Below are 227,491 nucleotides of genomic sequence, written 5' to 3' on the forward strand. Positions count from 1 at the left end.
CGCAGTTCCCCGCGCCCCTGAAATGCAGACCCTTCGGGTCGCATTTCCCCGATGAGGCGCAGCCTCATCAGGGGCGCGGGGAACTGCGCGACCAGCCCCCACCGGGCCGCACCCGGCGACGAGACGGTCAGACCCGGGTCGTGGTCCGGGCCTCCAGGAACGCCGCCACCCCAGAGTCCCGCTGATGCGGCAGCAGCACGCGCGCCGTCGTCGCCAGCATCGCCTCGATCCGCGAGGACCGGACGTCACGGAGCAGGGCCAGCGCCCGCGCCCCCGCGGCCGCCGCCTCGTCCGGCCGCCCCGAGCGCGCGAGGTCGTCCGCCATCTCCGCCGTGTACAGCGCGATGTTCCGCGTGAAGTGAGGATCCTGCAGCGCGACCGAACGCCGCGCGTGCCGAGCCGCCCGCACCCAGTCGCCCAGCGCCGACCAGCACTGCGACTCGAGCCCCTCCAGCTCCGCCTCGCCGTAGAACGACATCCACTCCGGATCGGCCTCCGTCGTGCCCCGCGCGAACAACGCCTGCGCCCGCGCCAGTGACCGTTCGCAGGCCCGCCGGTCACCGAGCCCCGCCCAGCCCCCGGCCTCCCGCAGCGCGAGCAGCGAGAGCAGTCGCGGCGAGCCCAGATGCGCCGCGATCCGGGCCGCCGCCTGCGCCGCCCGCACGGCCTCGCGCGGGCGCCCCGCGTCCCGTGCCAGGAACGCGGTGTTGCAGAACGCGTGCGCCTCCAGCGCCTCGTCCCCCGCCATCCGCGCGGTGGCCAGCGCCTCCGCGTAGTGCGAGCGGGCGTCGTCGAAGCGGCCCGAGTCGTGGGCCAACCAGCCGACGGAGATCGCCAGTTCACCGGCGCCCGTCTGGAGCCGCCGGATGTCCTCCGGCGGCGCGGCGCCCGCGTCCAGGAGCTCGAACGCGGTGCGCAGGGGCGCCGCCGCCCGCTCGTACAGCCCGTCGGCGCCGTGCCGGTCGTCCAGCAGCCGGATCCGGCGGATCGCTTCTTCCACGGCGCCGACACCCGCCTTGGCGGGGTGCCGCTCCAGTGGGGTGTCTGGCGCCGTGTCCTGCGCCGCGGCGCCGAGCGGGACGCCGAAGGGTGTCAGGGCGGCCACCGCGACGGTGGCCGTCGAGCCGGTCATGCCGGTCATGAATGCGCGACGCCGCACGTCGCTCTCCTCGTGGTGCGTGTACGCGTGGTGCGTGTACTCGTGTGGTGGGTCTGTTTCTTCGCGTGGTGGGTGGACGTGTTCTTCGTGGGGTGCGGGGATCCGGGGTTCGGCCGCGGGCGGGCGCACCGCCCGGCCGCGGACCGCCGAACGCGGGGCGAACCCCAGGTCCACCAGCGAACGGCCCGGGAACATGTGCAGGAACACCCGCTCGTACGCGTAGTTGGGGCAGCGGATCTCGCCGGCCTCCACGCGTCCGATGTAGCGCGCGTCGCAGCTGACCCGCTCGCCGATCTCGCGCGCCGCGCGGCGCACCGCGGCCGCGAACTCGCCCGGAGAGCGCTGACCGCGCAGTTCCCGGAAGGCGAGGTTCGGCCGCGGGGTCTGCGGCGCCGGGGCGTTCGAGAGATACGGCGACGAGCTCATGAGAGGGTCCTCCCGTGCGAACCGTGCCGGGCGCCGCGGGAGTTGCCTCCCTCGTCCCGGCGAGGCTCGAAGGTACCGTCCGTCACGACGGCGACACGCAGTGTTTGGCTACAAACCGGATATCTCACCCGAGATCTGCCATGAACTGCCATCCTTTGCGGCGGCATGGCGCCGTAGCCGTTGACGCCGCCGGGCGTTGAACCATGCGGCGAAATCCCCACGAACCAGGAGGGGCCGAGGTGTTGGACGCGGCACAGCCCACGACGTCGACGGCACGGCACAGGCCGGTCGAGGAGCGCAGCGAGCGACCGCCCGGGGGCTGCGACCTGGTCACGGTCCCGGCCCGGCAAGGTCTGGAGGCCGTCGACATCCTGCGCCGCGGTTGCGCGGAGACCGTCGGCCCCGTGCTGCACGACGGGGGCTGCGACACGCTCGGCTTCCTCGTCCCGCTCGGTACCGCGGACGGCTGGGACGTGCCCGGCAGCGCCTGTACGCAGACGGCGGGGCGCGGCATGGTCCTCGTACCGCCCGCCGATGCCGACGGGGGCGGCGACGGTACGGACTGGCTTCTCCCGCCGGAGAACGAGGCCTCCGAGCTGACGACCGACCCGGCGGTGCTGCGGGCGGCCCTCGACGAGGCGGCTCGGCTCATCGAGGCGGCCGACAACTGCCGCTGAGCCCCTGCCGGGGGGAACGGGGGAACGGGGGAACGGGGGCTTGGCTGCTGCGTCGCCGCCGTAGGGGTCGAGCGGCGTCGCCGGGTGCTGCGCCGTCGTGGCTGGTCGCGCCCCGCGACGGAGTCGCTGATCGCCTATAGCCCCGCGCCCCCGCCAAGCTGCATCCGCCCGGCGAGCCGGGCTGTCGTGACCGGCGGATAATGGGCGAATGGCGAGGGCGCGCGGGAAGCAGCAGGGGAGCAGGAGTGGTGGCGGTGGGGGAGGGCGTGGGGCCCGGGAGTCCGTGGTCGAGAGTGTCGACGGGGGGCTCGCCGAGCTGATACCCGACCGGGACCGGCCGGCCGGCTGGACGCTGCTCCTGGACGGCGCCCCGCAGTCGCACGTGGACCTGGACGACCCCGCTCACCTCTCCTTCGAGTACCAGCGCCGCATCGGCCACGTCATCGACCTGGCCGCCGACCCGGGCCGCCCGGTCCAGGCCGTGCACCTGGGCGGCGGCGCCTTCACGCTGGCCCGCTACGTCGCCGCGACCCGGCCCCGCTCCACCCAGCAGGTCGTCGAGCGCGACGGCCCCCTCGTCCAACTGGTGCGTACGGCCCTCCCGTTGGACCCCGGCGCCCGGATCCGGGTCCGTACCGCCGACGCCCGCGAGGCTCTCGCGAAGCTGCCCGACGACTGGGCCGACGTACTGGTCGCCGACGTGTTCAGCGGGGCCCGCACCCCCGCCCACCTCACGAGTACGGAGTTCCTGACCGAGGTGCGGCGTGTGCTGCGGCCCTCCGGGACCTACGTCGCCAACCTCGCCGACGGCCCGCCGCTGGCCCATCTGCGCGGGCAGATCGCCACCGCCGCGGCCGTCTTCCCCGAGCTGGCCCTGGTCGCCGACCCGACGGTGCTGCGGGGCAAGCGGTTCGGGAACGCGGTCCTCGTCGCGTCCGCGCTGCCGCTGCCGGTCGCCGAGCTGACCCGGCGGGCGGCGGGCGACCCGCATCCGGGGCGGGTCGAGCACGGGCGGGGGCTGCTCGATTTCGCGGGCGGCGCGCCCGCGGTGACGGACGCCTCGGCGAAGGCGTCCCCGGCGCCACCGGCTTCCGTGTTCCGGTAGGGCGGCTCAGTAGGTCGCGATCTCGACCGACGGCGCGTGGTCGTGCCACGTACAGAACACCGACACCCGGTCCGCGCCGGACGTGAACTCGACCCGGATCCACGTGGTCTGCTTCCACACCTGCACCGACCACCCCGCCCCCGGCGTCGCCGACACCAGCGTCGCCGACCGCTCGCCGAGGTCGAACACGGCCCGGCCGCCGGTCGTCTCGTAACTCTTCACGTTGCCGGAGTTCCCCGAGGGGACCGACCGGCTGGGCTTCGGCGACGCCGTGGACGGCTTCGGCGTCGGGCGGCCGGACCTCTCCGAAGCGGAGGACGAAGAGGCGGAACGGGACGGCGACGGGCCCGGGCGATGCGTCGAGGAGGACACCGGAGGGGCCGACTCCGAGGCGACGGCGCCGACGACCGGGAGCGCGCGCGGCGGGTCGTACACCGTGCCCGCCATCACCGTGTGCACACCCCACCAGGACAGCGTCACCGCGGCGCCCGTCGCGAGCAGCCAGGCCGCCGAGTGCACCAGCCCGCGTCGCACGGCGCGCTGCTCCCCGGGCGGGTCCTGGGCGTGCGCCGGGGCGGGCGGCGGAGGCGGGTTCGTCGGCATCGCGGGCCATACTGCACCACACCCGCCACCCCTGTCCCGCGCCCCCGGAGCCCGTACCCGGGGACGACCGGCATCGCCCGTACGGAGTACGGATGGCGTACGGTGCCGCCCATGGCAAGTGTGCTCGTGGTCGAGGACGACCAGTTCGTGCGCTCGGCCCTCATCCGGCATCTGACCGACGCCGCCCACACGGTGCGCAGTGTCGGCACGGCCCTGGAGGCGCTGCGCGAGGTCGCCCATCACCGCTTCGACGTCGTGATCCTCGACCTCGGCCTGCCCGATCTGGACGGCGCCGAGGCGCTCAAGATGCTGCGCGGCATCACCGACGTACCGGTCATCATCGCCACCGCCCGCGACGACGAGTCCGAGATCGTCCGGCTGCTCAACGACGGCGCGGACGACTACCTGACCAAGCCGTTCTCGCCCGAGCACCTGTCCGCGCGCATGGCCGCCGTGCTGCGCCGCGCCCGGGGCAGCGCCCACGCCGAGCCGCCCTCACGGGTCATCCGGGTCGGCGGCCTGTCCGTCGACCCGCTGCGCCGCCAGGCCGAGCTGGACGGCACCCGCCTCGACCTCACCCGCCGCGAGTTCGATCTCCTCGCCTTCCTCGCGGGCCGGCCCGGCGTCGTCGTCGCCCGCAAGGAACTGCTCGCCGAGGTGTGGCAGCAGTCCTACGGGGACGACCAGACCATCGACGTCCATCTGTCGTGGCTGCGCCGCAAGCTGGGCGAGACGGCGGCCCGGCCGCGCTATCTGCACACGCTGCGCGGCGTCGGCGTGAAGCTCGAACCCCCGGCGGCGGAGCCCGCCCCGTGAGGTGGGCGCTGGTCCGGGTGTGCCTGGCCGTGACGACGATGGTCGTCGTCGCGTTCGCCGTGCCGCTCGGGCTCGTCATCAAGGAGATGGCGCGCGACCGTGCGTTCTCGAACGCGGAGCGCACCGCCGCCACCATGGGCACCACCCTCTCCATCACCTCCGACCGCGACCAGCTGGTCCGAGCCCTCGCCACCGCGCAGACCGGCGGCGGTGACCGCATGTCCGTGTACGTCCCGGCCGGTGGCGGCAACCCGGAGATCCGGCTCGGCCGGCTGCGCGTGGACCCGGACCGGCTCGCCGACATCCGGCAGGCCCGGACGATCGGCGTGCCCGGCGGCTCGGTCTGGGTCCAGCCGATCGCCGTGAGCACCGGCAAGATCGCCGTCGTCGAGGTCTACGTGCCCCAGGGCGAGGTCACCAACGGCGTGACGACCGCCTGGGTCGTCCTCGCGGGCGTCGGCATCGCCCTGATCGTCGGGTCCGTGGCCGTCGCCGACCGGCTCGGGGTGCGCATGGTGCGGCCCGCGCAGCGGCTCGTCGGCGCCGCGCACGACCTCGGCGAGGGGCGGCTCGGGGCGCGGGTGCCGGAGGACGGGCCGACCGAACTGCGGCTCGCCGCCGTCGCGTTCAACTCCATGGCCGACCAGGTCGTCCAGCTCCTCGCCAACGAGCGCGAGCTGGCCGCCGACCTGTCCCACCGGTTGCGCACCCCGCTCACCGTGCTCCGGCTCAACGCCGCCTCGCTCGGCGACGGGCCCGCCGCCGAACAGACCCGGGTCGCCGTCGCGCAGCTGGAGCGCGAGGTCGACACCATCATCCGCACGGCCCGCGACGCCAAGCCGCAGACCGCCGCGGCCGGGCCCGGCGCCGGCTGCGACGCCGCCGAGGTGATCCGGGAGCGCATGGACTTCTGGTCGGCGCTGGCCGAGGACGAGGGCCGCAAGGTGCGCGTCGCGGGCGTCGAGCGGCCCGTACGGATCCCCGTCGCGCGCGGCGAGCTGGCCGCGGCGATGGACGCGCTGCTCGGCAACGTCTTCCGGCACACCCCGGAGGGCACCGCGTTCGCCGTCGACGTGCACAGCGGCGAGGACGCCGTGATCGTGCTCGTGTCGGACGCGGGGCCCGGCATCCCCGACCCGGAGGCCGCCATGGCGCGCGGCGCGGGCTCGGGCAGCGACGGGTCGACCGGACTGGGTTTGGACATCGTGCGCCGGCTCGCCGAGTCGACCGGCGGCGACGTGCGCATCGGCGCGTCCGTGCTCGGCGGCACCGAGGTGCGGATCTGGGTGCAGACCGGTCAGCGGCGCGGCGTCCCGCGTCCCCGGCGCGGACATCGGGGCCGGGAACGTAAAGGATTGGTCTCTACCTTTAACCGGTCCCGATCCCTCCCTTAAGCCAAGTTTAAGATCCTCAACGCCGTTCCCTGTTGCCCGAATTGAGCGATTCCGGATCGCTAGCGTGCTGCCGCGTCACCACAACCCCCCTCCCCTTTCGCACAGGTAAGGCAGGCACGCCATGAGCAGCACGCACCGGCGCAGGATCAGCGGCAGGAACAAGGCGATAGGCGGCGTCGTCGCCGCGGCCGTCGTGGGCGGCGGCGCGTTCCTCTTCGCCTCCAGCGCGTCGGCGGCCTCCGTGGGCGCCGCCTTCACCAAGACCAGTAGCTGGGAGGGTGGTTACACCGGGCAGTACGTCATCACCAACAGCACGGACCAGGCGCAGTCCGACTGGACGCTGGAGTTCGACCTGCCCTCCGGCACCAAGCTCGGCTCGCTGTGGAACGCCGAGTCCACGGTCTCCGGACAGCACGTCACCGTGAAGCCCGCCGCCTGGGACAAGGGCGGACTCGCGGCCGGCAAGTCCGTCACCGTCGGCTTCGTCGTCTCCGGCTCCGGCGCCCCCGCCTCCTGTCTGATCAACGACGCCACGTGCTCCGTGGACGGCGGCGCGACCCCCGAGCCCTCCGGCCGCCCCACCGGCTCCGCCACCCCGAGCAGTCCGGCCCCGAGCGCCTCCACGTCCTCGCCCGCCTCGCCCTCCGCGTCCACGTCCACGCCGCCGAGCCCGTCCCCGTCCACCTCCGCGCCCGACTCCGGTTCCGGCTCGGCCGGGAGCGCCGGCTTCGCCCCGTACGTGGACACCTCGCTGTACCCCAAGTTCGACCTGGTGGCCTCGTCCAAGGCGACCGGCGTCAAGGAGTACAACCTCGCCTTCATCACCTCCGGCGGCTCCTGCACCCCCAAGTGGGGCGGCGTCACCGACCTCGGCAGCGACGAGGTCGCCGCCCAGATCGGCTCCCTGCGCGCGGCGGGCGGCGACGTCCGTGTCTCCTTCGGCGGCGCCTCCGGCACCGAACTGGCCCTCGCCTGCTCCTCGTCCGGCGACCTGGTCGCCGCGTACCAGAAGGTCATCGACCAGTTCAAGCTCACCAAGGTCGACTTCGACGTCGAGGGCGGCGCGCTGCCCGACACCGCCGCCAACACCAAGCGGGCCCAGGCCATCGCGACGCTCCAGAAGAACAACCCGGAGCTGAACGTCTCCTTCACGCTCCCCGTCATGCCCGAGGGCCTCACCTCGGACGGCGTGAACTTCCTGAAGAACGCCAAGTCCAACGGCGTGCGCACCGACCTCGTCAACATCATGGCGATGGACTACGGGGCCTCGTACAGCGGTGACATGGGCACCTACGCCGAGCAGGCGGCCACCGCCACGCAGGCGCAGATCAAGACGGCGCTCGGGCTGTCCGACGCGGCCGCCTGGAAGGCCGTCGCCGTCACCCCGATGATCGGCGTCAACGACGTGAACACCGAGATCTTCAAGGTCGAGGACGCCGGCCAGCTCGTCTCCTTCGCCAAGTCCAAGGGGCTGGGCGGCCTGTCGATGTGGTCGGCGACCCGCGACAAGCAGTGCGCGGGCGGCGCCAAGAACTCCGCGGACCCGACGTGCAGCTCGATCGAGCAGGGCGCGAACGCCTTCCAGAAGGCGTTCGCCGCCTTCAACTGACGACCGGGCCGCCTCGACTGCCCTGTCTGTCCCACTGAGCCATCGCCCTACGGGGGAACGAGCCCCGGCCGGAGAAACCCCCACGCCCCGGCCGGGGCTCACCCCTGTCCTGCTCCTGTGTCCGCCTCCCGGGGATCAGGCGTCGAGCGCGGGCAGGACGCCGCCGCGGGCGACCCGGGCGTACCAGTCCGCACTCGACTTGGGGATGCGGGCCTGGGTCGCGTAGTCGACGTAGACCGCGCCGAAGCGCTTGCTGTACCCGTACGCCCACTCGAAGTTGTCGAGCAGCGACCAGAGGAAGTAGCCGCGGACGTCGGCGCCCCGGCGGACGGCCTCGTGGACGGCGGAGAGGTGGGCGTGGAGGTAGCGGATGCGGGCCGGGTCGTGGACGCGGCCGTCGGCGTCGACGGTGTCCTCGTAGGCCGCTCCGTTTTCTGTCACGTAGAGCGGAACCCCGGGGGCCTGAGCGGTGTAATCAAGGAGAAGGTCCGTGAGGCCGGTCGGATCCACCGACCAGTTCATCGCGGTCAGTTCACCGGGCGCCCGATGGAAGACGACGTCGTCGGCGCCCGGCCAGGAGGAGTGGTCACTGGCGCCATGACCGTCGAGCCTGGCGCCGTCGCCGTCCCGGTCACCGCGGGGGCCGGAGACGACGGCCGGTGTGTAGTAGTTGATGCCGATGAAGTCGAGGGGGTGATGGATGGAGGCGAGATCCGCGTCCTGCACGAAGGACCAGTCCGTCACGCGCGCGGTGTCGGAGATCAGGTCCTGCGGGTAGGCGCCCTCGATGAGCGGCCCGGTGAAGACGCGATTCGCGAGCGCGTCGATCCGGCGCCGGGCGTCGAGGTCGGCGGGGGAGTCGGTGAGGGGCCGGACCACGCTCGGGTTGAGGCTGATCCCGATGCCCGCGCGGGCCGGTAGGACCGAGCGCAGCGCCGAGGTGGCGAGGCCGTGCCCGAGGTTGAGGTGGTGGGCGGCGCGCAGTGCGGCGGCGGGATCGGTACGGCCCGGGGCGTGCACACCCGAGCCGTAGCCCAGGAACGCGCTGCACCAGGGCTCGTTGAGCGTCACCCAGCGCTCGACGCGGTCCCCTAGCGCCTCCCCGACCAGCCCGGCGTACTCCGCGAACCGGTACGCGGTGTCACGTTCGGGCCAGCCGCCGGCGTTCTCCAGCTCCTGGGGCAGGTCCCAGTGGTACAGGGTCGCCATGGGCGTGATCCCGTGCGCGAGGAGCTCGTCGACGAGGGCCCGGTAGAAGTCGAGCCCGCGCTGCACGGCGGGCCCGCGCCCGGTGGGCTGCACGCGCGGCCACGCCACCGAGAAGCGGTACGCGGTCAGGCCGAGGTCGGCCATGAGCCGTACGTCGTCCCGCCACCGGTGGTAGTGGTCCACGGCGACGTCCCCCGTGTCCCCGCCCAGCACCTTCCCCGGCGTGTGGCTGAACGTGTCCCAGATCGAGGCCGTCCGCCCGTCCTCCCGGACGGCCCCCTCGATCTGGTACGCGGCGGTGGCGGTCCCCCAGAGAAACGATTCGGGGAAAGGGGTGTGGGGGGCGGGAGTCGTGCTGGGCCGAGTGTTGTGATCAGTGGTCGTCATAGGGGAGCGCTCCCATAGGGGTTGAGGGTGTTCTGGGGGTTGGGGGCGGGTGTCGTCGTAGTAAGGGGGTGGTGGGTCGCCGGGTGCGGATGCGTCGTGGCTGGTCGCGCAGTTCCCCGCGCCCGATGAGATCGCGCACGCAGTGCGCATCTCAGGGGCGCGGGGAACTGCGCGAAGCCCCACCGGCCCGCAGCCGGGCAGCCGGCCGCAACCACCCACGGCGGAACCGGATCCCGCACCGAGCGGAGCTCAAGGTCAGCCCTTGATCGCGCCCTGCATGATCCCGCCCACGATCTGCTTGCCGAACAACAGGAACGCCAGCAGCAGCGGCAGCGTCCCGAGCAGCGCCCCGGCCATGATCACCGAGTCGTCCGGGATGTAGCCCGTACCCAGCTGGTTCAGCGCGACCTGCACCGTCGGGTTCTCGGAGTTGAGCGCGATGATCGGCCAGAGGAAGTCGTTCCAGGCCATGACGAACGTGAGCAGCCCGAGCACGGCCATGGCCGGCCGCGCCGCGGGAAACACGACATGCCAGACGACCCGGAGACTGCTCGCGCCGTCGACCCGGGCGGCCTCGATGAGTTCGGTGGGGAGCGCCTGCACGAGGTACTGCCGCATGAAGAACGTGCCGAAAGCGCTGACGAGGGTGGGGAGGATGACGGTCTGGAGGTGGTTGGCCCAGCCGAGGTCCGTCATCCACAGATACAGGGGCACGACGGCGAGCTGCGGCGGCACCATCATCGTGCCGATGGTGAGCAGCAGCAGCGTGGTCGAGAACCGGAAGCGGAGCTTGGCGAACGCGAAACCGGCGAGCGTGGAGAAGAGCACCGTGCCGACGGTGATCATCGACGAGACGAAGATCGAGTTGAGCATCGCGGTGCCCAGGCCGGCCTGGTCCCAGGCGGTTTCCAGGTTCTTGAAGAGGTTCCCGCCGAACCAGAAGGGCGGCGGGGTCTGCGCGAGCCGGGTGTTGGTGCGGGACGCGGCGATCGCCGTCCACAGCAACGGCGCGAGGGAGACCAGGGCGAAGAGCACGAGGACGGTGTAGGTGAGCGGGCCGGCGTGGAGCTGCTTGCCCGCGCCCATGACCCGTCGGCGCGGGGCCCGCGCGGCCGGGCCCGGAGTGCCGGAATGCTCCTTCTCGGCCCCGGCCCGAGGGGGCGTCACGTCACTGATGGTCATCGGGAGGACCTCTTGAGGCGTCGGGAGATCAGCAGGTTGAGGGCGGCGACGACCAGGAGGATCAGGAACATCGACCAGGCGATGGCGGAGGCCTTGCCCAGGTTCCCGACCATCCAGCCCTGGTCGTACATGTAGAGGCCGAGCGTCTGGTACTGGTGCTCGGAGCCGCCCTTGGTGCCGCTGACCCCGCCGAAGAGCAGGGGTTCGGCGAAGAGCTGGGTGGCGCCGATCGTGGAGACGACGACCGTGAAGAGGATGGTCGGGCGCAGCATCGGGATGGTGACGTGGCGGAACTGCTGCCACCGCCCGGCGCCGTCGAGCGCCGCCGACTCGTACAGGTCCTTGGGGATGGCCTGCATCGCGGCGAGGTAGATCAGCGCGTTGTAGCCGGTCCACCGCCAGACCACGATGGAGGAGACGGCCGCCTGTGAACCCCAGCCGGACTCGCGCCAGTTGACCGGGGCGAGGCCGACGAGGTCCAGGGCCCAGTTGATCATTCCGCTCTCCGGTGCGAAGAGCAGGACGAAGACGAGCGTCGCCGCCGCGGCCGAGGTCGCGTAGGGGGTGAGCATGACGACGCGCCAGACGGTGGAGCCGCGCAGCCGGTAGTTGAGCATGTGCGCGAGCCAGAGCGCGGCGGCCAGCTGCGGCACGGTCGACAGGAGGCCGATGGTGAAGGTGTTCTTCAGGGCGTTCCAGAAGAACTCCGAGGAGAACAGGTTCCGGTAGTTGTCCAGGCCGGCCCAGGTCTGCTGGTCCAGGGCGGACAGCTGCACATGGTGCAGCGAGTACCAGGCGGTGTAGAGGAGCGGCACCAGCGAGAAGGCGCCGAAGACGATGAAGAAGGGGGCGATGAACGCGTACGGCGACGCCTTCATGTCCCAGCGGTACAGCCGGCGGCGCCACGCGGAGGTGCCGCCGTTCTTCGGGGATGCCGTACCGCGACCGTGAGCGTCCCGCGCCGCGCCCGGCTGGTCACCGGGCGCGGCGTCGGCGCTCGACGCGGACCGCGCGAGAGCCTGGTCGGAGCCGTTCACTGGCCGAGCACGTCCTTGACCTCCTTGGTGGCGGCCTCCCAGCCCTGCGCGGGCGACTTGCCCTTCTGCTCCACCTGGAGGATGCCGGTGTCGGTGATCGCGGTGTTGATCGGCTGGTCCTTCACGCCGAAGATCTGGACCGGGATGGTCTTCGCCGAGTCGGAGAAGGTCTGGGTCAGCGGGGCGTCGGAGAAGAACTTCGTGGTCGCGGCCTGCGGTTCGAGGGAGCTGTAGGCGCTCGGCGTGGACGGGAAGCTGGCCTGCTTGCCGAAGACCTTGGCCTGCTGCTCGGGCGCGGTCAGCCACTTGGCCAGGGCGATGGCCTCCTTCTGGTGCTTGCTCGCCTTCGGCACGCCGATGAAGGAGCCGCCCCAGTTGGCCGCGGTCGGCGCGGGCGCCACGTCCCACTTGCCCTCGGCGCTCTTGCCGGACTTCTCCTGGATGTAGCCGAGCATCCAGGCGGGGCAGGCGACGGTGGCGAACTTGGCGTTGGCGAAGCCCTGGTCCCACGGCTTGTCGAACTGCTTCAGCTTGGCCGACATGTCGCTCGTGGCGACCTCCATGGCCGCGTTCCAGGACGACTTCACGCCACTGGACCTGTCCCAGATGACCTTGCCGTCCTTGTCGTAGTAGCGCTCCTTCTCGCCGCCCAGCGCCGCGTTGTACACGGAGGACGCCGAGTCGACGAACTTCGTGCCGTCGGGGGCCTTCTTCATGTACTGCTTGCCGACGTCGACGTACTTGTTCCAGTCGCCCTTCCACATCGCGCCGAGCTTCGTGCGGTCGGTCTCCAGACCGGCCTTCTCGAAGAGGTCCTTGCGGTAGCAGATCGCCATCGGGCCGATGTCGGTGCCGAGCCCGATGAGCTTGCCGTCCTTGGTGGTGGCCTGCGCGTTCTTCCAGTCCAGCCACTGCGAGGCGTCGACTTCCTTGCCGAGGTCGACGAACCGGTCGCCCTGGGTCTGGACGGCCTCGGTGATGTTGCCGATCTCGATCGCCTGGATGTCGTCGGTGCCGGATCCGGCCTGGAGCCGGGTCAGGGTCTTGGGCCAGTAGACGTCGGTGCGGGTGGTGACGTTCTCCTTGATGGTGATGTCCGGGTGCAGCTTCATGTACTCGTCGTAGAGACCGGCCTGCTTGTAGCCGAAGACGCCGAAGGTGCCGATGGTGACGGTCGTCCCGCCCTTGCCGCCGGCGCCTCCGCCCGAACCCCCGCCGGAGCCGCCGTCGTCCGCGTCGGTCGCGCATCCGGCCAGCAGCCCTGTGGCCAGGGCGGCGACGACCGCGAGGGTCGTCGCGCGTCGGGACGTACGGGCAGTCGTGCGCATTGCGTCCTCCAAGATGCTCAGGTTCACGTGCTCAAAAGCTCTGACGTGCCGATCCCGGCCGGTTGCCCCTCAGCATGCGGTGCCGGTGCTCTCGCGACGTGGCACCCGGGCGGAGAAATGTGCGGCTCTTGTACGCGACCGGTGGTGTGGGAGCGCTCCCACAAGTGATGTGTTGAAGGTTCGCGCTCCGGCCACGGAGTGTCAAGAGACTGTGCAGCACGACGTTCGCCCGGTTATCGGGCTGTTAGATTCCGCGTGAGACATGGGGAGGTGGGAGTCATGGTGGCTCGCGGCACTCACGGCAGGCGTCCGACCCTCGAGGAGGTCGCGGTCCGGGCCGGCGTCGGCCGGGGCACGGTCTCCCGCGTCATCAACGGCTCGCCGCGGGTCAGCGACCGTACCCGCGCCGCGGTCGAGGAGGCCGTCGCCGAACTCGGCTACGTGCCGAACACGGCGGCCCGCGCCCTCGCCGCCAACCGCACCGACTCCATCGCCGTCGTCGTCCCCGAGGCCGAGTCCCGCTTCTTCTCCGAGCCGTACTTCTCCGGCATGGTCGGCGGCGTCGGCGTGGCCCTCGCCGAGACGAACCTCCAACTCCTGCTGACCTTCGCCCGCGGCGAGCGCGAGCAGGACCGGCTCGCCGCCTATCTGGCCGCCCACCGGGTCGACGGGGTGCTCCTCGTCTCGGTCCACTCGGACGACCCGCTCGCCGACCGGCTCCTCCAGATGGACATCCCGACCGTGATCAGCGGCCCCCGCTCGGCAGACGAGCCGCTGCCCTCCGTCGACACCGACAACTACGCGGGCGCCCGCTCCGCCGTCGACCACCTCGCCGGGCGTGGCCGCCGCGCCATCGCGATCATCACCGGACCGCTCGACGTCTACGGCGCCCAGCGGCGTCTGGCCGGCTACGCGGACCAGCTCGGCGACTCCGGCCTCGCGTACACGGAGGAGCTGGTCGCGTACGGGGACTTCACCGAGGAGGGGGGCCGCCGCTGCATGACGGAGCTGCTGGAACGCCGCCCCGACCTCGACGCGGTCTTCGCCTGCTCCGACCTCATGGCCTCAGGCGCCCGCCAGGTGCTGCGCGAGGCCGGCCGCCGGATCCCCGACGACGTGGCCCTGGTCGGCTTCGACGACTCGGTGATCGCCCGCCACATGGAACCGGGCCTCACCAGCGTGCGCCAGCCCACCCGCGACATGGGCCGCGCGATGACCGAGCTGCTCCTCGACGAGATCGCGCTGGCCGCCGAGGGCCTGCGCTCCTCGACCCGGCGGCGGGCCGAGCGGCACCTGGTGCTCCCGACGGAACTGGTCGTCCGGGCGTCGTCCTGAGACGAGGCCCCGGGAACGCCGAAGGCCCCGGTTCTCTCGAACCGGGGCCTTCGACCCTTCAGGGTGAGTGACGGGACTTGAACCCGCGGCCACCTGGACCACAACCAGGTGCTCTACCAACTGAGCTACACCCACCATGTCCGGTCTTCTGTCGTTCTTCCGACCGGCCGAGAAAAAGTGTACAGGGTCCGAAGGGGTGCTCGCGCCCACCTTTTCCGGCGGGCCTCCGGACCCCGTACACAGGGGTTAACGAGGGACTATTCGGCGGGCAGGACGTGCTTGGCCGCGATGGCCTTCGCGGTGTCCGAGTCCGGGCCGGGCTGCGGGACGAAGATCGCCTCGCGGTAGTAGCGCAGCTCCGCGATGGATTCGCGGATGTCGGCGAGCGCCCGGTGGTTGCCGTTCTTCTCCGGACTGTTGAAGTACGCCCTCGGGTACCAGCGGCGGGCCAGCTCCTTGACCGAGGACACATCGACGATCCGGTAGTGGAGGTAGTCCTCCAGCGTCGGCATGTCACGCAGCAGGAAGCCGCGGTCGGTACCGACCGAGTTCCCGCAGAGCGGGGCCTTGCCCGCATCCTTGACGTGCTCACGTACATACGCCAGGACCTGCTCCTCGGCGTCCGCGAGCGTCGTGCCGCCCGCCAGCTCGTCGAGGAGACCCGAGGCGGTGTGCATGTTCCGCACCACCTCGGGCATCTGCTCCAGGGCCTCGTCCGGCGGGCGGATCACGATGTCCACACCGTCGCCCAGTACGTTCAGCTCCGAGTCGGTGACCAGTGCGGCCACCTCGATGAGCGCGTCGTTCGCCAGCGAGAGTCCGGTCATCTCGCAGTCGATCCACACCATGCGATCGTTCATGCGGACAACCCTACGGCCCGGATCTCCTCACCGGCAGACGACGGCTCCTCCTCGTGCTTCCTTCCTACGGCGCGGACCTCGGCCCGGGCAGGCTCGCGCGCGAACCCGCGAAGGCCTCCGGACCCGGCGGCAGCGAGGCCGCGGCCGCGCCGAGCGCCGAGGACGCCGGGGCGCCCCGCCGGGACTGGCTGGGCACCGGCCCCGGGCCCGCACCCTCCGCACCCGGCATCGCGGACGCCTCCACCACCGGCTCGGCCTTGGCCCCGGCCACCGCCGGAGCGCTGTCGCCCGGCTGCGGCCTGCGCGCCCGGTAGGCCGCCCGGTACGCGGCGGGCGACGAGCCCAGCTGGCGCCGGAAATGCCCGCGCAGCGCGACCGGCGACCGGAAGCCGCAGCGCCCGGCGACCTCGTCGACCGAGTAGTCGGAGGTCTCCAGGAGCCGCTGCGCCTGCAGCACCCGCTGGGTGATCAGCCACTGCAGGGGAGCGCTCCCGGTCAGCGAGCGGAAACGCCGGTCGAAGGTACGGCGGCTCATATAGGCGCGGGCGGCCAGCGTCTCCACGTCGAACTGCTCGTGGAGGTGCTCCAGGGCCCAGGCGACGACCTCGGCCAGCGGGTCCGCGCCGATCTCCTCGGGTAAAGACCTGTCCAGATAGCGCTCCTGACCGCCACTGCGGCGCGGCGGGACCACCAGGCGGCGGGCGAGCGCTCCGGCCGCCTCGTTGCCGTGGTCCGTGCGCACGATGTGCAGGCACAGGTCGATTCCGGCCGCGGTGCCGGCGCTGGTGAGCACGTCGCCGTCGTCGACGAAGAGCTCGCGCGGGTCCACATGGACCGACGGATAGCGCTTGGCGAGCGTCGGCGCGTACATCCAGTGCGTGGTGGCCGGACGGCTGTCGAGCAGGCCCGCGGCGGCCAGCACGAACGCGCCGGTGCACAGGCCGACGATGCGGGCGCCCTCCTCGTGGGCGCGGCGCAGCGCGTCCAGCGCTTCCTCCGGCGGCGGCGAGGTGATGGAGCGCCAGGCCGGCACGACGACCGTGCCCGCCCGCGCGATCGCCTCGAGGCCGTGCGGCGCGGTGAGTTCGAGTCCGCCCGTGGTCCGCAGGGGCCCCTCTTCGCCGGCGCACACGAGCAACCGGTACCGCGGAACTCCGGCGTCCTGGCGGTCGATCCCGAACACGGAGAGCGGAATGGAACTTTCGAAGATGGGTCCGCCGCTGAACAGCAGCACCGCGACGATCTCGCGTCGCCGCCGCCCCGACAGCTTGCGGGCCGTCGCCTCGGGCGCGGTGGTGGAGTCGTGGCTCATCCTGCTAAGCCCCCCTCGGTGATCGCGGCTCCCTCAATACTCTGACGGGCTGTTCGCTCCTGCACGTTTCCCCTCGGTCCTGCACGAAGTCCCCCGCCGCCTACTGATCAGACAGTCATGATCGAATCTACTGTGTCCGGTGGTGCCGTCGTGACCAGTTAAAGACCTGGCAGATTGTCGACATGGCAACTTGGCGTGAAGCATTCGATCACGAAGCGTCGCACTCGGGGGCGCCGCTGGGAAGTGCGCCTCCGTCCAGTGGCCGGTCCCTGTAGGGCGCGTAGGGGGTCCACGGTCCTTTCAGCCCTGGTGGAACGGGGGTTGGAAGCGGCCTTCGGCAAGGGGTGAGGGCCCGGCCGAAGTTGGCTGAAAATCTACGGGGTCGCGTGCTGAATCCAGTCAGTCCCCCGGCGTGCACCGGCCCGCTCGCGGAGCGCCCCCGCGCGCCCCCGCGCCGGGCCGGCGGTAGGGGTGCCGGAGCGAACAGTGTTGTTCACTGTGCAACTGTGCGGCACCGCTTTCCGCCACCCGTCGCTCGGTGCGTCCGAGGAGCACCCGGCAGGCCGCCGTCACGGCGGCCAGACCCAGCGCGGCGCCGACGGCGCCCGCGTGCCGGCCGCCGTATCCGATGAGCGCGAGCGGTACCAGGACGCAGCTGAACGCCCCCCAGCGGGCGCGTGTGGTCGGTCCGGGCACGGAGTCCTCCCTGTCCTGATCTGTCCGAGTCTTGTCCGGGTCTTCGGTGGGTCTTGTGCGGGGTGTGCGGTCCGCGAGTTCCAACGCGCGGCCCAGGTCCCGGTCACTTGATCCGGCCGTCACGGGGGCCACAAGGGTGCGCAAACCGCCTGTACGGGGCAGCAACCATTGCCATACGGGCGAGGGCTCGTGCATGCTCCCTGGAACACGCCGCGGAGCGTGGAGAAGGGCTGGCCTGGGCGCGGGCCGGAGTCTGGGCAGAGGAGGAGTGTCGCCGTACCCTTGGGGGTATGGGGTTGGGAAGATGATTCCCGGACACAGCTCCGCCGATCGTTGTCGTCCCCTCTACAGAGGCCCACGAGGTACACGCCGAGACACTCATGGCCGGTCACGAATTTTCCGAACCCGAAGGCCGCAAGCGCCAGGTCGCCGATCCCACCACGACCCCGCGTGCGGCGGAAGAGACACGTCATCCCTGTGATCCCGCGTTCAAGCACGGGGTCGTCGTCGGGTTCGACGGCTCGACGTCCAGCGAGCGGGCCCTCGCGTACGCGATCGGCATGGCCCACCGTTCCGGCTCCGGCCTGATCATCGTGCACGTGGCGAACCGGCTGCCGACGACCGTGTGGGCAGGGTGCGAACCGCCGGTGTTCGTCGACGTCCCCGATCACCGCACCGAGGTCCTCGGGCTCGAGCTCGCATGCGCGGACTATCTCTCCGAAGTGCCCTGGATCCTCGTCGAGCGCGGTGGCGACATCTGCCACGAGCTGGAGGAGGTCGGGCACGAGTACTCCGCCGACGCGATCGTCGTGGGCTCCACCCACGGGCTCGTCGGGCGGATCTTCGGCTCGGTCGCGGGACGGCTCGCGCGGCGCGCGCAGCGACCCGTCGTCGTCATCCCCTGAACGGGCCGCGCCCTCGGGGCTTCTGATCTTTCGTCAATTCCCGCCGTCGGCTTCCACTCGCCAACTTCCCTCGTCACGTGGCGAGATGCGGCGAACCTACTGACGCGTAGAGGTGCTTTGTGCCCTTGTGAAGGGTACATACCGGTCGCTGGACTTCTGTGTCTGTTCGAAGGGAGCCCGCTGTGGACAATGACGTCTCCGCGGGAAGCACGGCGGCCACCCCGTCCGTGTCGACGCTCGGTCAACTCGCCCTGGGTCTCACCCTGTTGGCTTTCGGAATCGGTCACACCCGGGTGATCGACGGTGTCACGGCGGCCGACGCCGTGTCGATCGCGACGTACGTGGGCGGCATCGCCCTGTTCGTCGCCGGCCTGTTCGCGCTGCGGCGCGACGACGGCCTCACGGGCACGGCGTTCGCCGGGCTCGGTGCGTTCTGGTTCACCTGGGGGGTCGGCGCCGGTGACGCCGTCTCCGCCGACGCCGCGGGGCTCTTCCTGCTCCTGTTCGCCCTTCTCGCGCTCACGCTGACGCTCGCCGCCGGTGGGGCCGGGACGTTCGTGCGGGGCACGTACGCGGCGATGTTCGTGGCGCTCGTGGTGCTGGCCGTCGCGCAGTTCGGTGACTCCGCGGGGCTCGCGAAGGTGGGCGGCTGGGTCGCGGTCCTCGCCGGGGCGCTCGCCTGGTACGGGGCGACGGCGCCGGTCGCGGGGCTGCGGATGGCGTGGCCCGGGCGTGGACGTGCTGCCGGCCGGGGGGTGACGGCCGCCGGCTGACAGCGGGGCGGGGGCGGGGGCGCTGGGCACGCCTCGGCTCCGCCGGTCGAACGGGTCCCTCCGGGTTGGGCTGGGAGGGGCCCGTTCGTGGTGGCTGCTCTTGCGTGTCCGGCTGCGGGCCGGTGGGGCTTCTCGCGCAGTGGGATTACTCCACCGTGACGGACTTCGCCAGGTTGCGGGGCTTGTCGATGTCGCGGCCCATGGCGAGCGCCGTGTGGTAGGCGAGGAGCTGGAGGGGGATGCCCATGAGGATCGGGTCCAGCTCGTCCTCGTTCTTCGGCACGACGATGGTGTGGTCGGCCTTGGCCTGCGGCTGGTGCGCGACCGCGAGGATGCGGCCGCTGCGGGCCTTGATCTCCTCCAGGGCGGCGCGGTTCTTCTCCAGCAGGTCGTCGTCGGGGACGATCGCGACGGTCGGCAGGGCCGGCTCGATGAGGGCGAGCGGGCCGTGCTTCAGCTCGGAGGCCGGGTACGCCTCGGCGTGGATGTAGGAGATCTCCTTCAGCTTGAGGGAGGCCTCCAGGGCGACGGGGTAGCCCCGGACGCGGCCGATGAACATCATCGACTGGGCGCCCGCGTACTGCTCGGCGATCTTCTTGATCTCGTCCTCGGACTCGAGGATCTCGCTGATCTGCGCGGGCAGCTTGCGCAGGCCCTCGATGATCCGCTTGCCGTCGGTCACCGACAGGTCGCGGATGCGGCCCAGGTGCAGGGCGAGCAGGGCGAAGGCCGTGACGGTGTTGGTGAAGCACTTGGTGGAGACGACGCAGACCTCGGGGCCGGCGTGCACGTACATGCCGCCGTCGGCCTCGCGGGCGATCGCGGAGCCCACGACGTTGACCACGCCGAGGACGCGGGCGCCCTTGCGCTTGAGCTCCTGGACGGCGGCCAGCACGTCGTACGTCTCACCGGACTGGGAGACGGCGATGTAGAGGGTGTCGGGGTCCACGACCGGGTTGCGGTAGCGGAACTCCGAGGCCGGCTCGGCGTCGGCGGGGATGCGGGCCATGGACTCGATGAGCCCGGCGCCGATGAGGCCGGCGTGGTACGAGGTGCCACAGCCGAGGATCTTGATGCGGCGGATGGTGCGGGCCTCGCGGGCGTCGAGGTTCAGGCCGCCCAGGTGGACCGTGGAGAAGCGGTCGTCGATCCGGCCGCGCAGCACGCGGTCGACCGCATCGGGCTGCTCGGAGATCTCCTTGTGCATGTACGTGTCGTGGCCGCCCATGTCGTAGGAGGCGGCCTCCCACTCCACGGTCTCCGGGGTGGCCGTCGTGGTCGTGCCGGAGGTCGTGTACGTGCGGAAGTCGTCGGCCTTCAGGGTGGCCATCTCGCCGTCGTTCAGGGTGACGACCTGGCGGGTGTGGGCGATGAGGGCGGCGACGTCGGAGGCGACCAGCATCTCCTTCTCGCCGATGCCGAGGATGACCGGGGAGCCGTTGCGGGCCACCACGATGCGGTCGTTGAAGTCGGCGTGCATGACGGCGATGCCGTAGGTGCCCTCGATGACCTTGAGCGCCTCGCGGACCTTCTCCTCCAGGGTGGCGGCCTGGGAGCGGGCGACGAGGTGGGTGATGACCTCGGTGTCGGTCTCGGAGACGAAGACGACGCCTTCGGCCTCCAGCTTGGCGCGGAGCTCCTGGGCGTTGTCGACGATGCCGTTGTGGACGACGGCGACCTTGTTCTCGGGGTCCAGGTGCGGGTGCGAGTTGATGTCGCTCGGGGCGCCGTGGGTGGCCCAGCGGGTGTGGGCGATGCCGGTGGTGCCGGTGAAGCGCTTGGGGACCTTGGCCTCCAGGTCGCGGACGCGGCCCTTCGCCTTGACCATCTTCAGGCCGGTCGCCTTCGGGCTGGTGATGACCAGGCCCGCGGAGTCGTAGCCGCGGTACTCCAGACGCTGCAGCCCCTCGAGGAGGAGCGGGGCGACGTCACGCTTGCCGATGTAGCCGACAATTCCGCACATAAGTTCTGAGAATCCCCTCTGGTCGGCCGGTTCAGCCGTAGACGATGCGGCGCAGCTGCCGGAGCGAGAGCTCCGGCGGTGCGACCGCCCGGTACGGCAGATCCGCCAGGATCTGTTCGAAGATCGCCGCGTTCACCTGGCCCTGGGCCTGGAGTTCGCGGTGGCGGCGGCGGACGTAGTCCTCCGCCGACTCGTCGAAGTAGGCGAGCACGTCCTGGATCACCCGCAGCGCCTCGCCCCGGCTGAGGGGCGTGCTGCGTGTCAGATGATCGACAAGTTCCTCGTGCACCCGACAGATCCTGGGGGACGGTGGAGGCTTTCGCAAGAAATCTGCCCGCTTTCGGGCAAGGGTCACACCGGATGTGGCCCGGAATCGTCCCTTCCGGGGCGCTTGGGGTGGAAGTGGTCAAGCTTTGAAGGTCGGCATGCCGCCTGTTCGGCCCGTGTTCATCCGGCGTATCCGGCCGGGACGGTCGCCCCCAGCAACTTTCTCGGCATGGACATTCCCCGTATGGGCGTACCCGCCGAGCTCGCCGACCGGTCCCTCGCCGAGCAGCACGAGTACCTGCGCTCCCGCTTCTCGCGCCGCACGATGATCCGCGGCGGCGCCGTCACCCTCGGCGCGGTCGCCGGCGGCGTCTTCGTCCCGGGTCCCGCCCAGGCCGCGGCCCCGGCCGCCTCCCGTGCCGACCGGCCCGCCGCCGAGCACGTGGACGGCGCCCTCGTCGCCCCCTTCGGCCGGCACCTCTCCTACGGCGACGACCCGCGCACCGAGATGACCGTCTCCTGGCAGGTCCCGACCGCCGTCCGCGACCCGTACATCCGCATCGGCGCGCACGCGGGCGAGCTGTCCCGGAAGATCCCGGCCGAGGTGCGCGCGCTGTACACCCCGGCGGGTGTCGGCACGAGCGCCGACCACACCCAGTACTACGTCCACGCCAAGCTGACCCACCTCAAGCCCGGCCGCACCTACTACTACGGGGTCGGCCACCAGGGCTTCGACCCGGCCTCGCCGCGGTTCGCCGGCACGATCGGGACCTTCACCACCGCGCCCGCCCGCGCGGAGGCTTTCACCTTCACCGCGTTCGGCGACCAGGGCGTCAGCTACCACGCCCTCGCCAACGACAACCTGATCCTCGCCCAGGGGCCCTCCTTCCACCTCCACGCCGGGGACATCGCGTACGCGGACCCGTCCGGGCAGGGGAAGACCACGGACACCTTCGACGCGCGCACCTGGGACCAGTTCCTCGCCCAGACCGAGACCGTCGCCAAGTCCGTGCCGTGGATGGTCTCCTACGGCAACCACGACATGGAGGCCTGGTACGCGCCGCACGGCTACGGCAGCCAGCAGGCCCGGTTCGCGCCGCCCGGCAACGGGCCCGACCCCGAGAACCTGCCGGGCGTCTACTCCTTCGTGCACGGCAACACGGCCGTCATCTCCCTCGACGCCAACGACGTCTCCTGGGAGATCCCGGCCAACCTCGGGCTGTCCGGGGGCACGCAGACCAACTGGTTCGAGGGGCAGCTGAAGAAGTTCCGGGCCGCCGGGTCGGGCATCGACTTCATCGTCGTGTTCTTCCACCACTGCGCCTACTGCACCGCGAGCGCGCACGCCTCGGAGGGCGGGGTGCGCAAGGAGTGGGTGCCGCTGTTCGACAAGTACACCGTCGATCTGGTGATCAACGGGCACAACCACGTGTACGAGCGGTCCGACGTGCTCAAGGGGGACAAGGTCACCAAGGAGCTGCCGATCGGGGGGACCGTGTACCCGGAGACGGAGGGGGTCGTCTACGTGACCGCGGGGGCGGCGGGGAAGAGTCTGTACGCGTTCCCCGTGGCCGACACGTATGCGGGGCACGAGGTGGACGTCGACCCGTTCGCCTCGTACGTCGGGGAGGCCGACGGGGGGAAGCGGGCGGTGACCGTGGACTGGTCCCGGGTGCGGTACACCAACTACTCGTTCCTGCGGGTCGACGTGCGGCCCGCGGGGGTCGGTCGGACGGCCACGCTCACGGTTCGCGGTATCGCGGAGTCGGGGGCCGAGGTCGACCGGTTCGTGGTGGCCCGACGCGTTCGCTGAGGCCGGGATGCGGCGCCCCGCCGTAGGGGCTCGGGCTTCGTCGCCGGGTGCGGCCCGGTGGGGCTTCTCGCGCAGTTCCCCGCGCCCCTGAAGGCGCACTTCGTGCGCCTCAGGGGTCGCCCGCTTGCCGTCCGGGGAGCGGCCGGAACGCGTCCATCCGGATGACGGCGAGTGGTCTACACCTTGACCGGTTCAGTGGTGAGCGGGAGGGTACGCAGGGTGACCTGCCGGTCGCTCCACCGCACGACGAACACCGCCATCGCATCCGTCGAAAGGGATCGTCTCGTGAGGAAGCGCCACAGATCGACTCGCGCCCTGCTGGGCTCGCTGCTGCTGGTCGCCGCCGGGGCCGGCGCGCTCGGCGCTGGGCCCGCCGCCGCGGCACCGAACGCTGCCGCGCCCACACCGCTCGGCCGCATCGTGCCCGCCCCCGCCTCGGTGACGCCGGGCAACACCCCGTACGAGATCACCGCGAAGACGCGGATCCGGGTGGACGAGCGCTCGGCCGACGCCCGCCGGATCGGCGGGTATCTCGCCGGGCTGCTGCGGCCCGCCACCGGGTACGCGCTGCCCGTCACGGACACCGCCGCCGGTGACGGCATCCGGCTCGAAGTGAGCGAGCAGGACACCGAACTGGGGGCCGAAGGCTACCGGTTGACGAGCAACGGCCGGTCCGTCACGGTCGTCGCCCACGAGGCCGCCGGGCTCTTCCACGGCGTGCAGACGCTCCGCCAGCAACTGCCCGCGCGGGTCGAGGCCGACAGCCCGCAGCCCGGCCCCTGGCTCGTCGCCGGCGGCGCCGTCCAGGACATCCCGCGCTACGCGTGGCGGGGCGCGATGCTCGACGTGTCCCGGCACTTCTTCACCGTCGAGCAGGTCAAGCGGTACATCGACCAGCTCGCCCTCTACAAGGTCAACAAGCTGCATCTGCACCTGAGTGACGATCAGGGCTGGCGCATCGCCGTCGACTCCTGGCCGAAGCTCGCCGAGTACGGCGGCTCCACCCAGGTGGGCGGCGGCCCCGGCGGCTTCTACACCAAGGCGCAGTACAAGGACATCGTCCGGTACGCCTCCGACCGCTTCCTGGAGGTCGTGCCCGAGATCGACATGCCGGGCCACACGAACGCGGCCCTCGCCTCCTACGCCGACCTCAACTGCGACGGCGTGGCGCCCCCGCTGTACACCGGCACGAACGTCGGCTTCAGCTCGCTGTGCGTCAACAAGGAGAGCACCTACGACTTCGTCGACGACGTGGTCCGGGAGCTCGCCGCGATCACACCCGGCAAGTACCTCCACATCGGCGGTGACGAGGCGCACTCCACCAGTCACGCGGACTACGTGAAGTTCATGGAGCGGGTCCAGCCGATTGTCGCCAAGTACGGGAAGACCGTGGTCGGTTGGCACCAGCTGACCGGGGCCACCCCAGCCGCGGGCGCGCTCGCCCAGTACTGGGGCCTGGACGGCACGAGCGACGCCGAGAAGGCGCAGGTCGCGAACGCGGCGAAGAACGGCACGGGGATCATCCTGTCGCCGGCCGACCGCACCTACCTCGACATGCAGTACACCAAGGACACCCCGCTCGGCCTGCACTGGGCCGGCTACGTCGAGGCGCAGCGCTCCTACGACTGGGACCCCGCCCACTACCTCCCCGGCGCTCCGAGTTCCGCGATCCGCGGCGTCGAGGCGCCGATGTGGTCGGAGACCCTGTCCACGTCCGCGCACCTCGACTACATGGCGTTCCCGCGGCTGCCCGGCGTCGCCGAACTCGGCTGGTCGCCGGCCGCCACGCACGACTGGAACACGTACAAGGTGCGGCTCGCCGAGCAGGCCCCCCGCTGGGAGGCCCTCGGCATCGGGTACTACAAGTCGCCCCAAGTGCCGTGGCCCGCGAACTAGTTGACCGCAGGTGAAGAAAGGGGCTCGGGAGGACCGTCTCCCGAGCCCCTCGTCCGTAAGGCCGACCGGCGAAGGGTCAGGCGATCGGGTTCGCCAGATCGCCGACCAGCTGGAGCGCGCCCGACGGGTCCGCCAGATCCACCATCTGCTCGTTGTTCCGCAGCTGGAGCCGGTTCAGGCAGGACAGCGCGAACGTCGGCGCGAACATGTCGAACCGGGCGAACTTCTCCGCCAGTTGGGGCGTCGACGCCTGGTACGCGTGTACACAGTCGGCGACCGCCGCCCAGAACGTGTCCTCGTCCAGGACGCCGTCCTCGACCAGGTTCGCCGCGAGGAAGCGGAAGAAGCAGTCGAAGACGTCCGTGAAGATCGACAGCAGTTTCATGTCGTCCGGGACCTCGGCCCGGACCCGCTCCACCGCCGGCGGCAGCACCGCGTCCGGGTCCATCACCGCGATCTCCTCGGCGATGTCCTTGAAGATCGCCCGCACGACCACGCCCCGCTCGTCCAGGACCAGGATCGTGTTCTCGCCGTGCGGCATGAACACCAGGTCGTAGGCGTAGAAGCTGTGCAGCAGCGGGGTCAGGTACGCCTTCAGGTACGGCTTCAGCCACTCCCGCGGCGTCAGCCCCGAGCCCTCGATCAGGGCGCCCGCGAACGAGCGGCCCGCGCGGTCAGTGTGGAGCAGCGACGCCATCGTGGCGAGCCGCTCACCCTCGCCGAGCCCGTCCACCGGGGACTCGCGCCACAGTGCGGCCAGCATCTTGCGGTACGGCGAGTAGCGGTCGGTGGCGCTCTCGTACTCCAGGTGCCGGTAACCGACGGCCGCCCGCTCGCGGATGATCGTCAGGCCCGTGTCCTTGAGCACCTCGTCGTTGTCGATCAGCTGCGCCAGCCAGTCGTTGATCGCCGGGGTCGCCTCCATGTACGCCGCCGACAGGCCGCGCATGAACCCCATGTTGATCACCGAGAGCGCCGTCTTCACGTAGTGCTTCTCGGGGGACGTCGTGTTGAAGAACGTACGGATCGACTGCTGCGCGAGGTACTCGTCGTCGCCCTCGCCCAGGCACACCAGGCGCTGCTGGGCGACCTCGGCGGCGAAGGTGACGGACAGCTTGTTCCACCACTGCCACGGGTGCACCGGAATCAGCAGGTAGTCGGCGGGGTCGAGGCCCTTCCCGCGCAGTGTCGCGTCGAAGCGGGCCAGCGTCTGTTCACCCAGCTCGGCGCGGAGGAACTCCTCGTGGTCGATGCCCGCGCCCGCCGTGAACGCGGCCCGCTCGCGGGTCGCGGCCAGCCACACGAGCCGTACGGGGCTCGCCGCCTCCGGCGCGTACGAGAGGTATTCGTGGATGCCGAAGCCGAGCCGTCCGTTGTTCGCGACGAAGCACGGGTGGCCCTCGGTCATGCCCGTCTCGATGTCCTGGAACGAGCCGGACGCGGCCAGCTCGCGCGCGGACACGTCCGGCCGCGTCAGTTTGAAGCAGGTGCCGGACAGGGTGGAGGAGATCTCCTCCAGGTAGACCGGCAGGATCGCGTCGGACAGGCCGAGCGCGTCCTTGAACTCGGTGAAGAACTGGAGGGCGTCCAGGGGGAGTTCGGTGCCGTGGCGGTGGCGGGTGATGCTGTCGGCGGCCACCTGCCAGTGCTCCAGGCGCAGCCGGCGCGCGGCGAACCGGTACTCGGTGGCGCCGTCGTCGGAGCGCACGCGAAAGCGGCCGGCGTCCAGCGGCTCCGGGGTCAGCAGGCGCTCGTGGCTGAACTCGGCGAGGGCTTTGCGGACCAGGAGGCGGTTGGCCTCGGCCCAGCGCTCGGGGGACAGGTGGGCGACCGTGTCGGCGATCGTCATGCGCGGGTGCTCCTTCCCGTGGCCCGCTCGAACTGCTCGCGCGTGCAGAAGCTGAGCAGTGCCTGCTTCTCCGGCTTGTCGATCTCGCGCTCCGGCACGAAACCGACGGCCTCGTTCAGGGCGTGCACCGCCGTGTTGCGCACGTCCGGCTCGACGACGACGCGCCGGGCGGCCGGGTCCTCGAACAGGAAGGCCATGACCGCGGTGATCACGGCGCGGGTGAAGCCCGGTATCCGTATCTCGGAGGGCGCGGTCAGGAAGTGCATGCCCACGTCGCCCGGCAGTGGCTCGTACAGGCCGACGAGCTCGACGTGCGCCGGGTCGTAGCGCTCCATGAGGAACGCCGGCTCCCCGTCGTGCAGGCCGAGGAACGCGTCGTGGTGCTCGGCCGCCGCGATGGCCATGTACTCGCGCTCGACGTCCTGCAGTTTCGCGTCCTGCATCATCCAGAACGCGGCCTTCGGGTCGGTGACCCAGCGGTGCAGCAGCTCGCTGTCGGTGCGCGGGTCGAGCGGGCGCAGGGTCAGCGGGCCGATGCCGGTGGTGGTGCTCATACGGCGAACTCCTGGAAGGCGATGGTCTTCTCGACGGGGTAGTACTCGGTGCCGAGCAGCTCGCCGATGATGTAGCTGTTGCGGTAGGCGCCCATGCCCAGGTCGGGGCTGGTGATCGAGTGGGTGTGCACGCCCGCGTTCTGCAGGAAGATGCCGCGCCCGGTGGTGTCGATCGCGTAGTTGCGGGCGACGTCGAAGCGACCGTGCCCGTCGCGCCGGATGCGGTGCTCGACGGGGGCGAGGAAGGCGGGCGTCTCGTACTTGTAGCCGGTGGCGAGGATCAGGCCCTCGGTGCGCAGCTCGAAGTCCTTGTCCTGCTCCTGCTGGTGCAGGTCGAGGGTGTACGTGCCGTTCTCGTACCGGGCGCCGGTGAGCGCGGAGTTGGTGAGGAGCCGCGTCGGCACGGGCCCGTCGAGGCCCTTCTGGTAGAGCAGGTCGAAGATGGCGTCGATCAGCTCGCCGTCGATGCCCTTGAACAGGCCCTTCTGCCGTTCCTCCAGCGCGTACCGCTTCTGCTCGGGCAGCGCGTGGAAGTAGTCGATGTAGTCCGGGGACGTCATCTCCAGCGTGAGCTTGGTGTACTCCAGCGGGAAGAAGCGCGGCGATCTGGTGACCCAGTTCAGCCGGTAGCCGTGGACGTCGATCTCGCTGAGCAGGTCGTAGTAGATCTCGGCGGCCGACTGCCCGCTGCCGACCAGCGTGATCGAGTCCTTCTTCTGGAGCTCGCTCTTGTGCTGCATGTAGCGGGAGTTGTGGATGACTCCGTCGCCGCCGAGGTCGCGGACGGCCTCGGGGAGGTGCGGCGGGGTGCCGGTGCCGAGGACCAGACGCGGGGCGCGGTACGTCTCGCCGCCCTCGGTGCGGGCCGTGTAGAGGCCGTCGCCCTCGTCGTACGTGACCTCGGTGACGGTCGTCGAGAAGCGGACGGAGCGCAGTTTCGCGGCGGCCCAGCGGCAGTAGTCGTTGTACTCGACGCGCAGCGGGTAGAAGTTCTCGCGGATGTAGAAGGAGTACAACCGCCCCGATTCCTTCAGGTAGTTGAGGAAGGAGTAGGGGGAGGTCGGGTCGGCGAGGGTGACCAGGTCCGACATGAACGGGGTCTGGAGGTGGGCGCCGTCGAGGAACATGCCCGAGTGCCACTCGAAGTCCGGCTTGGACTCCAGGAAGACCCCGTTCAGCTCGGCTATCGGCTCGGTCAGGCAGGCGAGGCCGAGGTTGAAGGGGCCGAGCCCGATCCCGATGAAGTCGTGACGGTCATGGGGTTCAGGAAGCGCGGTCAAGGGTGTCTCCCAGGTACTGCTCGGCGTGGCCGGCGATGAGGTCGAGGACGGCCTTCAGGTCGTCGAGGGTCGTCTCGGGGTTGAGCAGGGTGAACTTCAGGTACTGGCGGTCGCCCACCTTGGTGCCCGCGACGACGGCGTCGCCGGAGGCGAACAGGGCTTTGCGGGCGTAGAGGTTGGCGCGGTCGATCTCGGCCGGGTCGGTGACGGCGGCCGGGACGTAGCGGTAGACGAGCGTGGACAGTTGCGGTGCGACGACCACGTCGAAGCGCGGGTCGGCGGCGAGCAGCTCCCAGCCGCGGTGGGCCAGGTCGCAGACCTCGTCGAAGAGGTCGCCGATGCCGTCGGCGCCCATCACGCGCAGCGTCATCCACAGCTTGAGGGCGTCGAAGCGGCGGGTGGTCTGCAGGGACTTGTCGACCTGGTTGGGGATGCGCTCGGCGACGGTGCGGCGCGGGTTGAGGTACTCCGCGTGGTAGGTCGCGTGCCGCAGGGTCGCCCGGTCGCGCACCAGGATCGCGCTCGAACTCACCGGCTGGAAGAAGGACTTGTGGTAGTCGACGGTGACGGAGTCGGCGCGCTCGATGCCGTCGAGCCGGTCGCGGTGCTTCGGCGACACGAGCAGTCCGCAGCCGTAGGCGGCGTCGACGTGCATCCAGGTGCCGTACCGGTCGCACAGCTCGGCGATCTCGGGCAGCGGGTCGATGGAGCCGAAGTCGGTGGTGCCGGCGGTCGCGACGACGGCCATGGGGACGAGCCCGTCGCGGCGGCAGCGCTCCAGTTCGGCGGCGAGCGCCAGGGTCTGCATCCGCTTGGTGCGGTCGACGGGGATCGGCACGACGGCCTGCGGGGAGAGGCCGAGCAGCGACGCGGACTTCTGGACGCTGAAGTGGGCGGCCTCGGAGGCGAAGACGCGCAGCCGGTCCAGGGAGTCGGTCTTGGCCTCCTGGCGGGCCATGAGCAGTGCCTGGAGGTTGGACTGCGAGCCGCCGGAGGTGAACACGCCGTCGGCGGTGGGGCCGAGGCCGATCCGGGCGGCGGTCCAGTCGACGAGTTTGCGCTCGATCAGGGTGCCGCCGGCCGACTGGTCCCAGGTGTCGAGGGAGGAGTTGACGGCCGACAGGATCGCCTCGCCGAGCACGGCCGGGATGACGACCGGGCAGTTGAGGTGGGCGAGGTAGCGGGGGTGGTGGAAGTAGACGGCGTCGCGCAGGTAGACGTCCTGGAGCTCGTCGAGCACCGCGATGGTGTCGTGCAGCGGGGCGTCGAGGTCGACGGCGTCGATGGCCGGGGCGAGGGCGTCGGGCGTGACGCCGGTGAACGGTCGTGTGGTGGTGGCGAGTTGGGCCGCCACCCGCTCGACTCCCTCGGTCACGGAGCTGCGGTACAGCTCCGCGGTCGTGTCATTGAGCAGGTGCGAGCGCATGGACGGTTCCTCCGGGTGGGGATGAGGGTGTTCCCGGGTGGGGCAGGAGTGTCGCGAGGCGGGGAAAGAAAAAGACGAGGTCGCGAACTCGTTCTTAGGTTAGCCTAACCTAAGTTGAGCTCGCGACCCCGCCTTCCTCTTTTGGCGCGATCGGCCCTACGTGTCGGCCGGTTGCTCGCGCAGGGCGTCCTCGCTCAGCCCGCGCTTCCAGTAGCCGACGAACGTCACCGCCCGCTTGTCGTACCCGCGCTCGCGCACGAGATGGCGGCGCAGCTCGCGCAGGGTCCCGGACTCGCCGGCCAGCCAGGCGTACGGGCGGGCGGCGGTGGGGAGTTCGGCCGCGCGGACGGCGTCGAGGGCCGTGGGGGCGTCCTCGTCGCGTACGAGCCAGGTCACGTGCGCGTCGGCGGCCGTCGTGACAGGCTGGATGTCGCCGCGGTGCGGGACCTCCAGCCACACGTGGGCGGTGACCGAGGCGGGCAGCCAGGCGAGGACGCCGAGCGCGGCCGGGACCGCGGTCTCGTCGCCCCACATGACGATGTGGTCGAAGTCCTCGTGCGGGCGGCAGCGCACGGCGGTGTTGTCGGTGACCGCGGGGCCGAGCACGACGACCTTGTCGCCGGGGCGCGCGGCCTCGGCCCAGGCGCAGGCGGGGCCGATCGTGGCGGGATCGCCGCCGTGCAGCACGAAGTCGATGTCGACTTCCTGCTCCGGCTCGCGGCGCTGACCGCTCAGCGTGTACGAGCGCATGACGGCCCGTACGTCGTCGGGCAGCGCGCGGAACGCGGCGTGCCAGGCGCGGCCGTCGTCGCCGGGCTCGGGGACCGGCAGCACCGGGGCGTCCTGGCCCGGGTGCGGCAGGAAGAGGGAGAGGGACTGGTCCCGGCCGCCGCCGTGGAAGGCGTCGAGCTCGGGGCCCGTGAAGGTGACCCGGAGCAGCGACGGGCCGAGCCGCCGGGTCCGTGTCACCTCCAGATCGAAGAATCGGAACGGGGTCACGGTGGGCGTCTCGGCCGTCGTGGTCATGGGATCAGGACACCTTCTTCGCCGTCTCGATGGCCTTCGCGAGGTTCTCCAGGAGCGGGGCGCACTTGTCGTAGGACAGGATCGGCTCGGGGGAGCGGGGGATGACCTGGCCGGCCTTGACCGCGGGCAGCTTCTTCCAGGTCGCCTCTTCGATGGCGTCGGGCTGGATGGCCTGCGCGCGGTCGTCCATCATGATGATGTCGGCCTTGTGCTTGTCGACGTTCTCCCAGCTCAGGTTCTCGAACCAGCCGCCGGACGCCTTCTTCGCGGCGGCTGTGGGCTCCACGAAGTTCACGCCGAGGGACTTGAAGTACTCCAGGTCGATGGAGAGGTCGGTGCCGGACACGTAGAAGATGTCGGGGCTCGCCGAACCGGCCAGGACCTTGATGTCGGGGTGCGCCTTGGCAGCCTTGCGCAGGCGGGCGGCGGCGTCCTCGAAACGCTTCTTCGCCGCGACGACCTTCTCGGCCTTCAGGTCGGCGCCGAGCGACTCGGCCAGCGCGTACATGCGCTGCAACGGCTGGTCCAGCTTGCGGTCGAACACGGAGATGCCGACGCTCGGGGCGAGCTTGGCGATCTTCTTCGCGGCTTCCTCGGGGACGTACCAGAGGGTGCCGGCGGCGTCGAACATCGTGGTGATCAGCACGTCGGGCGCGAGGCTCGCGTACTTCTCGATGTTGAACTTGCCCCACTCGTTGCCGATGACGGTCACCTTGGAGACGTCCATGTCGCCGGCCTGCACGTCGGGCTTGCCGCCCTTGACCGTGGTCGGGCCGAAGACGCCCTTGACCTGGATGCCGTAGTCGTAGAGGGCGGCGCCGACGCCGGTGAACGCGACGATGTTCGCCGGGATCTTGTCGAGCTTCACGGTCGTGCCGCGGTCGTCCTTGAACGACCAGGGCCCGGAGCCCTTCTTCCCGGCGCCCGAACCGCTGTCCGCGGAGCCTTTCTCGTCCCCGCACGCGGCGAGCACGGCACCGAGGCCGAGGGCGCCGCCGACGGCGAGGATGCCGCGGCGGGTGGGGCGGGAAAGACGGACATCGGTCATGATGGGCTGCTTTCGGACATGCCGGATCTACGGCCGGGCGAGGTCGTGGAACTAAGGGAAGGTTAACCTAAGTTCTCGGCGTGTCCAGGGGGCGGGGGAGGGCGGTCCCCGCGGACCGCGGCCGTCACCAGACGTAGTGGTCGTCCGCGTAGGGGATCGGATGTCCCGAGTAGGCGACGAAAGCCGCGTGCTTGTCGTAGCCGAGGAAGTACTCGCCGCTCCAGTGCTGATAGAAGAAGCGGCCCGTCTCGTCGACGAGGAACATCGCGCCGTCGTCCCCGTCGTACGCCACCGGGAACACCTTCTTGCCCAGGGCGTCGGCGAGCTCCTGAATGTCCTCCGACGCCCCTTGGTAAGTGAGGAGCGGCGAGAAGTAGACGATGTGCCGGGGGTCGGTCCCCAGCCGGCACTCCAGTCCGATGTGCTCGCGGACGAACCGCAAGGCGGGCTCGTTGACCTCCAGGGTGCCACCGCCGTCGAGCCGGAACTCCTCGATCACCTCCGCCACCGCGGCGGCGGCGAGGTCGTCACACCGGCGACCCGGGTGCCACCCCGCCGGTGTCAGCCAGGCGTCGACGTCCGCGGGTGAGGTGAGCAGCGCCACGGGGCGGGATCCTTCTACGAGGTCTGGTGCAGGGCGGACAGCACGTCCGTGGCCCTGGTGCGCATGCGGCCGGTCTGTGCGCCCGCACCGATCCGCAGGCCGTTCTCCAGCACGGCGGCCTGCATCGCGTCGTGCCCGAAGCGGGTGGTGAACCGGACCAGGGCGGCGGGTGTCGCCGTACTTTCCGCGGGCGGTTCCACCGTCAGCCTCACCTCGCAGCCGACGCCGTCCGCGTGGTCCGCGAGCACGCTCCGCACCTCGTCCGCCATGGGTGTCAGCGCCTCGCCGAGGAGCCCGCGAGGTATGCGGATCGCCTGCTGGGCGACCTCGACTCCGGCGCCGCGCAGGCTGGTCAGCGTCAGGCCGAGGTGCCGCGCACTGTAGATGTCGTGCCGGTGCAGCACGAAGACGGCCGTGAGCGCTGTCTGTACGGCTCCGACGACGGGGTCACCGGGCGCCGCGGGCTTCACGTCCCAGGTGTGGGTGGCGTCGCGGAGCCGGCGCGGAGCCCGACCGCGGATCAGGTTCTCGACGCCTTCGTGTGCGGTGTCTCCCACGTGCCAGACGCCGCCGAGACCGAAGGAGAGGAGTTGCCCCTCTTCGGCGACGACGAGCACCGAGTCGTGCTCCGTCACCCCGACCGGGAACAGGCCGAGGCGAAGCCCCGCGGCCAGGCGGCTCAACTGGACGAGCCGGAACCTGGCCTGCTCCGGGTCGAGGGAGAACCCGACGGAGGCGACCTCCGCGCCAGGTTCGGCCGGCCTGTGCTCAAGGCCGTAGAACTCGGTCAGGAAAGACTTCGCCGCGGGGAAGAGCGCGGGGACGGCCCCGTGGCTCTGTGCCGTGGCGGTGAGTCGCAGGACCGCACGCATCGCCTCCGGTGTCACGTCCCGGCCCGCGGTCCAGCCGATCCGCTCCGCGGGCCGCCGGTGCTGCGTCACTCGGCCACCAGCAGTTCGATGCCGAGGCGCTCCATCAGCGCGGTGCACGCCTGGCAGGGCTCGGCGGGCCGGCCGTGCTCGGGGTCACCGTCCGGGCGGATCTTGCGTGCGGCGAGGGCCGACCCCGCGAAATGCGGCGTGGCCTCGTCGAGGGTCGTCGGCTCCTCGGCCCCGCGCTCCTGGTCCAGGCCCCACAACTGGTCGGAGATCAGCGCCGATTCGGCGCAGTAGCCCATGAACGGCTCGCGCTGCGCCGGGGGGAGCTGCTGGAAGAAGGCGACGACCGCGGGGTGCAGATCCGGCGTCGTGTCCGGGTCGAGGTCGGTCTGACTGAAGATCTTTCCGTGGACCAGGAGAGACGCGGCGGTCGGGGGGACATGGTCAGACATAGTAATCATCCGCGTGCTTGAGTGAGGAGCCCTGTGAATAGTTCATCAATGCCGAGTACTTGTCATTTCCGAGGAAGTATTCACCGCTCCAGTGCAGATAGAAGAATCGACCTGTTTCGTCCATGAGGATCGTTCCGCCGTCATACGTGTCGTGCCCGACCGGAAACAATTTCTTGCCCAGTGCGTCGGCCAGTTCCTGGATATCCTCGGCGGCACCCTCGTACATGAGGCGCGGGTTGAACTCTGCCCGGTCCTTGCCGGTTGCGCCGCGAGGTGCCACAAGTCCGATGTGTTCACGCAGAAACGCGAGGGCGGACTCGAACGTCTCAAGGCTTCCACCGTCCTCGCGGAAATCCTTCAGGACGTCCGTCACTTCCCTGGCGGCGAGGTCGTCGCAGTGGCGTCCCGGATACCAGCCGGCCTCCGACAGCCAAGCGTCCACGGCCTCGGGCGACTTCAGTACGGGCATAATGCTCATCCTCTTCCGGTCAAACGGGCGTGACCCCGACGAGTGGCAGCATGATAGCGCAGGAGTCGCAGGGCTCTTTATATTCTCCGTGGCCCAGATATCCTGGCTTCTTGGGGTTCATATCGCCGATCTGTCGCGTATGCACTTGGGCCCCGTCCATTGCCCTTCTGACGTCCTCGGCGGTTTCAATGGCACGCCCGTCCCGTGCGGATATGGCATGCAGCCGGTCTGATATCAGGGCTACTTCGGTGCACTGCCCATGGCCGATCCCAGGATCCTCGCCTTCTGCCGTGAGCTGCCGCTTCACATCGTCCAGGACATTCTGCAGAGCCGGGTGCACGTTCAAGGACTGCTGCGGATCGGGATTCTGCGGATTCGGCTTCAGCTTCTGGGCGCTGGAGTGCCCGGTCAGGATGCCGTCGTGCAGCAGGGCACCGGCACACCCCTGTTTGATGCGTCCGCGGGCATGCACGGGCTGTCCGTCGGGTCCGTTCGGAGCCTTGTTGGCCTCGTCCGCCAGATCCTTGGCCTCCTGGACGAGCGCGCGCCGCTGGTCCTCCGGGCTGAGGTGATCCACGTGCATCGCGTCACGCCGGTAGTGACGCATCTGGCCCGCACTCCTGCCGTGCCAGCCCGGCTGCGGGTCCATCCGGCGCGGGCCGTTCCCGCCGCCGCCCGAACCCCCGTTACCGCCACCGCCGTTGCCGCCTCCGCCACCGCCGCCCGAGCCGCCGTTCCCGTCGGCCTTCTTCACGTCGATGCCGTCGGCCTGCTTGCCGATCCGGTGGTCGTTCTTCTTCTGCTCCCGGGAGGCGGCCTTCACGCGCTGCGGGATCTCGTCGGTGACGTGCTTGGCGGTGCGGGTGACCGACTTGGTGGCGGCGGTGAGCGCCTTCTCCAGGGCGTGGTCGAAGTCCTTGGTGAACCCGTCCCGGCCCTTCGTCCGTCCGAACGCGCCCTTGGCCTTGCCCAGATGGATGTGGCCCTTGCCGCCGAGGTCCCCGCCGTGCAGGGAGACCTTGCCGGCGCCGTCCTCGAACTCGAGGTGATCGATATGGGTCCGCTTGCCCGCACCGCCCCCACCGCCTCGGCCCCCACCGCCGGCGGAGGCGAGGTTCATGCCGCCGTGCCCGCCGCCGCCCGGGTCGAACGCGCCCTCGGCGAGGTCGAGCGCCGCGTCGACGGCCATCTCCTCCAGCTTCGCCGTGACCGGCTCCGCCAGCTTGGCGGCGATCTCCGCGAGGATCTCCTCGATCGCCTCCTTGATCAGCCGCTTCGCGATCTGCCGCATCAGGACGATCTCCCCTGCGGCGGCAGCGGCCGACAGCCCCAAGGTGACACCGGAGGCGGCGAGTTCGGCGATGATCGTCCCGGCCAGGACACCCAGTTCGACCCCGGCCTTCGTCTTCATCACGACGATGATCTCGGCGATCCGGTCGCACACGAACGCGAACGTCCTGGCCACGTCTGGGATCTTCTCCAGGTGACTGGCCTTCACGTACGACCAGTGCTTCTCCATGGAGTCGACCGCCCAGCCCTCCGAGGAGCTGAGAATGCGCGTGAACGCCTTGTGCGCGTCGCCGCCATGACCCTCGAACTTCTCCGCGAACTCGCGGAGCGAGTCGGCCATGTCCGTGTAGTCGTCTTCATCCACGTTCGGCCAGTCCACGCCGATCAGGTCGAGCGCCTGATCGACGATGTCCATGACGGGCGGACACGGCGAGAAGCTGCCTCGCCCCACATGCCGAGGCCCCCTCGGCGCCGAAGACGGGGCGAGGGGGCCTGTGGGGTATGGGGTCAGGAAGGCAGGCCGAGCTCGCGGGCGATCAGCATGCGCTGGACCTCGCTCGTGCCCTCGCCGATCTCCAGGATCTTGGAGTCGCGCCACATCCGGGCCACCGGGTACTCGTTCATGAACCCGTACCCGCCGTGGATCTGGGTCGCCTCGCGCGCGTTGTCCACTGCGACCGTCGACGAGTAGAGCTTCGCCATCGCCGCTTCCTTCTTGAACGGCTCACCGGCGACCAGCCGCGACGCCGCGTCCCGCCAGCCGAGCCGCGCGGTGTACGCCTTCATCTCCATGTCCGCGATCTTGAACTGGATCGCCTGGTACCCGCCGATGGCCCGCCCGAACGCCTTGCGCTCCTTGGCGTACTTCACCGACTCGTCGACGCAGCCCTGCGCGAGGCCCGTCGCGAGCGCCGCGATCGCGATGCGCCCTTCGTCGAGGATCCGCAGGAACTGCGCGAAGCCGCGGCCCTCCGTGCCCAGCAGGTTCGCCGCCGGGACCCGGACGTCGTCGAAGTGGAGCTCACGGGTGTCCGACGCGTTCCACCCCACCTTCGAGTAAGGCGCCGCGACGGTGAAGCCCGGTGTGCCCGACGGGACGATGATCGAGGAGATCTGCGGCTTGCCGTCCGCCGTGCGCCCGGTCACCGCGGTGACCGTCACCAGGCCCGTGATGTCCGTACCGGAGTTGGTGATGAAGCACTTCGTGCCGTTGATGACCCAGTCGCCCGTGGTCTCGTCGCGGACGGCCGTCGTGCGCGTGCCGCCCGCGTCGGATCCGGCCTCCGGCTCGGTCAGCCCGAACGCGCCGAGGATCTCGCCGGAGCACAGCCGCGGCAGCCACTCCCGCTTCTGCTCCTCCGTGCCGAACAGATGCAGCGGCATCGCGCCGAGCGAGACGCCCGCCTCCAGGGTGATCGCCACGGACGAGTCGACCCGGGCCAGCTCCTCCAGGGCGATGCCGAGCGCCAGATAGTCGCCGCCCATGCCGCCGTACTCCTCGGGGAACGGCAGCCCGAACAGGCCCATGCGTCCCATCTCACGCACGATCTCGTACGGGAACTCGTGCCGCTCGTAGAAGTCGCCGATCTTCGGCGCGACCACGTCGTGGGCGAACTCCTCGACGGTACGGCGGAGTTCCTCGTGCTCGGGGGAGAGGTGGTGGTCCATCTGGCTCACTGCTCCTGCGGGGACTGGGCCTCGGGTACGAGGGCGCGAACGGTGCGGGACGGGCTGGGTCGGCCCAGGTGGCCGGCCATCCACGCGCTCGTGGCGCTGAGACGGCCGAGGTCGACCCCGGTCTCGATGCCGAGGCCGTTCAGCATCCAGACGAGGTCTTCGGTGGCGAGATTGCCGGTGGCGCTCTTCGCGTACGGGCAGCCGCCGAGGCCGCCCGCGGACGCGTCGACGGTGGTGACGCCGTGCTGGAGCGCGGCCAGCGTGTTGGAGAGGGCCTGGCCGTACGTGTCGTGGAAGTGCACCCCGATCACGTTCGTCCGCACGCCCTCCTCGTTGAGTGCGGAGAGCAGCGCCTGGACGTGGCCCGGCGTGGCCACGCCGATCGTGTCGCCCAGGCTCAGCTCGTCGCAGCCCAGGTCCATCAGCGACTTGGCGACCCGCACGACCTGGTGGACGGGGACGGCGCCCTCCCAGGGGTCGCCGAAGCACATGGACAGATAGCCGCGGACGTGGGCGCCCGCCTCCTTCGCGCGGGTCACGACCGGCTCGAACATGGCCAGGGACTCGGCCACCGTCCGGTTCAGATTGGCCTTCGCGAAGGACTCCGTCGCGCTGGCGAACACGGCGATCCGGTCCGCGCCGAGCGACAGGGCGCGGTCCAGGCCCCGCTCGTTCGGCACGAGTACGGGGAGGTGGACGCCGTCGATGTCCTGGACCCGGGGGAACAGGGTCTCGGCGTCCGCCAGTTGGGGGACCCATTTGGGGTGGACGAAGCTCGTCGCCTCGATCGTGGTCAGTCCGGCGTCCGCCAGGCGGTGGACGAACTCGGCCTTGACCTCCGTGGGGACGGTCGTCTTCTCGTTCTGGAGGCCGTCCCGCGCGCCCACCTCGTGGATGCGGACCCTTGCGGGGAGGTCCGGCGCCGGGATCGTCATCGGCAGTGCGGTCATCGTGCCGCCTCCTCTGGCTTCGACTCGCCGAGTTCCTGGACGACGGCCAGGATCTGGTCCATCGCCACCGTCGTGCCGGGGCGGACGTCCAGCTCCGTGACCACGCCCGCGTGCGGGGCCGCGATGACGTGCTCCATCTTCATGGCCTCGACCACCAACAGGCTCTGACCGGCCGCGACCTCGTCGCCGACCGCCACCTTGACGACCGTCACCGTGCCCGGCATGGGCGCCGTCAGGGAGCCCGCGCCACCGGCCCCGGCGCCGGTCAGGCTCGCCGCGACGGGGTCGTGGTCCTGGACGTGCCAGGCGTCGCCGTCCAGGGCCAGCCAGTCGGCGGCCACCGCCGTGGGGCGGACCGGGGCCGTCGGCTCCCCGTCGACGAGGATCTCCGTGCCGGTGGCCGTGGTGCGGACGCGGACCTCGACCGGGTCGTGCCCGGCGGCCCGCAGGTGGTGCACCGTCCACGCCGGGGCGCCGCCCAGCCGCCAGCCGTCGGGCCGCCCGAACGGGTCGGTCCAGCCGTCGCCGCCGGCCGGAGCCAGCCGCTCTTGGCGCAGGGCGCCCGCCGCCGCGTAGACACCCGCGGGCACGTCCGCCGAGACCAGGCCGTCGACCTCGCGCTCCACGAGGCCCGTGTCCAACTCGCCCGCGACGACCGCCGGATGGGCGAGCAGCCGGCGCAGGAAGCCCGCGTTCGTCGGCACGCCCAGCGTCACCGTGCGGGCCAGCGCTGCCCGCAGCCGGCGCAGTGCCGTGTCCCGGTCGGGGCCGTACGCGATGACCTTCGCCAGCATCGGGTCGTAGAGGGAGCTGACCTCCGTGCCCTCGCTGAGCCCGGAGTCCGTGCGCACCCCGTCGCCCTCGGGCTCGCTCAGCGCGAGGACCGTGCCGCCGGACGGGAGGAAGCCGCGCGCGGGGTCTTCGGCGCAGAGGCGCGCCTCGACCGCGTGCCCGGTCAGGGTGATGTCGTCCTGCGTGAAGCCGAGCGGCTCGCCCGCGGCGACGCGCAGCTGCCACTCCACCAGGTCCAGGCCCGTGACCAGCTCGGTCACCGGGTGCTCCACCTGGAGGCGGGTGTTCATCTCCATGAAGCAGTACGCGGACGGGTCGTCGCCGGGGACGATGAACTCGACGGTGCCCGCGCCCCGGTAGCCGCACGAGCGGGCCGCCTCGACGGCCGCCGCGCCCATCGCCGCGCGGGTCTTCTCGTCGAGCAGGACGCTGGGCGCCTCCTCGATGACCTTCTGGTGGCGGCGCTGGAGCGAGCACTCGCGCTCGCCCAGGTGCACCACGTTCCCGTGCGCGTCCGCGAGGATCTGGATCTCGATGTGCCGGGGGCGGTCGATCCACCGCTCGACGAGCAGCGTGTCGTCGCCGAACGAGGCCCGTGCCTCGCGCCGGGCCGCCGCGATCTCCTCCTCCAGGACCGTCAGGTCGCGCACCAGGCGCATGCCCTTGCCGCCACCGCCCGCCGACGGCTTGAGCAGCACGGGGGCGCCCAGCTCGCGGGCCGCGTCCGCGAGTTCGGGATCGCGGCCGCCCGGGACCACCGGGACGCCCGCGGCCTGCACCGTCTCCTTCGCGCGGATCTTGTCGCCCATCAGCGCGATCGCGTCGGCGGACGGGCCGATGAAGGCGAGGCCCGCCTCCTCGCAGGCCCGCGCGAACGCCGCGTTCTCCGCCAGGAAGCCGTAGCCCGGGTGCACCGCCTGGGCGCCCGTGGCGCGCGCCGCCTCGACGATGCGCTCGGCCGACAGATAGCTCTCTGCGGCCGGCGGCGGGCCGATCCGGACGGCCTCGTCGGCCTCGCGCACGTGCCGCGCGTCGGCGTCCGCGTCGCTGTACACGGCCACCGAGCGGACGCCGAGCGCCCGCAGCGTACGGATGACACGGACGGCGATCTCGCCGCGGTTGGCCACCAGCACGGTCTCGAACATCATCGTTCGCCTCTCCACACCACTGTTCGTCGTCGTGGTCGACGGGGTCGACGGGATCGTCGTGGTCGTCGTCATCGCCGTCACATCCGGAAGACGCCGAAGCCGGGGGACTTCTCCGGCAGCGGTGCGTTGGCGCACGCGGTCAGGGCCAGGCCGAGGACCTGGCGGGTCTCCATCGGGTCGATCACGCCGTCGTCCCAGAGCCGGGCCGTCGCGTAGTACGCGCTGCCCTGGGTCTCGTACTGGGCGCGGATCGGGGCCTTGAACGCGTCCTCGTCCTCGGCGGGCCACTCCTCGCCGCGCGCCTCCAACTGGTCCCGCTTGACGGTCGCGAGGACGGACGCGGCCTGCTCGCCGCCCATGACGGAGATCTTGGCGCCGGGCCACATCCACAGGAAGCGGGGGGAGTACGCCCGGCCGCACATCGAGTAGTTGCCCGCGCCGTACGAGCCGCCGATCACGACGGTCAGCTTCGGCACGCGCGTGCAGGCCACCGCGGTGACCATCTTGGCGCCGTGCTTGGCGATGCCGCCCGCCTCGTAGTCCCGGCCGACCATGAAGCCCGAGATGTTCTGCAGGAAGACCAGCGGGATGCCGCGCTGGTCGCACAGCTCGATGAAGTGGGCGCCCTTCTGGGCGGACTCGGAGAACAGGATGCCGTTGTTCGCCACGATGCCGACCGGGTGGCCGTGGATCCGGGCGAAACCGGTGACCAGCGTCTGCCCGTACTCGGACTTGAACTCGTGGAACCGCGAGCCGTCCACCACGCGCGCGATGACCTCGCGGACGTCGTACGGGGTGCGCGAGTCGACCGGCACCGCCCCGTACAGGCCCGCCGGGTCGACCTTGGGCTCGATCGCGGCCTCGGCCGACCAGGGCAGCGAGCCGCGCTCGGGGAGTGTGGAGACGATGGTGCGCACGATGCGCAGCGCGTGCGCGTCGTCCTCCGCGAGGTGGTCGGTGACGCCGGAGACGCGGGAGTGGACCTCGCCGCCGCCCAGCTCCTCCGCGGTGACGACCTCACCCGTGGCGGCCTTCACCAGGGGCGGGCCGCCGAGGAAGATCGTGCCCTGGTTCCGCACGATCACCGCCTCGTCGCTCATCGCCGGGACGTACGCGCCGCCGGCCGTGCACGAGCCGAGCACCGCCGCGATCTGCGGGATGCCCGCGCCGGACATCCGCGCCTGGTTGTAGAAGATCCGGCCGAAGTGCTCGCGGTCCGGGAAGACCTCGTCCTGCATCGGCAGGAAGGCGCCGCCGGAGTCCACCAGATAGACGCACGGCAGCCTGTTCTCCAGCGCGACCTCCTGGGCGCGCAGGTGCTTCTTCACCGTCATCGGGTAGTACGTGCCGCCCTTGACGGTCGCGTCATTGGCGACGATCACGCACTCGCGACCGCTGACCCGGCCGATACCGGCGATCACTCCGGCCGCCGGCGCCTGGTCCCCGTACATCCCGTCGGCCGCCAGCGGGGCCAGCTCCAGGAACGGGGAGCCCGGGTCGAGCAGTGTGTCCACCCGGTCGCGCGGCAGCAGCTTGCCGCGCGCGGTGTGCCGCGCCCGGGCCTTCTCGCCGCCGCCGAGCCGGGCCGCGGCGAGCTTGGCGCGCAGCTCCTCGCCGAGCGCCCGGTGCGCCGCCTCGTTGGCCCGCCATGCCTCCGACGCGGGGTCCGCCGCGCTCGTCAGCTCCGGTGCCTCGTGCATCCTGCGGTCCCCTCACCAAGTCCTGAGCAAGCTCTGGGCCAGTCCTGCGAAAGTTAATGAGCGTTAACCTGTTTCCTCCAGGTTAACGCTCGCTAACCTCCCTGTCTAGAATTACTTCCATGGCCACCAGAACCGACGCCCCCACGCGGCGCGAGCAGATCCTCAAGGAGGCCGCGCGGCTCTTCGCCGAGCGGGGCTTCCACGGCGTGGGGGTCGATGAGATAGGCGCCGCCGTCGGCATCAGCGGACCGGGCCTGTACCGGCATTTCGCGGGCAAGGACGCGATGCTCGCCGAGCTGCTCGTCGGCATCAGCGGGCAGCTGCTCACCGGCGGCAAGCACCGGGTCGCCGAGGCGGGTCAGGGGCCCGAGGTGCTGCTCGACTCGCTGATCGAGGGGCACATCGATTTCGCGCTCGACGACCGCGACCTGATCACGCTGCACGACCGTGAGCTCGACCGGCTGCGCGACACCGACCGCAAGCTGGTGCGCCAGCTCCAGCGCCAGTACGTGGAGCTGTGGGTGGAGGCGGTGCGCAAGGTCTACCCGGAGCTCGCCGAGCCCCACGCGCGCGTGGCGGTGCACGCGGTCTTCGGGCTGCTGAACTCGACGCCGCACCTGAGCGGCCCCGGTTCGCTGCCGGGCCGCGACGCCACCGCCGCGATGCTGCACAAGCTGGCGCGCGGAGCGTTCGCCGCTGCCGCACAGTGAGGTGAGGTGCGCCGCAGAGTGACGCGCATCTCTGGACGCTCCGGTGACTGGCCGGTAACGTTCTCTGAGCAAGCGCTTAGTCGTCGTATGAGGGCCGTCTGAGGCCGTAGAGGGAGTTCCCGTGCGCCGTACCGTTTTCAATGAGGACCACGAGGCGTTCCGGGAGACCCTGCGCGCCTTCATCGAGGCCGAGGTCGTCCCCCACTACGACGAGTGGTTCCAGGACGGCATCGTCCCGCGCGAGCTCTACGGCAAGATGGCCGAGCTCGGCCTCTTCGGGATCAACGTGCCGGAGGAGTACGACGGCGCGGGCATGGACACCCACAAGTTCGAGGCCATCCAGTACGAGGAGACCGCCCGCGCGGGCGTGTCCTTCGGCGGCTCCGGCGTGCACGTGCTGCTCGCCCTGCCGTACATCAAGATGCTCGCCACCGACGAGCAGAAGAAGCGCTACCTGCCGAACTTCGTCTCCGGCGAGGAGATGTGGGCCCTCGCGATGACCGAGCCGGGCACCGGCTCCGACGTCGCGGGCATGAAGACCACCGCCAAGCTCTCCGAGGACGGCACGCACTACGTCCTCAACGGCGCCAAGACCTTCATCACCGGCGGCGTCCACGCCGACCGCGTCATCGTCTGCGCCCGCACCGCCGCGCCGACCGCCGAGGACCGCCGCTTCGGCATCTCCCTCTTCGCCGTCGACACCAAGTCCGAGGGCTACTCGATCGGCCGCAAGCTCGACAAGCTCGGCCTGCGCACCTCCGACACCGCCGAGCTGGCCTTCGTCGACGTGAAGGTCCCCGCCGAGGACCTCCTGGGCGAGGAGAACAAGGGCTTCGGCTACCTCGGCACGAACCTGGCCTCCGAGCGCTGGGGCATCGCCTACGGCGCGTACGCGCAGGCCCAGGCCGCCGTGAACTTCGCCAAGCAGTACGTGCAGGAGCGCACCGTCTTCGGCAAGCCGGTCGCGACCTTCCAGAACACGAAGTTCGAGCTGGCCGCCTGCCAGGCCGAGGTGGACGCCGCGCAGGCCGTCGCCGACCGCGCCCTGGAGGCCCTCGACGCCGGTGAGCTGACCGCGGCCGAGGCCGCGTCCGCGAAGCTGTTCTGCACCGAGGTCGCCCACCGCGTCATCGACCGCTGCCTCCAGCTGCACGGCGGCTACGGGTTCATGAACGAGTACCCGATCGCCCGCCTGTACGCGGACAACCGCGTGAACCGCATCTACGGCGGCACCAGCGAGGTCATGAAGATGATCATCGCGAAGAACATGGGTCTGTAACCGGTCGCACACAGCTGCCCGATACAACTGATCGCATGCATCAGGCACTCAAGGACCTCCTCGATCTGCTCGACCTCGAGCAGATCGAGGAGGACATGTTCCGCGGCCAGTCCCGGTCCGCCGTCGTCCCCCGCGTCTTCGGCGGACAGGTGGCGGCCCAGGCGCTGGTCGCCGCCGGGCGCACCGTCCCGGCCGACCGGCACGCCCACTCCCTGCACGCGTACTTCCTTGTCGCGGGGGACCCGGGCGCCCCGATCGTCTACACCGTCGACCGGATCCGCGACGGCCGCTCCTTCACCACGCGCCGCGTCGTCGCCGTCCAGCACGGCCGGCCGATCTTCCACCTCTCCGCGTCCTTCCAGACGTACGAGGAGGGGCTCGACCACCAGGCGCCGATGCCGCCCGCGCCGGACCCCGAGTCGCTGCCCACGGCCGCCGAGCTGCTGCCGCGCTACGCGGACTCCGTGCTCTCGCCCGACGTGGTCGCCCGGATGCTGGAGGCCCGCGAGGCCGTCGACCTGCGCTACGTCGACGCGCCGCCGTTCGCCTTCGTCGGCAAGCCGCAGCCGCCGCGCTCCCAGGTCTGGTTCAAGGCCGGCGGCAAACTCGCCGACGACCCGCTGCTCCACGTCTGCCTCGCCACGTACGTGTCCGACATGACGCTGCTCGACTCGGTGCTCCTCGCGCACGGGCGCGGCGGCTGGGCCGTCGGTGACGTCGTGGGCGCCTCGCTCGACCACGCGATGTGGTTCCACCGGCCCTTCCGCGCCGACGAGTGGCTCCTCTACGACCAGGAGTCGCCCTCCGCGTCCGGCGGGCGCGGCCTCGGCCAGGCCCGGATCTACACCCAGGACGGGCACCTCGCGATCACCGTGATCCAGGAAGGTGTCGTTCGCGTCCCGCGCTGAACGGACATACGGTCCTGTACATGAGCGACGTACGGGCGGAGCAAGCGAGCACCACCGAGGAGCCGGCCGGCGGCGAGAGCGTCTTCACCGTGATCGTCGCCGCGGCCGCCAACCTGGGCATCGCCCTCGCCAAGGCCGTGGCCGGGGTCATCAGCGGATCCAGCGCGATGCTCTCCGAGGCCGCGCACTCCTTCGCCGACACCGTCACCGAGCTGCTCCTGCTCACCTCGCTCAAGCGCAGCGAGAAGCCCGCCGACGAGGAGCACCCGCTCGGCTACGGCGGGGAGCGCTACGTGTGGGCGATGCTCGCCGCCGTCGCCACGTTCGTCGGCGGCGCCGTCTTCTCCCTCTACGACGGCATCCACACCCTGGTCGCGGGCGAGGACCTCGGCGACCCGCTCGTCTCCTACGTCGTTCTCGCCGTCGCCTTCGTCCTGGAGGGCTTCTCGCTGCGGACCGCGCTGCGGCAGGCGCGCGGCGAGGCGGCCCGGGCCGCGGTGCCGTTCCGCCGGTATCTGCGGCGCACGCCCGACACGGCGGTGAAGGCCGTCGTCCTGGAGGACAGCGCCGCCCTCGCCGGTCTGCTGTTCGCGGCGGGCGGTCTGCTGGGCGGGCAGCTCACCGGATCGGGCGTGTGGGACGGCATCGCGTCCCTGTGCATCGGCGGGCTGCTGCTGTGGGTGGCCTGGGTGCTCGGCCGGTCCAACGCGGAGCTGCTCGTCGGGCGTCCGCTGCCCCAGCAGGTCCGCGCGGAGATCCGTGAACTGCTGCTCGGCGTCGAGCACGTCGAGGCCGTCCTCGAACTGACCACGCTGGTCCAGGGGCCCCGCGAGGCCCTCGTCGCGGCGAAGGTCGACTTCCGTGACGCGTCCACCGCCGCCCAGATCGAGTGGGCCTGCGAGGACGCGGCCCGGCGGCTGCGCGAGCGGTTCCCGTCCGTGCGGCGCGTGTACCTCGATCCGACCCCGGGGTTCGCCCAGCGCCGCTCCGAGGGGCTCAACCCCTGGTGATCCCGGCTGAGATCGACCGGGTGGACCTGTGTCGCGGGTCACAATAATGCTTTATTATTCCCGCCATGGTCATGGGTGGGGGCCCGGGTGCGGGCACGGACGAACGACGTGAGCGGATTCTGCGGGCAGCCGCCGAGGTCCTCGCCGAGCGCGGCTTCGACGCCGGGCGGCTACGGGACGTGGCCGGCGTCGCCGGGCTGTCCATCGGCTCGCTCCAGCACTATTTCGAGACCCGGGACGCCCTCTTCCGTGAGGCGTTCGCCTGGTCCATCGACGAGCTCGTCGACCGCTGGCGGGCCGCGTCCGTCGACGCCCCCACCGCCTGGCGCCGCTTCGAACTGCTCGTCCAGGCCCTCACCACCGACCCCGGGCTCACCCGGCGCTGCGCCACCTGGACCGAGTTCTGCGCCAGTGCCGCGCGCCGCGAGGAGCTGCGCGAGGGCGTGCGCCGGGTGCACGACGAATGGCGGGGGCTGATCTCCGGGATCGTCCGGGACGGCGTCCGCGACGGCGAGTTCCGCCCGCCCGTGCCCGAGGACACCGCCATCGGCTCGCTCGTGGTCCTCGTCGACGGGCTCGACATGGCCGTCGCGGCGGGCTCCGGCCTCACCGCCGAGCGGTACGCCGAGCTGCTCGTCGGCACCGCGCGAGCCGTCCTCGGCGTCTCCGGCTGACCACTGACCTGCACCTGTATCGACCTGCACCGGCCTGTAACGACCCGTCCGATCCTGTCCTGCATCGATCCGTTCCCGGGGAGGGGCCGTCATGGCAGAGTTCCCGCACCTGTTCAGTCCACTGCGGATCGGTCCGGTGACCGTACGCAACCGCATCCTGTCCTCGGGGCACGACACCGTGCTCGTCGAGGACGGGGCCGTCACCGACGCGCTCGTCGCCTACCACGAGGCGCGGGCCGCGGGCGGCGCCGGACTCATCGTCCTCCAGGTCTCCGGAGTGCACCCCTCCGCCCGCTACACCACGCACGTCCTCATGGCCACCGACGACGACTGCGTCCCCGGCTACGCCCGGCTCGCCGAGACCGTGCACCGGCACGGCACCCGGATCTTCGGCCAGCTCTTCCACCCCGGGCGCGAGATCCTGGAGTCCGCCGACGGCAGCGCGCCCGTCGCGTGGGCGCCCTCGGCGACACCCAGCGAGCGCTTCCACGTCATGCCGCGCGCCATGACCGAGGCCGAGATCGAGGAGGTCCTCGACGGGTACGGGCAGGCGGCCCGGCGGCTGTGCGCGGCCGGGCTCGACGGGGCCGAGGTCGTCGCCAGCCACGGCTACCTCCCGGCCCAGTTCCTCAACCCGAAGGTGAACGTCCGCACCGACGGCTGGGGCGGCGACGGCGCGGGCCGGCTGCGGTTCCTGCGCGAGGCGCTGCGCCGGGCGCGGGCGGCGGCGGGCCCGGACTTCGTCGTCGGCCTGCGCATATCGGGGGACGAGCTGAGCCACGACGGGCTCGACACCGCACTCGTCCTGGAGACCGTCGCCGCGCTCGACGCCGAGGGGCTCGTCGACTACGTGTCCGTGTGCGCGGGCAGCTCGGCCAGCCTCTCGGGCGCCCAGCACATCGCGCCGCCCATGTTCCACGAGGCCGGGTACGTGGCGCCGCTCGCCGCGAAGGTGAAGGCCGTCGTCGGCGTGCCGGTGATGGTCGCCGGGCGGGTCAACCAGCCGCAGGAGGCCGAGCAGATCGTCGCCGCCGGTCAGGCCGACGCCTGCGCCATGACCCGCGCCCTCATCTGCGACCCCGAACTCCCCGCCAAGGCCGAACAGGGCCGCGCCGAGGAGATCCGCGCCTGTATCGGCTGCAACCAGGCCTGCATCGGGCACTTCCAGCTCGGCTACCCGATCTCCTGCATCCAGCACCCCGAGACCGGGCGCGAACTCCGCTTCGGCACCCTGCCGTTGCTCACCCGGCGCAAGCGGGTCCTCGTGGTCGGCGGCGGACCCGGCGGACTCAAGGCCGCCGCCGTCGCCGCCGCGCGCGGACACGACGTGGAACTGTACGAGGCCGCGCGACGGGTCGGCGGCCAGGTGCTGCTCGCCCAACTGCTCCCCGAACGCGCCGAGTTCGGCGGCGCCATCACCAACCTGGAGGGGGAGGCGCGGCGGGCCGGCGTACGGATCACGGTCGACGCGCCGGTCGACGCCGCCGTCCTCGACGCGCTCGCGCCCGACGCCGTCGTCCTCGCCACCGGGGCCCGGCCGCGCCGACCACACCTCGAACTGCTCGACGAACCAACGGTGTTGGACGCCTGGCAAGTGATTCAAGGGGCCGCCGTGCCGCGCGGGCGGATCGTCGTCGCGGACTGGCGCGGCGACTGGATCGGGCTCGGCGTGGCCCTCCAACTGGCGGTCCAGGGGCGGAAGGTGACCTTGTGCGTCACCGGCTTCGCCGCCGGGGAGCACCTCCAGCAGTACGTACGCTCCGCCCTGCTCGCCCGCGCCGCGCGGGCCCGCGTCGACATCGTGCCCAACGTGCGCCTCTACGGGGCCGACCGCGACACCGTCTACCTCCAGCACACGCTCACGGAGGAACCCGTGCTGCTCGAAGGCGTCGCCGGGGTCGTGCTCGCCCAAGGACACGAGCCGGTCGACGAGTTCGCCCCCGAAGGGGACCACGTCGTCGCCGTCGGGGACCGGGTCGCGCCGCGCACGGTCGAGGAGGCGGTCCTCGACGGGCTCACCGTGGGCGCGGCGCTGTGACCATGGCCCGGGCCTGGGTCAGTCGTCCAGCAGGCCCGCCGCGTTCAGCAGGTACGCCGTCATCGGGTCGTAGTGGCGCGGGCTCGTGACGTGGTCGTCCAGCGGGACCGTCACCTGCATCGTGCCCTCGGCCTCGCCGACGAACAGCGCCGGGTCGTTGGAGTCCGCGTAGCCGACCGAGTCCAGGCCGCGCTGGGCCGCGCAGCCCGCCCAGCCGTGGTCGGCGACGACGAGGTCGGGCAGCGGGCGACCCTCGCGCTCCAGGCCGTCCAGGATGCGGGTCATCGGGTCGGGGGAGTGGGTGTGCCACAGCGTCGCGCCGCGCTCCAGCACCGCGACGTCCGCGAACTGGAAGACCATGCCCTCCTCCGTGGCCAGGCCCTCGGGGATCACCATGATCTCGCAGCCCGCCGCGCGCAGGGCCGCGGCCGTCGCGCGGTGCACGTCGAGCAGCCCGCCCGGGTGGCCCGTCGCGAACAGCACCCGCTGGCGGTCCTCCGCCGCCTTGTGCAGACGGGCCGCCATCCGCTCCAGCGCGTCGACCGTCAGCTCCGGGTCGATCGTGTCCTGGCCGTAGCGGTGCTCCGGGTCGTCCACGACGCCGCAGCGCTCCGCCATCACCGCGAGGACGTCCTGCTCGTCGGTCCACCGGTCGCCGAGCTCCAGCCCCAGCCAGAAGTGGCGGTCACCGTTCGCCAGCTTGCGGTAGTGGGAGAGGTTGTTCTCCCGGGGCGTGGCCACGTCACCGGCGATGCGGGTCCGGACGAGGTGGGCGGTCAGGGCGGCACGGCTGGGTGTATCGCTGGGGATCCCGGGTATCGGCATGGGTCCATTGTGCCGGTGGTCGCTGTGCGGCGTTGATCGATTTCGCAGGGTGGGCTCTGGGCGGGCGGGATGCCGGGTACGGGAGGGGCACCCAGGTCGCGTCGCGGGCTGCGGCCGGTGGGGCTTCTCGCGCAGTTCCCCGCGCCCCTGAAATGCAGACCCTTCGGGTCGCATTTCCCCGATCAAGGCGCGGGGCGCCTGTTGTCGGGGGAAGGCGCGGCGAAGCCGCAGCCTTTCAGGGGCGCGGGGAACTGCGCGACCAGCCCCCACCGGCCCGCGTCCGGCGAGGACCACCGAAGCGCCCCCTACAGATGCCGCAGCGCGAACCACAGTTCCATGCGGACGTCCGGGTCGTTCAGGTCCGCGTTCAGGAGGTCCGCGCAGCGGGTGATGCGCTGGCGGACCGTGTTGCGGTGGACGTCGAGGGTCAGGGCCGTGGTCTCCCAGCTGCCGTGCACGGAGAGCCATGTGCGCAGGGTCTCCAGGAGTGCGGGGTGGGGGAGGAGCGGGGCCAGGGCGGGGGGCGCGGCTCCGTCGGGGCGGTGGTGGACCAGGGGGGAGCGGGTCGCCCGGGCGCGGGCCAGCGCGCTCGCCGCCTGTGCGTCGGCGAGGGGGAGGTCGCCGGGTGACACGGGCGCGCTGACGCCGAGCGCGCAGCCTTCGTACGGGGAGACGTCCTGATCGGCCGGGACGAGGGCGCGGGTCAGGGTGCCGTCCGTGGCGACGAGCGGCGTACCGAGATCGGGGGCGGGGGACGACGCCCCGTTCGCCCAGGCGTGGACGACCTTCCAGCGCCCGGGGCCGAGCAGCCCCGCCGCGGTGCCGTCCCGCTCCGCCCCGAGCAGCAGCCCCACGAGCGCGGCCGTGCGCTGGGTGTCGTCGGCGGAGCGGTGCGCCCCGGCGAGGAGGGAGAGGAGGACGACGGCCGCTCCGGCGATCGTGTGGTCGCCGGACGCGCGCGAGGGCGCCGCGAGCCCGAGCGCCCCGCCCCCGCTCAGCGCGTACGCCGAGAGGTGCAGCTCCCCGACGGTGTCCGCGGCGGACGCGGGCGCGGGCAGCAGCCGGCTGGTGCGCGGGCGCACCACATCGGTGAGGGCGGACAGCGCGGCGGCGGCGCGCCCGGGCGGTCGCGGCCCGGCGCTCTCCAGCTCCGTCCCGTCCGCGGTGACGGCCACCGCGTAGCCCCCGGTCCGCTGCGCCAGCCGGCCGAGCACCGCCCGCACCGGATCGGGCCGCGCCGCCGCGGAGGCCAGCGCCTGCTGCGCCTCGGTGACCCGGCGCAGCTCGGCGTGCCGGGCCTGCGCCATCAGCTCCCACACGGCCCGGGCGATCCCGCTGAAGGTGATGGCCGGCGGTACCTCCACGAGCGGAAGGCCATGCGCGTCGCACGCCGCGACCAGGCCCGGCGGCACCGTGTCGTGGACCGGCGCGACACCGAAGCCCAGGGCGACGGCCCCGCCGGCGACGACCCGCGCCGCGTACGTGTCGAAGCTCGTACCCGCGTCGAAGGTGCCCTCGCCGGCCTGCACGCCGGCTGTGAGAAGCAGCTCACCGCCGAGCAGGTACGGGCGGGGGTCGGGCAGCTCCGAGGTGTGCGCGCCGTGCACCAGGACATCGGCCGCGTCGGGCCCCGCGATCTGGCGAAGCCCCAGGTCGGCGCGGGCGAGCAGCGCGGCGAGCGGAACGCCCGAGGTGGGGGGAGCGGGCACCGGCACGGTGGATGAATCCTCTACTCGCATCGGATGAAGTAGATGAAACTTACACTTCAGTGTTGCTTTTCGGCCACTTACATTCATGAGGCAATGAACCGGTGGGTGCGGGTACGGGCGGATGTCCCCGCTGCCGAGGTGGCCCTCTCTCAGGGCCCGTGAGCCGGACCAACCCAGCACGACACGCCACCGAGGTGTGCAAAGGAGGTCGTCCATGGCCGTCGACTACGTAGTGATCGTCGCCTATCTGGCCGGCATGCTGGCCATGGGCTGGTGGGGCATGCGCCGCGCCAAGTCCAAGAGCGACTTCCTGGTCGCGGGCCGCAGGCTCGGCCCCGCCATGTACTCCGGCACGATGGCCGCGATCGTCCTCGGCGGCGCCTCCACCATCGGCGGCGTCGGCCTCGGCTACCAGTACGGCCTGTCCGGCGCCTGGATGGTCTTCACCATCGGCCTCGGCATCCTCGCCCTGTCGCTGTTCTTCTCCGCGCGCATCGCCCGGCTGAAGGTCTACACCGTCTCCGAGATGCTCGACCTGCGCTACGGCGGCCGGGCCGGGCTGATCTCCGGCATCGTCATGTGGGCGTACACGCTGATGCTCGCGGTCACCTCGACCATCGCGTACGCCACGATCTTCGACGTCCTCTTCGACGTCCCGCGCACCCTCGCGATCGTCATCGGCGGCACCATCGTCGTCGCGTACTCGACGCTCGGCGGCATGTGGTCCATCACGATCACCGACATGGTGCAGTTCGTCGTGAAGACCATCGGCGTGCTGATCATCCTGCTGCCCGTGGCCGTCGTGAAGGCGGGCGGCTTCAGCGAGATGAAGGAAGCGCTGCCCACCTCGTACTTCGACCCGCTGGGCATCGGCGGCGAGACGATCTTCACGTACGTGCTGATCTACACGTTCGGCATGCTCATCGGCCAGGACATCTGGCAGCGCGTCTTCACCGCCCGCAACGACAAGGTCGCCCGCTGGGGCGGCACCGTCTCCGGCGTCTACTGCCTCGCCTACGCGATCGGCGGCGCCGTCATCGGCACCGCGGCCAAGGTCATGTACCCGACCGGGCTCGGCACCGCCGACGAGGCCTTCGCCCGCATCGTCAAGGACGAACTGCCCGTCGGCGTCCGCGGCCTGGTCCTGGCCGCCGCGCTCGCCGCCGTCATGTCGACCTCGTCCGGCGCCCTCATCGCCTGCGCCACCGTCGCCAACAACGACATCTGGAAGCGGCTGCGCGGGCTGCCCGCCGACAGCGGCGACGGCCACGACGAGGTCAAGGGCAACCGCCTGTTCATCCTCGTCATGGGCGCCGCCACGATCGTCACCGCGATCGCCCTGAACAACGTCGTCGAGGCCCTCACCGTCGCCTACAACCTGCTCGTCGGCGGCCTCCTCGTGCCCATCCTCGGCGGCCTGCTGTGGAAGCGCGGCACCGCCGAGGGCGCCCTCGCCTCCATCGCCGTCGGCGGTCTCGCCGTCGTCGGCCTGATGTGGCACTACGGCATCCTCGCCAACGAGGCCGTCTACTACGGCCTGGCCGCGTCCCTCGTCACCTACGTGGTCGTCTCCCTGGCCACGAAGGCGACCGACGCCACCGTCCTCGCCAACTGGCGCGACCGGCTCGCCGGCCGCGGCGGCGAGACCCCGGAGGCGGCCCCCGTGGCCGTGTCCCAGTAACCCCTCCGCAATCCGCTGACCCGCGTTCGAAAGAAGGCATGCGCGCAATGAACAGCTTCGAGACGCCCCGCGTTCCCAACGGCCCCACCGGCGCCGTCGGCCCGGTCGACTCCTCCCGGATCCCGCGGTACGCGGGCCCGGCCACGTTCGCCCGCCTGCCCCGCCTCGACGAGGTCGGCTCCGCCGACGTCGCCGTCGTCGGTGTCCCCTTCGACACCGGCGTCTCCTACCGGCCCGGCGCCCGCTTCGGCGGCAACGCCATCCGCGAGGCCTCCCGCCTCCTGCGCCCCTACAACCCGGCGCAGGACGCGTCCCCCTTCGCGCTCGCCCAGGTCGCCGACGCCGGTGACATCGCGGCCAACCCGTTCAACATCAACGAGGCCGTCGAGACCATCGAGGCCGCCGCCGACGACCTGCTCGGCTCCGGCGCCCGCATGATGACCCTCGGCGGCGACCACACCATCGCGCTGCCGCTGCTGCGCTCGGTCGCCAAGAAGCACGGCCCGGTCGCGCTGCTCCACTTCGACGCGCACCTCGACACCTGGGACACGTACTTCGGCGCCGAGTACACGCACGGCACGCCGTTCCGCCGCGCCGTCGAGGAGGGCATCCTCGACACCTCCGCGCTCTCCCACGTCGGCACCCGCGGCCCGCTCTACGGCAAGCAGGACCTCACCGACGACGAGAAGCTCGGCTTCGGCATCGTCACCTCGGCGGACGTCTACCGCCGCGGCGCCGACGAGGTCGCCGACCAGCTGCGCCAGCGCATCGGCGACCGCCCGCTGTACATCTCCATCGACATCGACTGCCTCGACCCGGCCCACGCCCCCGGCACCGGCACCCCCGAGGCGGGCGGCATGACCTCCCGCGAGCTCCTGGAGATCCTCCGCGGCCTCTCCTCCTGCAACCTGGTCTCCGCCGACGTCGTCGAGGTCGCCCCGGCCTACGACCACGCCGAGATCACGGCCGTCGCCGCGTCGCACACCGCGTACGAACTGACGACGATCATGTCCCGCCAGATCGCGTCCGCTCGCGGCGAGTGACAATTGACCGGACGGGCCCCTTCGCCGTAGGGGCTCGGCTCCGGTCACGCGTGCGGGCCGGTGGGGGCTGATCGCGCAGTTCCCCGCGCCCCTAGAGGCGAACGGCTTCGCCGTTCAGCCTCTATCGGGGAAATGCGGCGCGCAGCGCCTGCATTTCAGGGGTGCGGGGAACGACCAGCCCCCACCGGCCCGCAGCCGCGACTCGACCCACCCCCCTACGGCGAGCCGGCGCAGACCCGAAACCCGCGGAGGCGGAATGACGCACGACCACGACCTGGACCTGACGCCGACCGCCGCGCAGACCGAGGCCGCGCTCAACCCACCCGCGGGACGCAACGGCGGCGACCTCGTCGTCGAGACGCTGCACGGCCTCGGCGCGTCCACCGTGTTCGGCCTGCCGGGCCAGCACGCCCTCGGCATGTTCGACGCGCTGCGCCGCTCCGACCTGCGCTACGTCGGACTCCGCATCGAGAACAACGCGGGCTTCGCGGCCGACGCGTACGGCCGGATCACCGGCGAGGTGGCCCCGCTGCTGCTCTCGACCGGCCCCGGCGCGCTCATGTCGCTCGCCGCGCTCCAGGAGGCGGCCGCCGCCTCCGCGCCTGTGCTCGCCATCGGCAGCCAGGTGCCCGTTGCCGGGCTCGGTGGCGGCCGGCACGGCTATCTGCACGAGCTGCGCGACCAGCAGGCCTCCTTCCGGGACGTGGTCAAGTCCGTCCACACCGTCCGCACCGCCTCCCAGATCCCGTCGGCGATCGCCGCGGCCTGGGAGTCGGCGCTGACCGCGCCGCACGGCCCGGTCTGGGTCGAGATCCCGCAGGACGTGCTCCTCGCCCCGACGACCCTGCCCGTCGTCACCGCGATGGACGCCACGCCCCGCGACCTCGTGCCCCGCCCCGAGCTGACCGCCGTCGCCGCCGACCTCCTCGCGAAGGCCGAGCGCCCGGCGATCATCGCGGGCGGCGGGGTCGTCCGCTCCGACGCGGCGGGCAAGCTGCGCGCGCTCGCCGAGCGGATCGACGCCCCCGTCGTCACCACGTTCGGCGGCAAGGGCGCCTTCCCCTGGGAGCACCCGCTCTCGCTCCAGTCCTGGCTGGAGGACCGCCACACCACCGACTTCCTGGAGGACGCCGACGTCCTGCTCGTCGTCGGCTCCGGACTCGGCGAACTCTCCTCGAACTACCACACGTTCGCGCCGCGCGGCCGGGTCATCCAGATCGAGGCGGACGCGGGCAAGCTGGAGTCCAACCACCCCGCGCTCGGCATCCACGCCGACGCCCGCCTCGCCCTCCAGGCTCTGGTGGAGACGGTCGAGGAGCGCACCGACGCCGACGCGTCGGCCCGGGTGGCGGCCGTCCTGAAGGCCGTGCGCGAGCGGATCGACGCGCAGGAACTGACCCTGGAGCAGCAGGTGTTGAGGTCGGTCCGGGAGGCTCTCCCGGCCGGCTCGCCCTCCTTCTGGGACATGACGATCCTGGCCTACTGGGCCTGGTCCGCCTGGCCCGGCGCCATGCACTCCGCCCAGGGCGCCGGCGGCCTCGGCTACGGCTTCCCGGCGGCGCTCGGCGCGGCCGTCGCCGACCCCACCCGGCCCGTCCTCGCCGTCTCCGGCGACGGCGGCGCCCTGTACTCGATCGCCGAGCTCGCCACCGCCCGCCAGCACGACCTCGACGTCACCTGGCTGATCGTCGACGACGGCGGCTACGGCATCCTGCGCGAGTACATGACCGACGCCTTCGGCCAGGCCACCGCCACCGAGCTGAGCCGCCCCGACTACGTGGCCCTCGCCGAGTCCTTCGGCGTCCCGGCCGTCCGTACGAGCCCCGAGGCGCTCCGCGACGACCTGGCGAAGGCCCTGTCCGCACCGGGCCCGCACGTCGTGGTGCTCCCGGCCCTGCTCCGCATGTTCGCCCCGACGCACCTGGGATGATGGAGGACTCTGTGATGACGACGACCGTGGCCTGCGCCCAGCTCGCCCTCCACGTGGGGGACGTGGCGGCGAACCTCGCCGCCGCCGAGGAGGCGATCGAGGCCGCCGCGAACGCGGGCGCCCGCGTCGTCGTCCTCCCCGAACTCACCAACAGCGGCTACGTCTTCGAGTCCCCGGCGGAGGCCCGCGCCCTCGCCGAGCCCGTCGACGGCCCGACCGTCGCCGCCTGGTCCGCCGCCGCCCGCCGGCACGGCGTGACCCTGGTCGCGGGCCTCGCGGAGCTCGACGAGGACGACCAGGTGCGCAACTCCGCGGTGGTCATCGACCCGGCCGGCACCGTCCGCGCCGTCTACCGCAAGGCCCATCTCTTCGGCACGGAGAAGGAGTTCTTCGTCCCCGGCGACGAGCGCCCGCCCGTCGTCGACATCGAGGGCGTCGGCCGCGTCGGCGTGATGGTCTGCTACGACCTCGAGTTCCCCGAGTGGGTCCGCCTCGCCGCCCTGGCCGGCACGGACCTCCTGTGCGCCCCGGTCAACTGGCCGCTGTTCCCCCGCCCCGAGGGCGAGCGCCCCGCCGAGGCCGTCCGCGTCCAGGCCGACGCCGCCGTCAACCGCATGTACGTGGCCGCCTGCGACCGGGCCGGCGACGAGCGCGGCGTCCGCTGGACCGGCGGCTCGATCATCACCGACCCCGACGGCTTCCCCCTGGCCGGCCGCACCCCGACCGACGGCCCCACCCTCCTCCTCGCCTCCTGCGACCTCCCCGAGGCCCGCGACAAGCGCCTCGGCGACCACAACGACGTGTTCGGCGACCGGCGGCCGGAGCTGTACGGCTGATGCGGCGCGGCCGTCTGAAGGTCGTCACACACTGTGATGTCCGATGGCGGCGCGGGCTCGGTCGATGGCCGTCCGGTCGGGTGCGATCCAGCTTCCGAACGCGCCGTCGGCGATGTCGTCCGCCAGTTCCTCGGCCTCGGCCGAGCGCATGCCTGTCGATTCCAGGAACCAGCGGAGAGCGGCGCCAAGAGTGCCGCACCACAGCTCCCCGGCGTCCGTCCGTTGAACGACCAGCCTCACGAGGGGTGCGATCGCGCTCTCGCGTAGCCGCGAAATCGTCTCGGCATCGGCCCCTGGCTCGGGGATGAACGGAGCGAAGGTCGCCGCCAGTTCCTCCAGCCAGGATCGCCACCGCAGGAGTGCCTCCGTGTAGCGGACTGCCTGCTGGTCGAGGTCGCCGGATCCGAGACCGCTGGGTGGGAGCTGTCGGATGACAGCTCCTGAATCCGGATACTCCTGCGTCGCGGTGAACCAGCCGAACGCCCACGAGCCGTAGTGCTCGGCGAGTCCACGGGCGACCGAGTTGTCGGACCAGAGGCCGCGGGGGCGGCCCGACTCCGGATCGGGGGCACTGATCACGGCACGGACCGTCTCCAGTGCCTGATCCGGGTCGAAGGGGTGACAGCGGGGATCGATGTCCTGCCAGGTCATCGTCGCCGGATACCAGTAGCTATTGATCTTGACTCCAGGCTTGCAGGCTCATGAGCGGCGCGCCCAGGACTGCGCGGGCATCGACGTCGGATCCGGCCCGCGCTACTCCGTGCGCGGGAGTCCCAGGGCGTACAGGTCGAGGGAGCCGACGCCCGGCTTCTCGTTCCAAATCTGGTAGGTCAGGGCGGAGGGGGACGGGAGACGGAGGGCGTCGCGCAGGCCGGTGACGGACATGCCGGCCAGGGCCTGGTACTCGGCCGTGGTCGCCAGGAAGAGTTCGAACTTCCAGTTGCGGCTGTTGTCGTCGGCGTCCGGATCCAGCCATCCGGCGGCCCTGATCAGCCGGGCTCCCTCCTCGCCCGCGCGTACGGCGGGATCGAGATAGGAGTCGCCGACCAGCTCGGCGTAGGTGCGCTCCTCCTCCCGTACGAACTGCACGAAGCGGTTGTGGCCGCTGTCCGCGGTCTCCTGGATCACCACGACGCTTCCGTCGGGCAGGTCGAGCAGCTCCTCGGCCAGGCCGGTGGTGAAGGCGGCCCAGGCGTGCTCGGCGTCGTGCGGGTGCCTGTCGTCCATCGCTGCGCGTCCCCGTCCGTTCGTCGTGCGTGCGGTGTGCGGTCGCACCCGTCGTTCGCGTCCATCGTCTCCGATGCCACGATCGGGTGCGGCCCGCACACCGTCCGTCCGGCGCGAGCCCGACGGCCTCGCGGGGGGCCTAGTAGATCGACTCGACCCACTCCGGGTGGTCGATGAACGGGTTCCGGTTGTGCTGGTAGGTCGTGTAGATGACCTCGTTGCGGTTCTTCTCGAAGGCGTCCGGCGGGTCCTCCGCGCTCCACTTCTTCAGGACGGCGAGCTTGCCGATGTAGGGCGCGCTGCCGTTGTCCACGGACTCGTTGGGCTCCAGGTCGGCGAAGGCGTCGTCGCCCTCGTAGCGCACGGCCATGTAGAGGATCATGCGGGCGACGTCGCCCTTGACGGCGTCGCGCGGTTCGAAGGAGTCCGCGTCGGTGAGGCTGCCGCCGCCGTTCGGCACGGCGCTGCCGCCCTCGTCGAAGTCCTTGTTCCCGCGGATGGAGTTGACCGTCACGTCCTCGGGCCGCAGGTGGTGCAGATCGGTGCCGGGGCCGGTGGTGGTGCCGAAGTCGCCGTGGGACTTGGCCCAGACGTGCTCCCGGTTCCAGTTGCCGGTGTTGCCGCCGCTGAGGGACTTGGCGCGGGAGGTGCCGCTGTAGATCAGGATCACGTTGTTGCTGTTGTTCGGATCCTGGTCGGTGGTCTTCAGGGCGTTCCAGACGCCGTCGTACGAGAGCTTGGTCTGCTTGCTGATGATCGTGTGCAGCGCGGACTTGAGCTGGGGGCCGGTCTTGCCGAGCGCGTCCTGGTAGTAGGTGTCGTCGTACGCGGTGGAGGCGTTCGCCGTGGCCGCGGTGGTCGTCGGCAGGGTCACTGCGGCGAGCACGGCGGCTGCCGCGAGGGCCAGTGTGCGTATGCGCGTTCCGGGCATGTGGGGTGTCCGTCCGATCTACGCGGGTTGACTGCGGTCATCCGGAGCGTGACATGAACACGTAGAGAATGGGTGAACGAGACGGGGTGATCGTGTGCAGTCAAAACCACATGGCCGTGCCGATCACGGCGCCCGTCCTGACGCCGTCGTGGCGCTGTAGTGCCGCTGCAGTGGCGCCGGTCGTGGCGCCGAATGTTGCCGCGGGATGAAATCGACCGCCCCCCTTGTTGGCCCTTCGGCAGATCAGGACGTGGAACGAGGCAGTGGGAGGCGGCGCGCAGTGGCGCAGGAACGGGGCTGGGCGGGGAGACTCGCGGGGTACGCGTGGCGGTATCCCAAGGACGTCGTGCTCGCACTCGGCGCGTCGCTCGGCGGCATGGCCGTCATGGCCCTGGTCCCGCTGATCACCAAGGTCATCATCGACGACGTGGTCGGCGACCACACCCGCTCCATGGGCGTGTGGGCCGGCCTCCTGATCGGCTCGGCCGTCGTCGTCTACGTCCTCACCTACATCCGCCGCTACTACGGCGGCCGGCTCGCCCTCGACGTCCAGCACGACCTGCGCACCGAGATGTACGGGACGATCACCCGGCTCGACGGCCGGCGCCAGGACGAGCTGTCCACCGGTCAGGTCGTCGGCCGCGCCACCAGCGACCTCCAGCTCATCCAGGGCCTGCTGTTCATGCTCCCGATGACGATCGGGAACGTCCTGCTGTTCCTGATCTCCCTCGTGATCATGGCGTGGCTCTCGCTGCCGCTGACCCTCGTCGCCCTGGCCGTCGCCCCCGCCCTCTGGTTCATCGCCAAGCGCAGCCGCTCCAGGCTCCACCCCGCCACCTGGTACGCGCAGGCGCAGGCCGCCGCCGTCGCCGGGGTCGTCGACGGGGCCGTCAGCGGCGTCCGCGTCGTGAAGGGCTTCGGGCAGGAGGAGCAGGAGACCGGGAAGCTGCGCGAGGTCGGCCGCAAGCTGTTCGCCGGACGACTGCGCACGATCCGGATGAACGCGAAGTTCACCCCCGCCCTCCAGGCCGTGCCCGCGCTCGGCCAGGTCGCGATGCTGGCCCTCGGCGGCTGGCTCGCCGTACGCGGCCAGGTCACCCTCGGCACCTTCGTCGCCTTCTCCAGCTACCTCGCCCAGCTCGTCGGCCCGGTCCGCATGCTCGCCGTCGTCCTCACCGTCGGCCAGCAGGCCCGCGCCGGCGTGGAGCGCGTCCTGGAGCTCATCGACACCGAGCCGTCGATCGAGGACGGCCACAAGGAGCTGCCCGCCGACGCGCCCGCGACCGTCGAGTTCGACGACGTGTCCTTCGGGTACGCCGACGCCGAGCGCAAGGTCCTCGACGGGCTCTCCTTCGAGATCCGGGCCGGCGAGACGCTCGCCGTCGTCGGCTCCTCCGGCTCCGGCAAGTCCACCGTCTCCCTGCTGCTGCCCCGCTTCTACGACGTCTCCGGCGGCGCCGTCCTCGTCGGCGGCCACGACGTGCGCGAGCTGACCCAGTCCTCGCTGCGCGCCGCGATCGGCCTCGTCCCCGAGGACTCCTTCCTCTTCTCCGACAGCGTCCGCGCCAACATCGCGTACGGCGCCCCGGACGCCACCGACGAGCAGATCGAGGCGGCGGCGCGCACCGCGCAGGCCGACCGGTTCATCGCCGAGCTGCCCGAGGGCTACGACACCAAGGTCGGCGAGCACGGCCTGACCCTCTCCGGCGGCCAGCGCCAGCGCGTCGCGCTCGCCCGCGCCATCCTCACCGACCCCCGCCTGCTGGTCCTCGACGACGCCACGTCCGCCGTGGACGCCCGCGTCGAGCACGAGATCCACGAGGCGCTCGGCCAGGTCATGGCCGGCCGCACCACCCTCCTCATCGCGCACCGCCGCTCCACCCTCGGCCTCGCCGACCGCATCGCCGTCCTCGACGGCGGCAGGCTCGCCGCGATCGGCACCCACGAGGAGCTGGAGGCCGGCTCCGCGCTCTACCGCCGCCTGCTCACCGACCCGGACGAGCTGGGCGGCGTCTCGCCCGGCCACCTCGCCGAGCGCGCCGAGGAGGAGCCGGAGGACACCTCCGTACGCGCGGAGCTCGACGCCGAGTACGACGCCGAGCGCGGCGTCACCCCCAGGCTGTGGACGGGGGACCGCGAGCCCAAGGACCTGGCGCTCGCCGGGATGCCCGCCACGCCCGAACTGCTCGCGCAGGTCGACGCGCTGCCCCCGGCCGCCGACACCCCGGACGTCGACGAGGCCCGCGCCGTCACCCCCGAGGACAGCTACGGCCTGCGCCGCCTGCTGCGCGGCTTCGGCGCCCCGCTCCTGATCAGCCTCGCCCTCGTCGCGGTCGACGCCGGGGTCGGCCTCGCGCTGCCCGTCCTGATCCGGCACGGCATCGACGAGGGCGTCACGCAGCTCGCGCTCGGCGCGGTGTGGGCGGCGGCCGGGCTCGGCCTGGTCGCCGTGCTCGTCCAGTGGGCCGCGCAGATCGGCGAGACCCGCATGACGGGCCGCACCGGCGAGCGCGTCCTCTACTCGCTGCGCCTGAAGATCTTCGCCCAGCTCCAGCGGCTCGGGCTCGACTACTACGAGCGCGAGCTGACCGGCCGGATCATGACCCGGATGACGACGGACGTCGACGCTCTGTCGACGTTCCTCCAGACCGGCCTGGTCACCGCCTTCGTCTCCGTCGTCACGTTCTTCGGCATCATGGCCGCGCTCCTCGTCATCGACGTCCAGCTGGCCCTCGTCGTGTTCGCGACGCTGCCGCCGCTGATCGTCGGCACGTTCTTCTTCCGCCGCGCGAGCGTCAAGGCGTACGAGCTGGCCCGCGAGCGGGTCTCGGCGGTCAACGCGGACCTCCAGGAGTCGGTGTCCGGACTGCGCATCGTGCAGGCCTTCCGCCGCGAGCAGGACGGCTTCGAGCGCTACGCGGCGGGCAGCGCCAGCTACCGCGAGGCCCGCATCCGCGGCCAGTTCCTGATCTCGGTCTACTTCCCGTTCGTGCAGCTGCTCTCCTCGGTGGCGGCCGCGGCCGTCCTCGTGGTGGGCGCGCACCGGGTCGACGCCACGACCCTCACCACCGGCGCGCTCGTCGCGTACCTGCTCTACATCGACCTGTTCTTCGCCCCGGTCCAGCAGCTCTCCCAGGTCTTCGACGGCTACCAGCAGGCGACCGTCTCGCTGGGCCGCATCCAGGAGCTGCTGCGCGAGCCGACCTCCACGAAGGCGGCCCACGAGCCGCTCGACGTGCTGTCGCTGCGCGGCGAGATCGCCTTCGAGGACGTCGACTTCGCGTACGGCACGGACGAGGCGGCGCTCACCGGCGTCGACCTGCGCGTCCCCGCCGGGCAGACCGTCGCGTTCGTCGGCGAGACCGGCGCGGGCAAGTCCACGCTGGTCAAGCTCGTCGCCCGGTTCTACGACCCGACCTCGGGCCGCGTCACCGTCGACGGCACCGACCTGCGCGACCTGGACCTGACCGCGTACCGGCACCGGCTCGGCGTCGTCCCGCAGGAGGCGTACCTGTTCCAGGGCACGATCCGCGACGCCATCGCGTACGGGCGGCCCGGCGCGAGCGACGCCGACGTCGAGGCGGCGGCCCGCGCGGTCGGCGCGCACGAGATGATCGCGACGCTCGAAGGCGGCTATCTGCACGAGGTCGCCGAGCGCGGCCGCAATCTGTCGGCCGGTCAGCGCCAGCTGATCGCGCTGGCCCGCGCCGAGCTCGTCGACCCCGACATCCTGCTGCTCGACGAGGCGACCGCCGCCCTCGACCTCGCCACCGAGGCACAGGTCAACCAGGCGACCGACCGCCTCGCCGGCAAGCGCACCACGCTCGTCGTCGCGCACCGCCTGACGACGGCGGCCCGCGCGGACCGCGTCGTGGTGATGGACGACGGCCGCGTCGCCGAGGACGGCACCCACGACGAGCTGCTGCGCCTGGGCGGCAAGTACGCCCGCCTGTGGAGCACGTTCATCGGCGAGGACGTCGACGAGGCGGTCGCCGGCGCGTCCTGAAGGAGCCCGTCCTCGCGAGGCGCGTCCTGAAGGAGCCCGTCCTCGCGAGGCGCGTCCTGAAGGAGCGTGTCCTGAAGGCGCGATTCCGCAACCGTCGCCCCTGTGTCCCGCGTCCGTACATCAGTACCCTGGTGCGAACGCGACGGGAGGGGCCGCGGTGGCGAGAGGTGAGGGAGACGGCATACGCGGGGCGCGCCGCGCGGGTACGTACGCGCTGACCGTGCTCGCGGGCGCCGGAATGCTGCTGCTCGGCGGGCCGTTCGCGGGCAGCGCCCAGGCCGCCGCGCTGTGCCCCGGACACCAGGTGCGCAGTCTGTCGTTCAGTACCGGCAAGACCGTCGTCTACCGCAACCGCGACTACGTCTGCGCCGTCACCCTCGCCAAGTCCGCGGGGCCCCGGCGCAGCATGTCGGTCGGCGTCCAGGCGCGCGGCAGCCGGGCCGTCGTCGACCGCGGCGACTTCACTCACCACGCCGGTCCGGTCACCGTCCACGCCGGTCACCGCTGTGTCCGCGTGACGGGACACGTAGGCGGCACATCCACCCGAACCGGCTGGATCCTGTGCTGAGGTCGCACCTCATCCGGTCATGACATGATCCTGAGCGAACACCAAATACCTCTGGTGGTGCAGGAATTGCTCCGATAGTTTCCGGGGCGCATCTGTGAATCTCCAGGGGAGGGTGCATGCGCACAGCGCTCAGATGGCTGCTGTCGCTCGTGGTGCTCATCGGCACCGCGAGCGCGGCCGGGATATCGACGGCGACCGCCGCCGAGGAATCCTCGGCAGCAGCCGCCGCCACCGACATCAAGGACAGGCTTCTCGCCGTACCCGGCATGAGCCTGATCGAGGAGAAGCCGTACGCGGGCTACCGCTACTTCGTCCTCAACTACACGCAGCCGGTCGACCACCGGAACCCGAAGGCCGGCACCTTCCAGCAGCGCATCACCGTGCTGCACAAGGACGTCAGCCGCCCGACGGTCATGTTCACCAGCGGCTACAACGTGTCGACGAACCCGTCGCGCAGCGAGCCCACCCGGATCGTCGACGGCAACCAGGTCTCCGTGGAGTACCGCTTCTTCACGCCGTCCCGGCCGCAGCCCGCCGACTGGTCGAAGCTGAACATCTGGCAGGCCGCCAGCGACCAGCACCGCATCTTCAAGGCGCTCAAGCCGATCTACGGCCAGAACTGGCTGACGACCGGCGGCTCCAAGGGCGGCATGACCGCCACCTACTACGAGCGCTTCTACCCGCGCGACATGGACGGCGTCGTCGCCTACGTCGCCCCGAACGACGTCGTGAACAAGGAGGACTCGGCCTACGACACCTTCCTCGCGAACGTCGGCCCGAAGGACTGCCGCGTCGCCCTGCAGAAGGTGCAGCGCGAGACGCTGGTGCGCCGTGACGCGCTCGAGAAGAAGTACAAGGACTTCCTCGCCGCGAACAACTACACGGTGAACACGGTCGGTTCGCTCGACAAGGCGTACGAGGCGACCGTCCTCGACCTGTTCTGGGGCTTCTGGCAGTACCAGCCCGAGTCCGCCTGCGCCGACGTCCCGGACGCCGCGACCGTCTCCGACGACGACCTGTTCACGTACGTCGACGAGGTCGGCGGCTGGGCCTCCTACGCCGACCAGGGCCTGACCCAGTACACGCCGTACTACTACCAGGCGGGCACCCAGCTCGGCTCGCCCGACATCAAGCAGCCGTGGCTCGCCGACCTGTCCCGCTACGGCTACCAGCCGCCGCGGAACTTCGTGCCGCGCGACATCCCCATGACGTTCGAGCCGTCCGCGATGCGTGACGTCGACAGCTGGGTGCGCCACAACGCCACCCGCATGCTGTACGTGTACGGCGACAACGACCCGTGGGGCGCCGAGCCGTTCCGCCTCGGCAAGGGCGCGCGCGACTCCTTCGTGATGCACGCGCCGCACGCCAACCACGGCGCGAACGTGGCGGCCCTCAAGCCGGCCGACAAGGAGCTCGCCACGGCGCGCATCCTCGACTGGGCGGGCCTGTCCGGAACGACCGCGCTGGCCGCGCATGACAAGAGGCTGGACCGGCCTGGGGTTCAGCGCGGTCTGTCCCTGCGGCCGTAGGTCACCGGGCGGCTGCGGGCCCGGTGGGGGCGGGCCGCGCAGTTCCCCGCGCCCCTGAAATGCAGACCCTTCGGGTCGCATTTCCCCGATGAGGCGCAGCCTCAGTAGGGGCGCGGGGAACTGCGCGAACGGCCCCCACCGGCCCGCAGCCGGGATCGAGCCGGCTGCGGGCAGACGGGAATCCGTCAGTACGACAGCCCGTACCCGATCGGGAAGAGTTCCTTCGACGGGTCGTCGGCTCGCTGCACCGGCACGGGCAGCTTGCCCTGCGGCTCGGCGGCGCCCGTGAGAACACGTACCGCCGCCCGCAGCTCCACGTCGATCCAGGAGTACGCGGCCACATGCGCGGCCGAGACGTCCAGTTGAGCGACGTCGTACGGGTTGCGCATCGACAGGGTGACCACCGGGACACCGGTCGCCGCGACCGCCCGCACCAGCTTCTGCTGCGCGCTGCCCGCCGTCACGTTGTACGTGCCGATCAGCACCGCGTCCTGCCCCGCCGCGGCGGCGACGGCCTGGTCGATCGCGGCCTGGCTGGGGGCCGTTCCGGTGGCCAGGACCGTGGCGGTGAAGCCGAGTTCGGTGAGCGCGGCCCCGAGCACGGTGGTGGGCGGTCCGTCGCTGAGTGAGGGCGAGGCCGGGTTCGCGCCGAGCACCAGGACCTTCTTGTGGGTGCGCCGGTTCAGCGGCAGCAGCCGGTCCTTGTTCACCAGGAGCGTCGTCGTGCGCTCGGCGATCCGGTCGGCGGCGGCGAGATGCTGGTGCGTGCCGACCGTCTTGTCGACCTGGTCGTGCGCCACGTACGGCTCGTCGAACAGGCCCAGCTTGGCCTTGAGCCGCAGGATGCGCAGGATCGACTCGTCGAGCCGCTCCTCGGTCAGCTCCCCGCCCTTCACGGCGTTCAGCACCGCGTTCCACGCGACGGACAGGGACGGCGGGTTGAGCAGCTGGTCCACGCCTGCCTTCAGGGCGAGCACCGGCACCCGCTCGTCGCCGTACTTGGTGCGCACGCCCTGCATGCCGAGCGAGTCGGTGACCACGACCCCGTCGTAGCCGAGCTGCTCGCGCAGGATGCCGGTGAGGATCGGGTGCGAAAGGGTCGCCGGGTCCTCGGCCGGGTCGAGCGCCGGGACGACGATGTGCGCCGTCATGATCGAGTCGATGCCGGCGGCGATCGCCGCCACGAACGACGGCTTGTCCAGCTGCTCCCACTGCTCGCGCGTGTGGTGGATGTACGGCAGCTTGGCGTGCGAGTCGTCGACCGTGTCACCGTGCCCGGGGAAGTGCTTGGCCGTCGACGCGATGTGCGCGGACTGGTAGCCCTTGACCTGGGCGGCGACCATCCCGGCGACGGCCTTCGGGTCGGCGCCGAAGGAGCGGACGCCGATCACCGGGTTCGCCGGGTTGATGTTGACGTCCGCGTCCGGCGCGTAGTCCTGCCGGATGCCGACCGCGCGCAGTTCGGCGCCCGCGATCTGGCCCGCCTTGTGGGCGTCGGCCCGCGAGCCGCCCGCGCCGAGCGCCATCGCGCCCGGGAACAGGGTGGCGGGCTTGCCGACCCGGGCCACTATCCCGTGCTCCTGGTCCGTCGAGATCAGCAACGGGACGCGGGAGTTCTGGGCGAGGCCCGCGGCCTGGATCCCGTTGCTCAGGTCGGCGATCTGGTGCGGGTCGCGGACGTTGTGCGCCCACGCGAAGTAGATGATGCCGCCCAGCTTGTACCGGTCGATCATCTCGGCGGCCGTGCGGACGCCGATCTCCTTGAGGTTGGCGTCGATGTCGGCCTGGTCGGGGTCGGTGGCCGAATGACCGTAGACCCGCATCACGAACAGCTGGCCGACCTTCTCCTCCAGGGACATCCCGGAGATGACCTGCCGGAGGGCCCGGTCGGAACGGGCTCGGTCGTCATCGGGTGAGGTGGACGCCTGGGCGGGTGCGGCGCTCAGGCCTGCGGCGGCGACACCGGCGGTGGCGGTCGCGGCGGCGATCAGCGTACGTCTGGACAGCTGGGGCACGTGCGCTCCTTCCGGAGGGAGGGGCGGTGTGAAGAAAACTTCCGCGCGACACGGATATCGAGAAAGTTTCTGCCAGTCAAGGCACTTGGCGGTTCCCTCCGGGGTGTGGCGGGTGTTCGACCGCGTCTGCCGTCCCCCGGCTTCGTCGCGGTCTGCCGGCCGGTGGGGCTTCTCGCGCAGTTCCCCGCGCCCCTGATGAGGCTGCGCCTCATCGGGGAAATGCGACCCGAAGGGTCTGCATTTCAGGGGCGCGGGGAACTGCGCGACCAGCCCCCACCGGGCTGCACCCGGCGACGCAACCAAACCCCGCCCTACGCCGACTCGTTCAGCAACCGGCCCACATAATCGCGCCCCGCCCCCAACAACCCCGGAAGCGCCGGGATCCCGTCGTACCAGCGGGCCTCGTACTCCCAGCACAACCACCCGTCCCAGCCCGCCCGACTGAGCACCTCCACACACTCCCCGAGCGGCAACCCCCCACGCCCGAGCGGCAGCGGCACCGTGTCGCCGTCGCCCGCGATGTCCTTGACCTGCACATACCCCAGGTAGGGCGAGATCGCCGCGTACGTCTCGCCGGGCTGCTCCCCACCCAGCCACGTGTGCATCACGTCCCAGAGCACCCCGACGCTCCGGTGCCCCACGGCCCCCACCACCCGGCACGCGTCCGCCCCGGTCCGATGCGAGTCGTGCGTCTCGAGGAGCACGCGCACCCCCCGGTCCGCCGCATGCGCGGCCACTGCCCCGAGCCGCCGCGCCGCGGCCGCGTCGGCCACCTCGGCGTCCTGCTCCTCCCCGGCCCCGGGAAAGACCCGCACGTACGAGGCCCCGATGTCCCCGGCGAGATCGACCAGCTCCCGCATCTCCTCGAGCACCGGCCCGTCCTCCCCGGGCGCCGCCACGCGCGCGTATCCGGCGACCCCGAGCACCTCCACGCCCGCGTCGCCGAACGCCGCGGCCACATCGGCCCGTTCCCCGGGCGTGAGCCCCAGATGCACCGGCTCCTCGGGATGGGCGCGCAGCTCCACCCCGTGATAGCCGTGCTCCGTGGCGAGCGCGAGGACGTTCGGGAGCGGGAGACCAGGGACACCGAGGGTGGAGAACGCCAGCTTCATGGCCCGGACCTTACCCAGCGCCGCCGTCGCGCAAGGGCAACCGCCAGTCCTGCCCGGTCAGATCGGCCCCGAACGACCGGTGCGGCTTCTCGCCGGCCAGCACGAACCCGTGCCGCCGGTAGAGCGACCGGGCCGCCTCCAGCACGTCGTTCGTCCACAGCACGAGCTCCCGGTACCCGACCCCGCGCGCGAAGTCGACGACGGCCCGCACCAGCCGGTCCCCGATCCCGAGCCCCCTGGCCTCCGGCTCGACGAGCAGCAGCCGCAGCCGGGCCGTGCCGGGCGCCGCGTCCCGTACGCACATCACGCACCCCACGGGCCGCCCGTCCAGCTCGGCGATCCACACCCGCTCCAGATGCGGGTCGTGGTCCTGGGCGAAGTCGGCGACGATCCGGGCGACCAGCCCCTCGTAGTCCGCGTTCCAGCCGAACTCGGCCGCGTACACCGCCCCGTTGCGCGCCACGATCCAGCCGAGGTCGCCGGGTCCGGGCTCGCGCAGCAGCACGTTGTCCGGGTGCGGGGCGGCGCGCCCGTCGCCGAGGACCTCCCGCACGGTGCGCAGCGCCTCGGAGAGCCGCTCCCGGTCACCGGCCGGCACGGAGGCGAGCAGCGAACCGACCGCCTCCCGGGACCGCTCGTCCAGCAGGTCCGCGGCGCCGCGCCCGCGCGCGGTGAGGGTGACCCGCCGCCGCCGGGCGTCGTCCCCCGACGAGGCCCGCTCGACGAGCCCCGCCCGCTCGAACTTCCCGAGGATCCGGCTGAGATACCCCGAGTCGAGCGACAGCCGCGCGCGCAGATCGGCGGCGTCGACATGCTCCGTGTGCGCCAGCTCGTACAGCACCCGGGACTCGGTGAGCGTGTACGGGGCGTACAGGTGCCGGCCGTAGTCCAGCGCCCCGATGACATTGGTGTAGAAGCGGTTGAAGGACCGGATGTCCTGCACGGTCATGACGCCACCTTGCGACGTGAATCATTGACTGAGTCAGAGATCGAGGGTTCTGCCAGCGTACGCCGAGGGGTGCGGGGCGTCCATGTGTCCGGCACGGTAGACCCCTAGACATCCGATCTCTCCTGCGGGCAGGATGCGCACTCCGCCACACTTCAGGGAAGCGCCACCCCCACGCCCCGCGAATGAGCCGATCAATCGGCCGGGAGGTCTCGCCGTGCCCCAGGAACTCGACCCGCACCGACGCAGCGTCCTCAAGCTCGGCGGGGCCCTCGCCCTCGCACCGCTGATCACCCAGCTCGCCGGGGCGACCCCGGCGGGACCGGCCGCCGCCGCGCCCGCGGGCGCCCCCGCGCCCCTCCGGTGGCCGGCCCTGTCGCGCAAGGCGCTGACGTACACGGTCCCCGCGACGGACTGGCAGTCGCAGGCCCTGCCGATCGGGAACGGCCGGCTCGGCGCGATGCTCTTCGCCGACCCCGACGAGGAGCGGATCCAGTTCAACGAGCAGAGCCTGTGGGGCGGTGTCAACGACTACGACAACGCCCTCGCCGGAGAACCGGACGACGCCTTCGACACGAGCATGACCGGCTTCGGCTCGTACCGGAACTTCGGTGACCTCACCGTCGCCTTCGGCCCCGCGAAGCCGAAGGTCACCGCCCCGGGCGGGCCGTACCGGACCTCCGCGACGGAGGGCGTCGACAAGACGTACGACGGCAGGACGGGCACCAAGTGGTGCATCGAGGGACCGGGTGCGAAGGTGCGGTGGCAGGCGGAGCTCCCCGAGCCCGTCGAGGTCACCTCCTACCGGCTGACGAGCGCGAACGACGTGCCGGAGCGCGACCCGCGGGAATGGACGCTCTCCGGCTCCCGCGACGGCGACACCTGGACCGTGCTCGACAGCCGTACGCTGCCGGCCCCCTTCGAGAACCGGGCGCAGACCAAGGAGTTCACCTGCGCCAGACCCACCGCCGCCCACCGCTTCTACCGCTTCGACTTCGTTCCCGCGGCGGGGGTCAGCCACTTCCAGGTCGGTGAGATCGGCCTGACCGGCGTCGACCTCGGCGCGAACGACAGCCGCGTGTACCTGTCGTCGCCGAGCGGACACTCCGAGGGCTCCGGGGCGGCGGGCGCGGCCACGGGCATCTCCGCCTCGGTGGACCGCGACCCGGCCACGGTCTGGCGGGCCGAGCCCGGCGCGGCGCGGGTCGTCTGGCAGGCCGACCTGCCCACCGCCGCCGCCGTCACCTCGTACACCCTGACCGCGGCCCCCGACCGCCCCCAGGACGACCCGCGACGCTGGGAGCTCCAGGCGTCGAAGGACGGTCAGGCCTGGGTCACTCTCGATACGCAGAGCCCCGGCGCCCCCTTCGCCGGGCGCGGCGAGAGCCGGACCTTCCGCCTCGCCGACGGCACGGCCTACCGCGCCTACCGGATCGCCTTCACCCCCGGCGCGGACGCCACCGGCTTCCAGATCGCGGAGATCGCCCTGGCGGGCCCGGGATTCGACACCCGCGCACGGCGCACCGTCGTCGACTACGAGCGGGCCCTCGACTTCTCCCGGGGCGTCCACGTCAGCCGCTTCGGAGCCCCGGGACGGCGCGTATTTCGGGAGGCCTTCGCGAGCCGCTCCGCGGACGTCATGGTCTTCCGGTACACGACGGACGACGACCGGGGACTCACCGGAACGATCTCCCTGACCTCGGCGCAGCAGGACGCACCGGCGACCGCCGACGGCGACGCCCGCCGGATCGCCTTCCACGGCGCCCTGGGCAACGGCCTCCGGCACGCCTGCACCGTCCGGGTCGTCGACACCGACGGCACGTTCGGCGCCGACGGGGCCGTACTGCGGTTCAAGGACTGCACACGGCTGACCCTGCTGCTCGACGCCCGCACCGACTACCGGCTCGACGCCGCCGCCGGATGGCGCGGAGCCGACCCCGGGCCCGCCGTCACGGCGGCGCTCGACCAGGCGGCCACCCGCACCTACGACGCACTGCGCGACGAACACACGGCCGCCACCCGGGCGTTGACTTCCCGGGTCTCCGTCGACTGGGGCACCACGGACGACGCCGTCCTCGCCCTGCCGACCGACGCCCGGCTCGCGCGCTACGCGGCCGGCGGCGAGGACCCCACCCTCGAACAGACGATGTTCGACCTCAGCCGGTACCTCCTGATCAGCTCCTCGCGCCCCGGCGGCCTGCCCGCCAACCTCCAGGGCCTGTGGAACGACAGCAACTCCCCGGCCTGGGCCTCCGACTACCACACCAACATCAACATCCAGATGAACTACTGGGGAGCCGAGACGACGAACCTGCCCGAGTGCCACGAGGCCCTCGTCGGCTTCGTCCGACAGGTCGCCGTGCCCAGCCGCGTCGCGACCCGCAACGCCTTCGGCAAGGACACGCGGGGCTGGACCGCCCGCACCAGCCAGAGCGTCTTCGGCGGCAACGCGTGGGAGTGGAACACCGTCGCGAGCGCCTGGTACGCCCAACACCTCTACGAACACTGGGCGTTCACCCAGGACCTGACCTACCTCCGCAGGACCGCCTACCCGATGATCAAGGAGATCTGCGCGTTCTGGGAGGACCGGCTCAAGGAGCGCGAGGACGGCCTCCTCGTCTCGCCGGACGGTTGGTCCCCCGAGCACGGGCCGCGCGAGGACGGCGTCATGTACGACCAGCAGATCATCTGGGACCTGTTCCAGAACTACCTGGACTGCGAGGCGGCGCTCGACGCGGACCCCGGCCACCGGGCGAAGATCGCCGACCTCCAGGCACGCCTCGCGCCGAACAAGATCGGCCGATGGGGCCAGTTGCAGGAGTGGCAGGAGGACATCGACAGTCCCACCGACATCCATCGCCACACCTCACACCTCTTCGCCGTCTACCCGGGCCGCCAGATCACCCCGAAGAACGCCGACCTCGCGGCCGCCGCCCTCGTGTCGCTCAAAGCGCGATGCGGAGAGAAGGAAGGTGTCCCCTTCACCGCCGCGACCGTGTCGGGCGACAGCCGCCGCTCGTGGACCTGGCCCTGGCGGGCCGCCCTCTTCGCCCGCCTCGGCGACGGCCTGCGCGCCCGGATCATGCTGCGGGGCCTGCTCACGTACAACACGCTGCCGAACCTGTTCTGCAACCACCCGCCCTTCCAGATGGACGGCAACTTCGGCATCGCGGGCGCCGTCGCGGAGATGCTCCTCCAGAGCCACGACGGCACCCTCCACCTGCTGCCCGCCCTGCCGGACGCGTGGAAGGCCGAGGGGTCCTTCACCGGCCTCCGGGCCCGGGGCGGCTACGAGGTCGGCTGCGCATGGCGCGACGGGAAGGTCACGTCCTACGAGATCGTGGCTGACCGTGCCCGCGACCAAGGCCCCGTCACGGTCCGGGTGAACGGCACCGAGAAGAAGGTGAAACCCGTCAAGCCCTGACAGACCGGTCTCCGCCCGCCCCCGGCCCGCACCGCTCCCCGCGAACGAGCCCCAGCAGCACCGCGTGCGTCTCCGCGTCGGCCGCCACGATCAGCCCGTCCGGGCCGCTCAGGACCGGCTCCCCGCGTAGGCCCGTCACGACGCAGCCGGCCGCGCGGCACAGGGCGATGCCGGCGGCGAAGTGGACGCTGTCGCGGAGGTCGCCGTCCGTGACGTACGCGGCCCGGCGGCCGGCCGCGACCCAGGCGACCGCGAGGGTCGTGGAGACGACGCGGGGGCGGAAGTGCTCGGCGAAACCGGGGGCGGCGAGGAGGCGGGCCGCGCTGAAGTCCGGGGCGTTCGGGAACGGCGGATCGAGGTTGACGTCCACGAGGCGGGAGGCGGCCGAGGGGGAGAGGGGGTGGTCGGTGCCCTCTGCGTCCCGGAGCCAGGAACCCCCGGTCCCGGTCCCGGTCCCGGTCCCGTTCCCGTTCCCGTTCCCGTGGCCGTCCGTCCAGAAGACCTCCTCGTTGAAGGGATCGGCGGTCGCGGCGGCGCGGGTCGAACCGTCCACCTGGAGCGCGACGTTGACGCCGACCAGCGGGGTGCGGACGGCGTAGTTGAGCGTCCCGCACAAGGGGTCCACCAGCCAGCGTCGCGCGGCTCCCTCGGCCCCGCCGCGCCCGCTCTCCTCGCCCGTCACGGCGTCCCCGGGCCGGGCCCGCCGCAGCACGTCGAGGACGGCCTCCTCGGCCGCCAGATCCGCGGCGGTGGCGAAGTCGCCGCCGCCCTTGTCGACGCGGGCGAGCGAGGTCCCGTACATCGCGCGCACGACGGCGGCGCCGGACAGGGCGGCCTGGACGGCCAGTTGGGCGTCGTCGGAGGGGCTGGGCGCGGGCGTGTTCATGATCGGCATGACGGGAGAATAGGGGCGACGCCCGAGGAGCGGGCTCCGTAAGATCACGAACATGCCGTTGCGACCGATGCAGGTGAACGTCAAGGCCGTCGACCACGTCGCGGTCGGCCGGTTCTGGGGGCAGGCGCTCGGCTGGGACGCCGTCAGCGCCGGGCCCGGCGGGACGACCGTACAGCCGCCCGGCTTCGACTGGCGCGACCCGGGCACCGCGGTGGCCCTCGACGTCATCGCCGTACCCGACGCGAAGACGGCCGCGAAGAACCGCGTGCACCTCGACCTCGCCACCACCTCGCCCGCCCACCAGGCGGACCTGATCGCCCGCCTGAAGACCCTCGGCGCGACCCCCGCCGACATCGGCCAGGGCGACGACCTGCCCTGGACGGTCCTCGCCGATCCGGAGGGCAACGAGTTCTGCGTGCTGGAGCCGCGCGAGACCTACCGGGACACCGGGCCCCTCGCGGCCGTCGTCGTCGACTGCGCCGACCCCCGCGCGATGGCCCGCTTCTGGGGCGAGGCGATCGACTGGACGGTCGTGGAGACGAACGGCGAGGTGGCCCGCCTCCGCTCGGCGCAGGGCATCGGCCCGTACGTGGAATTCCTGCGTGCACCGACTCCGCCGACCGCCGCCCCCACCCGCCGGATCCACCTCGACCTGCTGCCGTACCCCGGCGACGACAAGACGGCCGAGGCGGACCGACTCCGCGCCCTCGGCGCCACCGACCTCGACCTCGGCCAGGGCCCCGACGTGTCGTGGACGGTGCTCGCCGACCCCGAGGACCACGAGTTCTGCGTCCTCTCCCTGACCTGAGCCCGCCACCGGAACGACCCAAGGAACCGCGATGAGCAGCGTCCGCCGCATCACCCTCACCGACCGCGACATCACCCTGAACTGCGCCGAGTCCGGACCCGCGGACGGCATCCCGGTCGTCCTGGTCCACGGCCACCCGTTCGACCACACGCTCTGGGCCCCGCAGGCCCACGCCCTCGCCGCCGCCGGACACCGCGTCATCACCCCCGACCTGCGCGGCTACGGGGACAGCGACGTGACCCCGGGCCAGGTCTTCCTCTCCGACTTCGCCGACGACATCGCGGCGCTCCTCGACCACCTGGGCATCGAACGCACCGTGATCGGCGGCGTCTCCATGGGCGGCCAGATCTGTATGGACTTCCACCGCCGTCACCCGGACCGGGTCCGCGCCCTCGTCCTCTCCGACACGTCCTACGGCGCCGAGACCCCCGACGGCAAGGCCTTCCGCAACGCCCTCGCCGACCGCCTCCTCGCCGAGGGCATGGCCGGTTACGCGGACGAGGTCATCGACAAGATGCTCGCCGCGTACAACGTCACCGCGCTCCCCGACGTGGCCGCGCAGGTCCTCGGCATGATGCGCGCCACGGACCCGCGCGGCGCGGCGGCCGCCCTGCGCGGCCGGGCCGAACGCCCCGACTACGGCGACACGCTGGCGTCGGTCACGGTCCCGACCCTGATCGTGGTCGGCGCGGACGACGTCTACACGCCGGTCTCCGACGCGCGGTCCATCGCGGCCCTGGTCCCGCACGCGCAGCTCACGGTCATCGAGGGCGCCGGCCACCTGCCGAGCGCCGAACAGCCCGAGGTCTTCAATGAGGCGCTGCTCGGCTTCCTCAAGGGAATCGGCTGAATCGGCCGACCCTCAGCGGTCTTTCGGTCCGTACAGGGCCGTGCCGCTCCCGGTCCGCAGAGCCCAGTAGCGGTCGCCGTAGGACCAGTGCCACCACTCCGTGGGGTAGTTGACCAGGCCGGCCTCGGTGAGCGCGGCGCCGAGGGTGCGGCGGTGGGCGCGGGCCTCGGGGCCGATGCCGGGGGCCTCGGTGTAGCAGGCGCCCGCGCTCTCCTCGGGGCTCGCGTTCATGCGCGTCCCCAGGTCGAGTTCGCGTCCGTCGGCGTCGGCCAGCGTGAGGTCGACGGCGGCGCCCGCGCTGTGCGGGGCGATCTCGGGCGGCGAGACGTAGCGGCTGGCGGCGGTGCGGATGCGGTCCTCGGGCCAGTCGGGGTGCTCGGCGCGCAGTTCGTCGGCGTACTCCTCGAAGTAGCTCCGCTGGAGCGCGGGGGGCCGGTAGCCCTCGACGAAGAGCAGGCGCAGGCCCGGCGGCAGCGCGGCCTGCGCCGTGAGCAGCCGCTCCAGTACGCCCTGCCGCAGATGCGCGAAGGCGTCCGCCGGGTCCTGCTTGCGGGGGTCGACCAGCAGGGAGCCGTCGCGGCGTACGTCCACGAGGGGCTCGCCACAATCCTGTACGGGTATCGCGGCGACCCTCGGGTCGGACATCAGGGTGATCTCGTCCATCCGGTGATCATCACCCGGTCTCGCCTCACGGAAAAGCGGGTGCGCGCGGACGATCGGCTTGGGAGGCTGCGCGGATGACCCCTGAGATGATCTCGAACCTGGCGCACACCCGGCACCCGATCAAGTCCCCGCTCGGCGACGCGTCCGTACGGCATCTGCTCGACCGGGTGCTGCCGGGGGAGGGTGGCCGCGTGCTCGATCTGGGGTGCGGGACGGCGGAGTGGCTGCTGCGGGCGCTGGAGACGCGGCCGGGGCTGCGGGCCGTGGGGGTGGACCTGTCCGAGAAGTCGCTGGAGATCGCGCGGGCGGCGGCCGAGGAGCGCGGCGTCGCGGACCGGCTGGAACTGCACTGCCAGAAGGCCGAGGAGTACACGTCGCCGGAGCCCTTCGACGCGGTGCTGAGCGTTGGCTCGGCGCACGCGTTCGGCGGGCTGCTGCCCACGCTCGCAGGGGCCCGCGCCCGCCTCGCCCCGACGGGAAGCGTGCTGATCGGCGACGGCTACTGGCTGAGCGAACCGACCCCGGAGGCGGTCGAGGTGCTCGGCGAGTTCACGGACCTGGCGTCGACCGTGGACCGGGTCGTGGGCGACGGCTGGGTGCCGGTGGAGGGGCACGCGAGCACCCGCCAGGAGCTGGACGCCTACGAGTGGTCGCTGTGGGGGATGCTCGCCGAGTGGGCCCTCGACCACCCCGGCCACGAGGACAGCGCCGAGGTCCTGGCCTGGTCCCACGCCCGCCGCGACGAGTGGCTGCACGCCTACCGGGACAGCTTCGGCTTCCTGACCCTCGTCCTGCGCCCCGCGCCCTCCCGGTAGAACGGCCCCATGAACACCTTGCGCTTCCGCCTCGCCGACGACACCGACCTCGCCACCGTCGTGGGACTGCGTGACGACGCCGCCCGCTGGATGCTGAGCCGGGGCGTCACCGGCCAGTGGCGCCCGGGCGAGCTCGGCGTCGACCACTTCCGCCGCACCCAGGACCGCGGAGGCGAGGTGTGGCTCGCGGAGAGCGGTGAACGGGCGGTCGGGGCCTGGGAGTTGTGGTGGGAGGACGAGGCCGCGTGGGGCCCGCAGCCCGCGACGGCCGGATATGTGCACCGCCTGATGGTGGCGCACGGCAGCGTCCCGCCCGGCACGGGCCGGGAACTCCTGCGCGCGGCGGAGCGCCGCGTCGCCGAGCGGGGGCTGCCCTTGGTGCGGCTCGACTGCGTGTCCACCAATCCGGCCCTGAAGACGTACTACGTCAAGGCCGGATACCGGGTCGTCGGCCACAAGGAGGGCAAGCCCCAGCCGGGCGCGAAGCCGAAGTCGTTCACCCTGCTGGAGAAGCAGGTGCTGGAGACTCAGGTGCTGGAGGCTCCTGTGGGGGAGACTCAGGTGCTGTGAGGTGCGGGGTCAGTCCGCCGCCCCGGAGGACCGCTCGAAGCGGCTCGGGAACGGGAAGTAGGCCTCCAGGAACGTGTGGATCTTCTCGTTGATCTCGTCCTGCTGCTCCACCGGCGTGTTCACGTCGTTGAGGCAGAAGAAGTCGAAGCGGCGGTTGGCGAGCAGCTCGGCGAGGCGCTCGTCCGCGTCCGCCCGGGCCACGTCCACGTAACGCGTCTTGTACGTGGCCGGGACCGCGCGCCCGGTGAGGAACGCGTGATGGTGGTGGAAGGACGCCCCCATCGCGATGTCGGTCGGCGCCCGGAACCGGGACCGGCTCGTGCGGTCCACGTCCTCGGCGAATCGCTCCTCGATGTCCCGCATCACCGCGCGGATCTGCGGGTGCGGGGCGTGCGCGAACTTGTTCACGGTCATCCGCCCGTGCTCCGCGTGCAGCAGCCGCCGCACGTTCTTGCCCGCCGAGTTGGGCGCCGGCTCGTCCGGGTGCGGGGCGCCCAGGCCGAGCTGGGAGGGGGAGAAGGGCAGCTTGGCGATGCCGTTGCCGTGGAAGAAGTGCCCGGCGATCACGGGGCGGCCGAGGAACACGTCGTCGTTGAAGTAGAGGTACTGCTCGGACAGGCCCTCGATGTGGTGCAACTGGGTGCCGATGGCGTGGGAGTTGAAGACAGGCAGCGCGTCGGCCGGCCGGAAGACGTCCCGGTGGTCGACGACCTGGACGCCGGGCACCGAGGTGTCGAGCCAGGGCGGGGTCTGGCCGTCGGTGACGATGTAGACGTTCCGCAGGAACGGCGCGTACATCTCCAGTGAGCGCAGCGAGTACTTGAGTTCGTCGTGGCTCGTGTAGCGGGAGGCGCCCGCCTCGCGGGACCGTGCGTCGGGCGCGCGGCCGGTGCGGTGCAGCTCGCGCTTCGCGGCCAGTTCGGGATCGTCGCCGTCCACCCAGGTGTAGACGACGTCGAGCGGGAACGTGACGGTGTCGATGCCGGGCACGGTGAACTCGGCGAACGTGGGGTGCTCGACGCCGAGGACGCTGCGGGTGGCGGGCTCCTGCGACGCGGCGGGGACGACGTCGGACACCGCGTTGGGGCGCGGGGCGACGAGGGCGCCGTCGAGCAGGGCCGGGGGAGCCTGGAAGCGCAGGCCGCGGAGTATCTCCTCGGCGCGCTCGTCCCCCTCGTCCCGCTGCTCGCGGAGCTGCCCGCCGTCCCGCCAGAACTCCACGTCGCAGCCGCCCACGAGGCTGCCGAGCACCTGACCGGCCGGGCCGAGCAGGATCTCGCCGAAGCGGATGACCGGGCGCCGCTTGAGCTGGGTGGGCAGGGCGCCCTCGGCGTAGAGGGCGGCGGTCGCGGGCCAGTTGTCCGAGGTGGGCTCGGCGGCGTACAGGGCGGTGCCCGCGTACAGCTCGCGCAGGGCGCTCAGCAGGGCCTTGCGGTCGGTGAGCCGGATGCCGACGACGTACCGCTGCACGGAGCGGCCCGGAACCATGAAGTAGTCGACGCCCGCGTGCCGCAGGGCGTCGGTGACCAGCCGCAGATTGCGCTCCGCCGCCCGGCCCTCGTCGAGCCCGCCCACCCGGCGTCCGACCCAGGTCCGCCCGTCGGCCGTGACCTCGGACAGGGCGTCGTCGCCCGCGAGGAGCGCGGCCCGGCGCTGCGCGGCCGGGTCGGCCGGTGGCGCCGCCGCGTCCGCGGGGACGGGCTGGCGGGGTACGGCCGGCAGCGGCACTTCGCGGCGGAAGCGGGACAAACGGGGGCGGGGCGGGGCCATGGTGCGGGTCCGATCTGTCAAGCGGGGCAGGGCGCGGCGTCACGGCTGAGATGTGGGGCAGCGCGGTGCCATGAGAGACCTCGCCAGGCTATGTCGGCCGGACGACTGTTCGGTCTGGCCGGCGGCGGGAGCGGCAAGCGTGAGGGAGCCGTGACGGATTCTCGTTCAAAGTGCGACCTTTCGCCGTACAACCATCTACGGCCCGGGGTGGTCCGGGGAGCCTCGGCGTGCTCCGCGCCGGGCGGCTCCCGGAGAAAGGGGCGTTGTCAGTGGTCGCCCCTAGAGTGAATACATCACTCGGGGGACGGGGAATTCCCGTCGGAGGGGGAGCGTAGGCATGTCTGTGCGCAAGATCCAGCACAAGGTGAATCACGTCGCACTCGTCGTGGACAGTTCCGGTTCCATGTACCAGCACCAGCACCAGCTCGTGCGCGTCGTCGACGAATTCGTGGCCGGACTGAAGGCGGAATCGGACAGCCTCGGTCACGAGACGCGGATCAGCCTCTATTCCTTCGACCACCGGGTGGAGAACCTGGTGTGGGACATGGACGTGAAGCACCTTCCGTCCATGCGCGGGCTCTACAAGGTGAACAACGGGGCGACGGCGCTCATCGAGGCCTCCCTCAAGTCCCTGGACGACCTGGACCACATCTGGGAGGAGTACGGGGAGCACAGCTTCCTCCAGATCGTCGTGACGGACGGCGAGGAGAACGCGTCGGGCGGGGACCGCCGGCACGACGGCGACATGTCGATCCTCGGCCCGTGGCTCGACCGGATCACCGCCAAGATGGGCGGCCTGCCGGACCACTGGACGTCCGCGATCCTCGTGCCGAACTCCCTGGCCAAACGCACCGCGCAGAACTACGGCTTCCCCGCGGGGAACATCGCGATCTGGGACGCCGACTCGAAGCAGGGCGTCGAGGAGGCCATCGGCACGGTGCGCGCCGCCGCCACCAGCTTCCTGCGCGGGCGCGAGCAGGGCGTGCGCGGCACGAAGAACCTGTTCGCGGTCGGCCAGGACATATCCGTCGACGAGGTGCGGGCGAACCTGGAGCCGATACCGGCCGACAAATACCGCCTCCTGAAGGTCGACAAGGAGGTCGAGATCCGCCCCTTCGTGAATTCGCACCCGGGGGTCACCTATGAACGCGGCGCTTGCTATTACCAGCTCGGCGCGCGCGTCCAGGTGCAGCCCGACAAGGAAGTCGTCGTCGTGGAGAAGGACACCGACCGCGCTTATACGGGAGATGCGGCCCGCAATCTGCTTTTCGGTACGGGAATCAAGGGCACGGTGTCGGTGAAGGCGGGGAACAATCCGAAGCTGGAGGTATATGTGCAGAGCCGCTCGGTCAATCGGAAGCTGAAGGCGAACACGCGGCTGCTCATCATGCTCTGAGTTCTTTTCGTTCCCGGGCGCCCTGCCCTTTTCAGGCCCGCGGCGGTGCCGTCGAGGCGCGGACGATCAGTTCGCCGCCGACCACGTCGACACCGCCCTCGGGGGCCTCCTCGCGGCCCATCGCGATGCGGCCCGCGCGGGCCGCCGTGTCGCTGAGGGGGAGGCGGACGGTCGTGAGGGCGGGGACGGCGTCCGCGCTGAAGGGGAGGTCGTCGAAGCCGGCCACCGACACGTCCTCGGGGACGCGCAGGCCGGCCTCGCGCAGGGCCGCGCAGGCGCCGAGCGCCACCGTGTCGTTCGCCGCGACGATCGCGGTCAGGTCCGGGGCGCCGCGCAGGAGTTCCGCGGTCGCCGCGCGGCCGGTCGCACGGTCGTACGTGCCGTGCACCACCAGGTCGTCGGACGCGGTGACGCCCGCGTCGGCGAGCGCCTCGCGGTGGCCCTCCAAGCGGTGCCGGGTCGTCGTGCGCTCCTCGGGGCCGGCGACGTAGCCGATGCGGCGGTGTCCGAGGGCGAGGAGGTGGCGGGTCAGCTCGCGTCCGCCGCCCCGGTTGTCGAAGGTCACGGAGACCGCGTCGGTGCCGGGCACCGGCGGGCGGCCGCACAGGACGACGCGGGTGCCCGCCTCCGACAGGCGCCGCAGCTTGCCCGCGACGGCCGCGACATGCGCCTCGTCCTCGATCGCGCCGCCGGTCAGGACGACGGCGGCGGCACGCTGGCGCTGCAGCAGGGTGAGGTAGGTGAGCTCGCGCTCGGGGGAGCCGCCCGTGTTGCAGACGACGGCGAGGCGCTCGCCGCCCGCCCGGCCGCCCGGGCCCACGATCTCCGACTGCACCGCGGAGGCCATGATCCCGAAGAACGGGTCGGCGATGTCGTTGACCATGACCCCGACCAGGTCGGAGGTGGCGGCGGCGAGCGCGCTCGCGGGGCCGTTGAGGACGTAGTCCAGTTCGTCGACGGCCTTCAGGACGCGCTCACGGGTGGCGGCGGCCACCGGATAGTTGCCGTTCAGGACGCGCGAGACGGTGGCGGGGGACACCTGTGCGCGGGCGGCCACATCCGCCAGGGTCACGGTCATCGTCGAGTCAGCCTCCGTCGGCCTCGGTCCTCTGGCCTGTCCAGGGCCGGTCCGGGTCTGCGGGCGAGAGCCCCGCCCGGATCGGTCGTGCGCCCGCTCTTGTCCGAGCGGCTGTGCAGAGGCTAGCTTCTCCTCATGTAGAAAGCGCTTGCTAAATGCGGTCGCCGCGGCGCCGCAGGTCCGACGGAGGGACTCACGTGACACGCAAGACGGTGCGCATCGCCATGAACGGGGTGACGGGGCGCATGGGCTACCGCCAGCACCTCGTCCGTTCGATCCTCGCGCTGCGCGAGCAGGGCGGGCTCGACCTCGGCGACGGCACGGTGCTGTGGCCCGAGCCCGTGCTCCTCGGTCGCCGGGAGTACGCCCTCAAGGCGCTCGCCGAGCGGCACGGCCTCGACGAGGCGAACATCTCCACCGACGTCGACGCCGTCCTCGCCGACGACAGCGTCGACATCTTCTTCGACGCCGCGATGACCTCCGGCCGCGAGGACGTCCTCAAGAAGGCGATCGCCGCCGGCAAGCACGTCTACACCGAGAAGCCGACCGCGACCGGCCTCGACGGCGCGCTCGAACTGGCCCGGCTCGCCCGGGCGGCGGGCGTGAAGTCCGGCGTCGTCCAGGACAAGATCTTCCTGCCGGGCCTGCTCAAGCTGAAGCGCCTCATCGACGGCGGCTTCTTCGGCGAGATCCTGTCCGTGCGCGGCGAGTTCGGCTACTGGGTCTTCGAGGGCGACTGGCAGGAGGCCCAGCGCCCCAGCTGGAACTACCGCTCCGAGGACGGCGGCGGCATCGTCGTCGACATGTTCCCGCACTGGGAGTACGTGCTCCACGAGCTGTTCGGCCGCGTCACCTCCGTGCAGGCGCTCACCGCCACGCACATCCCACAGCGCTGGGACGAGCACGGCAAGCCCTACGCCGCCACCGCCGACGACGCCGCCTACGGCATCTTCGAGCTCGACGGCGGCGCGATCGCGCAGATCAACTCCTCCTGGGCGGTGCGCGTCAACCGCGACGAACTCGTCGAGTTCCAGGTCGACGGGACGGAAGGTTCGGCCGTCGCGGGCCTGCGCAACTGCCGGGCCCAGCACCGCAGTTCCACCCCCAAGCCGGTGTGGAACCCCGACATCCCGGCCACGTACTCGTTCCGCGACCAGTGGCAGGAGGTCCCGGACAACCAGGAGTTCGACAACGGCTTCAAGGCGCAGTGGGAGCTCTTCCTGAGGCACGTCTACACCGACGCGCCCTACCGCTGGGACCTGCTGGCCGGCGCCCGCGGCGTGCAGCTCGCCGAGCTGGGCCTGAAGGCCTCCGCCGAAGGCCGCCGCGTCGACGTACCGGAGATCACGCTGTGACCGTCCATCTGCCCGACAGCGCGGGGGAGTTGCGCGCCTACGAGCCGCGCAGCACGCCGCTCGCCCTCGACACCGGCGCCCCGCTCGCCTCCCGGGTCGTCTTCTCGGCGGCGCACGTCGTCGCCGACCCGTTCGCCGACACCAGCCCCGACGGGCCCGCCGCCGTCGACTGGGACGCCACCCTCGCCTTCCGCCGCCACCTGTGGTCCCACGGGCTCGGCGTCGCCGAGGCCATGGACACCGCGCAGCGCGGCATGGGCCTGGACTGGGCGGGCGCCGCCGAACTGATCAAGCGGTCCGCCGCCGAGGCGCAGGCCGTCGGCGGGCGCATCGCCTGCGGCGTCGGCACCGACCAGCTCACCGCCGTACCGAAGGACCTGGCCGAGGTCAGGGCCGCGTACGAGGAGCAGCTCGCGCTCGTGGAGGGGACGGGCGCGCAGGCGATCCTCATGGCGTCCAGGGCGCTCGCCGCCGTCGCCCGCGGCCCCGAGGACTACCTCGACGTCTACGGACACCTGCTGCGCCAGGCCGCCGAACCGGTCGTCCTGCACTGGCTCGGCCCCATGTTCGACCCCGCGCTCGACGGGTACTGGGGCTCCGCCGACCTCGACGCCGCCACCGAGACGTTCCTCGAGGTCATCGCCGCGCACCCGGACAAGGTCGACGGCATCAAGGTCTCGCTGCTCGACGCGCGGCGCGAGATCGCACTGCGCCGCAGACTCCCCCAGGGCGTGCGCTGCTACACCGGCGACGACTTCAACTACCCCGAGCTGATCGCCGGCGACGCGCGCGGCTTCAGCCACGCGCTGCTCGGCATCTTCGACCCGCTCGGGCCGCTCGCCGCGCACGCCGTACGGGTGCTGGACCGCGGGGACACGGACGGGTTCCGCGCGCTGCTCGACCCGACGGTCGAACTGTCGCGGCACCTCTTCCAGGCGCCGACCCGCTTCTACAAGACCGGTGTCGTGTTCCTCGCCTGGCTCGCCGGACACCAGGACCACTTCGCGATGGTCGGCGGGCTCCAGTCCGCCCGCTCGCTCCCGCACTTCGCGAAGGCCTACGAACTCGCCGACGGGCTCGGCCTGTTCCCCGACCCGGGGCTCGCCGAGGCCCGGATGAAGCAGCTGCTCGCCCTGTACGGAGTGACCCGATGACCGCGCCCGGGGCCCCTGTCGCCCACCCCCTCTTCTCCCTCAACCAGATGACCGTCAAGCAGCTGGGTCTGCCCGAACTCGTCGACGCCTGCGTCGAGTCGGGGGTGCGGTACGTCGGGACGTGGCGCGAGCCCGTGCAGGCGTACGGGGTCGAGAAGGCGGCCCGGCTGCTGCGCGACGCCGGTCTGAGCGTCTCCACGCACTGCCGGGGCGGATTCCTCACCGCGCTCGACGCGGCGGAGCGGCGTGCCGCCGTCGACGACAACAAGCGGGCCGTCGACGAGGCCGCCGTCCTCGGCACGGACGTCCTGGTGCTCGTCTCGGGCGGGCTGCCCGCCGGGTCCTACGACCTGGTGGGGGCGCGGGAGCGGATCGCCGACGGGATCGCCGAGCTGGCGCCGTACGCCGGTGAGCGCGGGGTCCGGCTCGCCATCGAACCGCTCCACCCGATGTTCGCCTCCGACCGGTGCGCCGTCTCCACGCTCGGGCAGGCGCTCGACCTCGCGGAGCGGTTTCCCGCGGAGCAGGTGGGGGTGTGCGTCGACACGTACCACGTGTGGTGGGACGACGCGGCCCCGGCGCAGATCGCCCGGGCGGGCGCGGCGGGGCGCATCGCGAGCTTCCAGCTCGCGGACTGGGTGACACCGCTGCCGGCCGGCGTCCTGAACGGGCGCGGGCAGCTCGGCGACGGGGCCGTGGACCTGGCGCTGTGGTGGCGGCACGTCGAGGAGGCCGGGTACGCGGGGCCGGTGGAGGTGGAGCTGTTCAACGACGGGTTGTGGGAGCGGGAGGGCCGGGACGTCCTGCGGGAGACGGTGTCCCGCTTCGGGGCGGTGGCGCAGGGGCGCTAGGGCGTGCCCGCCTCAGCGCTTGCGCGCCGCGCGCTTCGTCAGGACCGTGAGGATCACCGGGATCAGGAGCTCGACGCCCCGGGTCACGTTCGCCACGGGCAGGCCCGTCCGCTTGGCGATCGCGCTCGCCACCGGCCGGCTCAGCTTCGTGAGGAGTCCGGCCAGCAGGCCGCCCGAGGCGAGCCCGCCGAGCCCGCCGAGCGTGAAGGCACCCTGCAGCGGCGGCTGCTCGGCCTCCGCGAGCGCCTCCTGCACCTCGGCCGCGCCGTCCGGACCCTCCCCGGCCCGCTCCCGCAGGCCACCGGAGAGCGCCGACACCGTGTCGTCCACGACCTCGTGCGCGCCCGACGCGTCCGTGCCGAGCAGGCCCGCGAGCTCCTGCAGCCGGTCGTCGCCGAGCTCGTCGAGGACGTCCTTGGCCAGCGGCTTCTCACCCGATTCTTCGGTCATGCCGCAAACGCTACGGTCGCCCCGGCATGTCGGCACCCGGAGCGAGCGCCGTCCGGGTTTCAAAGAAATCCGTACGTGGAGCACAACCTTCCGCCCGGAAGGCGGGTCTAGCGTGCGTCGGAACTTTTGGAGGGGGACCCGGGGGGGACTTCCAGGAAAGTTCCGGCGCAGGGGAGGGGAGAGCCCGAGGGGCCCGGTCCGCGGACCGGGCCCCTCAGCGCTCAGCGGGTTTCGTACCCGGGTTCAGAAGAAGACGCCGCAGCGCAGCAGCACGTTCGCGTAAGGCCGCGCCTCCCCGGTGCGCACGATCAGCCGCACGCCCGCCGAAAGCCCCTTCAGCTCCTCGTGGGAGACGTAGGACAGCGGGCGGACGCGCTCGCGGAGCAGCTCGGCCGCCGCCGGGTTCGCGGAGCGCACCTCGTGCGCCGCCGTGCCCGACTCCACGATCAGCTCCTCCAGCAGCCCGTCGAGCACCTCGGCGAACGACGGCACCCCGGCGCGGAACGCGAGGTCGACGATCCGGGGCCCGTCCGGCAGCGGCATCCCGACGTCGCACACCAGGACCCCGTCCCCGTGCCCCAGTTCGGCCAGGGCGCCGGCGAGCTGCCGGTTGAGTATTCCGGCCCTCTTCACAGGGAGGCCACCTCGTCCGCCGTCGGGTACGAGGCCTGCGCGCCCTCCTTCGTGACGGCCGCCGCGCCGACCCGCGCCGCGTAGGCCGCCGCGTCCGCGAGCGAGGCACCGGTGCCGAGCCGCCACGCGAGCGCCGCCGTGAACGCGTCACCGGCGCCCGTCGTGTCGACCGCCTCGACCTTCACCGACGCCACCCGCGCCGAGCCCGACGCGTCCGCGACCAGCGCGCCCTCGGAGCCCAGCGTCACGACGACCGAGCGCGGGCCGAGCGCGAGCAGCGCCGTCGCCCACTCCTCGGGCGTCGCCCCCGGCTCCGTACCGAGAATGACCGCCGCCTCGTGCTCGTTGACGATCAGCGGGTCGCACACCGAGAGGACCTCGTCCGGCAGCGGCGCCGGCGGCGACGGGTTCAGGACGAGACGGGCCCCGTCGGCCAGCGACCGCGCGACCTCGGCGACCGTGTCGAGCGGGATCTCCAGGAGGGTCGACACGACGGGCGCGGCGGCGAACAGGTCGCGGGCCGCCCGTACGTCCTGCGGTGTGAGCCGCCCGTTCGCGCCCGGCGACACCACGATCGAGTTGTCGCCGGACGGGTCGACGGTGATCAGCGCGACGCCGGTGGGCGCCCCGCCGACCAGCACGCCGGACGTGTCCACGCCCGCCGACTCCATCGACTCCCGCAGCAGCCGCCCGTGCCCGTCGTCCCCGACGCGCGCGAGCAGCGCCGTGCGCGCGCCCAGCCGCGCCGCGGCGACCGCCTGGTTGGCGCCCTTGCCGCCTGGGTGGACGACCAGGTCGGAACCGAGGACGGTCTCCCCGGCGCCGGGCCGCCGCTCGACGCCGACCACGAGGTCCGCGTTGGCCGAGCCGACCACGAGCAGGTCGTACGAGTTCATGCTGAGCCTCTCCCTGAGGTCACTCGAAGATCGGTGGCGCGGAGGTCACTTGAAGGAGGCGACGTTCTTCGACGTCACGACCTTCACCGGGACCTTCACCGCGGACGGGATCCTGTCGTCCTGCGCCGCCTTGATCGCGTTCTGGACCGCCATCTTGCCGAGTTCGCGCGGCTGCTGGGCGACCGACGCGTACAGCGTGCCCGCCTCGACGGCCTTGAAGCCGTCCGGGGTGCCGTCGAAGCCGACGACGTCGACGGACTTTCCGGCCTTGGAACCGAGCGCCTTGACCGCGCCGAGCGCCATCTCGTCGTTCTCGGCGAAGACGCCGTCGATGTCGGGGTGCGACTGGAGCAGGTTCGTCATGACGTCCAGGCCCTTGGTGCGGTCGAAGTCCGCGGGCTGCTTCGCGACGACCTCGATGCCGGGGAACTCCTTGATGCCCGCGGCGAATCCGGCGCCGCGCTCGCGGCTCGCGGAGGTGCCGGCCTGGCCCTGGAGGATGACGATCTTGCCCTTGCCGCCGAGCTTGCCGGCGAGCGTCCTCGCGGCCTGCTTGCCGCCCGCGACGTTGTCGGAGGCGACGAGCGTGGCGGTCTTCGCCTTGTTCACACCGCGGTCGGCGGCGACGACGGGGATGTCCGCCTGGTCGGCTCCGCGCACGGCCGGGCCGACGGCGTCGGAGTCGACCGGGTTCACGATGACCGCGCTCATGCCGCCGCTCGCGAAGTTCTCCAGCTGGTTGGCCTGCTGCGAGGCGTCGTTCTGCGCGTCGGTGACGGTCAGCTTCACGCCCTGCTTCTCCGCCTCGGCCTGCGCGCCCGCCCGCATCTCCGTGAAGAACGGGTTGTTGAGCGTGGAGACGGCCATGCCGATCCGCAGGTCCTTCTTGCCGCCGGACGACGTGCCGTTGTTCCACAGCGCGAGCCCGCCGACGATCGCCGCCGCGACCACGGCCGCGATGACGTACTGCATCTTCTGGCGCGGTCCGCCCGCGCCGGTGCCGGCCGCGGCCGGCGTGGCACCGGCCTTGCGGCGCACGGTGTCGAGCAGGACGGCGAGCGCGATGACGACGCCGATGACGACCTGCTGCCAGAAGGCGGACACCGACAGGAGGTTGAGGCCGTTGCGCAGCACCGCGAGGATCAGCGCGCCGATGAACGTGCCCGACGCCTTGCCCACACCGCCGGCGAGCGAGGCGCCGCCGATGACGACGGCGGCGATCGCGTCCAGCTCGTAGCCCTGCGCGGCCTGCGGCTGCGCGGAGGACAGCCGGGAGGCGAGGACGATGCCGGCGACGGCCGCGAACAGTCCGGACAGGCCGTAGATGACGAGCTTCTGCCGCTTCACGCGCAGCCCGGACAGGCGGGCCGCCTCCTCGTTGCCGCCGATCGCGTACATCGAGCGGCCGATGAAGGTGCGGCCGAGCACGACCGCGGTGACGACGCCGACGACGACCATCACGATGACCGGTACGGGCAGCCAGCCGCCCAGCGTGTCACCGAGCCGCGAGACCGAGTCCGGGAACGGGATCGGGGAGCCCTGCGAGATCACCAGGGACAGACCGCGGCCCACCGACAGCATGGCGAGCGTCGCGATGAACGGCGGCAGCTTCCCGTACGCGATCAGCGCGCCGTTGACGAAGCCGCAGGCCAGACCGGTGACGACGGCGAGGAGCACCGCTATCGGCACCGGGACGCCCTCGTTCGTCGCCGCCCAGGCGAGGACGGTCGCGGACAGCGCGGCGACCGAACCGACCGACAGGTCGATGCCCGCCGACACGATGACGAAGGTGACGCCGAAGGCGAGGATCGCGGTCACGGCGGCCTGGACGCCGACGTTCAGCAGGTTCGTGGTGGTCAGGAAGTCGCCGGAGAGCAGCGACATCACGACGACCAGGACGACGAGCGCGGTCAGCGCGCCGTTGTCGAGGAGCAGCCGCAGCAGGCCCCCGCCGCTCGTCGCCGAGCCCTGGTTCTTCTTGAGCGTTTCAGTGGTCACGGATGCCCTCCTCCTCGAGGGTGGTGTCATCGAAGCTGTGCGGGGTGCTGACGGCGAGCGCCATCACGGAGTCCTGGGTGGCGTCCTCGGCGGCGAGTTCACCGGCGATGCGGCCCTGCGCCATCACGAGCACGCGGTCGCTCATGCCGAGCACCTCGGGCAGATCGCTGGAGATCATGAGCACGGCGTGCCCGGCGGCGGTCAGCTCGTTGATCAGCTGGTAGATCTCGACCTTGGCGCCCACGTCGATGCCGCGGGTCGGCTCGTCGAGGATCAGCACCCGGATGTCGGCGAGCAGCCACTTGCCGATGACGACCTTCTGCTGGTTGCCGCCCGACAGGGTGCGCACGTGCTGGCCGAGCCCGGCCATCCGCACGCCCAGCTGCCCGGCGATCCGCTCGGCGGCGGAGTGCTGCCCCTTGCGGTCGACGAAGCCGGCGCGGGACGCCGTCCGCATCGTGACGAGCCCCAGGTTCTCCTCGACCGACTGGTCGAGGACGAGACCCTGGCCCTTGCGGTCCTCCGGGACGAGGCCGACGCCCGCGGCCATCGCCGCGTTCACGTCGTGGCGCGGCAGCCGGGAACCGGCCACCTCCACCGACCCGCCGTCGTACGGGTCCGCGCCGAACACGGCCCGGACCACCTCGGTGCGCCCGGCGCCGACGAGCCCGGCGATGCCGACGACCTCACCGGCCCGCACCTCGAAGCTCACGTCGTGGAAGACGCCGTCCCGGGTCAGCCCCTCGACCTTCAGCAGCGCGCCGCCGGTGTCGGGCCGTTCGCGCGGGTACTGCTGCTCGATCGACCGGCCCACCATGAGCCGGACCAGCTCGTCCTCGGGCGTCGACGCCGGGACCTGCCCGACGCTGCGGCCGTCGCGGATGACGGTGACACGGTCGCCGAGCGCGGCGATCTCCTCCAGGTGGTGCGTGATGAAGACGATCCCGACGCCGTCCTCGCGCAGCTGCCGCACGATCGCGAACAGCTTCTCGACCTCCTCGGAGGTCAGCACGGCCGTCGGCTCGTCCATGATCAGGACGCGGGCGTCCAGGCTGAGGGCCTTCGCGATCTCCACCATCTGGAGGCGGGCGATGCCCAGTTCGCGGACGCGCGCGCGGGGCGACACGTGCACGCCCACGCGCGCGAGGAGCGCCTCGGCGTCGCGCTCCATCTTCTTCCGGTCGATGAGACCGAAGCGGCGCGGCTGGCGTCCCAGGAAGATGTTCTCGGCGACGGTCAGGTCGGGGACGAGGTTGAACTCCTGGTAGATCGTGGCGATGCCCAGCTTCTCGGCGTCCTGCGCCCCGTGGACGCGGACCTCCTCGCCGCCCACCGTGATCCGGCCGGCGTCCGGCGTGTAGGCGCCGGAGAGCATCTTGATCAGCGTGCTCTTGCCGGCTCCGTTCTCGCCGAGCAGGACGTGCACCTCGCCGCGGCGCAGATCGAAGTCGACGCTGTCGAGCGCGACGACGCCGGGGAACGTCTTGCGGATTCCCTCGATACGCAGCAACTCGTCCGGACCGCTCTCCGGACTGTTCTCCGGGTTCACCGGGGGCTCGTTCACCTGGGGCTCCTCTCCATCGAGGTCAGCGGGTGGGGGGACGTGGGTGGTTCGCCGCAGGACTCCCGTACGACGAGGTGGGCGGGCAGGGTCACCGACTCCGGGGAGCGGCCCTCGATGCGGTCGATCAGGGCGCGGACGGCGGCCCGGCCCAGCTCCTTGGTCGGCTGGGCGATCGCCGTGATCGGCGGTGCGGTGTGCACGAACCAGGGGATGTCGTCGAACGCGGCGAGCGCGATGTCGTCCGGGACGCGCAGCCCGCGCGCGCGGATCGCGTCGAGCGCGCCGAGCGCCATCAGGTTGTCGGCGGCGAACACGACCTCCGGCGGCTCGGCCAGGTCGAGGAACCCCTCGGTGACCCGGCGCCCGCTGTCGGCCTGGAAGTCGCCCTGGCCCGTGTAGGCGTCGGGCAGTTCGATGTCGTACGGGGCGAGGGCCTCACGGAAGGCGGCGATGCGCTCGCTGCCGGTGGTCGTGGCGGCGGGGCCCGCGATGATCGCGAGGCGGCGGTGGCCGAGTCCGTGCAGATGCGCCACCAGGTCGCGGATGGCGGCGCGGCCGTCGGAGCGCACCACCGGCACGTCCACGCCCGGGATCCAGCGGTCGACGAAGACCATCGGGGTCCCGGAGCGGGCCGCGGCCAGCATCAGCGGGGAGCCGCCGTCGGTGGGGGAGACGAGGAGGCCGTCGACGCGGCGGTCGAGCAGGTTCTGGACGTGGTGGTCCTGGAGATCGGGGCGCTCGTCGGCGTTCCCGATGATCACGCTGTAGCCGAGGGCGCGGGCCTCCTCCTCCACGGAGCGGGCCAGCTCGGTGAAGTACGGGTTCAGCACGTCGCTGATGACCAGGCCGAGGGTGCGGGTCTGGTCGGTGCGCAGGGAGCGGGCCACGGCGTTGGGCCGGTAGCCGAGCGACTCCACGGCGGCCAGCACGCGCGTCCTGGCATCCGGGCTGACCGACGGGTGGCTGTTCAGGACGCGGGAGACCGTGGCGACGGAGACTCCGGCCGCGGCCGCGACGTCCTTGATGCTCGCCATCGCGGGCCACCTCCTTGTGGCTGCGGGGCTCATGTGCGGTGTGGTGGGCGCACATGTGCATGGAATCGATTACATGAGGGATTGGAATCGATTACACGGTCGCTGGCAAGGGGGGTTCCGGTGGTCGTGACCGGATCGTGATGTGGGGGTGCCGGGGTGGGGTGGGCCGCGGTGGGGCGCGGCGGGGCGGCTCGGGTCGGGTGCGCGGGGGTGTTGTCGGTGCGGCGTGCGATCGTGGAGGGCGGATCTGATGGATGACGCAGAAGGAGCGAGCCGACCGTGAACCACGCGCAGCTCACCGCACTCGGCCGCGCCCTGCGGGTCCTGGGCGAGCACGGCGAGACCCTCACCGCGGAGGCCTCGGACGCCAAGCTCCATGAGGTGCGCGGCGATGTGAAGCGCGCCCTGGAGCTGCTCGACGACACGGTCTCCGGCTCCGCGCCCACGACCCGCTGCGCCCAGCACCCGTACGGCGCGGTCGACGAGTCGGCGCCCGACCTGTGCCTGCTCTGCGAGACGCGCCGCCGCCAGGCGCGCCGCGCGGAGTACGGCGGGGGGCCGGCCCCGGCCCGCGCCGACCAGCAGCCGGTCGTGTCGCGGTACGGCACGCGGGAGGAGCGTCCGCAGCCCCAGCAGCGCTGGATCCCCGAGATGTGGACCGGCCAGGTCTGGCAGCTGTGCGGCACCCCGCGCCACGACCGCCGTGAGGCGGACCTCTATCTGGCGGCCCAGCGCCGCCGCCCGGACGCGGCGATGGCGTACCGGCTGGTCCACGAGTTCACGGACTACGAGGTCGTACGGGTATGGGGCACGCCGCTTCGGGTGGACCCGGAGCCCATGGGGGGTATTTAGGGCGGGGCACCGCTTGTGAGCGGGGCCGGCTCGCGGTGGGCGCGGCCGACGATCGGCTGACGTTCCGTCGTGGCCGGCCGCGCAGTTCCCGGGGCCCCTGGCGAGGCCATTGCCCGCCCCCTTCTCCCACCCACCCGCCCCCTCCGGGGGCGTCGGTCCGGCGCCCGGCCTCGGGCGGCGCCTCCGTGCGGGGTGCACATCCCGGTTGCCCAGCGCTGGGTGCCCGATCTCATGGGCCTCGGCTACAGCGCCGCCGTAGGGGTTGGACGCCGTCGCCGGGTGCGCCACCGTCGTGGTTGCTCGCGCAGTTCCCCGCGCCCCTGAGGGCACACTTCGTGCGCCCCAGGGGTCTGTTGGTCGTGCCCCTGCGACGGGGTCGCTGATCGGACATAGCCCCGCGCCCCCGGAAGGCACACTTCGTGCGCCTCAGGGGCCCGATTGACCTGCCCCGGGACGGAGTTGCTGATCGGGTGCAGCCCCGGGCGCATGGAAGGCGCACTTCGTGCGGCCCAGGGGACCCCGGTCGGGCCCGCGACGGGGGCGCTGGTCGGGGCGACGGTCGCGTCCCGCGGCGGAGTTGCTGAGCGGAGACAGGCCCGCGCCCCCCGGAGGGGCTCAGTGTTGGAGGAGGCCGCCGATCGGGATCGGTGCTACGTGGCCGGTTGCCGGGAGGGATCGGGCCAGGGCCAGGCCGATGTCGACCAGAGAGGAGCGGCGCAGGCGGGCGACGTCCGGGATCGGGGTCCAGGCCGACTCGGCGATGGCGCCGTTCGGCTCCGGGCGGAGGTGGCCACCGGTGATGCGTACCCCGTAGAAGACGCCGACGTTCTGGTGTTCCGGTCCGCCGGGGACGGCGCGTTCCGCCGCCGGGATGACCCGTGAGTCCACGCCCAGCAGGCGTTCGACCACCGCGGCGCAGCCGGTCTCTTCGGCGACCTCCCGGATCACCGCGTCGAAGGGATCCTCCCCGTGCTCGACCTTGCCGCCCGGAAGGGTCCACGTGCTCTCGCCCCGGTGCGGCACGTGACGGGCGAGCAGCACGCGCCCGTTCTCGATGCACACGGCGTACGCCGCCAGTCGGAAACTCATCGCTCGTACCTCCGGCTCCCACCGGATCCTAGGGGGACGCGACGGCGAACAGGAGGGCTACCGGGGCCAGGAAGGCGAGGGTGCCCGTTGTCAGGCCGATGACGCACCTCGCGTTCGCGGTCTCCTTGGCGCAGCCCACCACCCCGTACGCCACCGCGATGCCACCGCCGATCGGGCCCAGCAGGGCAGGGAGGGCGATCGGGGGCAGGTAGAGGGCGCCGACGACGCCGAGCACTTCCAGCCCCAGGCTGATCACGCCGGTCCAGAAGCACAGCGCGGTGTACGGGCCGGTCGAGCGGCGGGCGGTGTCGGCGCTCATGGGTCCCCTGGTGGTCGCGCGGTGGTTCGGGTCAGTTCTGGCGGGCCTGCCCCAGCGTATGGGCGACCAGGGCGTTCGCGTGGCCGTGGCCCAGGCCGTGGGTGGACTTCAGCCAGTTCACCAGCTCCATGTGGCGGGTGAGTGGCGAGGCCTGGATGAGGTTCTGCCAGTGGGAGATCGGCTGCCCGTACTTCTTCTCGATCGACGGGAAGTAACTGGCGGGGCCCTTGGCGGTGGTGGTCATGGTGATCCTCGGTGTGGTGCGACACGGTCAGCTGTACGACCTGGGCCGGCCGGGAAAGTCATCGGCGGCGCCCGCGGAAGATCTCCAGGGCCGTGCCGAGGGCGAGGGACTGGAGGAGGGCGCTCGCGGCGACGCCGGCTCCCAGGAGCCAGTAAGGCGCGTCGATGCCCCACACCGCGCCGACGACGCCGGCCGCGCCGAGAGACGTCGGGGCCGTGAAGAGGAAGGGCCACACTCCGACGATCCCCGGGTCGGAGACCGTCGCGGCGATCACCTCGAAGGCGACGGCCGATCCGACGAGGCCGAGATAGGCCGCCGAGAGCGGGTTGGCGAACGTTCTGCGGACGAGCGGGTGGACGGACATGGACGGGATTCCCCCCAGGGCACGCGGTGTTGGAACCGGACGCGTCCATGCTCGGACCGGCGCCGCGCGGGAGCATGAGTAGGCGTACTCAACCCCCGTACCGGGCGACGTACCGGACGACCTACTTGAGTCGGCGCCACGCGTGGTCCAGGGCCTCGCGCAACTGGTCGGCCTCGGTCGCGGTCAGACCCGCCGTCATGCGGTCCTCCACGCCGCCCACCGCCTCCGCGTACGCGGACAGGAGCTCCCGGCCCGCCGGGGTGAGGGTGATGAGCAGCTCGCGACGGTTGGCCGGATTGGGGTGCCGGGCCACATAGCCGCGGCCTTCCAGGGTGCGGACCATGTCGGCCATGGACTGGGCGGTGACGAAGGAGTCCCGGGCCAGCTGCGCCGCGGTCAGTCCGTCGTGGACCTCCAGGACGGTGAGCGCCGTGTACTGCAGCGCCGTGACTCCGGCCGGCTTCAGAACCTCCTCCAGGCGGGCGCGCACCACGAGTTCGGCCCGTTTGACGAGGTAGAGCAGGGACGGGGACGGCTTCTCGGGCATGGAACCTCCGGGTCGCTGCTGCCTGCTGTCTGGCGCCGGGCCGCCACACCGGGCGGTCCGATGGGCCGACCCTACCCCATTGACAGGAATCTTGATGATCGTGAGACTGGCCCGCATCGCCAGGAATCCTGTCGATGGAGATCGGAGCCGGCCCGGCATGGAGAAGAGGGATCACGCATGGAACTGAGCGGCAAGGTCGCCGTCGTCACGGGCAGCGGACGCGGGCTGGGGCTCGCCTACGCCCGTGCGCTCGGCGCCGCAGGGGCGTCCGTCGTGGTGAACGACGTCGACGAGCAGGTCGTCGCCGACGCGGTGCGGACCGTCGAGGCCGCCGGGGGCAAGGCCGTCGGCGTGACCGCGGCCGTCGGGACCACGGAGGCCGCCGAGGCGCTGATCGGCGCCGCCGTCGAGCACTTCGGCCGGCTCGACGTGCTGGTCACCAACGCGGGCATCCTGCGCGACAAGGTGCTCTGGAAGATGAGCGACGACGACTTCGACGACGTGGTCCGCGTCCATCTGCGCGGCACGTTCACCTGCGCCCGCGCCGCCGCCGTACGGATGCGCGAGCAGGGCGAGGGAGGCCGGATCGTCCTGGTCGGCTCGCCGGCCGGGCAGCGCGGCAACTTCGGCCAGACCAACTACGCGGCGGCCAAGGCCGGCATCGTCGCCATGGCCCGCACCTGGGCCATGGAACTGGCCCGCGCGGACATCACGGTGAACGCCGTGATCCCCGTGGCCGCCACCGAGATGACCCGGACGATCCCCGCGTTCGCCCCGGCCATCGAGGAGTCCGAGCGCACCGGCGAGCCGCTGCCCCGCTGGATGCGCAGGGACGAGGGTCTCGGCACCGTCGACGACGTCACCGGCCTCGTCACCTACCTCGCCTCCGACGCCTCCGCCGGTGTCACCGGCCAGGCCATCGGCCTCGGCGGCGACCGCCTCGCGCTGTGGACCCACCCGCGGGAGAAGGCGCACGCCTTCCAGGACGGCGGCTGGAGCGCCGACGACATCGCCGCCTCCTGGGCCGCCGGTGTCGGCGCCGAGCCCGAGACCTTCGGCATCCCCGCCCCGCGCCCGCCGGCCGGTGCCTGACATGGCGCCCGCACCCCGCCTCGACCCGGCCCGGCTGACCGCCATCGACGTGCACACCCACGCCGAGGTGTCCCGGACCGGTCACCCCTCGCTCAGCCCCGAGCTGATGGCCGCCTCGGAGAAGTACTTCGCCGCGCACGGCCACCGGATGCCGACCATCGCGGAGACCGCCGAGCACTACCGGCAGCGGAACATGGCGGCCGTCGTCTTCACCGTCGACGCCGAGCACGCCCTGGGCCACCCGCCCATCCCGAACGAGGAGATCGCCGAGGACTGCGCCGAACACGCCGACGTCCTCATCCCGTTCGCCTCCCTCGACCCCTGGCGGGGCCGGGCGGCGGTGCGGCAGGCGCGGCGGCTGGTCGAGGAGTACGGGGTGCGGGGGTTCAAGTTCCACCCCAGCCTCCAGGGCTTCTCGCCCGACGACCGGCTGGCGTACCCGCTGTACGAGGCCATCGAGGAACTCGGCGTCCCCGCCCTCTTCCACACCGGCCAGACCGGCATCGGGGCGGGCGTCCCGGGCGGCGGCGGCATCCGGCTCAAGCACGCGAACCCGATGCTCGTCGACGACGTGGCCGCCGACTTCCCGGGGCTGCGGATCATCCTGGCGCACCCCTCGTTCCCCTGGCAGGACGAGGCGCTGGCGGTGGCCACGCACAAGCCGAACGTGTACATCGACCTGTCCGGCTGGTCCCCGAAGTACTTCCCGCCGCAGCTCGTCCGGTACGCCAACACCCTGCTCAAGAAGAAGGTGCTGTTCGGGTCCGACCACCCGGTCATCACCGCCGACCGGTGGCTCGCCGACTTCGCCGAGCTCGACATCAAGCCCGAGGTCAGGCCGATGATTCTCAAGGAGAACGCCCTGCGCGTCCTCGGCCTCGACCAGGCCTGACCCCATCCACCAGCAGTCCGAAAGGCAGGGCCCCCGTCATGCGTGACCACGGCATCGGTTCCTGGACCGCCCGCCGCGCCCGCAAGACACCGGAGCGCACCGCGGTCGTCTTCCGCGACCGCGCGACCAGCTACGCCGAGCTCCACGACCGCGTCACCCGCCTCGCGCTGCACCTGCGCGGCCTGGGCATCCGCCCCGGCGACCGGGTCGCCTATCTGGGCCCGAACCACCCGGCCTTCCTGGAGACCCTGTTCGCCACCGCCCGGCTCGGCGCGCTGTTCGTCCCGCTCAACACGCGCCTCGCCGCACCCGAGCTGGACCACTGCCTCGGTGACTGCGGGGCCGAGATCCTCGTCCACACCGGCGACTTCGCGGAGTTCGCCGAAGGATGCGGCGTGCCGCGGACCGTCGCCGTCGGCCCGGAACTGGAGCGGGAGCTCGCGGGGATCGCCCTCGAACCGCTCGACATGCCGGTGAGCCACGACGACCCCGCGCTCATCATGTACACCTCCGGCACGACCGGCCGGGCCAAGGGCGCCGTACTGACCCACGGCAACCTGACCTGGAACTGTGTCAACGCCCTGGTCGACGGCGACTTCGCCGGGGCCGACGTCGCGCTGCTCTCCGCCCCGCTGTTCCACACCGGCGCCCTCAACATGTCGTGCCTGCCGACCCTCCTCAAGGGCGGCACCCTCGTCCTGGAGGAGACCTTCGCCCCGGACCGCACCCTCGACCTGGTCGAGCGGCACCGGGTCACCGTGATGTTCGGCGTCCCCGCGATGTTCCAACAGGTCGCCGCCGCACCGCGGTTCACCGACGCCGACCTGTCCTCGCTGCGCATGCTGCTGTGCGGCGGCGCCCCGGTGCCGGTGGCCCTGATCCGCGTCTACCAGGAACGGGGCATCGAGTTCCTCCAGGGCTACGGCATGACCGAGGCCTCGCCGGGGGTCTGCATGCTCGACGCCGAGCACGCCGTGGAGAAGGCGGGCAGCGCGGGCGTGGCGCACTTCTTCAGCGACGTCCGCCTCGTCGACCCGTCCGGCGCCGACGCCGCGTACGGCGAACTGCTCGTCGAGGGACCGAACGTGATGAAGGGGTACTGGAACCGGCCCGAGGCCACCGCGGCCGTACTGGGGGCGGGCTGGTTCCACAGCGGCGACATCGCCCGCGCCGACGAGGACGGCTACGTCACGCTCGTCGACCGCGCCAAGGACATGATCATCTCCGGTGGGGAGAACGTCTACCCGGCCGAGATCGAGAACGTCCTGCACGACCATCCCGCCGTCGCCGACTGCGCCGTCATCGGCGTACCGGACACCCGGTGGGGCGAAGTGCCCCGCGCCGTCGTCGTCCGCGCGCCCGGCGCCGACGCGAGCGCCGCCGACATCCTGGCGTCCCTGGACGGCCGGCTCGCCCGCTACAAGATCCCGAAGTCGCTCGTCTTCGCCGACGCCCTGCCGCGCAGCGGCGCCGGAAAGCTGCTCAAGCCCCGCATCCGCGAACTCTTCGGCACGACGCCCGTCGCCGAGGACAACTGACAGGAGCACCACCATGACCGCCCTGCGCACCGCCACCGGCCTCGACGAGATCAAGGCGCTGGCCGGCGCCGACCTGGGCCGCACCGACTGGCTGGAGATCGCCCAGGACCGGGTGAACACCTTCGCCGACGCCACCGGCGACCACCAGTGGATCCACACCGACCCGGAGCGCGCCGCGAACGGCCCCTTCGGCGGCCCGATCGCCCACGGCTACCTCACCCTCTCCCTGATCATCCCGCTGTTCAACCAGCTGCTCGCCATCGAGGGCACCTCGATGAGCATCAACTACGGCCTGGACAAGGTCCGTTTCCCCAGCCCGGTGAAGGTCGGCGCCAAGATCCGGCTGCACGGCGCGGTCGAGTCCGTCGAGGAGGTCCGGGGCAACGGCGTGGAGATGCGCCTCGCCTTCACGATCGAGATCGAGGGCTCCGACAAGCCCGCCTGCGCGGCCCAGGCCGTCTACCGCCACTACGCCTAGGCGGGACCCCGCACGGTTGTCAGCGCCGCCCGCTACCGTCGACGCATGTCCAACCAAGCGTCGGCGGCGCGCACCCTGGCGGTGCTGGAAGGCGTGCTCGAACGGATCACGTTCGCCAGCGAGGAGACCGGGTACACCGTCGCGCGCGTGGACACCGGTCGCGGCGGCGGCGATCTGCTGACGGTCGTCGGCGCGCTGCTCGGCGCGCAGGCCGGCGAGTCGCTGCGGATGGAGGGCCGTTGGGGCTCGCACCCCCAGTACGGCAAGCAGTTCCATGTCGAGAACTACACGACGATCCTGCCCGCCACCATCCAGGGCATCCGCCGCTATCTCGGCTCGGGCCTGGTCAAGGGCATCGGGCCGGTCTTCGCCGACCGGATCACCCAGCACTTCGGGCTCGACACCCTCGACATCATCGAGCAGGACCCCAAGCGGCTGATCGAGGTGCCGGGCCTCGGCCCCAAGCGCACCAAGAAGATCGCCGACGCCTGGGAGGAGCAGAAGGCCATCAAGGAAGTGATGGTCTTCCTCCAGTCGGTCGAGGTGTCCACGTCGATCGCCGTGCGGATCTACAAGAAGTACGGCGACGCCTCGATCGGCGTCGTGAAGAACCAGCCGTACCGGCTCGCCTCCGACGTCTGGGGCATCGGCTTCCTCACCGCGGACCGCATCGCCCAGTCCGTCGGCATCCCGCACGACAGCCCCGAGCGCGTGAAGGCGGGACTCCAGTACGCGCTGTCGCAGTCCACCGACCAGGGGCACTGCTTCCTGCCCGAGGAGCGGCTGATCGCCGACGCGGTGAAGCTGCTCCAGGTCGACACCGGCCTCGTCATCGAGTGCCTCGCCGCGCTCGCCGAGCCCGACGAGGAGAGCGGCGAGGAGCCCGGCGTCGTCCGCGAGCGGGTGCCGGGGGAGGACGGGCAGCCGGTCACGGCCGTCTACCTCGTCCCGTTCCACCGCGCCGAGCTGTCGCTGTCCGCCCAGGTCCAGCGCCTGCTGCGGACCGGCGAGGACCGGATGCCCGCGTTCCGGGACGTGGTCTGGGACAAGGCGCTGGCCTGGCTCGCGCAGCGGACCGGGGCCACGCTCGCGCCCGAGCAGGAGGAGGCGGTCCGGCTCGCCCTGACCCAGAAGGTCGCCGTGCTGACCGGCGGCCCCGGCTGCGGCAAGTCGTTCACCGTACGGTCCGTCGTCGAGCTGGCCCGCGCCAAGAAGGCCAAGGTGCTGCTCGCCGCCCCGACCGGACGCGCCGCGAAGCGCCTCGCCGAGCTGACCGGCGCCGAGGCCTCCACCGTCCACCGGCTCCTGGAGCTGAAGCCCGGCGGCGACGCCGCGTACGACAAGGACCGGCCGCTCGACGCGGACCTGGTCGTCGTCGACGAGGCCTCCATGCTCGACCTGCTGCTGGCGAACAAGCTGGTGAAGGCCGTCCCGCCCGGCGCCCATCTGCTGTTCGTGGGGGACGTGGACCAGCTGCCGAGCGTCGGCGCGGGCGAGGTGCTGCGCGATCTGCTCGCCGACGGCGGCCCGGTGCCCGCCGTCCGGCTGACCCAGGTGTTCCGCCAGGCCCAGGAGTCCGGCGTGGTCATGAACGCCCACCGGATCAACGCGGGCACGCCCCCGCTCACCCAGGGCCTGAAGGACTTCTTCCTCTTCGTCGAGGAGGACACCGAGGAGGCCGGGCGGCTGACGGTGGACGTCGCGGCGCGCCGGATCCCGGCGAAGTTCGGCCTCGACCCGCGCCGCGACGTGCAGGTCCTCGCCCCCATGCACCGGGGCCCGGCCGGCGCGGGCACGCTGAACGGACTGCTCCAGCAGGCGATCACCCCGGGCCGCCCCGAGCTCCCCGAGAAGCGCTTCGGTGGCCGCGTCTTCCGCGTGGGCGACAAGGTCACCCAGATCAGGAACAACTACGAGAAGGGGGCGAACGGCGTGTTCAACGGCACGGTCGGCGTCGTCACCTCCCTCGACGCGGACGAGCAGCGCCTCACCGTCCTGACCGACGAGGACGAGGAGGTGCCCTACGACTTCGACGAACTCGACGAACTCGCGCACGCCTACGCCGTGACGATCCACCGTTCGCAGGGAAGTGAGTATCCGTGTGTGGTGATTCCGGTCACGACCGGGGCATGGATGATGCTCCAGCGGAATCTTCTCTACACGGCGGTGACCCGCGCGAAGAGACTGGTCGTGCTCGTCGGCTCGCGCAAGGCCCTCGGGCAGGCGGTACGCACGGTTTCTGCCGGAAAGCGGTACACAGCACTGGATTTCCGGCTCTCGGGCGGGAACCTTCAAAGAGTTTGATCGATCAAATTCGTCGGGAAGGTCACAGCCCCCTTCCGGAACCAGGGCGAAGGGGGCAGGATGAGAAGGTTGGTGGCACCCAGTGCCGCCATTAGGCCCAATGGTCGACCCCGAGTGCACTCCGGTGGGCCAAGTGGGGGATGGTAGAGGCAGTCAGGGCACCTCGAAGAAGAGGCACTACGTCGGTGAGGGATGACGTGAGCGACAACTCTGTAGTACTGCGGTACGGCGATGGCGAGTACACCTACCCGGTGATCGACAGCACCGTCGGCGACAAGGGCTTCGACATCGGGAAGCTCCGGGCCCAGACAGGACTGGTGACCCTCGACAGCGGATACGGCAACACGGCCGCCTATAAATCCGCGATCACCTACCTGGACGGCGAGCAGGGCATCCTGCGCTACCGCGGCTACCCGATCGAGCAGCTGGCCGAGCGTTCCACCTTCCTCGAGGTGGCGTACCTGCTGATCAACGGCGAGCTTCCGACCGTGGACGAGCTCGCGACCTTCAAGAGCGAGATCACGCAGCACACCCTGCTGCACGAGGACGTCAAGAACTTCTACAAGGGCTTCCCGCGCGACGCCCACCCGATGGCCATGCTGTCGTCCGTGGTGTCCGCGCTGTCCACGTTCTACCAGGACAGCCACAACCCCTTCGACGAGAAGCAGCGCCACCTCTCGACGGTCCGCCTGCTCGCCAAGCTTCCGACGATCGCGGCCTACGCGTACAAGAAGTCGGTCGGCCACCCGTTCGTCTACCCGCGCAACGACCTGGGCTACGTCGAGAACTTCCTGCGCATGACGTTCTCCGTGCCCGCGCAGGAGTACGACCTCGACCCGGTCGTCGTCTCGGCGCTGGACAAGCTGCTGATCCTGCACGCGGACCACGAGCAGAACTGTTCGACGTCCACCGTGCGTCTGGTCGGCTCCTCGCAGGCCAACATGTTCGCGTCGATCTCCGCGGGCATCTCCGCCCTGTGGGGTCCGCTGCACGGTGGCGCCAACCAGTCGGTCCTGGAGATGCTCGAGGGCATCCAGGCCAACGGCGGCGACGTCGACTCCTTCATCCGCAAGGTGAAGAACAAGGAGGAGGGCGTCCGCCTGATGGGCTTCGGCCACCGGGTGTACAAGTCCTTCGACCCGCGCGCCAAGATCATCAAGGCCGCGGCGCACGATGTCCTCTCGGCCCTCGGCAAGGACGACGCGCTGCTGGACATCGCGCTCAAGCTGGAGGAGCACGCGCTCTCCGACGAGTACTTCGTCTCGCGCAACCTCTACCCGAACGTGGACTTCTACACGGGTCTGATCTACCGGGCCATGGGCTTCCCGACCGAGATGTTCACGGTCCTGTTCGCCCTCGGCCGGCTGCCGGGCTGGATCGCCCAGTGGCACGAGATGATCAAGGAGCCGGGGTCGCGCATCGGCCGTCCGCGCCAGATCTACACCGGTGTGGTCGAGCGGGACTTCGTTCCCGTCGAGCAGCGCTGAGTCGCTCCGCTTCGAGGGCCGGTCGTCTCGCCGTAGGGCGTGGCGGCCGGCCTTCGGCGTTCCGCCCTGTTCGCGTCGCGGGCAGCAGAAAGCGCCCCGCTGTCGGTCCCCCCACGGGCCGGCAGTCGGGGCGCTTTCCATGTCCCGGTGCGGATTCCCCCCACGGGATCCGGCCGGGCGTCCAGGTGTCCGCGTCGGCTGCCGGGAACACGCACGCACGGGTGGGCCGCTCAAGCTCCCCGGTGCGCGTGCCCCGGCCAACGCAGTCGGGTCCGTCCCCCAAGACAAACCCGCTCGATACGGAAACGCCCCCCAAGACGTTTCTGCATCGCCTCCTTAGACTCACGAGACCTGCAAAGGGTTACGTTGGGATCGATGTGATCTACGTCTCTTGCATTTGTCCCGTGCGTTCACAAGAGACCCGATATGCGAACCCGGGCCCCAGTGTGAGGGTGCTGCAATTGTGCCGTGTGGATTGTGTGCAGGTCCAGACTGTGTGGGACAGAACTGACGGATCGGGCCCCGGTCAGCCGAATCGGCGCAGTCGCAGGCTGTTGCTCACCACGAAAACCGACGAGCAGGCCATCGCCGCCCCCGCGATCATCGGGTCCAGCAGCCCCGCGGCGGCCAGCGGCAGCGCGGCCACGTTGTAGCCGAAGGCCCAGCACAGATTGCCCTTGATCGTGGCGAGGGTGCGCCGGGAGAGCCGGATGGCGTCGGCCGCCACCCGCAGATCGCCGCGGACCAGCGTCAGATCGCCGGCCTCGATCGCCGCGTCCGTCCCCGTGCCCATCGCGAGCCCCAGATCCGCCGTGGCCAGCGCCGCCGCGTCGTTGACCCCGTCGCCGACCATCGCGACCGTACGGCCCTCGGCCCGCAGCCGCTCGATCACCGCGACCTTGTCCTGCGGCAGCACCTCCGCGATCACGTCGTCCGGCGCGATGCCCACGGCGCGGGCCACGGACGCGGCGGCGGCCCGGCCGTCACCGGTCAGCAGCATCGGGGTCAGCCCGAGCGCACGCAGCCGCTCGACGGCCTCCGCGCTGGTGTCCTTGACCGTGTCGGTGACGCCGAGCACGCCGCGCGCCACGCCGTCCCAGGCCACGACGACCGCCGTGCCGCCCGTCGCCCGCGCGGCACCCAGTGCCTCCATGAGCGCGGCCGGCGCGGCGATCCCGGCGTCGGCGAGCAGCGCCTCGCGGCCGACGAGCACGGCGTGCCCCTCGACGGTGCCGCGCACGCCGAGCCCCGGCACGTTCGCGAAGCCCGTGACCCGCGGCAGTTCGCCCGCGCGGTCCGCGGCTCCGGCGGCGACCGCGCGCCCGACGGGATGCTCGGAGGCGTGCTCCACGGCCCCGGCGAGCCGCAGCAGCTCCTTCTCGTCGATCCCCTCGGCGGTGTGCACGGCGTCCAGCGTCATCCGGCCGGTGGTGACCGTTCCGGTCTTGTCCAGGACGACCGTGTCGACGGTGCGCGTCGACTCCAGCGCCTCGGGGCCCTTGATCAGGATGCCGAGCTGGGCGCCGCGGCCGGTGCCGACCATGAGCGCGGTCGGGGTGGCGAGGCCCAGGGCGCAGGGGCAGGCGATGATCAGCACGGCCACGGCCGCGGTGAACGCGCCGGTGACGTCGTCCGTCACGAGGAGCCGTACGAGCAGGGTGCCGAGCGCGATGACCAGCACGGCGGGGACGAACACCGCCGAGATCCGGTCCGCGAGCCGCTGCACCTTCGCCTTGCCGGTCTGGGCGTCCTCGACGAGCTTCGCCATGCGGGCCAGCTGCGTGTCGGCGCCGACCCGGGTGGCCTCGACGACGATGCGACCGCCCGCGTTGACGGTCGCGCCGGTGACGGCGTCGCCGACGCTCACGTCGACCGGCACGGACTCGCCCGTGAGCAGGGAGGCGTCGACGGCCGCGTGGCCCTCGACGACCGTTCCGTCCGTCGCGATCTTCTCGCCGGGCCGTACGACGAACCGGTCGCCGGGACGCAGGTGCTGCGCAGGGACACGGGTCTCGGTGCCGTCCGGGGCGATGAGGGCGACGTCCTTCGCGCCCAGTTCGAGGAGGCTGCGCAGGGCGGCGCCCGCGCTCCGCTTGGCGCGGGCCTCCAGGTACCGGCCGAGCAGGATGAACGTGACGACGCCCGCGGCGACTTCCAGGTACGTGTGGGAGGTGCCGGAGGCCAGGGCCCACAGGGACCAGCCGTACGCGGCGAGGACGCCGAGCGACACCAGGGTGTCCATCGTGGCCGCGCCGTGGCGGGCGTTCGTCCAGGCGGCCCGGTAGAAGTCGGCGCCGCAGCCCAGGACGACCGGGGTCGCCAGGGCCAGGGCGAGCCAGTCCCATCCGGGGAACCGGAGGGCGGGAATCATGGAGAGCGCGATCACCGGGACGCTCAGTGCGGCGGCCGTGACCAGGCGCCGCCGGAGGCCGCTGTCGCGGGTACCGCTCGCCTCGGGCTGCGGGGCTTCGGAGTCGACCGCCGTGCTCTCGGGAGTGACCTCGTCCGGGGTCGCCGTGTAGCCCAGTTTGGTGATCGTGGCGATCAGCTGGTCGGGGGTGATCTCGGGGGCGCAGGAGATCTTCGCGCGTTCGGTCGCGAGGTTGACCGTCGCGGTGACGCCCTCGATGCGGTTGAGCTTGCGCTCGATGCGTGAGGAGCAGGAGGCGCAGGTCATGCCGCCGATGGAGAGGCCGATCTCCGTGAGTGGCGGCGGTGTGTCGAGAGGTGCGTCGAGAGGTGCGTCGAGAGGTGGTACGTCCGTCATGGTGCTGTCGAGCGTACGGCGCGGGGGCCGGGGATGTCCCCGGCCCCCGAAGTGGTGAGGGGTCAGACCAGCTCGTAGCCCGCCTCGTCGACGGCGGCGCGGACGGCCGCCTCGTCGAGCGGGGCCGCGGAGACCACGGTGACCTGGCCGGTGGCGGCGACCGCGGTGACGGAGGCGACGCCGGCGATCTCGGAGATCTCGCTGGAGACCGCGCCCTCGCAGTGGCCGCAGGTCATGCCCTTGACCTGGTAGACGGTGGTCACGGCGCCCTCGGCGGCGGGGGCCGCGGCGTCCGTGTGGCAGGCTCCGCCGCAGCAGGACCCGGACGTCTCGGAGCCGATCTGGGGGAGCTCGGTCTGGGCGCTCATGTCGTTCTCCTCGGAATGCCTCGATGGGTGTGCGTCGGAAGGGGGCCGGGATGTCCCCGGCACCTCCTGACGTCTCCGACTGTATACCCCTAGGGGGTATTTCTCCAAGAGGGATCGCGGCGCGCGAGCGAACGCGCCCAGCCGATGCCGAGAAGGGAGACCGCGGCCAGGCCGCCGATCGAGAAGAGCGTGAAGAGGTGCTCCTGCGTGGCGGTGGGGTCGGGCATGTACCCCTGGGCGAAGAGCGCGCGGTCCAGGCCGGTCCCCGTGATGCGGGCGACGAGCCACAGGGCGATCCCGTGCATCGAGTCCCACAGCGCGTGCAGCAGGGAGACGCCGAGGTACGTCGCGACGACGGGCGCGGCGAAGCGGTAGCGGCCGGTCGGGCGACGGAAGGCCAGCAGCACGGCGCCGGCGATCGCCGTCCACAGCCCGTGCCCGAACGGGGCCAGCAGCCCGCGCAGCACCTCCGTCTCCAGGAGGGAGCGCAGGTCGATGCCCTTCATGGTGACCGCCGCGTTGAACGCGTACCCCGCGCTCTCGAACGCCGCGAAGCCGAAGCCGACCGTCGCGCCCAGGACGAGACCCGCGCGCAGCCCCCGGATGTGCGGGTGCCGGTGCAGCACGTACATGAGGGCGAGCAGCTTGACCGCCTCCTCGATCAGGCCGACGCCCACGAAGATCCAGAGGGAGGGGTGCAGCAGGTAGTACTCCATGACCGACGCGCCCAGGACGCCGAGGATCCCGCCCACCAGGAAACAGCCCAGGATCAGGTGCATGCCGAGATCGCGGCCGTGCCGCTCGTAGGCCCACAGGACGAAGACCGCCGGGACGAGAAAGCTGCCGAGCAGGATGAGGGTGGGGAGCAGCGTGGTGTTCTTGGTGGCGTACGTGACCAGTGCGGTCAGCACCCACAGGGTCAGGCCGCCCCACAGACAGCGCTTCCACAGGCCGGCCCGGACCTGGGGGCCCGGCGGGGGCGGCTGCCGAGGGATGCGGGCCTGGGGGGATCCCGGGGGCTGGGGGTGAGTCACGACGGGCTCCCTCGCACCGGATGGGGTGATTTGCCCGAATCCTATGCAGGGGTCCGCCGGGCCGCAGAACGGCGGCCCGGCGAAGCGGCGTTCAGTCCAGGGAGCGGCCCCGGTTCCTGGGGCGGGAGGCCACCCAGGCCCGCACGGTGTCGGCGTACCAGTAGGGCTTGCCGCCCTCGACATGGTCGGGCGGCGGCAGCAGTCCGTGTTTGCGGTACGAGCGGACGGTGTCGGGCTGCACCCGGATGTGCGCGGCGATGTCCTTGTACGACCAGAGCCGGTGGTCGGTCATGGTGGCTCCTCCCTGACGGGCGACGCGGCGGCGCGGGGGTGTCCGCCGACGATCACCCACCCTGTTCCCGTTGAACGAGGCGACCTGTGAGGAAGGGAGGGCCTGTGTGACGCCTGTGACGCAGAACCCGCGTAGGGCTGACATACGTGACACGAAGGGGGCGTTTGTGACGCGAATGATGCAAAGAGGACGCTCCGCGACCGCATGAATCGCCGCCCCCAGGGACATGAGCCTGTATCGGGCCCGCGCATGATCATGCGGAGCCCGGCGCCACCGCCCGTCCCTGCGCCTGCCCCGCGATGCACGCCGCCCGGCACCTTCACCTTGCCCCGAACCCTCTCCCACCCACCCGCCCCCTCCGGGGGCGTCGCCCCGGCGCTGGGCCCGCCCCAGGCGGCACCACGCCCCTGGGGCGCACGGAGTGTGCCTTCAGGGGCGCGGGGAACTGCGCGAGAAGCCCCACCGGGCCGTAGGCGCGGGACGGCGCGAGGGCCTACGGCGCGGGCGTTCGCCGGGCGGCGATGAATCCCGCCGGGCCCGCTACGGCAGGCCCGGCCTCAACAGAAGGCTGGTGGCTTCGCCCGTCAACCGATCAACCGCCGGAGGCCTCCCGTGGGCCCGTACGAACTCCCGCGGCGTGCACCCCGTCATCGCCTTGAACTCCCCGCTCAGATGCGCCTGGTCGTAGAAGCCGCAGACCGCCGCCGTCTCGACCTGGCTGCTCCCCGTACACAGCAACCGCCGCGCCCGCTGCAACCGCAGCACCCGCGCGGCCGCCTTCGGGCTGAGCCCGATCTGCTCGCGGAACCGGTTCTCCAGCTGCCGCACACCCCATCCCACCTCCTCCGCGAGCTCGGTCACCGGGACCGTCCCGCCGCTGTGGCACAGCGCGTACCAGGCGCGGACCGTACCGTCCGAGCAGTGCGGGCCGGATTCCAGCCAGCGGCCCAGCGTCGCGTCGAGCAGCCGGAACCTGGCCGCCCAGCTGGGAGCACCGGCCAGTTCATGGGCCAGCCGGGCCACGGCGGCGGAAGGGAGCGCTCCCAATGTGTCCGGATCCAGCTGTCGCCCCGCCACCTCGTGCAGCGACATGTCGAGGATCCGGAACGCCGCCCACGGAGTGAGCAGCACCTCCACCCCCGCGAGCCGCCCGTCGTGCTCGCCGAGCACCGGCGCCGTCGTGAGCCCCGAGAGCACGGACCGCAGCTCCACCGCGCGGGCCTGCGCCGGCGGGACGACCGCGCCGCCGTCCGTCGACCGCACGTCCACCCAGCCGCCGCCCGCCTCCGTGATCCGCACCGCCCCCTCGAAGCCGACCATCAGCGTCACCGCGCCGATCGGCGCCTCCAGGCGGGCCCGCGGACCGGGGAAGGCGAGCCGGAACCCGCGGTAGCCGATGACCCCCGGGCGCAGCCGCGGATGCGGCGGCGCGGAGGCCGTCTCGCAGGCCCCGTCGGGGGAGCGGGCGGGGCGCCCCGCCCGGCGCGGCTGACTCGTCTGGCGCGGCACGCTCGACCGTCTCATGCGCCGATAGTGCTACACGCCGCACGACCGGAGATAGCCCCGCGTACGGCGTGCGATCGGAAGCGGGCGCTCCGGGTCGCACGGGTACATGTCCTGCTCGACGATCGCGAAGAGGTCCACGCCGAGCGCCTCGGCCGCCGCGAGCACGGGCGCCAACTCCGGCACCCCGCGCGGCGGTTCGCACATCACCCCCTGCGCGACGGCGGGGCCGAACGGCGTCCCCCGCGTTCGCACCGAGGCGAGCACCTCCGGGTCGACCTGCTTGAGGTGCAGGTACCCGATGCGCTCCCCGTACGTCTTGATGAGCTCGACGCTGTCGCCGCCGCAGTACGCGTAGTGCCCCGTGTCCAGGCACAGCGACACGAGGTCGGGGTCGGTCGCGTCGAGGAAACGGGTGACGTTCTCCTCGGTGTCGATGTGGGTGTCCGCGTGCGGGTGGACGACGATCCGCAGCCCGAACCGGTCGCGGACCTCGCGGGCCAGCCGCTCCGTCTGCGCGGCGAGGTGCCCCCACTGCTCGGCAGTGAGCGTCGCGTCCTCCAGGACCTCGCCCGTCTTGTCGTCCCGCCAGAAGGACGGGATGACGACGAGATGGCGCGCACCCGTGTCCCGGGCCAGCGCGGCGACCGACGCCACGTGCTCCCAGGTGCGGTCCCAGACGGCCGGGCCGTGGTGCAGTCCGGTGAAGACGGTCCCGGCCGACACGCGCAGCCCCCGCCGCCCGGTCTCCTCGGCCAGCACGCGCGGATCCGTCGGCAGATATCCGTACGGGCCCAGCTCGATCCACGCGTAACCGGCCTCGGCGACCTCGTCGAGGAAGCGCCGCCAGGGGGTCTGCCGGGGGTCGTCGGGGAACCAGACGCCCCAGGAGTCGGGGGCCGAGCCGACGCGGATGCGAGGGGGTTCGGAGGGGGCGGCGGGTCGGGACGGGCTGGACGGTCGAGGTGCCGGCGTCGTCATGGAATCAGCCTTGGCGTGCCCCGCGAGGGGTGTCAAGGCGGGACGCGGATCTCGTCCGAATGTCCGGACAAAATGTTGACAGAGGGGCGGGGCGGGACTAGATCTGGGCGCAGGACGAAGGCGTCGGAGGGACTCCCCGCATGGCCCGCAGCGAGTTCGACCTGATCACGATGGGGCGTATCGGCGTCGACCTGTATCCCCTGCAGACGGGGGTCGGACTCGCCGACGTGACCTCGTTCGGGAAGTTCCTCGGCGGGTCCTCGTCCAACGTCGCGGTCGCGGCGGCGCGGCTGGGGCGGCGCGTCGCGACGATCACCCGTACGGGACGGGATCCGTTCGGCGACTGGCTGCGGGGGCAGTTGGCGGAGTTCGGGGTCGACGCGCGGTGGGTGAACGCCGTGGACGGACTGCCGACGCCCGTCACCTTCTGCGAGATCTTCCCGCCCGACGACTTCCCCCTCTACTTCTACCGGCGGCCCAAGGCGCCCGATCTGGAGATCGCGGCGGACGAGCTGGACCTCGGCGCGATCGCCGACGCGCGGATCTTCTGGATGACTGGGACGGGGCTGAGCGCGGAGCCCAGCCGGAGCGCGACGCTCGCGGCGCTCGCGGCACGTGCCGGGTCCGCCGGGCCGACCGTCTTCGACCTGGACTGGCGGCCGATGTTCTGGGGCGGCGGCCCGCAGGAGGCGCGGCCGTTCTACCGGGAGGCGCTGCGGTACGCGACCGTTGCGGTCGGGAATCTGGACGAGGTCGAAGTCGCCACGGGTTCGCGGGAACCTTTGGACGCCGCCCGGGAGTTGGTCTCTGCGTACGGGGTCCGGCTCGCCGTCGTGAAGCAGGGGCCGGCCGGGGTGCTGGCCCTGTCCTCGGACGGGGAGTGTGTGGTGGTGCCACCGTTGCCGGTGGATGTGGTGAACGGGTTGGGGGCGGGCGACGCGTTCGGTGGCGGCCTGTGTCACGGGTTGCTCGGGGAGTGGGGGGTTCGGGAGGTCGTGGAGTTTGCGAATGCGGCGGGGGCGATTGTCGCGGGGCGGCTCGAGTGTTCGTCGGCCATGCCGTTTCCTCCGGAGGTTGAGCGGGTTCTTGAGGTGGGGCGGGTTGTGGGTGCGGGTGGGGCGCCCACGGGGGTGGGGGGATCTAGGTCGGCGGGCGAGCGCGACGCCGTCGTGGCTGGTCGCGCAGTTCCCCGCGGCTCTGAAGGCGCGCTTCGTGCGCCCCAGGGTGCAGGCCCTCGCGGCGCTGAAGGCGCGCTGAGTGTTCCCCAGGGCGGGGTCGGGATGATGGCTGGACTGGCTCGGGTGCGGGCTTGGGAGCCGGAGGTTGTGGGGCGGGTGGCTGCTGGGCGGGGGCGGCCTGACGGGCTGTTGGGGGAGGCCGGGCGGTTGATGGTCGTGGCCGCCGACCATCCGGCCCGGGGGGCGCTCGGTGTCGGAGAGCACGGGATGGCGATGGCGGATCGGGGGGAGTTGCTGGAGCGGTTGTGCCGGGCGCTGAGCAGGCCGGGTGTCGACGGGGTGCTGGGGTCGGCCGACGTGCTCGACGACCTGCTGCTGCTCGGGGCGCTGGAGGGCAAGGTCGTCATCGGGTCGCTGAACCGGGGAGGGCTCGCCGGGGCCTCGTTCGAGCTCGACGACCGGTTCACCGGGCACCGGCCGCAGGACCTGGCCCGGCTGCGGTTCGACGCGGGGAAGCTGCTGCTGCGGATCGACTACGACGACCCGGGATCCGGTTCCGTACGGACCCTGGAGGCGGCGGCGCGGGCCGTGGACGCGATGGCGGAGCTGCGACTGCCCGTGTTCGTCGAGCCGTTCGTGGTGCGGCGGGACCCCGGCTCGGCGATGCCCCGGGCGGATCTGAGCGCCGACGCCGTCATCCGGTCCGTCGCCGTCGCCTCAGGGCTCGGCGGCACCTCCGCGTACACCTGGCTGAAGCTGCCCGTCACCGACGACCCGGACGGCATGGCCCGCGTCATGGAGGCCTCCTCGCTGCCCACCGTCCTGCTCGGCGGCGACATCAAGGACGGCGACCAGGACGCCACGTTCGAGAAGTGGCGGTCCGCGCTCCGACTGCCCACCGTCCAGGGCCTGGTGGTGGGCCGTTCGCTCCTGTACCCGGCGGACGGCGATGTCGAGCAGGCCGTCGACACGGCCGTCGGGCTGCTGTAGCGGCGGGGGAGAGGGAGAGGAGAGTGGGGGCATGACCTACCTTCCCCGCGGTAGCGCGGGCGACGGGACGTACGCGCTCGTCGTCGACCCCGACCAGGCGGGCTGGTCCCGCGCCGCGCTCAAGGTGCTCGAACTGGGACCCGGGCAGCGGCACGTGTTCGACACCGGCGCGAGTGAATGGATCGTTCTGCCGCTGTCCGGTGGTTGCTCCGTCGAGGTGACAGGGCGGATCATCGAACTGCTGGGCAGAGAAAGCGTGTTCAGCGGCGCGAGCGACTTCGCGTATCTTCCGCGCGAGACCCGCGCGGAGCTCTCCTCCGGCGCGGGAGGCCGGTTCGCCCTGGCAGGAGCGAAATGCGGGCGACGACTCCCCGTCCGTCACGGTCCCGCGCCGGAGGTCCCCGTCGAGGCCCGCGGCAGCGGCACGACGGCCCGTCAGGTGCGGAACTTCGCGGCGGCCGACACCTTCGACTGCGACCAGCTCATCGCCGTCGAGGTGATCACCCCGGGCGGCCACTGGTCCTCGTACCCGCCGCACAAGCACGACGAGCACCGGCCCGGCGTCGAGACCGAGCTGGAGGAGATCTACTACTTCGAGATCGAGGGGGACGGCGGCTACGGGTACCAGCGGGTGTCGCCCTCGCGGCCCGGCGGCACCGAGCTGCTCGCCGAGGTCCGCAGCGGCGACGCGGTCCTGGTGCCGGACGGCTGGCACGGGCCGTCCATCGCGCAGCCGGGGCACGACATGTACTACCTGAACGTGATGGCGGGACCGGGCCCGGAGCGGGAGTGGCGGATCCGCTTCCACCCGGACCACGCGACGGAGGGATACCGATGACGGGGACGGGGACGGGGACGGGGTCCGGGACGGCGACCGGGACGACGCGGCTGACCACGGCGCAGGCCCTGGTCCGCTTCCTCGCCCGCCAGCACACCGAGCGGGACGGCGTCCGGCAGCGGCTGATCCCCGCGACCTGGGGCATCTTCGGGCACGGGAACGTGGCGGGGATCGGCCAGGCACTCGTGCAGTACGCGGACACCATGCCCTTCCACCAGGGGCGCAACGAGCAGGCGATGGTGCACGCGGCCGTCGGCTTCGCGCGCCAGAGCGGCCGGCTCGCCACGCACGCCGTCACCACGTCGATCGGCCCCGGCGCCACCAACCTCGTCACCGGTGCCGCCCTCGCCACCATCAACCACCTGCCCGTCCTGCTGCTCCCCGGCGACGTGTTCGCGGCCCGGCCCGCCGACCCCGTGCTCCAGCAGTTGCAGGTCCCGTACGCGGGAGACGTGTCGGTCAACGACTGCCTGCGGCCCGTGTCCCGGTACTTCGACCGGATCGGCCGGCCCGAGCAGCTGATCCCCGCCGCCCTGGAGGCGATGCGGGTGCTCACGGACCCCGTCGACACGGGCGCGGTGACGCTCGCGCTGCCGCAGGACGTGCAGGCGGAGGCGTACGACTGGCCGGAGGAGTTCTTCGCCGAGCGCGTGTGGACCGTGCGCAGGTCCCGCCCGGACGAGGTCGAACTCACGGCCGCCGCCCAGGCGTTGCGCCAGGCCCGGCGCCCGCTGCTGATCGCGGGCGGCGGCGTGCGGCACAGCGCCGCCGAGGACGCGCTGCGGGAGTTCGCCGAGGCCACCGGCGTCCCCGTCGCGTCGACGCAGGCCGGCAAGGGCGCCCTGCCGTACGACCACCCCGCCGACGTGGGCGGGATCGGCCACACCGGCACCGCGCCGGCGAACGAGCTGGCGCGCGCCGCCGACCTCGTCATCGGCGTCGGCACCCGCCACACGGACTTCACCACCGCCTCCGGCACCCTCTTCGCCGCGCCGGACCTCCGCTTCCTGAACGTGAACATCGCGGCGTTCGACGCCCACAAGCAGGCCGCTCTGCCGCTCGTCGCCGACGCCCGCGCCGGGCTGACCGCGCTGCGCGAGGCGGTGCGTGGGGTGCGCGCCGACGCCGCGTACGTCACCGCGTACACCGAGGCCAAGGAGCGCTGGGAGCGCCGCGTCGACGCCTGTTTCGCCGCCGAGGACGACCTCGTGCGCCCGACCCAGGCCCAGGTGCTCGGCGCCCTCGACGCGCTGGTGACCGGTGAGGACATCCTGATCAACGCGGCGGGTTCGCTCCCCGGCGACCTGCACAAACTGTGGCGGACCCGGTCCCGCGACCAGTACCACGTCGAGTACGGCTACTCCTGCATGGGCTACGAGATCCCGGCCTCGCTCGGTGTCGCGCTCGCCGCGCCCGGCCGGCCCGTGTGGGCGCTGGTCGGCGACGGCACGTACCTGATGATGCCGACCGAGATCGTCACGGCCGTGCAGGAGAACATCCCGGTCAAGCTCGTCGTCCTGCAGAACCACGGGTACGCGTCCATCGGCGGGCTCTCCGCGTCCGTCGGCGCCGAGGGCTTCGCGACCGCGTACCGCTACAAGGACCGTGTCGGCACCTACACGGGCGCCCCGCTCCCCGTCGACCTCGCGGCCAACGCGGCGAGCCTCGGCATGGAGGTCCACCGCGCCAAGACCGTCCGCGACCTGCGCGAGGCGCTCGCCGCGGCCCGCGCCGCCGAGCGCCCCACATGTGTCTACGTCGAGACCGAAACGGCAGACACAGTGTCGGGCCCGCCCCCGGCGCAGGCGTGGTGGGATGTGCCCGTGGCCGAGACAGCCGACCGTCCGTCGGCGGTCAGAGCCCGCGAGGAGTACGACCGGCACGTCACCGCTCGACGCCGCCACCTCTGAGACGTAACAGGAGTTGCACCGTATGTCTGACACGAATCTCTCCGAGACGAAGTCGGTCCACCACTGGATCGGCGGCAAGACCGTCGAGGGCACGTCGGGCAATCACGGCCCGGTGACCGACCCCGCGACCGGCGTCGTCACCACGCGGGTCGACTTCGCCTCCGTCGAGGAGGTGGACGCCGCCGTCGCCGCCGCCAAGGAGGCGTACGCGACGTGGGGCCAGTCCTCCCTCGCCAAGCGCACCGAGATCCTCTTCCGCTTCCGCGCGCTGCTCGACGCCAACCGTGACGCGGTCGCCGAGCTGATCACCGCCGAGCACGGCAAGGTGCACTCCGACGCGCTCGGCGAGGTCGCCCGCGGCCTGGAGATCGTCGACCTGGCCTGCGGGATCAACGTCCAGCTCAAGGGCGAGCTGTCCACCTCCGTCGCGACCCGCGTCGACGTGGCCTCGATCCGCCAGCCGCTCGGTGTCGTCGCCGGCATCACGCCGTTCAACTTCCCAGCCATGGTGCCGATGTGGATGTTCCCGATGGCCATCGCGTGCGGCAACACGTTCGTGCTCAAGCCGTCCGAGAAGGACCCGTCGGCCTCCCTCAAGATCGCCGAGCTGCTGGCCGAGGCCGGTCTGCCCGACGGCGTCTTCAACGTCGTGCACGGGGACAAGGTCGCCGTCGACCGTCTCCTGGAGCACCCGGACGTCGCCGCCGTCTCCTTCGTCGGCTCGACCCCGATCGCCCGCTACATCCACACCACCGCCGCCGCCAACGGCAAGCGCGTGCAGGCCCTCGGCGGCGCCAAGAACCACATGCTGGTGCTGCCCGACGCCGACCTGGACGCCGCCGCCGACGCCGCGGTCTCCGCCGCGTACGGCTCGGCCGGCGAGCGCTGCATGGCGATCTCCGCCGTCGTGGCCGTCGGCTCCATCGCCGACGAGCTCGTCGCGAAGATCAAGGACCGCGCCGAGAAGATCAAGATCGGCCCGGGCAACGACCCGACGTCCGAGATGGGCCCGCTCATCACGGCCGCCCACCGCGACAAGGTCGCCTCCTACGTCGAGGGCGCCGCCGCCGACGGCTGCGAGGTCGTCCTCGACGGCACCGGCTACACGGTCGAGGGCCACGAGAACGGCCACTGGATCGGCCTGTCCCTCCTGGACCGCGTCCCGACCTCCGCCAAGGCCTACCAGGACGAGATCTTCGGCCCGGTCCTGTGCGTGCTGCGCGTGGACACGTACGAGGAGGGCGTGGCGCTCATGAACGCCTCGCCGTTCGGCAACGGCACCGCGATCTTCACCCGGGACGGCGGCGCCGCCCGCCGCTTCCAGCTGGAGATCGAGGCCGGCATGGTCGGCGTCAACGTACCGATCCCGGTCCCCGTCGGCTACCACTCCTTCGGTGGCTGGAAGGACAGCCTCTTCGGCGACCACCACATCTACGGCAACGACGGCACGCACTTCTACACCCGCGGCAAGGTCGTCACCACCCGCTGGCCCGACCCGGCCGACGCCCCCGCGGGCGTCGACCTGGGCTTCCCGCGCAACCACTGAGCGGGGTCAGGACACGGGCGCGGCCGGCTCAGCCCTGCGGGGCGGTGCCGCCCGCGCCCTGCTGCTTCACCTGCTCCGTCAGGTCCGCCGTGTCGGAGACCGGCGGCGCCGTGACCGGCTTGGTGGAGCCGAACTTCAGGAAGTCCATCGAGATGCTCACCCGGCCCATCGACTGGTTCATCCGCACCGGCAGATCGTCGCCGTCGACCCAGACGTCGTAGGTGACCTTGTCGATGCCGCCGGTGAAGGACTGCACGAGGCCCTGCTTGTCCGAGGAGGACAGGCCGGAGCCGGAGCTCTTCAGGCTCTCCTGGTTGATCGAGCCGCGGTAGTGCGTGGCCTTCTTGCCGCGGATCGTCTCCTCGCCGAGGTCCTTCACGTTCTTCGACAGGCCGATGTAGCGCAGGCCGACCGTCGGATCCGCGTTCTTGTCGACAGCGGCGGCGCCGGATTCGCCGAGCACGGCCGAGACGTCGACCCGCATCCAGTGCTTGCCCGTGAGCGGGCCGCTCGGCTGCGGGTCCACGTTGTAGAAATAGGCGCCGTCGACCATCTTGGCGCGCAGCGTCGGGTCGTCCTGCACCGACTGCATCTGCGCGGCCTTCGTGTCCATCATGACGTCGTACGCGGCGCCGTCGCCCCACGAGTACGTGCCGTCCATCGAGATCGGGCCCGCCCCCGTGCCCAGGTCCGTGGTGGACTCGATCTCGGCCGAGCCGAGGTCCTTCGTCCGGTCCGAGGCGCGGGTCAGCGCCGCCATGATCGTGTCGGCGTTGCCGACCGCGTCGGCCGTCTTCTTCGCGGTCTCGGCGCTGCAGGCCGTGGTCGTGGCCAGCGCCGCGACGGCGATCCCCGCCCAGGCCACGCTCCGTATGTGCTTCATGTCCCGCCCCTGTCCCCTGTACGTGTGCATCCGCTGTGCGTCAGCTGTGCATCGTACGAAGATGCGAAAAGGGGCCGGTCCGGTTCCCGGGGTTCCGCACGACGTGGGATGTGGTAGCGGAGCGCGAGACGTCCGGACTCCGGACTTTTTCCGAAGAACTTCGGCGCCTGGGCAACGGTTCCCGCACGGAGGCGACAAACCGGTCGACGTAGGTGTACCCGGCGGTACGCCTTGGAAGTCAAGGTCGAAGTTCGAAGGGGCTGCGTAGAAGGCGCTGAACTTTACAGAAACCTTAGGAAGCGAGGGCGGCCGGGCGTGGCGCGAAGTGCGGAATCCGCAGGGAAACGGCCGTTGACGTTCCGGATATCGGCGAGGTTCTATGACCGCGCCGGGAGCGACACGAACCTTTCTTCACTGCACCACCGCGCACCTCACTGCCCTCGGAGGCGATAGCGCTCCCCGCCGAACCACCTGCCGCACGAGTCGATCGGAACCTCCATGACCGACACGCTTCGCCCTGCCGCCGCACCCGCGGTGGAGCCCCTGCCGAACTCGGCACCGCCCCAGAAGCTCAAGCGTTCCATCGGCGTCGTCGGCGGCACCTTGCTCACGCTCTCGTGCGTGACGCCCGCCTCCACGCTCTTCGTCGTCGTCCCCGACCTCTTCGGCTCGCTCGGCACGGCCACCGCGCTCACCATCGCCATCGGCTCGCTGCTCTGTATCGGCGTCGCGTTCTGCTACTCGGAGCTGGGCACCCTGATCCCCAGCGCGGGCGGCGAGTACGCCATGGTCTCCACGCTCTCCGGCCGCCTCGCCGGCTGGCTGGTCTTCGTCCTGTCGCTCCTGGTCGTGATGATCGTGCCGCCCGTGATCGCCATGGGCACCGCCGACTACCTCGCCCCGCTGGTCCACCTGAACCCGTCGATCGCGGGCGCCGGCGTCATGCTCCTCGCGACCCTCGCCGGCCTGCTCGACCTGCGGGCCAACGCCTGGATCACCGGCGTCTTCCTCGTCCTGGAAGTCATCGCCGCGGCCGTCGTCGCCGTCCTCGGCTTCGCCCACTCCGAGCGCGGCGCGGACTCCCTCGTCTCCATGCAGGTCGCCGGCGCCCACGGCCACCACGACACGGTCACCGCGATGCTCGTCGTCTCCGGCCTCGCCATCGCCCTCTTCATCACCCAGGGCTTCTCCACCGCGGTCTACCTCTCCGAGGAACTGGAGAACCCCCGCAAGTCCGTGGCCCGCACGGTTCTCGCGACCCTCGCCATCTCCACGGTCATCATCATCGTCCCCGTCATCGCGATCACGATGGGCGCCAAGGACCTCTCCGTGCTCACCTCCGGTGACATCAGCAGCATGGTCGAGGCCTGGTCGAACTCGGCCGTCGGCACCTTCGTCTCCCTGTGCGTCGCCCTCGCCATCATCAACGCGGGCATCGTCATGGTGATCCAGAACTCCCGCGTCCTGTTCGCCTCCGCCCGCGACAAGGCCTGGCCCTCGCCGGTCAACCGCGCCCTCGCCAAGCTGGGCCGCTTCGGCTCCCCCTGGGTCGCCACCCTCGTCGTCGGCGTCCCCGGCGCGGCCCTGTGCTTCGTCAACCTCGACACCCTCTACGGCGTCACCGGCGTCTCCGTGACCGGCATGTACCTGCTCGTCGCCGTCGCCGCCCTGATGTCCCGCCGCGGCAACCACCGCCACCAGGCGGCCTGGCGCATGCCGCTGTGGCCCGCCGTCCCCGCGATCCTGATCGCGGTCATGGCCTACATCCTCAGCCAGCAGGAGGTCTCCTACCTCCTGTGGACCGGCGGCATCACCGCGGTCGCCACGCTCTACTGGGCCATCTACCTGCGCCCCCGCAAGGAGACCCGCTGGCTGGTGACCCTCCCGGAGGACGCCCAGGCGTAACCCCACCTCCGCTTCGGCGCCGGGCCCCGTCTCGTACGGGGCCCGGCGCCGACGTGTGTCCCGGGCGCACGCCAGGCGATCGCCCGAACGAGCGAGCGAGACGGGCACGGATCGCTAGGCTCGCCGCATGGAGATCATCGAGGGGGCGGGCGCCTGGACGCGGCCCGAGGGCGAAGACACCGACTGGTCCGAGCAGTTGCGCAGGCCGGACCTGTCCGTCGGGACGTACTGCATCCCGGCCGGCGGCCGGGACACCCAGAGCCCGCACACGGAGGACGAGATCTACGTGGTCACGGCGGGCCGCGCGACGATCACGACACCGGAGCGCAGCGCCGAGGTCGGCCCCGGGGCCGTGATCTTCGTACCGGCGGGCGAGGAGCACCGCTTCACCGACATCACCGAGGACCTGGCCCTGCTGGTGGTGTTCGGACCGGCGTACGGGTCGCGTGCGTGAAGGAGGCCGTGGTCCTCACTGCCGCGGCGCTGGTCGGCCTGTGGTTCCTGTGGAACGTGGTGCACACCTGGCGCCTCGTCGCGGGCCTGCGCGACGGCACCTGGCGCGCCCCGCGCTGGTGGGCCCGGCTCTGCTCCGTGGCGCTCGGCGCCGGGTTCGGGGCGTGGCTGCGGGGGCTGTTCACCGGGGGACTCGACCATGGCGAGACGTGCGTCCTCAGGCACGGCGTCCGCTACGACAGCGCGTACGTGGACGCTCACCTCGACGAGGCCCGGCGCCTGTTCCCGCTGCACAACCCGTGCAACGCGGCGTACGACATGGTGCCTGCCTGGGTGAATCCCACGGTCGTCGGCTGCGCCGCCGTGGCGCTGGCCGCGGCGGGGGCCGCCCTCCTGCTCCGGTACCGGGCCCCGGCCGGCCCTCAGCGCGCCCCGGTCCTCGAAGGTGGAGCCTGATCCGGCGCGGTGAAATCCCAGGCGATCACCGTGCACGGCCCCTCGTCCACCCCGCCCGCGCTCCGGTACGCCGCGAGCGCGGGCGCGTTGTCCGGATCGACGCCCACCCACATCCCGTAGCAGCCGCGCTCGCGGGCCAGGCCGGCCAGCGTGCGGATCAGGGCGCGGGCCGTGCCCCGGCGCCGGTGGCCCTCCGCGACGGCCAGCTCGTAGAGGAACATCTCGCGGCCCTTGTCCGGGTGGAGCGTCTCGACGCCGCTGACGAAGCCGACGGGGCCGGTGTCCTCGTGGGCGAGGAAGAGGTGGTGGCCCGGCGTCGCGAGGAAGTCGGCGGCCCACTCCGGGCGGGCCGGCGCGTCGAACAGGGACGACGCGGCGAGGATCTCGGGCACGGTGGTCGCTCGGTCGATCCGCATGGAGGAGTTCTAGCAGGCGCCGCCTGACCCGCGATCAGGTTTTCCGGCCCGTCTACTGCGGTCGGCGTAGTCGCGGCGCGGAGCGTACTCCCCGGGGAGGGCAGCGGGTTCAGCCCCCCGGTGGGACGTGCCGGGAGGGGGCGGCCTTTAGCGTGGACGCATGGATCTACGACTGGGTGGGGCGTGGCGGCGCGGACGGCGATGGGCCGCCGGGGCGGCCGTCGCCGTGCTGCTCGCGGGAGCGGGGACCTGGTCCGCGGTGGCCTCCGGCGGCGAGCCCACCGTGCACCGGCAGGACCGCATGATGGCGATGGGCGGCGGAGTACGGGTCGACACCTCGTACTTCACCGCCGGTGACAGCGGCGAGAAGCGGCCCGCCGTGCTGCTCGCGCACGGCTTCGGCGGCAGCAAGGCCGACGTGCGCGGCGAGGCCGAGCGGCTCGCGCGCGACGGGTACGCGGTGCTGACCTGGTCGGCGCGCGGCTTCGGCCGCTCCGGCGGCAAGATCGGGCTCAACAGCGCGGACGCCGAGGTCGCCGACGTGTCCCGGCTCGTCGACTGGCTGGCCGGCCGCTCCGAGGTCCGGCTCGACAAGGCCGGCGACCCGCGCGTCGGCGTGACCGGAGCCTCGTACGGCGGCGCCGTGTCCCTGCTCGCCGCCGCCCACGACGACCGGGTCGACGCCATCGCCCCGCAGATCACGTACTGGAACCTCGCCGACGCCCTGTTCCCCGACGGCGTGTTCAAGAAGCTGTGGACCGGGATCTTCTTCACTTCGGGGTCCGCCGACCTCGGCGCGCGCACGAGCGCGGCCGGGACCGGGTGCGGGCGGTTCGAGAAGGACCTGTGCGCCATGTACCGGCGGGTGGCCGTGTCCGGGGAGCCGGACGCCGCCGCGCGCAAGCTCCTCGAAGAGCGCAGCCCGTCGGCCGTCGGGCAGCGCATCAAGGTGCCCACGCTCATCGCCCAGGGGCAGACCGACTCCCTGTTCCCGCTCGGCCAGGCCGACGCCATGGCGCGGCAGATCCAGGCCAACGGCGCACCCGTCGACGTCGACTGGCTCGCCGGCGGGCACGACGGCGGCGACATGGAGGTCGACCGCGTCACCGGGCGCGTCACCGCGTGGTTCGACCGCTACCTGAAGGGCGACAAGAGCGCCGGCACCGGCCCCGCCTTCCGCGTCACCCGCACCGGCGGCGTCGACTCCACCGACGGCGCCGCCACCCTGCGCGGCGCGAGCGGCGCCACGTACCCGGGGCTGCGCGGCGAGCGCCGCGTGCCCGTCCCGCTGAAGTCCGGCACCGAGACCTTCGAGAACCCGCCGGGCGGCGGCCCGCCGTCGATCTCCGCCGTGCCCGGACTCGGCAGCGTCTCCTCGCTGTCCTCCTCGCTCGGGCTGAGCGTCGCCCTCGACTTCCCCGGCCAGTTCGCCCGCTTCGACACGGCGCCCCTGGACCGCTCCGTGCACGTCACCGGCTCGCCGACCGTCACCGCGCACGTGACCTCGTCCACCGGCACGGCCGTCCTGTTCGCCAAGGTCTACGACGCCGGTCCCGGCGGCGCGCGCGAGGTGCTGCCCTCCCAGCTCGTCACCCCCGTGAAGGTGACCGGCGCGGGCGGCGCCGGCAAGGACCTCACGATCACGCTCCCCGCGATCGACCACGAGGTGCAGGAGGGACATCGGCTGCGGCTCGTCCTGTCCTCGACGGACCTCGGGTACGCGTCACCGGCGGCGCCCGCCACGTACAAGGTGAGCCTGTCCGGTGGCGCCCTGAGCCTGCCGACCGCGCCCGGCGTCGAGACCGCCGCCGCGCCGCTGCCCTCCTGGGTGTGGTGGCTGCCGGCCGGCGCCGTGCTCGTCGCCGCCGCCCTCGTGCTGACCGCCCGCCGCCGCGCGAGCGCCCCCGCACCGGACCCGGAGCTCGCCGACGTCCCGCTCGTCATCACGGACCTGAGCAAGAAGTACGCGAAGTCCACCGACCGGTACGCCGTGCGCGACGTGTCCTTCCGCGTCGAACAGGGCCAGGTCCTCGGCCTGCTCGGGCCCAACGGCGCGGGCAAGACCACCACCCTGCGCATGCTCATGGGGCTCATCCGCCCCGACGCGGGCGAGATCCGCGTCTTCGGGCACGCGATCCGGCCCGGCGCCCCCGTCCTGTCCCGGGTCGGCGCCTTCGTCGAGGGCGCCGGATTCCTGCCGCACCTGTCCGGCCGGGAGAACCTGGAGCTGTACTGGCGGGCCACCGGCCGCCCCGCCGAGGACGCGCACCTCGACGAGGCCCTGGAGATCGCCGGCCTCGGCGACGCGCTGGCCCGCGCCGTGCGCACCTACTCGCAGGGCATGCGCCAGCGCCTCGCCCTCGCCCAGGCCATGCTCGGCCTGCCCGACCTGCTGATCCTCGACGAGCCGACCAACGGGCTCGACCCGCCGCAGATCCGCGAGATGCGCGAGGTGATGATCCGCTACGCGCGCGGCGGCCGCACCGTCATCGTCTCCAGCCATCTGCTCGCCGAGGTCGAGCAGTCCTGCACGCACCTCGTCGTCATGGACCGCGGGCGGCTCGTCCAGGCCGGACCCGTCGCGGAGATCGTCGGATCCGGCGACACCCTCCTCGTCGGCCTGGGCGGCGAGATCGCCGACCCGGTGGTGGAGAAGATCGCCGCGCTGGACGGCGTCGACTCGGCGGTCCGCGCCGACGACGGCTTCGGCCTGCTCGTCCGGCTGACCGGCACGGGCAGCGCCACCGGACTCGTCGCGGACCTCGTCCGGCTCGACGTGCCCGTGGCGTCCGTCGGCCCGCACCGCCGCCTGGAGGACGCGTTCCTCACGCTGATCGGAGGGACCCCCGCATGACCGCCACCGTCCCCGCCCCCGCGACCCCGACGGCCGCCGGCTACCGCCCCGGCCGCACCCTGCCCCTGCGGGTCGAGCTCGTCCGGCAGGTCAAGCGGCGCCGCACCCTCGTCATGGGCGCGGTGCTCGCCCTGCTGCCGTTCGTGCTCGTCGCCGCGTTCGCCATCGGCGGCGAACCCGGCGGGCGCAACGGGCGGGTGACGCTGATGGACACGGCCACCGCGTCCGGCGCGAACTTCGCCGCGACCTGCCTGTTCGTGTCCGCCGGCTTCCTGCTCGTCATCCCCGTCGCCCTGTTCTGCGGCGACACCGTCGCCTCCGAGGCCAACTGGTCGAGCCTGCGCTACCTCCTCGCCGCGCCCGTGCCGCGCGCCCGGCTGCTGTGGTCCAAGCTCGTCGTCGCGCTCGGCCTGAGCCTGGCCGCGATGGTGCTGCTCCCCGTCGTCGCCCTCGGCGTCGGCACCGCCGCCTACGGATGGGGGCCGCTGGAGATCCCGACCGGCGGCGCGCTCGACGCGGGCACCGCGGCACAGCGCCTCCTCGTCGTCATCGCCTACCTCTTCGTGTCCCAACTGGTCACCGCGGGGCTCGCGTTCTGGCTGTCCACGAAGACGGACAACCCGCTGGGCGCGGTCGGCGGCGCGGTCTTCCTCACCATCGTCGGCAATGTGCTGGACGCCGTCACCGCCCTCGGCGACTGGCGCGACTTCCTGCCCGCGCACTGGCAGTTCGCCTGGGCGGACGTCATCCAGCCGCAGCCCGAGTGGAGCGGAATGATCCAGGGCACGGCCGTGTCGGTGGCGTACGCGGTGGTCCTGTTCGCCCTGGCCTTCCGGGGGTTCGCCCGCAAGGACGTGGTGTCCTGACACGACGGTCCGGTCTCCGGAGGATCACCCACCGGTCACGACAGGCGCCCGCCGTGACCCCTTCGAGGCCAAGGCGCAACCGCCCGGGACGAACATTCCGGCCGCCTCCCACGTCACAGTCACAAGGACGCCGGTGACACCGGCGTGCGAAGCGACGGGAGGGGCGGCATGGAAGACCGTACGGACAGGACCCGCGGCCGGGGGAGGCGCCGCGGCGGCGCGCTGGCCGTGGCCGCGCTCGCCGGCGGGCTGCTGCTCACCGGATGCAGCGCCTCCGGCCACAGCATGGCCTCCGACGAGAGCAAGCGGATGCCGGCCGCCGGGTCGGGCCCCGGTGGCGCGGCAGCCTCGGCCGCCCCCGACGACGAGCACCGCGACATGAGCGACAACCGCTCGACCTTCGCCCTCGACGTCGACACCGCCTCCTACGGCTACGCCCGGCGCACCCTCGCCGACGGCCGGCTGCCCGAGCCGGACACCGTGCGCCCCGAGGAGTTCGTCAACAGCTTCCGGCAGGGCTACCGGCGCCCCGAGGGCAACGGCTTCTCGGTGACCGTGGACGGTGCCCGGTCCGGCGCCGACGGCTGGCGGCTCATGCGGGTCGGCCTCGCCACGGCCCAGGCCTCCGCCTCCTCCGAACGCCCGCCCGCCGCCCTCACGTTCGTCATCGACATCTCCGGCTCCATGGCCGAGCCCGGGCGCCTCGACCTCGTCAAGGAGTCCCTCGGCACCCTCACCGACCAGCTCGGCGCCGACGACTCCATCGCCGTCGTCACCTTCAGCGACGAGGCCGAGACCGTGCTGCCGATGACCCGGCTCGGCGCCCGCGACGGCGCCGCCCGCGACCGCGTCCACCGCGCCGTCGACCGGCTCGAACCCACCGACTCCACCAACCTCGACGCGGGCATCCGCACCGGCTACGACACCGCCGTCGAAGGCGTGCGGGACGGCGCCACCAACCGCGTCGTGCTGCTGTCCGACGCCCTCGCCAACACCGGCGAGACCTCCGCCGACGCCATCCTCGAACGGATCGGGGACGCCCGCCGCGAGCACGGCATCACCCTGTTCGGCGTCGGCGTCGGCAGCGACTACGGAGACGCCCTGATGGAACGCCTCGCCGACAAGGGCGACGGCCACACCACCTACGTCTCCACCCCCGCCGACGCCCGCAAGGTCTTCGTCGACCAGCTGCCCGCCACCGTGCAGCTGCGCGCCCGCGACGCCAAGGCCCAGGTCGTCTTCGACCGCGAGAACGTCACCGACTTCCGGCTCCTCGGCTACGACGACCGGCGCGTCGCCGACGACGACTTCCGCGACGACACCGTCGACGGCGGCGAGGTCGGCCCCGGCCACACCGTGACCGCCCTCTACGCCGTCAAGCTCCGCGAGGGCGCCGAGGGCCGTGTCGCCCGGGCCACCGTCCGCTGGCTCGACCCCGAGACCCGGGCCCCGCGCGAGCGCGGCGGCACCGTCTCGGCCGCCGCCCTCGACCGCCCCCTGTGGTCGAAGGCGACCCCGCCCCGGCTGCGCCTGTCCGCAGCCGCCGCCTACTTCGCCCACCGCCTCGGCGGCGCGGGCGCGACCCCGTTCCCCGGCGAGCCGTCCCTCGACCGGCTCGCCGCCCACGTACGGGAGTTGGGCGCGTCCACCGAGGACCCGGACGTGCAGGGCCTGGGGGAGGCGATCGAGGAGGCGGACGGACTGCGGCGGGCGTAGCCGGCCTTCCGGCTGCGGCCCGTCAGAAATGCCGGGCGAGCGCTCCGCCCACTGGTTGATCAACTGATTCAAGCGGCTGATGGAATTACGAGAAGGCTGCTCTATGCTGCCGGGCATGGCCTCCAGCGCAGCGAACCGGCAGGGTGACGCCACCCGGCAGCAGTTGATCAAGGCGGCGGAGCGCCTGTTCGCCACCCAGGGCGTGGACGCCGTCTCGGTCCGCGCGGTCAACGCCGCGGCGGGCCAGGGACCGGCCTCCGTGCACTACCACTTCGGTTCCAAGGAGAACCTGGTGGCGGCCGTCCTCCTCGGCGTCGGCGCCGCCGTCCGCGACGAGATCGCGGCGAACTGCGACGCCCTGGCCCAGCGGCACGAGGCGCCCACGCCCGCCGAGGTCGTCCGCGCCCTCACCGACCCGTACCTCGCCCTGCTCCTGCGCCACCGGGTGCGCGGCATGCGCTGGGTGCAGATCGTGGTGCAGATCTCGCGCGACGGCCGCCCGGCCGTCGAGTCCACCGGCCAGGACGCCGTCGCGGCTAGCCTGCGCGAGCAGGTGGGGCGCGCCTTCCCCGACTGCGACGCCGAACGGATCGATCTGCGCTGGCCGTTGGTGGTGATGGGCTTCCTCCAGATGCTGAGCCACGCCGACGGACTCGGCGGCCGGGGCGCCCGCCTGGGCCGCGACGAACTCGTCGCGTTCTACGAGGACCTGGTCACCTTCGTCATCGGCGGCGCGGAGCGCATGCTCGGCTGAGCCCCGCCCTCAGCCCTGCCGGTGACCCGTGCCGTGGGGGAGTACGAGGATCTTCACGTGCTCGGCGGGGGAGCGCAGAGCGGCGAAGGCCTCGGGGACCTCGTCGAGAGGGATGCGGGACGTGATGATCGCCTCGGCGTCGATCTCGCCGTCGGCCAGCCGCCGCAGCACCGTCTCGTACGCGTTCTCGGTGGGCCCGTGGCCGAAGTTCACGGCGATGCGCCGCAGTTGACCGACCACGGGGATGATCGTCTCGTCGGCGAACGGCGCCGCGAGGACCTGGATCCGCGAGTCGTAGGGAAGCCGGTGCAGCAGCCCGCCCAGCATCCCGGCCCGCCCGCTGCACTCGTACGCGATGAGGATCCCGTCGCCCGTCTCCCGTGTCCCGCCTTGTTGGACGAGGGAGTTGTAGAGCTCGATCGGGTCCTGCTCGGCGGGGTCGACGACGTGGTCCGCGCCCATCCTCGCGGCGAGTTCGCGGCGCTTGGGCGAGGGCTCGGAGGCGATGACGGTGCGGACGCCGCGGGCCTTTGCCGCGACGATCGCGCCGAGGCCGATCGTGCCGCACCCGATCACCAGCGCCGAGTCCGCGGCGGTGAGCCCGGAGCGCTGGACGTGCATCTCGCCGACGTGCAGCGGTTCGGCGAGCGCCGCGTGTTCCAGCGAGAGCCCGTCGGGCACGTGCCGGGCCCAGAACGCGTCCACGGTGATGAAATCGCCGAACGCCCCGTGGTACGTGTTCGAGTAGCCGATGATCGTCGGGACGCCGGTGGCCGGATCGGTGACGATGCCGAGGCCCGCCACGCGGTCGCCGACGGAGAAGTCGCTCACCTCGGCGCCCGCCTCCGTGACGACGCCGGAGAACTCGTGGCCGAGCACGATCGGGCGCTCCGGATCGAACCGGGCGAGTGGATAGTCGGCCCCCTCGACCACCTCGCAGAACCGGTCCGCGTCCTTCGACACCGTCAGATCGCTGCCGCAGATGCCGCACGCGGCGACCTCGACGCGGAGCTGACGCGGTCCGAGGGGCGGGAGCTCGGGCACGTCGGCCAGACGGAACTCGCCCTTGAGGAACTGCACCGCGCGCACGGCTCAGGCCTCCTTCGCGCCGACCGGCGCTTCGGTGGGGGCTTCGGCGGGTGTCTGCGCGGGCGCTTCTCCGGGCTCGCCGTAGTACTCGGTGTGCGCCTTGGTGATCGCCCCGGCCAGCTGCCCGATGAGCTGCTCGCGGTGGTCCTCGGCGAACTGGAGGCTGGCCTGGCGGTTCCGGTTCCGGTTGCGGAAGTGCGGGACGACCTCGGAGGCGAAGAGTTCGTAACTGCGCTTGGTGTCCTCCCAGTTGGCCATGTCCACGTGCAGCACCAGCATCGTGCCGAAGCCGCCCGTCTTCTCGATCAGCGCCTCGATCCTGGCGACGGCCTGGTCCGGGGTGCCGATGACGGCCTGCCCGAACTCGCCGAGGGAGTTGTGGCGCCAGAAGTCGATGACGCCCTGCGGGGTGGCCGCCCAGTCCGGGTAGCGGCCGGTCTGCCGGTTCGCGTACGCGGCCATGGCCTGGATGCGGCGGCTGACCGCGCGCTCGGCGTCGGCCTGCGTCTCGGCGAGGAACATCGGGTTCACCAGGCGCCAGCGGGCGCGGTCGGCGACATGCCCGTGCTCGGCGGAGACCTTCTCGTAGATCTCCCAGTTCCGGTCCAGCGCTTCGAAACCGGCGGGCGAACTCGCGGCGAGCGACAGCAGCGACAGGCCGTGCTTCCCGGCGAGCACCGAGCCGTTCGGGGAGACGGTGGAGGCGGCGACGACCTCGATGCCGGCCGGATCGTACGTCGGCAGTTGGGCGCGGGCCTCGCGGAGCGTGAACCAATCCGTCTCCCGCGACACCACCTCGCCGCGCAGCAGCGGCAGCACGACCTCCAGCGCCTCACCCTGCATGCGCCGCTGCTCGGCCGGGTCGATGCCCATCATGCGCGCGTCCAGCGGGATCTTCCCGGGGCCGGTCCCCAGGATCACCCGGCCCCGGGTCTGCAGATCGAGCTGCGTGATGCGGTCGACGGTGATCAGCGGATGGTGGTACGGCAGCGAGACCACACCCGTGCCGAACCGGATCCGGGACGTCCGCTCGGCCGCCGCCGCGATGAACTGGTCCGGCGCGGGCACGATCTCGGCCCCCGTCGAATGGTGCTCACCCATCCACGCCTCCTCGAACCCGAGGTGGTCCAGATGGGTCATGAGATCGATGTCCCGCCGCAACTGGAGCGCGGGATCCGCGTCCAGCGGGTGGAACGGGGCGAGGAAGGCCCCGAACTTCAGTGATTCGGCCGTCCACATCGTTGAACTTCCCCTCACTTGACGCTGCGTTGCACCTGGTTGCACCTGGCGGAGCGGTCACGGGAGCACCCGGGCATCCCTGGCGAAGCGGGCCCGACGCCTGGTTGTGTATCACGCATTTCAATCACGTGATAGAACTTTTACCGCTGACCGGGACCGCCCCCCGGGCATGCCTCAGGCCCGCGCTGCGTGGGGAACCAGCGCGGGCCTGAACCGACTTCTCCCGGATGTGGTGGGTCGATCGGACGTGTGGTGGGCCGATCGGACGTGTGGTGCGTCTACCGGATGTGCCGCCCCGAGATCGCCCGGGCGATGACCAGGCGCTGGATCTCGCTCGTGCCCTCGAAAATGGTGTAGATCTTCGCGTCCCGGTACATGCGCTCCACGGGGTGCTCGCGGCTGTAGCCGGCGCCGCCGAGGACCTGGACGGCCTTCTCCGTCGCCGACACCGCGAGCTCGCCCGCGCGGAGCTTCGACATCGAGCCCTGGCCCGCGTCGAAGGTCTTGTCGTTGCGGGCCATCCACGCGGCCTGCCAGATGAGGAGGCGGCAGGCCTCGATCTCCGTACGGATGTCCGCGAGAGCGAAGGCGATGGCCTGGTTGTCGATGATCGGGCGGCCGAACGCCTCGCGCTCGCCCGCGTAGTCGAGCGCGTACTCGTACGCGGCGCGGGCGATGCCGAGGGCCTGTGCGCCGACGGTGGGGCGGCTGACCTCGAACGTGGACATCGCGGCCTGGCCGCGACCGCCCCGGGTCCCCTCACGGGCCCGCGCGAGACGGGCGTCGAGCTTCTCCTTGCCGCCGAGCAGGCAGTGGCCCGGGACCCGTACGTCGTCGAGGAAGACATCGGCGGTGTGCGAGGCGCGCAGGCCCAGCTTCCTGATCTTGCGGGCTCCTTCCAGGCCCGGGGTGCCCGGCGGCACGATGAACGCGGCCTGGCCGCGCGAGCCCAGCTCCGGGTCCACGGAGGCGACGACCACGTGCACGTTCGCTATGCCGCCGTTGGTGATCCAGGCCTTCTGGCCGGACAGCACCCATTCGTCCTTGGCCCCGTCGTAGCGAGCCCGCGTCCGCATCGCCGCCACGTCCGATCCGGCCTGCGGCTCGGACACGCAGAACGCGGCGAGCTTCGGGTCCGTCGCGTCGCCGAAGCACTGCGGCACCCACTCGGCCAGCTGGTCGGGGGTGCCGGAGGAGAAGATCCCGGCCACCGCGAGCGAGGTGCCGAACAGCGACATGCCGATGCCCGCGTCGCCCCAGAACAGCTCCTCGTTGGCGATCTGCAGGGAGATCCCCGTCGGGTCGCCGAACAGCTCGGCCAGCGACTCGAACCCGTACAGGCCGATCTTCGCGGCCTCCCGGATCACCGGCCAGGGAGTCTCCTCGCGCTCGTCCCACTCCGCCGCCGCGGGGCGTACGACCTCCGCCGCGAAGCCGTGCACCCAGTCCCGCAGCTCCCGCTGCTCCTCGTCCAGTTCGAGAGAGAACACCATGCCGACCGCGCCCCCTAGGCCTTCGGGATGTCGAAGTAGCGGGTCAGGCCGGAGGCGAGCGCGACATCGCCCGCGATCTTGACCTTGCGCATCATGAACATGGTGACGGGCGAGGAGTTGCCCGAGACCAGCTTGAGGAAGTCGGCGTCGCCCATGATGAGCGTGACACGCGGCTCCGCGTCCGAGCGGCCCTCGGTGACCGTGCAGCTGCCCTTCGAGATGTGCGTCTCGTAGACGGCTTCCGGATTGTCGCCCTGCCCCGTGACCTTCCAGCGGATCAGCGCCTCGAGCTGCCCGGCGGCCTCCGGCTTGAACTGCCGCTCCATGCGCCCGAAGACCTCTTTCAGGACGCGTCCGCGCAGCTCGGCGTCCTGCGCGATCGTGTTGATCTCCTTCGCGGACAGACCCTTGACGATCCGTGCGAACTCCTCGGGCGTGACGCTCGCGAAGTCGAGGCCCGCGATCTCGTCGGCACCGCTCATGGAAGTCTCCCTCGTTAAGGTTCTTACTAACCAGTAAGATTACTGCTTGGTAAGGTTACGGCGACGTAGATAGGCTGACAAGGGTGACGGGGACACGGGGAGCGACTCAAGGGCGCACGGCAGGCCGGCGCAAGCGCGTGCCGCGCGAAGTGCGCGAGCAGCAGATCATCGACGTGGCCGTGGGCGTCTTCGCCAAGCGCGGCTATCACGCGGCCAGTGTCGACGAGATCGCTGAACTCGCCGGGATCTCCAAGCCGATGGTCTATCTCTACCTCGATTCCAAAGAGGGCCTGTTCCTCGCCTGCCTGCGGCGCGAGGCCGCGCGTCTGGTCGCCGCCTTCCAGGACGCGGCACGCGGCGCCGGCGCCGCCCCCGAACTGCGGCTCTACGCCGGCCTCTCCGCGTTCTTCGCCTTCGTCGCCGAGCACCGTGACAGCTGGGTCGTGCTCCACCGCCAGGCCTCCGAGCTCAGCGAGGCGATCGCCGCGGCCGTCGCCGAGGCGCGCCGCGCGGTCATGGCCGAGGTGTCCGGACTGATCAGCGACGGCATCAGCGACAGCGGGCGCGGCGAGCGACTGCGCGACCAGGACGCCGACTTCGTCGCCCACGCCCTGGTCGGCGCCGCCGACGCGCTCACCGACTGGACCGAGCGGAACCCGGGCCAGTCGCCCGACGGCGTCGCCCTGCGGCTCATGAACATGGTGTGGGTGGGCATGCGCGACGTGCTCGACGGCGAAGCCTGGCTGCCCCGCGACTGACCTCGCCTCCCGCCCTCCCGCCGACGGGCGCACCCCGCCCGGCTCCTCCCGTCGGGACCGCCCGGCTTCTCTCGTACGGACCGCCCGGATCCTCCCGTACGGATTCCTGCGTGACCCGTTGAATTTTCCCTACGCGTGGGTAAGTTGACCTCCCAGTAAGTACGAGCAAGCACCGGAGTCCAGCAGCCGCGCGACCGGGAGCCGTCATGGGCGTACGCAAGGATCTGAAGCGGGCCAGGAAGCGAAGCGACCTCGCCGAACGGGCCACACCCGAACTCGTCAGGGACGCAGACGGAACCGTCCGCGAGGCGCATGTCGCCCCGCTCGCCGCACCGCCCACCGACGGCTCCACCCCCGCCGACATCCCGTACACGAACGCCGCCGAGGTTCCGGACGCCGTCGTGCTGCGCCGGAAGGAGGCGGGGGAGTGGAAGCCGGTCACCGCGGCCGCCTTCGCCCGCGAGATCACCGCCGCCGCCAAGGGGCTGATCGCCGCCGGACTCGAACCCGGCGGTCGCGTCGCCCTCATGTCCCGCACCCGCTACGAGTGGTCGGTCCTCGACTTCGCGATCTGGGCCGCCGGTGGCCAGACCGTCCCCGTCTATGCCACCTCCTCACCCGAGCAGATCGAATGGATCCTGCGGGACTCCGGCGCCCGCCACCTCATCGTCGAGACCCCGGAGAACGCCGCAGCCGCCGAGACCGCCCTCGCCGCACTCCCCGAGGACGACCGCCCCGGCGTCCGGCAGCTGGACGCCGGCGCCGTGCTCGAACTCGCCACGCTGGGCCGCGACATACCCGACGAGGAAGTCACCAAGCGGCGCGCCGCCCTCACCCCCGACACCATCGCCACCGTCTGCTACACCTCCGGCACCACCGGACGCCCCAAAGGCTGCGTCCTCACCCACGGCAACCTGTACGCCGAGGCCGCCAACACCGTCGAGCTCCTCCACCCCATCTTCAAGGCCATCACCGGCCAGACCGCCTCCACCCTCCTCTTCCTCCCCCTCGCCCACATCCTCGGCCGCACCATCCAGATCGCCTGCCAGCTCGCCCGCATCGAACTCGGCCACTGCCCGAGCATCAAGCCCGACGAACTGCGCCCCGAACTCCGCTCCTTCCGCCCCACCTTCGTCGTCGGCGTCCCCTACCTCTTCGAGAAGATCCACGAGACCGGACGCGCCACCGCCGAGAAGATCGGACGCGGCGCCTCCTTCGAACGAGCCGACCGCATCGCCGTCCGGTTCGCCGAAGCCCACCTCACCCGCTTCCTGGACGGCGGCCAGGGCCCGGCCCCGGCCCTCCGGCTCGCCGCAGGCCTCTACGACCTCCTCGTCTACCGCCGCGTCCGCAAGGAACTCGGCGGTCGCCTGCGCTACGCCATCAGCGGCGGCTCCCCCCTCGACCGCAACCTCAACCTCTTCTTCTACACAGCCGGCATCGTCGTCTACGAGGGCTACGGCCTCACCGAGACCTCCGCCGCCGCGACCATCACCCCACCGCTGCGCCCACGCCCCGGCACCGTCGGCCTCCCCGTACCCGGCACCACGATCCGGATCGCCGACGACGGCGAAGTGCTCGTCAAGGGCGGCATCGTCTTCGGCGCCTACTGGCAGAACCAGGCCGCGACCGACGAAGTCCTCGACCCCGACGGCTGGTTCGCCACCGGTGACCTCGGCGAACTCGACGCCGACGGCTACCTCCGCATCACCGGCCGCAAGAAGGACATCCTCGTCACCAGCGGCGGCAAGAACGTCTCCCCGGCCGTCCTGGAGGACCGCCTGCGCAGCCGCTCACCCGTCGGCCAGTGCATCGTCGTCGGCGACAACCGCTCCTACATCGCCGCCGTCATCACCCTCGAACCCGAGTCCGTCGCCCACTGGCTCAGCGTGCGCAAACTCCCCGCCGACACCCCCATGTCCGAGGTGATCGCCGACCCGCGCATCGTCGCCGCCGTCCAGAAGGCCGTCGACTACGCCAACGAGGCCGTCTCCCGCGCCGAGTCCATCCGCAAGTTCACCCTGGTCGACGGCGAGTTCACCGAGGACAACGGACTGCTCACCCCCTCCCTGAAGATCAAACGCACAGCGGTCATGACGGCGTACGCCCGCGAGATCGAGGAGCTGTACGGTGCCTGATTCTGTGCCTGTGCCTGTGCCTGTGCCTGCGTCAGAGTCTGAGTCTGTGCCTGCGTCGCAGCCCGAGGCCGCGTCTCGGCGCGAGCCCGGCACGGACTATGACGTCGTCGTCGTGGGCTCCGGATTCGGCGGCTCCGTCTCCGCCCTGCGACTCACCGAGAAGGGCTACCGCGTCGCCGTCCTCGAAGCCGGCCGCCGCCACACCCGCGACACCCTGCCCCGCACCTCCCTCGCCCTCCGCGACTACCTCTGGGCACCCCGCCTCGGCATGTACGGCATCCAGCGCGTCCACCTGATGAAGAACGTCATGGTGCTCGCCGGCGCCGGAGTGGGCGGCGGCTCCCTCAACTACGCCAACACTCTCTACGTCCCCCCGACCCCCTTCTTCCGCGACCGCCAGTGGGCCGACATCACCGACTGGCAGCGCGAGCTCGCTCCCTATTACGACCAGGCCCGCCGCATGCTCGGCGTGCGCACCAACCCCACCACCACCGAGGCCGACGAACTGCTGCGGGACGCGGCCGGACGGATGGGCGCGGGGGACACCTTCCGGCTCACGCCCGTGGGCGTGTTCTTCGGCGACGGTGAGGACGCCGACGGTTCGACAACGGCCGGGCCGGGCACGGAAGTTCCCGATCCCTACTTCGGAGGTGCCGGACCCGCCCGCACCGCCTGCACCGAATGCGGCTCCTGCATGACCGGCTGCCGCGTCGGAGCCAAGAACACCCTCACCGAGAACTACCTCCACCTCGCCGAACGAGCCGGCGCCGAGGTCCGCCCCATGACCACGGTCACCGCCGTCCGTGAACTCGCCGACGGCACACACGAGATCACCACCGTGCCCACGAACAGACAGCGCCGCGGCCCCCGCACCGTGCTGCGCGCCCGCCGCGTCGTCCTCGCCGCCGGCACCCACGGCACCCAGACCCTGCTGCACCGCATGAAAGCCGACGGGACCCTGCCCCGCCTCTCGGACCGGCTCGGCGTGCTCACCCGCACCAACTCCGAGGCCCTCGTCGGCGCCCTGACCTGGCCGCGGCGGCTCGGGCGCAAGGACATCGACTTCACCCGCGGCGTCGCCATCACCTCGTCCGTCCACCCGAACCCCACCACCCACATCGAGAACGTCCGCTACGGCAAGGGCTCCAACCTCATGGCCCTCCTCTGCGTCCCGCAGTACCGCCAGAACCTGCCCAAGCCGCTCGCCGCCGCCCTCGCCTTCCTCTCCCACCCGGTCCTCGTCGCCCGCACCGTCGTCCTGCGCCGCTGGTCCGAGCGGACCATCATCGGCCTTGTCATGCAGACCCACGACAACTCCCTCACCACGAGCCTCACCCGGCGCGGCCTGCTCACCGCCGAGCAGGGCCACGGCACGCCCAACCCCGTGCACATCCCGGAGGGCTGGGAGGCGGCGGGCCTCATCGCCGAATCCATCAACGGATTCGCCGGCACGAACCTCGGTGAGCTGCTCGGCAAGCCGCTCACCGCCCACTTCCTCGGCGGCTGCCCGATCGGGGCGACGCCGGAGCGCGGGGTCGTCGACCCCTATCACCGGCTGCACGGGCATCCGGGGATCTCGGTGGTGGACGGTTCGGCGGTCTCCGCGAACCTCGGCGTGAACCCGTCCCTGACGATCACGGCGCAGGCCGAGCGGGCCATGTCGTACTGGCCGAACAAAGGGGAGAAGGACCCGCGGCCCGCGCCGGGGGCCGGGTACGCGGACCTGAGCCCGGTCATGCCGAAGGCCCCGGCCGTTCCGGCGGGGGCGTTCGGCGCGCTGAGGTGGTGAGCGGGCGGCGCTGAGATGGTCTTCGGCCGGTGGTGCGCGGGCGGGCGGTCAGCGCACGGTCAGCGGATGGTCAGCGTTCGGTCAGCGCTTGGTGGTGCTGTTGAACCTCGAGCGGGACCAGACGTAGCCGATGGAGGCGATGATCGTGCACCAGGCCAGCGAGATCCACCCGCTGTTGCCGATCTCCGTACCCGACAGCAGCCCGCGCAGTGTCTCCGTCATGGGGGTGAACGGCTGGTTCTCGGCGAACCAGCGCAGTCCCGGTGACATGGAGTCGGCGGGCACGAAGGCGGAGCCGAGGAAGGGGAGGAACTGGACGAGCAGCGGCTTGTTGCTCGCGGACTCGACCGTCTTGGAGATCAGACCCAGCGCCGCCGACAGCCAGGTCACCGCGAACGCGATCGCGGCCAGGAGCCCGGCCGCGGCCAGCCACTCCAGCACGGTGGCGTCCGACCGGAAGCCGACGGCGAACGCGACACCGACGACCGGCACGAGACACGCCATCGTCTGCACGACGCTGCCGATCACATGCCCGGTCATGAACGAGGAGCGGGTGATGGGCATGGTGCGGAAGCGGTTGATGATGCCCTCGGTCATGTCCTGGCAGACCGCGATCGAGGTCGACATCGACCCGGACGCCACGCCCATGATGATGATGCCGGGCGTCAGATAGTTCACGTAGGTGTCGCGACCGCCGCCCATGCCGGCGCCGATCGAGTCACCGAAGGCGTACGCGAACAGCAGCAGCATGAGGATCGGCGTCAGGGCGCTGCCGAAGCCGACCGCCGGGTAGCGGACGGCGTGCTTGAGGTTGCGCCGCAGCATGATCCGGGAGTCGTGCACGGCGTAGGCGAGCGAACTCATCGCAGGGTCTCCTTGATGTGCAGCTGGGCGGCGGCGGGGTCGGTGGTGCCCGTGCCCTCGCCGGTCAGGGCAAGGAACACGTCGTCCAGGTCGGGGGTGTGCACGGAGAAGTCGGCGGTACGGATGCCGGCGGCGTCGAGCCGGTCGAAGAGGGTGCGCAGCGCGTCGAGGTCACCGCCGCCCGCGAGCCGCAGCGCCAGGTTCTCGTCGTCCCGGGCCGCGCTCGGGAAGGCCGCTCCTGCCTGTTCGTAGGCGGCGAGGTCGTCGAAGCGCAGGCGTACGTGACTGCCGGGGATCTGCGCCTTGAGCTCGTCGGCGGTGCCCTCGGCGACGATCCGGCCCCCGTCGAGCACAGCGATCCGGTCGGCCAACTGGTCGGCCTCCTCAAGGTATTGGGTGGTGAGGAAGACGGTGGTGCCGTTCGCGACGAGCCCGCGCACGGTGTCCCACATGGTGCGGCGGCTGCGTGGGTCGAGCCCGGTCGTCGGCTCGTCCAGGAAGATCACCTGGGGGTCGCCGACCAGGGTCATCGCGAGGTCGAGCCGCCGGCGCATGCCGCCGGAGAAGGTCGCGGCGCGGTTCTTGGCGACGTCCGCGATGTCGAACCGTTCGAGGAGCGCCTGGGTGCGGGCCCGGCCCTCGCGTCGGCCGAGGCGCAGCAGGTCGGCCATGAGCAGCAGGTTCTCCTCGGCGCTGAGGAGGTTGTCGAGCGCGGCGAACTGGCCGGTGACGCCGATCGCGGCGCGTACGGCGTCGGGTTCGGCGGTGATGTCGTGGCCGGCGACCTGGGCGTGGCCGCCGTCCGCGCCGACCAGCGTGGAGAGGATCTCCACGGTGGTGGTCTTGCCGGCGCCGTTCGGCCCGAGCAGGGCGAAGACGCTGCCGGCGGGGATGCGCAGATCGATGCCGTCGAGGACGGTCTTGTCCCCGTAGGACTTGCGGAGGCCGACGGCGGAGATCGCGGGGGCGGTCGAGGCCGAGGTGGCTGTTTTGGGCGTGGGCATGACAGATGAAGGCATGGAGCCCTCCTGGTGGGGGCCGGGGTGAAGGTGAAGGTGGTGGCGATGGTGAACGTGTCGGGGCGCCGGGCGGGCCCGGTGAGGGCCGGGGTGAGAGCGCTGATGTGGGGGAGCCGCTCGCGGGCGCGGGGCTCAGGGGCGGGCGCGGCGGACCTCGATGTTGCCCGCGCGCGTACGGGCGTGGATCTTGACGGTGCGTTCCGTCTCCACGGGCGGGGCGGCGTCGGCGAGGGTGTTGTGCACCTGTCCGTGCGCCGAGTTGACGTCGAGCCAGGCGGCGGTGCCCTCGCGGACCCCTACCTCGATGCTGCCGTACCCGGTGTCCAACTGGACGACCCCGGAGGTGACTTCGCCGAGTCGCAGAGTGCCGTACGCCGTGGTGGCGGTGACCGAGTCCTCGGCCCGGGTGATGTCGACCTCTCCGTGCGCGCCGCTCGCCCGGAGCTCGCCCGTCACGGTGCCGACGGTGATGTTGCCGTGGGAGTTCTTGAGGACGGCGGCGCCGTCGATGACGCCGACGCGCACATTGCCGGAACTCGTGGAGAGGTCGGCGGTACCTTCCACGCGGGTGACGTGGATCGCGCCGTGTGCGGCGCTGACCTGGAGCGGCCCGGTCTCGTCGAGGCGGATGTTGCCGCCGGAGGTCTTCACGTGGACCTCGCCGAGTCGCCCGTCGCCGAGCACCTGGGTCCAGGACCCGGTCACGTCGACGCGGGATCCCGCGGGCAGCTCGACCGTCACGTCGACGGCGCCGGCGGGACCGATGAAGCGCCGATCCCTCGTCCGCACGGTCAGGATGCCACCCGTGTACGCGACCTCGGTCTGCTCGGCGGCCTTGATGTCCTTGTCCCGCTTCGGGCTGCCGGGGCGGACCTCGACGACCGTGTCGGGCCGGTCGCTCGCGGCGAACCGGATGGAGCCGGCGCCCACGTGAGCGGTGACGGAGATCGGTTCCGGAGTGTCGAAAGAAGGCATGGCTGTTCCGTCCTTCTGGGTCGGGTGGCGTCCCTGCTGGTGGGACGCGGTGGAAGTGAGGTGAGGTGGAGTCGGGCGACGCGGAGTCGGGTGAGGTGTTCCGGGCCGGGCGCGGTCAGCGCACCCAGCCGGTGAAGCTCTGTCCTACGGAGCGGCTCTTCTCCTGGGGGCGCGGGGTGGTGCCGCCGGTGTCGAGGGCGCCGGACACCGCGCGGACGAGCCAGGCGTTGACCGACAGTCCCTCGCGGGTCGCGGCCTCTTCGGCGCGGGCCTTGAGGTGTGCCGGCAGTCGCAGGTTGACCCGTGCCGTCCCGCCCTCGTCGGTCTCGGCGACGGGTGCCGGCGTGGGCGGGGCGGGGGCGGCCACCGGGGGCTCGGCGCGCGGGGCGTCGCTCGGGGGCGGAGTCACCACGAAGTCGGGGTCGAGCCCGCGCAGCCGTACGTCGACCGAGCCCGGGGCGAGCTCGACGGTGATCTCGTCCATCGCGGCGGACAGGGCGTTGAGCAGGGTCAGGCGGGTCGCCGACTCCAGCGGGGCGGTGAGGCGTTCGGCCAGGGCGCGGGCTTCGTCGCCGCCGGCTTCGGCGGCCACCGCGAGCTCCCGTTGGAGCGACTCGACGTACGGCTTCAGGTCCATGACGTCATAGTGGCACCACTGTGGTGCCATGCGCAAGCCGTGTGGAGAAAATTGGCGCCACGGTGGCTCCGGGTGGCGCCATCTGGCGCCGCGTGGCATCTGGAGGTGAGGGAGGGGTTCGGGTGGGGGTGGATGGCCGGCCTGGGTGGAGGGTTGCTGTGGGTCGGGACTCGGCTCGGTTCCGGTGTGGTGCCCAGGCGGTGGGCGGGAGTTGGCGGAGTGAGGGAGGCGTGATGGGGCGGGACGGTTGCGGTCGCGGGTGGCGTCGGAGCGTGACGGGAGGCGTGGGGAGGAGGAGCGGCGGGAGAGGGTGGGCGGCATCCGCAGGTGCCCGAGGCGTCACGGGTGGCACCCTCTGGTGCCACGTGGTGCCAGATGGTGCCACCGGGTGCCATACGGCGGCGGACGGTACCTGGTGGTGCCGGAGTCGTACGGGGGCCGGCCCGGGCTGCGCCCGCTGTCACCCGGAGGAAGTCGTCGTCGCACCGGCGAGCGCCACCCGCTCGCACCGCAGGGACCCCGGACACTCCGTCGGGTCGCAGCGGCGCGTCCCGACGCGGGCCACACACCGACCGGGGCGAGACCCGCGCGACTCGGCAGGTGGGGGCGAGCCCCACGCGGGCCCCGCTCTCCGCACTAGGGTCACCTCCATGCCTTTCGACGGGACGGGTGGGGCGGCGTCAGGGCCTGGGTCCGGGCCGGGGGCCGAAGCGGTCGCGGAGTTGGTGCGGGGTGCGCAGAGCGGCGACGTCCTGGCCATGGACGAGCTGCTCGGCGTTCTCGCTCCGTACGTGGGCCGGATCTGCGGGCCGATCGCGTTGCAGGACGGGCCGGACGCGGCGCAGGAGGCGCTGATCGCGGTGTTCCGGGGGATAGGGCGACTCAAGGAGCCCGCCGCACTGTTCGGTTGGGTGCGGGCGATCGCGGTGCGAGAGGCGATCAGGTGGGCCGAGCGGCGCCGTCGCCGTCAGACCGTGCCCGTGGAGCGGGCGGAGTGGGACGAGCTGCCCACGACGACCGGGGAGGATCCCGAACTCGCCTCAGACATCGCCGACGTGCTGCGGCGCCTGGCCCCCGAGCACCGCGCGGTCCTGGTGCTGCGGCACGTGGAAGGACTCGGCGAGCAGGAGGTCGCGGAGCTGCTCGACCTCCCTGTCGGTACGGTCAGGTCGCGGCTCTTCCGCGCCCGGAGGTCATTCCGCTCGGGGTGGGGCTGACCTGGAGGCGACCCGTGCGGCCAGCTGGTCCAGCATCCGTTCGGCGCGGCGCGCGGACCACGGGGCCCGTACCCGGTCCGCGAGCTGCCCGCCGGGGATCCGCAGGCTGCTGTAGAAGGCGAAGAGGCAGCCGTCGTCACCGTCCGCCCTGGCCGCCATGCCACTGCCCAGCACCGCGCTCTGCATCAGGCACCAGCCGGGCCGCAGCACGATGTCGAACCGCTCCCGGTGTCCCAGTGCGCTGAGCGCCCGCCCTTCGAAACGGTCCCCGGCACCGGCACCTCCGCCCTCGCCCGCAGGTGTCACGGCGAAGGAGCGCAACCCGGAGACGAGCAGGGGCAGTTCGTTCTCGAGGTCGGAGGCGACGGCCCACACGCGTGCGACAGGGAACGCGAAGCGGCGCTCCGCGTAGACGGGCCGGCCGGACGCGCCCGCGATGACCTTCAGCCGGCGCACCGGATCCAGCTCGGCCGTGGGCCAGCCGCCACTGTTCATCCCCGATGCTCCTTTCGCGCAGAAATCCTTGGCCCGCAGAAATTCTCGGAATCCGAGGGAGTGCTTCGGTGTCCGCCCGCCCCTTCCTCCATGAGACCAGACAAGCGAACCCCGGGGAGAGCCCATGGAGACCTTCGAGAGCCGACCGCAGTCAACCGGGTCCGAAGAGCCGCAGGACGTGCGGCACCGGTACGTGACCGTACGAGACGGTCTGCGCCTGCACATCACCGAGTCCGGACAGGGCGAGCCCGTGCTCCTCCTGCACGGGTTCCCGCAGCACGGGACCGCCTGGCGCCGCCTGACCCCGCTCCTCGGCGATCAGTACCGCCTGATCTGCGTGGACCAGCGAGGCTTCGGCCGCTCCGACGCGCCGCCCACCGGCTACGACACGGACACCCGCGTCGCCGACGTCATCGCCCTGCTCGACGCGCTCGATCTCGACCGGGTCCACCTCATCGGGCACGACTGGGGTGCCTGGACGGGCTTCCACCTGTGCCTGCGCGCACCTCGGCGGGTGACGCGCTTCCTGGCGTTGAACATGATGCATCCCTGGCCCCGCCACCGCAGACTGCTGCCGCAGGCCTGGCGCTTCTGGTACACGGCCCTGCTCGAACAGCCGCTCCTGGGCCGCTGGTTGCTGCGCAAGCGCCCCGCCTTCACCCGCCACCTCCTGCGCCGAGGAGTGGTGGATCAGGCGGCCTGGGCGTCCGCCGAGCTCGACGAGTACACCCGCTCCAGCGCCGAGCCCGACCGGGCTCGCGCCGGCGAGGCCCTCCACCGGGCCTTCGCCCTGCGCGACATCGCCCGCCTCGCCCTGGGCCGGTACAAGAAGCTGCACCTCGCCACGCCCACCGTGATCCTCGGCGGCGAACGGGACTTCATGCTGCCCCCGTCCGTCCTCACACCCCCGGGCGCGGCCCGCGCGAGTGACCTCCGCATAGAGGTGCTGCCGGACGTCGGCCACTACGCGCACCAGGAGCGCCCCGACGCGGTGGCCGAGGCGGCCCGGACCCTCTTCGGGAGATGACCGCCGGGACTCAGCCGCGCTGCCGTGCCAGCAGCCGCGCGCCGAACCCGTAGTAGAGACCGAGCAGCACGCCCCCGACGGCGGCGACGATCCCCGTGGCCCGCCCGCTGCCCACCGCATCCGTGAGCATGAGGGCGGCGGCGTACACGGTCGGCAGCCACCAGTTGAATCTGGCGCGCGCGGTCGGCTTGGGCTTCTCCATCTGATCCCCCGTCATAGCGATGTCGTAGTCGGGGTGATCCTTCCAGCCACGCAGGAAACCGGAGAGGAATTTGGAAAATGTGTACGAGGGCGAGGGGTGCCGGCGCGCATGCACGGTGCCCACCCCGACCCCCACCTCAACACTCGAAGACGGACCAGCAGATGTCGTTCCGCAGCCGCTGGTCGTCGAGCACGAGGGCACGGATCGCGTCCGGCAGGCGGTCCCGCTGCCACCGGCACTCGCGGCGCCCCGCGACCTCCGCCTCGCCCTTCGGCGCTGCGGCCCGGGCGGCCTTGATCGCGTACGCGGCCGCGCCGAGTTCGTGGGCGGCGACATGGGCGACGACGGCGGCCTGTCCGGCGGCGTACGCGGCGTTCCGGGCGGCACCCTTCAGATCCCGCGCCGCCCCCATCGCATGGCCGCCCGCCGCCCGGGTCTCCATCATCGTGAACTCCCCGCGCACCCAGGCCCGCGCGTACGCGATCGCCTCCCGGGGCCGGGGATCGTCGGGCCGCTCCGCCTCGAACAAGGGCAGGACGTGCTCTGCGCAGTCGGCGGCCCACAGAGCCAGCAGATGGTGATCGTCGTCGGTGAGCGTCCCGCCGCGGCGGATCGTGATGAAACGGGGGTCTCTCACCTTGGGCAGGATCATGCCCGCACGGTAGCGGCCGACGACCGCCGAGGCGGGTCAGGCAGCCAACTTCTCCTTCACCGCGGCCAGTTCCTCGTCCGGCCTGACCATCCGGGAGATGACGTCCAGGTCGTCGGGGCTGTAGCGGGCGCGCACGTCGTCCCAGTGCTCGGCGGCGGCCTCCAGTGGCTCGACGGCCTCGGTGAGCCGCCCCAGCCGGTGCAGCACCAGCCCGTAGTACCCGGCTGCCTCCCAGCGGTACACGGCGTCGCCGCCCTGCTCCCAGGGCACACGCAGGAAGGGCTCGGCCTCGGCGTGTGCGCCGCGCTGGGCCTTCAGCTTGCCCGCGAGCATGCTGTTGAGCCCGGACCCGTCCTCGGCGGCGCGCAGGTACCAGCGCTCGGCCTCCCGATAGTCCCGGTGGTGTTCGGAGAGCCAGCCCATGTGGTGGCACGCGTCGTGATGTCCCGCCTCGGCGGCCGTCCGGTACCACTGATCGCGCAGTACGCGCTCGCGCCGCTTGTCGTACGCCTCGGCGAGGTCATGCGCCGCCTGCGGGTCCCCGGCCAGCGCGGCGGGCTCGATCAGCCGGAGCAGCTGGGCCGCGTCCGCGCCGCCCCAGTCGCGGACGATCCGGGCGTAGGCGAACCCGGCCTGGACGTCGCCGGCCTCGGCCCGCTCACGCAGCCCGGGCAGCCGGTCCAGGTCCTTGCCAGGTGCGGCGGTCTCGCCCGCGCGGATCGCGGCGATCCGGGCGAGCTGCTCGACGACGTCCTCGTCGTCCTCGCCGACCGTCCGGAACCAGCGTTCGGCCTCCTCGTAGCGCCGCTGCCGCTTGCACAGGAGGGCGAGATTCCACTGCGCCGCCTGATGACCGTACCCGGTCGCGACCCGGTACCAGCGTTCGGCCTCGACGAGATCGCCGCGCTGCTCGTGCAGGACCCCGAGTGCGTACGAGGCCCCCTGGTATCCCGCTTCGTGCGCGCCGTGCAGCAGATCCAGCGCCTCCGGCCAGACCGCGTCGCCGCCCGTCTCCGTCAGGAACACGGCGTGGTCCACCCGGGCGGACGCGGAGAGCGCGGACGCCCGCCGGTACAGGGCGGCGGCCTCGGTGGTCAGGCCCGGATAGGTGCGGAAGTGCCTCTCCAGGTCGAAGAGCGGGCGCAGCGCCTCGACCGCGGCGCCCTCGTCCCCCTCGGCCTCGGCGGCGTCGAGGTCCGCCGCGACACGGTCGAAGTCCGCGCGGATCGAGTCGAACAGCTGCGACCAGCGGAAGACCGCGATGTCGCCGAGCTCGATGTCGCTCATCAGGAACTTCGACGCCTCGCCGAGCTTCCCCTCGGCCGCGAGCAGCTTGCCGAGTTCGATCTTGCAGTCGAGATGCCGCCCGTCCTCCCACCCGCGCCGGAACCACTCGACGGCCTCGGGATCCCCGTTCTCCCGCAGCAGCACCCCGAGCCCGTACGCGCTCGGCGCGTGCCGCTCGGCGACGGCCCGGTACAGCGCGTCCGCCCCCGCCCGGTCACCCCGGACCTTCCGGTACCGGGCCAGCGTGTAGTGCGAGAAGGCGTCCCCGGCCGCCACGGCCCGCTCCCAGTACGGGATGCCCTCGTCCACGTACGAATTGAGCACGAAGAAGTCGGTCCCCCGCCGAGCCCCCTGAGCGTCCCCGGAAACCGCAGCGGCGACCAGAGCCTCACCGCGCGCCTGTATGTCCTGCGTGGTCGTCATGATCACATCGTGTCAGGAGGCGCCAAGTTACTGCGAACGGGCGGAAGTTCGCGCCTCACTCGTAGACGGTCGCGGCCTCAAGCGCCCGCGCGAGGAACTGCCAGTCACCGTCCGCCGGCATCGCGCGCCCGGCGCTCCGGCACCAGCCACCGGCGTCGTCGATCCAGGCCGACAGCGCCTCCAGAAAACTCGGGAGATCCGCGTTCTCCCACGTGCTCCCGGCCTCGGCGTGACGGCGAAGCTCGTGGCTTCGGCAAACAGAAAGGCCCCACCGAAGTAGGGCCTCAGAGAGGCGCCCCCGGCAGGACTCGAACCTGCGGCCAAGCGCTTAGAAGGCGCCTGCTCTATCCACTGAGCTACGGGGGCCGGTGTGTGGCCGGTGGCTCGGACGGACGGATGTGGGGGAGATCCGTGACCTTGCCGGGGACAAGGATAGAGCTCCCGGGTCCCTGTCCCTGCTGCTTCGCCTCCGTTTCGTCGCTGTGGCTCGATGTGGAGGTTCGGTGAAGCGGACCTGATAATCGCAGATGGGTACGAATCCCGCAGCGCTTTTGGCGCCTCGCGTCACGGGTGTTGTGCACTCGTTATGCCTGCGCTCCCACTTGTCCCTCGGTGCCCGCTGTGCGCTTCCTGTGTCGTATCGCACGACTTATCGGCGCGCAGACGGGGTCATATGCTTCAGAATGCCACCAAAATTGGGCATTCTTCGCATGTGGTGACCTTGGACGTACGGCCTCAGCTGCTCGACGCTCTCACCGTGCTGCGCGACCGTGTCGCCGCCGCGCGTTTCCCGCTCCCCCTGCCGGGGGCGCCACGCGCGCGTGCCAACCGCGGTGAGTTGCTCGCCCAGCTCGACGACTATCTCGTGCCCCGCCTGCGGGCGCCCGAAGCCCCGCTGCTCGCCGTGATCGGCGGATCCACGGGTTCGGGCAAGTCGACCCTCGTGAACTCGCTCGTGGGGCGGGTGGTGAGCGAGGCGGGCGTGTTGCGCCCGACGACCCGCACCCCCGTGCTGGTCTGCCATCCGGATGACCACCACTGGTTCTCCGGGATGCGGGTCCTGCCCGACCTCACGCGCGTGTGGATGCCCCGCCAGACCGAGGGGGAGGGCGACGGCGCGGAGCGGGAGCCGGACGAGGACGCGCTCGTGCCGCTCATCGAGGACGGCGAGCGCGCCCTGCGCGTGGAGACCGCCGGCACCGTGCCGCGCGGCCTCGCCCTTCTCGACGCCCCCGACGTCGACTCCCTGATCGCCGAGAACCGGGTGCTCGCAGCCCGCCTGATCAGCGCCGCCGACGTGTGGGTCATGGTGACCACCGCCGCCCGCTACGCCGACGCCGTGCCCTGGCGCATGCTCCGTACCGCGAAGGAGTACAACGCCAGCCTCGTCACCGTCCTCGACCGGGTGCCGCACCAGGTGCTCGCCGAGGTGTCGCAGCAGTACGGCGCCCTGCTCACCAAGGCGGGGCTCGGCGAGGTCCCGATGTACACCGTGCCCGAGCTGCCCGAGTCCACCCGCGACGGCGGACTGCTGCCGGCCACCGCCGTCGCCCCGCTGCGCGCCTGGCTCGCCCACCGTGCCCAGGACCCGGCCGCCCGCGGCCTCGCCCTGGCCCGCACCGCCCGCGGCGTCCTGGAGTCCCTGCGCGTACGGATGCCCGAACTGGCCTCCGCCGTCGCCCTCCAGTACTCCGCGACCGTACGGCTCACGACCGCCGCCGAGGAGGTGTACGACGACGAGCACGCGCGCGTGAAGGAGCGGTTGCAGAGCGGCGCCGTGCTCGCCGGGGACGCGCTCAAGCGGTGGCGCAGCTATCCGCTGGACTGCTCGGCGGGGGAGTTGCTCGACGCCCTGGTGGAGAGCCTGGGGTCGCTCCTGCTGTGCGCCGTGACCGCCGCGGACGCGCGCGTGGAGGCGGCCTGGCGCCGCGAACCGGGCGGCGACGCACCCGAACTGGCCGGGCGCGACCGGGGACTGGAGAGCGCCGAGCACCGCATCGGGCTGGCCGTACGGCGCTGGCGGCGCGTCCTGGAGGAGTACGCGGAGGAGCAGGTGCGCGGCGTCGGCGAGCTGACCGGCGTCACCCCGCCCGACCCGGAGGCCGTCGCCGCGCTCGTCGCCACCGCCCTGCTCGGAGGCCGCCGTGCCAAGGCCGCGGGCGAGCACCTCGCCGAACGGATCGGCGCCCAGGGAGCCCTGCGCCTGCGCGACCGCGGCGGCCGGCTGCTCACCGAGTACGTCGACAGCGTGCTCGGCACGGAACGCGAGCGCCGGCTCGCCCCCATGGACGCACTCGGGGTCGGCCCCGAGCCCCAGGCCGAACTCATCGCGGCCCTGTCGCTGCTGCAGAAGGAGAGGTGAGGGCGGTGACCACCGTCACGGATTCGACCGAGAAGACCGAACAGAAGACCGAACAGAAGACCGGACACGCCGGGAACGCCGAGCACACCGAGCACACCGCCCGGGCCGAGCAGGCCGAGAGGTCGGCGCGGACCGGCCGCACAGGGAAGAAGGCAGCCCGGGGCGAGCGGGACGAGCGGGGTGACCGGGACGAGAAGGGCGGGCCCTGGGGGGACGGGCTCATCGCCCGGCGCGCCGAAGGCCGCTCGGCCGACGCCCTGACCACGGCCCCGGCGCACGCCCCGGACACCGCGGACCCGCTCAGCGGCCGGCTGGAGGCCCTGCGCGAACTCGTCGGCCTGTCCCGGGCCCGGCTCGACGCCGGAACGCTCGCCGAGGCGGGCCGGGTCCTCGACGAGGCCGCGGCCCGCCGCCGCCTGTCGTCCCGGCATACCGTCGTCGCCGTCGCCGGAGCGACCGGCAGCGGCAAGTCGACCCTGTTCAACGCTCTCGCCGGCGTCCCCCTCTCGGAGACCGGCCTGCGCCGGCCCACCACCTCCGCGCCGATCGCGTGCAGCTGGACCGACGGGGCCGCGGCCCTCCTCGACCGTCTCGGCATCCCGGGCCGCTCCCGCCGCCGCCCGATCCAGCAGGGCGCCCCGGGCTCCCTCGACGGACTCGTCCTCGTCGACCTGCCCGACCACGACTCGGCCGCCCCCGAGCACCGGCACACCGTCGACCGGGTCCTCGACCTCGTCGACGCCGTGATCTGGGTCGTCGACCCGGAGAAGTACGCCGACGCGATGCTCCACGAGCGCTATCTGCGGCCCATGGCGGGGCACGCCGAGGTGATGTTCGTGGTCCTCAACCAGGTCGACCGGCTGCCCGACGAGGCCGCCGAACAGGTCCTGGACGACCTGCGCCGCCTCCTCGACGAGGACGGCATCGCGCTCGGCGAGCACGGCGAACCGGGCGCCACCGTGCTCCCGCTGTCCGCGCTCACCGGTGAGGGCGTGGGCGAACTGCGCGACGCACTCGACCAGTTCACCGCGACCCGGCGGGCCGCCGAACGCCGTATCGCCGCGGACATCGACGCGACCGCCGACCGCCTGCGACCGCTGTACGCGGCGGGCCGGCAGGTCGGACTGAGCGAGCTGGCCCGCGAGGAGTTCACCGACCGGCTCGCCGAGGCCGTCGGCGCGTCGGCCGCGGGCCAGGCCGCCGAGCGCGCCTGGGCCCGCGGCGCCAACCGCGCCTGCGGCACCCCGTGGCTGCGGCTGTGGCGCTGGTACGACGCCCGGCGCTCCCTCGCCTCCGCGATCCCGGCGCCCTCGGCCCCGGCCGACGACGAGATCACGGCGCGCCAGCGCGTCGAGCACGCCGTACGGGAGGTCGGCGACGCGGCTGCCACGGGCCTGCCCGCCAGTTGGGCGCAGTCCGTACGGGACGCCGCCGCGCGGGGCGCCGAGGACCTCCCGGAGGCGCTCGACGAACTGGCGGCCTCGGCCGCCGCGCCCCAGGGCGGTTCGCGCAGGCAGCGCGCCGCGTACACGCCGGGGGCCCGGCCGCCGCGCCCCAAGTGGTGGCCGTTCGCCGTGCTCGTCCAGATCGCGATGACGCTGCTCCAACTGCTGGGCGGGCTCTGGCTGGTGGCGCAGATCGTCGGGGTCGTCTCGCCGAACCTGGGGGTGCCGGTGCTGATGATGCTGACCGGCATCATCGGCGGACCGTGCGTGGAATGGGCCTGCCGGGCCGCCGCGAAGGGACCGGCGCGGCGGTACGGGCAGGAGGCGGAGCGGCGCCTGCGGGACGCGGCGTCGGCGTGCGGCCGGGCCCGGGTCCTGGACCCTGTCGCGGCGGAACTGCTGCGCTACCGGGAGGTCAGGGAGCAGTACGTACGGGTGACGGGGTTTTCCACAACCGGCCGGTAGGGCACAGGCCGGCACGGGGGAGCGGCGGCGGGAGCAGTCTGGGGATCGCGGTCCGGGAAGGGCTCGGGCCGCGATCGCGCGTCCGGACAGGGGCCGGCGCGGGAGGGGAGCGGACATGAACGAGACGCTGCTGACGGTCGTGGGGAACGTGGCGACGACGCCGGTGTTCCGGGAGCTGCCGACGGGGCCGGTGGCCCGGTTCCGACTCGCGGTGACGGCGCGCCGTTTCGACGCGGGGCAAGGGGCGTGGGTGGACAGCCACACGAACTTCTTCACGGTGTGGGCCTGGGGGAACCTGGGGGCGAACGTGCAGGGGTCGGTGTCGGTCGGTGAACCGGTCATCGTGCAGGGCCGGTTGAAGGTGCGCGACGAGGAGCGGGGCGGCCAGCACTGGACGTCGGCCGACATCCAGGCGACGGCCGTCGGGCACGACCTGTCGCGGGGCACCGCCGCCTTCCGCCGGGCGGCGGCCCGCAAGGCGGTCGCCGAGAGCCAACCGGCCCGGGACGAACCGTCGTTCGAGATCGAGCCGGAGCCTCAGCCGGAGCCGGTCGGCTGAGGCGGTCGGTTGCGGGGTGAGGGGCCCTGACGCAGGCGGCTGACCTGGAGTTTCCGGATGCGCGCGCTCCGGATGCCCGAAGTGCGGCCTATCACGCCTTGCGTGCCGGTGATTTGTCGACAAGTCCAGCTCAGGGCGCGTGTCGGCGATAACGATTGCGAGTCGGATCGGTTGCCGGGTGGCCGCTGCGGGGATCGTGAACAGCCGCTTACCTAGGATGCCGGGCGTGGCTCGAGCGAATCGAGGCGGCTCAGCGGGTTCACGGAGCCTCAGATGTCGCTCGGGTCACTGTGGTTGGCGACGAAGTGACCTCGATCTGCCGGCGGGACACCACCCCCCATGTGTCGACGCGTTCCGCCTGAAGGGGATTACGTGTTTTCTGTGTTCTCGCGGGCCGTGCGGGCCTCGTGGCGCGGGCGGGCCTGTGCCCGGGCCGCCGCGACGGTCGCCGTGTCCGGCCTCCTGGCCGCCGGGGCGATAGCCGGCGCCGCAGCGGCTCAGGCCGACGACGGCACCCAGCAGGAGGGTGGCGCCGGCGCCACCCTCGGCGGCCTCGAGACCTACGGGACGGCCGTGCTGCACGACAGCGGCCGTGACGAGAAGCTCCCCGCGGGCCTGTTCCGGATGACCGTCGACGGCGGCGGCACGCTGCAGACGTACTGCGTCGACCTCCACAACCCGACGCAGACCGACGCCAAGTACCAGGAGACCCCCTGGAGCGGCACGTCCCTGAGCCAGAACAAGGACGCGGGCCGCATCCGCTGGATCCTGCAGAACTCCTACCCGCAGGTGAACGACCTGGCCGCGCTCGCCCGCAAGGCCGGCGCCGGCAGCCTCACCGAGCAGGACGCGGCGACCGGCACCCAGGTCGCGATCTGGCGGTACTCGGACGGGGCGGACGTCGACGCGGAGAGTCCCGCCGCCGAGAAGCTCGCCGACTATCTGCAGCGCAGCGCCCGTGACCTCACCGAGCCGACCGCTTCGCTGAGCCTCGCGCCGTCCGCCGTGTCCGGGCACCCGGGCGAGCGGCTCGGCCCGGTCACCGTGCGGACGAACGCGGACGCGCTCACCGTCACCCCGCCCGCCGAGGCGGCCTCCGGTGGCGTGAAGCTCGTCGACGACAAGGGCGAGCCCGTCGTCTCGGCCTCCGACGGCAGCAAGATCTACTTCGACGTGCCCGAGGACGCCGCCGCCGGTTCGGCCGCGCTCACCGTGCAGGGCTCGACGACCGTGCCCGTCGGCCGCGCCTTCACCTCCGACAGCCGCAGCCAGACCCAGATCCTCGCCGGCTCCAGCGAGTCCGCCGTCTCCGCGACCGCGACCGCGACCTGGGCCGCCAAGGGGCCCGTGCCCGCGCTGTCCGCCCGCGAGAACTGCGCGAAGGGCGGCGTCGACATCACCGCGGTGAACAAGGGCGACGCGCCCTTCACCTTCACCCTGATGGACACCGAGTACTCCATCCCCGCCGAGTCCACGCAGACGGTGACGATCCCGTTGCAGGAGGACCAGGCCTACGACTTCACGATCCGGGGCCCGCACGGCTTCACCAAGCGCCTGCGCGGCGTCCTGGACTGCCGCACCGCGTCGGCGGCCCTCGCCGTCACCTCCGACGACGGCGGCCTGCGCCCCCAGGCCACGACCCGCCCGAGCCCCGCGTCCGTCGGCGGCACCGGCACCCCCGGCCAGGACCTCGCCGAGACCGGCAGCTCGAACGCGACCCCGATCATCGCGGGAGCGGCCATCGCCTTCGTGGTCATCGGCGGCGGCGCCCTGTTCCTCTCCCGCCGCAAGAAGACTCCGACCCCGGAGCAGCAGAACGACTGACGCGGCCGCGGCTGCCGAAAGAGCGCAGGGCGAGAACGCAGGGCAGGGCCTCTCCGAGGCGCTGCCCTGCTAGAATTCCGATCATCACGTAAGCCTTCTCGGCGCGGACTCCGATCCGCCGAGGAGGCTTTTTTCATGCCCGGGGCCACCGGGGGACCGGTGGATCAAAGGGGCCCGCCGAGAGGCGTCCTCGCCCGGTCGGGCGACCTGAACGGCGCCGCGCGTCGATCCGGACGCTCCACCCCGTCACCCCCGTCACCCCCGTCACCCCCGGCACCCCGTCGCTTCCTCGTTTCCGAGCAGCAAGAGGAGATCCTTGCCATGAGCCCACAGACGAATACCGGACCTGCCACGGATACGTGGCAACTCGGTGACCTGAGTGTCCACCGCGTCGGGTTCGGCGCGATGCGGCTGACGGGTACCGCGCCCTTCGACCGGGGTGTGCCGCGTGACCGCGACCGGTCGATCGACCTGCTCCGGCAGGCGGTCGAACTCGGCGTGAACCACATCGACACCGCCTCCTTCTACTTCTCGGCGACGCGCTCCGCCAACGAACTGATCAACCGGGCGCTGGCGCCGTACCCGCAGGACCTGGTCATCACCTCCAAGGTCTGGCCGGGCCGCGACCCCTCGGGCGCGTGGTGGTGGGCCGAACCGGAACAGCTGCGCGGCCAGGTCGAGGAGAACCTGCGCCAACTCGGCCGCGACCACTTGGACGTCGTGAACCTGCGCGTGCCCCCGAGCCGGCGGAGCGGCTCGATCGGTGAGCACTTCGGCGCGCTGGCCGCACTGCGCGAGGCCGGCCTCGTCCGCCACCTCGGCGTCTCCCATGTCACGTCCGAGCAGTTGGCCGAGGCCCGGGCCATCGCCCCGGTCGTCTGCGTGCAGAACCCGTACGGAATCGGTGCGGCGAGCGAGGACCGGGCACTCCTGCGGCTCTGCGGCGAGCTCGGCATCGCCTTCGTCCCGTTCTTCGCGATCGCCGGTTCGGGACGCGAGGCGGGTCCGGGGCCCGCCGACCACGACGCCGTGTGCGCCGTCGCCCGCGCGCACGGCGTTTCCACCGCACAGGTCCGGCTGGCCTGGACCCTGCAGCAGGGTCCGCACGTGCTGGCGATCCCGGGAACCGGTGACCCGGACCACCTCGCACAGAACATGGCGGCCGGCGCGCTACGCCTCTCGGAGGACGAGATGGCGCGCCTCGACGCCCTACGACTGACCGACCCCCTCTAGGCCACGGCCCGCAGCCAGTCGCCGAGCACGGCGAAGTCGGCGTCGGTCAGCCCCCGCGCCGGGTCCACGCGGTGCAGCAGGTGCGGCCCGGGGTGCGCGGCGCCGACCCAGTCGCTGTCCAGGGCGCTGATCTCGTCGTCGACCCAGACGAACGGCTCCGGTCCCGCCCACTCGACGATCAGCGGCACCTTCCAGTGCAGACCCCGCGGGCTCGGATCGGCATCGGCGTCACCGAGCGGTCCGTGGCGTGGGTCACGGCCGGACGACAGGGCACACGCGAGATCGCCGACAGTGACGCCACGCTGCCTGAGAGTGCGGGGGAGGAGCCCAGCTCAGGGCCCCGCTCCGATACGGGTTTCCCCCGGGGGGTGGCCGTCAGGCAAGATGGGGTGTATCTGCCCTCACGCGGTGGAGCCGCTTGATGCGGACCCGTACTTCGACTGCCGGACGGTTTCTCTTGGCTGAGTTCATCTACACCATGCGCAAGACGCGCAAGGCGCACGGCGACAAGGTGATCCTCGATGACGTCACCCTGAACTTCCTTCCCGGAGCGAAGATCGGTGTCGTCGGCCCGAACGGTGCCGGTAAGTCGACGGTCCTGAAGATCATGGCGGGCCTCGAGCAGCCGTCGAACGGTGACGCGTTCATCTCGCCCGGCTACAGCGTCGGCATCCTCATGCAGGAGCCGAAGCTCGACGAGTCGAAGACCGTCCTGGAGAACGTGCAGGACGGCGCCGCCGAGATCATGGGCAAGCTCAAGCGCTTCAACGAGGTCGCCGAGCTCATGGCGACCGACTACAGCGACGAGCTCATGGAGGAGATGGGCAAGCTCCAGGAGGACCTCGACCACGCCAACGCGTGGGACCTCGACGGTCAGCTGGAGCAGGCCATGGACGCCCTGGGCTGCCCGCCCGGCGACTGGCCCGTCACCAACCTCTCCGGTGGCGAGAAGCGCCGCGTCGCGCTCTGCAAGCTGCTCATCGAGGCGCCCGACCTGCTGCTCCTCGACGAGCCCACCAACCACCTCGACGCCGAGTCCGTGAACTGGCTGGAGCAGCACCTGGCCCAGTACAAGGGCGCCGTCGTGGCCGTCACCCACGACCGGTACTTCCTCGACAACGTCGCGGAGTGGATCCTCGAGCTCGACCGCGGTCGCGCCATCCCGTACCAGGGCAACTACTCCACGTACCTGGAGAAGAAGTCCGAGCGCCTCAAGGTCGAGGGCAAGAAGGACGAGAAGCGGCAGAAGCGGCTCAAGGAAGAGCTGGAGTGGGTGCGGTCCAACGCCAAGGGGCGGCAGACCAAGTCCAAGTCGCGTCTCGCGCGCTACGAGGAGATGGCCGCCGAGGCCGAGAAGATGCGGAAGCTGGACTTCGAGGAGATCCAGATCCCGCCGGGCCCGCGGCTCGGCAACATCGTCGTCGAGGTCCAGAACCTCGGCAAGGCGTTCGGCGACAAGGTCCTCATCGACGACCTCAGCTTCACGCTGCCGCGCAACGGCATCGTGGGTGTCATCGGTCCGAACGGTGCCGGTAAGACGACCCTGTTCAAGATGATCCAGGGTCTGGAGACCCCGGACTCCGGTTCGATCAAGGTCGGCGAGACCGTCAAGATCTCGTACGTCGACCAGAACCGCTCCAACATCGACCCGAAGAAGACTCTTTGGGCCGTGGTGAGCGATGAGCTCGACTACATCAACGTCGGGCAGGTCGAGATGCCGTCGCGCGCGTACGTCAGCGCCTTCGGCTTCAAGGGCCCCGACCAGCAGAAGCCCGCGGGCGTGCTCTCCGGTGGTGAGCGCAACCGCCTGAACCTCGCGCTGACCCTCAAGCAGGGCGGCAACCTGCTGCTCCTCGACGAGCCGACCAACGACCTCGACGTCGAGACCCTCAGCTCCCTGGAGAACGCGCTGCTCGAGTTCCCCGGTGCCGCTGTGGTCGTCTCCCACGACCGGTGGTTCCTGGACCGAGTGGCCACGCACATCCTCGCCTACGAGGGTGAGTCCAAGTGGTTCTGGTTCGAGGGCAACTTCGAGTCGTACGAGAAGAACAAGATCGAGCGGCTCGGTCCGGACGCGGCCCGTCCGCACCGCGCCACCTACAAGAAGCTGACCCGCGGCTGATGGCTCGCCACGTATACGCCTGCCCCCTGCGCTGGGCGGACATGGATGCGTACGGACACGTCAACAACGTCGTGTTCCTCCGGTACCTGGAGGAGGCGCGCATCGATTTCCTGTTCCGCCCGGACAAGGACTTCCAGCAGGGGTCTGTCGTGGCACGCCATGAGATCGACTACAAGCGGCAGCTCGTGCACCGGCACACCCCGGTCAGCATCGAGCTGTGGGTCACCGAGATAAAGGCCGCGTCGTTCACGCTCGCCTACGAGGTCAAGGACCCGGACCAGGTGTACGTCCGGGCCGCGACGGTCATCGTGCCGTTCGACTTCGAGGCGCAGCGGCCGCGCCGGATCACCGCCGAGGAGCGCGAGTTCCTGGAGGAGTACCGGGACGACGACGTGGACCGTGCGGAGGCGCTCGCCGCATGAGCGGGACCGCAGCGCCGGTGCTGCACTTCGCCGATGCCGGGGAGGCGGCGGACCTCGCCGCCTTCCTCGGTCGGCTGCTGCACTACGACAAGGCCGCCGCGGTACGGCTCCAGGCGCAGGCCGGTGGGCAGGCGCTCGCGGTGTTCGGCCGGCCGCCCTCCTTCGAGGTGCTGGCCGTCCGGGCGGTGCGGCTGCTCAAGCCGTACGAGAACGGGGTCGAGGACGCGCTCGACGTCACCGTGTCCGCGGGGGAGCTTCTGGAGGCCGTGGACGAGGCGGCCGGGACGGTATCCGTTCCGGGCGCGGTGACCGGGCCGCCGTGGGCCGGGGTGCTTCCCCCTCGCGGGGGGTGGCGGGTCGTCGAGGAGTTTCCCGGTGGGGAGGCGCTGCGGGGGCTCGTCCGGGCTGCGGTCGTCGAGTTCCGGGAGCGGGTCGAGGGGCTGGATCCCGAGGCGCGGACCCGTAGTGAGCTCGATCGGGTCGGGCGCGAGATCTGGTCGCGGGAGATCGGGGGCAGCGGGGTTCCCGTGCGGGTCGCTCACGCCGCGGTTTCGCTGGGTTTTCTGCGCGGGGAGTCGGTCGATCTTCTCGTCGCCGGGGCGTGGGTTCGGCTGCGGACGGCTTATGGGGCGGTTGTCTATCGGCGGCCGTCGGCCGGCCTCGGCGGGTTGTCGGTCAGCCCCGTCTGAGGCTCGCGCTGCGCGCGCCGTAGCTTCGACCGTTTCGTCGGCGGGTGCCGGCCGGTGGGGCTTCTCGCGTAGTTCCCCGCGCCCCTGAAGGCACACTTCGTGCGCCCCAGGGGCAGATTGCTCGCGCCCCGCGACGGAGTCGCTGATCGGGTACGGCCCCGCGCCCCTGAAGGGCTGCGGCTTCGCCGCGCCTTCATCGGGGAAATACTGCCCGCAGGGCGTGCATTTCAGGGGCGCGGGGAACTGCGCGACCAGCCCCCACCGGACCCGCGGGCGACCGCTATCTCTCCTGGTCGTCCGGCCAGATCTGGATGTGGTCGGACTCCAGTTCCAGCATGACGCGGTCGCGCATTTCCAGGGATTCCGTGTAGTCCGACGGGAGTTGGAGGCGGCCCGCGCGGTCGAGCATGGCGTACTCGCGGGAGATCAGGGATTCCTGGCCCGTCGTCGCGTCGACCTGGGTGTGGCGGAGCACTTCCGTCGAGGTGCGGCCGTCGCGGATGGCCACGGTGCGGCGCACCTCCGTCGCCACCGTCTGGTCGTGCGTGACGATGACGACCGTCGTGCCCAGTTCCTCGTTCGCCGTGCGGAACGCGGCGAAGATCTGCTCACCCGTGTGCGAGTCCAGCTCACCGGTCGGCTCGTCGGCGAGGAGCACCTTCGGCTCGTTGGCGAGGGCCACCGCGATCGCCACGCGCTGCTGCTGTCCGCCGGACATCTGCTGCGGGCGGCGGTCGCGGCAGTCGGCGACGCCCAGCAGGTCGAGGAGTTCGGCCGCGCGGGCCGCCTTCCTCGAGCGGCTGGTCCGGCCGCGCAACTGCATGGGCAGGGCCACGTTCTGACTGGCCGTGAGGTACGGGAGCAGGTTGCGGGCGGTCTGCTGCCAGACGAAGCCGACGGCCTCGCGGCGGTAGCGCAGACGGTCCTTGGCGGTCATGGCGAGCAGGTCGTACCCGGCGACCTTGGCGGCGCCCGCCGTGGGCTCGTCGAGGCCCGCCAGGATGTTCATCAGGGTCGACTTGCCGCTGCCCGAGGCGCCGACCAGGGCCATCAACTCGCCCTCGCGGACCAGGAGATCGAGGCCCTGGAGGGCCTGCACCTCGACGCCGTCCGTCGTGAAGATGCGGACCAGACGGTCGCAGCTGATCAGGGCGTCGTGGCCGAAGGCCGGCCGGTCCCGGTGGGCGGTGGCCCGCTGTTCGAGGTCGGCGAGGGTGGGGCCGGCGCCGGTCGTGGTGCTCTCTGTCGTCATGGCTGTACGGCCTCCCCGTTCGTCGACGTCAGCTCGTTCGAGTCGTCGTGTGTCATGCGGACTCACCCGCCCGCAGCTCCTTCACCGAGCCGCGCCGCCCCGCCCACCAGGCCTGCAGTGCCGCCACCCCGACCGCGATGCCGAGCACGCACACGGCCGGTACGGCGAGCGAGAGCGGGTCGGTGGTGAGTCGGGAGGCCGCGGCGCTCCGGGCGTCGGCCAGGGCCAGCGTCGACAGGTCGAGGCCGGGGGCCAGCAGACGGATCGCGGCCCAGCCGGTGAGCGTGCCGCCCGCCGCCGCGAGCAGCGCCTGCGGCAGCGCCTCCAGGATCAGCAGGCGGCGGCCCTGGCGGCGGGTGAGGCCGAGGGTACGCAGGCGGGCCAGGAGCGCGAGCCGTTCCGGGGTGGCCCGGGCCAGCGACAGCATCAGCGCCAGCACCGCGAACCCGGCGCCCGCCGCGACCGCCGACACGTACACGTCGGTCGCCCCGGACTGCAGCGGCGAGTCTACGTACCGGGCGCGCTCGGCGGCGAGGGTGTCGACGACGCCGCTGCCCGCCGCCTTGCGCAGCGCGGCGCCGTCGATGGCGTCGCCGGTGAGGAGCAGGGTGCTCGGGTCGGTGGTGGTGCCGCTCGCCCGGCCGAACCCGGCGGCGTCCATGACGAGGAAGTCGCGGGCGTCGTCCGCCAGGGCAGGTGTCGTGGAACGGACGACGGTGATCCGGACGGGCAGTTCCTGGCCGTTGACCTGGAGGGTCAGGCGGCCGTCCGGGAAGCGGTGGGCCAGGGAGGACGAGGCGAGCGCCGGCACCGGGCCCTTGCCGCCCGCCGCCGGGGCCAGCGCGTCCGCCGGGAACGCGCCGAGGCCCGTGTGCCGGGACAGCCGGGCGTACGCGGCGCGGTCCACCGCCGCCACGCTCACCGTGCGGCCCGCGCCGGTGCGCAGGTCGGTGCGCAGCGCCACCGGGGCGACGTCCCGCACGCCGGGCACCGCCTTCACCCGGGCCGCGGTGCCCTCGGGCAGCGGCTGGGACCGGGCGACCCGGGCGTCCGCGCCGGTCGCCAGGAGGGCGGCCCGGTCGCGGGCCGCGTCGATCCCGGCGAGCACGCTGCCGCCGAACGCCGCCGTGGTCAGCGCCGTCAGCAGGGCCAGCAGCGGCAGCACCGCCGTGCCCGCGCCCGCCTGCGCCCGGCCCGCGCGGGCCAGCGACAGATAGCCGACCGCGCCGCGCAGCCGGGACATCGGGCCGGTGAGCCGGCGCAGCGGCAGCGGGTAGAGCCGGACCAGGAGGAACGCGGCGACGACCCCGACCAGGACCGGGGCGAGCGCCACCAGGCTGTCGCCGTCGCCCGTGCCGCGCCGGCGCAGGGCCACGATCGCGCCGATCGCCAGGACGAGGACGGTCAGTTCGGCGACCGTGCGGCGGGCCGAGGGGCGGGCGGTGGCCACGTCGTCGCGCTCGGCCTGCATCCGCACGGTGCGGTGCGCGAACAGGGCCCGCACGGGCAGCGCCGCGCACGCGAGCATCGCGACGGCCGCCGCTCCCAGGACCGCGGGCAACAGCGTGCCGTGATCCAGGGCGCGGACGGCGAGGAAGCAGCCGAGGGCCGCGGCGGGCACCGCCACCACGGCGGTCTCCGCACCGAGCCGCCCGGCGATCCCCTTCAGGGAGGCGCCGCGGGAGCGCAGCAGCGCGAACTCGCCCCGGCGCCGGTCCGCTCCCAGGCCGCCCGCCATCAGCAGCACGATGCAGGCGACCGTCGCCGTCCCGTACGCGGCGACCGACACGACCGGCGAGATACCGGCGCGCAGCCGCTCGTAGGAGGTGAGGGCGTCGCCGAGGCCGGACGCGATGAACGTGTAGGGCGCGTTCGTCGCCTCGCGCGCCTTCAACAGGCCCTGCCCCGCGGTCATGTTCGCGAGCATGTCGCGCAGCCGGGGCAGGTCGGAGGCGGTCAGGTCCGAGCCGTCGGGCAGGTACTGGAGGTACTGCTCGGGCTTGGCGTCCATCCGCAGCAGGACGGGCGCCGCGTCCGGCGCCAGGATCAGTCCGGCCAGCCAGTAGCGGGGCGACTCGGGGTCGCGGGGGTCCTCGTGCCTGAGCTCGGGCGTGCGCAGCAGGGTGTCGATGCCCCAGTAGCCGCCCGCCGGGTCGTCGGGCGTGACGACGCCCGTGATCCGTACGGTGATCCGCTTCTCGCCGCCCGCCGGGAGGTGCAGCACCGAGCCCGGCTTGAGCCGCATCCGCTGGGCGACCGGCCGGGTCACCGCGGCCTCCACCTCGGTGGCCGCCGCGGTCGTGCGCGGCAGCCGGCCCGTCACCTCGGTGGTGTGGTCGGCGAGGGCGCTCTGCGCGTAGAGCTGGAAGCGGGCGGGCCGCCGGTCGGGCCGGGGCAGCCACTGCTCGTCGGCGGCCGGCGCGTTCGTCGACCGCACCCCGTACGAGGAGGTGTGCGCGTCGATCTTGAAGGGTGCGGGGAGCAGTCCGTGGACCGTGTCGAACGCGTCGCGGACGACGTCCCCGCGCAGCAGCTGCGCCCGCTCGGAGTCGGGCCGTCCGATGCCGGGTTCGGCGGTCGTGACGGCCAGCACGGCGCGGTGCGGCGGGAGTTCGGCGACGGTGCGGCGCAGCCCGTCGTCCTCGTAGCCCGCGACGGCGCGCGGGAACGAGGCGGCGAGGAACGCGGCGAGCAGCACGAGCACGCCGAGCGCGGCGGCCGTGCCGGGCGCGGTGCGCAGCCGGGTGCGCACCCAAGGAGCGGTGGGGCCCGCCATGTCACTCGCCTCCCTGCGTGCGCAGCACGGACGCGAGCTGCGGCGGCCGGCGCAGTGCGAGCGCCGCGATGATCAGTACGGGGGTCAGGGCGACGCCGCCGAGCAGCAACGCGACCTGTGACGGCGGCAGTTGGATGAGCACCTCGGGCACGGGCCGGGCCGCGTCACCGGTCAGCACGATCAGCGGCACCACGGCCCGGGTCAGGAACGCGCCGAGCGCGGCGCCCACCAGCAGGCCGATCGCGACGAGCACGCCCTGCTCGGCGGCGACGAGCCGGGTGAGCCGGCGGCGGGACGCGCCGAGGGCGGTGAGGACGGCGAACTCGTCGCCGCGTTCGCGCAGCGAGCCCACCGTGTTGACGGCGAAGCCGACCGCCGCGAGCGCCGCGGCGACCAGGGCCGCCGCCGACAGCGCGGACTGCGGGCCCGCGCCCAGCGGGTCGTCGCGCAGCGCGTCGACCAGCTCGGCGCGCGAGGTCACCTGCGAGGCGTCGACGCCCGGCAGGTCCCGCGCGGCCGCGGCGGCGCGCGCGTCACCGCCCGGCTTCGTGGCCAGCCACCACTCGTCGGGGTCGAGCGCCGGGTAACCGACCTCGGTGAGCGCGCGGTTCGCCGCGTGCAGGTCGAGGAGGACGGCCCCGCCGTCGCGCTCGGGGTCGGCGGCGCCGGTCGTCGGCAGGGCACGGACCGATCCGGCGATCCGGATCCGTACGGTGCCGGTGGGCACCGGCAGGTCCATGGTGTCGCCCTTCTTCAGGTCGGCCGAGGCCAGGAACCGGTCGGTGGCCACCGCCGGGACGGTGAGCGCCACCTGCTGGCGCACCGTGAGCCGCACCGTCGTGCTCGGCGCGGTCACGAAGAACCCGACGTCACCGGCGGGGACGAACCCGGTGTTGTACGTGAACGTGAGCCCGGATCCGGCCCGCCCGACGCGCGGCGCCGTCGCCGGGGCGTCGCCCGCCGCAGCGGAACCGTCCCCGCTCGTCGCGCCCTCGGGGTCCGGGAGCTGCGTGCGCCACTTCGTGACCGAAAGGTCGAGCCGCGGGTCGGCGCCCGCCGCCGTGCGGGCCCGCACGGACCGCAGGACGACCTTCTGCGAGGCGTCCGAGCCGATGTGCCGCTCCGTCACGAACTCCAGGCCGGTGAGCCGCAGCGGATGCGCGGCCCGCCCCAGGTCCGCGTCGAGCCGGTGCTCGCGGCCGTCGACGGGCAGCGCGCCGAGGGAGAGCCGGTACGGCAGGCCGAACCGGTCGACGACCGTGGCCGCCACCGACGTCGTCTCGTTCGGCGGCGCGCCCTCCTGGCCCCGGACGTTCACCGCGCGGAGCGCGAACGACAGGCCGCGCACGTCCTTCGGCACCGGCACACCCGGGTCGCCGGCCCGCGCCGGGCGGACCGTGCCGAGCACCTTCTGGGGCGTCGAGCCGGAGAGGTCGTCGCGCATCAGCATCCCGTCGTGGACGCGGGCCGTGTCCAGGGCCAGCGCGGTACTGGTCCGGCCGCTCTGCAGCGGCACCTCGATCCGCCGCGCGGGCGCCGCGTCCTTGACGCCGGGCACCGCCGGATACGCCGCCGCCTGCGCCATGCCGGGCTCCGTGCCCTGCACCCGTACCGACGCGCCCGCCCGGAAGTCCGCCTGGTCCCGCTGCGAACGGTCCCACGAGGCGCCCTGGCCGACGGCCAGCATGCCCATCGCCGAAGCGAGGACGAGGAGCAGCACCGGGCCCGCGCCGCGCATCGGGCGGCGGCTGAACTGCCAGCCCGCGAGCGCCATCGACAGCCCCCGGCCGCGAGCCGCGCCGCGCTCCGCGAGCCGCGCGACCGGCGGCAGGAGCCGCAGCGTGAGCACCGTGCCGGCGAGCAGCGCCAGCGCGGGCGCCACCACGAGCAGCGGGTCGATGCCGAGACTGCCCTTGCTGTCGCTGCTCAGCGCGCCCGTGCCGGAGGTCTGCTGGTCCAACTGCCAGTAGGCGACGGCCGCGACGACGAGCAGGCCCACGTCGGCGCCGGCCCGCAGCGGCGCGGGCAGCGCCCTGGCCCGGCCGCCGCCGGGGCCCTGCGCGGTCAGCGCGGGCAGCGTCACGGCGAGCGCGCAGCCCACCGCGACGCCGATGCCGACCAGCCACACCGAGGCGGCGCCCACCCCCACGTCGAGCTTCAGGCCGATCCGGGACAGGGCGCCCTGCGCGGCGACGAGCCGGGTCAGCGGGCCCGCGAGCAGCGGCGCGCACACCGCGGCGGGCAGCGCGAGCAGCAGCGCCTCCCGGGCCGCGAGCGAGGCGATCCGCCCCCGGGAACCGCCGCGCGCCCGCAACGTCCAGGTCTCCCCGGCCCGTTCGGCGCTCAGCAGCCGCGCCACGAGCAGCAGCGCGTACCCGGCGAGCAGCACCAGTTGCAGCGCCACGATCAGTAGCGTGGACCGCGACACGAGCAGCGCCCGCTCGGCCCGGGTCAGCACGTCGGGCAGCGAACCGGTGACGGTCACCGAGCCGGCGAGCGCGGGGTCGTGTTCCAGCTGCCGGGTGCCCGCCCGCGCCGCGTCGCGCAGCGCGTCGATCCGTCCGGTGGTCACCGCCGAGAAGTCCGCGGCGGCCAGCCACGCCGACTCGCCTGCGCCGACCCGGCCCCCGGACAGCAGCTCCGGGTCCGCCATCAGCGGCCCGTACGTCGTGAAGCTCACCTTCTGCACGCCGTGCCCGCCGAGCTCGTCGAGCGCCCAGTACGGGGACTGCGGGCGGGCCGGGCGGTAGACGCCGGTCAGTTCGACGGTGAGCTTCTTGCCGCCGAGCCGGTCGGTGAGGACGAGACGGTCACCGGGCGCGAGCTTGAGCTGCTGCGCGGCGGCCTGCGGCAGCGCCGCCTCGACCACCTTCCCGGCGCGGGCCCGGGGGAGCCGGCCGTCGGTCAGCTTCACCTCGGAACGGTCGAGGACGGCGAACCGGGTCAGATCCGGCCGGTCCCGGTCCGGTCCCGGCAGCGCGTACGCACCCGAGGAGATGAGCGACTGCCGGCGCACCGGCAGTCCGTCGAAGGCGCGGTCGGTGCCCTTGCGGACGGCGCTCGCGGCGGCGTCGCGGCCCGACGCGGGCACGTCCGCCTTCACCACGAGCGCGGTCGTCGTCGCGTCCCGGGTACGCAGCATGTGCCGCAGCGAGGCGTCGCCGATCGCCCCGGAGAACGCGCTGAGCATCGCGAGGACGGAGGTCGTGAGCAGGACGGCGAGGACGGCCGCGGTCAGCAGCAGGCGGTGCGCCCGCACCCGTAGGAGGACAAAATCCCACATGCCGGCCGCCCCCGTATCCCCTGTGCTCTACGCCGTACATCCCCGAAAGTCTGTCCGGATGTTGTCAGAGGCGGTACGCATTGCGGAAGAGGTCTGGACCGGATCGTGACCGGAATGTGGAGCCCGTGTGCCGGAGATCGGGCGGAGGCGGTGCCTCCGCCCCGGGCGCGCGGGGTGTGCCGGGGCTCAGCCGGCGGTGTTCACCATCGAGGCCGCCGCGTACGTCAGGTAGTTCCACAACGTGCGCTCGTGCTCCTCGGACAGGCCGAGCTCGTCCACCGCGTCCCGCATGTGCCGCAGCCACGCGTCGTGCGCCGCCCGGTCCACCTGGAAGGGCGCGTGCCGCATCCGCAGCCGCGGATGACCCCGGTGCTCGCTGTACGTGCGCGGGCCACCCCAGTACTGCATCAGGAACAGCACGAGCCGCTCCTCGGCCGGGCCCAGGTCCTCCTCCGGGTACATCGGACGCAGCAGCGGGTCCGCGGCCACGCCCTCGTAGAACCGGTGCACCAGGCGGCGGAACGTCTCCTCGCCACCCACCTGCTCGTAGAACGTCAGCTCCTGAAGCGTGTCGCGCGGGATCTCAGTCACCCGTCCATCGTCTCAGACACCCCGGCCGAGGACCTGAGCCTTAGGACTCGCCCGGGGCTCGCCGAACCGTGGCCACCGGGGCAGGGTGGACATATGTGTGCAGAGCGCGCCGATGCCGAGGGCGGCGGCGACAGCGACGGTGACCTCGCGGTCCGTGCGGAGCGGGCACGGGCCGCACTCGTGCGCGAGATCGAGCTGAGCGGGGCCTTCGCCGCCGATCCCCGCTGGCGGGAGGCGTTCGCCGCCGTGCCGCGCCACCTCTTCGTGCCCTACTACATCGTCGGCGTCCCCGGCGGCTACGAGCGGCTGTGGGGGCAGGATCCCGACCCGCGGCGGCGCCTGCGCTGGCTGGAGGGAGCCTACGCGGACCAGCCGCTGGCCACCCGGATGCGGGACGGGGAGCTGATCTCCTCCAGCAGCCAGCCCTCGCTCATGGCGACGATGCTCGTCGAGCTCGGAGTGGAGGACGGGGACCGGGTCCTGGAGATCGGCGCCGGCACCGGGTACAACGCGGCGCTGCTCGCGCACCGGCTCGGGCCCGACGCCGTCACGACCGTCGACCTCGACCCCGAGATCACCGAGTCGGCGCGGGCCCATCTCGCCGCCGCGGGGTACCGGGCGGTCGTCGTCACCGGGGACGGGGCGCGCGGCTGCCCCGAGCGGGCGCCGTTCGACCGGATCATCGTGACGTGCGCGCTGCGCGGGGTGCCGTCCGTGTGGCTGGAGCAGTGCCGGCCGGGGGCGCGGATCCTGGCGCCGCTCTCCACCGGGATCGTCGTGCTCACGGTGCGGGACGCGGGGTTCGCGCAGGGGAGGTTCCTGCGGACCTCGGCGTACTTCGTGTCCTTGCGGGGGACCGGCGGCGGGGCCGGGGACGGGGAGGCCGGATCCGGGTGGGCCGGGAGGCTGCCGCGGAGTCTCGCACGGGACGAGGGGTTCCGGTTCGTGCTCACGCTGGTCGGTGAGTACGGGGGTGTGGACGCGCGGGAGGTGCTCCGGGTGTGGGAGCGGGAGGGGCGGCCCGGGCGTGAGCGGTTCGGGGTGACGCTTGATCGGGGGCGGGCCTGGGCGTGGCTGGACGATCCGGCGGGGCCGCACGTGTGGCTTTTGCGGGGGTCCGCCTAGGGGGGTGCCGCTCGGTCGCCGTGGGCGGGTGCGGCTTTCGTCGTGGCTGGTCGCGCCCCGCGGCGGAGCCGCTGATGGACACAGCCCCGCGCCCCTGAAATGCAGACCCTTCGGGTCGAATTCCCCGATCAAGGTGCTGGGCACCTTTCATCGGGGAAGGCGCGGCGAAGCCGCATGCCTTCAGGGGCGCGGGGAACTGCGCGACCAGCCCCCACCGGCCGTCAGACGGACGACCGGCCCAGAAGACCTCAGCCGCGATGGATCGTGATCGTTGTCCACGCGCCGACGTGGACGCGGTCGCCGTCCTGGAGGGGGATCGGGACGAAGGGCTGGATGGGCTCGTCGCCGCCGTTGACCGTCGTGCCGTTCGTCGAGTTCTGGTCGACGACCGCCCACGAACCGTCCGGCTGCTGCACCAGCACCGCGTGCTGGTGCGAGACCCCGGGATCCTCCGGCGGCACCGACAGGTCGATGTCCGGGGTGTCTCCGGTCGAGTGCCGGCGGCGGCCGATCGAGATCTGGTTGCCCACCAGCTCACGGCGCTGCTCCGGCGAGTACGCGGGCAGGTTCAGACCCGAGGCCTCGGGCCCGCTGCGCTGCATCATCGCCATGAAGTACTCGCGGTCCGGACCGATCGTCGCCGACCAGGTCACAGGGCCGGGCGGAGCGGGCTGCGGTGCCGGCGGCATCGGCTGCTGCTGGAAGCCGTGCGGCGGCGGCGCGGGCGGACCCGGCTGCTGCGAGGACGGGGGCGAGATCACCCAGTCGTCCCCGCCGCCGCCGAAGGACGGAGCGGGCGGCGCGGGGGGACCGGGCGGGCCGGGCTGCACAGGCGCCGGAGGAGGCGGCGGCTGCTGCTGGAAGGCCTGCGGGACACCGCCGCCCGTCCCGTGCGGACCCTGCGGCGGAGCCATCGGCCCCGAGGGCTCGCCGCCGAACGGGTTCGGCGGGATCGGCTCGGCCGGCCGGTTCATCTGCGAGGGCCGCGAACCCTGGTACTCGTACGGGTCGGGCCCCTGCGGCGGCTGCTGGAAACGCAGCGCCGGATTGGCGCCCTGCGCCCCCTGCGGACCACCGGAGGTGTGCGGCAGCGGCGGGTTCGGCGCGGCCGGGGTGTACGACGTCGCCGTGTTCGTGAGGAAGTTCCAGCGGCACTCCTCGCAGAACGGCGCACCGCCCTCACGCGGCGTACGGCACTGCGGGCACAGTTCGGGCGCGCCCGGTCCGCCGCCCTGCGGCGCCTGCGGCACCGACGGTCCGGGATATCCGTAACCGGCGGCCGGGGGCGGCGGCGGGGGCGGGGGCACGGCACCGGCCATGCGGTGACCGCAGACCTCGCACCAGTCGTCGGAACCCGACTGGTGTCCGTTCGGGCAGGTCGGCATGTCGGCGCTTCCCCCTCTCCTTCACGTGCCTGGCTGTCAGGCGTGCTGCTCGGTCGTACTGCTTCAGGCTTGCTTCTTCACGCGAACCGTCTTGGTGGACCGGGTCTCGAGAGTCATCTCGTCGGCCTCCGCGACCTTCGCCTTCAATCGAACAGTACCTTCCGCGGCATCCACCACGTCCACCACCTTCGAAAGCAGCTTCGCGGTGTCCGCGTTTCCGGAGAGCGCCGCCAGCTGCACCGCGCGGCCCAGCTTCGCGGTCGCCCCGTCCACGTCACCGGCCTTGCGGGCGTCCAGTCCCTGCTGGATGACCTGCGCCAGTTCGGCCTGGCCCGTGTAGTGCGCGACCTGCGGGTTGATGGAGGTGGAGGCCGCCATGTCGTCCGTCCACACCGCCCGCACCAGACCCTGCGACAGCGCCTGCGCGGTGCCGTCGGGCTGCGGGATCACCAGCGAGACCCGGGCCGCGAGCATCTCCTGGCCCAGCTCCGCGTTCGGCACCTGCACGCACACGTGGTAGTCGCGGGACTCGTCGCCCCACGAGCCCGTCGGATAGTCCCCGGCGCGCGGGCCCACCTCCGTGCGACGGTCGGTCAACTCCTCGACCGCGGGCGCCACCTGCTTGACGAACTTGATCTCGGAGCCGAGCGGGGTCCACAGGCGCAGCGCCACGTCCGCGACCTCCTTGCCCATCGCCGTCTCCATCATCTGCGTGAAGTCCCCGGCCAGATGCGCCGGATCCGCGACGATGTCCGCCGTGCCGAGCAGCGCGGAGGCGATCCCTGTGACCTCTTTCACCTCCCAGTCGGTGCCGACCCCGCGCGCATCGCACGTGAAGCGGCCCGAGCAGTGGTCGAGCGCGGCCTTCAGGTCCTCCGGCGACTCGTGCTCGTTGCGCCCGTCCGTCAGCAGGATGCCGTGTCGCACCGCCGTCGGGGACACCTCGGGCGAGGACAGGAGCCGGTCGGCGAGGCGCAGCCAGGTGCCGATCGCGGTGCCGCCGCCCGCCGACAGCTTGCGCAGCGCCTGCTTGGCGGCCTCGCGGGTCGCCGGATCGGCCACGGCGAGGCGCCCGCCGCCCGGATACACCTCCCGCGCCACGTGCGTGCCGTCGATCACCGCGAAACGCACCCCGTCGCGCAGCGTGTCGATCGCCGCCGCCGACGCCTCCCGGGCACCGCGCATCTTCGTCGGCGGATAGTCCATCGAGCCCGAGCAGTCCACCATCAGCGCGACCGCCGCGTCCGGGCCCCCGCCCGCGCTGTACAGGTTCGGCGCCCCCACCGCGCCGCTCGCCGCTCCGACCGTGCCGCCGCCGGTGGACGTGACCGTGACGATCGCGTTGACCTCACGGCCCCCCTCCGGCAGGTACTCGTTCTGGTAGACCTCCACCGAGAACTGCGGGGCGTTCGATTTCGAGAAGTTGGCCATGTGACAAGTCCCCCTGCTGTATCAGGCCTTCTGTGGCAGACCGGATCAGGCCGATCCTGCCCCCGTCGGCGGGACGGGGAACGGCAGCACCGCCACTGTTACGTTGTCGTGGCCGCCGCCGTCCAGGGCGTGACCGACCAGAACCTGCGCCGCGTGCAGCGGTCGCGCCGCCGCGTCGGCCGGGACAACCCGCGCCATGTCCTGCGCCGACTCCGCGTAGTTCCACAGTCCGTCCGTGCACACCACGACCACTCCGGGCCGGTCCGGCTTGAACGAGGCGGTGTGCGGCTCCAGTTCGTACGCGTCCGCCCCGAGCCAGCCCGTGATCGCGTGGGCCCGCTCGTCGGCGTACGCCTCCGCCTCGTTCATCAGCCCGGCCGCCACCATCTGCGCCGCCCACGAGTCGTCCTCGGTGAGGCGGGCCGCGGGCGCCGTCCGGTCGTCCGGCACCCAGTAGGCGCGCGAGTCGCCGACCCAGCCGACGACGAGCAGCTCCTTGGTGACGACCGAACCGACGAAGGTGCAGGCCGGTGCGTTCTGGTGCGGCTGGTGCTCGCGGGCCGTCTCCGGCTCCGCCGCCAGCGCGTTCACCGCGTCGGCCGCCGCCACGATCGCCTCGTGCAGCGCCTGCTGCGGGTGCGTGCCGCGCGGCAGCGACTCGTGCAGCGCCTCGTTGGCCGCCCGGGACGCGGCCAGGGACGCGTCGTCCGGCCGGGTCGCCGAGGACACCCCGTCGCAGACCACGGCGACCACCGCGGGGGAGCCGTCGGGCAGTGCCGCCGAGGACACCGCGAACGCGTCCTCGTTGCGGTGGTGGCGCAGACCCCGGTCGCTGACCGCGGCGACCGCGCCCAACTCCTGCTCCATGTGGTCGCGTTCGCGCGGCTGGGCGTGCCCGCAGTTCTCGCAGTAGCCGTCCGGGTCGACCTGTCCGGACCGGCACGCCACGCACAGCTTGGTGCCGGCCGGTGGCGTCGCCGCCTCCAGCTCCTGTGTCGTCGCCGTCCGCGGGTCGGGCGCCGCCAGCCGGAAGTCCTCACCGGCGTCGTCCGCCGCGGCGTCGGGCCCGTCGAAGCGGACCGCCGTGGGCAGTTCACCGCCCGCCGAGTCCGTGCCCTCCAGATCGGTCGGCAGATGCACCGGCGCGGGCGTGTCCGAGCTGTCCACCTCCTGCGCGGCCGGCCACTCCACGGAGGCGTGCTCCGGTTCGCCGTCCGGCGTGCTCTGTGGCCCGAGGTCGGGCGCGGCCATCGTCAGCGTCGGCCGGTCGTCCGGCCCCGCCGACAGGTCGTACCCGCACGCGCCGCAGAAGCGGTCGCTCTCCTCGAGCGGTTCCGCGCAGCTGGGACACACTGACATGGCGGCCGCCTTCTGCGTCTGCGACATCAACTCACACCCACGTCCGGGGGCGGTAACGGTTGGCCCGCTCCACCAGTTCGATCCTCTCCTCGCCCCGCCGGGCGAGCCTGGCCAGTGTCCGGTACGAACGCTCCAGGCCCAGGCGCAGGCCGCGCTCGTCCAGGTCGCTGCCGAGCACCGCCGCGCGGGCGGGGGCCTGCGGCGGAGCGGAACCCTGCCTACCGGAGAGTACCCAGTCCAGCGCCGTACCGAGGACCTCGGTGGACAACTCCTCGCGGCGCACGGCGTCCAGACCGAACGCGTCGAGCGCCTCCACCTGCCCCGCCGCCGCCGTCAGATCCCCGAGCAGCGGGTCCCCCTGCGGGGTGCCTCCCGCCGTCCGGCCGCGCAGCCGGGCCCGTACGGCGGCGACCCGCGCCGCCGTGTAGTGGATCGACGCCTCCGGCACCGACTCCAGGGTGCGCACCGCGCCGCCCCGGTCCCCGGCCGCCCACTGCACCCGGGCGAGCCCGAACGCGGCGCTCACATAACTCGGGTCCGTCGCCCACACGAGGCGGTAGTACTCCGCCGCGTTGTCCAACTGGCCGAGCACCTCCGCACACACGCCGAGCGCCAGCTTCGGCGCCGGCTCGCCCGGGAACGCGTCGTAGATCGCGTCGAACGACAGCGCCGCGTTCGCGTGGTCGCCCGTCGCGAGCGCCGCCGCGCCCCGGTACCAGACCACCCGCCAGTCGTCCGGATGGTCCGCCTCCAGGGCCGTCAGGCCCCGGTGCGCCGAGTCCGTCTCGCCCATCTCCAGACGGGCCCGCAGCTCGCGCAGCCGCAGCTCCACGGAGCCCGTCGGCGCCGCGTGCAGTGCCGCGATCAGCTCGGCCGGCGCCGACGCCATCAGGCCCGCGAGGAACCCGGCGTTCGGATCGCCCGGGTCGACCCGCGGCACCGGCAGGGCCAGCGCCGTGGCCGCCGCCGCGAGCGGGCGCACCAGCTCGGCGGGGGAGGGCGGCAGCGCGGGCCGGGCCGGGGCCGCGGGCGGCGCCGCGGACCGGGACCCGCGCCGTCCGCGCTGCGGCACGGCCCGTACCCCGAGCTGCGACACGTCACCGTCCAGAGCGCGGAACAGTTCGGTGTCCGTCACCTTCACCTCGGGACCGAACAGCGTCGAGAGAGCCGGTCGCGGCCGGTTCGTCTGCAGCGCCACGACCTCGCGCAGCACACCCGTCAGTTGCTCCGCCATCTCCTGCGCGGAAGCGAACCGGCGCGCCGGGTCCGGGTCCGTGGCCCGCACGAGGAGCCGGTAGAAGGACTCGTAGCGGCGGAACACCTCGATGGTGTCCGGGTCCGGCAGGGAGTCCACGAACACGTTCGTGTAGCCCTGGAAGTCGAAGGTCAGCACCGCGAGGGTGCGCGCCACCGTGTAGAGGTCGGAGGCGACCGACGGGCCGAACTCGGCGACCTCCGGCGCCTGGTAGCCGACCGTCCCGTAGATCGCCGACTCGTCGTCGTCCATCCGCCGGACCGCGCCCATGTCGATGACCTTGAGCTGGTCCTCGGTCTGGATCGCGTTGTCGACCTTGAAGTCGCAGTACAGGAGATTGCGGCTGTGCAGATGACCGAGCGCCTCCAGCGCCTCGATCCCGTACGCGCAGGCCTGCTCCACCGGCAGCGGATCCCGCTTGCCGTCCGGGGTGCGCCGCTCGTTGGCGATCTCCTTGAGGGACTTGCCGCCCACGTACTCCATGACGATGTAGCCGTCCATGGAACCGGTGCGCTGGTCGAGGTGCTCGACGAAGTTGTAGATCCGCACGATGTTGCTGTGCTCGATCTCCGCCAGGAAGCGGCGCTCCGAGATCGCCGCCGCCATCGCGTCCTGGTCGCCCGTGTCGAGCAGACCCTTCAGGACGACCCAGCGGTCCGACACCGCACGGTCGATCGCCAGGTACACCCAGCCGAGCCCACCGTGCGCCAGACAGCCCACGACCTCGTACTGGCCGTGCACGATGTCGCCCGTCGCCAGCTTCGGCACGAACGAGTACGGGTGCCCGCACTTGGTGCAGAACCCTTCCGTCCGGCCTGGCCGGTCACCGCGCGCCCGGCCCACCGGCGCCCCGCAGTCCGAACGCGAGCAGAATCGCTTCCGCTCGGGCACCTCGGGATGCTTCTGCACCATCGCGCGCGGGTCGGGCCGCGGCACGTCCGGCACCCGCACCAGACCGGCGCCAAGGCGCGCCCGGCCCGAACTGCTCGCCGAGGCGCCCGAACTGCGCACCGACACCGACCGCGACGTCGAAGCACCCGACAGCGAACGCGACAGCCGGCCCGACACCGAGCGGCGCGACTGCGAGGACCGTGACGAGGTCCGCGACGACGCTCGCGCGCTCGACGAGCTCTGCGAACCCCGCGAACCGCCGCCCGCGATCCCCGTCGGCGGCGACGACACCATCCCCGTCGGCGACACCACCGGCGCCAGCCCGCACGTGTCGCAGTACAGCTCGCCGCCGCCCACGTCCTCGTACCGGCCGCCGCAGCCGGGCCGCTGACAGGTGCCCGGAGTCCGGGGCGCGGGCGACGCCGAGGCGTGCGTCGCCGCACTGCGCGACGACCCCTCCGACAGGGCGCCCGCAGGCGTCGACGCCGGCTTGAGGCCGCACGTGTCGCAGTACAGCTCCCCGCCCATGTCCTCGTAACTGCCCGTGCAACCGGGCCGCGTGCACTTCACGGCTACGGCTCCCCCCTCCGGTCCGTGGGCGTGGCCCCCGCGGGCCCGCCCGGTGACGACAGCGTCTCGGCCGCCGCCCGCTGATAGCGGAGCACCGCCGCCTCGGCCGCCCGCAGATCGCAGGGCGCGCTCCACAGCATGCGGCGCGCCGCGTCGTACCGCTCCACCAGGAACGGATCCTCCGCGAAACCGAGTCGCGCCACCTTCGCCTTGTACGCGTCCAGCCGGCCGCGCAGCTCGGCGCGCACCGCCAGCGGCGCCGTCACGGCCGTCAACGACTCGCGGGCGCGCAGCAGTTCGTCCTCCGCCTTCGACTCCAGGGACTCCAGGAGCGGCGACAGCCGGTGCCACTGGCCGTGCCGCCGGTAGTCGGCCGCCGCGGCGAGCTGCTCCTGGAGCGCCGTCGGCGGACCCGACACCGCGGGCACCTCCGACGCGGCGATCTTCGCGAGGACCTCGCCGCGCGCCGACCGCGCCTCCGCGAGCGTCCGGTCCGCCCGCGACAGCACGTCCCGCAGCTTGCCGAGCCGCGCCTCCGCGTCCTGGCGCACGGTCAGCACGGCCTCGATCTCGCGCCGCACCTCGTCGAGCGCCCGCGCCTGCCGGTCGTACGCGGCCGTGTCGGGACGGCCGCCGCCCGGCGCCGAACTCCCCGGCGCCTTCTGCCAGTACGTGAGTGGGTCCGACACGACCTCCGCGCGCAGCCGGGTCAGCGCGCCGGTGATCCGCTCCAGGTCGTCGCCCGCCGGATGCTCACCCGGGCGCACCCCCACCGAGTGCGCCAGCTGCCGGGTGCGCCCCAGCTCGGCCGCGAGCATGTCTATCCGGGCGGGCAGCGCCGACCAGACCGCGTCCGCGGCCACCACCATGTCGAGCGAGGACGCGTACAGCTCGTTCATCCGCTCCACGAGCGCGGCCAGCGTGAACCGCTCCGACAGCTTCGCCGGACCCGTGATCGACGACGGCGCGGAGCCGCCCGCGCCGGACGCCACGGTGACGCACTCCCCGCGCAGCAGCTCGGTCAGCTCCACCAGGTCGTCCCGGCTGGACCAGCGGCGCCGCGAACGGATCTCCCGCGCCGTGCGCAGTGTGCCCGCGTACGCGTCGAAGTACGTCCACAGCAGCGTGATCGCCTGCTCGGCCGACGCCCAGCGGTCCCGGGTCGTCCCGGTCAGCTCGGCGCCCTCCAGCAGGCGGCGTCCGGCGTGGTCCTGGAGCGCGAGCAGCGACGTCTCGACCGCCTCGTGCTCGGCGCCGAGCCGGGCCAGGGCACGGTCCACCTCGTCCCGGTCCATCACCGGACCAGGGGGTCCCGCGTCGCCCATCGATCACCTCTCGCTGTGTGTCGTGCTCGTCGTTGCGGTGTGCGGGTCACTTGTACTTCGGTGCGGGCGGCCCGTCGGACGCGCCGAGCGCCGGCTTGAGCCAGAAGTCGTACGACTTCTGCCAGCCGCCGTCCTCGCGGTAGTCCTCCAGGACCTTGTTGACCCGGCGCACCAGACCGTCCGCGTCCTTCTTCATCGCGACGCCGTAGTACTCCTCGGTGAACGGGTCTCCCTTCAGCTCCACCGTCGGGTCCTGTGCGGCCTGGCTCGCCGCGAGCGCGCCGTCCGTCACCACCGCGTCGACCTCGCCGAGCTGCAGCCGCACCAGGCAGTCCAGCTGGTTCGGCACCGTCGTCGAGATGTCGGCGCTGGCGGGCAGTTTGCCGGACTTCTTCGCGGTGTCCAGCGTCTCGAAGGCCGTCGAACCGGTCGCCGTGCAGATCCGCTTGTCCGCGAGGGACGGGCCGAAGCCCTTGATGTCCTTGTCCGTCTTCGGCGCGAGGACCTGCTGACCCGTCTGGAAGTACGCGGTGGAGAACGCCACCTCGTCCAGGCGCGTGCAGCTGATCGTCATCGTGCGCACGACCATGTCGACGTCGCCCCGCTGGATCGCGGGGATCCGCTCGTTCGTCGGGATGGCCTTGAGGCGCACCGCGTTCGGGTCGCCGAGGATCTTGTCCGCGATCTCGTGCGCGAGATCGATGTCGAAGCCCTCCAGCTCGCTCTTCTTGTCCTGGTTGTTGGGGTCGCGGTAGCCCCAGCGGTAGCTGTTCTGGTCGACACCGACCGACAGATAGCCGCGGTCCTTGATCTCCCGCACGGCGTCCCCGGACTCGTCGCCGCTGGGACGCAGGCTGCGCTCCGGCTCCTTGCCGTCCACGCCCGCCTCGCAGTCCGTCGCCCGCGCCTGCGTGCCGTCGGCGACACCCGCCGAGCCCACGCCGGCGCCGTCGTCCTTCGCCGCCGTGCGCTGCGTCAGGGGGAGCAGCAGCGCGAACACCGCCGTCAGGGCGCACACCACCGCCATCGCCGCCACGCCGCCCCAGCCGCGCAGACTCACCTTGCGTGCCCGTCGCTCGTCCATCACCGCACCCCCTCTCACCGGTACTCCGAAAGCCGGCGCCCGATGCCGAGCACGGCGGCCGCCGCCGCGAGCACCGCGAGGACCGCCGAGCCGACCACGAGACCCGTCATCGCGCCGCGCCCGTCCTTCGCGTACGTGTCGAACTGCCGCTGCTCGTGCGCCAGCGCCTTGTCGAGGCTCTGGTCGACCTGGTCGAAGCACTCACCCGTCGGCTTCTCCTGCTTCGAACCGATGATCTTGTCGAGCGCGCCCTGGTAGTTGCCGGAGTCGTCCTGCGCCCGGGCGTCCTCGTGCCGCTTCAGCCATTCCTTCATCCCGCTGTTCGCGGTGCCGACCGGGGTGCGGCCCGAGGTGTCGTCGGCGAGCGACGCGGCCTCCTTCAGCCGGCCGCCGAGCAGGTCCATCTGCTTCTGGAAGTCGACGTCGTACTTGTCCTTGGTCTCGCCCTGGACGGACACCGTCTCGGCGCCCCGGCTGACCAGCGTCAGGTTCTCGTTGCCCCGCGCCTTCAGGGAGGCGATGCTCGCGTCGTGCAGCACGTTCAGCGAGCGCACCCCGTGGTCGTACGAGGAGTCGAGGCCGCTGCGCGCCACCGTGTGCCCCACCACCAGCCACAGCAGCACGACCGTCGTCGCGGCGGTCGCGCCGAGCAGGCCCTGGTTGAACACCCGGTTCGTGCGGCGGTAGTTGCGGCGCTGGGCCCAGCCGAGGGCGCCGAGCGCGAGGACGCCGATCGCGATCGCGATCCACGGGTACGGGGTCGCCGCGTCGTAGTCGTCCCGCAGCCGCTGGTTCTCCTTCGTGTACAGGTCCTCGGCGGCCGGGAGCATCTCGGTCTGCATCTTCTGGTTCGCGTACCGCAGATACGCGCCGCCGAGCGGGAAGCCCTGCCGGTTGTTGGCCCGGGCGCGCTCGATGAGGCCCTTGTACTGGGGCAGCAGCGTGTTCAGCCGCGCGATCGTGCGGGCCGAGGGAGTGTCGGGGTCGGTGCTGGCCGCGGCCCGCACGAGCTTGTCGGCGGCCCGGCGGATGTCCTTCTCGTACCGGTCGCGCACGGCCGCCGGTTCCTGGCCCCCCGCCAGGAACCCGCTGGACGCGGCGGTGTTGGCGTCCGCGAGGGAGCGGTAGATGTCGGCGGCGTCGGCGCTCAGCGGCTGGCTGGAGTGCAGCACGTCGTCCGCGGCGCTCGAACGGTCCGTCATCTGCCAGGCCGTCGTCGCGCCGAACGCGACGACGAGCAGGGCGAGCACGGCGCCGATGATGCGCAGCCGGCCCGGCTCCGTGATCGCGGCCGCCCTCAGGCGGTCGACGCCCTCGGCCCAGGCCGTGCGTCTCGGCGGGGCCGGGGGCGTGGTGGGTGCCGGGGCGTTCGTCGGCGGGGCCGGGGACGGGCCCCGGGTCTGTGGCGGCACGCTCGGCATCGTCGGCGGAGCCGCGCTCCCGTTCGGCGGGTGTGTCACTCGCCCCTCCCCCATGGTCGTCCGGTCGCCGCGATTATCGCTGCCGCGGTGGGCATCCGCACAGGGCTTCCCTGGATCTTGTATGAACCCCCCGCTGTGGAACACGTGATCGGGGGGCCGGTGGTTCCACACAGTGCCGCTGAGTGGGGGGCTGATCGCGCAGTTCCCCGCGCCCCTGAAATGCAGACGCTTCGCGTCGCATTTCCCCGACGCGTGAACGCCCCTGAGATGGTGCACGAAGTGCGCATCTCAGGGGCGCGGGGAACTGCGCGACCAGCCCCCACCGGGCCGCGGTCGCTCAACGGGCGTAGTGAGCCCGGACCTTCGTGTACGCGTCCGGGGCGGAGCCCACCGCGTCCAGGCCCAGGAGAACCGCCCCCAGAACGGGCGGCTCCGTCACGACGCGGGGGCGGGCCTGCGGGGCCCGCGAGGACAACAGCTCCCCGACCCGGCGATCCAGCAGCGCGTGCCGCGCCGCGAGGACCGACCCCCCGAGCAGCACCGGAACCTCCGCCTCCAGCAGGTCGAGCCGCCGCAGCGCCACCACCGACATCGCGACGATCTCCTCGGCCATCCGCTCCACGAGCCCCCGGGCGACCGCATCGCCCTCCGCGGCGACCGCGAAGAGCACGGGCGTGCACTCGTGGCGCCGCGCCACCGGGATCCGCCCCAGATGCATCGCCTCGATCAGCGCGTACATGGACCCGAGACCGAAGTGCGCGGGCAGCGCCCGCATCAGGGCCGTCGGCTCGCCGCGCCCGTCCTCGGCCCGCGCCGCGAACCAGAGGGCCTCCTCGGCGAGGCCGCCCCCGCCGCCCCAGTCCCCGGAGATCTTGCCGATGGCGGGGAAGCGGGCGGTGCGCCCGTCGGGCAGCATGCCGACACAGTTGACGCCGGCCCCGCAGACGACCGCGACGCCGCGCGGCTCCGCGTCCTCCAGAAGCCCGGCCCGCAGCACCGCGAACGTGTCGTTGCGCACCTCCACCCGGTCCGCCGCCGACCAGCCGCGCCGCCGTACCTCGGCCGCCAACTCCCGTTCCTCGACGGGCAGGTCCGCGTTGGCCAGGCAGGCCGAGACCTGCTCGACCGCGTCGACGCCGGCCTCCGCGAAGGCCCGTCCGACGATCTCCGCCAGCACGTCGACGGCCTCCCGCACGCCGACCCGGGGCGGCTGGAACCCGCCGCCCCGGGCCTCGGCGACGACGGTGCCGTCGGCCGCGACCACCGCGACGTCGGTCTTGCTGTTGCCCGCGTCGATGGCAAGGACGCTCATGCCCACGCGAGGTGCTCCCGGTTGTGCGCGATCAACTGGTCGGTGAGCCGGTCGGCGTACTCGATCTGGCCGATCAGCGGATGGGCGAGCAGCGCCCTGAAGACCCGGTCCCGGCCGCCGCGCAGGGCCGCCTCCAGGGCCAGGTCCTCGTACGCGGTGACGTTGGCGATCAGCCCCGCGTACAGCGGGTCGAGCGCCCGGACGGGCAGCGGGCGGGCGCCCTTGGAGTCGACGGCGGCCTGCACCTCGATCACCGCGTCGTCGGGCAGGAACGGCAGCGTGCCGTTGTTGTACGTGTTCACCACTTGATGCGGGGAGCCGCCCCCGCCCAGCAGCGACGCGGCCAGGTCGACCGCGGCCTCGCTGTAGAACGCGCCGCCGCGCTGGGCGAGCAGCGCCGGCTTCTCGTCCAGCGCCGGATCCCCGTACATCTGGAGGAGTTCGCGCTCCATCTCGGCGACCTGCGCCGCCCGGGACGGCTTGGTGCGCAGCTCGGCGACCACCGCGTCGTGCTGGTAGTAGTAGCGCAGGTAGTACGAGGGGACGACGCCGAGGCGGTCGACGAGCGTGCGCGGCATGTGCAGGTCCTCGGCGATCGCGTCGCCGTGCTCGGCGATCAGCCGCGGCAGCACGTTCTCGCCGTCCGGGCCGCCGAGCCGCACGCCGAGCTCCCACGTGAGGTGGTTGAGGCCGACGTGGTCCAGGTGGACCTCGCCCGGCGTCACGTCGAGGAGCTTCGCGAACTTGCGCTGGAAGCCGATGGCCACGTTGCACAGGCCGACGGCCTTGTGTCCCGCCTGGAGCAGGGCGCGGGTGACGATGCCGACCGGGTTGGTGAAGTCGATGATCCAGGCGTTCGGGTTGGCGCGCCGGACGCGCTCGGCGATGTCCAGGACGACCGGCACCGTGCGCAGCGCCTTGGCGAGGCCGCCCGCGCCGGTCGTCTCCTGGCCGACGCAGCCGCAGTCCAGCGGCCAGGTCTCGTCCTGGTTGCGCGCGGCCTGACCGCCGACGCGCAGCTGGAGCAGCACCGCGTCCGCGCCGGCGACACCCGCGTCCACGTCGGACGTGGTGCGGATGACGCCGGGGTGGCCCTGCTTGGCGAAGATGCGCCGGGCGAGGCCGCCGACCAGTTCCAGGCGGTCGGCCGCCGGGTCGACGAGGACGAGCTCCTCGATCGGCAGGGTGTCCCTCAGCCGCGCGAATCCGTCGATGAGTTCGGGGGTGTAGGTCGACCCTCCGCCGACCACAGCGAGCTTCATATCGGTTCTCAGCCCTTTACTCCGGTGAGGGTGACGCCTTCGACGAAGGCCTTCTGTGCGAGGAAGAAGACGAGGATCACGGGAGCCATGACCAGGACGGTCGCGGCCATCGTCAGATTCCAGTCGGTGTGGTGCGCGCCCTTGAAGGACTCCAGGCCGTAACTCAGGGTCCAGGCGCCCGGGTTCTCGGACGCGTAGATCTGCGGTCCGAAGTAGTCGTTCCAGGCGTAGAAGAACTGGAACAGCGCCACGGCGGCGATGCCGGGCCTGGCCATCGGCAGCACCACCCGCACCAGGGTCTTCAGCTCGCCGCAGCCGTCGACCTTCGCCGCGTCGAGGTACTCGTTCGGGATCGTCATCAGGAACTGCCGCAGCAGGAAGATGGAGAACGCGTCACCGAAGGCCATCGGGATGATCATCGGCCACAGCGTGCCGGACAGGCCCAGCTGCTTGGCCCAGAACAGATACATCGGGATGACGACGACCTGGGGCGGCAGCATCATCATCGAGATGACCAGCATCAGCGACAGATTCCGGCCCCGGAAGCGGAACTTGGCGAGCGCGTACGCCACCGGGATCGAGGACGCGACCGTGAGAACGGTGCCCAGACCCGCGTAGACCAGGGTGTTGCGCCACCAGGTCAGGAAGCCCGGGGTGTCGAAGACCTTCCGGTAGTTGCCCCACTCCCAGGTGTGCGGGATCAGATCGCGGCTGAGCGCCTGGCTGTCGCTCATCAGCGACGTCAGCAGCACGAACACGAAGGGCAGCACGAAGAAGAGCGCGGCGGCGACGCCGAGCGCGTGCACGGCGATCCAGTGGAGCAGGGCGCGGCGCCGTGCGCTGCGCCCGGCGGGCGTGACCGGGGTCTGCAACCGCACGGGCTTGTCGAGGACTTGAGTCATGATCGGTCAGTCACCTGCCTGCAGGAGGCCGCTCTTGCGGCGCATCAGCAGCGCCGTGAACACCATGGAGAGGGCGAAGAGAACCAGCGCGACCACGCAGGCCGAGCCGTAGTCGAACCGCTGGAACCCGAGGTTGTAGACGAGTTGCGGCAGCGTCAGTGTCGACTTGTCCGGGTAGCCGGGCTCGAACTGGGTGCCCGCGCCCTGGATGACGCCGGAGGCGACCTTCCCGGCGACCAGCGGCTGTGTGTAGTACTGCATCGTCTGGATCACTCCGGTGACGACGGCGAACAGCACGATCGGCGAGATGTTCGGCAGGGTCACGAACCGGAACCGCTGCCAGGGCGACGCCCCGTCCAGCTCCGCCGCCTCGTACTGCTCCTTCGGGACGTCGAGCAGCGCGGCCATGAAGATGACCATCAGGTCGCCGACGCCCCACAGCGCGAGCATGGTCAGCGCCGGCTTGGACCAGGCCGGGTCGCTGAACCAGCCGGGCGCCGGGACGCCGATCGAGTCGAGCATCGAATTGACCGGCCCGGTCCCGGGGTTGAGCAGGAACGCGAACGCCATCGTCGCCGCGACCGGCGGGGCGAGGTAGGGCAGGTAGAAGAGCGTGCGGAAGACCCCGACGCCCGTCTTGATCTTCGTGATCAGCAGGCCGATGCCGAGCCCGAACAGCACCCGCAGGCTCACCATGACGACGACGAGCCACAGCGTGTTGCGCAGGGCGGGCCAGAACAGCGGGTAGTGCTGGAAGACGTAACTCCAGTTCTTCAGGCCGCTGAACGTCGGCGGCCTGAAGCCGTCGTAGTGCATGAAGGAGAAGTAGACGGTCGAGATCAGCGGGTACGCGAAGAAGACCGCGAAGCCGATCAGCCACGGGGACATGAAGGCGGCCGTGGTCAGCGCCGAGCGGCGCCGTTTCGCACGCAGCACGTGGGTGGAGGAGCTCATCTGTCCTACTTGGCCTGTGCGATGTCGGTGTCGATCTGGGCGGCCGTCTTCTTCAGGCCCGCCTTGAGGTCGGTGACCTTGCCGGACTCGTAGTCGTAGCCGAACTGCTGGATGGTCGCGAGGTAGGTGCCGCCGTTGACGGAGGCGGGCGTCGTCGTGGACCCGGGGTGCGCGGCGATGTCGAGGAACGTCTTGAAGCGCGGGTCGTACTTCAGCTTCGGCGACTTGAGCGCGGCCAGCGTGGACGGCACGTTGTGGATGTCGTTGGCGAAGGAGACCACCGCGTCCGTGTCCGTGGTCATGTACTTCAGCAGCTCCCAGGCGGCGTTCTGCTTCTTGCTGGTGGCCGCGACGCCCGCGATGGTGCCGGTGATGTAGCCCTTGCCGTACGAGTCCGCCTGGTCGTCGGGGACCGGCAGCGGCGCGACGCCTATCTCGAACTTCGGATCGGTGGCCTCGGCCATGCCCAGCCGCCACTCGCCGTCGAGCTGCATGGCGACCTGACCGGTGTGGAACGGGTGCTTGGGGCCCCACTCGTCACCCAGCTTGGAGCGGTACGTCTCCAGCTTCTTGAAGCCGCCGAGCGTGTCGACGAGCTTCTTCTGCAGCGTGAAGCCCTGCTCGAACGCGGGGTCCTCGGCCAGGTTCGACTTGCCGTTCTTGTCGAAGTACGTCGGTGAGAACTGGCCGAGGTAGTGCTCGGTCGTCGACTCCCAGCCGTGGTAGTTCGGCATGAAGCCGAGCTGCTTGTAGCTGTCGCCGTCGTCGATCGTCAGCTTCTTGGCGTCCTCGGTGAACTCGGTCCAGGTCTTCGGCGGGTTCTCGATGCCGGCCTTCTTGAAGGCGTCCTTGTTGTAGTAGAGGCCGTAAGCGTCGCCGAGGAGCGGCACGGCGCAGTGGTTCCCGTCGAACTGGGTGTACTCGTTCATCGCCTTCGGGAACGTCTTCGCCGGGTCGATGTCCGACTTCTCGAAGAACGGGTTCAGGTCGACGAGCGCGCCGGACGAGCAGAACTTGCCGACGTTGTTCGTCGTGAACGACGAGATGACGTCGGGGGCCTTGTCGCCGCCGGCGCGCAGCGCCTGGTTCATCTTGTCGTCGGTCATCCCGCCGACGACGTTGACGTGGATGTTCGGGTGCGCCTTCTCGAACCCGGAGACCAGCGACTTCACGGCCTTCAGCTCGGACGGCTCGGACCACGCGTGCCAGAAGTTGATCGTCGTCTCCTTGGACACGTCGTCGTCCGCGCCGGACGAGGAGGCGCCCGTACAGGCGGTGGCGAACAGGGCGAGGGACGCGGTCGCGGCGAGCGCGGCGACTGTGGGGCGGCGAGCGGGCATGACGGAGTCTCCCTGGGGGGGGCGGCAGGACGGGGTCGGGGTGGGACGGGACCGAAGGCGAAAGGGGGGCTCAGGTGGTGCGCGTGGTGTCGAAGACGGTGTCGCGGGCCTGGGTGAGGGCGGAGCGCAGCGCGCCGGTGAGGATGGGGTCGCCGTCCAGTTCGCTGACGCGGAGCAGGGGGCGGGGGAGGGCGAGTCCGGTGAGCTCCTCCTCGACCAGGGCGCGCAGGGCGTCGCCGCCCGCGCGGGCCACCTGGCCGGACAGCACGACGAGTTCGGGGTCGACGACGGCGACGATCGCGGCGAGGCCGGTGGCGAGGCGCCGGGCGACCTCGTCGAGCACGCCGTCGACGGCGAACGCGGCGCTCAGGTCCTCGACCCCGCCCGCCAGGCGCCGCACGGCGGGGGAGGCGACCAGGCTCTGGAAGCCGCCGCCCGCGTCCTCGCGCGCGTAGGCGCCGGTGCCGCCGCGGGCGAGCGGGGCGCCGGGCAGCGGCATGTAGCCGATCTCGCCGGCGCCGCCGGTGGCCCCGCGCAGGAGGGTGCCGCCGAGCACGATGGCGGCGCCGACGCCCTCGTCGACGTAGGCGAGCACGAAGTCGTCGTGGTCCTGGGCGGCGCCCTCGTACTGCTCGGCGACGGCGGCGAGGTTCACGTCGTTCTCGATGGAGACGGGCGTGCCGAGGACCTCGGCGAGTTCGGCGTGCAGGGTGCGGGAGTGCCAGCCGGGCAGGTGCGGGGCGTAGCGGAGTTCGCCGGTGCGGGGGTCGATGGCGCCCGGGGTGCCGATGACGGTGGCGGTGAGGCCGTCGTGCCCCAGCCCGGCCTGTTCGAGCGCGCCGTCGACGGCGTCGGCGACGAGGCGGGCGGTGCGGTGCGGGACGTCGTCGGCGAGGGCGTGCGCCTCGACCCGGCAGCGGCCGCGCTCGGTGCCGGTGATGTCGGCGACGACGGCGGTGAGGCCGGCCGGGTCGGCGGACAGCGCGGCGACGTGCGTGACGCCGGGATCGATCTCGTACAGCGTCGCGTTCGGCCCGGGCCGGCCGGTCTGGCTGCCGGTGGTCCGGACGAGCCGGGCCGCTTCGAGCCGCCCGAGGATCTGCGAGGTCGTCGGCTTGGACAGACCGGTCAGCTCGCCGATGCGGGTGCGGGTGAGGGGGCCGTGGGCGATGAGCAGGTCGAGCGCGGCGCGGTCGTTCATGACGCGCAGTACGCTCGGCGTCCCGGGGGTCCCGGCCATGTCCTGCCTCCTCGGCGCACTGTTAGGAAAGTTTCCTATTGGATGCGGGCAAGGTATGGCGCGGGTGAAGGGGGCGTCAATAGGGGGCGAGCCCGGGGCAACCAAGTCGTTACCCGGGAAGGGGCGGCGAAACGCGTTGCCCGGGGTTCGGCGCCCGTGCGAGCATCCAGGTCTGATGGACACAACTGAGCGGACAGAAGCCCGAATTGAAGCCCGGACCGAGGCCCGCATCGAGGCTCGCATCGAGGACGGGGCCAACCTCCTGGTCGCTCCCGCGGACCTGCACGGCCACGACGCGTTCAGGGACTTCTTCGGTGCCGTGATCACACCGGAGGAGCTCGCGTCGGACGCGCCCGACGTCGCCGGGAGGACCGTGTACCTGAGCGGCGACCTCGCCGCGATCAGCGCCTCCCGCCTGCGCGCGGCCGACCGGGTGTTCGTCGTCGGCGAGCTGTCGCGGGGCGCGGCCGGGGACGCGGACCCCTCCTGGACCGTCGTCGACGGGGGCCGGGTCCCCGTACGCGTGCACGGCGTCGGCGTCTACTACCGCCGCTACTTCGCGCTCGACGCCGACCACTTCGCCCGGATCCGCGCGGAGCACACGTTCCAGTCCCTCACCGAGTCGAACAAGGCGGGCAGCGCCCACCGCAGCGGGATCTACCTGACGCCCGTCACCCGCGACGGCGACGCCCTGCGCTTCCGCCTGCTCCGGTGCTCCACGAACCTGTCGGGGCCGACCGAGGGCTTCGGCCCGGCCGACACCGAGATCGTCGAGGCGCTCAACCGCGAGGCCGCGGACGTCTTCCGGGACCACGCGCCGCTGAACCACGTCCTCGCGCAGACCTACCACAACACCGCGGCGACGCCCGAGCGCAAGCAGTCCAAGGCCAGGATCTCGTCCCACGCCGACAAGACCAAGGACATGCCGGTCAACGGCGTCATGGCCTTCTGCACCTTCTACGAGGGGCTCGACAGGCTGGGGCCCATGGCCGAGGACCCCTTCGACCACGGGGTGAAGCGCGCCAGCGGACTGACCCGCCTCCACTTCCGCCTCAAGGACCCGGCCGCCGAGCGTGACGAGGCCGCGCTCCCGGACCGGTTCACGCTGACCCTCTATCCCGGCTCCGTCTTCTTCATGCCGCTGTCCACCAACCGCCTGTACACGCACGAGATCCGGCCGTCGACGCTGGACGCCGACCGGCTCCCGACCCGGCTCGGATACGTCGTGCGCTGTTCGGCCACGGAGGCCGTGCACCGGGACGGCCGGACGTACCTCCGGAACGCGGCCGGTGACCTGGTGGAGCTGGAGCAGCCCACCGAGGCGGGCATGGAGGAGCTGCGCCGGCGGTACGCGGCGGAGAACAGGACCACGGCGTTCGTCGAGTACGGCGACGCGTTCCTCTTCAGCATGAACGCGGGGGACTACCTTGCCCCGCGGGTCTGACCTCACGGACGCCGTCCGCTCGTACGCCCTGCCGGCCGAGGAGAACCCCTTCGCGGAGCTGTTCTCCTCGGTCGGCTGGGAAGCCGTGGGCAAGGGCCGGCTCGGCGCCGTCCTGACGCGGCCCGACGAGACGGACGGGATCCCGCTCGTGCGCACCACCACGCGCTACGACCGCCCGGCGCAGCGTTTCCGGGCGGTCCACGAACGGCTCGCGCGGCGCATCCGGGAGACCGCCGGGCTCCCGACCCCCCTCGACAACGCCCTCATCGAGAGCTACACGAACGCCTACTCCACGATGGGCGCGCACTCCGACCAGGCCCTCGACCTGGCCGAGGGGTCCTTCATCGCAGTCTTCTCCTGCTACGAGCATCCGGAGGCGGGCCCGCCGAGAAAGCTGATCGTCGAGCCGAAGGAACCGGCGGAGTCCGAGGCGGCGTACGAGATCCCCCTCGCCCACAACACCGTCCTCGTGTTCTCCGTCGAGACGAACCGCCGCCTGCGGCACCGCATCGTCCTCGACGCGCCCGACCGGTCCGTGGAGAACCGCTGGCTGGGCGTGACCTACCGGACCTCGAAGACCCGCGTCCGCTTCCGCGACGGCCACCCGCACCTCCCGCGGGGCGAGCGCCTCACCCGGGCCGACGAAGAGCAGCGCCGGGAGTTCTACGCGCTGCGCCGCCGCGAGAACAGGGAGACGGACTTCGTGTACCCGGAGCTGACGTACACGATCAGCGAGAGCGACCTGCTGCCGCCTGTCTGACCCCGGGGGCCGTCCCGCCGGACCGGTCAGCCCGTGAATCCGCCCGCGGCGAGGAGCTTGTCGATGCGGGCGCGGTGGTCGGCCTCCCACTCGTCCAGCGACTGGTCCGCCTCCTTCGCCAGCTTCGCGCGGGCGGCGGCCAGGATCTCGGCCGCGCGTTCGCCCGGTACGGCGACGACGCCGTCCTCGTCCGCGACCACGGTGTCGCCCGCCGCGATCGTCACGCCCCCGCAGCGCACCGGCTCGTTCAGCGGGGTCACGGCCTGCTTCGTGCCCGGGATCGGCACGACACCGCGCGCGTACACCGGGAAGCCCGCCTCGCGGATCTCGGCGATGTCACGGATCACGCCGTCCAGGACGAACCCGGCGACGCCGCGGCGCCGGGCGACCGCGCACACGTTGCCGCCCGCCAGCGCGTACTCCAGGTCGCCGGACTCGACGACGATCACCGAGCCGGGGGCCGCGCGGTGGATCGAGGCGTGCAGCATCAGGTTGTCGCCGGGCGGGCAGCGCACGGTGAACGCGGGGCCGGCCAGGCGCGGGCCCGGACCCCACAGCGCCCTGATGCCGAGGTCCAGCACCCGGACACGGCCGAGCAGGTCGGCCAGCGTGGTCGTGGGGGTCTCGGCGAAGGCGAGGGTCATCGCGGCGCTCCAAGCGAGGGACGGGACGGCAAGGGGGCAGGACGGGAGGGACCGTACCGGGGCGGCGAAGGGCCGCGCACCCGCGGGTGCGCGGCCCTTCGAGGCCTCCGGTGTCCAAGGCCCCCGAGAACGCAGAAGCCCGGATCGATGGTCAGGCGGAGATGCCTTCGATCCGGGCCAGGGCCTCGTCCGCGCCGAACGGCTGCAGGTACGGCAGCCAGCGCGGGTCCCTATGCCCGGTCCCGATGATGCGCCAGGCCAGACCGGTGGGCGGGGCCGGCTTGTGGCGCAGGCGCCAGCCGATCTCCACCAGGTGCCGGTCCGCTTTCGTGTGATTGCAGCGTCGGCACGACGCCACCACGTTGTCCCAGGCGTGCTGTCCCCCGCGGCTGCGCGGGATCACGTGGTCGACGCTGGTTGCGACGCCACCGCAGTACATGCAGCGGCCGCCGTCACGGGCGAACAGCGCCCGCCTCGTCAGAGGAACGGGCCCCCGGTAAGGGACCCGGACGAACCGCTTGAGCCGGACCACGCTGGGTGCGGGGACGGTACGTGTCGCGCTGTGCATGAAGGCGCCGGACTCCTCGAGGCACGTGGCCTTGTTCTCGAGGACGAGTACGAGCGCGCGGCGGAGCGGTACGACGCCGAGAGGCTCGTACGACGCGTTGAGGACCAGGACATGCGGCACGGAATGCCTCCTTGTACGCCGGCGGCGCGTGGCTCGCGCCGGGACGATCTCGTAGTCAGTCTCCCCTCATGCCTGGTCATGGCGCCACCATGTCCGCGTAACGGGCTGGGAGTGTTTTCGACCACATGTCGACCGCATCTCGTTCATCCCCAGGTGAGCACGGTCTCTCCCTCGAACATGACAACGATCCACACACGATGCCCCGTTAGTGTGGTGGGTCTGCCCGCTCCTGTTCCCCGAGCCGCGTCCCCCGAGGCGGGCAGATGGCACGCCTGGAGGTACCCGCCGTGATCTTGTCCGTTCTGTCGGCCGCGGACGCCGACACCCAGCCCACGCTCAAGGACGCCCAGGAGCAGGCGGGACAGGCCGCCAGCTGGGTCGAGCAGAACTGGTCCACGTGGCTGGGCATCGGACTGCGCATCCTGCTGATCGTCGTGATCGCCGCCGTCCTGCGCGTCGCGATACGGCGGGCCATCACCAAGCTGATCGACCGGATGAACCGCACGGCGCAGGCCGTGGACGGCACCGCGCTCGGCGGCCTGCTGGTCAACGTGGAGCGCCGGCGGCAGCGCTCGCAGGCCATCGGCAGCGTGCTGCGCTCCGTCGCCTCGTTCGTCATCCTCGGCACCGCGGCCCTGATGATCCTCGGCACCTTCCAGATCAATCTGGCCCCGCTGCTGGCCTCGGCCGGTGTCGCCGGTGTCGCGATCGGTTTCGGCGCGCGCAACCTGGTCACCGACTTCCTCTCCGGCGTCTTCATGATCCTGGAGGACCAGTACGGCGTCGGTGACACGGTCGACGCGGGCGTCGCCTCCGGCGAGGTCATCGAGGTCGGCCTGCGCGTCACGAAGCTGCGCGGCGCCGACGGCGAGATCTGGTACGTGCGCAACGGCGAGGTCAAGCGGATCGGCAACCTCTCCCAGGGCTGGGCGACGGCCGGTGTCGACGTCACCGTCCGCTCCGACGAGGACCTCGACAAGGTGCGCGCCGTGCTGACCGAGGTCGGCGAGGACATGAGCAAGGCCGAGCCGTGGAACGAGATGCTGTGGGGCCCGGTCGAGGTCCTCGGGCTGGACAGCGTGCTGCTCGACTCGATGGTCGTCCGGGTCAGCGCCAAGACGATGCCGGGCAAGGCCCTGTCCGTCGAGCGTGAGCTGCGCTGGCGCGTGAAGCGGGCCTTCGACGCGGCCGGCATCCGCATCGTCGGCCGCGTCCCCGAGCAGGCGGAGGCGCCGGAGGGCGACCCGTCGGCCGGCATGTCGGCCCCGTCCGCGTACGCGTCGACCACCTCGCCGCAGTCCCTGGCCACCGCGCCGATACAGCCGAACCTGGCGAAGTAGACCCACCCCCGTACGACGTGAAGGGGCGCCCGGAGATCTCTCTCCGGGCGCCCCTCGCGCGTGTCCGGCTCAGGCGACCCGCAGCTGCTCCGGGCTCAGCGAGCGGGTCAGCAGCGGCAGCGCCGTCGCCGCCGCGACCAGGCAGACCGCGAACACGGCCACCGGCACCAGGAGGGGGAGCCCCCAGGGCACGGGCATGTGCAGCAGGAACGCGTACGCCCCGTGGATCGCCGTGCCGCCGACCGTGGCCAGGACGAGGCCCGGCGCCAGCGGCAGCGCCGTCTCCAGGAGCAGCGCCCGGGTCAGCACCCGGCGCGGCACCCCGGCCGCGGCCTGCGCGGCGAGCGCCCGGCGCCGCGTGGACAGGGACTCGGCGGTGCCCACGGCGAGCCCGGCCAGGCTGATCAGCAGGGCGACGCCGACGGCCGCGGCGGTCAGCCACAGGCCGAACGTGTAGTAGCCGATGTCCGTGCCGAGGGTGCCCGCGGCCTGCGAGCGGTGCAGCCCCTCGACGAAGATCTCCGCGACCCCGGCGAAGCCCACCCCGACCACCGTGACCAGCACCAGCGTGGCGTGGCTGCGCGAGGCCGCCCAGGGGTCCTCCTGGAGCCGGTGCGCGGCCAGCAGTACATCGGGCCGCTCCGTACGGGCCCCGAGCCGCCGCCCGACGATCCGCGCCGAGGCCCCGGCGGTCCAGATCGCGGCGGCGCCGGTGAGCACCACGGTCCCGATCACGAACAGCGGCAGCGAGGTCGTCGAGCCCTGCCGGCCGCCGAGCAGGACGAGCGCCGCCGCGGCCAGCACCACCAGCGCCGGCAGCGCGAAGCCGAGCACCGGGCCGGGGCCGCGCCCGGGCCGCTGCCGCCGCACCGTGCCGAGCGGCGAGGCCACGACCTTGCGCAGGGCGAACGCGCTCACCAGCACTCCGAGCACGGGCATGACGACGACCATGGCGGCGGCCGCGATCAGTGCCGTGTCGCCGTTCCAGGCGTAGAACGCGGCCGCGGGATCCATCAGGACGACCCCGATCGTGAACCCGGCTGCGGTGATCAGCGCGCCCGCCAGGCAGGCGCCGCCCGTCTCCAGGGCCGCTACCCGGCGTACCTGGCGCGGCCCCGCGCCCGCGAGCCGCAGCGCGGCCAGGCGCCGGTCGCGGTGCACCGCGCCGATCCGGGCGCACTGCCCGAGGAAGCCGAGCACCGGCACGAGGAGCAGCAGCAGGGCGGCGGCCACCCCGTTCCGGGTGCCGGGCTGGTCGAGCAGGCCGTGGCCGAACGGGAACACCTGGCCGCCCCGGGTCCCGGCCAGGGCGAGCGCCGCCCCGCCGAACCCGCTCGCGGCGGTGGCCCCGAGCACGGTCAGCGCCGCCCGGCGCCGCTCCAGGCGGTCCGCGCCGCGCGTGAGCAGCCGGGCGAGCCGCAGATCGGAGAGGAGGCTCACAGGGCCGCCTCCGCCCCGGCCGCCGGGATCCCCGCCGCACCGGAGGCGTCCTGGACCTCCCCGTCGTGCAGGCGCACCTCCCGGTCCGCGTAGGCGGCCACCTGGGCCTCGTGCGTCACCAGGACCACCGCCGTGTGCGTCTCGCGGGCCAGGTGGACCAGCGAGGTCAGGACCTGCTCGGTGGCGAGGGAGTCGAGCGCGCCCGTCGGCTCGTCCGCGAAGATCACCTTCGGTTCGGTGACCGAGGCGCGGGCCAGCGCGACCCGCTGCTGCTGGCCGCCGCTCATCTCGCCGGGCCGCAGCTCCCGCTGCCCGCGCACCCCGTACCGCTCCAGCCAGGCGTCCGCCTCGGCCCGCGCCGCCGCGCGCGGGCGGCCCGCGAGCAGCAGCGGCAGCGCCACGTTGTCCAGCGCGGTCAGCTCCGGGACGAGCTGGCCGAACTGCAGGACGATGCCGAACTCGGTGCGGCGCAGCGCGCTCAGCTGCTCCGCGTTGAGCCCGTCGAGCCGCCGCTCCCCGTACGTCACCGTGCCCGCGTCGGGGCGGACCAGGCCGGACAGGCAGTGCAGCAGCGTCGACTTCCCGCTGCCACTGGCACCGGTGACGGCGAGGATCTCCCCGGCCGCGACCGTGACGGCGGCGCCGCGCAGCGCGGGCGTTCTCCCGTACGTCTTGGTCAGGCCTTCGGCTGCCAGGAGTGTGCTCATGCTGAGGTGACCTCCGCGGTCAGTGTGGTGAGCCGGGCCGCGGTGGTGGTCATCCAGCGCAGGTCGGCGTCGAGGTGGACGAGGGCGTAGTCGGCGGACAGGACGGTCGTCAGATCGGCGCCCGGGGCGGTCTTCACGGCGGTGAGCTCACGCATCCGGGCCATGTGTGCCTCTCGCTGCTCGCGCAGCTGGGCGGCCGGGTCGGCGCCCCGGCCCGCGAGCAGGATGGCGACGACGACCTTGGCGAAGATCTCGTTGGCGACGTGCGGGGCGGGCGGGGTGATCTCCCCGGCCCAGCCGAGCAGCTCACGCGTCCCCTCCTCGGTCGCGCGGTACAGGGTGCGCTCGGGGCCGCCGTCGGAGTCGGTGCCCTCGACCTCCACGAGCCCGTCGCGGACCAGCCGCTGGAGCGTCGTGTAGACCTGCGCGTACGCGAGCGGACGCGCCTGAGGGAACCGCTCGTCGTGGCGTCGCTTCAGCTCGTAGCCGTGGCGCGGCTCGGCGACGAGCAGGCCGAGCAGGACGTGGCGGGTACTCATGAGGATCAGTATGTACGCGGTATAGGTACTGAGTACATAGTCGAGCGCGACGCGGCCCGAAGTGGGAATGATGATTCCGGTTACCGGGCGAGCGCGGGAGCCTGGCTAGTGGCCCGGGGCCACCGCGTACGCCTCCACGGACCACAGCGAGATCCCGTACTTCGTCGCCCGCTTGTCGCCGACGACCCGCACGAACCGCGTGTCCTTCGCGTCCATCCGCACCGACTCACGCCCCCCGCGCCCGTCCCGCACGGTCGCCGCCGTGCGCCAGGTGCGGCCGTCCCCGGACGTCTGCACGCGGTACGCCGCCGGGTACGCGTCCTGCCAGCGCAGCACCACCTGGCCCAGCCGGACCGGCTCGGCCAGCTCCACCTGCCACCACGCGCCGTCCTCGGCGGGCGAGGACCAGCGGGTGCCGGCGTCGCCGTCGTTGGCGCCCGAGGCCGGGAAGTCGGCCGTCTCCTCCGCCGACGCGGACGCCTTGCCGGCGCGCGCCAGATCGGGGCCGGCCGTGCGCGGGAAGGCGCGGACCGCGACCGTGCGGGTCTCGTCGCCGAACGTCAGCGGGATCTCGTAGACCCCGGCCGGGGTGCCCGCCGGGACCGACACCTCCACCGGCACGTCGAGCCGGGCGCCGCGCGGCAGTTCGGACCGCTTCGGCGTGCGCACCTCGATGCCGTGCGGGGCCTTCGCCGTCACCGCGCCGCGCACCCCGCCGGGCCGCTGCGACGTGAGCCGCGCCGTCACCCGCTGGGCGCCGCCGCCGATCTCCGCGTCCGCCTCCGTACGGGCCAGCGAGAACGACGCCGCCGGGGCGTCCGCGTACCAGGGCACGATGCGCTCGACCCGGCCCGCGTCCTCGTCCGCACCCGTCACCCGGATCCCGTCGGCGAGCGTCTTGCGCGCGTCCAGCTCGGTGAAGCCGTCGTCCGCGACCGCGCCGAGCCGCTTCCAGCCCTCGCCCGGCACATGGATCTCCACCGTGCCGCCGGTACCGGGCTCGCCGAGCACCGTCACCGTGGACAGGGCGCGCCGGCGCGGCAGTTCGGCCCGCGTCCCGTGCGCCGCGTCCGCCCGGTCCGTGCCCGCCCACGCCTCGAACGCCCGCTGCGCCCGGTCCAGGAACGGATCGAGCACCCCCTTGCCGACCGTCACCCGGCTCCGCCGCAGCTCCGCGCGCAGCCCCGCGAGCCGCTTCGAGGCCCGCCACGCCGCCGCGCCGTCCCCGCGCTCCGTCGCGTCCAGCATGTCGACCGCGGTCTCGCCCGCCGCGCCGTACCGGCCGAGCTTGTCGCTCCACGGCCGCACCTCGGCGTCCAGGGCGGTCGCGTCGAGCGTCCGAGGGGTGCGCCGCATCACCGTGAACGCGCCGTGCAGCTCCTTGGCCGCCCGCGCGCTGCGCTTCGTGTCCGACGTCGTACGGGCCCGCCAGAACTCCGCGAGCAGCGGCTTCAGGTACGCCGACTCGTCCGCGCCGAGGACCGACGACGCGTCGTTGCCCGCCAGCGCGCTCAGCGCCGCCTCCGTGCCCGGGTCGCCGCCCGCGAGATCGTCGATCGCCGCCTTCCAGGACTCCTGGGGGCGGTAGTCGCGCGGGTTCCACGCGTAGTCCGCGGTCGTGAACAGCGGGATCCGGGACGCCGCCGGCTGCTCCATCGCCGTCGCGAGGACCGCCGCCGAACCCGACGCCACCGCGGGCTCCCGGCCGGTGTACGGGCCGAGGAAGATGCGGTCCTGCGCGTAGTCGTTGACCGGGTAGTTGTCCATCGTCAGCAGCTGGTGCGCGCCGCCCGAGGAGCTGAACGCCCGCCGGGTGCGGTCCAGTTCGCTGCCCGTGATGGTGCGCGGCACCACGCCGACACCCGTCCAGGCGACCTCCACGCCGTCCGCCAGGTCCGCGGCGAGCGCCGTGCGGTACGCGGTCGCGCCGTCCTGGAAGTATTCGGTCGGCATCAGCGAGAGCGCCGTGCCGGGGTGCCGGTCCGCCAGGTGCCGGGCCACCGCGTTCGCGACCTCCGCCTGCGCCCGCGCCGCCGCCTTCGGCCCGGAACCGAACCGCTTCGCGTCCGCCGAACAGTGCCACTCGCTGTACGACACGTCCTGGAACTGGAGCTGGAACGCCCGCACCCCGAGCGCCCACATGGCGTCCAGCTTGCGCGTGAGGGCCTTGACGTCGGCGTCCGACGACATGCACATCGCCTGGCCCGGCGCGACGGCCCAGCCCAGCGTCACGTGATTGGCGCGGGCCCGCTCCGCGAGCCGGCGGAAGGCGGCGCGCTGCTCCGCCGGGTACGTCTCGCGCCAGCGCGCCTGGCGGTACAGGTCGTCGCCCGGCGCGTACAGATAGCGGTTCTGCTTGGTGCGGCCCATGAAGTCGAGCTGCGCCAGACGCTGCTCGGTCGTCCACGGGGTGCCGTAGAAGCCCTCGGTGAGCCCGCGCACGGCCGTGCCCGGCCAGTCCCGCACGACGACCCCGGCGACCTCGCGCCCGTCGACCAGCTGCCGGAAGGTCTGCGCGGCGTGGAACAGGCCGTCGGCCCCCACGCCCTCCATCGCGATCACCGGCCGGCCCTCGGCGCGTCCGGCCGCGAGCCGGTAGCCGCCCGCGGGCAGGTCGCCGCGGGCCGTCGCGCCGAGCGCGCGCAGCGTCGCCTCCAGCGAACCCGTGCGGGGGTCGCGGGCGGCGGGCACCCGCGTGCGGTCGCGCGGCTCGGCCGCGCCCGCGTGCACGACGAGCCCGGCACCGTCCGGCACGTCCGACGCCGAGGGAACCTGCCGCACGTCCCGGGCCCCGGCGCCGCGCAGCGTCTTCACGAGGAGGTCGACCGCGTACGGGTCCGAGCCGGGCGGCACCACGAGCGTCACGCTGTCGGGGATCCGGACCGGGTCGGCCTCGCCGTCCGTCCGCCGGATCGACTGCGGGCGCGGCCACACCGCCGGAAGGCCCGCGTCCGACTCCGTCTCCGGCTTGCCCGCGGAGGTGTGCGGGGACGGGGGAGCGGCCACCGCCGTGCCCGTCGCGCCGAGCGTCCCCGCGATGACGGCGACCGCGACGGCGGCCGCCCTCCTCCTGCGCCGGAGCTGCACGGCTGACTCCCTCGTGGGTCGGCGGACGCCGGTCGGTGGACGACCGGCGGTGACGGTCGGTGGGACAGGAGCGTCCCAGGGTGACTACCGAGCCCACCACTGTCCGGGCCGGAGTGTCAACGTCCGTGGCCGTTGTGCCGCAATTGCCCTGTCGGGCGAGGTGGGACGGCCGCAGGACTTCCGGTTGCGCGGGGTCTGTGGCCACGATCCTTTCGTCGTGGACAATGTGACCAGCGACACGTCGGACCCCCGGAAAGGTCTGCGATCGCGAGCGCTGGGTAGGGCTCGGGACTCACGGAGGTCCAGGACGGACCCACGACGATGACGATGAAGGAGGCCCCCGTGGCCGCATCGGCACACCTTCTGCTCTCGGCCCTGTCCAAACAGGCGCACCCCTCGATGCCCGACACGATGCCCGGCGCCGACACCACCACCTGCTCCTCCGAGGCGCCGCTCACCAGCGAGCCGCCCTTCGCGGACTACGCCCCGCTGACCTCCGAGCCACCGCTGGCCGACCTGGCCCCGCTCACCTCCGAGCCGACCCCCAGCGGCCTGGCCGCGGGGTGAACCTGACCCGCCTCGCCGACCGTCACGGCGTGGCCACCTCCTACGCCCCCGCCCCGGGCCGCACGATCCGCACGCCCGACGCGACGGTGGCGGCGGCGCTGGCCGCCCTCGACGTGGACGCCTCGGCCCCGCCCCCGACCGCCCCGGAGCCGGAGTCCCTGCTCCCGCCGACGGTCGTGTGGTGGCTCGACGGCACGCCCCCGCCCTGGCAGCACCGGCTCCCCGAGGGTTCGAGCTGGTCCCTGACGCCGGAGGCGGGCGAGGCGGGAGGTGCCGTAGGTACAGGAGATGCGGGAGGCTCCGGGGAGCCGCCGCCCGGGGTGCACACGCTCCACGTCCGCGCCCCCGACGGTCGCACCGCCGACGTCCACCTGATCGCCGCCCCGCCCCGCGCCCCGCTGCCGCCCCGCCGGGCCCACGGGCTCCTCGTGCAGCTCTACTCGCTGCTCTCCGCACGCTCCTGGGGCATGGGGGACCTCGGCGACCTGGCCGACCTCGCGGCCTGGGCGGGGCGCACCCACGGCGTCGGGTTCCTCCAGGTCAACCCGCTGCACGCGGGCGGCCCCGGCGACCCCTCCCCGTACAGCCCGAGCTCCCGCCGCTTCCCGGACCCCGTGCACCTGCGCGTCGAGGAGATCCCCGAATACGCGTACGCGGGGGAGCGCGCCGGTGACCGGAAGGAGGCGGCGCGGCTGCGGCACGCCGTGCTCGCCGACGGGGAGCCGATCGACCGGGACGCCGTGTGGGAGCTGAAGAAGCGGGTCCTCGAAGAGCTGCACGGCGTGCCGCTCCCGCCGGGCCGCCGCGCCGCCTACTGCGACTACCTCTCCGAACAGGGCACCGCCCTGGAGGACCACGCCACCTACCTCGCCCTCGCGGAGCGCCACGGCCCCGACCGCCGCACCTGGCCCGCCGCGCTCCAGGACCCCCGCTCGCCCGAGACGGCCGAGGCCCGCCGCGCCCTGCTCGACCGCGTCGACTTCCACAGCCGCCTCGCCTGGCTCACCGACACCCAGCTCGCCGCCGCCCAGCGCGCCGCCCGCGAGGCCGGCATGAGCGTCGGCCTCGTCCACGACCTGGCCGTCGGCGTGCACCCGGGCGGCTCCGACGCCTGGGCGCAGTCCGACGTGTTCGCCCGCGGCATGAGCGTCGGCGCACCCCCGGACGCGTTCAACGCGGCCGGTCAGGACTGGGGCCTGCCCCCGTGGCGCCCCGACCGCCTCGCCGCCACCGGCTACGCCCCCTTCCGGGCCCTGCTGCGCGCCCTGATGCGGCACGCGGGCGCCCTGCGCATCGACCACGTCATGGGCCTGTTCCGGCTCTGGTGGATCCCCGAGGGCAGGCCCCCGACCGAGGGCACGTACGTGCGCTACGACGCCGAGGCCATGCTCGCCGTGCTGGTCCTGGAGGCGACGCGCGCGGGCACGTACGTCATCGGCGAGGACCTCGGCACCGTGGAGCCGGGCGTGCGCGAGACGCTGCGCGAGCGCGGGGTGCTCGGTACGAACGTGCTCTGGTTCGAGCGGGACTGGGAGGGCGACGGGCGGCCCGTGCCGCCGGAGGACTGGCGCGCCGACTGCGTGGCCACCGCCACCACCCACGACCTGCCGTCCACCGCGGCCCGCCTGTCCGGCGACGACGTGCGGCTGCGCGAGCGACTCGGCCTCGCCGGGGAGAGCCCCGCGCGGGCCGCGGCCGAGACGGCCGAGTGGCTCGCCCTGTTCGCCCGGCTCGGACTGCTGCCCGGCGGCGCGGAGTCGGGGGAGGAGGAGGCGGTGCGGGCCGTGCACCGTTTCCTGGCCCGCACCCCGGCCCGGCTCGTCGGCATCTGGCTCCCCGACCTGGTCGGCGACCGGCGCCCGCAGAACGTCCCCGGGACCTGGGACCAGTACCCGAACTGGCGCCTGCCGGTGGCCGGCCCGGACGGCGCCCCCGTCACCCTGGAGGCCCTGACCGCCTCGCCCCGGGCCCACGCCCTGCTCGCCGAGTTCCACCCGCACGGCCACTTATAGGCCCCCCGGACGCGCGACCCGTTCGCGCGTTCGCTACGTTGGCACCGTGGACAAGAAGAACGCCCTGCGCGCCGGCGCCCTGGCCTCCGGTACGACGCTGATGATGCTGCTCATGTCGTCTCCCGCGCTCGCGCTGACGCGCGACGACGGTGACGACCCGGGTCAGGGACTGAGCGTGATCGAGACGCTCGGCCTCTACGTGGCCGCCCCGATCGTGCTGTTCCTGGTCATCGCCGGTCTGGTGATCATCGGCGACAAGTCCCGCAAGCAGCAGAAGCAGGGCTGACCCGCAGAGTTTCCCCGCTGAGGGCGCCCGCCGCGACAGCGTCGCGACGGGCGCCCTCAGCGCGTTCCCGGGGTTTCAGGGCCGCTCCGCGGTGAGGTAGCGCTGCACCGTCGGGCCGAGCCAGTCCACGATCTGCTCGGGCTCCAGCGCCACGCTCCCCGGGAACCTCAGCACGTACCGGGTCAACGCGAGGCCGAGCACCTGTGACGCGCACAGCGCGGCCCGCACCGGCGCCTGCGCCGGGTCCGGACAGGTGCCCAGGACCACCGGCACCAACTGCTCCCGCAGCACCCCCTGCATCCGCTCGGCGGCCGCCGCGTCCGTGGCGCCCGCCCGCAGCAGCGCGGTGAGGACCTCGTTCTCCTCCCACAGCGACAGGAAGTGGCGCACCAGGGTCCGGCCGAGCTCGTCGCGCGGGATCGACGCCGGGTCCGGCAGGCTCAGCTCGATCGTGACCGCCGCCGCGAACAGCCCCTCCTTGTTGCCGAAGTAGCGCATCACCATCGACGGATCGATGCGCGCGTCCCGCGCGATGGCGCGGATCGTCGCCTTCTCGTACCCGTCCGCCGCGAACCGCTCCCGCGCCGCCGCCAGGATCGCGGCGCGCGTGGCGTCCGACCGCCGGGCCGCCGGTTCCTTCCCGGCCTGCTCGGACTCCTGGCTCACCTGCTGATGCGCGCTCATGCCAACAAACGTAGGCCAACACCCGTTGACACGTCCAGTGTCCGGCTCTACGTTTGCCTACAAGCGTTGACCCACAAGCGTTGGCCAACAACCGTTGGCCCGCTCTCTGAAGTCCGCAGGAGGCCACCATGAACGGCACCGCGCACGACAGCTCCCGCTCCGTCATCGTCGTCGGCTCCGGCCCCACCGGGCTGCTGCTCGCCGGCGACCTGGCCGCCGCCGGCGTCCCCGTCACCCTCGTGGAGAAGCGCCCCCACAAGATCAGCAACCTCTCCCGCGCCTTCGTCGTCCACGCCCGCACCCTGGAGCAGCTCGACGCCCGCGGCGTCGCCGACGACATCGAGGCCAAGGGCCGCCCGCTCGACCGGCTGCGCCTGTTCGGCAGCCTCTCCATCGAACTGACCGGCCTGCCCACCCGCTTCGACCACCTCCTCGTCATCCCGCAGTACGAGGTCGAGCAGGTCCTGGAGCGCCGCGCTGTCGACGCCGGCGTCACCTTCTCCTACGAGACCGAGGTGACGGGCCTGGCCCAGGACGCCGACGGGGTCACCCTCAGGGTCCGCCGGGCCGACGGCAGCACCGACCTGCTGCGCGCCGCGTACGTGGTCGGCGCCGACGGCATGCGCAGCTCCGTGCGCGAGGCCGTCGGCCTGCCCTTCCCCGGCAAGTCCGTCATCCGCTCCGTCGTCCTCGCCGACGTACGGCTCGCCGAGGAGCCGGAGAACCTGCTGACCGTCAGCGCCGTCGGCGACGCCTTCGCCTTCATCGCCCCCTTCGGCGACGGCTACTACCGCGTCATCGGCTGGAACCGCTCGCGCAACGTGCCCGACTCCGAGCCCCTCGACCTCGACGAGATCAAGGAGATCGCCCGGCTCGCCCTCGGACGCGACTACGGCATGCACGACGCCCGCTGGATGTCCCGCTTCCACAGCGACGAACGCCAGGCGCCCGCCTACCGCCTGGGCCGCGTCCTGCTCGCCGGCGACGCCGCGCACGTGCACACCCCGGCCGGCGGCCAGGGCATGAACACCGGCCTCCAGGACGCCGCGAACCTCGGCTGGAAGCTCGCCGCCGTCGTCGAGGGCCGGGCCGGCGACGCCCTCCTCGACACCTACCAGACCGAGCGGCACGCCGTCGGCAAGGCCGTGCTGCGCAGCAGCGGCGGCATCGTGCGCATGGCGATGGCCAAGCACCCCTGGACGCTCGCCGCCCGCGCCGCCCTCACCGGCTTCCTCGGCCGGGTCCGCCCCGCCCGCGACAAGGTCATCGGCCAGATCACCGGCCTCGGCTTCCGCTACCCGGCCCCCAAGGGCGCCCACCGCCTCACCGGCACCCGCGTCCCCGACGTCCTCCTCGGCGACGGCGTCCGCCTCTACGAAGCCTTGCGCGCGGGCGAGTTCGTGCTGATCCTGCCCCGAGGGGCCGCGTACGAGAGCGCCCGCGTCAAGGTCGCGCACTGGGCGAGCGAGCGGCGCACCGCGCTCCTGGTGCGGCCCGACGGATACGTGGCGTGGGCCGGCGAGCTCGCGGAGAACAGGGGAGTTAACTCCACCGATTTCCCCGCGGAGTTCGCCACATACTCGTTGCGGTGACGGCAGCGCGCCGTCCCGACGAGCCAGGGGAGCTGGGGGACATGAAGCGGATCAGGGCGTTGCGGCGCGCACACCACCTGTGGTGGCTGTCCGTGGTGGCCATGCACTGGACGACGATGGTGGGCCTCGCCGTGTGGACCCCGGTGCCCGGCCTGCTGCCGTGGGCGGCCCGCGGCATGCGCCGCCTCGTCGACCGGGAGCGGACGCTCGCCGAGCGCTGGTCCGGGATCACGGTCGGCGCCGCGCCCGCCCCGAGCACGGGGGAGCGCGAGCGGCACGGCGTCGTGGCCCGCTACCGCTGGCTCATCGAGGACCCGCAGCGCCTGCGGGAATGGCGCTGGGTCGCCCTGTACTCCTTCGTCGCCGGGCTGGTCGTCGCGGTCCCTGTCGGGCTCGTCGGCTACGGCCTGTGGGGCGTCTTCCTCGCCTGCTTCGGCTGGTACCTGTCGACGGACGCCGGCTGGGACGGCCTCTGGTACACCGCGATCCATGTCACGGACGTCCCGACCGGCCTCATGGCGGGCCTGCTCGGTCTGGCCCTCGCCGCGGCCGGACTGCGGCTCGCCCCGTCCCTCGTCGACCGCCACGCCCGCTTCGTGCGCTCCGCGCTCGCCCCCAGCGAGCAGGAGGTGATGGCCGCGCGGATCGCCCACCTCGCCGCGACCCGCTCCGACGCCGTCGACACCTCCGCCGCCGAACTGCGGCGCATCGAGCGCGATCTGCACGACGGGGCGCAGGCCCGGCTCGTCGCGATGGGCATGACCCTCGACGCGGCCGAACACCGTCTGGACAAGGACCCCGAGGCGGTCCGCGCCCTGCTCGCCGAGGCCCGCGCCTCCTCCTCGGCCGCCCTCCAGGAGCTGCGCGACCTCGTCCGCGGCATCCACCCGCCGGTCCTCGCCGACCGCGGACTCGCCGATGCCGTACGGTCCCTGGCCCTGCTCAGCCCGCTCGACGCCGAGGTCACCGTCGACCTGCCGGCCCGCCCCGAGCCGCCCGTCGAGTCCGCGGTCTACTTCGCGATCGCCGAGACGGTCACCAACGCGGCCAAGCACGCGGAGGCCGAGCGGCTCTGGATCGACCTCGCCCACGACCCCGAGCGCGGCGCCCTGCGCGTCAGCGTCACCGACGACGGGCACGGCGGCGCCGACCCGGCCCGCGGCAGCGGCCTCGCCGGCATCGAGCGCCGGCTCGCCCCCTTCGACGGGGTCCTCGCCGTCCACAGTCCGGCCGGCGGCCCGACGCAGATCTCGATGGAGGTGCCGTGCGCGTTGTCGTCGCCGAAGACCACTTCCTGCTGAGGGACGGTCTCGTCCGGCTCCTCGGCGCCTTCGGCCATGAGGTCGTCGCGGCCGTGGACAACGGGACCGCGCTCCTGGAGGCCCTCCTCGCCGAGCGCCCCGACGTCGCGATCGTCGACGTACGCCTGCCGCCGGACTTCGCCGACGAGGGCCTGCGCGCGGCCCTCGCCGCCCGCCGCGAGGTCCCCGCGCTCCCCGTCCTGCTGCTCTCGCAGTACGTGGAGCCGCTGTACGCGCGGGAGTTGCTCGCCGACGGGGCGGGCGCGGTCGGCTACGTCCTCAAGGACCGGGTCACCGACGGGGCGGAGTTCCTGCGGACCATCGAGCAGGTCGCGGCGGGCGGCACGGTGATGGACCCCGAGGTCGTCTCCAAGCTCCTGGGCCGCAAGATCCGCGACCAGCGCCTCGGCTCCCTGACCGCCCGCGAGCGCGAGGTCCTCGGCCTCCTGGCGCAGGGCCGCTCGAACGCGGGAGTCGCCGAGTCGCTGGTCGTCACCGAGAAGGCGGTCGCCAAGCACATCGGCAACATCTTCACGAAGCTGGGCCTGTACCCGGGGGAGAGCGACAACCGCCGTGTCCTGGCGGTCCTGGCCTATCTGGAGGCCTGACGCCTCAGGTCGGCAGTTCAGCTCTACTGTTCAGCTCTACTGTTCAGGATGGCTGAAAGATCCCTACGGAAACATTCGCTGGACGTGACAGGTGTGCGCTGCGACGGTGGAACGCGAGAACGGGAATCCACCCGCCGCCCTCTCCAGAACGGATGCCGCCCCACTTGTCACTCCTGGACCGCCCCCGCGCCGCCGTCCCCGCCGCACGCCCCGCCAAGGCCGCCACCCGCACCCTCGGTGCGGGCCTGGCCCTCGCCCTCCTCGCCACGGTCGTCTGGTCCGGCAGCTTCGTCACCGCCCGCGCCCTGCACGACAGCGTGCCCCCGGTCCAGCACGCGTTCTGGCGCTGGATCATCGCGACAGCGGCCGTCGCCCCCTTCGGTGCCCGCGCGGTCTGGCGTCAACGGGCCCTGATCCGCCGCCACTTGGGCTTCGTCACCCTGGCGGCCCTCCTCGGCGTCACCGTCTACAACACACTCGTCAACCAGGCGGGCCTGACCACCTCCGCCGGCAACATGGGCATGATCATGGCCGCGTCCCCGGTCCTGATGGCGCTGTACGAACGGCTCGGCGGCGCCCGCCTCGGCGCCCGCCGCGTCACCGGAACTCTCCTCGCCTGCGCCGGAGTCGTCCTCCTGGTCAGCAAGGGCTCGCTCTCCCCGGACCTCGCCCCGGGCGACCTGTGGGTCGTGGCCGCGGCGCTCGCCTTCGGCTCCTACAGCGCCCTGCTGCGCCGCCGCCCCGCCGAACTCGGCGGCGTCACCTTCCTGTTCGCCACCTTCGCCCTCGGCACCCTGATGCTCCTCCCCGCCTACCTGACGAGCCTCGCCCTCCAGGGCGGCTTCACGCCGAGCACCGCCACGATCGCGCCCCTCTTCTACGTGGGCGTCGTCTCCTCGGCGCTCGCCTTCTTCGCCTGGAACAAGGCGATCGCCCACATCGGCCCGGCCCGCGCCGGAGCCGTCTACTACCTCCAGCCGGTGTGCGTGGCGCTGCTCTCGTACGCGCTGCTCGGCGAGTCGATGACCTGGGCCCGGCTCGGCTGCATGGCCCTGATCCTGACCGGCGTCGTCCTGGCCTCCCTGACCCGGGTGCCAGAATCGGCCGGATGACGGACGCGAGCGGTGACTTCGAGCTGACCGTGGAGGAGCTGCGGGCCGTGGCCCGGTACGCCACCGAGGCGGCGCGGCAGGTGCTGCCCGTGTTCGAGCGCGCCGTGCCCGGGGACACCCGGCCGCGGGCCGCGCTCGACGCGGCACAGGAGTTCGTGGGCGGCGCGGCGCGGGGCCGGCTCCAGCGGGTTGCCTCGATGGACGCGCACCGCGCCGCGAAGGACGCCGGCACCGAGGCCGCGCGGCTGGCGGCGCAGGCCGCCGGGGACGCCGCGTCCGCCGCCTACCTGCACCCGATCGCCAAGGCGCACCAGGTGGGGCACATCCTGCGGGCGGCGGCCAACGCGGCGCGGATCGCGGAGATCGAGGCCGGCGAGGACCCCGCGGCCGGGGCCGCCGCGCTCGAAGCCGCCCGGGCGCGCGCCACACCCGTACTGATCGACGTGCTGCGCCGCTATCCCCGCGCACCCGAGGGGCGCGGCCGTCCGGCGCGGCTCATGTCCGCGCTGGACGCGTCGCTGCGGGACTGACTGGCTCCGGGCCCGGCGCGTTCGAGCGCATCGAGTCCAGGCGTCGGGCGCACAGCCTCCGTTGGGCCACGCAGACGGCCGCCGTCGCCGCGCCCAGGGCCAGCCAGCCCGCGGGGCCCGCCGCCATCACCCCGGACGTCAGGACCGGCGGCCCGACCGAGCGCTCCACGGACGGGGAGACACCGGCGGCGCCCAGATACGCGGCGCGGTCGTCGGCCGGGGCGAGCGACACCGCCAGTTCCCACGAGCTGACCGAGCGCATCAGCTCGGCCAGGGTGATCAGCACGGTGGAGCCGAGCAGGGCGAGGGAGGCGGACCAGGCGCCGCCCGCGCCGGACACCGCGAGGAGCCCGCACCCCAGCACCGTCAGCAGGCCGTAGCGGGACAGTGCGCGCAGGGCGCCGTACGGACCCTCGAAGCGCGCCGTCACGCGGAGCTGGAGGAGGACGACCATCGCCGTGTTGATCACCAGGAACGCCGGGATCAGGAGATGCGGCGCGTCCGTGCGGTGGACCAGCCACAGCGGCAGACCGACCCCGAGGATCGCGTCGTCCACGTTCAGCGGGATGTCGAGGAGCACGAAGGTGAGATAGCCGCGGTCGCGCCACGGACCGGCGGAGGGCCGGGCGCTGCGGCCCGCCGGGGCCGGTTCGGGGCGGCGTGGCGGGCGCGGCGCGGTCCGGGCTGTGAGGGCCGCCGCCGCGAGGAACGACAGCGCGTTCGCGAGAATCAGCACGCGGTACGCGGTGTCCGTGCCGACCGCGAGCCCGATCGCCGCGACCCCCGCCCCGAGCCCGTACGCCGCGTTGGCCACGCTCCGCGACAGCGCCTGGTACGTGGCGCGCCGGTCCCCGGTGGCCTCCGCGGCGAAGACCATCTCCAGCGTCTTCGCGGCCCGGTCCCCGACGCAGATCAGCGCCACCGTGGGCAGCAGCGCCCAGAATCCGTCCAGGACGAGCAGCGCGCACACTGCCGCGAGCCGCAACAGATGGCACCAGATCAGCAGCGTCCGCACCGGGACGTGCCCGGCGAGCCGGCCCGCGAGCGGGGAGCCCGCGACGCCCGCGACCCCGGCGGCGCCGAGCAGCAGCCCGAGCCGTCCGCCGTCGAGCCCGCTGACGAACGTGAAGTACAGGACGGAGGACGCCGCCCACACGCCCGTGCCCGCCCGGTCCAGGAACTGCCCCAGCAGCATCGTCCGCGCGTCCCGGCCCCCCGGAGGCCGCCGCACCTGCGCGAGCAGCCCCGCGCCCCGCCCGTTCTTGATCTCTCGCCCACTCCCCATGGCGAAGAGTCTCGGTATCGAGAATCTTGATGTCAAGCTTTTTAGAATGACGCGGGCAGTCCGTCCCGTACGTTTAAGCCATGAGCGAGGAAGAGCTGCGGGCGGCACTGCGCCGCGAACGGTGGGACATCAAGAAGCTGGTGATCCTGCGCACCCTGCAGGAGCGCGGCACGGTCACCGCCACCGCCCAGGCCCTCCTCATGACCCCCTCCGCCGTCTCCCAGCAGCTCACCAACCTCGCCAAACAGCTCGGCGTCCCGCTCCTGGAGGCCCAGGGCCGCCGCGTCCGGCTCACCGACGCCGCCCGCCTCGTCCTGCGTCACGCCGAGGCCGTCTTCGCCCAGCTGGAGCGCGCCGACGCCGAACTCGCGCAGTACGTGCACGGGGACGCGGGCGTCGTCCGGGTCGCCGCGTTCTCCACCGCCGTCCCCGCCCTCGTCGTGCCCGCCGTACGGGCGCTGCGCGCCGCGCACCCCGGCATCACCGTCCGGGTCCGAGAGGCCGAGGCGGCGCAGGCCTACGAGCTGCTCTCGTCCGGCGACGTCGACCTCGCCCTCTCCCTCGCCGCGCACGCGCCGACCGCCCGCGACCCCAAGTTCACGCGGGTGCCGCTGCTCGCCGACCCGCTCGACGTCGCCCTGCCCGTCGGCCACCCGCTGGCCCACGAACCGGGCCTGCGGCTCGCCGACCTCGCCGGCGAACCCTGGATCTTCGGCGGCTCCGGCCCCTGGTCCGAGATCACCACCGCCGCCTGCGAGGCCGCCGGCTTCGTGCCCGAGCAGGCCCACAGCGCCGCCGGCTGGACCGCGATCCTCGCCATGGTCGAGGCCGGGATGGGCGTCGCCCTCGTGCCCCGGATGGCCGCCGCCCGCCGCGACGGCGTCGTGATGTGCCCCCTCGGCGCCGACCGGCCCGTGCGCCACGTCGTGGCCGCCGTGCGCAAGGGGGCCGAGGAATGGGCTACGGTGCGGCGAGTCCTCGGCGCGCTCACTGTCCAGCGCACCGAACCCACCCCCTCCGACTGAACACTCGGGCAGGGAACGTTCAGGCAGACCGAACCTTTCAGGTGAGCTGAAAAGCGACCTCGGAAACTTTCGATGGACCTATGTGGTGCCTCGCCCGACAGTGGACGTATGACGACTTCCTCCGAGGCCAACGCCGCGACCGACGACCCGCACGCCAACGACGCCAACCCCTACGGCGGCGGCGACCCGTACGCCGACTACCGCACCTTCGGTGACGTCGACGCGTTCGCCGACCTCGTCGACCTGGCGGACCGCCGCCTCGGCGCGGGCGTCATCGCCGCGAACGACGAGTTCTTCGCCATGCGCGAGAACCTCCTCATACGCGAGCGCGCCGTCTTCGACCCCGAGCACTTCGGGCACAAGGGCAAGGTCATGGACGGCTGGGAGACCCGCCGTCGCCGCGGCAACGCCGAGCAGCCGTTCCCGGCCCCCGAGGACCACGACTGGGCCATCGTGCGGCTCGGTGCCCCCGGCATCATCCGCGGCATCATCGTCGACACCGCCCACTTCCGCGGCAACTACCCGCAGAAGGTCAGCATCCAGGCCACCTCGGTGCCCGGCGCCCCCGGCCCCGACGAGCTCCTCGCCGACGACGTGAAGTGGGAGGAGATCGTCCCGAAGAGCCAGGTCAAGGGCCACGCGGCGAACGCCTTCACCGTCACCTCCGAGCGCCGCTGGACCCACATCCGGGTCTGCCAGCACCCCGACGGCGGCATCGCCCGCCTCCGCGTGCACGGCGAGGTCCTCCCGGACCCCGAGTGGCTCGACGCGCTCGGCACCTTCGACCTCGCGGCCGTACTCAACGGCGGCGCCTACGAGGACGCGTCCGACAAGTTCTACTCGTCGCCGACGCAGATCATCCTGCCGGGCACCTCGCAGAAGATGGACGACGGCTGGGAGAACCGCCGCCGCCGCGTCGTCGGCACGAACGACTGGGTACGCTTCCGGCTCGCCGCGCAGGGTGCCGTCCGCGCCATCGAGATCGACACCGCGTACCTCAAGGGCAACTCGGCCGGCTGGGTCGCCGTCAGCGGCCGCAACGGTGAGACCGGCGAGTGGTTCGAGATCATTCCCCGCACCAAGCTGCAGCCCGACACGCTGCACCGCTTCCCGCTCGCCGCGCAGGCCGTCGCCACGCACATCCGTCTGGACGCGTTCCCCGACGGGGGCGTCGCCCGCATGCGGGTGCACGGCTCCCTGACCCAGGAAGGCCGGGCCGCGCTGGAGGACCGCTTCCGTCAGGCCTGATCTCCAGTGGGCCGGTGACCAGGCCGGGCGGCGCTACGGGGGGAGCGTCTGCCCGGCCTTCACCGTTCCCGGGTGCGGGTGCGTCGTGGCTGGTCGCGCAGTTCCCCGCGCCCCTGAGATGCACACCCTTCGGGTGGCATCTCCCCGATAGAGGCTGAGCGGCGAAGCCGCTCGCCTCTAGGGGCGCGGGGAACTGCGCGACCAGCCCCCACCGGGCCGGGAGCCGCGAGCGAAACGCGCGGCCCCCGGACCGTAGGCGGATTAAACGTCAGCCGCCCGCGCGGCAAGGGCCCGCGAAACACCCGCACGGGACTCCGAGACAAGGCGACGGAGCGCCGCGTTCGGCCCGGCGGACTCCAGCCACGAGTCCGTCGCCGCGAGCGTCGACTCCGACACCTGGAGCGAGGGGTACAGCCCGATCGCGATCTGCTGAGCGATCTCGTGGGACCGCGACTCCCACACCTCACCCAGCGCAGCGAAATACCGCTCCGAGAACGAGGCCAGCAGCTCCCGCTGATCGCTCTGCACGAACCCCGCGATCACGGCCTCCTGCACCGCGTTCGGCAACTGGTCCGACTCCACGACGGAGGCCCACGCCGCCTCCTTCGCCTCCAGCGTCGGACGGGCCGCCCGCGCCGTCGCCGCGTGCCGCTCACCCGCCGCCGTACGGTCCCGCTCGTACTCCGCGGCGATCTCCGCCTCGTCGTACCGGCCCACCGCCGCGAGCCGCTCCACGAACGCCCAGCGCAGCTCCGTGTCCACGGCCAGGCCCTCGATGACCTCCGAGCCGTCGAGCAGCGCCTCGAGGAGGTCGAGCTGCTCCGGCGTACGGGCCGTCGCCGCGAACGCGCGCGCCCACGCCAGCTGGTGGTCGCCGCCCGCCTCGGCCGTCCGCAGATGCGCGAGCGTCGCTTCCGTCCAGCGGGTCAGCAGCGCGTCCCGGCGGGCCGGGTCCGCGTACAGGTCGATCGCCAGCTTCACCTGGCGGTGCAGCGACTGCACCACACCGATGTCGGACTCCTTGCCGACACCCGAGAGCACCAGGTCCAGGTACGCGCTCGTGGACAGCTCCGCGTCCCGCGTCATGTCCCAGGCCGAGGCCCAGCACAGCGCGCGCGGCAGCGAGGCCTCGAAGTCACCGAGGTGCTCCACGACGTACGCCAGCGACTTCTCGTCCAGCCGGACCTTCGCGTACGACAGGTCGTCGTCGTTCAGCAGGATCACGGCCGGGCGGTGCTTGCCGACGAGCTCGGCGACCTCGGTCGTCTCCGTCGCCGTGACGTCGAGTTCGAAGCGCTCGCCGCGCAGCAGCTTGCCGCTCTCGTCGTCCAGGTCGTAGAAACCGATCGCGATGCGGTGCGGACGCAGCGTCGGCTCGCCCTTGGCGCCCTCGGGCAGCGCCGGCGCCTCCTGGCGGACGGCGAACGAGGTGATGACACCGTGCTCGTCCGTCTCGATCTCCGGCCGCAGCACGTTGATACCGGCCGTCTCCAGCCACGCCTTCGACCAGGCCTTCAGATCACGCCCGCTGGTCTCCTCCAGAGCGCCCAGCAGATCGCTCAGCCGCGTGTTCCCGAACGCGTGCCGCTTGAAGTACGCCTGCACGCCCTGGAAGAACTCGTCCATGCCGACGTACGCGACGAGCTGCTTCAGCACCGACGCGCCCTTGGCGTACGTGATGCCGTCGAAGTTGACCAGCACGTCGTCCAGGTCACGGATGTCGGCCATGATCGGGTGCGTGGAGGGCAGCTGGTCCTGCCGGTAGGCCCACGTCTTCATCGAGTTGGCGAACGTCGTCCACGAGTGCGGCCACTGCGAACCCGGCGCGTACGCCTGGCAGGCCGCCTCGGCGAACGTCGCGAACGACTCGTTCAGCCACAGGTCGTTCCACCACTCCATGGTGACCAGGTCGCCGAACCACATGTGCGCCAGCTCGTGCAGGATCGTCGCCGCCCGCACCTCGTACGCGGCGTCCGTCACCTTGGACCGGAACACGTACTGGTCACGAATGGTGACCGCGCCCGCGTTCTCCATCGCGCCCGCGTTGAACTCCGGCACGAACAGCTGGTCGTACTTGGCGAACGGGTACGCGTAGTCGAACTTCTCCTGGAACCAGTCGAAGCCCTGCCGCGTCACGTCGAAGATCGCGTCCGCGTCGAGGAACTCGGCCAGCGACGGCCGGCAGTAGATCGCCAGCGGCACCGACTGCCCCGTCTCCGCGTTCTCGTACGAGGAGTGCACCGCGTGGTACGGGCCCGCGATCAGCGCCGTGATGTACGTGGAGATCCGCGGCGTCGGCTCGAACACCCACAGGTCGTCCTTGGGCTCCGGCGTCGGCGAGTTGGAGATCACGGTCCAGCCCGCCGGCGCCTTCACCGTGAACTGGAACGTCGCCTTCAGGTCCGGCTGCTCGAACGAGGCGAACACGCGCCGCGCGTCCGGCACCTCGAACTGCGTGTACAGATAGGCCTGTTCGTCGACCGGGTCCACGAAGCGGTGCAGGCCCTCGCCCGTGTTCGTGTACGCGCAGTCGGCGACGACCCGCAGCTCGTTCGGCCCCGAGGCCAGGTCGGTCAGGGCGATCCGGGAGTCCTGGAACACGGCGGCGGCGTCCAGCGACCGCCCGTTCAGCTCGACCTCGTGCACGGCGTCGGCGATCAGGTCGACGAAGGTCTCGGCACCGGCCTCCGCGCTCGCGAAGCGGACGGTGGTCACCGACCGGAAGGTGCCGCCCTCCTGGGCGCCCGAGAGGTCGAGATCGATCTCGTAGGAGTCAACGGTGAGCAGCTTCGCCCGCTGCTGCGCCTCTTCACGGGTCAGGTTGGTCCCAGGCACGCGGTCATCTCCAATGGCGGTTCTACTGGCGGTCTACGCTTGTGACGTTTCGGGTCATCCTTCCACGAGGGGTACGGGAAGGCGATGTCCATTTTCCGCCGGTGAAACCGCGCACCACGCAGCACCGTGGAGGACATGACCAGGTACGACGCACAGCCCATCGCAGCCACCGCGCTCAAGGAACTGCGCACCACCGACGACGCGGGCCGCCCCTGCACCCCGTACACGGCGACCGAAGCCGACGCGGGCTCCCCGCTCCGCTGCTGCCTGCGGCCCATCGAGACCGGCGAGCGCATCGCCCTCGTCTCCTACGCGCCGCTGCGCCGCTGGGCCGCCGCGACCGGAGCGCGCCCCGGCGCCTACGACGAACAGGGCCCCGTCTTCCTCCACGCCACCCCGGAGGACTGCCCCGGCCACGTCCCCGACCCCGACCGCTACCCCTTCGACCGCCCCGGCGCCCTGCGCACCCTGCGCCGCTACGACACCCGCGGCCACATCGCGGGCGGCCGCCTCCTGGAGATCCCCGCCGACGCGACGGCGGGCTTCGACGCAGCCCTCGACGAGGCCTTCGCCGACCCCGAGGTGGCCCTCGTCCACGTCAGGGCGGTGGAGTACGGCTGCCTCCACTTCGCCGTCGAACGCCCGCAGGCCCGCTGACCGGGCCGGACCCGGACACACGTCAGGGGCGGTCGCCGGAAGAACCGGCGACCGCCCCTGACGTGTGAGGTCGTGCCACTTACTTCTTGGCGGACAGCTCCTGCGCCACCAGCTCCGCGATCTGCACCGCGTTCAGCGCGGCGCCCTTGCGGAGGTTGTCGTTGGAGATGAACAGCGCCAGACCGTTCTCGACCGTCTCGTCGTTGCGGATGCGGCCCACGAACGAGGCGTCCTGACCGGCGGCCTGCAGCGGCGTGGGAATGTCGGACAGCTCGACACCCTCGGCCGCCGCCAGCAGCTCGGTGGCGCGCTCGACGCTCAGCGGGCGGGCGAAACGGGCGTTGACCTGCAGCGAGTGCCCGGAGAAGACGGGGACCCGGACGCACGTGCCGGAGACCTTCAGCTCGGGGATCTCCAGGATCTTGCGGGACTCGTTGCGGAGCTTCTGCTCCTCGTCCGTCTCGTTCAGACCGTCGTCCACGATCGAACCGGCCAGCGGCAGCACGTTGAACGCGATGGGCCGCTTGTAGACGTTCGGCTCCGGGAAGTCCACGGCGCCGCCGTCGTGCGTCAGCTTGTCCGCGTCGGCGACGACCTTCTGCGCCTGCCCGTGCAGCTCGGCGACACCGGCCAGGCCCGAACCGGACACGGCCTGGTACGTGGCGACGACCAGCGCTTCCAGACCGGCCTCGTCGTGCAGCGGACGCAGCACGGGCATGGCGGCCATCGTCGTGCAGTTCGGGTTGGCGATGATGCCCTTGGGGCGGTTCGCGATCGCGTGCGGGTTGACCTCGGACACGACCAGCGGGACCTCGGGGTCCTTGCGCCAGGCGGAGGAGTTGTCGATCACGACGGGGCCCTGGGAGGCGACCTTCTCCGCGAGCGCCTTCGACGTGGCACCACCGGCGGAGAACAGCACGATGTCCAGGCCCGAGTAGTCGGCCGTCGACGCGTCCTCGACCGTCACACCGTCCAGGACCGACCCGGCGCTGCGCGCGGAGGCGAAAAGGCGCAGCTCCTCGATCGGGAAGGCCCGCTCGACCAGGATCTTGCGCATGACCGTGCCGACCTGACCGGTGGCTCCGACGATTCCGACCTTCACAACAGGTTCCTCCGTACGTGCGTGCGGCCATCCGGCCTGGGGGTACGTCCATGATGCGTCTGTCCAGACCCGACTTGTCCAATCCATTGTCCGACCCCTGGGACGCTGTGCGACAGGCCACAGAATCCGTCGAACCTTTCGGGGGCCTCCGGCGTCGTAGGACACACGAAGCAAGGGGGAGGGGCATTGCTGCGGAGCATGCGCAGAGCGGGGCGCGGGCGGGCCGACGACCCGCTGGACGCGGCGGTCGAGGACCGGGTGCGGGCCGTGCTCTCGCTGGGCGGGGTGCCGTACGCGGACCTGCCGGACGGGGTGCAGCAGGTGCGGCTGCGCCTTCTGGAGCGGGCGGCGAAGGGCCAGGAGGCGCCGCGCGACGTGTCGGCGTGGGCGGCGGTCGTGGCCTCCAACCTGGCCATGGACTGGCACCGGGCGCGCCGTCGGCAGGAACGGCTCGGCGAGCGCCTGGCGTCCCTGCGCCAGGAGAACGCCCGGGACGCGGCCGACACCCGCGTCCTGTCGATGGCGGTCGCGCAGGGCCTGGACCAGCTGCCCGACCAGCAGCGGCAGGTGGTCGTGCTGCGCTTCTACGCGGATCTGCCGGTCCGCGACATCGCGGCGGAGCTCGGCGTGCCCGAGGGCACGGTCAAGAGCCGGCTGCACACGGCGGTCCGGGCGCTGCGGGCCCGGCTGCACGAACAGGAGGTGGTGTGAGGTGCCGGACGAGACGCACGAGGACCGGCTCCTGATGCGGGCCCTCACGGGCGAGCGGCTCCCGGCCGACGACCCCGCGGCGGCCGGGATCGAGGCCGACCTCGCCCTCCTGCGCGCGCAGCTGCACGGCCTGGGCGACAGTCTCGCCGCCCGCGAGGAACCGGACCGGAGCCCGATCGCGGCTCCCGCCCGCCGACGCCGGCCCTTCCGTATCGCGGTCGGCGCCCTGGTCGCGGCCTGCGTGGCCTCGCTCGCGGGCGGCCTGGTGTGGCTGGGGGTGAACGGGGCGGGTACCTCCTCGCTGAGCAGCGCCGACAAGGCCGCAGGAGCGGGAGCCGAGGCGGGGGAGGACGCCAAGCGGACCCCCGAGGGCTTCGTGGCCTGCTCGGCCCTCATCGCCGAGGGGGCGGTGGTCCGGGTCGACCCCGTGCCCGGCACCCGCCAGGACCGGATCACGCTGCGGGTCACCCGGTACTTCAAGCCGGAGACCGGGGCGCGGACGGTGACGTTCCCGATGGACCGGGACGTGCTGCCGCGCCTGAAGCCGGGCGACCGCCCCTTGATCAGCATTCCCGTGGGCTCCCGGGAGCCGGAGAACTGGGCCCTGGGCAAGGACCGCACCTCGCTGCGCACGAGGGTCGTCGACGCGCTCCCCGGAGCGAAGAACCTGCCGTGCGACCACGGATGACGCGGACAAAAAGAGAGGCGGGCGCCGGTCACGGAGACCGGCGCCCGCCCCTACCGGGCCACCCTGACTGCTACGGGGTGACCTTCTCGATCTTCACGTTGCCGACGCCCGCGGCGACGCCGCGCTCGTTCAGCAGCTGCACCTGGCCGAAGAACTCACGGCCCTCCGGTGCGGCGGCCGCGGCGGTGACCTGGGCGGTGACGTCCGTGGACGCGCCGTTGGCCAGCGACACGGGCTTGGACTCGTCGACCTTCACCGTGCCGAGGGACGGCGAGTAGAAGACGTCGACGTAGTCGTACGCGGTCGAACCGGACGGCACCGAGTAACCGGCGACCTCCACCGTGTACGTGCCGGCGGCCGGCTTGTCGATGCTGACGGACTCCTCCGAGTCGCCGTCGGCGGACGAGGCGACCGGCTTGCCGTCCTTGAGGACCGTGAGGTCGAGGTCGGCGGCCTGGTCGGAGACGTTGCCGATGCTGACGTCGAGCCGCTCGGCGCCCTCGGGCACCTCGACGGTCGTCGTCTGCGTGGCACCGCCGGCGATGGTGGGACGCGTCGACTTCGAGGAGCCGAGCGGACCGCCCTGGAGCTTGCCGCCGTCGATCGCGGCGAAGTTGTTCGTCACCTTCCACGACACGTCGGCCGGGGTACCGACCTTCGCCTCGGGGAGCGTCTGCACGGCCGGGTCGAACGCGGTACCGAGCGCCTCGACGTCCAGCGTGTACGGGTTGTCGAGCAGTGGCGACGTACGGCGCGACTCGACCTCGATCTCCCAGACACCGGCCTGCGGGTCCGCGTAGGAACGCAGGTCCGGGCGGCAGGTGTTGGCCGGGTTCTCGTAGTTCGGGTAGCAGCTCGGCGTGGAGGTCTCGTCGACCGGAACGCCGTACGGGTGGATGGAGATGAACCGGGTCTGGCTCTTCTCCTTCAGCCCGCTCATCCGCACCTGGAGCGACTTGGCGCCCTCGGGAACGGTGACGAAGTACGAGGTGGTGCTGTTGCGCTGCACCGAGCCCTTCGCCTGGAAGGTGTACGCGGGCTTGGCCAGCGGCGTCGAGACGACGACGGTGGCGAGGACCTGCTGGTCGACACCCTCGGTCTTCGGGTCGTCGACGCGCAGGATCGCGCTGCGCAGACCGGCGGAGGCCGGGGTGGCCTGGATCTTGACGGTGACCGGCTTGTTCAGCGGCAGCCACACGCGGGTGGGCCCGGCGATCCGGAAGGTGCCGCCGGAGTTGTTCGCGAGGGAGAGCTGGTGCAGCACGGGCGTCGAGGAGCCGGAGGTACGGGTGACGGTGACCTCGTAGGTCTTCCGCTCACCGGCCTTCAGGCCGCCCTCGCGGTCGTAGAGACCGGTGCCGAACCCGGGCGTCTTCAGCGCGTAGTCGATCGCGGTGTCGACCGGAGCCTTGACCGCGTAGGTGTGCGCGGTGGCGCCGTCCCGGATGGAGTCCCAGGCGTCGACGACGTCGATCAGACCGGAGCCCTCGGCGTAGGCCTGCTCACCCTTGATGTGGTGGGCGGTCGACGTCAGCGCGGTGCGCAGCTTCGCAGGGGTGAGGTCGATCTTCTTCTGCTTGGCGGCGGAGATCAGCAGCGCGGAGGCACCGGCGGCCTGCGGGGAGGCCATCGAGGTGCCCTGGAGCATCGAGTAGCCGGCCGGCAGCGCGTAGCCCGCCTCGGCGACCGGGGAGCCCGGCAGCCAGGTCTGGGTGGTGTTGATGGAGGCGCCCGGCGCGGTGATGGCCGGAGCGAAGCCGCCGTCCTCACGCGGACCGCGGGAGGAGAAGGGCATCATCGCGTACGGCTTCTCGACGACGGAGCCGTAGTTGGAGGCCCAGGTCTCCTTGGAGATGGCGGCGCCGACGGACAGCACCTTGTCGGCGAGTCCGGGGTCACCGATGGTGTTGGCGCCCGGCCCGGAGTTGCCGGCCGAGATGACCAGCTGGACCCCGTACTGGTCGATGAGCCGCGTGTACAGCTCGGACCGCGCGTTGTTGCCGTCGTTGAGGGCCGGCAGTCCGCCGATCGACATGTTGACGATGTCGACGCCACGCTTGGTGACGAGGTCGATCATGCCTTCGGTCAGGGCGACGTTGGTGCAGCCACCGCTCCAGGAGCAGGCGCGCGAGGACACGATCTTGGCGCCGGGCGCGGCGCCGTTCATGTTCTTGTTGCCGAACAGGGAGTTGGCGGCGGTGATACCGGCGACGTGCGTGCCGTGCTCGGACTCGATGACGCCGATGTTGACGAAGTCGACCTTCTTGCCGACCCAGTCGCCCCCGTACGGATCCATCGGAACGCTCTTGCGGATCTCGACCACGAACGGCTGCCGCTCGACTACGTCCGTCTTGGGGTCGTCGGTGCCGAAGTACCCCACCTGGTAGCCGTCCTTGTACGGCTTCATGGCGGCGTCGTCGGTGAAGTCACCGTTGTCGTTGACGTCCACGGTGACGGTGCCCTTGGCGGCGTCGTACAGCACGCCCCAGACGTCGGTCGTGTCGCCGTCCCGGTTCGCGTCACCCTTGGCGTCGCCGCCCGCGGTGTCGCTCTCCTTGAAGGTGCTGAAGCCGAAGGTGCCCGAAGGCGCCTTGTACGTCCGCCCGTTGGCCGTGAACGTGGGCCCGGTGACGGAGGTGATCATCGGCCGCCAGGTCTTGTCGCCGTCCACGATCGGGTCGGTCGCCGTGACCCAGTCGACGATCTTGCGCTCGCCCGTGGTGGTCTTCTGGAGCGCGGGGTGCCCGAGGTCGACACCGGAGTCGAGGATGCCGATGGTGACACCGCGCCCGTCGGCCTTCGGGTTCTTCGCGACGAAGTCGACGGCCCCGGTCTCGAACGACGGGTTGTACGGGTTCTTGGCGGGGGTGTCGGCGCCCGGGCCGGCGGCGGAGCCGGTGGCCGACTCGGTCCCCTTGGCCGAGTCGGCGGCCGGAGTCGGGTCGTCGAGCGCGATCTCCTGGCGGAGGTCGATGCCGTGCACCGAGTCGAGCTTCTCGGCGGCCTTGATGGCGGCCTCGGCCCGGCCGGTCGGCAGAGTGGCCCGCACATAGCCGAGCTTGTCGTAGGTGCGGCCGACGGAGCCGCCCTTGACGGAGTCCAGCTGCTCGGCCACGGCCTCGGTCCTGCCGGGCGCGGTGGCGACCATGACGGTCACGTTCTTCTTGCCGTCGGCCTGGGCGTCGGCGAGAAGTTCCGCGTCCTGGGCGCCGAGCTTGTCGCTCGACGCCTTGACGGCAGGGTCGGTGGCCGGTGAATCGGCGGCGAGGGCCATGGGTATCGGCCCGGCCGCGGTGAGCGCGGCCACGAGGCCGGCGGCGGCCGCGAGCCGGGCCGCGCGTCTCGCACCCGATATCGGCGCGTGCTGGGGATCGGAGGTCATCAGCATCCCAAGGTGAGATCGAAAGGGATCCGGATTTCGGTGCCGGATGACCGCTCAGCTTTACGTAAGTGACCACACTTTGGGGAGACTTGCCCGAGGCGGGTTCAGGCCGTGGCGTAGACCCGCCATACGCCACACCCGGCAAACCGGCACCAAGGGGACCACCGGTCGCAGCGTCTCCGTGCGCCGCAACTTTGACGTCGACCAGGCGTAATCAAGGAACAGGTCTTAGCGTCAGGGGATGCATAAAGAGCTGCGGGTGGCGGCCTACGCCGTGTGCGTGCGCGACGGCCGGATCCTCCTGGCCCGCTGGGTCGCGGGCGACGGCACCAAGCGCTGGACGCTGCCCGGCGGCGGGATGGACCACGGCGAGGACCCGTACGACACGGTGATCCGCGAGGTCGAGGAGGAGACGGGCTACGCCTTCACCCCCGGCACTCTCATCGGCGTGCACTCGGTCCTGCGCCGCTACCCCCGCAAGCTCGGCAAGGTCGCCGACTTCCACGGACTCCGTCTGGTCTACGAGGGCGAGATCACGGGCGGCACCCTGCGGCACGAGGAGAACGGCTCGACGGACATGGCGGCATGGCACGACCTGGACGCGGTGACCGAACTGCCCCGCGTCGAGCTGGTGGACGTGGGCCTCGAACTCTGGCGCACCCGCCCCCCGACGGGCCACGTCCTTCCCCGCAAGGTGAACACAGAGTGACGGTCACAAAGCCGCTCACCGCCCCCGCCCCCAACACTGCGAGCGCCCTGATCCAAGTACGCCGATAGGCGACGCCCGTTGCGTCGCCGTTCACGCGCAGGCCACCCCCGGTGCCAAGCATCCAAGACGGAACTTGTCGCCGCGTCCGCACCAGGGGAGACCGCGCCATGCCGCGCACACGCTCTGTCACGCAAGCCGTACGACTGGACCGCCGCACCCTACTGACCGCGACCGGAGCGGCCACCCTCACCGCGGGCCTCGGCTACGCGCTGGGCGCCCCCGGCGAAGCCGCCGCCGGCCCGACGAACCCGCCCGCCACCAGGGCACGTACGACCACGACGCCCGTCACGAGGGCCCCGTACACGCAGGGCACGACCCTGGCCGAGACGGCGACCCCGCACACGTCCCCCACCCACGCCTACCGCCACCTGACCGCGGGCCCCGGCTGGGCGAGGGTGACCCGCGACGACCTGGCGGCCCCGCACCGGAGCAGGGAGACCCGCCGCACACCGCTCGCCGCGTTCGTCCAGTTCACCGACATGCACCTCGTGGACGTACAGAACCCGCTCCGCTACGAGTACCTGCGCGGCGCGACGTCCAGCGCCTGGCGCCCCCAGGAGGCACTCTCGGTCGCGGGCGCCATCTCGCTGGTGGAGCGGGTGAACAGCCTCCCGGGCGGCCCGGTCACGGCCTCCCCCCTGCACTGCGTGATGACGACGGGCGACAACACGGACAACAACGCCCGCTGCGAACTCGACTGGTTCCTCAAGACGATGAGCGGCGGCGGCATCACACCGAACACAGGAGACCCGGCCCACTACGAAGGAGTGCAGAACAGCGGCCTGAAGCTGTACTGGCACCCGGACTCGAAGCTCCCCGACAACGACAAGCGGGCCCACGCCTTCCCCCGCATCGAAGGCTTCCTGAAGGCGGCGATCAGCCCCCTCCGGAGCCCGGGCCTGACCGTCCCGTGGTACTCGACGGTCGGCAACCACGACGCGCTCCCGGGCGGCTGCTACGCCCCCGCAGACCCGTTCTTCGCCGAGTTCGCCGTGGGCGACCGCAAGTTGATGGAGCTCCCCACCCGCGACGGCGAGGCGATCTGGGACAACGTGGAGCGCGGCGGCGACCTGAAGGGCGCGGCGTTCAAGCAGCTGCTGACGGCCCGGTCGCGACAGATGCGCGAGGTCACCCCGGACGCGTCCCGCGCCCCGTTCACCCCGGCCGAGTACCTGGCCGCGCACCTGGACCCGGCGCACCGGGGCGCGGGCCCCCTGGGCCACGGCTACACGCAGGCCAACCTGGACGAGGGCACGCAGTACTACACGTTCACCGTCGCGCCCGGGGTGCGGGGCATCAGCCTGGACACGACGGACCCGGGCGGCCACTACGAGGGCTCGATCGGCGAGGCCCAACTCACCTGGCTGAAGGCCCAACTGGACCGGGCGGAAGCCGACCGTGCCCATGTGATCGTCTTCTCCCACCACACGAGCAAGTCGATGCGCAACCTCAACCCGGACCCGCAGCGCCCGCGCGAGAAACGCCACGGCGGCGCGGAGCTGACCGCGCTCCTCGCCGCCCACCGGCCGGTCCTGGCCTGGGTGAACGGCCACAGCCACAAGAACAAGATCACCCCGCACCCGGGTGCGGACGGCGCCCCCGGCTTCTGGGAGATCTCGACGGCCTCGCACGTGGACTTCCCGCAACTGGCCCGGGTGATCGAGATCGCGGACAACCACGACGGCACCCTGTCCCTGTTCACGACGCTCATCGAATCGGCGGCCCCGTACCAGGCGACCCCCGCGCACCTGACCGCGACGAACCTGGCCTCGCTCTACCGGGAGCTGTCCTTCAACGCGCCGGGCGCCCGCACGACGCTGGCCGGCAAGCCGAAGGACCGCAACACGGAACTGGTCCTGCGCAAAAGCTGACGCACCGGCCCGTTCACCGGGGCAGGACGACGACATAGGCCGCCGGATCCCGGTCCCCGGCGGCCATGAGGGCGGTCCGCACCACGGCGGCCTGCTGCTCCATGGACTCGCGCAGCTTGCGCGGAGTGATGTGCACGACGGTGATCCCGAGCCGTTCGAGGTGCTCCCGCTTGCGCGCGTACTCGATCCAGACGGAGTCCTCCTCCTGCCGGGGCGCCCGCGCGTCGAGTTCGAGGACGACGGACTGGTCGGGCCAGAAGGCGTCGACGCCCCCCAGGTGCGGACCGCCGGGCAGCCGCAGGTCCACGTTCCATAGCGGCGCGGGCAGATCGTGCTCGCGCACCATGGCGTAGAGCCGGTCCTCGGCGATGGCACGGCCCTCGGCGAGCAACGAGTCGACAGCGTCGACGACATGAGGACGCGTCAGCAGCCGCGCCTGGGACAACTCCCGGACCACCACGGCAGGTTCGCAGAACTGTCCCCGCACCGCCTCCGTCAGGAGCCGCCGCACGGCCCCCGCGTCACCGAGCTGGGCGACGGCGTCGGCGAGCGCCCGGGCGACGGGAGCGACCGGAACTCCCTGCAGAACCACGGGAGTCGGCAGTGCCGCGGCCCGCACGATCCGGGCGAGATCGGTGGACCGCAACCGCCGCGTGCGCGGCACCAGCACATCGACATGATCGACGGAGTTCAGCGGGGGAGCGGAGGCGAACCCGTGCAGAGCGAGCGCGGCGAGCCCGGTGACCAGGGCGTCGGGCGCCGCCTCGGCGGGGCCGTGCTGCACCGGCACGCCGCCAGTGCTCCCGCCGCGCCGGGTGGGCCGCCCCGCGTACAGCAGCGCGGCCCGCACCCGCTCCTCACCGGTCGGCGGACCGGGGTGCAGCAGGAAGACGCCGGGCAGCAGCTGCCGCCACGGCCCACCGGGCCGGCACTGCTCCTGCGCGGCGGCGGCACCGACACCGTGGGCCTTGAGCTGGGCGCCGCTCATGACGCGCACCTGGACACGGTCGAGCTCACGCAACGGGCGGGGGAACAGCGGGGCGGGGGAGTTGTGGTTCATGACCAGGCCCTTCCCGGCCGGGCCGCCCCCGCTAACCGCTGTTACCGTCCCGTCGACAAAGCCGGACAAGCTCGCCCTAAAGTCGAACGGCCGCCCGGCCGAAAAGGCCAGGCGGCCGGGCGGGTTACGGCCTGTCATACCCGCATTCAGTAACACCGGATGCCAGGGCGCCCCGAAGGGCGCCCCCGCGCACCCGCAGCCGTCACGAGGAGGCGGCCCCGGCGTCGCAGGCCTGCCCGCGCAGCGCCCGGGCCAGATCGTCCCGGGCCTCCAGCACCAGTCGGCGCAGCGCGGGCGCCGCGTCCTCGCGCGCGGTCAGCCACGCGTCGGTCGCCGCGAGCGTCGCGTCGGAGTCCTGGAAGGTGGGGAACAGGCCCCGCACCACGTCCATGCCGATCTGGATGGACCGCTCGTCCCAGACCCGCTCGATGACCGCGAAGTACTTCTCGGCGTACGGCGCGGTCAGCTCCCGCTGGGACGGCTGCTGGAACCCGGCGATGGTGGCCTCCACCAGCGCGTTGCTCAGCGCGTCGGACTCCACGACCTGCGCCCAGGCCTGCGCCTTGACGGCCGCGGAGGGGCGGGCGGCGAGGCAGCGCACCTGGTGCCGCTTGCCGGAGGCCGTGTCGTCGCGGGCCAGCTCGTCCGCGAGGACGGTCTCGTCGGCGACCCCGTACGTGGCGAGGGTCTCCAGGAACGCCCAGCGCATCTCCTGGTCGACCTCAAGACCGTCGATCTTCGCGCTGCCCTCCAACAGCCCCTGGAGGAGCTGGAGTTCGGCCTCGCTGGAGGCGACGGAGGCGAAGAAGCGGGCCCAGGTCAGCTGGTGCTGGCTGCCCGGCTCGGCGAGCCGCAGTTCCTTGACGGCGCCCTCGGCGAGCAGCCGCCCGCCCTCGGCGCGCCAGGTGGGCGCGGCGTAGTGGGTGAGCGCCGAGCGGGCCCAGGCGTGCAGCATCTGCAGGACGCCGATGTCGGACTCCCGCCCGGCGAACCGCAGCACGAGGCCGATGAAGTCGCGGGCCGGCATGAGGGCGTCCCGCGTCAGGTTCCACAGCGCGGACCAGCACAGGGCGCGGGCCAGCGGGTCGCTGATGTCGCCGAGCTGCTCGCGCAGCGTGGCCAGCGAGTTCTCGTCGAAGCGGATCTTGCAGTACGTGAGGTCGTCGTCGTTGACGAGGACGAGCTCCGGCGCCTCGGCCCCGGCCAGCTCGCTCACCACGGTGCGCGGCCCGTCGACGTCGACCTCGGCGCGCGCGTACCGCTCCAGGGCGCCCTCGACCGTGCGCCGGTACAGGCCGACGGCCACCCGGTGCGGCCGCAGCTCGGGGTGCGAGGCGGCGGCCTCCTGGACCACGGCGAGCTCGGTGATCCGCCCGTCGCCGCTCAACGTCACCTGCGGGGTCAGCGAGTTGACCCCGGCGGTCTGGAGCCAGGCCCGCGACCAGGACGTCATGTCCCGGCCGCTGGTCTCCTCCAGCACGGACAGCAGATCGCCGAGCTGCGTGTTCCCGTACGCGTGCCGCTTGAAGTACCGGCGCGCGCCCTCGAGGAACGCGTCCCGCCCGGCGTACGCGACGAGCTGCTTCAGCACCGACGCGCCCTTGGCGTACGTGATGCCGTCGAAGTTGAGCTTGGCGTCCTCCAGGTCACGGATGTCGGCCGTGATCGGGTGGGTGGAGGGCAGCTGGTCGGCGCGGTAGGCCCAGGACTTGCGGTTGTTGGCGAAGGTGATCCAGCCGTTCTCGAACCGGGTCGCCTCGACCATGGAGAACGAGCCCATGAAGTCGGCGAAGGACTCCTTCAGCCACAGGTCGTCCCACCACTGCATGGTGACGAGGTCGCCGAACCACATGTGGGCCATCTCGTGCAGGATCACGTTGGCCCGGCGCTCGTACGAGGCCTGCGTGACCTTGCCGCGGAAGATGAACTCCTCGCGGAAGGTGACCATGCCCGGGTTCTCCATGGCGCCGAGGTTGTACTCGGGCACGAAGGCCTGGTCGTACTTGCCGAAGGGGTACGGGTAGTCGAAGTTCTCGTGGAAGAAGTCGAGGCCCTGCTTCGTCACCAGGAACACGTCGTCGGCGTCGAAGTACGGGGCGAGACCCTTGCGGCACATGGCGCCGAGCGGGATCTCGAGGTCGCCGCGCGTGTAGGTGTCCGTCACGTAGTGGTACGGGCCGGCGACGATCGCGGTGATGTACGTGGAGATCGGCTTCGTCTCGGCGAACCGCCAGACGCCGTCGGCGAGTTCACCGACCCCGTTCGACCAGACCGTCCAGCCCTCGGGCGCCTGCGCGCTGAACCGGTACGGGGCCTTCAGGTCGGGCTGCTCGAAGTTGGCGAAGACGCGGCGGGAGTCGGCCGGCTCGTACTGCGTGTAGAGGTAGACCTCGCCGTCCTCGGGGTCGACGAAGCGGTGCATGCCCTCGCCGGTGCGGGAGTAGGCGCACTGGGCGTCGACGACCAGCTCGTTGTCCTCCGCCAGGTTCTCCAGCTGGATCCGGCTGCCGTCGAACACGGCGGCCGGGTCGAGGTCCTCGCCGTTGAGGGAGACGGCCGTCACGGACGGGGCGATCAGGTCGACGAAGGTGCTCGCGCCGGGCTCGTTCGCCCGGAACCGGATCGTGGTCAGGGAGCGGAAGGTGCGCGGTCCCTCGCCCGGCGCCTCACCGACGGCGGACCGCAGGTCGAGGGCCACCTCGTACCCGTCGACGGACAGCAGACCCGCCCGCTCGCGGGCCTCGTCGCGGGACAGATTCTCACCGGGCACGGGCGGCACTCCTTCGTGACGTTGGACGGGTCCTTGTGGGACCGTTCGAACGCCTATGATCCTCGCACGCGCCCCCTTCCCCGGACATCCGGGAATGGGACCGCACCACGAGCGCGTTGTACCCGGGCGTACCCCTTCAGCGACTGCCTAGGAGTGTCATGCCCGCCACGGCCGAGAAGCCCGTCGAGAAGACCCCCGTCGACTTCTGGTTCGACCCGCTGTGTCCCTGGGCGTGGATGACCTCCCGCTGGGTGCTCGAGGTCGAGAAGTTCCGCGACATCAAGGTGCGGTGGAACGTGATGAGCCTCGCGGTGCTCAACGAGGACAAGCTCGACGAGCTGCCCGAGGAGTACCGCGACATGCTGGAGACCAAGGCCTGGGGCCCGGTCCGCGTCGTCATCGCCGCCCAGCAGGAGCACGGCTCGGAGGTGCTCGGCGACCTGTACACGGCGCTCGGCACCCGGATCCACAACGGGGGCGAGGGCCCGACCAAGGAGGCCGTCGCCGCCGCCCTCGACGAGGTCGGCCTGCCCGCCTCCCTCATCGAGCACTGGGACGACACGAAGTACGAGCCCGAGCTGCGCGCCTCCCACAAGGAGGGCATCGACAAGGTCGGCCAGGAGGTCGGCACGCCGGTCATCGCGGTCCCCGGCGCGGACGGCGAGCAGATCGCGTTCTTCGGCCCGGTCGTCACGCCGGCGCCCAAGGGCGAGGCCGCGGCGAAGCTCTGGGACGGCACGCTGCTCGTGGCGTCGGTGCCGGGCTTCTACGAGATCAAGCGGACGCGTACGGCCGGGCCGGTCTTCGACAACTAGTCGTCGAAGTCCTCGGGTAGCTGGAGGTGGCGGCTCTCGACGCCGTAGTGCCGCATCGTCCGGCAGCCGGCCTTCTTGCAGCGCCACCAGTTGTGGGTGTAGGTCAGCTGCTTCTGCTCACGAAGCCAGAGGTCTTCCGCCGGTGTCAGATGCCGGTGCTGCTCGTAGGACTTGCACGTCGGGCAGTGCCGCTCCCGCTCCACCTCGTTGGTCATCGGCCCAAGATGCCCCGGAAACCGTAAAACCGACAGACCCCCGTGAGTCACGTCCTCACGGGGGTCTGTCATTTCAGCCGCCCGCCGCAGTGAAGGTTGAGAAGACGATCACGAGGCGGGACGCATGTGACGCGGCGCGTCCCCGTCAGGGGACGAGCAGCAGGTGATCGGCCCGCTCCTTCGCGGCCGCGTACCGCCGGGCCACGTCCTGCCAGTTGACGACGGCCCACATCGCGTCGATGAAGTCGACCTTCTGGTTCTTGTACTGCAGGTAGAACGCGTGCTCCCAGGCGTCGAACACGAGGATCGGGGTCGAGCCCTGCCCCACGTTCCCCTGGTGGTCGTAGACCTGCTCGACGATCAGGCGCCCGCTGAGCGGCTCGTAGGCGAGGACGCCCCAGCCGGAGCCCTGCGTCGTCGCGGCGGCCTTGGTCAACTGTGCCTTGAAACCGGCGAAGGAACCGAAGGACTCGGCGATCGCGTCGGCGAGGTCGCCCACGCCGTCGGCGGCCAGCGGCTCGCCGCCGCCCCCGTCCTTCGGGCTGTTCATGTTGTGCCAGTAGATGCTGTGCAGGATGTGGCCGGAGAGGTGGAAGGCCAGGTTCTTCTCCAGGCCGTTGAGCGCACCCCAGTGTTCCTTGTCGCGGGCCTCGGCGAGCTGCTCCAGGGTGTCGTTGGCCCCCTTCACGTACGCCGCGTGGTGTTTGTCGTGGTGCAGCTCGATGATCTGCGGATTGATGACCGGTTCGAGCGCCGCGTAGTCGTAAGGAAGCTCAGGAAGCGTGTAGATGGCCATGTACGTGTGCCCTCCGGCTGCTCATTGCACGGCTTATTGCAAGTTATTCGCAAGTGCAGGCTAACAGCAAGAGTGCCGCGCGCAACGCGAAGGACCCCCGGGCCAGTTGGCCCGGGGGTCCTTCGGAGGCGAGGGGGACTACTTCTTCTCGGCGATCTTCTGCCGGACGAAGCCGACGACCGCGAGGATCAGGGTCAGGCCACCGGTGTAGAGCAGCTGCTCACGGGTGCCGGGCTCGCGGGCCATCAGGACGAACACCGCGACCATGCCGAGCAGCGCCAGGACGGTCAGGTACGGGTAGGCCCACATCTTCACGACGAGCTTCTCCGGCGCCTCGCGCTCCAGCTTGCGGCGCAGGATCAGCTGCGAGATGGCGATGAAGAACCAGACGACGAGGATGATCGCGCCGATGGTGTTGAGCAGCCAGGCGAAGATGTCGTTCGGGCGCCAGTAGCTGAGCAGCACGCACACGAAGCCGAACGCGGCCGACAGCAGCACCGCGACCCGCGGCACCCCGCCCGAGATCTTGCCGACGATCTTCGGGCCCATGCCGCGGGCGACCAGCGAGCCGGCCATGCGGGAGGCGCCGTAGATGTTGGCGTTCATCGCGGACAGCAGGGCGATCAGGACGACGACGTTCATGATCTGGCCGGCCGCCGGGATGCCCAGGTGGTCCAGGGTGGCGACGTAGGGGCCCTTGGTCGGGATCTCCTTCGCCGTCCACGGCAGCAGCACCACGACGACGGCCATCGAGCCGACGTAGAAGAGGGCGATGCGCCACATCGCCGTGCGGACCGCCTTGGCGACACCCTGCACCGGGTGCTCGGACTCGGCGGCGGCGATCGTGACGGTCTCCAGACCGCCGTAGGCGAAGACGGACGCGAGCAGACCGACGATCAGCCCCTCCGAGCCGTTCGGCATGAAGCCGCCGTGGCCGGTGAGGTTGGACATGCCGGGGGCGTCGACGTCGGGCAGGACGCCGAGGATGGCCAGGACGCCGATGCCCAGGAAGAGGACGATCGCGCCGACCTTGAGCGTCGCGAACCAGAACTCGAACTCGCCGAAGTTCTTCACCGCGGCCAGGTTCGAGCCGGTGAACAGGAGCATGAACAGCGCGACCCAGGCCCACTCGGGCACACCCGGCACCCACGCGTGCACGATGCCGGCCGCACCGATCCCCTCGAGCCCCACCGCCACGCACAGCAGGAACCAGAACGACCAGCCCGCCGTGAACCCTGCCCACGGACCGATGCCCCGCTCCGCGTGCACGGAGAAGGAGCCGGAGGCCGGATACGCCGCCGCCATCTCGCCGAGCATGCGCATCACCAGCATCACGAGGGCGCCGGAGATCGCGTAGGCGAGAATGATCGACGGACCGGCCGCGGCGATCGCGGTGCCGGAGCCGACGAAGAGGCCGGCGCCGATCACGCCGCCGAGCGCGATCATCGACAGATGGCGCTGCTTGAGACCGTGCGAGAGCGACGGCTCGGTGGCCGCCGACGACTCGACGGGCTGCGCGACCGCATCCTCTACGGTTGCCGCATCCTCTGCGGCTGACTGCGCGGACGTCCGAGACATGGATGTGCCCTGTTCACTAGCTGAGACGGGTCATGAGTAAACGGTGCGTAAACGGCCCACAGTCTGGGGGCGCGGCCCGATCACAGGGAATACGTTTCCGCTATACGGACACGACGCTCACACCCCGCGACGTCCCCGTAGACGCTGCGTGAAGGATCAGGCACGCCGTGCGCGCAGCTCCCGCACACCCGCCACGACCAGCACCGCCGCTGTCGCTCCCGTCGACCACAGCAGCTGCGGCCGCGCCCCGTCGTCGGTCAGCATCAGGCCGACCACCGCCGCCATCGCGGCGAGCGCCGCCCAGGTCAGCCACGGGAACGCCCACATCTTCAGCACCAGGCGCTCCGGCGCCTCCGCCTCGATGCGCCGGCGCAGCCGCAGCTGCGACACCGCGATCAGCGCCCACACGAACAGCAGCACCGCGCCGACCGAGTTGAGCATGTAGAGGAACACCGAGTCGGGCCACTTCAGATTCAGCAGCACGGACACGAAGCCGAAGGCCACCGACGCGAGGACCGCCCGGCGCGGCACCCCGCCCCCGCTCACCTTCAGCAGCGAGCGCGGCGCCTCCCCGCGCTCGGCCAGCGAGAACACCATCCGGGACGCGCCGTACAGATTCGCGTTGAGCGCCGACAGCAGCGCCACGAACACCACGATGTTCATGATCTGCCCCGCCGCCGGGATCCCGATGGCGTCGAGCACGGTCACGTACGGGCTGACGCCCGCCTTCTGCGCCGTCCACGGCAGCACCGTCACGATGACCAGCATCGAGCCGACGTAGAAGAAGAGGATGCGGAACACTGCACTGCGCACCGCCCGCGCCACCGAGCGGACCGGGTCGTCCGACTCGGCCGCCGCGATCGTGACGACCTCCAGGCCGCCGAACGCGAAGACGACCGCGAGCACGCCCGAGACGACGCCCTGCCAGCCGTGCGGCAGGAAACCGCCGTCGCCGGTGAGGTGAGTGAGGCCGACGGGGTCCGTGTCGGGGAGCAGGCCGAAGATCGCCAGCAGCCCGAGCACCAGGAACGCGACGATCGCGAAGACCTTCAGGGAGGCGAACCAGAACTCGAACTCGCCGAAGTTCTTCACCGCCGTCAGGTTCGCCGCGGTGAACACCACCATGAACAGCAGCACCCACGTCCACTGCGGCACCGACGGCACCCAGCCGTTCGCGATCTGCGCCGCGCCCGTCGCCTCCACCGCGAGCACCACGACGAGCAGGAACCAGTACAGCCAGCCCACGCTGAACCCGGCCCAGCGGCCGAGCGCCCGCTCCGCGTGCACCGAGAACGAGCCGGAGGCCGGCATCGCCGCCGACATCTCGCCCAGCATCCGCATCACGCACATCGCGAGCGCGCCCGCGATCAGATACGAGACGACGATGCCCGGGCCCGCGACCTCGATCCCGGCCCCGGACCCCACGAACAGGCCCGCGCCGATCACCCCGCCGAGCCCCAGCATCGTCAGGTGCCGCTGCTTGAGCCCACCGCCCAGCGGTTCGTCGGGCAGCGGCCCTTCGGAGGGGAGCGGGGCGTCGTCGTGCCGGGGGTCGTGCATCAGGTCCGTCAGCCGATCTGAGGTGCGCAGGAATTGGCGGGAACCTACAGTCTCGCCGCCGATCGCGCCGGACCGCAAAACGCGCCCGCCCGACAGCTGACCTCCGTGACGAGGGTCACCCCGCGCGGGGTGTACGCGACGACCTTTGTACGGAGCCCACCAACACCCCGCGCAAGCCTTTGTCGAGGCGCGACCGTGATCGCCGTGAGCCCCCTGGGATAGCGTCACGAAGAACCACCACCTTGCCCAGCACTCCAGAAACGCGGAGACCCGATGAGTACCGCCACCGCCGCCGTCGCCCGTCCGGGCAAGGTCCTGGCCGACCTGCTGCCCGCCTCCCGCACCAAGGACATCGCGCTGGTCCTCGGCGGCGCCGCCCTCACCGGCATCGCCGCGCAGATCGCGATCCCCGTGCCGGGCTCGCCCGTGCCGGTCACCGGGCAGACCTTCGCCGCGCTGCTCGTCGGCACCGCGCTGGGCGCCCGCCGCGGCTTCCTCGCGCTCGCCGTGTACGCGCTCGCGGGCATGGCCGGCATGCCGTGGTTCGCCGAGGGCACCGCCGGTTTCGCGATGCCGTCCTTCGGCTACGTCCTCGGCCTGATGCTCGCCTCGGCGGCCGTCGGCGCCCTGGCCCGCCGCGGCGACGACCGCTCGGTGTGGCGCACGGCCCGCGCCTTCCTCGTCGGCGAGGCGATCGTCTACGCGGTCGGCGTCCCCTACCTGGCGCTGTCCACCGGCATGAGCCTGAGCGCCGCGATCGCCGCGGGCCTCACCCCGTTCCTCATCGGCGACGCGATCAAGGCGGCCCTGGCGATGGGCGCGCTGCCCACCGCCTGGAAGTTCGTCGGCAAGTGAGCTTCACCCGCTAGACGTTGTAGTTCCTCCGGAAGAGGTTCGCCGGGTCGTACGCGGCCTTCAGATCGGCGAGCCTCTTTCGCGTTCCCGCGTCGTACAGCCCCTCGGGCCGGTCCGCGCCGCCGAACGCGAAGTTGAGGGAGCGGCCCATGACGCGGTCCGCGACCGCGCCGAACGCCCGCGCGTGATGCGCCCGTGCCGCGTCCCGCCCGCCCTCACCGAGCGGTGACAGGATCCGCACCAGCCAGACCGCGTCCCGGTACGGCACCGCGTTCGGTGCGGGCCGCGACAGCGCGCCGCCCAACTGGTTCAGCTGCACGATGTGCATGCCGTCGGCGCCGGGCCCGCACGCGGTGAACAGCTCGGTGACGGCGGCGAGATCGAGCGCGTCCAGGAACACGCTGTCCCCGTAATAGGGGTGCGGGAAGTCCGGATCGCTGTGGATGGTGTGGCTGTCCCCGTACGGCATCTCGCGCAGGGTGTCGGAGAGCGCCCGGCCGAGCGCGGCCCGCAGCGGCGCCACGAGCCGCTCGCCCTCCTCCGCGTCGCCGGTGAAGGCGATCCGTACGGAGACCAGGTACGTGCCGCGCAGATGGGGCGGCATCGACGGCAGGTCCGGATAGACGAGCGCGGCGAGCGACGAGGTCAGGGTGTCGGGGACGGTCGCGGCCCAGCGCGTGTACTCCCGCACGATGTCCGCCGGGTCCGTGGCCCGGCCGTCGTAGGCGAGGGAGCCCCCGTAGAGCCGGGTCACCGGGACCAGGCCCACCTCGATCGCGGTGACGACGCCCAGGTTCGCGCCGCCGCCGAGCAGGCCGTGGAAGAGGTCGGGGTCGCTCTCGGCGGTGACGTGACGCAAGGCGGCGTCGGCCGTCACCACGTCCACGGAGCGCACATGGTCGGCCGTGTAGCCGAACTCCCGCGCCAGGATGCCGAGTCCGCCGCCCAGCGTGTAGCCGACGGCGCCGACGCTCGGCGCCGAGCCGTTCAGCGGGGCGAGTCCGTGCGGGGCCGCGGCCTCGGCGACCGCGCCCCAGCGGGCGCCCGCGCCGATCCGGGCCGTCCGGGCCACCGGGTCCACGGTGACGGTGTCCATCCGCCGCGTACTGACGAGGACGCCGCCCTCGGCCGCGTCCGGCAGCCCGTGCCCGGTGGCCTGCACGCCGACGGGGAGTCCGGCGGCTGCGGCGTGCGCGACGGCGGCCACCACGTCGTCCGGCCCCGACGCGGTGAACACCACGTCGGGGCGGAGGGCGAAGCCGGTCTGGAAC

At 72.2% G+C, this 227,491-nt stretch carries 187 protein-coding genes, 2 tRNA genes and 3 pseudogenes (1 of these 192 cut by a window edge); 85 read left to right on the plus strand and 107 right to left on the minus strand.

Going from position 1 to position 227,491, the window contains the following annotated elements; genetic code table 11:
* Positions 1–127: 127 nt before the first annotated feature.
* Positions 128–1,585 carry a tetratricopeptide repeat protein gene (locus ACZ4E1_RS19490; RefSeq protein ID WP_467540727.1) on the minus strand — a complete coding sequence of 486 codons (1,458 nt, stop codon included), beginning with the start codon at positions 1,583–1,585 and terminating at the stop codon, positions 128–130.
* A 239-nt stretch (positions 1,586–1,824) separates the two neighbouring features.
* On the opposite strand from ACZ4E1_RS19490, the gene ACZ4E1_RS19495 reads away from it, so the two are divergent.
* Together ACZ4E1_RS19495 and ACZ4E1_RS19500 are read left to right on the plus strand one after the other, a co-directional pair.
* A complete protein-coding gene (locus ACZ4E1_RS19495) occupies positions 1,825–2,262 on the plus strand; it encodes a hypothetical protein (protein ID WP_467540729.1) in 438 nt (145 codons plus the stop codon).
* A 208-nt stretch (positions 2,263–2,470) separates the two neighbouring features.
* A complete protein-coding gene (locus ACZ4E1_RS19500; RefSeq protein WP_467540731.1) occupies positions 2,471–3,367 on the plus strand; it encodes a spermidine synthase in 897 nt (298 codons plus the stop codon).
* Positions 3,368–3,373: 6 nt separating this feature from the next.
* Here ACZ4E1_RS19500 and ACZ4E1_RS19505 read toward each other — a convergent pair whose 3' ends face one another.
* Positions 3,374–3,901, minus strand: coding sequence for a hypothetical protein (locus ACZ4E1_RS19505; RefSeq protein ID WP_467541324.1), 528 nt, complete (start codon positions 3,899–3,901; stop codon positions 3,374–3,376).
* A gap of 180 nt (positions 3,902–4,081) precedes the next feature.
* Here ACZ4E1_RS19505 and ACZ4E1_RS19510 point away from each other — a divergent pair, with 180 nt between their 5' ends.
* The 3 genes from ACZ4E1_RS19510 to ACZ4E1_RS19520 all read left to right on the plus strand — a co-directional run bounded on the left by ACZ4E1_RS19510 (position 4,082) and on the right by ACZ4E1_RS19520 (position 7,789).
* A complete protein-coding gene (locus tag ACZ4E1_RS19510; protein ID WP_467540733.1) occupies positions 4,082–4,786 on the plus strand; it encodes a response regulator transcription factor in 705 nt (234 codons plus the stop codon).
* Complete coding sequence (locus ACZ4E1_RS19515; RefSeq protein ID WP_467540735.1) at positions 4,783–6,180, plus strand: sensor histidine kinase; 1,398 nt, start codon at positions 4,783–4,785, stop codon at positions 6,178–6,180. Before ACZ4E1_RS19510 ends, ACZ4E1_RS19515 begins: the two co-directional genes overlap by 4 nt.
* A 121-nt stretch (positions 6,181–6,301) precedes the next feature.
* Positions 6,302–7,789 (plus strand): glycoside hydrolase family 18 protein, encoded by a 1,488-nt coding sequence (locus ACZ4E1_RS19520; RefSeq protein WP_467540737.1) that lies wholly within the window; start codon positions 6,302–6,304, stop codon positions 7,787–7,789.
* Between the two features lie 135 nt (positions 7,790–7,924).
* On the opposite strand, the gene ACZ4E1_RS19525 is transcribed toward ACZ4E1_RS19520, so the two are convergent.
* The 4 genes from ACZ4E1_RS19525 to ACZ4E1_RS19540 all read right to left on the minus strand — a co-directional run bounded on the left by ACZ4E1_RS19525 (position 7,925) and on the right by ACZ4E1_RS19540 (position 12,932).
* Positions 7,925–9,385, minus strand: coding sequence for a GH1 family beta-glucosidase (locus ACZ4E1_RS19525; RefSeq protein WP_467540739.1), 1,461 nt, complete (start codon positions 9,383–9,385; stop codon positions 7,925–7,927).
* Between the two features lie 255 nt (positions 9,386–9,640).
* Positions 9,641–10,567 (minus strand): carbohydrate ABC transporter permease, encoded by a 927-nt coding sequence (locus ACZ4E1_RS19530; protein WP_467540741.1) that lies wholly within the window; start codon positions 10,565–10,567, stop codon positions 9,641–9,643.
* On the minus strand, positions 10,564–11,604 hold the full coding sequence (locus tag ACZ4E1_RS19535) for a carbohydrate ABC transporter permease (protein WP_467540743.1): 1,041 nt from the start codon (positions 11,602–11,604) through the stop codon (positions 10,564–10,566). The genes ACZ4E1_RS19530 and ACZ4E1_RS19535 overlap by 4 nt, the downstream gene beginning before the upstream one ends.
* On the minus strand, positions 11,601–12,932 hold the full coding sequence (locus ACZ4E1_RS19540) for an ABC transporter substrate-binding protein (protein ID WP_467540745.1): 1,332 nt from the start codon (positions 12,930–12,932) through the stop codon (positions 11,601–11,603). Before ACZ4E1_RS19540 ends, ACZ4E1_RS19535 begins: the two co-directional genes overlap by 4 nt.
* A gap of 279 nt (positions 12,933–13,211) precedes the next feature.
* On the opposite strand from ACZ4E1_RS19540, the gene ACZ4E1_RS19545 reads away from it, so the two are divergent.
* Positions 13,212–14,267, plus strand: a complete 1,056-nt coding sequence (locus ACZ4E1_RS19545; protein WP_467540747.1) for a LacI family DNA-binding transcriptional regulator — start codon at positions 13,212–13,214, stop codon at positions 14,265–14,267.
* Between the two features lie 62 nt (positions 14,268–14,329).
* Here ACZ4E1_RS19545 and ACZ4E1_RS19550 read toward each other — a convergent pair.
* From ACZ4E1_RS19550 to ACZ4E1_RS19560, 3 genes are all read right to left on the minus strand, one after another.
* A tRNA-His gene (locus tag ACZ4E1_RS19550) sits at positions 14,330–14,402 on the minus strand.
* 122 nt (positions 14,403–14,524) lie between these two features.
* On the minus strand, positions 14,525–15,127 hold the full coding sequence (gene orn / locus ACZ4E1_RS19555; protein ID WP_188338779.1) for an oligoribonuclease: 603 nt from the start codon (positions 15,125–15,127) through the stop codon (positions 14,525–14,527).
* 64 nt (positions 15,128–15,191) lie between these two features.
* Positions 15,192–16,439: a helix-turn-helix domain-containing protein gene (locus ACZ4E1_RS19560; protein WP_467540749.1), complete on the minus strand. Its 1,248-nt coding sequence runs from the start codon at positions 16,437–16,439 to the stop codon at positions 15,192–15,194.
* 1,076 nt (positions 16,440–17,515) lie between these two features.
* Here ACZ4E1_RS19560 and ACZ4E1_RS19565 point away from each other — a divergent pair.
* Both ACZ4E1_RS19565 and ACZ4E1_RS19570 read left to right on the plus strand, forming a co-directional pair.
* Positions 17,516–18,040, plus strand: coding sequence for a universal stress protein (locus ACZ4E1_RS19565; protein WP_188338782.1), 525 nt, complete (start codon positions 17,516–17,518; stop codon positions 18,038–18,040).
* Between the two features lie 182 nt (positions 18,041–18,222).
* Positions 18,223–18,813 (plus strand): GPR1/FUN34/YaaH family transporter, encoded by a 591-nt coding sequence (locus ACZ4E1_RS19570; protein WP_467540751.1) that lies wholly within the window; start codon positions 18,223–18,225, stop codon positions 18,811–18,813.
* Positions 18,814–18,958: 145 nt separating this feature from the next.
* On the opposite strand, the gene glmS is transcribed toward ACZ4E1_RS19570, so the two are convergent.
* Both glmS and ACZ4E1_RS19580 read right to left on the minus strand, forming a co-directional pair.
* Positions 18,959–20,776 carry a glutamine--fructose-6-phosphate transaminase (isomerizing) gene (gene glmS, locus ACZ4E1_RS19575; RefSeq protein ID WP_467540753.1) on the minus strand — a complete coding sequence of 606 codons (1,818 nt, stop codon included), beginning with the start codon at positions 20,774–20,776 and terminating at the stop codon, positions 18,959–18,961.
* Positions 20,777–20,807: 31 nt separating this feature from the next.
* Positions 20,808–21,065: a hypothetical protein gene (locus ACZ4E1_RS19580; RefSeq protein ID WP_188338785.1), complete on the minus strand. Its 258-nt coding sequence runs from the start codon at positions 21,063–21,065 to the stop codon at positions 20,808–20,810.
* A 207-nt stretch (positions 21,066–21,272) separates the two neighbouring features.
* Between ACZ4E1_RS19580 and ACZ4E1_RS19585 the strand changes: the two genes are divergently transcribed.
* Both ACZ4E1_RS19585 and ACZ4E1_RS19590 read left to right on the plus strand, forming a co-directional pair.
* Complete coding sequence (locus ACZ4E1_RS19585) at positions 21,273–22,856, plus strand: purple acid phosphatase family protein (protein ID WP_467540755.1); 1,584 nt, start codon at positions 21,273–21,275, stop codon at positions 22,854–22,856.
* A gap of 285 nt (positions 22,857–23,141) precedes the next feature.
* Positions 23,142–24,752, plus strand: coding sequence for a beta-N-acetylhexosaminidase (locus ACZ4E1_RS19590; RefSeq protein WP_467540757.1), 1,611 nt, complete (start codon positions 23,142–23,144; stop codon positions 24,750–24,752).
* A gap of 76 nt (positions 24,753–24,828) precedes the next feature.
* On the opposite strand, the gene ACZ4E1_RS19595 is transcribed toward ACZ4E1_RS19590, so the two are convergent.
* The 15 genes from ACZ4E1_RS19595 to ACZ4E1_RS19665 all read right to left on the minus strand — a co-directional run bounded on the left by ACZ4E1_RS19595 (position 24,829) and on the right by ACZ4E1_RS19665 (position 41,895).
* Positions 24,829–26,601 (minus strand): IucA/IucC family protein, encoded by a 1,773-nt coding sequence (locus tag ACZ4E1_RS19595; protein WP_467540758.1) that lies wholly within the window; start codon positions 26,599–26,601, stop codon positions 24,829–24,831.
* Entirely contained in the window at positions 26,598–27,155 is a 558-nt protein-coding gene (locus tag ACZ4E1_RS19600) for a GNAT family N-acetyltransferase (protein ID WP_467540759.1), read from the minus strand. Before ACZ4E1_RS19600 ends, ACZ4E1_RS19595 begins: the two co-directional genes overlap by 4 nt.
* Entirely contained in the window at positions 27,152–28,435 is a 1,284-nt protein-coding gene (locus tag ACZ4E1_RS19605; RefSeq protein ID WP_467540761.1) for a lysine N(6)-hydroxylase/L-ornithine N(5)-oxygenase family protein, read from the minus strand. The genes ACZ4E1_RS19600 and ACZ4E1_RS19605 overlap by 4 nt, the downstream gene beginning before the upstream one ends.
* A complete protein-coding gene (gene desA, locus ACZ4E1_RS19610; protein ID WP_467540763.1) occupies positions 28,419–29,861 on the minus strand; it encodes a lysine decarboxylase DesA in 1,443 nt (480 codons plus the stop codon). Before desA ends, ACZ4E1_RS19605 begins: the two co-directional genes overlap by 17 nt.
* 156 nt (positions 29,862–30,017) lie before the next feature.
* Positions 30,018–30,887, minus strand: a complete 870-nt coding sequence (locus ACZ4E1_RS19615; protein ID WP_467540765.1) for a siderophore-interacting protein — start codon at positions 30,885–30,887, stop codon at positions 30,018–30,020.
* Positions 30,888–30,891: 4 nt separating this feature from the next.
* Positions 30,892–31,935 carry an ABC transporter substrate-binding protein gene (locus ACZ4E1_RS19620; RefSeq protein ID WP_467540767.1) on the minus strand — a complete coding sequence of 348 codons (1,044 nt, stop codon included), beginning with the start codon at positions 31,933–31,935 and terminating at the stop codon, positions 30,892–30,894.
* A gap of 124 nt (positions 31,936–32,059) precedes the next feature.
* Positions 32,060–32,539: an SUKH-3 domain-containing protein gene (locus ACZ4E1_RS19625; protein WP_467540769.1), complete on the minus strand. Its 480-nt coding sequence runs from the start codon at positions 32,537–32,539 to the stop codon at positions 32,060–32,062.
* A 14-nt stretch (positions 32,540–32,553) separates the two neighbouring features.
* Positions 32,554–33,480, minus strand: a complete 927-nt coding sequence (locus tag ACZ4E1_RS19630; RefSeq protein ID WP_467540771.1) for an SUKH-3 domain-containing protein — start codon at positions 33,478–33,480, stop codon at positions 32,554–32,556.
* Positions 33,477–33,869, minus strand: a complete 393-nt coding sequence (locus ACZ4E1_RS19635) for a YwqJ-related putative deaminase (protein WP_467540773.1) — start codon at positions 33,867–33,869, stop codon at positions 33,477–33,479. Before ACZ4E1_RS19635 ends, ACZ4E1_RS19630 begins: the two co-directional genes overlap by 4 nt.
* Positions 33,862–34,338: an SUKH-3 domain-containing protein gene (locus ACZ4E1_RS19640; protein ID WP_467540775.1), complete on the minus strand. Its 477-nt coding sequence runs from the start codon at positions 34,336–34,338 to the stop codon at positions 33,862–33,864. The genes ACZ4E1_RS19635 and ACZ4E1_RS19640 overlap by 8 nt, the downstream gene beginning before the upstream one ends.
* Before the next feature lie 19 nt (positions 34,339–34,357).
* Entirely contained in the window at positions 34,358–36,043 is a 1,686-nt protein-coding gene (locus tag ACZ4E1_RS19645; protein ID WP_467540777.1) for a YwqJ-related putative deaminase, read from the minus strand.
* A 92-nt stretch (positions 36,044–36,135) separates the two neighbouring features.
* Positions 36,136–37,296, minus strand: a complete 1,161-nt coding sequence (locus ACZ4E1_RS19650) for an acyl-CoA dehydrogenase family protein (protein ID WP_467541326.1) — start codon at positions 37,294–37,296, stop codon at positions 36,136–36,138.
* Between the two features lie 5 nt (positions 37,297–37,301).
* The gene (locus tag ACZ4E1_RS19655; protein ID WP_467540779.1) at positions 37,302–38,255 is read right to left on the minus strand and encodes a hydroxymethylglutaryl-CoA lyase; all 954 of its coding nucleotides are present in this window, start codon (positions 38,253–38,255) and stop codon (positions 37,302–37,304) included.
* Positions 38,252–40,192 (minus strand): acetyl/propionyl/methylcrotonyl-CoA carboxylase subunit alpha, encoded by a 1,941-nt coding sequence (locus tag ACZ4E1_RS19660; protein ID WP_467541329.1) that lies wholly within the window; start codon positions 40,190–40,192, stop codon positions 38,252–38,254. Before ACZ4E1_RS19660 ends, ACZ4E1_RS19655 begins: the two co-directional genes overlap by 4 nt.
* An 80-nt stretch (positions 40,193–40,272) precedes the next feature.
* On the minus strand, positions 40,273–41,895 hold the full coding sequence (locus ACZ4E1_RS19665) for a carboxyl transferase domain-containing protein (RefSeq protein WP_467540781.1): 1,623 nt from the start codon (positions 41,893–41,895) through the stop codon (positions 40,273–40,275).
* 119 nt (positions 41,896–42,014) lie between these two features.
* On the opposite strand from ACZ4E1_RS19665, the gene ACZ4E1_RS19670 reads away from it, so the two are divergent.
* The 6 genes from ACZ4E1_RS19670 to ACZ4E1_RS19695 all read left to right on the plus strand — a co-directional run bounded on the left by ACZ4E1_RS19670 (position 42,015) and on the right by ACZ4E1_RS19695 (position 48,514).
* A complete protein-coding gene (locus ACZ4E1_RS19670; protein ID WP_467540783.1) occupies positions 42,015–42,605 on the plus strand; it encodes an SACE_7040 family transcriptional regulator in 591 nt (196 codons plus the stop codon).
* 121 nt (positions 42,606–42,726) lie between these two features.
* Positions 42,727–43,884, plus strand: a complete 1,158-nt coding sequence (locus ACZ4E1_RS19675) for an acyl-CoA dehydrogenase family protein (protein ID WP_188338797.1) — start codon at positions 42,727–42,729, stop codon at positions 43,882–43,884.
* A 35-nt stretch (positions 43,885–43,919) separates the two neighbouring features.
* The gene (locus ACZ4E1_RS19680; protein ID WP_467540785.1) at positions 43,920–44,792 is read left to right on the plus strand and encodes an acyl-CoA thioesterase; all 873 of its coding nucleotides are present in this window, start codon (positions 43,920–43,922) and stop codon (positions 44,790–44,792) included.
* 20 nt (positions 44,793–44,812) lie between these two features.
* Positions 44,813–45,802: a cation diffusion facilitator family transporter gene (locus ACZ4E1_RS19685; protein WP_467540787.1), complete on the plus strand. Its 990-nt coding sequence runs from the start codon at positions 44,813–44,815 to the stop codon at positions 45,800–45,802.
* A gap of 65 nt (positions 45,803–45,867) precedes the next feature.
* A complete protein-coding gene (locus ACZ4E1_RS19690) occupies positions 45,868–46,476 on the plus strand; it encodes a TetR/AcrR family transcriptional regulator (protein WP_467540789.1) in 609 nt (202 codons plus the stop codon).
* A 91-nt stretch (positions 46,477–46,567) separates the two neighbouring features.
* Entirely contained in the window at positions 46,568–48,514 is a 1,947-nt protein-coding gene (locus ACZ4E1_RS19695) for an oxidoreductase (RefSeq protein WP_467540791.1), read from the plus strand.
* A gap of 18 nt (positions 48,515–48,532) precedes the next feature.
* On the opposite strand, the gene ACZ4E1_RS19700 is transcribed toward ACZ4E1_RS19695, so the two are convergent.
* Positions 48,533–49,339 carry a phosphatase gene (locus ACZ4E1_RS19700; protein WP_467540793.1) on the minus strand — a complete coding sequence of 269 codons (807 nt, stop codon included), beginning with the start codon at positions 49,337–49,339 and terminating at the stop codon, positions 48,533–48,535.
* A gap of 305 nt (positions 49,340–49,644) precedes the next feature.
* Entirely contained in the window at positions 49,645–51,048 is a 1,404-nt protein-coding gene (locus tag ACZ4E1_RS19705; protein WP_467540795.1) for a PucR family transcriptional regulator, read from the minus strand.
* Positions 51,049–51,262: 214 nt separating this feature from the next.
* On the opposite strand from ACZ4E1_RS19705, the gene ACZ4E1_RS19710 reads away from it, so the two are divergent.
* The 4 genes from ACZ4E1_RS19710 to ACZ4E1_RS19725 all read left to right on the plus strand — a co-directional run bounded on the left by ACZ4E1_RS19710 (position 51,263) and on the right by ACZ4E1_RS19725 (position 56,538).
* On the plus strand, positions 51,263–52,729 hold the full coding sequence (locus ACZ4E1_RS19710; RefSeq protein ID WP_467540797.1) for a sodium:solute symporter family protein: 1,467 nt from the start codon (positions 51,263–51,265) through the stop codon (positions 52,727–52,729).
* Positions 52,730–52,776: 47 nt separating this feature from the next.
* A complete protein-coding gene (speB, locus tag ACZ4E1_RS19715; protein WP_467541331.1) occupies positions 52,777–53,772 on the plus strand; it encodes an agmatinase in 996 nt (331 codons plus the stop codon).
* Between the two features lie 256 nt (positions 53,773–54,028).
* A complete protein-coding gene (locus tag ACZ4E1_RS19720) occupies positions 54,029–55,702 on the plus strand; it encodes a thiamine pyrophosphate-binding protein (protein WP_467540799.1) in 1,674 nt (557 codons plus the stop codon).
* Positions 55,703–55,716: 14 nt separating this feature from the next.
* Entirely contained in the window at positions 55,717–56,538 is an 822-nt protein-coding gene (locus tag ACZ4E1_RS19725; protein ID WP_467540801.1) for a nitrilase-related carbon-nitrogen hydrolase, read from the plus strand.
* A 24-nt stretch (positions 56,539–56,562) separates the two neighbouring features.
* Here the strand turns inward: ACZ4E1_RS19725 and ACZ4E1_RS19730 are convergent, their stop codons facing one another.
* The 3 genes from ACZ4E1_RS19730 to ACZ4E1_RS19740 all read right to left on the minus strand — a co-directional run bounded on the left by ACZ4E1_RS19730 (position 56,563) and on the right by ACZ4E1_RS19740 (position 58,696).
* Positions 56,563–57,189 carry a hypothetical protein gene (locus tag ACZ4E1_RS19730; protein WP_467540803.1) on the minus strand — a complete coding sequence of 209 codons (627 nt, stop codon included), beginning with the start codon at positions 57,187–57,189 and terminating at the stop codon, positions 56,563–56,565.
* Positions 57,190–57,291: 102 nt separating this feature from the next.
* Positions 57,292–57,765, minus strand: a complete 474-nt coding sequence (locus tag ACZ4E1_RS19735) for a TY-Chap domain-containing protein (RefSeq protein ID WP_467540805.1) — start codon at positions 57,763–57,765, stop codon at positions 57,292–57,294.
* Positions 57,766–57,904: 139 nt separating this feature from the next.
* Positions 57,905–58,696 (minus strand): endonuclease I family protein, encoded by a 792-nt coding sequence (locus ACZ4E1_RS19740; RefSeq protein ID WP_467540807.1) that lies wholly within the window; start codon positions 58,694–58,696, stop codon positions 57,905–57,907.
* Positions 58,697–58,976: 280 nt separating this feature from the next.
* Here ACZ4E1_RS19740 and ACZ4E1_RS19745 point away from each other — a divergent pair, with 280 nt between their 5' ends.
* The 3 genes from ACZ4E1_RS19745 (at position 58,977) to ACZ4E1_RS19755 (ending at position 64,799) form a co-directional block, all read left to right on the plus strand.
* Complete coding sequence (locus tag ACZ4E1_RS19745) at positions 58,977–62,702, plus strand: ABC transporter ATP-binding protein (protein ID WP_467540809.1); 3,726 nt, start codon at positions 58,977–58,979, stop codon at positions 62,700–62,702.
* 238 nt (positions 62,703–62,940) lie between these two features.
* On the plus strand, positions 62,941–63,270 hold the full coding sequence (locus ACZ4E1_RS19750) for a hypothetical protein (RefSeq protein WP_467541333.1): 330 nt from the start codon (positions 62,941–62,943) through the stop codon (positions 63,268–63,270).
* A 116-nt stretch (positions 63,271–63,386) separates the two neighbouring features.
* Positions 63,387–64,799: a S28 family serine protease gene (locus ACZ4E1_RS19755; protein ID WP_467540811.1), complete on the plus strand. Its 1,413-nt coding sequence runs from the start codon at positions 63,387–63,389 to the stop codon at positions 64,797–64,799.
* A 185-nt stretch (positions 64,800–64,984) separates the two neighbouring features.
* On the opposite strand, the gene ACZ4E1_RS19760 is transcribed toward ACZ4E1_RS19755, so the two are convergent.
* From ACZ4E1_RS19760 to ACZ4E1_RS19770, 3 genes are all read right to left on the minus strand, one after another.
* Positions 64,985–66,814 carry a glycoside hydrolase family 3 protein gene (locus tag ACZ4E1_RS19760; RefSeq protein ID WP_467540813.1) on the minus strand — a complete coding sequence of 610 codons (1,830 nt, stop codon included), beginning with the start codon at positions 66,812–66,814 and terminating at the stop codon, positions 64,985–64,987.
* 311 nt (positions 66,815–67,125) lie between these two features.
* Positions 67,126–67,926, minus strand: coding sequence for a sugar phosphate isomerase/epimerase family protein (locus tag ACZ4E1_RS19765; protein WP_467540815.1), 801 nt, complete (start codon positions 67,924–67,926; stop codon positions 67,126–67,128).
* Positions 67,927–67,936: 10 nt separating this feature from the next.
* Positions 67,937–68,875 (minus strand): bifunctional helix-turn-helix transcriptional regulator/GNAT family N-acetyltransferase, encoded by a 939-nt coding sequence (locus ACZ4E1_RS19770; RefSeq protein ID WP_467540817.1) that lies wholly within the window; start codon positions 68,873–68,875, stop codon positions 67,937–67,939.
* Positions 68,876–69,089: 214 nt separating this feature from the next.
* Here ACZ4E1_RS19770 and ACZ4E1_RS19775 point away from each other — a divergent pair, with 214 nt between their 5' ends.
* Positions 69,090–72,296 (plus strand): glycosyl hydrolase family 95 catalytic domain-containing protein, encoded by a 3,207-nt coding sequence (locus ACZ4E1_RS19775; protein WP_467540819.1) that lies wholly within the window; start codon positions 69,090–69,092, stop codon positions 72,294–72,296.
* Here ACZ4E1_RS19775 and ACZ4E1_RS19780 read toward each other — a convergent pair.
* Positions 72,286–73,191, minus strand: a complete 906-nt coding sequence (locus tag ACZ4E1_RS19780) for an inositol monophosphatase family protein (protein ID WP_467540821.1) — start codon at positions 73,189–73,191, stop codon at positions 72,286–72,288. The genes ACZ4E1_RS19775 and ACZ4E1_RS19780 overlap by 11 nt on opposite strands.
* Positions 73,192–73,243: 52 nt before the next feature.
* On the opposite strand from ACZ4E1_RS19780, the gene ACZ4E1_RS19785 reads away from it, so the two are divergent.
* A complete protein-coding gene (locus ACZ4E1_RS19785; protein WP_467540823.1) occupies positions 73,244–73,999 on the plus strand; it encodes a VOC family protein in 756 nt (251 codons plus the stop codon).
* A gap of 31 nt (positions 74,000–74,030) precedes the next feature.
* Entirely contained in the window at positions 74,031–74,849 is an 819-nt protein-coding gene (locus ACZ4E1_RS19790; RefSeq protein ID WP_467540825.1) for an alpha/beta fold hydrolase, read from the plus strand.
* Between the two features lie 12 nt (positions 74,850–74,861).
* On the opposite strand, the gene ACZ4E1_RS19795 is transcribed toward ACZ4E1_RS19790, so the two are convergent.
* Positions 74,862–75,512, minus strand: a complete 651-nt coding sequence (locus tag ACZ4E1_RS19795; RefSeq protein ID WP_467540827.1) for a M15 family metallopeptidase — start codon at positions 75,510–75,512, stop codon at positions 74,862–74,864.
* A 74-nt stretch (positions 75,513–75,586) separates the two neighbouring features.
* Here ACZ4E1_RS19795 and ACZ4E1_RS19800 point away from each other — a divergent pair, with 74 nt between their 5' ends.
* Together ACZ4E1_RS19800 and ACZ4E1_RS19805 are read left to right on the plus strand one after the other, a co-directional pair.
* A complete protein-coding gene (locus tag ACZ4E1_RS19800; protein WP_467540829.1) occupies positions 75,587–76,327 on the plus strand; it encodes an SAM-dependent methyltransferase in 741 nt (246 codons plus the stop codon).
* Positions 76,328–76,336: 9 nt separating this feature from the next.
* Entirely contained in the window at positions 76,337–76,897 is a 561-nt protein-coding gene (locus tag ACZ4E1_RS19805; RefSeq protein WP_467540831.1) for a GNAT family N-acetyltransferase, read from the plus strand.
* 9 nt (positions 76,898–76,906) lie between these two features.
* On the opposite strand, the gene ACZ4E1_RS19810 is transcribed toward ACZ4E1_RS19805, so the two are convergent.
* Positions 76,907–78,667 carry a stealth family protein gene (locus tag ACZ4E1_RS19810; RefSeq protein ID WP_467541335.1) on the minus strand — a complete coding sequence of 587 codons (1,761 nt, stop codon included), beginning with the start codon at positions 78,665–78,667 and terminating at the stop codon, positions 76,907–76,909.
* 337 nt (positions 78,668–79,004) lie between these two features.
* On the opposite strand from ACZ4E1_RS19810, the gene ACZ4E1_RS19815 reads away from it, so the two are divergent.
* Complete coding sequence (locus ACZ4E1_RS19815) at positions 79,005–80,063, plus strand: vWA domain-containing protein (RefSeq protein ID WP_467540833.1); 1,059 nt, start codon at positions 79,005–79,007, stop codon at positions 80,061–80,063.
* A gap of 31 nt (positions 80,064–80,094) precedes the next feature.
* Here the strand turns inward: ACZ4E1_RS19815 and ACZ4E1_RS19820 are convergent, their stop codons facing one another.
* On the minus strand, positions 80,095–81,141 hold the full coding sequence (locus tag ACZ4E1_RS19820) for a LacI family DNA-binding transcriptional regulator (RefSeq protein WP_467540835.1): 1,047 nt from the start codon (positions 81,139–81,141) through the stop codon (positions 80,095–80,097).
* 197 nt (positions 81,142–81,338) lie between these two features.
* Here ACZ4E1_RS19820 and ACZ4E1_RS19825 point away from each other — a divergent pair, with 197 nt between their 5' ends.
* From ACZ4E1_RS19825 to ACZ4E1_RS19835, 3 genes are read left to right on the plus strand one after another with little or no spacing between them, the layout of a single operon-like run.
* Positions 81,339–82,496 carry a Gfo/Idh/MocA family protein gene (locus tag ACZ4E1_RS19825; RefSeq protein ID WP_467540837.1) on the plus strand — a complete coding sequence of 386 codons (1,158 nt, stop codon included), beginning with the start codon at positions 81,339–81,341 and terminating at the stop codon, positions 82,494–82,496.
* Positions 82,493–83,650: a dihydrodipicolinate synthase family protein gene (locus ACZ4E1_RS19830; protein WP_467540838.1), complete on the plus strand. Its 1,158-nt coding sequence runs from the start codon at positions 82,493–82,495 to the stop codon at positions 83,648–83,650. The genes ACZ4E1_RS19825 and ACZ4E1_RS19830 overlap by 4 nt, the downstream gene beginning before the upstream one ends.
* Complete coding sequence (locus tag ACZ4E1_RS19835) at positions 83,647–84,501, plus strand: sugar phosphate isomerase/epimerase family protein (protein ID WP_467540840.1); 855 nt, start codon at positions 83,647–83,649, stop codon at positions 84,499–84,501. The genes ACZ4E1_RS19830 and ACZ4E1_RS19835 overlap by 4 nt, the downstream gene beginning before the upstream one ends.
* Before the next feature lie 12 nt (positions 84,502–84,513).
* Here the strand turns inward: ACZ4E1_RS19835 and ACZ4E1_RS19840 are convergent, their stop codons facing one another.
* The 6 genes from ACZ4E1_RS19840 to ACZ4E1_RS19865 form a co-directional block, all read right to left on the minus strand.
* The gene (locus ACZ4E1_RS19840) at positions 84,514–84,951 is read right to left on the minus strand and encodes a DUF937 domain-containing protein (RefSeq protein ID WP_467540842.1); all 438 of its coding nucleotides are present in this window, start codon (positions 84,949–84,951) and stop codon (positions 84,514–84,516) included.
* 243 nt (positions 84,952–85,194) lie between these two features.
* Positions 85,195–85,584, minus strand: a complete 390-nt coding sequence (gene rbsD / locus ACZ4E1_RS19845; protein WP_467540844.1) for a D-ribose pyranase — start codon at positions 85,582–85,584, stop codon at positions 85,195–85,197.
* A complete protein-coding gene (locus tag ACZ4E1_RS19850) occupies positions 85,581–86,480 on the minus strand; it encodes a ribokinase (RefSeq protein WP_467540846.1) in 900 nt (299 codons plus the stop codon). The genes rbsD and ACZ4E1_RS19850 overlap by 4 nt, the downstream gene beginning before the upstream one ends.
* Positions 86,481–86,525: 45 nt before the next feature.
* Positions 86,526–88,478, minus strand: a complete 1,953-nt coding sequence (locus ACZ4E1_RS19855) for an ABC transporter permease/substrate-binding protein (RefSeq protein WP_467540848.1) — start codon at positions 88,476–88,478, stop codon at positions 86,526–86,528.
* Positions 88,468–90,042, minus strand: coding sequence for a sugar ABC transporter ATP-binding protein (locus tag ACZ4E1_RS19860; RefSeq protein WP_467540850.1), 1,575 nt, complete (start codon positions 90,040–90,042; stop codon positions 88,468–88,470). The genes ACZ4E1_RS19855 and ACZ4E1_RS19860 overlap by 11 nt, the downstream gene beginning before the upstream one ends.
* Complete coding sequence (locus tag ACZ4E1_RS19865) at positions 90,039–91,076, minus strand: LacI family DNA-binding transcriptional regulator (protein WP_467540852.1); 1,038 nt, start codon at positions 91,074–91,076, stop codon at positions 90,039–90,041. Before ACZ4E1_RS19865 ends, ACZ4E1_RS19860 begins: the two co-directional genes overlap by 4 nt.
* 279 nt (positions 91,077–91,355) lie before the next feature.
* On the opposite strand from ACZ4E1_RS19865, the gene ACZ4E1_RS19870 reads away from it, so the two are divergent.
* Entirely contained in the window at positions 91,356–91,928 is a 573-nt protein-coding gene (locus ACZ4E1_RS19870; RefSeq protein WP_188338834.1) for a hypothetical protein, read from the plus strand.
* A gap of 615 nt (positions 91,929–92,543) precedes the next feature.
* On the opposite strand, the gene ACZ4E1_RS19875 is transcribed toward ACZ4E1_RS19870, so the two are convergent.
* The 5 genes from ACZ4E1_RS19875 to ACZ4E1_RS19895 form a co-directional block, all read right to left on the minus strand.
* On the minus strand, positions 92,544–93,017 hold the full coding sequence (locus tag ACZ4E1_RS19875; protein ID WP_467540854.1) for an NUDIX hydrolase: 474 nt from the start codon (positions 93,015–93,017) through the stop codon (positions 92,544–92,546).
* A gap of 28 nt (positions 93,018–93,045) precedes the next feature.
* The gene (locus ACZ4E1_RS19880) at positions 93,046–93,336 is read right to left on the minus strand and encodes a hypothetical protein (RefSeq protein ID WP_467540856.1); all 291 of its coding nucleotides are present in this window, start codon (positions 93,334–93,336) and stop codon (positions 93,046–93,048) included.
* Positions 93,337–93,367: 31 nt separating this feature from the next.
* A complete protein-coding gene (locus ACZ4E1_RS19885; protein WP_467540858.1) occupies positions 93,368–93,580 on the minus strand; it encodes a DUF4287 domain-containing protein in 213 nt (70 codons plus the stop codon).
* A gap of 58 nt (positions 93,581–93,638) precedes the next feature.
* Entirely contained in the window at positions 93,639–93,944 is a 306-nt protein-coding gene (locus tag ACZ4E1_RS19890; protein ID WP_467540860.1) for an SCO4225 family membrane protein, read from the minus strand.
* A gap of 121 nt (positions 93,945–94,065) precedes the next feature.
* The gene (locus ACZ4E1_RS19895; protein WP_467540862.1) at positions 94,066–94,491 is read right to left on the minus strand and encodes a MarR family winged helix-turn-helix transcriptional regulator; all 426 of its coding nucleotides are present in this window, start codon (positions 94,489–94,491) and stop codon (positions 94,066–94,068) included.
* Between the two features lie 177 nt (positions 94,492–94,668).
* Here ACZ4E1_RS19895 and ACZ4E1_RS19900 point away from each other — a divergent pair, with 177 nt between their 5' ends.
* From ACZ4E1_RS19900 to ACZ4E1_RS19925, 6 genes are all read left to right on the plus strand, one after another.
* On the plus strand, positions 94,669–95,583 hold the full coding sequence (locus ACZ4E1_RS19900; RefSeq protein WP_467540864.1) for an SDR family NAD(P)-dependent oxidoreductase: 915 nt from the start codon (positions 94,669–94,671) through the stop codon (positions 95,581–95,583).
* A gap of 1 nt (position 95,584) precedes the next feature.
* Entirely contained in the window at positions 95,585–96,475 is an 891-nt protein-coding gene (locus ACZ4E1_RS19905) for an amidohydrolase family protein (protein WP_467540865.1), read from the plus strand.
* Positions 96,476–96,513: 38 nt separating this feature from the next.
* Positions 96,514–98,013 (plus strand): acyl-CoA synthetase, encoded by a 1,500-nt coding sequence (locus ACZ4E1_RS19910; protein ID WP_467540867.1) that lies wholly within the window; start codon positions 96,514–96,516, stop codon positions 98,011–98,013.
* A gap of 13 nt (positions 98,014–98,026) precedes the next feature.
* On the plus strand, positions 98,027–98,491 hold the full coding sequence (locus ACZ4E1_RS19915) for a MaoC family dehydratase (RefSeq protein WP_467540869.1): 465 nt from the start codon (positions 98,027–98,029) through the stop codon (positions 98,489–98,491).
* A gap of 45 nt (positions 98,492–98,536) precedes the next feature.
* Positions 98,537–100,795 carry an SF1B family DNA helicase RecD2 gene (gene recD2 / locus ACZ4E1_RS19920; protein WP_467540871.1) on the plus strand — a complete coding sequence of 753 codons (2,259 nt, stop codon included), beginning with the start codon at positions 98,537–98,539 and terminating at the stop codon, positions 100,793–100,795.
* A gap of 197 nt (positions 100,796–100,992) precedes the next feature.
* Complete coding sequence (locus tag ACZ4E1_RS19925; RefSeq protein WP_467540873.1) at positions 100,993–102,282, plus strand: citrate synthase; 1,290 nt, start codon at positions 100,993–100,995, stop codon at positions 102,280–102,282.
* A 526-nt stretch (positions 102,283–102,808) separates the two neighbouring features.
* Here ACZ4E1_RS19925 and ACZ4E1_RS19930 read toward each other — a convergent pair.
* The 6 genes from ACZ4E1_RS19930 to ACZ4E1_RS19955 form a co-directional block, all read right to left on the minus strand.
* Complete coding sequence (locus ACZ4E1_RS19930; RefSeq protein ID WP_467540874.1) at positions 102,809–105,049, minus strand: heavy metal translocating P-type ATPase; 2,241 nt, start codon at positions 105,047–105,049, stop codon at positions 102,809–102,811.
* A 62-nt stretch (positions 105,050–105,111) separates the two neighbouring features.
* Positions 105,112–105,417, minus strand: coding sequence for a heavy-metal-associated domain-containing protein (locus tag ACZ4E1_RS19935; protein WP_467540876.1), 306 nt, complete (start codon positions 105,415–105,417; stop codon positions 105,112–105,114).
* An 89-nt stretch (positions 105,418–105,506) separates the two neighbouring features.
* The gene (locus tag ACZ4E1_RS19940) at positions 105,507–106,451 is read right to left on the minus strand and encodes a PrsW family intramembrane metalloprotease (protein ID WP_467540878.1); all 945 of its coding nucleotides are present in this window, start codon (positions 106,449–106,451) and stop codon (positions 105,507–105,509) included.
* Between the two features lie 91 nt (positions 106,452–106,542).
* Positions 106,543–106,743, minus strand: a complete 201-nt coding sequence (locus tag ACZ4E1_RS19945) for a helix-turn-helix transcriptional regulator (RefSeq protein ID WP_188338846.1) — start codon at positions 106,741–106,743, stop codon at positions 106,543–106,545.
* A 540-nt stretch (positions 106,744–107,283) separates the two neighbouring features.
* The gene (locus tag ACZ4E1_RS19950) at positions 107,284–108,267 is read right to left on the minus strand and encodes an AraC family transcriptional regulator (protein WP_467540880.1); all 984 of its coding nucleotides are present in this window, start codon (positions 108,265–108,267) and stop codon (positions 107,284–107,286) included.
* A gap of 12 nt (positions 108,268–108,279) precedes the next feature.
* Positions 108,280–109,227, minus strand: coding sequence for a sugar phosphate isomerase/epimerase family protein (locus ACZ4E1_RS19955; RefSeq protein WP_467540882.1), 948 nt, complete (start codon positions 109,225–109,227; stop codon positions 108,280–108,282).
* Positions 109,228–109,367: 140 nt separating this feature from the next.
* Between ACZ4E1_RS19955 and iolC the strand changes: the two are divergent.
* The 5 genes and pseudogenes from iolC to mmsA all read left to right on the plus strand — a co-directional run.
* Positions 109,368–110,330: pseudogene (gene iolC, locus ACZ4E1_RS19960) on the plus strand (5-dehydro-2-deoxygluconokinase); the annotation flags it as partial.
* A gap of 285 nt (positions 110,331–110,615) precedes the next feature.
* Positions 110,616–111,395, plus strand: coding sequence for a Cgl0159 family (beta/alpha)8-fold protein (locus tag ACZ4E1_RS19965; RefSeq protein ID WP_467541337.1), 780 nt, complete (start codon positions 110,616–110,618; stop codon positions 111,393–111,395).
* A gap of 31 nt (positions 111,396–111,426) precedes the next feature.
* The gene (gene iolB, locus ACZ4E1_RS19970; RefSeq protein WP_467540884.1) at positions 111,427–112,233 is read left to right on the plus strand and encodes a 5-deoxy-glucuronate isomerase; all 807 of its coding nucleotides are present in this window, start codon (positions 111,427–111,429) and stop codon (positions 112,231–112,233) included.
* Positions 112,230–114,143 carry a 3D-(3,5/4)-trihydroxycyclohexane-1,2-dione acylhydrolase (decyclizing) gene (iolD, locus tag ACZ4E1_RS19975; protein ID WP_467540886.1) on the plus strand — a complete coding sequence of 638 codons (1,914 nt, stop codon included), beginning with the start codon at positions 112,230–112,232 and terminating at the stop codon, positions 114,141–114,143. Before iolB ends, iolD begins: the two co-directional genes overlap by 4 nt.
* Positions 114,144–114,165: 22 nt before the next feature.
* Positions 114,166–115,689 carry a CoA-acylating methylmalonate-semialdehyde dehydrogenase gene (gene mmsA, locus ACZ4E1_RS19980; protein ID WP_467540888.1) on the plus strand — a complete coding sequence of 508 codons (1,524 nt, stop codon included), beginning with the start codon at positions 114,166–114,168 and terminating at the stop codon, positions 115,687–115,689.
* 28 nt (positions 115,690–115,717) lie between these two features.
* Here mmsA and ACZ4E1_RS19985 read toward each other — a convergent pair whose 3' ends face one another.
* Positions 115,718–116,572: an SCO4651 family lipoprotein gene (locus ACZ4E1_RS19985; protein WP_467540889.1), complete on the minus strand. Its 855-nt coding sequence runs from the start codon at positions 116,570–116,572 to the stop codon at positions 115,718–115,720.
* A gap of 498 nt (positions 116,573–117,070) precedes the next feature.
* On the opposite strand from ACZ4E1_RS19985, the gene ACZ4E1_RS19990 reads away from it, so the two are divergent.
* The 3 genes from ACZ4E1_RS19990 to ACZ4E1_RS20000 all read left to right on the plus strand — a co-directional run bounded on the left by ACZ4E1_RS19990 (position 117,071) and on the right by ACZ4E1_RS20000 (position 119,386).
* Positions 117,071–118,477 carry an APC family permease gene (locus ACZ4E1_RS19990; protein ID WP_467540891.1) on the plus strand — a complete coding sequence of 469 codons (1,407 nt, stop codon included), beginning with the start codon at positions 117,071–117,073 and terminating at the stop codon, positions 118,475–118,477.
* Between the two features lie 127 nt (positions 118,478–118,604).
* Positions 118,605–118,931, plus strand: coding sequence for a cupin domain-containing protein (locus tag ACZ4E1_RS19995; RefSeq protein WP_467540893.1), 327 nt, complete (start codon positions 118,605–118,607; stop codon positions 118,929–118,931).
* 8 nt (positions 118,932–118,939) lie between these two features.
* On the plus strand, positions 118,940–119,386 hold the full coding sequence (locus ACZ4E1_RS20000; protein WP_467540895.1) for a hypothetical protein: 447 nt from the start codon (positions 118,940–118,942) through the stop codon (positions 119,384–119,386).
* On the opposite strand, the gene ACZ4E1_RS20005 is transcribed toward ACZ4E1_RS20000, so the two are convergent.
* The gene (locus tag ACZ4E1_RS20005) at positions 119,353–119,802 is read right to left on the minus strand and encodes a GNAT family N-acetyltransferase (RefSeq protein ID WP_467540897.1); all 450 of its coding nucleotides are present in this window, start codon (positions 119,800–119,802) and stop codon (positions 119,353–119,355) included. The two genes, ACZ4E1_RS20000 and ACZ4E1_RS20005, sit on opposite strands and share 34 nt — an antisense overlap.
* A gap of 160 nt (positions 119,803–119,962) precedes the next feature.
* Between ACZ4E1_RS20005 and ACZ4E1_RS20010 the strand changes: the two genes are divergently transcribed.
* The 4 genes from ACZ4E1_RS20010 to ACZ4E1_RS20025 all read left to right on the plus strand — a co-directional run bounded on the left by ACZ4E1_RS20010 (position 119,963) and on the right by ACZ4E1_RS20025 (position 125,992).
* Positions 119,963–122,656: an alpha/beta fold hydrolase gene (locus ACZ4E1_RS20010; protein ID WP_467540899.1), complete on the plus strand. Its 2,694-nt coding sequence runs from the start codon at positions 119,963–119,965 to the stop codon at positions 122,654–122,656.
* Positions 122,653–123,522 (plus strand): ABC transporter permease, encoded by an 870-nt coding sequence (locus ACZ4E1_RS20015; RefSeq protein ID WP_467540901.1) that lies wholly within the window; start codon positions 122,653–122,655, stop codon positions 123,520–123,522. The genes ACZ4E1_RS20010 and ACZ4E1_RS20015 overlap by 4 nt, the downstream gene beginning before the upstream one ends.
* Positions 123,523–123,690: 168 nt before the next feature.
* Positions 123,691–125,238 carry a vWA domain-containing protein gene (locus ACZ4E1_RS20020; RefSeq protein WP_467540903.1) on the plus strand — a complete coding sequence of 516 codons (1,548 nt, stop codon included), beginning with the start codon at positions 123,691–123,693 and terminating at the stop codon, positions 125,236–125,238.
* A gap of 115 nt (positions 125,239–125,353) precedes the next feature.
* Entirely contained in the window at positions 125,354–125,992 is a 639-nt protein-coding gene (locus ACZ4E1_RS20025) for a TetR/AcrR family transcriptional regulator (protein WP_467540904.1), read from the plus strand.
* A 9-nt stretch (positions 125,993–126,001) separates the two neighbouring features.
* Here the strand turns inward: ACZ4E1_RS20025 and ACZ4E1_RS20030 are convergent, their stop codons facing one another.
* From ACZ4E1_RS20030 to ACZ4E1_RS20045, 4 genes are all read right to left on the minus strand, one after another.
* Positions 126,002–127,081, minus strand: a complete 1,080-nt coding sequence (locus ACZ4E1_RS20030) for an alcohol dehydrogenase catalytic domain-containing protein (RefSeq protein ID WP_467540906.1) — start codon at positions 127,079–127,081, stop codon at positions 126,002–126,004.
* Positions 127,082–127,084: 3 nt separating this feature from the next.
* The gene (locus ACZ4E1_RS20035; protein ID WP_467540908.1) at positions 127,085–128,320 is read right to left on the minus strand and encodes an LLM class flavin-dependent oxidoreductase; all 1,236 of its coding nucleotides are present in this window, start codon (positions 128,318–128,320) and stop codon (positions 127,085–127,087) included.
* A 278-nt stretch (positions 128,321–128,598) separates the two neighbouring features.
* Positions 128,599–129,813, minus strand: a complete 1,215-nt coding sequence (locus tag ACZ4E1_RS20040; protein WP_467540909.1) for an acyl-CoA dehydrogenase family protein — start codon at positions 129,811–129,813, stop codon at positions 128,599–128,601.
* A 14-nt stretch (positions 129,814–129,827) separates the two neighbouring features.
* On the minus strand, positions 129,828–130,295 hold the full coding sequence (locus tag ACZ4E1_RS20045; protein WP_467540911.1) for an SCP2 sterol-binding domain-containing protein: 468 nt from the start codon (positions 130,293–130,295) through the stop codon (positions 129,828–129,830).
* 83 nt (positions 130,296–130,378) lie between these two features.
* Here ACZ4E1_RS20045 and ACZ4E1_RS20050 point away from each other — a divergent pair, with 83 nt between their 5' ends.
* From ACZ4E1_RS20050 to ACZ4E1_RS20060, 3 genes are all read left to right on the plus strand, one after another.
* Positions 130,379–131,053 (plus strand): TetR/AcrR family transcriptional regulator, encoded by a 675-nt coding sequence (locus tag ACZ4E1_RS20050; protein WP_467540913.1) that lies wholly within the window; start codon positions 130,379–130,381, stop codon positions 131,051–131,053.
* A 206-nt stretch (positions 131,054–131,259) separates the two neighbouring features.
* On the plus strand, positions 131,260–133,191 hold the full coding sequence (locus ACZ4E1_RS20055; RefSeq protein ID WP_467540915.1) for an AMP-dependent synthetase/ligase: 1,932 nt from the start codon (positions 131,260–131,262) through the stop codon (positions 133,189–133,191).
* A 46-nt stretch (positions 133,192–133,237) separates the two neighbouring features.
* Positions 133,238–134,980 (plus strand): GMC oxidoreductase, encoded by a 1,743-nt coding sequence (locus tag ACZ4E1_RS20060; RefSeq protein WP_467540917.1) that lies wholly within the window; start codon positions 133,238–133,240, stop codon positions 134,978–134,980.
* 81 nt (positions 134,981–135,061) lie between these two features.
* Here ACZ4E1_RS20060 and ACZ4E1_RS20065 read toward each other — a convergent pair whose 3' ends face one another.
* From ACZ4E1_RS20065 to ACZ4E1_RS20080, 4 genes are all read right to left on the minus strand, one after another.
* Positions 135,062–135,844, minus strand: a complete 783-nt coding sequence (locus tag ACZ4E1_RS20065; protein ID WP_467540919.1) for an ABC transporter permease — start codon at positions 135,842–135,844, stop codon at positions 135,062–135,064.
* On the minus strand, positions 135,841–136,863 hold the full coding sequence (locus ACZ4E1_RS20070; protein WP_467540921.1) for an ATP-binding cassette domain-containing protein: 1,023 nt from the start codon (positions 136,861–136,863) through the stop codon (positions 135,841–135,843). Before ACZ4E1_RS20070 ends, ACZ4E1_RS20065 begins: the two co-directional genes overlap by 4 nt.
* Positions 136,864–136,995: 132 nt before the next feature.
* On the minus strand, positions 136,996–137,838 hold the full coding sequence (locus ACZ4E1_RS20075) for a DUF4097 family beta strand repeat-containing protein (protein ID WP_467540923.1): 843 nt from the start codon (positions 137,836–137,838) through the stop codon (positions 136,996–136,998).
* A 115-nt stretch (positions 137,839–137,953) separates the two neighbouring features.
* Entirely contained in the window at positions 137,954–138,475 is a 522-nt protein-coding gene (locus ACZ4E1_RS20080) for a toxin-antitoxin system HicB family antitoxin (protein ID WP_467540925.1), read from the minus strand.
* A 650-nt stretch (positions 138,476–139,125) separates the two neighbouring features.
* Here ACZ4E1_RS20080 and ACZ4E1_RS20085 point away from each other — a divergent pair.
* Positions 139,126–139,692 (plus strand): RNA polymerase sigma factor, encoded by a 567-nt coding sequence (locus ACZ4E1_RS20085; RefSeq protein WP_467540927.1) that lies wholly within the window; start codon positions 139,126–139,128, stop codon positions 139,690–139,692.
* Here ACZ4E1_RS20085 and ACZ4E1_RS20090 read toward each other — a convergent pair.
* On the minus strand, positions 139,669–140,187 hold the full coding sequence (locus ACZ4E1_RS20090) for a hypothetical protein (protein WP_467540929.1): 519 nt from the start codon (positions 140,185–140,187) through the stop codon (positions 139,669–139,671). The two genes, ACZ4E1_RS20085 and ACZ4E1_RS20090, sit on opposite strands and share 24 nt — an antisense overlap.
* Positions 140,188–140,311: 124 nt before the next feature.
* On the opposite strand from ACZ4E1_RS20090, the gene ACZ4E1_RS20095 reads away from it, so the two are divergent.
* Positions 140,312–141,214 carry an alpha/beta fold hydrolase gene (locus ACZ4E1_RS20095; RefSeq protein WP_467540931.1) on the plus strand — a complete coding sequence of 301 codons (903 nt, stop codon included), beginning with the start codon at positions 140,312–140,314 and terminating at the stop codon, positions 141,212–141,214.
* 10 nt (positions 141,215–141,224) lie between these two features.
* On the opposite strand, the gene ACZ4E1_RS20100 is transcribed toward ACZ4E1_RS20095, so the two are convergent.
* From ACZ4E1_RS20100 to ACZ4E1_RS20120, 5 genes and pseudogenes are all read right to left on the minus strand, one after another.
* Entirely contained in the window at positions 141,225–141,431 is a 207-nt protein-coding gene (locus ACZ4E1_RS20100; protein WP_467540933.1) for a hypothetical protein, read from the minus strand.
* A gap of 121 nt (positions 141,432–141,552) precedes the next feature.
* Complete coding sequence (locus tag ACZ4E1_RS20105) at positions 141,553–142,068, minus strand: putative immunity protein (protein WP_467540935.1); 516 nt, start codon at positions 142,066–142,068, stop codon at positions 141,553–141,555.
* A 36-nt stretch (positions 142,069–142,104) separates the two neighbouring features.
* The gene (locus ACZ4E1_RS20110; RefSeq protein WP_467540937.1) at positions 142,105–143,778 is read right to left on the minus strand and encodes a tetratricopeptide repeat protein; all 1,674 of its coding nucleotides are present in this window, start codon (positions 143,776–143,778) and stop codon (positions 142,105–142,107) included.
* A 55-nt stretch (positions 143,779–143,833) separates the two neighbouring features.
* Positions 143,834–143,992, minus strand: a pseudogene (locus tag ACZ4E1_RS20115) (DUF7660 family protein); the annotation flags it as partial.
* 79 nt (positions 143,993–144,071) lie between these two features.
* Positions 144,072–144,144: transfer RNA gene (locus ACZ4E1_RS20120), tRNA-Arg, on the minus strand.
* Between the two features lie 346 nt (positions 144,145–144,490).
* Here ACZ4E1_RS20120 and ACZ4E1_RS20125 point away from each other — a divergent pair.
* The 5 genes from ACZ4E1_RS20125 to ACZ4E1_RS20145 all read left to right on the plus strand — a co-directional run bounded on the left by ACZ4E1_RS20125 (position 144,491) and on the right by ACZ4E1_RS20145 (position 151,666).
* The gene (locus tag ACZ4E1_RS20125) at positions 144,491–146,140 is read left to right on the plus strand and encodes a dynamin family protein (RefSeq protein WP_467540939.1); all 1,650 of its coding nucleotides are present in this window, start codon (positions 144,491–144,493) and stop codon (positions 146,138–146,140) included.
* Between the two features lie 5 nt (positions 146,141–146,145).
* Positions 146,146–148,050 carry a GTP-binding protein gene (locus tag ACZ4E1_RS20130; protein ID WP_467540941.1) on the plus strand — a complete coding sequence of 635 codons (1,905 nt, stop codon included), beginning with the start codon at positions 146,146–146,148 and terminating at the stop codon, positions 148,048–148,050.
* Positions 148,051–148,165: 115 nt separating this feature from the next.
* Positions 148,166–148,609 carry a single-stranded DNA-binding protein gene (locus ACZ4E1_RS20135; protein WP_467540943.1) on the plus strand — a complete coding sequence of 148 codons (444 nt, stop codon included), beginning with the start codon at positions 148,166–148,168 and terminating at the stop codon, positions 148,607–148,609.
* Positions 148,610–148,990: 381 nt separating this feature from the next.
* Complete coding sequence (locus ACZ4E1_RS20140) at positions 148,991–150,433, plus strand: Cys-Gln thioester bond-forming surface protein (RefSeq protein WP_467541339.1); 1,443 nt, start codon at positions 148,991–148,993, stop codon at positions 150,431–150,433.
* Between the two features lie 321 nt (positions 150,434–150,754).
* A complete protein-coding gene (locus tag ACZ4E1_RS20145) occupies positions 150,755–151,666 on the plus strand; it encodes an aldo/keto reductase (RefSeq protein WP_467540945.1) in 912 nt (303 codons plus the stop codon).
* On the opposite strand, the pseudogene ACZ4E1_RS20150 reads toward ACZ4E1_RS20145, so the two are convergent.
* Positions 151,663–151,890 (minus strand): annotated as a pseudogene (locus ACZ4E1_RS20150) (HAD domain-containing protein); the annotation flags it as partial. The gene ACZ4E1_RS20145 and the pseudogene ACZ4E1_RS20150 overlap by 4 nt on opposite strands.
* A 233-nt stretch (positions 151,891–152,123) precedes the next feature.
* Here ACZ4E1_RS20150 and ettA point away from each other — a divergent pair.
* The 3 genes from ettA to ACZ4E1_RS20165 are packed head-to-tail and all read left to right on the plus strand — an operon-like array spanning position 152,124 to position 154,899.
* Positions 152,124–153,788, plus strand: coding sequence for an energy-dependent translational throttle protein EttA (gene ettA, locus ACZ4E1_RS20155; protein ID WP_467540947.1), 1,665 nt, complete (start codon positions 152,124–152,126; stop codon positions 153,786–153,788).
* The gene (locus ACZ4E1_RS20160) at positions 153,788–154,210 is read left to right on the plus strand and encodes an acyl-CoA thioesterase (RefSeq protein ID WP_188338882.1); all 423 of its coding nucleotides are present in this window, start codon (positions 153,788–153,790) and stop codon (positions 154,208–154,210) included. The genes ettA and ACZ4E1_RS20160 overlap by 1 nt, the downstream gene beginning before the upstream one ends.
* On the plus strand, positions 154,207–154,899 hold the full coding sequence (locus tag ACZ4E1_RS20165) for a DUF8010 domain-containing protein (protein WP_467540949.1): 693 nt from the start codon (positions 154,207–154,209) through the stop codon (positions 154,897–154,899). Before ACZ4E1_RS20160 ends, ACZ4E1_RS20165 begins: the two co-directional genes overlap by 4 nt.
* A gap of 280 nt (positions 154,900–155,179) precedes the next feature.
* Here the strand turns inward: ACZ4E1_RS20165 and ACZ4E1_RS20170 are convergent, their stop codons facing one another.
* The 4 genes from ACZ4E1_RS20170 to ACZ4E1_RS20185 all read right to left on the minus strand — a co-directional run bounded on the left by ACZ4E1_RS20170 (position 155,180) and on the right by ACZ4E1_RS20185 (position 162,801).
* On the minus strand, positions 155,180–156,151 hold the full coding sequence (locus ACZ4E1_RS20170) for an ABC transporter ATP-binding protein (RefSeq protein WP_467540951.1): 972 nt from the start codon (positions 156,149–156,151) through the stop codon (positions 155,180–155,182).
* A 52-nt stretch (positions 156,152–156,203) separates the two neighbouring features.
* Complete coding sequence (locus tag ACZ4E1_RS20175) at positions 156,204–158,927, minus strand: FtsX-like permease family protein (RefSeq protein WP_467540953.1); 2,724 nt, start codon at positions 158,925–158,927, stop codon at positions 156,204–156,206.
* Between the two features lies 1 nt (position 158,928).
* Positions 158,929–162,210 carry an FtsX-like permease family protein gene (locus ACZ4E1_RS20180; RefSeq protein WP_467540955.1) on the minus strand — a complete coding sequence of 1,094 codons (3,282 nt, stop codon included), beginning with the start codon at positions 162,208–162,210 and terminating at the stop codon, positions 158,929–158,931.
* 186 nt (positions 162,211–162,396) lie between these two features.
* Positions 162,397–162,801, minus strand: coding sequence for a globin (locus ACZ4E1_RS20185; protein ID WP_188338887.1), 405 nt, complete (start codon positions 162,799–162,801; stop codon positions 162,397–162,399).
* A 93-nt stretch (positions 162,802–162,894) separates the two neighbouring features.
* On the opposite strand from ACZ4E1_RS20185, the gene ACZ4E1_RS20190 reads away from it, so the two are divergent.
* The gene (locus ACZ4E1_RS20190; protein WP_467540957.1) at positions 162,895–163,926 is read left to right on the plus strand and encodes a methyltransferase domain-containing protein; all 1,032 of its coding nucleotides are present in this window, start codon (positions 162,895–162,897) and stop codon (positions 163,924–163,926) included.
* Between the two features lie 248 nt (positions 163,927–164,174).
* On the opposite strand, the gene ACZ4E1_RS20195 is transcribed toward ACZ4E1_RS20190, so the two are convergent.
* From ACZ4E1_RS20195 to ACZ4E1_RS20255, 13 genes are all read right to left on the minus strand, one after another.
* Complete coding sequence (locus tag ACZ4E1_RS20195; RefSeq protein WP_467540959.1) at positions 164,175–165,311, minus strand: FHA domain-containing protein; 1,137 nt, start codon at positions 165,309–165,311, stop codon at positions 164,175–164,177.
* A 63-nt stretch (positions 165,312–165,374) separates the two neighbouring features.
* Positions 165,375–166,742, minus strand: coding sequence for a vWA domain-containing protein (locus ACZ4E1_RS20200; RefSeq protein ID WP_467540961.1), 1,368 nt, complete (start codon positions 166,740–166,742; stop codon positions 165,375–165,377).
* A 45-nt stretch (positions 166,743–166,787) separates the two neighbouring features.
* Entirely contained in the window at positions 166,788–168,101 is a 1,314-nt protein-coding gene (locus tag ACZ4E1_RS20205) for a PP2C family serine/threonine-protein phosphatase (RefSeq protein WP_467540963.1), read from the minus strand.
* A gap of 31 nt (positions 168,102–168,132) precedes the next feature.
* Positions 168,133–170,775 (minus strand): serine/threonine-protein kinase, encoded by a 2,643-nt coding sequence (locus ACZ4E1_RS20210; RefSeq protein WP_467541341.1) that lies wholly within the window; start codon positions 170,773–170,775, stop codon positions 168,133–168,135.
* A 44-nt stretch (positions 170,776–170,819) separates the two neighbouring features.
* Complete coding sequence (locus tag ACZ4E1_RS20215) at positions 170,820–172,142, minus strand: hypothetical protein (RefSeq protein ID WP_467540965.1); 1,323 nt, start codon at positions 172,140–172,142, stop codon at positions 170,820–170,822.
* A gap of 46 nt (positions 172,143–172,188) precedes the next feature.
* Positions 172,189–173,226: a glutamate ABC transporter substrate-binding protein gene (locus tag ACZ4E1_RS20220; RefSeq protein ID WP_467540967.1), complete on the minus strand. Its 1,038-nt coding sequence runs from the start codon at positions 173,224–173,226 to the stop codon at positions 172,189–172,191.
* 14 nt (positions 173,227–173,240) lie between these two features.
* Positions 173,241–174,686, minus strand: coding sequence for a hypothetical protein (locus tag ACZ4E1_RS20225; protein ID WP_467540969.1), 1,446 nt, complete (start codon positions 174,684–174,686; stop codon positions 173,241–173,243).
* A gap of 298 nt (positions 174,687–174,984) precedes the next feature.
* A complete protein-coding gene (locus ACZ4E1_RS20230) occupies positions 174,985–175,959 on the minus strand; it encodes an N-acetylglucosamine kinase (protein WP_467540971.1) in 975 nt (324 codons plus the stop codon).
* Entirely contained in the window at positions 175,956–177,221 is a 1,266-nt protein-coding gene (locus ACZ4E1_RS20235) for a 6-phospho-beta-glucosidase (protein WP_467540973.1), read from the minus strand. The genes ACZ4E1_RS20230 and ACZ4E1_RS20235 overlap by 4 nt, the downstream gene beginning before the upstream one ends.
* Before the next feature lie 8 nt (positions 177,222–177,229).
* On the minus strand, positions 177,230–178,123 hold the full coding sequence (locus ACZ4E1_RS20240; RefSeq protein ID WP_467540975.1) for a carbohydrate ABC transporter permease: 894 nt from the start codon (positions 178,121–178,123) through the stop codon (positions 177,230–177,232).
* Positions 178,124–178,129: 6 nt separating this feature from the next.
* Positions 178,130–179,077 carry a carbohydrate ABC transporter permease gene (locus tag ACZ4E1_RS20245; protein ID WP_467540977.1) on the minus strand — a complete coding sequence of 316 codons (948 nt, stop codon included), beginning with the start codon at positions 179,075–179,077 and terminating at the stop codon, positions 178,130–178,132.
* A 5-nt stretch (positions 179,078–179,082) separates the two neighbouring features.
* Positions 179,083–180,417 (minus strand): ABC transporter substrate-binding protein, encoded by a 1,335-nt coding sequence (locus ACZ4E1_RS20250; RefSeq protein ID WP_467540979.1) that lies wholly within the window; start codon positions 180,415–180,417, stop codon positions 179,083–179,085.
* 70 nt (positions 180,418–180,487) lie between these two features.
* Entirely contained in the window at positions 180,488–181,657 is a 1,170-nt protein-coding gene (locus tag ACZ4E1_RS20255; RefSeq protein WP_467540981.1) for an ROK family transcriptional regulator, read from the minus strand.
* A 175-nt stretch (positions 181,658–181,832) separates the two neighbouring features.
* Between ACZ4E1_RS20255 and ACZ4E1_RS20260 the strand changes: the two genes are divergently transcribed.
* Both ACZ4E1_RS20260 and ACZ4E1_RS20265 read left to right on the plus strand, forming a co-directional pair.
* Positions 181,833–183,101 (plus strand): hypothetical protein, encoded by a 1,269-nt coding sequence (locus ACZ4E1_RS20260; RefSeq protein ID WP_467540983.1) that lies wholly within the window; start codon positions 181,833–181,835, stop codon positions 183,099–183,101.
* A complete protein-coding gene (locus ACZ4E1_RS20265; protein ID WP_467540985.1) occupies positions 183,085–183,861 on the plus strand; it encodes an alpha-ketoglutarate-dependent dioxygenase AlkB in 777 nt (258 codons plus the stop codon). The genes ACZ4E1_RS20260 and ACZ4E1_RS20265 overlap by 17 nt, the downstream gene beginning before the upstream one ends.
* A 26-nt stretch (positions 183,862–183,887) precedes the next feature.
* Here the strand turns inward: ACZ4E1_RS20265 and ACZ4E1_RS20270 are convergent, their stop codons facing one another.
* Together ACZ4E1_RS20270 and ACZ4E1_RS20275 are read right to left on the minus strand one after the other, a co-directional pair.
* Positions 183,888–184,505 carry an RraA family protein gene (locus ACZ4E1_RS20270; protein ID WP_467540987.1) on the minus strand — a complete coding sequence of 206 codons (618 nt, stop codon included), beginning with the start codon at positions 184,503–184,505 and terminating at the stop codon, positions 183,888–183,890.
* 151 nt (positions 184,506–184,656) lie between these two features.
* Positions 184,657–185,193: an HNH endonuclease gene (locus tag ACZ4E1_RS20275; protein WP_467540989.1), complete on the minus strand. Its 537-nt coding sequence runs from the start codon at positions 185,191–185,193 to the stop codon at positions 184,657–184,659.
* Between the two features lie 263 nt (positions 185,194–185,456).
* Between ACZ4E1_RS20275 and ACZ4E1_RS20280 the strand changes: the two genes are divergently transcribed.
* Positions 185,457–186,533 (plus strand): mechanosensitive ion channel family protein, encoded by a 1,077-nt coding sequence (locus tag ACZ4E1_RS20280; protein WP_467540991.1) that lies wholly within the window; start codon positions 185,457–185,459, stop codon positions 186,531–186,533.
* Positions 186,534–186,602: 69 nt separating this feature from the next.
* Here the strand turns inward: ACZ4E1_RS20280 and ACZ4E1_RS20285 are convergent, their stop codons facing one another.
* The 4 genes from ACZ4E1_RS20285 to ACZ4E1_RS20300 form a co-directional block, all read right to left on the minus strand.
* Complete coding sequence (locus ACZ4E1_RS20285) at positions 186,603–187,973, minus strand: FtsX-like permease family protein (RefSeq protein WP_467540993.1); 1,371 nt, start codon at positions 187,971–187,973, stop codon at positions 186,603–186,605.
* Entirely contained in the window at positions 187,970–188,680 is a 711-nt protein-coding gene (locus tag ACZ4E1_RS20290) for an ABC transporter ATP-binding protein (RefSeq protein WP_467540995.1), read from the minus strand. The genes ACZ4E1_RS20285 and ACZ4E1_RS20290 overlap by 4 nt, the downstream gene beginning before the upstream one ends.
* Positions 188,677–189,219, minus strand: a complete 543-nt coding sequence (locus ACZ4E1_RS20295; RefSeq protein WP_467540997.1) for a PadR family transcriptional regulator — start codon at positions 189,217–189,219, stop codon at positions 188,677–188,679. Before ACZ4E1_RS20295 ends, ACZ4E1_RS20290 begins: the two co-directional genes overlap by 4 nt.
* Positions 189,220–189,324: 105 nt before the next feature.
* Entirely contained in the window at positions 189,325–192,306 is a 2,982-nt protein-coding gene (locus tag ACZ4E1_RS20300; protein ID WP_467540999.1) for a beta-N-acetylglucosaminidase domain-containing protein, read from the minus strand.
* A 342-nt stretch (positions 192,307–192,648) separates the two neighbouring features.
* On the opposite strand from ACZ4E1_RS20300, the gene ACZ4E1_RS20305 reads away from it, so the two are divergent.
* From ACZ4E1_RS20305 to ACZ4E1_RS20315, 3 genes are read left to right on the plus strand one after another with little or no spacing between them, the layout of a single operon-like run.
* A complete protein-coding gene (locus ACZ4E1_RS20305; protein ID WP_188338910.1) occupies positions 192,649–192,873 on the plus strand; it encodes a hypothetical protein in 225 nt (74 codons plus the stop codon).
* Positions 192,870–194,885: a 4-alpha-glucanotransferase gene (gene malQ, locus ACZ4E1_RS20310; RefSeq protein WP_467541002.1), complete on the plus strand. Its 2,016-nt coding sequence runs from the start codon at positions 192,870–192,872 to the stop codon at positions 194,883–194,885. Before ACZ4E1_RS20305 ends, malQ begins: the two co-directional genes overlap by 4 nt.
* A gap of 46 nt (positions 194,886–194,931) precedes the next feature.
* Positions 194,932–195,171, plus strand: a complete 240-nt coding sequence (locus tag ACZ4E1_RS20315) for a hypothetical protein (protein WP_399125772.1) — start codon at positions 194,932–194,934, stop codon at positions 195,169–195,171.
* 75 nt (positions 195,172–195,246) lie between these two features.
* Here ACZ4E1_RS20315 and ACZ4E1_RS20320 read toward each other — a convergent pair whose 3' ends face one another.
* The gene (locus tag ACZ4E1_RS20320) at positions 195,247–195,855 is read right to left on the minus strand and encodes a TetR/AcrR family transcriptional regulator (RefSeq protein WP_467541004.1); all 609 of its coding nucleotides are present in this window, start codon (positions 195,853–195,855) and stop codon (positions 195,247–195,249) included.
* 128 nt (positions 195,856–195,983) lie between these two features.
* Here ACZ4E1_RS20320 and ACZ4E1_RS20325 point away from each other — a divergent pair, with 128 nt between their 5' ends.
* The 5 genes from ACZ4E1_RS20325 (at position 195,984) to ACZ4E1_RS20345 (ending at position 200,998) form a co-directional block, all read left to right on the plus strand.
* Positions 195,984–197,447: an FAD-dependent monooxygenase gene (locus ACZ4E1_RS20325; RefSeq protein WP_467541006.1), complete on the plus strand. Its 1,464-nt coding sequence runs from the start codon at positions 195,984–195,986 to the stop codon at positions 197,445–197,447.
* 41 nt (positions 197,448–197,488) lie between these two features.
* The gene (locus ACZ4E1_RS20330) at positions 197,489–198,748 is read left to right on the plus strand and encodes a sensor histidine kinase (RefSeq protein WP_467541008.1); all 1,260 of its coding nucleotides are present in this window, start codon (positions 197,489–197,491) and stop codon (positions 198,746–198,748) included.
* Positions 198,712–199,356 carry a response regulator gene (locus ACZ4E1_RS20335; protein ID WP_467541010.1) on the plus strand — a complete coding sequence of 215 codons (645 nt, stop codon included), beginning with the start codon at positions 198,712–198,714 and terminating at the stop codon, positions 199,354–199,356. Before ACZ4E1_RS20330 ends, ACZ4E1_RS20335 begins: the two co-directional genes overlap by 37 nt.
* Before the next feature lie 164 nt (positions 199,357–199,520).
* The gene (locus ACZ4E1_RS20340) at positions 199,521–200,468 is read left to right on the plus strand and encodes a DMT family transporter (protein WP_467541012.1); all 948 of its coding nucleotides are present in this window, start codon (positions 199,521–199,523) and stop codon (positions 200,466–200,468) included.
* Entirely contained in the window at positions 200,465–200,998 is a 534-nt protein-coding gene (locus ACZ4E1_RS20345) for a putative immunity protein (protein ID WP_467541014.1), read from the plus strand. Before ACZ4E1_RS20340 ends, ACZ4E1_RS20345 begins: the two co-directional genes overlap by 4 nt.
* On the opposite strand, the gene ACZ4E1_RS20350 is transcribed toward ACZ4E1_RS20345, so the two are convergent.
* The gene (locus ACZ4E1_RS20350) at positions 200,964–202,283 is read right to left on the minus strand and encodes an MFS transporter (RefSeq protein WP_467541016.1); all 1,320 of its coding nucleotides are present in this window, start codon (positions 202,281–202,283) and stop codon (positions 200,964–200,966) included. The two genes, ACZ4E1_RS20345 and ACZ4E1_RS20350, sit on opposite strands and share 35 nt — an antisense overlap.
* Before the next feature lie 80 nt (positions 202,284–202,363).
* On the opposite strand from ACZ4E1_RS20350, the gene ACZ4E1_RS20355 reads away from it, so the two are divergent.
* Both ACZ4E1_RS20355 and alc read left to right on the plus strand, forming a co-directional pair.
* The gene (locus ACZ4E1_RS20355) at positions 202,364–203,308 is read left to right on the plus strand and encodes a LysR family transcriptional regulator (RefSeq protein ID WP_467541018.1); all 945 of its coding nucleotides are present in this window, start codon (positions 202,364–202,366) and stop codon (positions 203,306–203,308) included.
* A gap of 108 nt (positions 203,309–203,416) precedes the next feature.
* On the plus strand, positions 203,417–204,556 hold the full coding sequence (gene alc, locus ACZ4E1_RS20360) for an allantoicase (protein WP_467541020.1): 1,140 nt from the start codon (positions 203,417–203,419) through the stop codon (positions 204,554–204,556).
* Positions 204,557–204,817: 261 nt separating this feature from the next.
* Here the strand turns inward: alc and pepN (ACZ4E1_RS20365) are convergent, their stop codons facing one another.
* Positions 204,818–207,391: an aminopeptidase N gene (gene pepN / locus ACZ4E1_RS20365; RefSeq protein ID WP_467541022.1), complete on the minus strand. Its 2,574-nt coding sequence runs from the start codon at positions 207,389–207,391 to the stop codon at positions 204,818–204,820.
* 135 nt (positions 207,392–207,526) lie between these two features.
* On the opposite strand from pepN (ACZ4E1_RS20365), the gene ACZ4E1_RS20370 reads away from it, so the two are divergent.
* Positions 207,527–208,048, plus strand: a complete 522-nt coding sequence (locus tag ACZ4E1_RS20370; RefSeq protein WP_467541024.1) for a DUF1203 domain-containing protein — start codon at positions 207,527–207,529, stop codon at positions 208,046–208,048.
* Between the two features lie 79 nt (positions 208,049–208,127).
* Here the strand turns inward: ACZ4E1_RS20370 and ACZ4E1_RS20375 are convergent, their stop codons facing one another.
* On the minus strand, positions 208,128–209,150 hold the full coding sequence (locus ACZ4E1_RS20375; protein ID WP_467541026.1) for an aspartate-semialdehyde dehydrogenase: 1,023 nt from the start codon (positions 209,148–209,150) through the stop codon (positions 208,128–208,130).
* A 198-nt stretch (positions 209,151–209,348) separates the two neighbouring features.
* Between ACZ4E1_RS20375 and ACZ4E1_RS20380 the strand changes: the two genes are divergently transcribed.
* Both ACZ4E1_RS20380 and ACZ4E1_RS20385 read left to right on the plus strand, forming a co-directional pair.
* Positions 209,349–209,861, plus strand: coding sequence for a sigma-70 family RNA polymerase sigma factor (locus ACZ4E1_RS20380; protein ID WP_467541028.1), 513 nt, complete (start codon positions 209,349–209,351; stop codon positions 209,859–209,861).
* Between the two features lies 1 nt (position 209,862).
* Positions 209,863–210,549, plus strand: a complete 687-nt coding sequence (locus tag ACZ4E1_RS20385) for a hypothetical protein (protein ID WP_467541030.1) — start codon at positions 209,863–209,865, stop codon at positions 210,547–210,549.
* Between the two features lie 70 nt (positions 210,550–210,619).
* Here the strand turns inward: ACZ4E1_RS20385 and ACZ4E1_RS20390 are convergent, their stop codons facing one another.
* On the minus strand, positions 210,620–213,931 hold the full coding sequence (locus tag ACZ4E1_RS20390; RefSeq protein WP_467541032.1) for a S8 family serine peptidase: 3,312 nt from the start codon (positions 213,929–213,931) through the stop codon (positions 210,620–210,622).
* Positions 213,932–214,172: 241 nt separating this feature from the next.
* Between ACZ4E1_RS20390 and ACZ4E1_RS20395 the strand changes: the two genes are divergently transcribed.
* Complete coding sequence (locus ACZ4E1_RS20395; protein WP_467541034.1) at positions 214,173–214,640, plus strand: NUDIX hydrolase; 468 nt, start codon at positions 214,173–214,175, stop codon at positions 214,638–214,640.
* 167 nt (positions 214,641–214,807) lie between these two features.
* Entirely contained in the window at positions 214,808–216,571 is a 1,764-nt protein-coding gene (locus ACZ4E1_RS20400; RefSeq protein ID WP_467541036.1) for a TIGR03767 family metallophosphoesterase, read from the plus strand.
* Between the two features lie 13 nt (positions 216,572–216,584).
* On the opposite strand, the gene ACZ4E1_RS20405 is transcribed toward ACZ4E1_RS20400, so the two are convergent.
* Both ACZ4E1_RS20405 and pepN (ACZ4E1_RS20410) read right to left on the minus strand, forming a co-directional pair.
* Positions 216,585–217,631, minus strand: coding sequence for a hypothetical protein (locus ACZ4E1_RS20405; protein WP_467541038.1), 1,047 nt, complete (start codon positions 217,629–217,631; stop codon positions 216,585–216,587).
* Between the two features lie 202 nt (positions 217,632–217,833).
* Complete coding sequence (gene pepN, locus ACZ4E1_RS20410) at positions 217,834–220,401, minus strand: aminopeptidase N (protein ID WP_467541040.1); 2,568 nt, start codon at positions 220,399–220,401, stop codon at positions 217,834–217,836.
* A 158-nt stretch (positions 220,402–220,559) separates the two neighbouring features.
* Here pepN (ACZ4E1_RS20410) and ACZ4E1_RS20415 point away from each other — a divergent pair, with 158 nt between their 5' ends.
* Positions 220,560–221,216, plus strand: coding sequence for a mycothiol-dependent nitroreductase Rv2466c family protein (locus ACZ4E1_RS20415; protein ID WP_467541042.1), 657 nt, complete (start codon positions 220,560–220,562; stop codon positions 221,214–221,216).
* Here the strand turns inward: ACZ4E1_RS20415 and ACZ4E1_RS20420 are convergent.
* The 4 genes from ACZ4E1_RS20420 to ACZ4E1_RS20435 form a co-directional block, all read right to left on the minus strand.
* Positions 221,213–221,431, minus strand: coding sequence for a hypothetical protein (locus tag ACZ4E1_RS20420; RefSeq protein WP_467541044.1), 219 nt, complete (start codon positions 221,429–221,431; stop codon positions 221,213–221,215). The two genes, ACZ4E1_RS20415 and ACZ4E1_RS20420, sit on opposite strands and share 4 nt — an antisense overlap.
* A gap of 145 nt (positions 221,432–221,576) precedes the next feature.
* Entirely contained in the window at positions 221,577–222,227 is a 651-nt protein-coding gene (locus tag ACZ4E1_RS20425) for a superoxide dismutase (RefSeq protein WP_467541046.1), read from the minus strand.
* A gap of 138 nt (positions 222,228–222,365) precedes the next feature.
* On the minus strand, positions 222,366–223,805 hold the full coding sequence (locus ACZ4E1_RS20430) for an amino acid permease (RefSeq protein ID WP_467541048.1): 1,440 nt from the start codon (positions 223,803–223,805) through the stop codon (positions 222,366–222,368).
* A gap of 156 nt (positions 223,806–223,961) precedes the next feature.
* The gene (locus ACZ4E1_RS20435; RefSeq protein WP_467541049.1) at positions 223,962–225,365 is read right to left on the minus strand and encodes an amino acid permease; all 1,404 of its coding nucleotides are present in this window, start codon (positions 225,363–225,365) and stop codon (positions 223,962–223,964) included.
* Positions 225,366–225,638: 273 nt separating this feature from the next.
* Between ACZ4E1_RS20435 and ACZ4E1_RS20440 the strand changes: the two genes are divergently transcribed.
* A complete protein-coding gene (locus tag ACZ4E1_RS20440) occupies positions 225,639–226,220 on the plus strand; it encodes a biotin transporter BioY (RefSeq protein WP_384625367.1) in 582 nt (193 codons plus the stop codon).
* A gap of 10 nt (positions 226,221–226,230) precedes the next feature.
* Here ACZ4E1_RS20440 and ACZ4E1_RS20445 read toward each other — a convergent pair whose 3' ends face one another.
* Positions 226,231–227,491 carry the 3' portion of an FAD-binding oxidoreductase gene (locus ACZ4E1_RS20445; RefSeq protein WP_467541052.1) on the minus strand. 65 nt of this gene lie beyond the right edge of the window, so only the last 1,261 of its 1,326 coding nucleotides appear in the window; the start codon falls outside the window, past its right edge — the gene reads right to left on this strand; its stop codon occupies positions 226,231–226,233.

The organism is Streptomyces sp. NPDC025806 (assembly GCF_055558275.1).

What these genes read in the sequence shown, in the direction of transcription:
- ACZ4E1_RS19490 (WP_467540727.1), bottom strand. Translation starts at nt 1,585, where the DNA reads ATGAGCTCGTCGCCGTATCTCTCGAACGCCCCGGCGCCGCAGACCCCG.
- ACZ4E1_RS19500 (WP_467540731.1), top strand. Translation starts at nt 2,471, where the DNA reads ATGGCGAGGGCGCGCGGGAAGCAGCAGGGGAGCAGGAGTGGTGGCGGT.
- ACZ4E1_RS19510 (WP_467540733.1), top strand. Translation starts at nt 4,082, where the DNA reads ATGGCAAGTGTGCTCGTGGTCGAGGACGACCAGTTCGTGCGCTCGGCC.
- ACZ4E1_RS19520 (WP_467540737.1), top strand. Translation starts at nt 6,302, where the DNA reads ATGAGCAGCACGCACCGGCGCAGGATCAGCGGCAGGAACAAGGCGATA.
- ACZ4E1_RS19525 (WP_467540739.1), bottom strand. Translation starts at nt 9,385, where the DNA reads ATGACGACCACTGATCACAACACTCGGCCCAGCACGACTCCCGCCCCC.
- ACZ4E1_RS19530 (WP_467540741.1), bottom strand. Translation starts at nt 10,567, where the DNA reads ATGACCATCAGTGACGTGACGCCCCCTCGGGCCGGGGCCGAGAAGGAG.
- ACZ4E1_RS19540 (WP_467540745.1), bottom strand. Translation starts at nt 12,932, where the DNA reads ATGCGCACGACTGCCCGTACGTCCCGACGCGCGACGACCCTCGCGGTC.
- ACZ4E1_RS19545 (WP_467540747.1), top strand. Translation starts at nt 13,212, where the DNA reads ATGGTGGCTCGCGGCACTCACGGCAGGCGTCCGACCCTCGAGGAGGTC.
- orn (WP_188338779.1), bottom strand. Translation starts at nt 15,127, where the DNA reads ATGAACGATCGCATGGTGTGGATCGACTGCGAGATGACCGGACTCTCG.
- ACZ4E1_RS19560 (WP_467540749.1), bottom strand. Translation starts at nt 16,439, where the DNA reads ATGAGCCACGACTCCACCACCGCGCCCGAGGCGACGGCCCGCAAGCTG.
- ACZ4E1_RS19565 (WP_188338782.1), top strand. Translation starts at nt 17,516, where the DNA reads ATGGCCGGTCACGAATTTTCCGAACCCGAAGGCCGCAAGCGCCAGGTC.
- glmS (WP_467540753.1), bottom strand. Translation starts at nt 20,776, where the DNA reads ATGTGCGGAATTGTCGGCTACATCGGCAAGCGTGACGTCGCCCCGCTC.
- ACZ4E1_RS19585 (WP_467540755.1), top strand. Translation starts at nt 21,273, where the DNA reads ATGGACATTCCCCGTATGGGCGTACCCGCCGAGCTCGCCGACCGGTCC.
- ACZ4E1_RS19595 (WP_467540758.1), bottom strand. Translation starts at nt 26,601, where the DNA reads ATGACGATCGCCGACACGGTCGCCCACCTGTCCCCCGAGCGCTGGGCC.
- ACZ4E1_RS19600 (WP_467540759.1), bottom strand. Translation starts at nt 27,155, where the DNA reads ATGAGCACCACCACCGGCATCGGCCCGCTGACCCTGCGCCCGCTCGAC.
- desA (WP_467540763.1), bottom strand. Translation starts at nt 29,861, where the DNA reads ATGCGCTCGCACCTGCTCAATGACACGACCGCGGAGCTGTACCGCAGC.
- ACZ4E1_RS19615 (WP_467540765.1), bottom strand. Translation starts at nt 30,887, where the DNA reads ATGACCACGACGGCCGAGACGCCCACCGTGACCCCGTTCCGATTCTTC.
- ACZ4E1_RS19620 (WP_467540767.1), bottom strand. Translation starts at nt 31,935, where the DNA reads ATGACCGATGTCCGTCTTTCCCGCCCCACCCGCCGCGGCATCCTCGCC.
- ACZ4E1_RS19635 (WP_467540773.1), bottom strand. Translation starts at nt 33,869, where the DNA reads ATGTCTGACCATGTCCCCCCGACCGCCGCGTCTCTCCTGGTCCACGGA.
- ACZ4E1_RS19640 (WP_467540775.1), bottom strand. Translation starts at nt 34,338, where the DNA reads ATGCCCGTACTGAAGTCGCCCGAGGCCGTGGACGCTTGGCTGTCGGAG.
- ACZ4E1_RS19645 (WP_467540777.1), bottom strand. Translation starts at nt 36,043, where the DNA reads ATGGACATCGTCGATCAGGCGCTCGACCTGATCGGCGTGGACTGGCCG.
- ACZ4E1_RS19650 (WP_467541326.1), bottom strand. Translation starts at nt 37,296, where the DNA reads ATGGACCACCACCTCTCCCCCGAGCACGAGGAACTCCGCCGTACCGTC.
- ACZ4E1_RS19655 (WP_467540779.1), bottom strand. Translation starts at nt 38,255, where the DNA reads ATGACCGCACTGCCGATGACGATCCCGGCGCCGGACCTCCCCGCAAGG.
- ACZ4E1_RS19660 (WP_467541329.1), bottom strand. Translation starts at nt 40,192, where the DNA reads ATGTTCGAGACCGTGCTGGTGGCCAACCGCGGCGAGATCGCCGTCCGT.
- ACZ4E1_RS19665 (WP_467540781.1), bottom strand. Translation starts at nt 41,895, where the DNA reads ATGCACGAGGCACCGGAGCTGACGAGCGCGGCGGACCCCGCGTCGGAG.
- ACZ4E1_RS19670 (WP_467540783.1), top strand. Translation starts at nt 42,015, where the DNA reads ATGGCCACCAGAACCGACGCCCCCACGCGGCGCGAGCAGATCCTCAAG.
- ACZ4E1_RS19680 (WP_467540785.1), top strand. Translation starts at nt 43,920, where the DNA reads ATGCATCAGGCACTCAAGGACCTCCTCGATCTGCTCGACCTCGAGCAG.
- ACZ4E1_RS19685 (WP_467540787.1), top strand. Translation starts at nt 44,813, where the DNA reads ATGAGCGACGTACGGGCGGAGCAAGCGAGCACCACCGAGGAGCCGGCC.
- ACZ4E1_RS19690 (WP_467540789.1), top strand. Translation starts at nt 45,868, where the DNA reads ATGGTCATGGGTGGGGGCCCGGGTGCGGGCACGGACGAACGACGTGAG.
- ACZ4E1_RS19695 (WP_467540791.1), top strand. Translation starts at nt 46,568, where the DNA reads ATGGCAGAGTTCCCGCACCTGTTCAGTCCACTGCGGATCGGTCCGGTG.
- ACZ4E1_RS19700 (WP_467540793.1), bottom strand. Translation starts at nt 49,339, where the DNA reads ATGCCGATACCCGGGATCCCCAGCGATACACCCAGCCGTGCCGCCCTG.
- ACZ4E1_RS19710 (WP_467540797.1), top strand. Translation starts at nt 51,263, where the DNA reads ATGGCCGTCGACTACGTAGTGATCGTCGCCTATCTGGCCGGCATGCTG.
- speB (WP_467541331.1), top strand. Translation starts at nt 52,777, where the DNA reads ATGAACAGCTTCGAGACGCCCCGCGTTCCCAACGGCCCCACCGGCGCC.
- ACZ4E1_RS19720 (WP_467540799.1), top strand. Translation starts at nt 54,029, where the DNA reads ATGACGCACGACCACGACCTGGACCTGACGCCGACCGCCGCGCAGACC.
- ACZ4E1_RS19725 (WP_467540801.1), top strand. Translation starts at nt 55,717, where the DNA reads ATGACGACGACCGTGGCCTGCGCCCAGCTCGCCCTCCACGTGGGGGAC.
- ACZ4E1_RS19730 (WP_467540803.1), bottom strand. Translation starts at nt 57,189, where the DNA reads ATGACCTGGCAGGACATCGATCCCCGCTGTCACCCCTTCGACCCGGAT.
- ACZ4E1_RS19735 (WP_467540805.1), bottom strand. Translation starts at nt 57,765, where the DNA reads ATGGACGACAGGCACCCGCACGACGCCGAGCACGCCTGGGCCGCCTTC.
- ACZ4E1_RS19740 (WP_467540807.1), bottom strand. Translation starts at nt 58,696, where the DNA reads ATGCCCGGAACGCGCATACGCACACTGGCCCTCGCGGCAGCCGCCGTG.
- ACZ4E1_RS19750 (WP_467541333.1), top strand. Translation starts at nt 62,941, where the DNA reads ATGCTGCTGCTCGGCGGGCCGTTCGCGGGCAGCGCCCAGGCCGCCGCG.
- ACZ4E1_RS19755 (WP_467540811.1), top strand. Translation starts at nt 63,387, where the DNA reads ATGCGCACAGCGCTCAGATGGCTGCTGTCGCTCGTGGTGCTCATCGGC.
- ACZ4E1_RS19765 (WP_467540815.1), bottom strand. Translation starts at nt 67,926, where the DNA reads ATGAAGCTGGCGTTCTCCACCCTCGGTGTCCCTGGTCTCCCGCTCCCG.
- ACZ4E1_RS19770 (WP_467540817.1), bottom strand. Translation starts at nt 68,875, where the DNA reads ATGACCGTGCAGGACATCCGGTCCTTCAACCGCTTCTACACCAATGTC.
- ACZ4E1_RS19780 (WP_467540821.1), bottom strand. Translation starts at nt 73,191, where the DNA reads ATGCCGATCATGAACACGCCCGCGCCCAGCCCCTCCGACGACGCCCAA.
- ACZ4E1_RS19785 (WP_467540823.1), top strand. Translation starts at nt 73,244, where the DNA reads ATGCCGTTGCGACCGATGCAGGTGAACGTCAAGGCCGTCGACCACGTC.
- ACZ4E1_RS19790 (WP_467540825.1), top strand. Translation starts at nt 74,031, where the DNA reads ATGAGCAGCGTCCGCCGCATCACCCTCACCGACCGCGACATCACCCTG.
- ACZ4E1_RS19795 (WP_467540827.1), bottom strand. Translation starts at nt 75,512, where the DNA reads ATGGACGAGATCACCCTGATGTCCGACCCGAGGGTCGCCGCGATACCC.
- ACZ4E1_RS19800 (WP_467540829.1), top strand. Translation starts at nt 75,587, where the DNA reads ATGACCCCTGAGATGATCTCGAACCTGGCGCACACCCGGCACCCGATC.
- ACZ4E1_RS19805 (WP_467540831.1), top strand. Translation starts at nt 76,337, where the DNA reads ATGAACACCTTGCGCTTCCGCCTCGCCGACGACACCGACCTCGCCACC.
- ACZ4E1_RS19810 (WP_467541335.1), bottom strand. Translation starts at nt 78,667, where the DNA reads ATGGCCCCGCCCCGCCCCCGTTTGTCCCGCTTCCGCCGCGAAGTGCCG.
- ACZ4E1_RS19815 (WP_467540833.1), top strand. Translation starts at nt 79,005, where the DNA reads ATGTCTGTGCGCAAGATCCAGCACAAGGTGAATCACGTCGCACTCGTC.
- ACZ4E1_RS19820 (WP_467540835.1), bottom strand. Translation starts at nt 81,141, where the DNA reads ATGACCGTGACCCTGGCGGATGTGGCCGCCCGCGCACAGGTGTCCCCC.
- ACZ4E1_RS19835 (WP_467540840.1), top strand. Translation starts at nt 83,647, where the DNA reads ATGACCGCGCCCGGGGCCCCTGTCGCCCACCCCCTCTTCTCCCTCAAC.
- ACZ4E1_RS19840 (WP_467540842.1), bottom strand. Translation starts at nt 84,951, where the DNA reads ATGACCGAAGAATCGGGTGAGAAGCCGCTGGCCAAGGACGTCCTCGAC.
- ACZ4E1_RS19850 (WP_467540846.1), bottom strand. Translation starts at nt 86,480, where the DNA reads ATGAACTCGTACGACCTGCTCGTGGTCGGCTCGGCCAACGCGGACCTC.
- ACZ4E1_RS19865 (WP_467540852.1), bottom strand. Translation starts at nt 91,076, where the DNA reads ATGGCGAGCATCAAGGACGTCGCGGCCGCGGCCGGAGTCTCCGTCGCC.
- ACZ4E1_RS19875 (WP_467540854.1), bottom strand. Translation starts at nt 93,017, where the DNA reads ATGAGTTTCCGACTGGCGGCGTACGCCGTGTGCATCGAGAACGGGCGC.
- ACZ4E1_RS19880 (WP_467540856.1), bottom strand. Translation starts at nt 93,336, where the DNA reads ATGAGCGCCGACACCGCCCGCCGCTCGACCGGCCCGTACACCGCGCTG.
- ACZ4E1_RS19885 (WP_467540858.1), bottom strand. Translation starts at nt 93,580, where the DNA reads ATGACCACCACCGCCAAGGGCCCCGCCAGTTACTTCCCGTCGATCGAG.
- ACZ4E1_RS19890 (WP_467540860.1), bottom strand. Translation starts at nt 93,944, where the DNA reads ATGTCCGTCCACCCGCTCGTCCGCAGAACGTTCGCCAACCCGCTCTCG.
- ACZ4E1_RS19895 (WP_467540862.1), bottom strand. Translation starts at nt 94,491, where the DNA reads ATGCCCGAGAAGCCGTCCCCGTCCCTGCTCTACCTCGTCAAACGGGCC.
- ACZ4E1_RS19900 (WP_467540864.1), top strand. Translation starts at nt 94,669, where the DNA reads ATGGAACTGAGCGGCAAGGTCGCCGTCGTCACGGGCAGCGGACGCGGG.
- ACZ4E1_RS19905 (WP_467540865.1), top strand. Translation starts at nt 95,585, where the DNA reads ATGGCGCCCGCACCCCGCCTCGACCCGGCCCGGCTGACCGCCATCGAC.
- ACZ4E1_RS19910 (WP_467540867.1), top strand. Translation starts at nt 96,514, where the DNA reads ATGCGTGACCACGGCATCGGTTCCTGGACCGCCCGCCGCGCCCGCAAG.
- ACZ4E1_RS19915 (WP_467540869.1), top strand. Translation starts at nt 98,027, where the DNA reads ATGACCGCCCTGCGCACCGCCACCGGCCTCGACGAGATCAAGGCGCTG.
- recD2 (WP_467540871.1), top strand. Translation starts at nt 98,537, where the DNA reads ATGTCCAACCAAGCGTCGGCGGCGCGCACCCTGGCGGTGCTGGAAGGC.
- ACZ4E1_RS19930 (WP_467540874.1), bottom strand. Translation starts at nt 105,049, where the DNA reads ATGACGGACGTACCACCTCTCGACGCACCTCTCGACGCACCTCTCGAC.
- ACZ4E1_RS19935 (WP_467540876.1), bottom strand. Translation starts at nt 105,417, where the DNA reads ATGAGCGCCCAGACCGAGCTCCCCCAGATCGGCTCCGAGACGTCCGGG.
- ACZ4E1_RS19945 (WP_188338846.1), bottom strand. Translation starts at nt 106,743, where the DNA reads ATGACCGACCACCGGCTCTGGTCGTACAAGGACATCGCCGCGCACATC.
- ACZ4E1_RS19950 (WP_467540880.1), bottom strand. Translation starts at nt 108,267, where the DNA reads ATGAGACGGTCGAGCGTGCCGCGCCAGACGAGTCAGCCGCGCCGGGCG.
- ACZ4E1_RS19955 (WP_467540882.1), bottom strand. Translation starts at nt 109,227, where the DNA reads ATGACGACGCCGGCACCTCGACCGTCCAGCCCGTCCCGACCCGCCGCC.
- ACZ4E1_RS19965 (WP_467541337.1), top strand. Translation starts at nt 110,616, where the DNA reads ATGGTCGTGGCCGCCGACCATCCGGCCCGGGGGGCGCTCGGTGTCGGA.
- iolB (WP_467540884.1), top strand. Translation starts at nt 111,427, where the DNA reads ATGACCTACCTTCCCCGCGGTAGCGCGGGCGACGGGACGTACGCGCTC.
- iolD (WP_467540886.1), top strand. Translation starts at nt 112,230, where the DNA reads ATGACGGGGACGGGGACGGGGACGGGGTCCGGGACGGCGACCGGGACG.
- mmsA (WP_467540888.1), top strand. Translation starts at nt 114,166, where the DNA reads ATGTCTGACACGAATCTCTCCGAGACGAAGTCGGTCCACCACTGGATC.
- ACZ4E1_RS19985 (WP_467540889.1), bottom strand. Translation starts at nt 116,572, where the DNA reads ATGAAGCACATACGGAGCGTGGCCTGGGCGGGGATCGCCGTCGCGGCG.
- ACZ4E1_RS19990 (WP_467540891.1), top strand. Translation starts at nt 117,071, where the DNA reads ATGACCGACACGCTTCGCCCTGCCGCCGCACCCGCGGTGGAGCCCCTG.
- ACZ4E1_RS19995 (WP_467540893.1), top strand. Translation starts at nt 118,605, where the DNA reads ATGGAGATCATCGAGGGGGCGGGCGCCTGGACGCGGCCCGAGGGCGAA.
- ACZ4E1_RS20005 (WP_467540897.1), bottom strand. Translation starts at nt 119,802, where the DNA reads ATGCGGATCGACCGAGCGACCACCGTGCCCGAGATCCTCGCCGCGTCG.
- ACZ4E1_RS20010 (WP_467540899.1), top strand. Translation starts at nt 119,963, where the DNA reads ATGGATCTACGACTGGGTGGGGCGTGGCGGCGCGGACGGCGATGGGCC.
- ACZ4E1_RS20015 (WP_467540901.1), top strand. Translation starts at nt 122,653, where the DNA reads ATGACCGCCACCGTCCCCGCCCCCGCGACCCCGACGGCCGCCGGCTAC.
- ACZ4E1_RS20020 (WP_467540903.1), top strand. Translation starts at nt 123,691, where the DNA reads ATGGAAGACCGTACGGACAGGACCCGCGGCCGGGGGAGGCGCCGCGGC.
- ACZ4E1_RS20025 (WP_467540904.1), top strand. Translation starts at nt 125,354, where the DNA reads ATGGCCTCCAGCGCAGCGAACCGGCAGGGTGACGCCACCCGGCAGCAG.
- ACZ4E1_RS20035 (WP_467540908.1), bottom strand. Translation starts at nt 128,320, where the DNA reads ATGTGGACGGCCGAATCACTGAAGTTCGGGGCCTTCCTCGCCCCGTTC.
- ACZ4E1_RS20040 (WP_467540909.1), bottom strand. Translation starts at nt 129,813, where the DNA reads ATGGTGTTCTCTCTCGAACTGGACGAGGAGCAGCGGGAGCTGCGGGAC.
- ACZ4E1_RS20045 (WP_467540911.1), bottom strand. Translation starts at nt 130,295, where the DNA reads ATGAGCGGTGCCGACGAGATCGCGGGCCTCGACTTCGCGAGCGTCACG.
- ACZ4E1_RS20055 (WP_467540915.1), top strand. Translation starts at nt 131,260, where the DNA reads ATGGGCGTACGCAAGGATCTGAAGCGGGCCAGGAAGCGAAGCGACCTC.
- ACZ4E1_RS20065 (WP_467540919.1), bottom strand. Translation starts at nt 135,844, where the DNA reads ATGAGTTCGCTCGCCTACGCCGTGCACGACTCCCGGATCATGCTGCGG.
- ACZ4E1_RS20070 (WP_467540921.1), bottom strand. Translation starts at nt 136,863, where the DNA reads ATGCCTTCATCTGTCATGCCCACGCCCAAAACAGCCACCTCGGCCTCG.
- ACZ4E1_RS20075 (WP_467540923.1), bottom strand. Translation starts at nt 137,838, where the DNA reads ATGCCTTCTTTCGACACTCCGGAACCGATCTCCGTCACCGCTCACGTG.
- ACZ4E1_RS20080 (WP_467540925.1), bottom strand. Translation starts at nt 138,475, where the DNA reads ATGGACCTGAAGCCGTACGTCGAGTCGCTCCAACGGGAGCTCGCGGTG.
- ACZ4E1_RS20085 (WP_467540927.1), top strand. Translation starts at nt 139,126, where the DNA reads ATGCCTTTCGACGGGACGGGTGGGGCGGCGTCAGGGCCTGGGTCCGGG.
- ACZ4E1_RS20090 (WP_467540929.1), bottom strand. Translation starts at nt 140,187, where the DNA reads ATGAACAGTGGCGGCTGGCCCACGGCCGAGCTGGATCCGGTGCGCCGG.
- ACZ4E1_RS20095 (WP_467540931.1), top strand. Translation starts at nt 140,312, where the DNA reads ATGGAGACCTTCGAGAGCCGACCGCAGTCAACCGGGTCCGAAGAGCCG.
- ACZ4E1_RS20100 (WP_467540933.1), bottom strand. Translation starts at nt 141,431, where the DNA reads ATGACGGGGGATCAGATGGAGAAGCCCAAGCCGACCGCGCGCGCCAGA.
- ACZ4E1_RS20105 (WP_467540935.1), bottom strand. Translation starts at nt 142,068, where the DNA reads ATGATCCTGCCCAAGGTGAGAGACCCCCGTTTCATCACGATCCGCCGC.
- ACZ4E1_RS20110 (WP_467540937.1), bottom strand. Translation starts at nt 143,778, where the DNA reads ATGACGACCACGCAGGACATACAGGCGCGCGGTGAGGCTCTGGTCGCC.
- ACZ4E1_RS20135 (WP_467540943.1), top strand. Translation starts at nt 148,166, where the DNA reads ATGAACGAGACGCTGCTGACGGTCGTGGGGAACGTGGCGACGACGCCG.
- ACZ4E1_RS20145 (WP_467540945.1), top strand. Translation starts at nt 150,755, where the DNA reads ATGAGCCCACAGACGAATACCGGACCTGCCACGGATACGTGGCAACTC.
- ACZ4E1_RS20160 (WP_188338882.1), top strand. Translation starts at nt 153,788, where the DNA reads ATGGCTCGCCACGTATACGCCTGCCCCCTGCGCTGGGCGGACATGGAT.
- ACZ4E1_RS20165 (WP_467540949.1), top strand. Translation starts at nt 154,207, where the DNA reads ATGAGCGGGACCGCAGCGCCGGTGCTGCACTTCGCCGATGCCGGGGAG.
- ACZ4E1_RS20170 (WP_467540951.1), bottom strand. Translation starts at nt 156,151, where the DNA reads ATGACGACAGAGAGCACCACGACCGGCGCCGGCCCCACCCTCGCCGAC.
- ACZ4E1_RS20175 (WP_467540953.1), bottom strand. Translation starts at nt 158,927, where the DNA reads ATGGCGGGCCCCACCGCTCCTTGGGTGCGCACCCGGCTGCGCACCGCG.
- ACZ4E1_RS20180 (WP_467540955.1), bottom strand. Translation starts at nt 162,210, where the DNA reads ATGTGGGATTTTGTCCTCCTACGGGTGCGGGCGCACCGCCTGCTGCTG.
- ACZ4E1_RS20190 (WP_467540957.1), top strand. Translation starts at nt 162,895, where the DNA reads ATGTGTGCAGAGCGCGCCGATGCCGAGGGCGGCGGCGACAGCGACGGT.
- ACZ4E1_RS20195 (WP_467540959.1), bottom strand. Translation starts at nt 165,311, where the DNA reads ATGCCGACCTGCCCGAACGGACACCAGTCGGGTTCCGACGACTGGTGC.
- ACZ4E1_RS20200 (WP_467540961.1), bottom strand. Translation starts at nt 166,742, where the DNA reads ATGGCCAACTTCTCGAAATCGAACGCCCCGCAGTTCTCGGTGGAGGTC.
- ACZ4E1_RS20205 (WP_467540963.1), bottom strand. Translation starts at nt 168,101, where the DNA reads ATGTCAGTGTGTCCCAGCTGCGCGGAACCGCTCGAGGAGAGCGACCGC.
- ACZ4E1_RS20210 (WP_467541341.1), bottom strand. Translation starts at nt 170,775, where the DNA reads ATGGGCGGGGAGCTGTACTGCGACACGTGCGGCCTCAAGCCGGCGTCG.
- ACZ4E1_RS20215 (WP_467540965.1), bottom strand. Translation starts at nt 172,142, where the DNA reads ATGGGCGACGCGGGACCCCCTGGTCCGGTGATGGACCGGGACGAGGTG.
- ACZ4E1_RS20220 (WP_467540967.1), bottom strand. Translation starts at nt 173,226, where the DNA reads ATGGACGAGCGACGGGCACGCAAGGTGAGTCTGCGCGGCTGGGGCGGC.
- ACZ4E1_RS20230 (WP_467540971.1), bottom strand. Translation starts at nt 175,959, where the DNA reads ATGAGCGTCCTTGCCATCGACGCGGGCAACAGCAAGACCGACGTCGCG.
- ACZ4E1_RS20235 (WP_467540973.1), bottom strand. Translation starts at nt 177,221, where the DNA reads ATGAAGCTCGCTGTGGTCGGCGGAGGGTCGACCTACACCCCCGAACTC.
- ACZ4E1_RS20240 (WP_467540975.1), bottom strand. Translation starts at nt 178,123, where the DNA reads ATGACTCAAGTCCTCGACAAGCCCGTGCGGTTGCAGACCCCGGTCACG.
- ACZ4E1_RS20245 (WP_467540977.1), bottom strand. Translation starts at nt 179,077, where the DNA reads ATGAGCTCCTCCACCCACGTGCTGCGTGCGAAACGGCGCCGCTCGGCG.
- ACZ4E1_RS20250 (WP_467540979.1), bottom strand. Translation starts at nt 180,417, where the DNA reads ATGCCCGCTCGCCGCCCCACAGTCGCCGCGCTCGCCGCGACCGCGTCC.
- ACZ4E1_RS20255 (WP_467540981.1), bottom strand. Translation starts at nt 181,657, where the DNA reads ATGGCCGGGACCCCCGGGACGCCGAGCGTACTGCGCGTCATGAACGAC.
- ACZ4E1_RS20260 (WP_467540983.1), top strand. Translation starts at nt 181,833, where the DNA reads ATGGACACAACTGAGCGGACAGAAGCCCGAATTGAAGCCCGGACCGAG.
- ACZ4E1_RS20270 (WP_467540987.1), bottom strand. Translation starts at nt 184,505, where the DNA reads ATGACCCTCGCCTTCGCCGAGACCCCCACGACCACGCTGGCCGACCTG.
- ACZ4E1_RS20280 (WP_467540991.1), top strand. Translation starts at nt 185,457, where the DNA reads ATGGCACGCCTGGAGGTACCCGCCGTGATCTTGTCCGTTCTGTCGGCC.
- ACZ4E1_RS20290 (WP_467540995.1), bottom strand. Translation starts at nt 188,680, where the DNA reads ATGAGCACACTCCTGGCAGCCGAAGGCCTGACCAAGACGTACGGGAGA.
- ACZ4E1_RS20295 (WP_467540997.1), bottom strand. Translation starts at nt 189,219, where the DNA reads ATGAGTACCCGCCACGTCCTGCTCGGCCTGCTCGTCGCCGAGCCGCGC.
- ACZ4E1_RS20320 (WP_467541004.1), bottom strand. Translation starts at nt 195,855, where the DNA reads ATGAGCGCGCATCAGCAGGTGAGCCAGGAGTCCGAGCAGGCCGGGAAG.
- ACZ4E1_RS20325 (WP_467541006.1), top strand. Translation starts at nt 195,984, where the DNA reads ATGAACGGCACCGCGCACGACAGCTCCCGCTCCGTCATCGTCGTCGGC.
- ACZ4E1_RS20330 (WP_467541008.1), top strand. Translation starts at nt 197,489, where the DNA reads ATGAAGCGGATCAGGGCGTTGCGGCGCGCACACCACCTGTGGTGGCTG.
- ACZ4E1_RS20345 (WP_467541014.1), top strand. Translation starts at nt 200,465, where the DNA reads ATGACGGACGCGAGCGGTGACTTCGAGCTGACCGTGGAGGAGCTGCGG.
- ACZ4E1_RS20350 (WP_467541016.1), bottom strand. Translation starts at nt 202,283, where the DNA reads ATGGGGAGTGGGCGAGAGATCAAGAACGGGCGGGGCGCGGGGCTGCTC.
- ACZ4E1_RS20355 (WP_467541018.1), top strand. Translation starts at nt 202,364, where the DNA reads ATGAGCGAGGAAGAGCTGCGGGCGGCACTGCGCCGCGAACGGTGGGAC.
- alc (WP_467541020.1), top strand. Translation starts at nt 203,417, where the DNA reads ATGACGACTTCCTCCGAGGCCAACGCCGCGACCGACGACCCGCACGCC.
- ACZ4E1_RS20370 (WP_467541024.1), top strand. Translation starts at nt 207,527, where the DNA reads ATGACCAGGTACGACGCACAGCCCATCGCAGCCACCGCGCTCAAGGAA.
- ACZ4E1_RS20380 (WP_467541028.1), top strand. Translation starts at nt 209,349, where the DNA reads ATGCGCAGAGCGGGGCGCGGGCGGGCCGACGACCCGCTGGACGCGGCG.
- ACZ4E1_RS20390 (WP_467541032.1), bottom strand. Translation starts at nt 213,931, where the DNA reads ATGACCTCCGATCCCCAGCACGCGCCGATATCGGGTGCGAGACGCGCG.
- ACZ4E1_RS20395 (WP_467541034.1), top strand. Translation starts at nt 214,173, where the DNA reads ATGCATAAAGAGCTGCGGGTGGCGGCCTACGCCGTGTGCGTGCGCGAC.
- ACZ4E1_RS20400 (WP_467541036.1), top strand. Translation starts at nt 214,808, where the DNA reads ATGCCGCGCACACGCTCTGTCACGCAAGCCGTACGACTGGACCGCCGC.
- ACZ4E1_RS20405 (WP_467541038.1), bottom strand. Translation starts at nt 217,631, where the DNA reads ATGAACCACAACTCCCCCGCCCCGCTGTTCCCCCGCCCGTTGCGTGAG.
- ACZ4E1_RS20415 (WP_467541042.1), top strand. Translation starts at nt 220,560, where the DNA reads ATGCCCGCCACGGCCGAGAAGCCCGTCGAGAAGACCCCCGTCGACTTC.
- ACZ4E1_RS20420 (WP_467541044.1), bottom strand. Translation starts at nt 221,431, where the DNA reads ATGACCAACGAGGTGGAGCGGGAGCGGCACTGCCCGACGTGCAAGTCC.
- ACZ4E1_RS20425 (WP_467541046.1), bottom strand. Translation starts at nt 222,227, where the DNA reads ATGGCCATCTACACGCTTCCTGAGCTTCCTTACGACTACGCGGCGCTC.
- ACZ4E1_RS20430 (WP_467541048.1), bottom strand. Translation starts at nt 223,805, where the DNA reads ATGTCTCGGACGTCCGCGCAGTCAGCCGCAGAGGATGCGGCAACCGTA.
- ACZ4E1_RS20435 (WP_467541049.1), bottom strand. Translation starts at nt 225,365, where the DNA reads ATGCACGACCCCCGGCACGACGACGCCCCGCTCCCCTCCGAAGGGCCG.
- ACZ4E1_RS20440 (WP_384625367.1), top strand. Translation starts at nt 225,639, where the DNA reads ATGAGTACCGCCACCGCCGCCGTCGCCCGTCCGGGCAAGGTCCTGGCC.